Origin of the sequence: Mesorhizobium sp. LNHC232B00 (assembly GCF_000502435.1) — a bacterium.
Classification (GTDB): Bacteria; Pseudomonadota; Alphaproteobacteria; order Rhizobiales; family Rhizobiaceae; genus Mesorhizobium; species Mesorhizobium opportunistum.
Genome location: NZ_AYWP01000014.1, coordinates 1 through 230,686, shown reverse-complemented (window position 1 = coordinate 230,686; position 230,686 = coordinate 1). Strand labels below are relative to the sequence as shown.

Sequence of the window (230,686 nt, the reverse complement as noted above, 5' to 3'; positions counted from 1 at the left end):
AACGCCCAGGCACCGGATTGCCGTCGAGCGCGATGACGGTCGCCTCGGCGCCGTCGACGCGGAAGGCGTAGATGCGGGTGACGTCGGTGATGGCGACGCGCAACCGCACCAGCCCGCCGGCCGGTGCATCATATTGCGGCTGGTCGAGCCAGTTCGCGGTCCGCACCGTGCCGTAGGTGCCGGTTCTCGCGGCATCGCGCGGCCGAAACTGGTCGATGAACTGGGCGTCGTCGCCAAGGCGCCAGTCGCGCAGATTGAGGACGAACTCGGCGTCGAATTTCGGATCGCCGGGGTTTTCGACCACGATCACACCGGTCAGGCCGTGACCCATCTGCTCCAGCGTGTTGCAATGCGGGTGATACCAGAAGGTGCCGGCGTCGGGCGGTGTGAAGACGTAGTCGAAATGATCGCCGGTGTAGACATAGGGTTGGACCAGGAACGGAACGCCATCCATCTTGTTCGGCACGCGAATGCCGTGCCAGTGGATGGTCGTCGGATCGTCGATGGCGTTGACAAGGCGTGCGGCGAAAGGCTCGCCTTTTTTCATCCTGAGCACCGGCGGCATTCCGGCATTGCCGTAGGTCAGTACATCCCTGGTCAAGCCGCCGTCCATCAGCTTCGTCAGGATTTTGGCCGTCTGCAGCACCACCGGTTCGGGCGCGGCGGCTGCCCAGCCGCCGAGCCGGCCGATGGCCGGGATCGCAACTCCGCCAATGCCAGCGAGCGCGGCCGTTTTCAAAAGCCCGCGGCGTGTGAATAGGGTCATTCAGCGCTCCAACTGCCAGGACGATTATCTGGCATTTATCGCGGTCTTGGATCACAGACGAGCCATCGGCGCAAATGCCGAGAACGGCATATCGCGTCTACATGGCGCCTGGATGGCATTTATCAGGCATGTGCTATGCGCGCGCCTGGCGAGAAGCCAAGCATGTGCAGCGCTCTCACATTATCACGCCCATGGTTGGCGAGGCTGCAGGCTGTTCGGTGGCCTACTTTTCGTCGACGCTTGCCAGGAAGCGGGCGAAGATCGGGTCAAAACGATCCGGCGAATCCCAGAACGGCGCATGGCCTGATTTGTCGAGCAGATGGGCCTTGCCTTCCCATAGGTTGGAAAACTTCACTGCGGCGACGAAATCGGTGTTGACGAAAGGCTCGTCCATGCCGTTGAGGACGGCGATCGGCGGCGTCTTGCCGGCGACGATCTCGCGCTGGTTGCGGCCGGTGCCGGCCGCGAATTTCTCGAACATCAGCCGCCGCGCCCGTCCGTCGGTGCGCGCGACGGTGTCGAGGAGGAACGGCTCGAACGGCTCGCCGCAGGTGCTGCGCGCATAGGCCTCGACCTCGGCGGCCGTGAAGGTCTCCTGACCGGCGAGGTGCATATGCGGGCTCGACTTGAAGCCGTTGCCAACTTCCTCGGGCGAGACCGGCGGAGTGCCTGATATCATCAAGCCGAGCAGGCCCGGAAATCGGTCGATCATTTCCAACCCGATATGGCCGCCGAGCGACCAGCCGAAGACGATCGCCTTGTCGACGCCGAGTAGTCCGAGCACTTCGGTCATCGCATCGGCATAGCCTTCCATGCTGTAGGAGCGCTCCGGATCGATCGCGTCGCCTGATGCCCCGTGCCCCGGCAGGTCGGGTGCGATCAAATGGTAGCGCTCGCCCAGCGGGCTCTCGAGCTGGTTGCGGAAGACCGCGCTGGAGGACGAGTTGCCGTGGATCAGCATCACGGCGGTGCCTTTGCCGCCGGTCTCGCGAAGGGCGATCTTGCCGTGGCTCGTTTCAAGGGTCTTCTGCGAGATCGTCATGGTCTGCTCCGTCCGGAATGCCTTGTTTAAATGCAGATGCGCAGCAAAGCGCCACGGCGGACGGCCAGGAGTTCCAGCGCGGCGTACAGATGGCGATCGACGATGCGAACGCGGCCGGTGGCGTTGCCGGCAACACGTTCGAACTGGTGGTCGGCGACGTCAAGGATCAGTCCGCCGGCAACGTCATCAGCGCGGTCGAGCGCCTGCTCGGCGATCCCGGCGTGCAATTCATGCTGACCGGCTACGGTTGATCGCCGCATTGGCTTCGAATTTGGGATTGACCGAGGGAATGCGGACCATGTCGCGGGTCAATCCGATCAGCCAATCACGGTCGGTCTCGATCTCAGCCTGCACGGCATCGATGATTGTTTGGTTGTCAGGCATTTTCTCGGTCCCTTGGTTACGCGGACGATAGCGGGCAGTGCGAAGCGCATCGGCGTCACTTTTTCTCGGCCCTGGATTTGTGGGCCGGCTTCGACGGCCCCGCTTCAGCGGACGAGGCCGGTTCGGCGGCATCGAGCGTGACCGCGTTGGCACTGCGGATCTTCTCGATGTCCTCGATCCGCTTGCGAACCCCCGCGCCATGACCTTCGAGCGCATGGGCGAAAACGGTTTCCATCTGCGCGACGGCGGTCGCCAGCGTGTCGAACGGCGAATTGGCGTCGATCGCCGCTACCATGGTCAGGTCGGCGATATCGGCGATCGGCGACAGCCAGACATCGGTGAACAGCAGGACGGAGACGCCGCGCTCGTGGGCCTGTTGCGCAAAGCCCACCACGTCCGACTGGTAGCGGCGGTAGTCGAAGACGACGAGAAGGTCACGCTTGCCAAGGTCGATCAACAGGTCGAAATCGGCCGGGCTGAGCGAGCCGATGTCGCGCACGCCGGAGCGGAATTGCAGGAGGTAGCCGGCTAGCATGGAGGCGATATGCCGGCTGAAACGGCCGCCCAACAGCACCACCTGCCCCTTGGTTTCGAGCAGCAGGTTGACAGCGCGCGTATAGGCCTGCAGGGGCACCGCCGTGCGCGTGCGCTCCAGACTGTCGGAAACCGAATGGAAATAGGCCAGTGCCGTGCCCTCGCTGGAACCGCCCGGGCGCTTGGCCTCCATCATCAAAAGCGGCGAATGCAGCCTGGATTCGACCTCGGTGAGCAGGCGCGCCTGGAAATCGGCAAACCCGACATAGCCGAGCTTGGTCATCAGCCGCGTCACGCTCGGGTCGCTGACCCCGGCGCGGCGTGCCAGTCGGGTCGCCGTGCCCAGCCCGGACATGGGATAATCGGCTAGCAGGACCTGAACGATCTTTTCTTCCGCCGACGTGAACGCCAAGGTGGTGTTGGCCAGTTCTTCGCGGATCGACATGGTCATCGCCTCTCGCCGACGGAAAGACGATTATCTTACAATTTCATGCATGATTGTCAAATTTGGAAAATATCTTACAGAGCCCAACGGGCGTCGCTGTGGAGGCCGCTCATTTCGCCCGACGGGTCTGGGCCGTCGCGGCCGTCGCCAGCCTATTTGAAGCTGGCGATGGGCAGGAACTTCACCGCGGAGCCGGTGAAGCGGCGGTGATCCGACGTCTGTCTTCGCGGCCGGAATCCGTCGAGATAGATCTGCTCCGGTGCCCTGCGAATGAAATTGGCGGCAATGACGGGCGCCGGTGTCGATACTGTCCCCCTGGCGATGCCGCGACCTGCGGCAAGCGGCCGGCCGGACAACGCGGCTGGCACGACGTCGGCGGTGGCTTCGGGATCGAGACGTGGCTGGACACGGTCGGCCTTCGGGCTGGTCCTGACGCGAACTTCGGCTTTCGATGGAGGGACCGCGATCCGCTGACCGGTCAGCCTGTCGAGGCCGTCATAGGGATGATGCATGGCCAGCAAGGCACCGACAACATCGCCGGATTTGGCTGCTTCCGGCTGATGCGCCGGGCTCGTCTGGCTTTCCGGTCGCCATGTCGGCAACGGGATGTTGAGCGCCACCATGTCCGGCGCGACGCTCGCCGGAGCGGGATCCGTCTTGCCCAAGGAAATTTCGGCATTGGCTGATGCCGGCTTCTCGTCCGGCAATTCGGCGCGCGGCGCGAAGGCCGGCAGCGGCACTGAGCCCGGCGCCATGGCCATGACAGTCGCTTCAGGCCCGGCGGGCGGTTCTTCCGCCGGATCGGCGGTGGCCGTCTGGATGTCCGCGCGCTCGGCTTCTTGCGGCGGCACGATAGCGATGCCGGGTTCAACGGATTTGGCCGGCTTGCGCGGCGCCGGTGCCGCTTCCGCGACATCTTCCGCCTCGTCCTCGCCGCGACCCAAAAGCGTCGCCAGCAAGCCACGCGACTTGCGTTGGTTGCCATCGACGCTTGCCAGTTCGATGTTGGGCGTGCCGGCGGCCTTGCGCGATTTGTAGGCGGCAAACGCCTGCTGGTAGCCGGGCAACGGTTTGCCGTCGCTCGGCACATGCAATGTGTTGCCGTTCGGGAAAACCCTGGCGAGTTCCTGGCGGCTGATGCCCGGCCAATGCCGCACATTGCCGACATCCATGTGAATGAAAGGCGAACCGGAGGTCGGGTAATAGCCCACACCGCCGCCCTGCATCTTGAGCCCGATGTCGCGCAGCTTCTTCAGCGGCACGTCCGGCAGGAAGAAGTCCATCGCGCGGCCAACCATGTGCTGGCTCTCGCGAGCTACGCCCTTCGAGCGGCCGCGCAGCATGGCGTTGGTCGCCGGCGAACGATAGGCGCTGACGATGTGGATGTAGGCTGTCGAGCCGCTGGTCCGGTAGGCCTGCCAGACGAGGTCGAGCAGGCGCGGATCCATCCTGGTCGGCTCGTTGCGACGCCAGTCGCGCAGCATCACATTGATCTTCTTCAATCCCGCCTGATCGTAGCGCCCGTTGCGCTTGAAGACGATCTCGGCCTTTTCGCCGGTATGAAGATGCTGGATCTTCAGGGTGCGCGTCTCGGCGAACGCGCTGGTGACGCACATGCAGAGGAACGCTGCCACGACGGCCGGCAACCGTGTCCAGCAACGGGAAGCGCCGGGCGTGTTTTGTTCGCTTTCGATCACGGTCATGCCTTGCACATCGTTTTTGTTTCGGGCGATTTGACGTCAAGGGGGCCTTTTTCGGACACCCTCGGTCTGGCAAGGCAGGGACTTGACCAGGCGAACGGGCATCAATCCCCGTCATGTCGATGAACAGCATCTTGGTTAACGAATCGTGTCCATGCCGGGAATGGGCCTCCAGCCGCGACGGTCGCCAGGGAATTAATTCAGCCAACCACTTCAGCGGAACAGATATTTCGACACTTCCGGGTTGCCGCGCCGCCACATCACATTATCCAGGAAGTAGTGGTGCACGTTGATGAATATCCACGCAATGAAGAGGAAAAGCGACGAGCCGAACACCGCCTTGTCGTAGGGAATGAGGTCCGCCAGCGCCATCGGCACCAGCCAGAAACCGAGCGCTCCGAGAATTGCGCCGACGACGATGAAGGCCAGCACGCGCAGCCTGTACACCGGTCCAAGAATGGACAAGGCCTTCAGTGCCGGCTTCTCGACGGCGTCCGCGCGATCGCGCTCGACATTGGTCTGGTAGCGCCAGACCACCGCCAGGTACTGCAGGGAATGGAGCGCCGGCACCACCAGCAGCCAGAGCGGGTTCAGCGTCACGAACAGGATCCAGGCATAAAGGGACACGACGTAAGCGACGACACCATTATAGGGCAGCGCCCCGCCATGCCTGCGCCAGCGGTTGATGAACATCACGGCGGTGGCCGCCGAGGAGGCGGCGGCGATCGACATGGCGATGGTGATGAGCCATGGCGGGACGGCGAAGGTGTAGTATTCCAGACCCCAGAACTGCCTCTCGGTGATCACCACGTTTGTCTGAAGCCAGGCGAACAGCCATACGGCGTAGCCGTTGAACAGCAATACCTTCTTGTCCTGGTCGCTGAAGAATCTGCGCTTCAGCACGGCGTCCACCATCAGCATGCCGTAGCCTTGCTTGACGTAGTGCCAGCCGACGAAGAAGCCCATCGCGTTGGTTGCATTGCCGAGCAGCCGGGCGTTTCCCGTCAGCGAGCCATAGGCAAAGAAGGCGGCCATGGCCAACGGGACGACGATCCCCGCGAGGATATAGCGGATCTGGAGACTGCGGCCATAGCCCTCGCCGCGCACCTTGCGCGCGAAGTTGCGATAGAAGATCTGGTAGGAATGACCGAAGTGCGGCTGGTTTATGAGATGGGAGAGCAAGAACATCGTCAGCGTCAGGGCCGCTTCGTATTTGAGCGGCACGAAATACAGAACCGGCAGGATGACAAGCGCGCTCCCGCCAAGCATGAAAAAGTCGATGAACGGGCCAAAGAGATATTTTTGCGGGGCAGCCGCGACCGAGGCCGGGGCATCCGCCGAAAGGTGAAGTGCCATGGTGCCTTCTCTCTGTGATGGTTTATTTTAGCCATCGACCCGGGCGCCGGGCAAGCCGCCGGTGCGCGAACGACCTGATCGGACGCAAGCCGAGGTTCAAAAGCAGGCCAAATTGAGGAAAGCGGGGAGAATCTGGTGCTGCGAGAGAGGATTGAACTCTGAGTTCACGTAATAAAATCAATGGATTAGTCTATAGTTTGTAACATTGTGACGCCGACAAAATGACCTCGTCTATCGATCGAAGAAGGTCCATTCCCCGGGGAATTGGGCCGCGCCTTTGCCTTGGCCTCCTGTTGCGTTAGCATAGGCTCAAATTTGCTAGGCCTGACGAATCGGATTTCGCTGAGGGGGCGAAGATTCATGGAGATGCAGCAGGTCCGTTATTTCCTGGCCCTGTCCAGCACCCTGAACTTCACTAGGGCAGCTGAAGAGTGCAACGTCACACAACCTGCGCTGACGCGCGCGATCAAGACACTTGAAGACGAGTTGGGTGGAGAACTCCTTCGGCGCGAGCGCCAGCATTCCCATTTGACCGAGCTTGGGCGTCGCATGCTGCCGTTGCTGCAGCAATGTTACGATGCCGCCACTTCCGCCAAATCGCTCGCCAAGGCGGTGCAAAGCAGCGACGTGGCGCCGCTCAATGTGACCATTTCCAACAGCGTCAACATAGCGCTGCTGGTTTCGCCGTTTACGGAGCTTTTCCGTGCCTATCCCGGAGTCCACCTCAAGATCAACCGCGGCTCGCCGACCGCGGTCATCGATGCCCTCAAAAATGGGGAGATCGAACTGGCGGTTGCCGGTTCGCTGGGGCAGGCTTGGGATCGACTCGACACCTGGCCACTTTTCCAGGAAGGCATAGAGCTTGTCGTGAATTCCGATCATCCGCTTGCCCGCCGCAACGAAGCCGATGTCGCGCTGAGCCAGCTTGCCGCGGAGCCTGTGTTGAGCAGGATCGATTGGGAAACGAGCGAGGAGCTGTCGCGCTGCCTGTCGGCAAATGGGCTGACGCCGCGGTCCGCGCATGAGGTCGAGACCGACCACGATCTCCTGGGGCTGCTCGAAGCCAATGCCGGAGTTGGTTTCGTCTCGGTGACAGCACCACGCTCGCCAAACGTCCGTAGGCTCAAGCTCCGCGACTTGGACATTTCGCGAGTCGTCGCCGTCTATGCAGTCGCCGGCCGCCAGCGTTCGCCGGTGGCGACGACGTTGCTAAACCTGTTGCGATCGACCGACTGGTCGACCTTTGGCGTCAGCGAGCCCGTCTGAGCGCCTCGATCAGGTCGTCGATGTCCATCCGACGGCGGTAGTCCGGATCAACGAAGCGATCCGTGATCACCCCGTTTTTGCCGACGACGAAGGTCGCAGGGATCGGCAGGAACCAACTGGAGTTGCCTTGAAACTTTGGGATGTCATAGGCAACGCCCATTAACTGCTCCATCTCGGCCCCGATCCAGATCGCAAGGTTGAGCGAAAGAGCGTAGCCATTGTCCATGTCTGTCAGGAATGGAAATTGGGCGCCTACGGCGGTCTTCATCGCCTTCGCGAACTTGCGCCGCTCGGGCATGATCGCGACGACCTGACCGCCCAGCGTCGCAATCTCCTGCTGAGCTTCGACGATGCCGATCGCATTCAACCGGCAATATGGACACCAGTGCCCGCGCTGAAAGGTGACCACGGCAGGCCCCTGGAGGAGGATGTCGCTCAGGCCAATCAGTCTGCCCTCGTCGTCAGGCAGCAGGAATCCCGGCATGATGTCGCCGGGGGCCGGCGCCATGGCTCCGGCCTCCTGCTGCTCCAGGCGCTCTACGAGGCGGTCCACCGCATCGGCGAAATCCGCGTTCAGGCGGCGCACTGCGGTCGCAATCACGGCGAGCCGCTCGTTCAGCGGTGCGTCGAGCTCGATGGCAGCCTGGACGGACTGTTCGAATGTCATTGACTCGTAGTCGATGGCCATTTCTGCGCTTTCATGGGTTGCAGGCAGCCTATCATCAAAGCCCGCCGGCCATGGCCATGCTTTTCTCGCATGGTTTTGATGCCCCGCGTGCATCAAAACAGGAGAGGTTCGTATTCTGTTCGCAGCCTCCCCTCAATTCGTTACATTATTCCTGGTATCCGAGGCGAAGGTCGGCACGCCTCAACTATCGCCACCGACAATCCGGCAACGCGCATGGCCACTGTCACACCCATCCGGGAGTGCCGCAGGATCAAGACGTGTTACTTTCCAGATTCAATGCAGTTTGACTCGGGGTTTTGTGCGCCGCGCAAAGATACCGGCGATTGTATCCAGCGTGGTCTTCAAAGACCCATGCACAGCCTTGAGGTGCATCTTGTAAAGTGTGCGATACATCAGCCGGGCAAGCAGGCCTTCGATCTTGAGACCGCCGATGAGACTGCCGAACGAGCCGTAGTCGGCCAGTGAAACAAGAGAGCCGTAGTCGCGGTAACGGAAAGCCGGCGCGGCCCGTCCCACAAGACGCGCTGCTACCACCTTGACGAGGTAATCAGCCTGCTGGTGGGCCGTCTGGGCGCGCGGTGGCAATGGGTTGTCATCGCCGGGCAGAACACAGCTTGCGCAGTCGCCGATCGCAAACACATTTTCGTCGCCTCGGGCCCGCAATGTCTCATCGACCACCAGGCGATTGATGTGGTCCGTCTCGAGACCGTCGAGCTTCTTCAGGAAATCCGGCGCCTTGATCCCTGCGGACCAGACGATCAGCTCCGCCGGCACGAATAGCTTCTCGCCAAGCCTGACGCCGTTCTCCGTCACCTCTGTCACCTTGATCCCGCAGCGTATCTGGACACCGAGGTCGCGCAGCAGATGCGCCGAGGCACGTGCCAGATGCTCGGGCAAGGCCGGCAGGATGCGCGGCCCCGCCTCAACGATGGTGATGCGAATCAGCCTTTCGAAATCAATGTTGTCGAGATTGTGCGACGCGATCTCCCGCATCGACTTGTGCAGTTCGGCAGCCAACTCGACGCCGGTGGCCCCGGCACCAACGATGACGCAATGAAGCTGGTCTGGGGACAGCTGCTCATATTGCGCATTGGCGCGCAGGCATGCGTCTATCATGCGCCTATTGAATCGGGCGGCCTGATCGGCGGTATCGAGCGCGATGGCATGACGTGCCGCTCCAGGCGTCTCGAAATCGTTGCTGACGCTGCCAACAGCCAGCACCAGCGTGTCGTAGCCCAACACACGCGGCGGGATGATCTGCCTGCCATCTTCGTCGAAGCTTGGCGCGACAAAGACTTGGCGCCTGGAGCGATCAATGCCGACGACTTCGCCGATGCGATATCGATAATGGTGGCGGCTGGCATGGGCAATGTATTCCACCGCATCGTTCGACGCACTCAAGGCACCGGACGCCACCTCGTGCAGAAGCGGTTTCCAGATGTGCGTGCGGTTGCGGTCGACAAGCGTGACGGAAAGCCGTCGCTTGCCGAACTTGCGGCCGAGACGCGTCGCGAGTTCCAGTCCGCCCGCGCCGCCGCCAACGATGACCATTCGATGCAGTGACGTGTCCGCATGCGATGGGGTTTCCGGTATCGTGCGGAAAAGCGCGGCGTTGTTGGCGAGCACGGCTTCCGGGACCAGCCGCATCCCCGGGGTGATGATCTGCATCGGTATTCTCCGCCTGTTTCTTCGGCCTCGCCGCGCTCGAACAATTCACTCTTGCGATTCGTGGATGACGATGCCCTGCAGCATGTCGATGTCGCATTCCCAGGGTTTCTCCGTGAGGACGCGCTGCCCATGCTCGTATCCCGCCTGCCAGCGCGTGCGGATGCCGGCGCGGGTGAAGTCGATGTCCTTGGTGTGGTCCTCGCCGTCGAGGCGTGGTGAAAGCAACCGCACAAGGTGCATGACAGACGGGCAACCATAGGACGCGAGTTCTTTGAACATCGGATCCTCGCGCCGCTCGTCCGGGACGAGCTTTCCCATTTCACGCACGACGTGGCGCAGACGATGCAATTGCTCCTGCCGGGCCACGTGGCTTTTGCCGCGGCTTGCGAATTGAAGGTCCTTTTGCCGCCCCATCACCTGCCAGATCGATTTCGGCTCGGTAGCGCGAGGCTGCCACATGTTGACGGCAAAGATCAGCGAGTCGCGCCGCGGACGCGCGTCGAGCACGACCTCGATGGGCGTGTTCGAATAGATGCCGCCATCCCAGTAAGGCTCGCCGTCGATACAGACCGCCGGAAACGCCGGCGGCAAGGCGCCCGACGCCATGATGTGAGCCGCCGACAGGGTCATCTCTCGGGTATCGAAGTATTTGAGTTCACTGGTGTTGACGTTGACAGCGCCGACCGTCAGGCGGGTATGGCGCCGGTTAAGATAGTCGAAGTCGACCAGGTCATTCAGCGTCCTCTTGAGTGGATCGGTCGTGTAATAGGAGGCATTCTCGACACCCACTTCGCGGTTCACTCCGAACATGGCGCTGGGGTTCGGTTCGAAGAATCCCGGTATGCCGCGCATCACGGTCCCCATGTTGGCGAAGACATTGCTTGGAACCATCATTCGGAAAAACTCGTCGAGCGGGCTGATACGGCTNATACGGCTGACGCTTTCCCAGAACTCCTGAAGCCTCGCCAGCCGAACCGTTGGCTCGTTACCGGCAATCAACGCCGCGTTGATGGCGCCGATCGAGGTGCCTATGACCCAATCCGGCTCGATTCCGCCTTCGACGAGCGCCTGGTAGACGCCGGCTTGATAGGCGCCGAGAGCGCCGCCGCCTTGCAGCACCAGCACCGTTTGCCGCTGAACGGCAGCATCGGCCACATGGGCGACCTCCGGCAACGGTTCAGCAGTCGGAGGATTTCGGGTGATCTTGTTCATGGTCTTTGCTCCTCGTTGCCGGTTCAGTGTGCGGTCCAGCCCCCTTCAATCGGTATGATGGCTCCGGTGATCGAGGCTGCCTCGTCCGAAGCCAGAAACAGGCAGAGTGCCGCTACCTGGGCTACGGTCACGAATTGTTTGGTTGGTTGGGCCGCCAGAAGCACGTCCTTGATCACCTGCTCCTCGGTAATCCCGCGTGCCTTGGCGGTGTCCGGTATCTGCTTTTCCACCAGCGGGGTCAGCACATAACCGGGACATACCGCGTTGACGGTGATGCCCTGTTCGGCGACTTCCAGCGCGACCGTCTTGGTCAGGCCGGCGACCCCATGCTTGGCGGCGACATAGGCGGATTTGTAGGGCGAGGCGACAAGGGCGTGTGCCGACGCAACGTTGATGATGCGACCCCATTTGCGCTCCTTCATCGCCTGCAGCGCGCGCCGGATCGTGTAGAACGACGACATCAGATCGATCGCCACGACCGCCTCGAACTTCTCGATCGGGAATTCGTCGATCGGTGCGACATGCTGAATGCCGGCATTGTTGACGAGGATGTCGACCGCGCCGAACTCGGCGATCGCCTTGTCCATCATCTCAGTGATCGCGCCACCCTTGCTCATGTCCGCATTGTCGTAACGAACGGTCACCCCGTGGTCAGCGGCAAGCTTTGCCCGCAGCAGTTCAATCTCACCGGTATCGCCGAAACCATTGAGCACAATGTTGCAGCCTTTGGCCGCGAAGGCCTCGGCGATGCCTTTGCCGATGCCGCTGGTCGAGCCGGTGATGAGTGCTGTCTTTCCTCTGAGCATCGTCGTTTCCTTCGGTTGGAGCCGCGGTCGGGATGGCCGGCAACGGCTGCGAGCAACGGGCTTGCGAGCCCAGGTCTCGAGTTCTGGCCCAAGTATGGCGAGCCGCCCGAAGCAGCGGAAATGCCGTTGAGACATGGATTCGATAGCTGAGGGTCAGATCATCAGCTCGGCGAGGGCGACGCCGTGGACCCAACCGCCTTGGCTTGTTTGACGTTGGGGCAGCTAGTAAGGTCTCACTGCAACACGGGCAGTGCCGTATACCAGGCCGCCGGGGGAGCGTGCAGTGGAGATCAGCCAAGTCAGATACTTCTTGGCCGTCGCCAAGGAATTGAACTTCACCAGGGCGGCCGAGCAGTGCAACGTCACGCAGCCGGCGCTTTCACGCGCCATCAAGCTGCTCGAGGACGAATTTGGCGGTGCGCTTTTTCATCGTGAGCGACGCTTCACCCATCTCACGGAACTCGGCCGCATGGTCGAAACCTATCTTGAGGGTGTTTTTGAGAACTCCCGGCAGGCCAAGCAGATAGCCGAGCAGTATGTGCATCTGAAGAAGACGCCGCTCAGGGTCGGTATCATGAGCACGATTGCTCCCGACGAGATCATCGAGCTCATCTCGTCCATCCGCGGCCATCACCCGGGTGTGGAGCTTCATCTTTGCGACGCCGACGCGCCGAGTTTACGGCGGCGGCTGATCGAGGGCGATCTAGAGGCTGCCATTTACGCATTGCCGTCGAACATTCCCGACGAGGAAGTGCACTCCTTGCCACTTTTTCGCGAGCAGATGGTGATGGCGGTCCATCTGACCCATCGCCTCGCCAACCAGCGCAGAGTGCAAGTGAAAGAGATGAGCAATGAAAGTTACATCCACCGCAACAACTGTGAATTTGCCGGCTATGCCGACGCCGTTCTCTCCGCGCAGGGCGTCACCGTAAGCCCCGTTTACTGGAGCGATCGCGACGATTGGACACTCGCGATGATCGCCGCCGGCCTTGGTTTCGGTTTCATGCCCGAGCATACCGCCAAGCACGCGGGAGTGGTGGCCCTGCCGATCACCGACCCCGAATTCTGGCGCGAGGTCAATCTTGTCACTGTGCGCGGCCGCCGGCACTCGCCAGCGGTTGGCGCACTGGTGCGCGAGGCTACGCAGAAAAGGTGGTTCGGCGAGCGGGCGAAGGCATTGTCCGCCGCCGAGTAGCCCAGTCGCGGCGAGCATCCGGCCTAGCATATCCGAGCCACGGATCTCCGGTGCATCGTTCGCGTTCAGTCTTTTCTGATCGTCGAGGTGACGGACTGGATGACTTCGGTCGCCATCTTGAACTGCGCCTCGCGGTCGGTAATTCCATGCCGCTTGGCGATCCAGTCGAAATCGCTGTAGGCCGCATAAACCGCACCATCCGCGGTCTGATAGACCAGAACACGCACCGGCCAATCGAGCCCGGCTTCCGGATTTGATGTGATGAAGGTCGTCCCAAGCGCCGGATTGCCAAACATTACCAGCCGAGACGGCCTGACATCGTTGCCGGCATTCTTGCCAAGTCTTGCCTGGTCGATGACGCCAAAGAACTTGATGCCCTTCTTGAGAACATCCCTCTTGATGCGCGAGACCGTCTCGCCGACGGAATAGTCGCTCTTCACCGTCACGACACCGTCCGAAGCTGCGGCTGGGAGAACGATCGCCATCATTATGGCGCCGCCGGCAATAATGGTTTTCAGGTAGTTGGTCATCTCAGTCTCCTTTGTTGGATAGTCAAGATTCTCGGTCGTTAGGTCTCATGCCTTTGGAGTTTGAAGCACGCGCGCCACTGCGATCGCGCCGGCGAGGACCGCGCCAAGCACGGCCACGCATGCGGTCCAGCCGATCCGGTCGTAGATCTGTCCGATGACGAAGCTGCCGGCGAGCCCGCCCGCATAGTAGGAGGCGAGGTAAATGCCACTTGCGGCGGCGCGGTCGTGCGAGGCGGTGCGGCTGACGTGGCCTGTCGCTATTGCCTGCGCCAGGAAGGTGCCGATTGCGACCAGCGCCATCCCGGCAAGAACGATCGGAAGGCTGGTCGTGAGCAGCAAAAGCAAACCCAGGACTGCCAGCACGAGCGTCGAACCGATGCCGACCCTTGGACCGAGGCCCGCGGCGACACGCCCGGCCAGGGGAGTGGTCAGCATGGAAGGCAGGAAGACGAAATAGACCAGTCCGAGCGCCATCGGCGACAGCGATAGTGGCGCGGCGACGAGCTGGAAATTCACATAGGTGAAAGTGCCGATAAATACGAAGAGGATCAGGAAGCCGATGGCGAAGCAGCCGCGCAGCTCGGTGTTTTTCAGCAGTCTCCTCCAAGCTGCGCGGGCGGTCTGGCCCGTCGTGTCGGGGCGCACCATTGCGGATGTCTTCTGCAGCGTGAACCAGACGAGAGCCGCGCCAATCAGATTGAGGGCGGCGAATGTCAGAAAGTTGGTGGAAATGCCGAATCTATCGGCGACGGCGGCCGACATCAGCCGCCCGAAGAAGTTGCTCGCGACATTGCCGGTCACATAGGCCGCAAGCGCACTTGTCGTCTGCCGCGCGGAAAAATGCTCGGCCAGGTAGGCCATCGTCAGTGTGAACGCGGTCGACATACACAAGCCCTGGGCAACACGCAGCAGGGCGAAGAGCAAGATACTGTCGGTCTGCGACAAAAGCGTCGTCGGGATCGCCAGCACCGCAAGGCTGGTCCAGATGCCGTTGCGGCGATCGAGGTTCCTGCCGAAAAGCGCCACCGCGATCCCGGCCACAGCCATGCCGAACGTGCTGGCGTTAACGGCAAAGCCCATGGTCGCGCGGCTGACGCCGAATTTTATCACCAGCGAAGGCAGGATGGCCTGGGTGGCGAACAGATCGACGAGCGTGAGAAACGCGATCAGGGCAATCAGGCCGAAGCCCCAGCTGTCGGCGGCAACCATGCGCAGCCGCGTAGGTTCAGTCTGTTCACTGGTCGTCATGACAAGGCTCCGTGGCCACACGTCCCCAGGAGGTCACCCGAGGACGCGCTTTTAGTTGCTGATGCTGGAATCTGTTCGCCGCGCCGAGCGGCTCACATCATGTGGTCTTCGTGCATTGCCGGCGGCAGGACGTCGGCTGAATAGAGCACCGCGGGCACCTTGCCGTTGTTCTTCCACCAGTGAGCGAGCTGGCCGAACTCGGCGGTCACGTCGCCGGCCGGATGCTCGATGCCGACCTTGCAGGTGCTGCGATATTCGGTGATCGAGCCTTCGACGACGATAATGTTGGCTGGGCGGACATTGTGCTCATGCCACGGCACGACGCCGCCCGGCTGCACGACGAGCTTGCGCAGGCGCAGCATGTTGCCTTTCCAGGCCTCGCCCTTGCTACTCAGATCGATCGCGGAGAGAACGGTGTCGACGACGCCGACCGGCTTGCTTGGATGTTCCTGGATGTCGGTCGTAGCGGCCTGGCCGGCAGGGCAGTCGCCGGCGAAGGCCGGAGCAGCGGAAAAGGCAGCAGTTGCGGAAAGCAGCCCGACCGCAAACGCGAGGTTGAGTTTCTTGGTAGCCATCTTGTATTTCTCCTTTGTCGGTGCCCAAACGCGGGAGGCGGGGCATGACAGGGAGAATGATCGGAGCCGCGAAGAAAGAGAAATGCTGACTGGCTTTCAATTCGATACCTGAAAACTATCGTGAGCCATCATGGCTGCATGCAGACGCATGGCATCACATGCCACGCCGTGCCAGAATTTCTTGAGTTTGCTTCAGGCTGCGGTCTTGTGGATTGCCTGGGCTATGGCACTTTCCGGCCAGCCATGCGCCTTGACGCTGTTGACGAAGGCCGATGCCGCCGGCGAGAACCTGCGTCCCGCGACGACGACCAGGGACACTTCCCGCCAGACTTCGGGATCGATGACGGGCCGGACCTGCAAGCCCGGGATCACTGCGCTGAACTCCGGGATGAAGCAGATCCCAAGTCCCCCTGAAACCATATTCTGGATCCAGTCCTCGCGCTCGCTGGCGTAGGAGATCCTGAGCTTCACGCCGCGGTCGGTGCACAGTCCGGCGAGGTGATCACGATACTCGCAGTTGAGCCGCCTGAGATAGTTTTCACCGTCGAGTTCGGAGATGGCGACATTGTCGTTGCGAGCCAGCCGATGGCCGTTTGGAAAAGCCAGGACAAAGCGTTCGCGATAGAGTGGCGTGACATCGAATCGGTCCGGAAAGCTGTCGCTCGACGCCATGATAGCGACGTCGATCTCGCCAGACTCAAGCAGCTGAGAGAGCGATGCTGGCACGCCCTCCACCAGCTGCAGCTGGATGCCCTGCTGGCGTCTGTTGAAGTCGGTCAGCAGGCCGGTGAAGCGGCGCGGACCAATGGTGCACATGACGCCAACCTTGAGGTTGGCGTTTTCCAGGCACAAAAATCTCGACGCCTCCTGCCGCACTCCGGTCAGTTCGTCGAGGATCTGCTGAAACCGGGGGCGCAGCAGCACGCCAAGATCGGTGAGGTGCGTGAGGTTTCGCTCGCGGCGAAACAGCAGGCCGCCGACCTCGTCTTCGAGCTGTTGGATGGCGCGAGACAGCGCCGGCTGGGTGACATTGCACTTTTCGCCGGCGCGCGTGAAATTTCGCGTCTCGCACACGGCAAGGAAGTAGCGGATGTGATGAATGTCCATGCCGATTTGTCCCCGTTGCGTAGTCCTTTTTGCTCAACCGAACCTTGCCGCAAACGACATCAACGTTCCAATGCGCCGCTGCTATAGAGTTCATAGCATATCGTCATGGGCTGGCGCGGTTTGGCGCCCTGAAAGCTTTGGCGGGACACAGGGACGGCGGCGGGCAACTTGCTCGCCGCCGCGCTCTGGAAAGCCAGGGTGACGTTCAGCTGTTGCCGCCGAGCTGATGAACTTTCACGCAGAATTCGGCATGGGGCTTGCTCATCGCTGCGTCGTTGCATTCTTTCTTCATGGCATCCCGCTTGTCCTTCGACATAGCGCCCCAAGCTGCTTTGAAGTCGGCATCCGATTTCATCGTCTTCATGCCGGCGTCAGTGAAGAAAGGCTGCATGTTGGACGGCTCGTCGAGCACGCCGGCGAAAGCAACGCCGCTCAGGGCGGAAAGCGCGAAGGCGCCGAGGCAGATAGATTTTACATTCATAGTATGATCTTTCTCTGAAGTTTAGCAATCATCCCATCGACGACTGCGGTAATATTCGTCAGCAATTCAAAACTCTGTGGTTCCTCCTCGCCAATACGAATTTTGGTGCAATCACTCAGTATTTCGCCAATGCCGTCCGCGTATGAAGTTTATACCGGCTCTGCATCCTGCGGATGCGCGGCGGCGGCCGCTATTTGGCCAAGGCGAGCACGTTGACGCAAAATTGCGCATGGGGCTTGCCCATCGCGGGATCTTTGCAGGCCTTGGTCATCGTGACCCGGTCATGCTTCGGCATGGCGAGCCAGGCCTTCTTGAAGCCAGCCATCGGCTTCATCGTCTTCATCGAGGCGTCTGTATAGAACGTCGGCAACGCAGCCAGATCGCTGAAGGGATCCGCGGCCGCGGCCCCGGCAAACAGGCCGAGGGCTATCGCCCCAAGACAGGCAGTTCGTATTGTCATGGCACGCTCCTTTCTGTGTGCTGAAGGTTCGCCGGCGACCTGCGTGTTGCAGGTTCAAAGCAAAATCCTGGGATTTGCCTGCCTTGCAAAACCTTGCGACGCACGAGGCGATGCAGCCAATGCAATCTGCCTATGGAGTTCATGCCACCTTGGCATTTCGCCGACAGGAGAATGTGCGGCAGTCTTTCCGTCAAACGCCCAGCTTGGCGCTTTTGGGATGGAGACTGAGACAATGCATATCCAGACCGGAATCGAAACCAACCAACTCATCGCTGCAGGATCTTCAGTGGCAGACATGCAAGTCGTGGACATTGTTCTGACTAGCGATGCACACGGCGCATTTGTCTGGGGTGTCCTCGACCGCTTGTTGGACGAGCCTGCCCTGTCCTTCGGCAACATCACGGCGTCCGGTTTCGGCGCAACTGAGGCAGCGGTGCTCGCCTATGGCCTGGCCCTGGGCGGTCGGCGTGGCGCCCGGACGGCGCTCACGAACTTTTGGCGACGCGTCAGTCATGCGTCGATGTTCGATGCAGCCAATCCGCTAAAATCGATCCTGGAACAGTCAATCGACATTGCGGAGATCCGCAAGACAGGCTGCCCGGTGAGCCTCAGCATTCAGGCTTCGAATTCCCGCACAGAAGCCTTGAAGACCTTCGCCAGCGATCAATTGTCGATCGAGGCGATCCTGGCGGCGGCCACGATCCCCTTCCTCTTCCCGGCCGTGGAGATCGACGGCGATACCTATTGGGGCCACGGCGACGCTTCGGCTTTGCCGTTGGTCCAGCCGTTTGAGACCGGCCATCGGCTGATCGTCACCGGTAAGGAATCATTGTCCATGACGCCCTGTGCGGATCGCCGTCTCGCCGCCAGTCCTTGCCCGATGATGTGCATGCCAATTCACTTCATCTTCGATAGCCAGCACCGGGCCGCCTCGGCGCTGTTCACGAGACCGTGGACCGACTGGGGTGAACTGACCGACATGCGCGACACAGGACGGCAGCGAGCAGAGGATTGGCTTCTCGCCGATCATCTCTTTCAAGTCGAACGCCCGACCGCCAACACCGAAAATCGATACGTCTAGGCGCCTCCCTCCCGCCTAGTCGCGCCTGCTTCGCTCCGCTCCCGAATGCGGGCGCCAAGCCCTCCGGTTCCCCGCCGGAGGGCTTTTGCTTGGTAGGGGCTTCAACATAGTGACCGCGTATCAAATCCATGCCGAGACAGCATTTCAGCTCGGCCGCCGGATCAGGGACACTGCTTGCAGACAGGCCGCAAGGTCGGTCTTTCCCTCGAAACGCAACCAGGAGACACGTCTGTGATCAACGCCAAAACCCTCATCGGATCGGCCCTAGCGGCCGCCACTTCGCTGGCCGCAACGGCCGCCTATAGCGGCCCGGCTGCCAAGCCCGCCTTCGCCTTCGAAAAGTGCTACGGCGTCGTCAAGGCTGGCCAGAACGACTGCCAGACCGCGACGCATTCCTGCGCCGGCACCTCCACCGCAGACAACCAGCCGGATTCGTGGCTCTACGTGCCCGCCGGCAGCTGCGCGAAGATCGCTGGCGGCAGCGACAAACCTAAGGCCTGACCGATCAGACTTCGAGCCAACCCCCTTGGAAGGAGCAGACCGATGTCCCGTGCATTTCAGCGCCTCTCGATCCCCGCATCAGCGGGCATCGGTCTTCGCTCACCTCACGTCAGCGAGATGCTGACCCGCAGACCCTCCGCTGGCTGGCTCGAAGTGCATGCCGAGAACTACATGGGACATGGCGCCGGCGTCGAGGCGTTGGATCGGCTGCGCCAAATCTATCCGCTATCGGTTCATGGCGTTGGCCTCTCGCTGGGCAGCGCGCGAGGAGTGGACCGCGATCATCTGGAAAGGCTGCGCAAGGTCTGCGAGCGCTNCTCTCGCTGGGCAGCGCGCGAGGAGTGGACCGCGATCATCTGGAAAGGCTGCGCAAGGTCTGCGAGCGCTTCCAGCCCGATCTCGTCTCGGAACATCTCGCCTGGAGCGTGGCCGACGGCGCCTACCTGAACGACCTGTTGCCGCTGCGCTATGACGAAGAGGCGCTGGCGATCGTGGCGCGCAATGTCGAGACCGTCCAGGGCGCGCTGGGGCGGCAGGTGCTGATCGAAAATCTGTCTGCCTATGTCGCCTTTGTGGGTTCGTCTATGAACGAGGCCGAATTCCTGGCCGAGCTCGTCGCGCGGACCGGCTGTGGCCTGCTGCTGGATGTCAACAATGTCCAGGTTTCGGCGCACAACCTCCAATATGATGCAAAAGCCTTCATCGATGCGCTGCCAGTAGAGGCTATCGGTGAGATCCATCTTGCCGGACATGCGATCAATCACGTCGGGACCGACACCGTGCTCATCGACGATCATGGCTCGCGCGTGCCACCGGTTGTCTGGGCGCTCTACCAGCATGCCATAAGTCGGCTTGGACCGCGCCCTACCCTGATCGAATGGGACACCGATGTTCCTGTTCTCGATGTGCTGCTCGGCGAAGCGATGTGGGCCGACATGCTTTCCGCTTCGATCATGTTCAACCGCAAGCAGGCCGCGAGACAAACGGCGGCCGCAAAACCCCGGCCACAGTCCACCCTCGTTTCCTTCGAAACCGAGGCAAGGACAGGCATGCCCGTGCTTGCGGCATTTGCCGCCGCCAAGGCCGGACAGGTCATGCCGTCGGCGTTGCCGCAAATAATACAGGGAGGATACCATGCTGCCGCTTGAAGACTTGCAGACCACCATGGCGCGCTCGGTGCTCTCCATGGAGCCGTTGGTCGCCGCAAAAATTTTGACCGCCGGCAAGGCCGATCCTTTGGCGCGCCTGCGTATCTACCAAAACAACACCCGCAGTTCGCTCACTTCGGTGCTGATGGCGGTGTTTCCCGTCACGGTTCGCCTTGTCGATGAACGGTTTTTCCGTTTCGTAGCCAGCGAGTTCATTCGACGGCATCCGCCGGTGGAGTCGCGGCTGGCGCGTTATGGCGCCGGCTTCCCGCGCTTCCTGAAGACGATCGACACACTTTCCGACATGCCGATCGTGGCCGAAACGGCTCGGCTCGAATGGACCATCGCAGAAGCGCTCGACGCCGTTTGCCTGCCGTCGCGAACCCTGTCTGAATATGACAGCACCAATCTGGGACCCTCACCCGATATCCTGTTGCAGCCCTCCCTGCGGCTGATCGTTTCGCACTGGTCGATCCTGTCCGTTTGGACGGCGCACCAGCAAGAGGCGATGATCGACCAGCAGAGTGCCTGGATAAGGCGCCCTCAACGCGTGGCGTTGTGGCGAGCCGGAGATAGCGTCCGGCTGGTCCTTCTCGATCGGGCGAACTTTGCGTTCCGGCATTCGCTGAAGCACGGCCTAGGCCTCGAACACGCCACAAGCCGGGCCCTCGCCCTCGATCCCTCATTCGATCTCGTGTCCGCGCTCGTGCGTCTGTTCGGCGACGGGCTCGTCACGGATGTTCGGATCCCGACGCATCCCCTCTCAAACTGATGGAGACAGTCATGACCGCGATACAAGAATATTCCTCGCCCAATTCTGGCGGCCTTGTCGGCCTCTACAGGCGCGTTATCAAACTACCCGACCGCATTCCGTTTTCGCTGATCCAGCTCGCCGCCCGCCTCGCGATATCGCATGTCTTCTGGCAGTCCGCGCAAACGAAGCTGGCCTCCTGGCCGGTGACGCTGCAGCTGTTTGCCAACGAATACAATCTGCCATTCATCGATCCGTCGATTGCAGCGCCTCTGGCAACGGCTGCCGAAATCACGGGATCGGTGCTGCTCTTCCTGGGGCTGTTCTCCCGCCTTGGCGCACTGATGCTGCTCGGTATCGTATCGGTAATCCAGATTTTCGTTTTCCCGGAGAACTGGGCCGAGCATCTGTTGTGGGCCTCGCTGCTCCTGCTCGTGCTGACCCGTGGCGCCGGCGTCTTTTCGCTCGACTACGTTGCGGAGCGGTCCTTTTCAGCATCCAGAAAATGAACATCTCGACCAGCTAGGGAAGCGCGGTGCGCATCTTCATCTTTCATGCCCACCCGAACCCAACAGCTTTAACGGCGCACTAACCCGCGCAGCGCAAGGCACGCCGCACACAAAAGGGCATGCCGCCCGTAAGGACCGGCCAAGCAAGAGAGTCTTCGCAATCCAGTGGAGGTAGGCATGACTGCCTACAACGTCGTTCGGTTCCGCACCAAGCCGGGCAAGGAACAGGCATTCATCGATGCACACAAGAAGGCGACCCTCGACGCCACGGGCTCCAAAAGGCCGCTCTGATCAAGACCGGCGATCGGACCTTCTGCGTCGTCGGTGAATGGAACGACTTGGCAGCCTCGCGGCGGCACGGCCGCAGATGATCGGCCTTTTGGGCACAATGTGAGACATGCTGGAGGATCTCGGCGGCGACCTCGGCATTACCGATCCGGTCTCCGGAACGGTCATCGCCGACATCAGGACCTGAAGGGGCCCAACCGGGGGCTTGGTGCGCACCCGTCTATCAAAATCAACGAGCGACGCACGAACTGCTGGAGTCCGCTGAGCCTTCGACGTATAGGCTGTCGTGAGGCAAGGTTGAGGATCCGACGTGACGGTAGTCGACGATCGTCTTCTCGAAAGCAAGATGACCAAGGTGGAGCAGGCGCGAGCCTGGAGCCCACGCGTCATCTCGAAATTCGAGACGCTGATCAAGAGCGCCGACGACCACTCACTCTATCGCATTAATCCGCGGTCCTTCGCTCGCGACCGAGCAATCGCCGAGCCTGAAGCAATCGACCTCTTCCTTCATGCCACCCGCTGTGGGTTGTTCGACATGAGCTGGGATGTGCTGTGTCCCCAGTCCGGGATGGTGCTCGATAGTTTCGGCGCCCTGCGCACGCTGAAGACCCACTACGTCTGTGGCCTGTGCGACGTCTCGGGCGACACCGACCTCGACGACTTCATCGAGGTCACCTTCTCGGTATCGCCGAAATTACGGCGCCTGCCTTACCACGATCCCGAGACACTCCCTGTCGAGGATTTTCACTGGAAGCTCCATTTCGGACATGACGGGCGGCTACCGGGCCAAGACGTTCGCTTTCTTGACGTTCTGCGCGGCTTCGTTCGGGGCATGACGTTTCTGCCACCCGGCACCACCACAGTTCTCCGCGGCGACCTGGGACCGGGCGCCCTTTCTGGCGTCAACGTCCAGACGCAGGCCGCGTTCGCTGTGCCAATATCAGGCGATCCGGTGTTCGCACCGACACTTCTGAAAATCGACTACGACGGCAAACGCTTCTTGCCGGCTTTGCCCACTGTGCCACCTGGCCCGATTGTCATCGAGGTAGTGAATAAAGGGACAGTGCGAGGTTCGTTGCTTGTTATCAACTGGCCGCCCGAGCTTGTCACGCTGACCACCAAGCCAGCGCTCGATTTCGAACCCTATGTTTCCGGTGGAGCGCTGCTTGCGCGGCAAACGTTCCGCCAGCTGTTCCGGTCCGAACGTGTCGACGAGAAGGAGGGGCTCGGCATCCGGCAGATCACCTTCCTGTTCACGGACCTAAGTGGTTCGACCGCCATGTATGAGCGCCTAGGTGACCTCAACGCCTACGCCTTGGTCCGCGAGCATTTCGCTCTGGTCAACGTGGCGGTTCAGCAACATTCCGGAGCGGTGGTCAAGACGATTGGCGACGCGGTGATGGCGGTATTCTCGCGGCCGTCGGATGCGATTTCGGCTGCACTTCACATCTTTGAAGAAATCGATCGCTTCAACGGTGACCATGACGGGCCGGGGATCATTCTCAAGATCGGAGCCCACTGTGGACCGTCGATCGCCGTGACACTCAACGACAACCTCGATTATTTCGGCCAGACCGTGAATGTCGCCGCACGCGTGCAGTCCTTGGCGGAAGCCGGACAGGTCTGCATTTCCGAGGCGCTCTATTCCGCGCCCGGGGTTCGCGAAATGCTTGCCGGCCATCGTGTCGTGGCTTTTGACGCGCCCCTTCGGGGTGTGCAGGGTGACGCAACTGTCTATCGCATTATGCGTGGATAGACGCGTGTGGATAGACACAATTGCGTGCCAACGCCATTTCGCACCGCATAGGAACGGGAACTTAGGGTCTCAGTCACGGTCTTGAGCAGTTCAATGGGAAAGAATGGCGCTAAGAGGATTGAACTCTAGGTTTTAATAAAATCAATAAACTTACGAAACGTTTTGTAACATTGTGACGGCCGTCGAAATGGTTCCTAAAAAGGGACTTCATCGTCTAGATTACGGTCGCGGCCACCACCGCCGCCAAAGTCTGCCTTCTTCTTCCGCTCTTCAATTTCAGGAGCGCGCGGCGCGATCATAACGAATGGCTTTGGAAGGGCCGGCAGCTTACGCTGTTCATCTTCCTCAACCTTCGCCTCCGCCACTACTTGGTTGATGTTTGACAGGAGCTTGTGAGCCACGTCGTAGGCGCTCCAAAGGGTGACAGGGACAGCGAGAATTTCCAGCGTAAGGCGTGTAACCGCTACATAGCTCAATCGACTTTTTCCGAGTGCAGCCTCGAATTCGGCAACCTTATCGAGAAGCCTTTCTTTCTTCGCTTCGTTGAAGCTCGGCGACTTTTGTATCGCCTCTTTCAGATGATGAATGTAAGATCGGATTTTGTCTTTCGAAGCTTCCGGAAGACGTGTTGATTCGGAACGTTGACGGATGCTCGTGTCAATCGCGAGCTGAGTCATGTAATGGTCTAGGTCAGCGACCAACTGAAAATAAATGTCACTGTCAAACTTGTTAACTTTTGGCACATTTGTGAATAGAAACGGCTCTATACCGTATCGCTTCGCAGCGGCGAGAACTACATTGGTGAAACCATGGCGCATTTCTTGTAGTTGACGCCAGTCGTTCTCATCGCCATCGTTCAATCCTCTAGATGTTTCCGAAAGATTTCGCCGCGCGACGCGAACGAATGAGGAAAACGCCTGCTGATTGTCTTCAGGCAGGTCATTCAGTTCATCCTCGGATATAAAATCGTAAAGGTGCATGCCATGAACATAATGAGCCTAGCGACGGACGCAATAGAGTCTGCTGCTACTCGGCGTTTCCGTGAGCTACCTTTTGAACGTAACGCTCGAAAGCGGCGGAGCTTGCTAAGCTTCGGTCGGTGGCAAAAAATTCGGCTAGCCATCGTGTCCTCAGCCAGAATTGCTATCGTTTTTTCGCGCTCACAGGATGCGCCGGATACGATGATCTGACCAGCGAACCGTTAGAGCGGGCACGGTATTTGCGTCATTTCGGCCTAGCAACACGGGGTCGTCCACTAATTCTCACCCCCGCCGGAGTATCCACGGCGGCCTGTCGAAGCGTGTTTCTTTTCCAACGAAATCATGCATTCTTATATTAGGGGGCAAGGGGGACATAAATTGGGTGGGGAAGAGCGTGTCGATCTGTCTCGTCTCGAGGACGGGCGGCTCGGTGAAATATTCGAGCTAAAGCGTCATGATCAGCATTTCTTGGAAGATCTTAACCGAGAGCTGAACCGACGAGAAAGCGACGAGGCACTTGAACTTCAGTTCGAGGTAATCAAAGCACGTCGCGCCTTCGCGCGAACTACGCCCCCCGCCAGTAATGACCATCAACCCCGAGCGTCAGGCCCCGTCCGCGATTGGCTGCGCGCATTTCTTTCCGCAAGAGATATTCAGCGACCGAATTCCCAACCGCTATATCGCTACCGCATGGCCGACGGCGAATTTGACCAGGCGAAGGAGCTCCTGCGCTATCTCGCGGCTCAAGGGCGACTAACTGTTCCGGACGACAGATCGGGCGCACTGTTCGTGGCTTTTTGCTCGGAATGGTTCCGTCGCGAATCGGATTCAACCTTTCTTAAATGGAACGACCCTGCCCCGGACCTATTTCCTGCTATCCCCGATTCTGCAAAACGTGATCTGGCCGATCGTGGGCTGCGATTCTGGCGACGCGAGTTGAGACGCAGTGAATCAGGCCGCGAATTCTTGCTCACGGTGGCGCTCGAAGGTGGCTTTCCGGTCCGTATTCTTACGAGCGGCGCGAGATCATGGCTTCGCGACTATCTGCGTTCAATCATGCGCCGCGCAGTCGCATCCAGAGTGGACACCCTTCAGGAGATCCTCGATATCTCTGAAGAAGAACGCGGCCGAATGCGTAAGAGTTATCAGAGTGCCGATTTTGTAGCTCTCTGCTCTGAACTAGTCGAAAGGCTTCTTGATCTACGGCGAGCCGCCGAGGCTGAGGGCGTTAGCAATATCAGCAATTCTACCCTGCTCGACATTAGGCGGCCGGGCTGGCGGGAAAATTTGCCGATATACGTTCCAGCAAAAGATGAAGCCCTCGTGGCAGAGTTGCTGACCGGACTGCTCGATGAAAAGATGGCCGGGCTATCCACCGAGGGCGTTGAGACGCGTCGCTACTTGGTAAAATGCGACGGTAAATGGGTTCCGGCGATACAGTTGCTCGCCGATGGAGAGATCGCGCCCCAGAAACTGCCGAACCTGCCGACGCAGGGTCGAGTGCGGGCGGTTCCAACCGGCGAACTCGGCAATCATCTCTCGGGAGAGCTGGCGTTGTTTGAAGCGCCGATAGGGGAACAGCGGCGCTGGCGCGTCCTGCCATTCACTCGGACCGGTAAATTGCTGAAGAATTTCCCGTTCACATCTCCGGTCACCGCCACGCTGACTTCTCCAAACGTAGCCCCCTGTCCCTGGACTTGGCCGCATGGAGAGCCGCTTAGGTCGGATTTGCTAGTTTTTCGCGAGGACGAAGGATCAACGGCAGCTACACCCCTTCTTCGTTTTTTCCGATCGGGATCTGCAAGTTCTGCGATCAAGACTCTCCATGTGTTGTTTCCAGACGACTGGACGATTGAGCCGACGTCAGAAAGCGCGGTCGTCGAAATCGAAAGCTTGCCCTATCTTAACCGCAAACTTGCCCGGCTGGTTGGGACGGCATATTTCCGGAGCGGTGAAAGCGATGCGATCCGCTTTAGAGTAGAACCAGACACAGAGGGTCGCGAACACGACCTTGAATTTCCATCTGGCTCGCCGACCGGGTTCGAGCTCGCAGATGAGCAGTGCGAACTAGCTGTCTCGCCAGCTGACCCACTTATCCGCGATGGAGGAAAGCAGCCAAGGCCACCACGCGCCGGCGAACTATTCTCTCGGCGCCCCGGAGGGAAATGGGTGCCATTGTCCAGTCGCATCGACAGCGTCGGCCTGACAGAATTTTCGTTGCGCGACCCGGAGGCTGGCGTTCAAATCGAGAGGCGGCTGGTAGCCCTATTCCCGATTGGTGCGCGCATCAGCGGGACGATGAACGATGCGCGTCGTGGACAAATCCGGTTGGAAGGACTACCGGGCTGGACAGCTTCGATTGCCAATGCAGCCTGTGAAGTCGATCAGGTCAATTCAACTACGCTTTCGTTCAAATTTTTAGGACGCCCGCTATATCGCCTTCCAATGATGGTTCGCCCCGCCGTAGGCCAGCCATTCGAGATCGTCGTTCCCCTGATCGGTCGCGATGCGGCCATCGCCCTGGCCGATGGTTCGGTTCTGGAACCCGGAGCCCAGGTTGATCTTGGGACGCTCAGGGGTGCGGTTGCCATATCACCGCGAAGAACCGTCCTGCACGTGACCGGCAAGGGGGCCAAGTCGGGCGGACTGAGCGCAGCGGTCGACGGCGAGCTGCCTTTGGGCGTTCTGCGAAGCGCCATTGATGAGATCCTCACAACCCTGCCAGGCCAGGACGATCTGGCTGAGCTCGAATTCGTAGGGGACACGCGCCTGCCCATCCGCATCAGCCGCTACCGCAACAAACAACTCGCTCACGATGGTGGCATAGTGAGCTGGTCAGAAGGGTCTAGCTCACCCAAAGTCCTCCCTGTGGCAAGGATGGTTCTCGATCCTCGACACGAACATGCACTGGAACAAGAGGCTGAGGGGCTTTGGCGAATCCCCGAGCGATGCAAGGGGCTCTGTCTTGTCTATCTCCGGCACGGTGTGGATGTTGTTTCGAGACCACTGCCCGTTCCGCAACCGGGATCTCCCGTTGCTCATACTGGAAACCTAGTGTCTGCGCTCGCAATAGCTGACTATGAAACTCGGCAAGCCGAGATAGGGAATGCACTTCACCATATCGTTGAAGATGTGGGGGGCTTCAGATTCCTGCTTGAAGCCGCCACGACCCTGAATGGCCTCCCGGCAAACGCCTTTGATGCTCTGAAACTGCTGCCGTCCTGTCCGCAGGCCTTGGTTGGCCTTCTTCTTAGCGCCCGGGATGCTGGAGAACGAGGCACCATTTGGTCTCTTCAAAACGAGTTGCCTTTCCTTTGGTTGGGATTGCCACTATCCGCGTGGCGGGCAGCGCTTGAGGCCGACTATGCTGCTGTCTTTGTGGCGCTCGAACCACTTCTCGGTGCGGGAAAGGCTGGTGCGGAGGCGCTAGGGCGGGTGGCTACATTACGTGCCGAACTGAATGCGCTGGAACCGGCGCTGGCATGGATTTTCAGCCTAGCGGGAATTGCCACAGTAGAGGCAACTCGATTTCCGTCACTGAACGATCTCACCGGGACCTATATTGCGAGCCAAATCCACCGAAGCAGCGAAGGGCGAAATGATCTTGCCGCTCGGCTCGAGCTTGCCGGCTTGAAGCTGCCATCGGAAATTCTGACCAAATCGCACGAGGACTTCGATGGCCTGTTCGCACCGATCCTGCTCGCTGCTAGCGCCCAGGGAAGACTGACTATTAAACGCGACCTGGCGCTACTTGCCCGTCGCACGCTCCGAGAGAACCCGGCCTACGTGTCCGGAGCCTACGCTCACCTTCTGAAGTTTTATGATTCGAAATGAAAATGACCCAGTTCGACGTATTGGATGAAGTGAAGCGACGCACGGCTGAAGCCGTCGTTGCCCAATCCGGCCTCGCGCATGAAGGACTGCGACGGCATCTCCGCGAACTGCTCGGCGGAAATAATCCTGCGAGCGGCGCTTTGATGCAGCAGGCGATAATAGAGGGAGCGCACCCATTTGTTGCCGCAGATAAGACCATGCAGGATTTCTCTGGGTCGCTGCTCCATCGTGATCTGATATCCGCATTGGATGGGTTGCCGGACGGTCACGACTACCGGTTTCCGCGATCGCGGAAACCTTTCCAGCATCAGGTCGAAGCCTGGCAGCTGCTCGCGGAAAAGGATCCGCAATCGGTCCTGGTGACTTCGGGAACGGGTTCAGGGAAGACGGAATGCTTTTTGTTTCCGATCCTGAGTGATTTGGCCGCGCAAGCAGGCACGCAGCGCGAACCTCTTCAAGGCGTGCAGGCCATTATGCTTTATCCATTGAACGCTCTGATTGAGAGCCAGCGCGAGCGTCTATCCGCTTGGACGAAGCCGTTCGGCGGCAAGCTCCGCTTTTGCCTATACAACGGCGATCTTCCAAGGGATGCAAAAGAGTCCGATCGCCGTCGCTCCCCAGAGCGAGTGGTCGACAGGGTGCGCTTACGCTCAAGCCCTCCGCCTGTGTTGGTCACAAACGTGACCATGCTCGAATACATGCTTGCGCGCGCCGAAGATCAGCCGATCATTGATGTTTCGAAGGGAAAGCTGCGCTGGATCGTCCTCGATGAGGCTCACTCGCTCGTCGGTGCTGCCGCCGCAGAGATAGCACTGCTGCTCCGGCGAGTATTACTCGCCTTTGATGTGAAACCAGAAGATGTCCGCTTCGTAGCCACCTCGGCGACAATCGGATCGGGCGAACAAGTGCGTGAGCAGCTCCAGAGCTTCTTAGCCGACGTGGCTGGCATTCCTGACGGCCGAGTTCATGTGATCGAGGGCCGTCGCGTAATGCCTCGTCGCCCCGAGGGTCGGCACTCGCCGATATCAGATGATATTCGAACTGCGGACCCCAATCGGCTGTATGAGGCCCTCGGCCGTGATCCGCAGACTTGGAGTCTAGTCGAAAAGCTGTTCGAGGGAAGCGTGCCGCTTGCCGACTTCGAGCTGCCCGCTCGCGCCTATAGCATATCCGCCCCCGAACTCGTTTCAGCGATGTCACGTGCGACGCGAAAGGCTCCTGGTGGTGAGGTCGAGCCCTTTGCGCCGATGCGTCTTCATGCGTTTGAACGCGCGGTCGCTGGCATATGGAGCTGCATCAACACGGACTGCCCCGGCAGACCTTCGGACTGGCCGTTTGGAGGTATCTTGTCCGATCGCTCCGACCATTGCCCGTTATGCCTAGCGCCGGTGCTGGAGATCATAAGTTGCACCGAGTGTGGTGAGGTATTCTTAGAAGGAACGGAAAGGGGTGAACGGCTAGCGGCACCGTTGCGCAACCCCCCGCGCGACGAATTCGCCTTCGAGAATGCGCGCGAAAACGATGCCGGATCAGAGGCCGGCGACGAGATAGAGGAAGAGGTGCCAGAGGAAGAGGCCGTCTTCCAGCGCGATCGTCTGTTCGCCACCAACCCGACGGCTGCTGCTCGCGGATTTTGGCTGGATCGAAAATCTGGTTGGCGGGTGTCTGATGCTCCTGCCGAGGGCGGCGCATCTCTGTTGTCCGAGGAACATGCGGGACCGCGTCACTGCCCGCACTGCAGTCCGGAAGGCCGCAAAAGATCTGAAATGTTGCGACCCTTAAGATTTGGTGCTCCCTTTATCCTCGGCAACGCAGCACCGATCTTGCTTGAAGGAGTGGAACCAGCGCGACCAACAGACGGCGAGAAACTCCCTTCAGCCGGACGGCGCCTGCTGTCATTCACTGACAGCAGACAGGGGACTGCGCGTATGGCGGCCAAGCTACAGGTCGAGGCGGAGCGGAATTTTGTCAGAAGCTTCGTCTACCATCAGCTAATAGCATCCACGCAGCCCCAAGCAGGCGCCGATGAGGAGATCGCTCGAACTACGACTGAGATCGAGCAGCTCGAGGCCGCGTTCGCAGCCACGCGCTTGCCCGCGCTAGAGAATCTTATCGCAGAGAAAAGGCGAACGCTGGCTGGGCTGACGTCCGGAAATCTAGACGGTGTTGCTTGGCCGGACCTTGTTAACCGGCTGTCCGAGCGGGTGGAGGTCGCCGAATGGATAAAGTCCATTTGGCAAGTGCGTGACGAGGCCCTCTTCGCTGACGCCGGAAAGGTCGCCGAGTTCTTATTGTTGCGCGAATTCTCCAGGCGGCCGCGGCGAGCCAATTCGCTGGAAACGATGGGGATGGCGCGGCTGCGCAACCCGGCCGTCGACAGGCTGACAGAACTGCCAGACGCCCTCCGGCGCAGGGGCAAGACAATCGCGGAGTGGCGATCTTACCTTGATGCCGTCCTTACTCATTTTGTTCGGGCCAATGGTGCGGTTTCGATATCGCGTCAGTTGCAACATTGGATATCACCGAAAGCGAAATTGAAGTCGCTAATCGGGCCGGAAGAACACACCGACGGCGACCAGAGCCTTCAGGCTTGGCCAAACGGTTATTTTCGTGCTCACCCACGATCGCGGCCGGTTGCGCTGCTTGTTCATGGCCTAGGCCTCGAGCTAAGTGACCCAGGCGATAGAGCTGATCTCAACGAGTGTCTGAGTATGGCCTGGCGACAGGTCCAGCACACGTTTTCCGCCGATCCCGAACGACGCGTCTTTGATTTCTCTAAAACCTTCGTCGCTCCAGTCACGAACGCTTTCTATTGCCCGTCGACCCGCCGAATTCTCGGCGCCGCACCATTCGGAATGACGCCTTACGGGCTGGAGAGCAAGCTAGGGGATCGACGCCAGGCTGTTCCTGTTGTCATGCCCCTACATCCCGAAGCCTTGCTTGGGCTGCTTGACATGGACATTGCAAGGCAGGCCGTTAGTCAGTGGATCGAATCCGACGCGGCTGTTGTCGGATTGCGGAATCTAGGCGCATGGAACAACATCTCTGATCGCGTAGCACTGTTCGCCGACTACGCGCGCTCGGCGGAGCATTCAGCTCAGCAAACAGGCGGACGGCTGCGCCGATACGAGCGGGACTTCAAGGCCGGCAGGATCAACATTCTCAACTGCTCAACCACGATGGAAATGGGCGTCGACATCGGCTCGGTCTCGTCAGTAATGATGACCAACGTGCCTCCGTCCATCGCGAATTACCGCCAACGTGTTGGTCGCGCCGGCCGCCGCGGCCAAGCAATTTCTCTTGCCTTCACCTTCTGCAAGGACAGACCCCTTGACCGTGAGGCTTTTCGAAATCCGCACGCATTTCTTCGACGGAACTTGTCAGCGCCAAAGGTGACGCTAAGCAGCCGGCCGATTGTGCAACGCCATGTAAATGCTTTTCTGCTGAGCGGGTTTATGCGCGAGCGAGGAGGCGACAGTCTCAAGATGCAAATCGGCGCTTTCCTCGGCTGTCCAACCGAACCCTCAGAGACCCGCCCGCTCAAGTCGGACCGCCCGGTCGAGACCTTCATTGAGTGGCTTGAGCGACCGGCGGTAGCAACAGCCTACGAAATGGGCCTCGCGGCACTGACAAGGAGAGCAATCCTGTGGGGCGACCAGACACTGGTGGAACATACCCGTAGTGCGATCGTGGACCTCTCAAAGGCGTTCGTCGCGGAATGGGAGGGCTTAGTAGCACTCGCAAAGGACGAAGGAGTTAGAGAGGCAGGCAAGTCCCGGATGGCGATCGAGCTCAAGCGCATGTGCGGCGAATTTCTGCTTAGCGGCCTAGCTGACAGAGGTTTCCTTCCCGGCCATGGCTTTCCGACTGACGTAGTCTCCTTCATCCCAGGAAAGGAGTTCAAATCACCGGAAGATACTCAGGATGGGACGAGGCAATTCCGAACGGTCGGCCCTCAACGTTCGCTTGACTTAGCGATTCGGGACTATGCCCCAGGATCGGAAGTAGTGCTCGACGGCCTTGTGCACAAGTCAGCCGGAGTGACGCTCAATTGGAAACGGCCTGCAAGCGAGGAGAATTTGGCTGAAGTCCAGAGCCTTCGCTTTCACTGGCGCTGTTCAGAGTGCGGAGCAAGCGATACGAAACGCGGCTCTGGCCCTGAGCAATGTCAGGCTTGTGGCGCCGAGCATCCACTCAGCCACGAGTTCCTGCGACCGGCTGGGTTCTCCGTCGATCCGAGAGCACGTGTGCACGCTGATACAGACACGTTGTCGTATATCCCACCAGAGGATCCGGTGGTGTCAGCCCGGGACACGGCGTGGCGGAGTCTTCCGATCCCTGAACTAGGCCGCTATCGATGCAGCCGAGAGGGCCTCGTATACTATTCCAACCGAGGCGGCCAAAAAGGCTTTGGGTATGCTATCTGCTTGCAGTGCGGCCGGGCGGAACCCGATACCGACAATCGCGGGCTAGCCTCACCGCCCCCTGCGCTCGTTGATCATAAGCCCTTGCGTTATCGTCAGGGGCAAGAGCTCTGTCCGGGCAACGAAAAGCCGTTCAGCATCAAGCGGAACATCTCCCTTGGTTACGAAATCACCACGGACGTTTTCGAGCTTCAGCCGCAGCACCCCTTGCGACGGGCGGCCGCCAACGCGTTCGTCATTGCCTTGCGCGAAGCTCTTTCTCAGGAACTTGGTGTTGAGGCTGACGAAATGGGCTTTGCCGTCGCCGAAAGCCGTAATGCCTTGGGGGCATCCACCGCATCCCTGTTCATCTTCGATCGGGCGACTGGCGGAGCCGGCTTTGCGGTGTCGTTCGAGTATCTGATGCGGCCAATCCTTCGCCGAGCAGAGCAAATCCTGGATTGCAAGACGCCGGGTTGTGAAAAAGCCTGCGCCGCCTGCGTGCTTACCTCGGATGCACCGGATGGTAAGGATGACCTGGACCGGAAGGCGGCGCTCAACTTTGTTCGCAATCATTTCACGTTTCCGGACGACCTCTACCCGGCTGATTGCTTTGTTCCAGGCGCTGAGCTGTCGCTCGCCCCGATCGACGAAATTGACAGGGAACTACGACGTTCTGCGCAATCAAAATTAACGATCTATCTACCTCATCAAAGCATCTCGGCATCGATACAAGATTGGCCTTTGGCCGGACAATTCCAACGATGGGGCATGCGAGGGCACTTGGTGCGTCTGGCCGTGCCCTCTGGAGAGGTTGAGAAGCTTAGCTCGGCCGACAGACTGGGTCTTCGAGATTTCGCAATCGGGCACAACGTTGATTTGATCTCAGCGGACGCGCCAATCTTCGAAAACGGGGCATCGGCGTTGGCGGCAGTCGACAAAGGTGATTTGGGTTCTGTCTGGGCATCGCGCGAACTGGAGCCCAGCCTGCCAGGAAAGCGGTGGGGAAGTCCGAAAATCCATCCAGTGGTGGTTGGCAACGTCTCGGTGGAATCGCAATTTGCAACTATTGATCTTAAGACGCTTTTGCCGGCTCCCGGGGCTCAATTCGTTCAAATCGACTCGGAGCTCAACTGTGACATTGCCGCGTTCGGCGCCAATGCGTCCAAGATCATGGTCGATCTTCTAACCAGATGTGGTGCTTGGTCAAAAGCTGGCATCAAGAAGGCGACCTATCAGGACCCTTATGTTTCCTCTCCGCTAGTGGCACGCCTCTTGGTCGACACGATCAGTCAGGTAGTCCTTCAATCCGGGGCAAGTGATGCGTCACTCACTCTCGAAACTCGATCGACCCGTATTAATGAACAGCGAGGTCAGCCTTGGCAGATCGTGCATGATTGGCGTGATGCGGGCGACCAGAAGGCCGTGATTGACCTCTTTGGGCAGCACAGGGGAATACGCGTATCGGTAGTTCACAAGGATGTGCCGCATGGTCGCTACCTGGATATCGAATTCAAAGACGGAAGTCGCGCTACGATCGTTCTTGACCAAGGTTTCGGTGCTTGGTCAGCACCACGACATATTCCGGTCCGGCACGATTTCGGAGCTGATGCGGCCACTCAAGTGAGGAGACTTGCCACCACAAACGTAGTTCTGCAGAGAAATGGCATAGGCAAGACCTATTTCGTCGCCGCGCCGCGCTAGACGTGCCCCTCGAGGTGGCAAGTTGCCGGCAGTTCTGGTGACTACCATCGACTAGATTCGAAGGTCATCCAGGAATTCAGAACCAGGTTTGACGCACGACACGACTAGCCGCTCTCTGGCGCGTGTAGCCGCGACATAGAACAGCTGCCGTTCAGTCGCGATTATCTCGTCGAGTTCGAATTCATCGGCCACATCCACTACGCGGGATTCCAGTGGCAGGACACCTTCGTCGCACGCCATGAGGACCACTGCGCGAAACTCCAGGCCTTTGGCGAGATGCATGATGCCGAGTAACGCCTCATCCACGCCGGCTCTGCCATCGACTAACGTTCGGGTTTTGAGGGACGCCGCCTCCGCGGCCGCACGTGCGCGCGGCAATTGTTGTTGTGAACGCACGAAAATCCCAATTTCGCTGGGTGCAAATCCTTCGCCGATCAGCTCCCGCAGCACCGCGGCGACCAGAACCTTTTCTGCCTCCATGCTTTCGGCAATGACGATTTGCGGTTCCGGCCCCTCGAAAACCGAGACAGTCCCTGACCGCTGATCCTCTAGACCGTCTACGTCGCGAACGCTGGAGGGAAGGAGCCGGTCGGCTGCCTGGCGGATCTGATGCGAGGTGCGATAGTTGACCTTGAGAATGGAGGAGCGACCGCGAACATCGATACCCAGCCCCTTCCAGGAGAATGGTTGCTGGAAAATGCGCTGGCCGAGATCGCCCGCGAAGAACAGGGCATCTGGCTGCGCTGGCGAGATCGCGGCAAGAAAGCGAAACTCCGCGATGCCAAGATCCTGCGCCTCGTCGACCACAATGTGCGTGTAAGGCTTTTCGGCTCTTGTCGCATAAGTGAGCGTCACCGCTTCGAACAAGCCCGAAGGGCTCAAGAGTCCACGCCTCGCGAGCGATTCACGCACCCGCGCAAATATTCCCCAAAGTTTTTCGCGCTGGCGTGCGCCAAGTCTGTTCTTGCGCCCCATGCGTGGGACAACGGCATATGCCTCTTCGCTGTCGATACGCCAGGCGTCGATGACATGTTCCCACTCCGAGACAAGGAACTGCGGCGAAATTCGCTCTCCTGCTGGTCGGCTGCGGTCTTGAGAACGGTCGCTCGCATGGTCGCCTGATCGGCTACATGCGGCTCTCGTCCGGTGCTTAGCGCATAAAGTTCGCGAGCCGTCTGTTCAAAGGAAGAGATCGTCACTCGTTCCAGGAAACCCGGTCGATCGGCCGAGAGCATCGCAAGTTTCCTGGCAAGAGCGTGTGCAAGCGGGTCGGAAAAAGTGGTCAGGAGCACGCGCGCATCGGCACGGGTCTTAAGAATGCGCACCACCCTATGCAGTGCCACCACGGTTTTTCCAGTCCCCGCCGAGCCGGCCACTCGAGCTGGCCCATTGTAGTCGCGCTCGACCACGCCGCGCTGCAGGGGATGCAGAAAGACAGCCCACTTCTCGAAAGGCGCGTCGAGTGCGGCCTGCAACTCCTCCGCACCTTCGAGTATCCGGAAACGACGCTGTGTATCAGGATGTGCGAGCGGATCGGTCGCCGGCGCGGCGGCAATCTTGAGCACCCCAGTAGCCGCATATTCAAATAGTGCTTCGACGGCCTCTTGTGGCAGATAGCCCACAAGGGCGAAGAACTCGTCTTCGGTGGCGGAGGCGACGTCGTCCAGCCAGTCTATGGGGACGCCGACGGACAGCAGATCGTCCTGTGACAGGGGGGCAAAGAGTAACGGCGATTGAACTGGCGACGGTGCTTCGAGGGGCAATGTTGCCTGAGCAAGGCCCGTTGGCAGAGCCGCTATCTCCTCGACCAGTTCGCGCACCTCCACGATCTGGATCGCACCGGTCTTGGGATGCGCCTCGATCCGGCGTCGCTCGGCCCATTTGTAGGCGTCGTCATGGTGATCGACATAAGCAAGCATCAGGCTTCCGCCCGTCTTGTGAACTATGATGCGCAGATCCCGATTGACCCGCACGGACCAGAAATTCGGGTCTTTTGACTTGTCGATGCGATGGAATTGCAGACCCGGCTGATCAGGATTTGCCTGCAGGTCGAATGCCGTCAGCTTCGCCTGCTTCTGCTCGTCATTACTGAGCTTGGCGAGGGATGAGGTGAAGCTGTCGGCGAGGATCGTAGACAATGTGAAGACTCTCTATTTTCCGTCCTTTGGCGACCGAGAATGCCGGCCCCGACGGTATTCCACAACGACTTTCGAAATCATTTCATCACGCTTTAATTGTTTTGCCGATTTAGGCTTTAGCTCCCCGATGCGTTTCTTCGGCTGCGCGGGTTTTATCACCCTGCTCTTCGGACGTGGCTTGGTTCTGGCGGTATTCTCTTTCGCCGGTGGAGGAGAGACAGTCTTTGAGCGGGCTCGGCGAAGTTTTGAGCGTCGAATTAGTATTGATGCGGGAATGAGTGACTGGGGCCTCGTGTTTGTGAACGTGCTCGGTTCACGCAAAGGTCTCAGGACATGTTCGCCAGTTGCAATCGCCTTAAGAAACCGCTCGTTTTCGAACCATGTAACTTTGTAGGAGCACGGAGCGTGCTTAAACGCATGAAATACGCTGATCCCAGAATATGAGCCACTGACCACATCACCAGCTGCGATGATTTCTTCTGGACATACGATGGAGAAATATACCACAGGCCCTTCGGCCATTTCGATCAGTTGGCCAGCCAGAAAAAGTTGCAAACCCTTGCGCTCGATCGACAGGATTTCAATCATCTGCCAGTCAATCGCGTAGCCAGAGCTATGGTAGCGGCCGCCGTCGTAGATGCCGAGAAAACTCGCGGCTTCTCCTAGCTCAAGCCGGATTCCGCGTGCACGTGCTTGAGGGCGCGGAGATACTGCGTTCACTGAGCGCTTAGGGTTGTCCGTGCAGCCGTGTTTCGGCCACGGTGGCCCAAGATCGTCGAAGAACACGCGGCTGCCTCTGTCATTCTGATAATAGAAGACCGTGGCCATGCAGACCGGACAAGTCGCGTTCGGATTTACAAAGCATGATGAGTAGCCTTTGCTTGCCCGCTGGTCCCGCAGGATTCGCTCTGCATCGCGGGTCTGCATCGACCTGCGCAACTGCGAACGATCAATCCTAACGTTGCCCCACGTGCTAGAACACCAACCGCAGCCACAGTTGGAATAGTGATTGTTGCCTCGCCCCATTGCCTACACCCTAATCACTTTCACCAGGACTCGCTGGCATGATCGAAAACTGTTGTGACCCACGCCAGCCAGCGGCGTATAGCTGAGATACCTAGGCGGTCGTAACCTCCCTGTATTCCCGAGCCCGTCGGCCGCCGAGTTACCATGGTGGGTGTCATGTTGCCGATGGCCTTGCGATTAGGCCGGCTCGAACTTGATGTGTTGGGGTAGACTATACCCGTTGTAGCGGCCCACTATCTCAAACTCAAAATAGGTTCGGCGCCTCATGGCCTAAATAGGCCGCGAAGCATCAAGTGAAGATGTCAACGAATATGGCTAGCATTAAATACTCTATTAAATCAATAACCATTTTCGACCGCTTGTTCGCATGGGATTATCTATTTCGTCCAATAATTTTCGCAACCCTGAGAATGTCTTATCTTGAGGCCTGTGGACCGAATATCGAAATTGCTTACTGGCAATCTTTCTTACTTGAAGTATAGCAGGTCTAGGCAACTCTGCGCCAGCAATTTCGATGGTATAATTATGGTCATGCTTTATAACTGGCCTTTTATATTTAATATTACTATTCTCATCTGTAAGAAAAATATTTACAGACTGATATTTCGCTAAATCAATTTGGAAATATTCTTCCCATACCGCCTTTGGCGGCTGAACTTGTTTTGCGCGTCCGCCTCCCTGCTCAAAAGTAAGCTCCATTATTAGGGTAGAAAGCCGACTTTGCTTCGGCAAGATAATCTGCTTTTTCTTTGGAGCAACATAAAAACTTTCAAGATCGCTGAGATCACTCTTGGATAGCTTCGTAATTGCAAGGATGTCTACGAAATCACGGATTGACTTGATAATCTGCTTTGAATCGGTCCGTAGAACGGTCTCAATTAATATCGATGCTGAATGCTTTGAAGCATTTGAAGACCCAACGAATCCTACTTTGTCGAACGCAAATATCTTTGAATGTAAGTTCTGAGCGGAATATATCTCTACGCCAAATGATCTTAGCTTTTCAAGTGAGTTAGGCGAAGTTACTCCCGATTTAACGGTATTAATACTTGCGTCAACCACCAACCGGCTTCCAGCCTTCAGTGGCAGCAGACCGTGACCATCCCGTCCGAAATATGCCACGGCGACATGCGCTGGTTTGTTCGCATTCTTTGCCTCGCTTGTTATGTCCGCCCAAACGTGAGGTGTTAAAAGCTTAAGCACCTGCGCCCTCCCAGTCCGCTCACACCCCAAAAACTTTCAACACTTCATCACCAAAATGATTGATCACCTTAACGGCAATCCGCTCCGTGCTGGGACGCGGAAAGGAGCGAGACGTGTCCGAATTTAGTGTCTGCCAGGCTTCTTCGTCGATCTCGGCCTTCAGAGCAGCCTTCAGCGACCTATATGGATCGGCCCCCCCATCCTTCGCTGAGCCAAGGAAGTAGGCGTGGCGGACAAAGAAGCTCTCCTCGTTGTAGTTTGTGTCTATGAACCAGGCGGCGATGCCGCTGGTGTTGGAGGAGCGGATTTCACCTGTTGAGGGATCGAAGACATCGACCCCATTGACCTTCACCTGCAACTCGCCGTCGGTTGTTTCGATCAGATCGATGTCTGGCTCGCCGAAAACGACGAAGGGGTTACCCTTGCCTGTGTTCTTCAGTTCGTCAGCCATATGAAGATCAGGGTTCATGCGCGCCTTCAGGATAGGTAGCGGGCCAAGCCGGTTCAGATCCGTTGCCTGAGCCTCGAAGTTAAAAGCGCAGGCGATCAGCGCGTCGAAGCGAGCGTCGGAGGCTTCGCGCGCAGCAGCGGTGATCTGGCTGCGTGTCAGCGTGCCAAATTCCGGACCGATCAGGATTCCTGCGCGCTTCTCGTGGCCGCCTCCATCAGTATATCTACCTTCCGCCGCCAGCCAATTGCCAGGCCAGGGCTCTACCGAATTGAACCGGATCGTGTCGGCTTTCGCATGTTGGTGGACACCTGCGGCGCGCATGTGGTCGAGCACCATCTGACCGAAATCGATCTCCGGCACGTTGGCGGGTGTCGGCTGCATGCCGCCTTCGCCGGCCTTGATCTCAGCCCCGAGCGTATCGTCACGCGCCGTGATGACCCGATGTGGCGAAAGACTCTCGACGGTGAACGGGCCAGCGACGCGCACCCTGTTCCTGTCCTCGTAAGGACGATCGTAGAGCGTCTCGACATCGGACGCGCGCGCAACGGAGGCATCGATTTCCTTCTGACGCCCCATGCGGCCTTTCCACCAGCCGCTATGAAGCTCCCGCACTCGCGCGCTGACGAGACCAAGCTTTGCGACGCCGTCCTTCGTCTCCAGCCACTGGTCGATATCGCGGGGGATTTCCCATTCCTCGAACCGCGTCTGGAGCCTCTCATTTAGTTCGCCACGCAGCGGCTCCAGCACCTCCTGCCACTTCTCCCTGATAACATCAATCTCGGCATTATTGGCGATGGAGCCTGAAGTATTCCACCGTGTGCGTTCGTAAACGAATCCTTGCCGAATGTCCTTGCCGGTTGCTGTCTGCGACTGGATTCTTCCCGAAATCTCCTGCTCCTTGGCACGGCCTTCTGTGCTGTCGACTAGCAGGTAGTAGGGATAGCGTGCAGACATCAGCCGTGTGCGGGCGAGGGCGAGGGCGACACGTGACGTATCGATGGTGATCCATCGCCGGCCCCATTGCTCTGCAACATTCGCCGTCGTGCCTGAGCCACAGGTTGGGTCAAGCACGACATCGCCAGGGTCGGTCGTCATCAGAATGCAGCGCTTAACAAGTTCCTCGTTCGACTGCACGACGTAGATGGGCGACGAGGCACCACCTAGTCCGTCCCACCAATTCGAGATTCGAATAGCCGGAGGGTTTGGTGCGTATCTTATGAAGCGCACATCGTTCTTGAGGGGGTAAAGGCGATCGGCCCAATAAAGACGTGTCATGCCAGCGGCCGCGCGCCCGTCAGAAAGCACCGTATGCTTCCAGCATTGTAAATCGCCAATAGGAAAGGTTCTGTTCCAGAATTTGAGCGGATGCGATTGGTTCTTTCTAAAGCCGCCACTCTTCAGAGGGTGTAACGCGAATAGCCTCGCGTCAGGCCTCCTCTCGAAGAGCTTCGAGGGATCATCACGGTATGCAATTCCATCCTCATTCTCGAGTTCGCGCAGCGACTTACGACGGCCCTCTATTTCCACCATCGGAAAGTCATCAACGAGTTCAGTGCTATTCCGAACTATGAAAAGTGGACGGACCTTAATGGCCCCGGACGATTTTGGTGATCTTCCAAACCACAAAATATGGTCGTTTACGGCTTCAAGCAGATTTCCAACCTGGCTGCCCTTCTTCTTTGCAACAATCTGAGCTACGAAATTCTCCTCCCCGAACACCTCATCCATCACAGCTCTCACGCGATGGACATTCTCATCCCCGATCTGAACAAAGATCGAGCCGCTGCTAGAAAGCAACTCGCGTGCGACCATTAGTCGGTCGCGCAAATAGGTGAGGTAGGAGTGAATGCCGTCCTTCCAGGTGTCGCGAAAAGCCTTCACCTGTTCCGGCTCGCGAGAAATGTCTTCCTTCTTGCCATCTTTCACGTCGCGCGAAAGCGTAGAAACCTGCCAGTTGGAATTGAACTTGATGCCGTAAGGCGGGTCGAAATAGATGCACTGCACCTTCCCACGCATCGCCTCACGCTCGGCGAGGCTCGCCATAACCTGCAGGCTATCGCCGAGGATGAAGCGGTTCGTCCAGTGCTGAGCGTGCTGATAGAACTCGGCCCGCGCCTCCGGATCCTGGATGCCGTTAAAATCGGCAAAGAGGTCCGGTGCGTCGGTCTCGGCCTCGCGGCGCGCGTTCGAATGGCGCTTGAGGTCGTCGATGATCGCCTTGGGGTGAACTTTCTCTTGCACATAAATAGGTGGTGCGTTGACTATGAGATCGGACCAGTCCTGTCGGTCCTTACCGCGCCAGACGAGTTGCGCGTCGCCAAGCTCGAGCTCGCCCGTCTCGGCGAGCTGGCGCATCTGCTCCTTCGTGATGCGGATGCGCGCGCCATTCCAGACGATCTGCGGATCGAGATCAGGATCGCGGTCCCGTTCCTCACCACTCGCAAGCGGTCGAGGCCGTGCGATCGTCATCTCGCGTTCGGCCCCGCCGAGGATTTCCTCCTGCTGCTCGAACAGCGAAGCCATCTCGGCGGTCGGCACGTTGATGCGCCGCGCGGCGTCATGGGTGAGGGCTTCGATTTCACGTGGCGATTTGGCCATCAGTTCGTTCTCGCCTTAGTTAGAAGCTTGCTAAAGACTGGCACAGCATCTGCCGCACGTTTAAGCACCAGCTCAATTGCCTCCATTGCATGTTCCAATTGATTGTCGGCGAGTGCGGTAGCGACACGACCGGAATTTAGTGTGCAATTTGAATAGAAATTTCCGCTGTCACTTAGGTGAAAGCCGAAAGGCGATAGCAAATGCGCGAATTCCCGCGCGAGTGGCTTCCATTTTCTCGCCCCCAACGCCTCCTGCCCAAGCCACAGACATAACTGCCCTCCACCGGTGCCAACGTAGCGGGACAGCCAGAAATATGGAGTGCTGCCAATACCATCACCTGCGTCGTCTGGACCAAAGTCGAGATAAAACCACCCTTCAGGCTCTTCTTCATCGAACCATTCGGCCGGCGCAAACCATGGCTCATCTGAGCTGTATTCTCCTTTCCAGCCGTGAGTTCCAGTCCATTCCTCGCAAGCCGTGCATATCTCGCGCCACAATCGATCACCCAATGCCTCGATCCGCTTTGCTGCGTCGTCGAGGTCTTTCAGGTTGTCGATCAGAAGGCGATCGAGTTCAGATGTGTCCGTCATCCGTTACCTCAGTGGAACCGCATGATGTGATTTGCGAATTGTGTGGCCAACTGGGCCGCTACGGTGGTCCGATCGGCGTTGTTCACCACCGTTCTGATCGAATTGGCTACGTCTCTCCATCGACACGGCAAGATGCCTTCAACTGCTGACAGTGGCATTTCGGATAAAAAGACGACTGCGCAATTCTTACGGTGGAGGATCGCTGCTTTTTGTCGTGCGAGTGCCAGGTATTGCGCAACCTGGGATGCCTTGCTTTCTCCTGCGTAGACTTTGACTTCGATAAAGACGACGAAATCCGCACCGCCAATCTCGATATCAACACGGTGTTCGGTGCTCGCAAGTGGGTAGTTCTCTCGCGTAACCCTCAGCACGCCCTCCATTTCGAATCCTGCCAATTCGAAACCTCGTATTCTTTGCCATAAAGCGCGGATGAATGCGTCGCCAAAGCCGTGTGATCCCAAGGGATTCAGAAGCCAAGCCAAGACTCGCGAATTGCGAACTTCGTCAAGGCCGATACCAGCGATCGACCAAATGTCGCTTAACTCCCCCCGTCCTCGCGCAGTCTGCAACGGCGCCTTCAGCACGTTGAGCGTGTGGGTCAGCTTTTCTGGACTTGTCCGCAGCTGCTGAATCTCGACCGTCGTCGAATGTCGCGCGAGATATGGAGCAATCTGGCGGATTACAGACCGCAGTCGGTCTGCCGGGCCCGCTGATCCCGTTTGTCCGGCACGCCAGGTTTGCAGGAACGAGAGCAACCGAATCTGCTGCGCGGTGCGCTCCGAGCTAAGACTGAGGTCGTTCAGTGCGCTCATGCATCCAACGCCAGGGCGAACTCAGTTGTGGCGAGGGCATTGCTCGCACAATGGGTCTTAGCCATCAGATTGATATTCCATCAGTCACGAACGCGTAGCGTTCCTTGATATAGGCCGCCCACTTATCGCCAGCCGGCGCCTCTGCGAGCAGGTTGCCGAAAAGCACTTCCGTAGTGCACGATACGAAGCGGTCGGGTTTTGCGAGCAGAGATCGGAAGAACTCGAAAGCGTCGATGGCGCCGAGTTTAGCAAACTTCGGCGACGTTACAGCGTGAAGCTTGCGGTTGCCGCTTGGCGATATGTGGAGAACGCGAACGATATCGGCATCGCCGTTCTTCTCCATCTGATGCGCCAACATCTGCTGGCGCAGAAGCTGGTAGAACGGTTCGTAGAAGAAGTCGTCAATCGACAGGTTGGGATCGGTCCTAAGAGGCCCGTTAGGGGCAAACATCAGGTCCTTGTATCGCGCGCGCCTTGTGACATGGCCCCCGCTTGGTGCAGCGTCTCCACCCTTTATCCGTGAACCGTCCCGCAGCGGCGCACCATAGCTTTCGGTATACTTCCACTCGACAAGGAGGCCCTCGATCCCGCTGGGGGTCTTGAAGCGCATGAACGCGTCGGCGCTTGTGCAGTTTGCCCCCCTCTGGAGGTTTCCCTTTCCTCTTACCTCGTTCAGATAGTCTCGGGTGCCTACCCATTCAAAGCCGATATACCAAGGCTCGCCGTCCGGGCCCCGCTCCACCTCCAGCATCTCAGGAGGGTCGATATCAAGTGCGTATCCAACCATGGCAGAAAGCCTCGTCGGATCCTCGGCTAAGGGCATTAGAAAGTTTAGGCAGCACGATTGTGATGACAGCATGTGGTTACTGTGCTGATGCCAAGTGATCGCATTGGGTCCATCGCGCCGGAAGTAGCGTTCAGCTTTGTCGGCGATCGCAGGGGCCAAGTTCGCAGCACGCTCGGCAAAGCGATACGCCACCCCCCTAAACGTGGTTCTGTCAGGCGCAGTTGCGTCGAAATATGAAAGTTGCCGCTTCAGTTCTGCGGTGGGAAAGCGCGGTCGTTCTTTTCGGGGAGAGCCTGGCGCCTTGGTCATTGGGCTTCTTTCTACAGTTCTGGCTTGGCACACTGGGGCCTTCATGGGAGCTTACGCTCCCTATTCCGAGCTGAACGCATGTTCGGCCGCCGCCTCGGAAGCAACAGGTTCTGGAATTTTAAGATCACTGCGTAACGTCGCCAAGAAGTCATTGCCCTCCTTGGCGAGCCGCTCAGCTCGCGATTTGATCCACTCCGGAAACTGGCCAATGCCAGTCGTAGCGAGCGAGGGCGCGATGAACTGCTGTGCGAGCTTGGTCTCACCAATAACGTATTTGCCCACGTAGTTCATCGGATCTTGCTTTGAAATGCGAATATTCGCCCTCGGTCCAATAAGCGCGATGTTAGCCAGCGCGTTGACCAATGCTTCCGGATGGTTGTTCCCTACGAATGCCTTAGGGAATACATGATGGAATTGTGGGGTGAAACCTGAAACCAGCTCGTCTGCTTCGAATCCTATCCTCATGTGCGGCTTGTCCCAATCGACGGCGTCGACCTTGTAAATCAGTATATAAAGCAGCAAGCGGCCGAAGCGGCTATCTGAGTAATCGCGCATGAAATCGTCAGAACTCAGCATAGGAAGATAGCGAATTCTTGCTAGCAGACGCTCCAGCGCATTTTTCAGATCTGAGGACTCAGCTATTTCCTTAAGATCCTCCTCCATTGAGCTCGTCGAGGACGTCGAGTAACGGCCGAAGCGAGACGCCTGCAAGAACCAGTAGAAAATCTGGTCAAAAGTCCCATCAGGATATCGATCCAACAGGGCAGTTAGCGGCACCAATGCGTTGTCCGATGGAAGAAGCGCGTTTCCTGTTATGCCATGTTCACGGAGATGTTTGGCTGCCAGCGCCCAGGCTTTCTTGGTGCGTTCCCATGCGGGCATGATGTGCGCAGCGTTCCAAAAATCGACGTCAATGTCCTTGTATCGAATCCGCTTCTTTCCGATACCTGTGAGAGTGCGAAAGACCAGATTGGGTGTAACGTCGAAGCCAGCGATGCTGAGATTCTCGATGTAGGGAAGGTAGTGTTCGCGAACCCAACCGGGAGTTCGTGCCGCGACAACGCCGAGATAGATATCTGCCTCAGTGACGCGGGTGCCACGGCTATTCAAGCGCGCGAATATCTCGACAACGTCCTCAAGGTCGTTGTCGACGGTGATCAGAACCACTTCCTTGTCCCGGATTTTCCGGAGACGATCTAACCGGGTATAGACCTCGGTTACGTCCATGCCGTCGCAGAGACCGTCCAGTTTCACATTCCTGGCAAGTTCCAGAAGTGCCCTCTGATCGGCCTCAGTTTCAGGATCGAGGTTCAGAATTTCTCGAACGGGAATGTATCGTTTTGTAGCAACCTTTCTGGTCGCAGCATTCGCGACCACGAAGAAAGGCGGGAGTTTGGCGTGAATATCGAACCTGATGTCGTATTTGTTGACCAGATCGTTCCAGGGCTTTCCTGCGTTCCACCAATACGGCTTGCGCCCGCTGAGGATGCACAGCGCCGTCGTTCGTTGCTGCCCGTCGACGACCCATTGCTTCGGAGCTTGGCCGTCTGTCGCGCCCTGCGTCTCGGCGCTGCTGTCCCAGATGAGCAGTGTGCCGACTGGATAGTTCAGCCATAAAGACTCCGCCAGATCACGGACCTGGGTCGTCTTCCAGACGAACCCTCGCTGGAACTCTGGGATGCTCCACTCATGTCCAACAGACCGCTTAACTATGTCTTTGACCTTTACGGATTGGTATCCCATTGTCGCCCTTCAATCCGTCTTTAGTGGTGAGTCACCGGCGACAGGTCGACGCGTGTTGACCAACGTCTTCATGAGATTTACCCATTCTTCCTCGAGCGCAAAAGCATCGCGGAACTCCGCAAATGCCCACCGGCCAAAGTTCCTGAGGTTGTTTACGCCCGGAACCCAGAAAGCGCGCATAGTCTCGGCCTTTATCTGAGCATTGAGATCCTTGAAGCCCTTGATCTCAATGACGAGTTGGAGCGGATCGTCCGGTCCATTCCCGTCATCCAGGAGCACGATGAAATCCGGTAGATATTTGCGATTGGTCGAACCGTCGCGGTAGGGCACTTCGAAACCGAGGGCCTGGTTCTTCACGTAGGCCAGCGTCGAGGGGTGCGCCTCGACAACACGGGCGAACTCGCCTTCCCAGGCGGAGTCGCAGACCACGTAGTTGACATGGGACTTGTCGGCTGCGGTCGTCCAAAGATTTATCTTCGTGGTGATGAAGGAGACGTGGCTTGTATTGCCATTCGGGTTGTAGGGATCGAGCATAGCCTTGACGACGGGCTCGCCGCCTGCGCCGGCTTCGTGCACGATAGCCTTGTAGATCAATCCGGCAGCAATATCCGCGAGTTCGGCGTAGGTCAGCATGCCGGCCTTGGTTCCGCCCGTCATCGTCAGGCAGTCCCTGATCCACCGACGCGTAATGGGCTGTATCTGATTGTAGAGATGATAAGGTGGCGGCTGGTCAGGGTCACGGAAGTAGCGTTCGACAAGCTTCTTCGTGAGGTGGACGGCAACGGTGTTCGGCCTCATATCGTCAAGCGCATCGGGAGAGATGTCATGGCCTTCTCCGACAAGGCCCTCAAGTCGGGCCGTGCAGGGGCCGACGAGCTCCGGCGTGAGCTCAAGCCGCGAATCCTCCGTAAATGTTGCGCTGATGCGATCATCCGGCAGATCGATCCGATAACCTGCGACGCGAGGGAAGCGGATCGAGAGACGCTCTCGCTCCCGAACCGCGAAGACGCGTGTGACCGGCTTTGGTGGCTTTCTCACCACGTCCTGCGGCTCGGTGGCGAAATCGAAGGGGATGCCGAGAATGTCGGCATATTCGGTGTCGAACAGCCCGGTCTCCGGATTGATCTCATAGCTCTGTCGCCGTAGACCACGGCCAATCACCTGCTCGCACAGAAGCTGGGTGCCGAAGGCGCGCACGCCGAGGATATGGGTGACGGTGTTGGCGTCCCAGCCCTCGGTCAGCATCGAGACGGAGACCACGCACCGTATGCGTTCGCCGAGCCGGCCCTTCCGCCCGACGGTGTTCATCACCTCGCGTAACAGATCCGAGTCGGAGATGTTTGCCGCCTCGGCGGCTCCCTCGCGAGCAGCTTTCTCCTGCCGGAACAACTCGATTTCCGCCGCAGCGATCTTGCGGAAATTCTCGTCGAGCGCCTCGCCGGAATCAACCTGCTGACTATCGATCAGCAGCGTGTTCATGCGCGGGAGCTGATTGCCATATTGGTCAAAATTACTGAAGAGCTTCAGATGGCCGCGATGAATGTTTTGGCGCTGGCTTTCGACATCCCGATCCCATCCGGAAATCCATTCGTAAACGAGATTGGAACTCGACGTGTTGTTGCAAACGACGATGAAGACCGGCGGCACGCCGATGGCCGCCCGCTCCCAGGCCTCATATTCCTTCTCGTAGTGGCTGTAGAGCGCGTAGAGCGCCGTCTGCAGCTTGGCAGGCAGCTGCAGAGGATCGAGTTCTCCCGCCTTGCCCTTGCCCTTCTTCGGCATGTCCTTGCCGATGTAGTCCCAGAGGTTGCGAAAAACGGGTGTCTCGGCGTTCACGGCGTTGTCGGAAACGGGAACGCGGGGCAACTTAACGATACCGCATTCGATTGCGTCAACGAGCGAGAAGTCGGACACGACCCAGGGGAACAGTGTCCCCTCCTCGTAGCCGGAACCACGCAGGAAGAACGGCGTCGCCGAAAGGTCATAGACGGCGCGGACCCCGACCTTCCGCTTCAGGGCTTCGATCCCGGATATCCAGAGCCGAGCCGCCTGGTTATTCTTTTCTGCCTCTTCCTTCTCCTCGCCCTTGAGCGCCAGCTCCTCTTCAGTAGGAGGGCGTTCGCGGTAGCAGTGGTGCGCTTCGTCGTTGATCACGACAATGTTTTTCAACGACAGCAGTTCGCCGCATGCGCGCTGCAGCATCTCGCCTTCGGTCTCTTTCGTGACGAGTTCCTCGTTGCGCCAGCCCGACAACACCGCACGCCCGGTCTTGTTGGTGTCCAGCTTCTCGCGGCGCTGGAAGGCGTGATAGTTGGTGATGACGATCTTAGCCTTGCCGAGGTCCATCATGAGCTCAGGCGGAACGAGTTCCCGTGTCTGGTAATAGTTCTCGCCGTCGGCTGGGTTGAGGACGCGCAAGCGGTCCTTGATGGTGATCCCTGGAGCAATAAGCAGAAACCCCTTCGAGAACAGCGACGAGTTCGGCTGCCGTGAAGCGTTGATGGCCTGCCAGGCAATCAGCATCGCCATAACTGTCGTCTTGCCGGCGCCGGTGGCGAGCTTCAACGAGAGCCGAAATAGCTCAGGATTCGCGTTGGCGTTCGCTTCCTCGAGGTGGCGGAAGATGTGCGCATATTGGCGACGGCCGCGCGCGACTTCCGTGAGCCAGATTGCCGCCTCGACAGCCTCCACCTGGCAGAAGAACGGCTTCGCTCCCTCAAAATCATGATGGCGCCAATGCTGCAACAGGCGTTGGGTTGTCGGTGTCACACCCCAATCATTCGGGTTCGGCAGCGAGCGCCAAATTTCCAGATGTCCGCGGATCTCGTTGATGATGGGGGTGGGGTTGTAGGCCTGCCCATCGGCTGCGCGATCAAAGCCGAAATCCTGCTGTTCCCGATCGCCTTTCTTGACTTTTCTGGCCCTGGGAACCGGCGTGACGTATTTCGACCTTCGGCGCCCCTCGATCGGCGGGTTTTCGAGCGGCTGCCCATCCTCACTCAACGCATGATGGCGCGTCGGCGCCAGATACGGCGAATTGAGAATCGGATTCTGGTAGAACGGTTTCGTCATGGCCCCCCGCCGAACGATTGTTCGCGGCGGCGACATTGAACCGGAAAGGGTGGGCGGATCAACCCAGTAGTGGGCTCAAACTATGTTTCGCACAATTCTATACCGCTGTTCACGTTCCAAGAAAAAGACCGCGTCCTTTTCTTATTAACTTTCATCATGGCCGTCGCGTCCGCAATCGGCCATGGACACCCATCCGATATCGGCTTCCTGAAAAGCTCGATACAGTTCCCGCTCTATCGAAGGGGCCTCTCGCGGGATCATTGGATTCAAGTGTTGATAGACCCAATGCAACAGGCGAAAGCCGTATCGCTGCACGTCGGCATTGGCTAATTCACCGGCTCGGTGATTTCGCAGTCGTATACGGGGCGGGTAATGCGAGCGAGATCGTCTTCCCCCCGGTGCGCCCCGGGCATTCCCAAAAACCTTACAGGTCTTTGATCTTCCATTCCGGCAGCGTCCAGCGCACCTGCTTGTCGAGCCGATCCAGAATTTTCCTTATTCGGAACATGTCTTTGTCAGCCTGCGCCCTGATGAACAGGTCATGGAGTCCGATCTGCTCGAGTTCTAGCAAAGTGTCATTCAGCTCCTTGCGCTTGTAGCGATTGATGATGCCGGCCAAGGTCGTAGCTGCATCCAACAGGCACTCGACAGTAAGCTCGGCGCGCCCGATCGAGTCAGCCAGGTGCGTTGGTAAGTCCAGGCCATCTAGGTCGGACGGAAAATCCGGACCTCTGTCATCGCTGAATTCAGGCGGTTCGATGCCTGCCATGCGCAGGGCAATCTCGGCATCTTCCCAATTAGAGTCGAAGTGGAGGAAGGCGAAAAACGGCTGCTTCAGAAAGGGCCGCGTCATTTCGGCGGCATCGCTCTTTGCTCTGGCGGCCGCCTTCCGGCGCTCATAGTGCCTACGCTGCCGCTCTGCATTTGAAAGTGCCATGTTCGCTCACTCCTGATTTCAAATCGTTAGTATCAGAAACTAACGAATCGTGTCAATCAGATTCTAACGAACCATCATTGGGCTTTATGCAGAGCGGCCAGACGCCAGCGTCCATAAGTGCCGCCACCACCTCATCGCGGCGCGTCCAGCCCTGCCCTTTCGCATCAAATGGGCCGGCAAGGCGATTGACCAGGGCATTCCAATTTTCATCAAGCAGGTAGGCATCCATATCCGGAACTCCGTTCGTGTTAGACGCCGGATATGTGGATGCTGCGGCCCAAGAGTTCAAGTATAAAATCCAACTAAAACAAATAGTTAGTCACTAGTGAGTTACACAGATTTCGGAAGAGAAAGCGATTTCATGAGCTTGAGGACCTCTCGATGGCGCTCAAGATACAACTCAGCCGCCAACGAGCGAACAGGCTTGGTGGCGGAATACCAATTGCCATTGATGGGCCGGGATATTTGAGCGAGCCGCCAGTTTGTCCATGGCCGGATGTGGTTCCAACGCTTGGCGCTATAGAAGGCCCATATGACACTTGGAGCTGGCTTAGTATGTGCCTGATGTTGGCGAACGGACACCCACTCGCCGCCAGACAGGCGCAACGCTTTTCGGGCCGCCTTAGCCTCACTAGAGGTAATCTGAAGCTCGCCGTGCAGATGCAGTTTGTTGTGGTCCGAGACCTCCAGCGCGAACCACCTATCTACCTTGCGCCCAAGCGCTCCTTCCAGCTGCCTGGCGATACGCTTAGACAGCCACCTGGCAGTTGATCCCTGTCCCCTAGCGCTCGCCTCGACGTCTTCGGACAGGCGCAGCGTGAAGGCCTGCACCTCGCCTTGCGATCGAAGAGCATGGTGGAACCACTCCAGCCGAGCAGGATCACTCAGGTCGCGCCAGGGGGCCGGAACAACGTGCTTCGGCAGGCCGTTGACGATCACATCGTAGTCGCGCCAGAACCGGGCCTGTCGACGCTCTTCTGCATCGGTCAGGTTCTCGTGCCTGTAGGGTGTGCTGGAGGGCCTATGGTCATTGATTATGTGTAGGACAGGGAACAGAGGGTGAGAGGGGGTAGCGTAGGTAACTGAAGTCCCCCCAGTCGAACGCAGCACGTCCAGCTCCGCAACCGCTTGGAAAAGCGGGCGAAACAGAGCGTCGCGATAGACGGATTTGACCCGTGTTCGCTTTACTTTGTTGTCAACCCGCTCCTCTGCTTCAAGGACGTTGAGCGCCTTTAGATCATCGTCACTGAGGGTGTCGAAGTCGGAATCGCTGGAGCCGATTCCGGTGCAAACTGCCTGGCAGTCAGACGTAAGCTGGCTGTGATCCATTTCAATCACCATTGGATTCGGGTTGTCGCTGATGCCGTTCAAAGGCGCCGGATGTCGCCGGACCTGCTCGTCCCGGCGCTTCGGCTAGGCGGCCAGCTTTTTCAGTGCAGTCTAATTTGCCGGTTCGCCTGGTCCAGCGCTTCAGCCATGGCATTTCGGAACATCTCGTGGCCAGCGACGGCGTAGAGTTCGGCGAACTCAGACAGCTCGAGTTTGTCTTTGATCAGTCCGATCAAACTAGCTGCCGCCTTGGCCTGTTCCGAAGTTGCCGGTGCAGAGATGGCCGACGGCGAGGGTGGCGCGCCCGTCCTTGAGAGCGTCTTCGAGGTTGCCAAAAGCGCCTCGGCCACAGCCGGTGCAGCCCTGGCCGAGGGCGGGATCTTCCTGTCGGCTGGTGGTGTCGCGATGGCGGCGGATGACGCCTTGGCTGGCGTCAAGCTCGTAGGCGTTGTCTTGGCTGATGCAACCCTTGCCGGTGCGTTGACCGCGCCCATGGCTGTGGCGATCATCTCCTTAAGGCTTTTCGGTGAGGGCACCTTTCCAGCCTTGATGTCGGCAATGATCTCCTCTCGCACTAGGTCCGCACTCGGAGCAGCAAGTATCTGTAGCGCGGTATCTGGCAAATCAAGCACGGCGTGGACACTGGTTTGCTCCACCATGCGCGCCACGTTCATATATTTCTGTGCGCTTCGCGTTGTCATGGTGAACTCGGCGTCTAGCCACGTGCCGAACTGGCCGTGGTCAAGTTGGGCTTTGATCAAAAGCAACTCTTTGCCGATCTCAATCATGCTGCGGTTTTTGCTACCAATATGGCTGCGGATACGGTTGGCCGCTTCTACTGCCTGCTTGGCAATCGCCGGATCGAGATGGCTGTAAAGGCTTTTCTCGACCGATGACACCATTGGCACCGCATCATCGGCTTTGTGACCGGCAGTCTCCATGGCCGAATGGTTGTTGAGGCGTTCTAACTCATTTCCGGCATGGCTCAGGTCGAGGTCATCAATTTGCCCGTCGATGGGTTTTGATGCGCGTGCGGTCATTTTCAATTTTCTCCTGTTGTTTTCCATTGTGAGAGCGACCAGCGCACTTGCTTGTCCAGTTGGTCGCGGATTCGATTGAGGCGCACGATTTCAGCAAGCGCCTTTTTCTTGGCTGCCGGCACATTCATGTCTGATGCTTCCAGGTCGGCGATCACCCGGTCGATCTCTTTCCGCTTGTATCGGGCAATAGCGTCTGCAAGACCGGAAGCGGCATCTAGGAAAGCACCAACCATGCGCTCCGCCCGACCGATCGAGGCGCGGTAGGGTTCACCCCACTCTTCGCGCCACTGTTTGTCGTCGTCGGCATCAAAGGCCGGCGGAGTGACGCCGACACAATCGAGCACCTCCTCAACCACGGGCCAATTGCCGTCAGTAGTCACATAGTCGCTGAACGGCAGCTTAGAGATCTTGTCGGTTGGATCCCCGGCCTGCTTCGCAAGCTCGGCTTTCCGCTCGCGGTAGGCGCGCTGATATTCGGCTGCTGTCTTCGCCATAATGGGCTCCGCTTAGTTCAATGCCACCTATTTAACATTTAACTGTTAAATGTCAATACCAAAGTGCAAGTAGAAGAGCAACCTCGATCGACCGGCCTTTGGGTTAACCTCTTGGATCAGCCGGATCACCGCAGGCCGCCGGTCAAATGCGAAATCGTTTCGCATTTGGAGTTCACACACTGTGGCCGTCCGTGTGATCGCTTTGGGTGCCAAGCAGCTACCCGATGAGGGTTATAGCGAAAGTCGTCCGGGATGTTCGTCGGGGGAGTTGCTTTCCTTCGCCAGACGGTGACGTCGACATGTCAGATCCGTCCGATAACTGATCAGTGCCACGAGCCGAGGGTTGGGCGCGCCAAAGGAAATCCCGGAGCGCCGTTGTGAACCGAGGCGCGGGTTCAACCGAGCAACTATTGAATTCCTGACCACCGATCTATTCGCCAACTCACACTGGCGCCGGTGCCCCTTGGTCTTTGAGCGTGCGCTTGTGGGCGCTCCTCTCCACGCGATAGCTTGGTTGGGCCTTCATAGGGGAAAGCGTCACCCGGTTCAGGTGCTCGCTAGTGGTTATCGCTGAATAGCTATTTAGCCCTTGGGCCTTTTGGCTTTGCGGGTGATTGGGTCTCTTGGTGTCTGTGTTGTCAGGGGAGCTCGCTGATCGCTATCCGTTTGCTGACCGCTCTATTGTCGTTGGAGTGTGTCGACGGCTGCTGGTGAGCTTGCCTGTCAGTTTTAGGGCATGTTCGCTCTGGTTGCGCGGGAGCGAAAAATTAATTCGGGCGTGGATTTTGCAACTTAGTGGAAACTTAGGGTAAACCAGTAGTCATCTTGCGGATGATGACTTTACAGGAAGTGGTTTACATCGCCGGAAACCGTGGCCTGGCTGGGTGTGAACCTGGCCTGGGGAATGGTTGACCTGTTGGGCCTGGTGCCAACCGTGGGATCCGGCGTCCAAGGTGCGATCAGGTGCTCTGCGCGCAGCTGAAGGTGAAGACCGGGCCGGTCTCGCCTCGGGTGCGCATCATGGTCTCATACATCAGCTTCCCAAGGTCGGTGCAGACCTTCTCGCTTGGGAACGGCCCGAGCTGTTGGATCTTGGTGTCGTTGCTGAAGACCAGGATGGTGATCATGAGCCGCGTCATTTGCGGATGCGCCTGGTGCCGGCGGCTGTCTTGCGTGCGCCTACGCGTTTGCGGAGAGCGGCCTCTATAACGGCATCACCTGAGCTGAAGGTGATGATGACCGTGATGATCGTTATCTGGATGTGCAGGGTCATAGACCTTGATGACCGTGCTCTCCACGGTTTTGTAATTCGGTGCGTGGGTCGCGAGTAGCTTGGCTACGGCCTTGCGCACGGATGCTGGTGTCACGCTTTTCCTCCCTTGGATCTCAATGGGCTCTGTATCGCAAAGGAAAAGGCGAGCGGCAACTCGCCTTGTTCCTGGCAGGTCACATCGGGAAAGGAACGCAAACCGATGCCCTGCCTGCCAGTGTTGTTTGGTAGTTCAACACAACCGCCGGCTGCGCGTTGCCCAGCGTGTAGTCAGTCATCGTGACCGTCACAATGTAGCGCAGAGCGATCTGGTGATTTGGCTGGTTTGTGGCGGAAAGGAAAACCACATACGACGAAGGGAGCCCTGACGAGCTCCCCTAAAGCCTAGATCAGATCTGCTGGAGGCTACTGACCCATGCCGAACTTGTAGGTCAGCCTGGCCATCACGGCATCGACCTTTGCCTCTGCGCGATAGGTCTCAGGATTAGCACCGAGGCTTCCATCATCGAACACGTTGCTGCCGGTGCTCGTCTTATGGCCGAGGTCAATGTGGGTGTAGTCCACGCCCAGTGAGAGGTTGTCGGTGAGGGCATAGTCGATGCCGGCGCCAAGCGCATAGCCGTTCTGCCACTCGTTTTTCTCGTAGCTCACGAGGGCGTCGTTGTCTCGGGCGCGGAAGTCCACCTTGCCGCCGGCATAACCCGCCTTGGCGTAGATGAGCACGCGATCGAAGGCATAGCCGACGCGGCCCACGACAGTGGCATAGTTCGAGATCTTGGCGGTCTCGGTGTCGCTGTCCGGGAAGTAGGGGCTCGTGATGGTCTTGCGGATGCCCGTTGCCGTCCAGGTCGCCTCGCCACCGAGAACGAACTGTCCCCACTGCCATTGCGCGCCCGCATGAATACCGCCTGCGACGGCAGTCTTATTGAAGTCAAAGCCCTCCGTTCCAGCTGGCACGGCGTCGGTGAAAAACCCACCGTCTGGCTCCGTTACGTCCGTCGCCGTGATGTCGCCACTGGCAACGCCGATATGGCCGCCGACATAGAAACCACTCCAGTCATAGGGCGACCCCGCAACCAGGGCCACCATGTCGGCTGCTGAAGCGGTGCTTGCCGATAGGGCTGCAACAACCAGAATTGCTACGAATCTATTCACGTATTTCTCCCAAACCAAGTAAACCCCTCGTCCAGGACAATAGCGGGGATGGTGTTAAAAGTGTGTGATGTTTTTGCAACTATCTATATTTAGCCTTGGACCAACCTGATATCGATCACTGTCCCTAAACTGGCACGACACTTGAGAATTAAAGCGGCAGCTAATATAATGCTCAGAACATTCCATATACTGAATTGGCGCTATAGTTCGGCGACCCCAGATGACCCTCATCAAGGCCTCCACACAGCGGTCGCCACCGACAGCCAGGCAGTCGCGACAATTACGGTCGTGAGATAGTCGGCCGAGGTCATTTTCAGCTCCCTTGACCACGAAGATGCCCTCCAGCCGAGGGGCGAGATAATATCTAGTCAGAAGACTTCCAGTTCCCGGGAAGGCGGATCTTTTCGTGTCAAATGCCCGTATGGCCAATCAGAACGCGGACCATATGCGTGCGTTCGTGTAACCCATTGGGTCAGGCGCTTCCGTTTCCAGAATCTCGGTGGCGCCAGAAGGCATCCGGATGCATGGACCGCGGCATCCCTAGGACTTCGTGTCTGGGGCGTTTCTCCCATGAAGATATGTCGGTTGGTTCCTGGGGTTTCGGGAACTCAGGTCCTCGCGACGGGAACCCTGCAGGAATTGGCACGCACCGTTGGCAGAGAGCGTTTGAAACCGCCAATAGTGTTCTGGTCGGCAAACAGCGGGCAAAGGCACACGGGTCGCATCCGGTATGTATGACTTTCTGCTCCGATGCATTTCAACCTTGCTTCTTAGACGGACCTTTTTGCATAGTTGGCCAGGACGGGCGGCATAGGCCTTTTATCTTCTACGACACAGAAACGACCGGCGCCGATCGGTCCTTCGATCAGATACTGCAGTTCGCGGCGGCTCTGACCGATGATGATCTGAATGTCGTCGACAGTTTCGAGATACGTTGCCGGCTGCTCCCACACATCGTCCCCTCCCCAGGCGCCATGGTGGTCACTGGCGTGCGTGTTGATCAGCTGTTCGATTTGCAGATCCCCTCGCACTACGAGATGTGCAGGCGAATTTATGAGGTCTTGACGGCTTAGTCTCCCGCGACCGTGGTCGGCTATAACTCGATCAGTTTTGATGAGGAGCTGCTTCGGCGGGCCTTCTATTCGAGCCTTCTCCCGATCTATCTCACAAACACCGGGGGCAATTCGCGGCTGGACATCATGCCACTGGCGATTGCTGCACACACGTTCGCGCCGGAAGGGTTTAATTGGCCCATCAATGAAAAGGGCCGAACAAGCTTCAAGCTTGACCGCCTGGCTCCTGCCAATGGCTTTGAGCACAGCAACGCCCACGACGCTTTGGCTGACGTTTATGCCACCATCCATATCGCCCGCCTGATAAAGGACCGTGCTCCGGTGGTTTGGGAATCCGCCATGGCATACCGGTCGAAGGCCACCGCGACCCAATACGTTGAGCTGAATTCCGTCTTCGTAGCGACGCGCCTGCGCTTTGGTCTGTGCTCCTCCTTCCTGGTGACCGCTATCGGAACCAATCCTGACAATTCGGGTGAAGTCTTCCTGTTGGATCTAAGAGAGGATCCGGCAGCGCTCTTGGCGATGACCGACGAGGAACTGGCGGCATATATCGCGACGAAACCGAGGCCGATATCCTCCCTCAAGCTCAATGCGTCACCCTTGTTTATGCCGATCGAGTCGGTCGGCGAAAAAGCTCCTGGATACGCGTTGGGGCTCGAGGAGATCGCACGCCGAGCGGAACTCGTGCGCAGTGACGAAGGTTTGCGGCAGCGGCTGATCTCGGTTGTCCTACAGGGCCGCACTCCCTTTCAAGAGAGCCCTCACCTAGAGGAGCAGATCTACGGCAGCTTCTATTCCCGCTCGGACCAATCGCTGATCGACGGGTTCCGCGAGGCAAGCTGGCCGCGTCGGTTTGAACTCTCTAGGCAATTTGATGACCGGCGCCTCAGAGGGTTGTCAGGGCGACTGGTTTACATTGATGCGCCTCATGTCATGCCCGCCAATATGCGTGCCGACTATGCCCGTGCCATTGCCGCCCGAATTCATTCGCGGACCGATCGATCGGGCCGCTGGACCACGCTGGACGAGGCAATCGAAGAGGGACAGGAGATGCTGACCGATGCTCCTGTCGGCCGCGAGGCGATCCTGCAAGAACACCTTGCCAGATTGACTGCCTGGCATGAGGAGGTGGGCCTGATTTTGCACGACCCCGAATAGGGACAACACCCAACGAGCTACCGAGTTCGGACACTTCTGCGCCCTTCGTTTCGAGAAGTTGAATGGGAAGTCGTGACCTGCGGACCCTTGATCACTAGGAGCGTATCGTCCGCTTGCTGCCAAAAGCTGTCACCGTCGCGGTAACCATGTCGGACTCCAAGCCTCTAATTCTCCGACAGGGACCTCCAGCTTCGATAGAAATCCGAGTCTACAGCATTTCCCTGGCATCTGAGTTAATATTGCGGCTAAGGGATCCGAATTCAGCCTTGGGAGAGCTGTGTGGACGTTGCCGCTTGGTTGCGAGGCCTCGGCCTCCAGCAATACGAGCAGGCATTCCGCGACAACGCGATCGACGCGGAAGTCCTGCCGGAGCTGACCGATGCCGACCTTGAGAAGCTCGGTATGCTCCTCGGTCATCGCAAGCGATTCCGCAAGGCGGTAGTGGGGTTGGGGCCGTCGCCAAGTCATCCCGGCGCGAGCACCGATGACATCGCGGTTCAGAGCCGCACCCGGGAGCTAAGCGCGGAACGTCGACAGCTGACTGTTATGTTCATCGATCTCGTCGCCTCGACGGCCTTGGCGACGCGTCTGGATCCAGAGGACCTGCGCGAGACCATCGGAGCGTATCACCGTTGTGTCGCCGATATCGTCCCTCACTTCGGCGGCTTCGTCGCCAAGTATATGGGCGACGGCGTTTTGGTGTATTTCGGCTACCCGCAGGCGCACGAGAACGCCGCCGAGCAGGCGGTGCGCGCTGGCCTTGCGCTCGTCGATGCCGTTAGGCGACTCCCAGAGCCCGAGCCATTGCAGGTTCGTATCGGCATCGGCACCGGACAGGTCGTCGTTGGCGATCTGATCACCGCCGGCGATGGGCAAGAGCGCGGCGTCGTGGGCGAGACGCCGAACCTCGCCGCCCGGCTGCAAGCTCTTGCTGAACCCGACGCGGTCGTGATCGGGCCGCAAACGCGGCAGCTGGTCGGCGATCTTTTCGAATATCGTGATCTTGGCGCCGTCGAGGTAAAAGGCTTTCCGGAGCCGATCCATCCTTATCAAGTGGTTCGTGAGAGCGCCGTCGAAAGCCGGTTCGAGGCGCTGCATGGGACGACGCCGACGCCGCTGGTCGGGCGTGAGGAGGAGGTCGATCTGCTGCAGCGACACTGGCATCGCGCCAAAAGTGGTGAGGGTCGAGTGGTGCTGCTCTCAGGCGAGCCCGGCATCGGAAAGTCGCGCCTCACCGTCACCTTGCAGGAACGGATCCAGAATGAGCCACACACCCGATTGCGCTATTTCTGTTCGCCGCACCATCAAGACAGCGCGCTCCACCCGACCATTGCGCAGCTAGAACGTGCCGCCGGGTTGGAGCGCGACGATCCGCCTGATAGCAAGCTGGATAAGCTTGCGGCCCTTATTGNCTGCTGGCCGACCTACTGTCCTTGCCGACCGAAGGCCGCTTCCCGCCTCTCCAACTGACGCCCCAGCGTAAGAAAGAGAAAACCTTCGATGCGCTGCTCCGGCAGCTCGAAGACCTGGCGCGACAAGGTCCGGTGCTGATGCTCTTCGAGGACGTCCACTGGATTGACCCGAGCTCGCGCGAGCTGCTCGACCTGGTCATCGAGCGGGTGCCGCGCCTGCCGGTGTTGCTTCTCCTCACGTTCCGCCCCGAGTTTCAACCGCCGTGGACCGGGCAGGCGCACGTCACCGTTCTGGTCCTCAATCGACTCGACCGTCGTGAAGGCGCCGCGCTGGTCCAGCGGGTCGTTGGCAGCGGGGAGCTGCCGAGCGACGTTGTCGCGGAGATCATCGAGCGCACGGNGCCGCGCTGGTCCAGCGGGTCGTTGGCAGCGGGGAGCTGCCGAGCGACGTTGTCGCGGAGATCATCGAGCGCACTGATGGGGTGCCACTGTTCGTCGAGGAGCTGACCAAGGCGGTGTTGGAAAGCGGCAACGCTAGGACGGTGCTCTCAAGAGCTGCCGCGACGGCGTTGAATGTTCCCGCCACGCTGCATGCTTCGTTGATGGCGCGGCTCGATCGCCTCGGCTCAGCCGTTAAGGAGGTCGCACAGGTCGGCGCGGTTCTCGGTCGGGAGTTCTCCTACGAATTGCTGGCAGCGGTCGCACAGGGAAATACCGTTGAGCTAGATGGCGCCCTGGATCAACTCGTCGGCGCCGGTCTGGTGTTCTGCCGAGGGACGCGGCCAATGGCCACTTATCTCTTCAAGCATGCGCTCGTTCAGGACGCAGCCTATGGCACGCTGCTGCGCGCCAAACGCCAGGAGCTACATAAGCGTGTCGCATATACGTTGGAGGAAAGGTGGACCGAAAACACTGAAGCGCACCCCGAACTCCTCGCGCATCACCTTCAGGAAGCCGGGGATTGGGCGCGCGCGCTCGATCACTGGCAAAAGGCGGGAGAGGCAGCCGTGGCCAGAGCTGCCACTCGGGAAGCCGTGTCGCACTTTTCCAGTGCTATTGACTGCAGCCGAAGACTTGGCGATGTGTCCGGAGGCGGCGAACGGATGACACGTCTCCACCTTGCGATGGCCAATGCCTTGATGCAGGCTGAAGGGTATCGTTCTGAGCGCCTCGGGAAGACGCTTGAAGATGCACGTCTTGCCGCCGCGAACACTGCATCGGTCGAATTGCAATGTGACGTTGCGCTTTCGCTCGCTCCATTTTTTTATGCCAGTGGGCGCAATCACGATTACCTGACCCTAGCCGAAGAGCAGATCGCAACCTTTAACGGTCGCCTTCCAGCGGCTTATCTGAGTGGTCTTTGGGCAACAAAGGGGATTGCTCATCTCAACCGCGGAGAACCAGCACTGGGAGAGGCGGCCTTGCGCAAGGCCTTGGTTCTGATCGATCGCGTTGACCCAAGTCGTCGTATTTTGCTCGCCGGTGCCGATCAACGTGTCTCTACCCAGATCTATCTTAGCGATTCGCTGACCATATTGGGTTTCTTTGATGCTGCAGTCGAAGAGAAAGAGCGCTTGGTTCGAACCTTTGACCAGCTGGATAAGCCCTTCGACCTCGCCTGGTATCTTCTCGCTCAGTGCGAGTTGTGCGCGCTACTCGGTCAATACGAGGAACTCCTTGAGAAAGCTACGAAGATCGTCAAGATTTGCGAACGGCATGGTTACACCGCGCGTCGAAGCGGCGGCATCAGGTGGCGTGGCCATGCCCGTTCGCATCTAGGTGAGCTCGATGCCGGCATCGATGACGTCCGGGAGAGTATGGTTCTTTGGCGTGGGCAGGGTGTCGTATTTCATACCCCTGAGAAAGCATGCGAACTTTGTGATCTTCTCCTGCGTGCCGGTCGCATCGAAGACGCATCGCAAATGCTTGATGATGTCGATACCCTCGTTTTCGATACGGACGAAGCGAGTTGCCTGGCCGAATGTATTCGCTTACGAGGCCAAATCGCCGCGAGCAGAGGTGACCTGACAGGTGCCGCGCACCTATTCGAAACAGCAATTTTCACAGCCCGTCGGCAGCAAGCGAAACTCTTCGAGCTTCGCGCCGTAACGCAACTTGCGCTAGTTCTGGCACGTCAAGGTCATGTCCATGAGGCCGCGACACGTCTGGAAGCGGTGGTCCACACATTTAACACTAGGTATCCAATCGTCGACCTCGTCACGGCACAAAGGGCGTTGGACGTATTGAGCTGTTGAGGTCGCACAATCTGCGTTGGTTCCGGACAACGCCGTTTGCGTCGATTTGATGCAAGCTTCGCTCATTGCGCACCGAAGACACGGGTTCGTCCGTTTGAACTGGAATATGACCGAATGGTTGAGATGAGACGTTCACGCTTGTCCCGCGTCCTAACATGACGCATCTGCGAAGGTGCGGCAGGAAGCTCGATGTCCTCAGGAAACGGACATCTCCATATCGCCATTTAAGAGTGTCCGAATTTGATCAATTTGTCAGTGATCCGGCCCTCGCATTCGGCGTCGCTTCTCATTCAGCCGTTTCTCCGGCGGCCAGGCGGTGATGATATGCTTGCCGTCCGAAAGGACATAGACCCGTTCGCCGACGCGATCGATTTTGACCGAGTAGATAGACACCTTTTTCGATCGCTTCTCGATCGCCTTGGCATAGCCGTTCTTGATGTCCCGAACCATGTCCGAGAACTCGCCAGGTTGGAGGACGATCCCGTATCGCCGCCAGAGCTGCCGATGAAAATGCCAGTGCCTTTTAGGTATAGAAGCGCCGAGCCAAAGGGGATTGAAGTAAGGCTTCTTGCTCATCGGCAGCTGCTCGCTTCCTGGAAAATCTGTCGGAGCGTCTGCACTCGGCTCAGCGTAGGCGATGGGTCGGTATCGCCGCTCGCGAGCCTGATGAATTCAATCCATGCGATTTCATTTGGCGTGATCGCCGTCTCTGCGGTGCGCCTTCGGTGGAAGACAATCGAGACTTCGTCCTCGGCACCCGTCATTTGCCGAAGATCCCTCGGAGCGCAGCCCTGGCCCTCGACGTCAAGCTCGGGTCCGAGTAGTTGGAGGCCTTGCGGATCTCCTCCAACCAAGCCGTCTCGTTTTCGGTCACGAGGGTCCCGAAAATCTTTCGGATCGCCAATTCGGTCGTGTCACCGCCGAGCTGCTCGACTGCCATCATGAAGAGCAAGGCGGGATCACACTCAAGTGCTTTTGCCAGGGCCGGGACGCGATCGAGCGGTAGCTTGCTGTTGCCGGCCTTGATATTGGTGAGCATGTTATGTTGAGCGAAGCCGGCCTCGCTTGAGATCAGCGCCTGAGTCTTGCGTGACTTCAGCTCTAGAATTCGTTTTTCGACAAATTTAGCTAGCCTTGTTTCGGAATAGGGTCTGCTTGTTGACTGCTTTGCCATCGATCTTTCTTTCAAACTCACAACGTAGAGCGCTGATTGATGTGAGTTATAGCGAGCGACTGATGGGTTATTTTTTTGTATGCACGGCAAAATGCTTAGGCTTTTCGTTTGCCTTTCTCGTTGTCCTTAACTCTTGTGCACTGTGCGCGAGGGAACTGCGAGCACGGTGGACCCCGAGTTCGCGCCGGCTTCTTACCATCCAAGGCAACGCAGCCCTACAACGCCACACTCATTTTCCGCCTCACTAGACTCTGCGCTCGATGTCTGCGCAAAAATAAGCAGCAGACGCAAACTGGTGTAAGTTCAGGATTGCGTGCCACTCGCGCTCCTGCTGCGTTCCGGAAAATTGCGCGCAGTCCTGCAATGCCAGCCCCACGACCGAAACTGAGGCCGGGAAGGCGTAGCTCCGATGATGTAAAATCTTGTTGCACGCCTCCCGGAATGTCAGCTCATCGTCGCGCCCATCCCTGAGAAGCAGACCGACCTTCCTATCCGCTAGCATCCTCCATTCGTCGTCTCTCGTGTCGGAAGGATATTTTTCAAATACAATGTTGCGGATCATCCCCGCAGTAGCGAGAAGCCGCTTGAGGAGCATGGTCTCAATGCTGCCCTGGCAGTCGTCCAGGAAAATGTCGCATTCCGGATTCCTGGTGATTGCCGGCTCGACATGCTGGAGCGCGATCACCAGACAAGAGATTAAGAACGCATCTTCAATTATGCTCGATGTCACAACAGCATTGTTGTTCAAGACTCCCTCCCCAGGGGTTGCACTTGCCACTCGGCGTCCATGGTTGGCTTCGACCCACAACGTCTCCCACTAGAGGACTAGCAGACGCGCCTGTCACTATTCTAGCCAAAGCTGGTGGAGCACCACTTCGAGGGGGCCGGTGCGAACCCCGAGCTATGCTGGTGGAAGAATAAAAAAGGGGAATCTGTCCAACGCAGCTTTTTTTGCAGCAATCGTCACGTCGCCATAGTTGTCACCGGCGGTCTTGCCCGCGTGGCCTTGGATTGCGTCCAGAATTCGACCCGAAATCCCCAGCTCTGTCCCAACTGTTTTGAACCGATGCCGCCATGCATGGTTGGGCGGAACGCCTTCGGGGATTAAGTCCAGGCCCTGAAGCCACTGGCTCACGCGACCAGCTACTGTGCGTGCCGCGGTGATCCCATCCTTGCTGTTTGCATGAAACAGGGGGCCGTCGGGCGCCGCATCGACGAAACCCATGAAGCCCATTTCGACTACCTGTAGGTGCAGCGGCACGTCCCGATATCCACCCGCCTTTACCGTGCCAGCATCTGGCGTGATCCGCATGACGTAGGTCTCACCTTCCTTACGAAAGTCTTGCTTTCGGAGCTGGGTGATTTCGGCAATGCGCGCGCCCGTGAAAGCACATAGGAGCGGAGACCATCTCTTCGCTGCCGTTGTCTGTGGCGCTTCTGTAGTGCGGGGATTCTCAGTTTTCGCGGGAACGTAGTCGCGGGCCTTCCGGAGAATCGCAATCGCTTCATGCAGCGTAAAACCCTTCTCGCGGCTGAGCTGTTTTTTCGGCGCGTCCTGCCGAACCCGTTCGGCGACATTCGATTCCAGGCGGTCGTTATTGACGGCCCATGACAAGACAGTGCGCACCGACGCGAGGTCAACGTCAGCAACCGTCTTTGCAGACAGCGTCTTCAATCGCGCATCACGCCATTCCAAGAGGTTCTGCTTTGTAAGGCGTCTGGCATCGTCATGGCCGATGAATTTGGCCAGGTTGGCAAACACAGACGTCCAGCGCCTTTCGGCCTCCCTGCCCTTTCCAACTGCCTTGCGTGACTTGATATAATCCACCAGCAATCCCTTCAGCGGAACGGGCGGCAGTTCATCCTCAATCGGCTTCGTCTCGGCGATGAGGGGGTGGGTCGGCTTGCCCGTGAAATCGCCCTCATCCCTTTCGGCGACACGGGATAGGGCCTCGTATTCGGAAATGCAGATCGCGCGCGCCAGTGTGCGCCACTCTTCGGTTCCAAACTCGGCAGTCGTGTTTCCAATCGCCCGGAAACGGTCAATCCGATTTTCGACCAGTTCAGCAAGATCCCTGTCGTCTAGTTGGCCGGCCATTCCCCGTCGCAATTGTGCGACAGCGCCATCGTCAATAGAGCTGGAGGCCCATTGCGGACCGGCATTCCTGAGCCTCTCATCTTGCGCGAGGCGATCATTGTAATTGCGCAGGGCGATCTGGTCCAACGTCAAGGGATAGCGGCCGAGAACCTGGGCCCGATTCCCTGCCGCGGCTGCACGTCGCTCGCCCAGCGCCATTTGATGCTGAAGGGCAGCGACAGCGCCTGGCAGTGCCTTCAGTGCCGTTCGATAGTCAGGTCCAAGGGCTGTTCGCAGCTCTGTCTTGCCGTTCATGAAAGGCCGAAGGTCTTTCGGGACCACAAGCCGAGCAAAGTAGCGACCGTCTCGATTTAGGAGATTTCGAACGCGCCCAGCCATAAATCCAGTCCATTTGTTACACAATTTGTAACCTCAGAATGGACAGAAAGCCCTCTGTGTCAAGGGTTTGAGCAATTTCAAAAGGATAGGCTGGTGCTGCGAGAGAGGATTGAACTCTCGACCTCTCCCTTACCAAGGGAGTGCTCTACCACTGAGCTACCGCAGCCGCTGATGGCGGGCTTCTGCCATATCGAACCGGCAAGCGCAAGGCCAAGTGCAACGCTTCTGTTAAAGCCTTTGCCGGATAGCTTTTAATGACATGGCGGCGCCACAATGTTGGCTATCCCTGAATGGGTGTCGGCCGACAGGCAGGCGGGACGGGACGATGAACGACAAGACAAATCAAGCCAAAAAGGGCGGCACGGACCGAAAGGACCGGCTCGCCGAGCAATTGCGGGCCAATCTGCAGAAGCGCAAGGCGCAGTCGCGCTCACGCCGCACTGGCGACGCCGACAAGCGGCGCGCCGGGGAAGCCGACCAGCGGCCGGAGGGGCTCGGCGGAGCCAAGGAAATACAAAAAGATTAACTCAAATCGGCCACTGTTGGACCGGAGTGGGCGAAATCCTATTTCTTGAACCACGCCGGCCAATGGTCTAGACGGGCCGATACTCAAACGATTGAACCGGCCTTTTCTGGCCGAGAGGGACGTTTTCCATGGATCGCATCAGAATTGTCGGCGGCAACAAGCTTGCCGGAAGCATTCCGATTTCGGGCGCGAAAAACGCGGCCCTGCCGCTGATGATCGCCTCGCTGTTGACCGACGACACGCTGACGCTGGAAAACGTGCCGCATCTGGCCGACGTCGAGCAGTTGATCCGGATCCTCGGCAATCACGGCGTCGACTATTCGGTCAATGGCCGCCGCGAGAAGCAGAATGAAGGCTATTCGCGCACCATCAACTTCTCCGCCCGCAACATCGTCGACACGACCGCGCCTTACGAGCTGGTGTCGAAGATGCGGGCGTCGTTCTGGGTGATCGGCCCGCTGCTGGCCCGCATGGGCGAGGCGAAAGTGTCGCTGCCGGGCGGCTGCGCCATCGGCACGCGCCCGGTCGATCTGTTCCTCGAAGGCCTGCAGGCGCTGGGCGCCGACATCGATGTCGACACCGGCTATGTGCTCGCCAAGACCAGGAACGGCCGCCTTGTCGGCAACCGCTACGTGTTCCCGAAAGTCTCCGTCGGCGCCACCCATGTGCTGATGATGGCGGCGTCGCTGGCCAAGGGCGAGACGTTGCTGGAGAACGCCGCCTGCGAGCCCGAGATCGTCAACCTCGCCGAATGCCTCAATGCCATGGGCGCCAGGATCTCCGGCGCCGGCACGCCAACCATCACCATTGACGGCGTCGAAGCGCTTTCGGGCGCCCGCGTGCGCGTCATCCCGGACCGCATCGAGACCGGTACCTATGCCATGGCCGTCGCCATGACCGGCGGCGACGTGGTGCTCGAAGGCGCGCGTCCCGAATTGCTGCAGACCGCGCTGGACGTGATCGCCCAGACGGGCGCCGAGATCACGCAGACCAATTCCGGCATCCGCGTCAAGCGCAACGGCGCCGGCATTTCGCCGGTCGACGTGACGACGGCGCCCTTCCCGGCCTTCCCGACCGATCTGCAGGCGCAGTTCATGGGCCTGATGACGATGGCCAAGGGCAAGTCGCGCATCACCGAGACGATCTTCGAGAACCGTTTCATGCATGTGCAGGAATTGGCTCGGCTTGGTGCCCACATCACGCTTTCGGGCCAGACGGCGATCGTCGACGGCGTGGCGAAGCTGAAAGGCGCGCCGGTTATGGCCACCGATCTTCGCGCTTCCGTCTCGCTGGTCATTGCCGGCCTGGCCGCCGAAGGCGAGACCACGGTCAACCGTGTCTACCATCTCGACCGCGGCTTCGAGCGGCTGGAAGAGAAGCTCTCCAACTGCGGCGCGGTGATCGAGCGGATTTCGGCGTAAGGCAACTGCCTTCCAGCGCTGGCGATTGGCGAAAGCCGAAGCCACATCCAATCTCCCCCTTTGCGGGGGAGATCAGCGGTTCCGCCGATGGCGCCGCCAGTTCATTGCTTGGGCCGGATTCCGTGCTGCGGTTGCACCGACCGGAAAGACCGCCTAACAGAGGGCTTAAACCAACTTTCAGGTGCACTTTCAGCATGGCAGCCCTCAAACTCATCGCGCTCGACGATCAGGATCTGAGCATTGTCTCGGCCCATGTCCAGGACGCCGTGATGAAGGTTTCGGACCTCGAATTCCTGCCTTCGGCCAAGCGTTTCGTGCTGACCATGAACCGCTATGTCTGGGAGGCAAAGTCGGGCCTGTTTCGCCAGCACAATGAGCGGCGGCAGGCCGTACTGCATTTCGACCGGGTGCTCGGCGCCAAGACCAACGGCATAGCCCGCGACAAGCCGGCCGAGATCCTGTCCCTGCTGGCGGTCAGCTTCATCGAGATCAGCAAGCCGTCCGGCATCGTCGAGCTGATCTTTTCCGGTGGCGGCACCATCATGCTCGATGTCGAGTGCATCGAGGCCCGCCTTGCCGATATCGGCGGCGCGTGGGAAGCCACGTCGCGGCCCGTCCACAAGGCTTGAATATCCGATGGCCATCACGCTTCGTCAGTCCGACGCCGATTTCGAGCAGCGTTTCGCCGCTTTCCTGTTGACCAAGCGGGAAGTCTCCGAGGACGTCGACGCCGCCGTGCGGCAGATCATCGCGCGCGTGCGTGCCGAGGGCGATGCGGCGCTGATCGACTACACACGAAGGTTCGACCGTGCCGATTTGACCAGCCTCGGCATTGCGGTGTCGAAGGAAGACATTGCGGCCGCCTACGAAACGGCCGACCCGAAGGCGGTTGAAGCGCTTGAATTCGCGCGCGACCGTATCCGTTCCCACCATGAGCGGCAGCGGCCCAAGGATGATCGCTACACGGATGCCGCCGGCGTCGAGCTCGGCTGGCGGTGGACGGCGATCGAGGCGGTCGGGCTCTACGTGCCGGGCGGCACCGCAAGCTACCCAAGCTCGGTGCTGATGAACGCCGTGCCCGCCCGGGTGGCCGGCGTCGAGCGCATCGTCATGGTCGTGCCGGCGCCGGGCGGCATCATCAATCCGCTGGTGCTGGTGGCGGCCGACATATCAGGCGTGTCCGAGATCTACCGCGTCGGCGGCGCGCAGGCGATAGCGGCACTTGCCTATGGCACCGAGACCATAAAGCCGGTCGCAAAGATCGTCGGGCCCGGCAATGCCTATGTCGCGGCGGCCAAGCGCCAGGTGTTCGGCACGGTCGGCATCGACATGATCGCCGGCCCCTCGGAAGTGCTCGTCGTGGCCGACGGCAGCAACGATCCGGACTGGATCGCCGCCGACCTGCTCGCCCAGGCCGAGCACGATGCGTCGGCGCAATCGATCCTGATCACCGACGAGCCGGCTTTCGGCAAGGCGGTTGAACAGGCGGTCGAGCGCCAGTTGCAGAGCCTGCCGCGAACCGAGACGGCGTCGGCGAGCTGGCGCGATTTCGGCGCGGTGATCCTGGTGCCAACGATCGACGCGGCATTGCCGCTGGTCGACCGCATCGCCGCCGAGCATGTCGAGCTGGCAATAGATGATGCCGAGGGCTTCCTGTCGCGGATGCGCAATGCCGGCGCGGTTTTTCTCGGCCGTCATACGCCGGAAGCCATTGGCGACTATGTCGGCGGCTCCAACCATGTGTTGCCGACGGCGCGCTCGGCGCGCTTCTCGTCGGGCCTGTCGGTCCTCGACTTCGTCAAGCGTACCTCGATCCTCAAGCTCGGACCGGAACAGTTGCGCCTGCTGGCGCCCGCGGCGGTCGCGCTGGCAAAGGCGGAAGGGCTCGACGCGCATGGCCGCTCCGTCACCATCCGGCTGAATACGTAGGCCGATATGACGGGCTCCGATCAAACCCGCGCAAAACTGATCGATGTCGAACTCGATGAATCGATCGGTCGTTCGACGCCCGATGTCGAGCATGAGCGGGCGGTGGCGATCTTCGACCTGATCGAGGAGAACAGTTTTCAGCCCGTCAACGACAGTGGCGCCGGTCCCTACCGGCTGAAACTGTCGCTGGCCGAGCAGCGCCTGGTGTTCGCCGTGGCGCGCGAGGACGGTAGCGCGGTCGTCACCCACATCCTGTCGCTGACGCCTCTGCGGCGCATCGTCAAGGATTACTACATGATCTGCGAAAGCTATTACGACGCCATCCGCTCCTCGACGCCGAGCCATATCGAGGCGATCGACATGGGCCGCCGGGGTTTGCACAATGAAGGCTCGCAGACGCTGATGGACCGGCTTTCGGGCAAGATCGACATCGATTTCGATACGGCGCGCCGGCTGTTCACGCTGGTGTGCGTGCTGCACTGGCGGGGCTAATCCTGGCTATCCTGCCCCGCTCTATCCTGTTCCTGTGCGGCATGAATGCCGTGCGCTCGCCGATGGCAGAGCAGCTGGCACGCCGGATGCTGCCCGCCACCACCTTCGTCGCTTCGGCCGGTGTGCGCGCCGGCGAGCGGGACCCATTCGTCGATGCCGTGCTGGCCGAGGACGGTCTCACGCTGGGCGAGCGCCATCCACGGACGCTGGACGAGCTCGAGGATGACTATTTCGACCTCATCGTGACGCTGGCGCCGGAGGCGCACCATGCGGCGCTGGAGCTCACCCGCTCGCTTGCCGTCGAGGTCGAATATTGGCCGACACCGGACCCGACCGGTGCCGGCGGCACGCGCGAGCAGATCATGGCCAGCTATCGCGACGTGCGCGAGCGGCTGAAAGCCCGGATCGGCCGCAGGTTCGTCGCTCCAGACCATCCGGATTAAGCGTGTTCACAAGCGAACGATTATCATATAGGTTCCGCCGAAATTCCAGCCGGGGCGCTGGAATTGCCATCCAAGCAAAGGTATCGAATGCCGAAGGAAGAAGTCCTCGAGTTTCCGGGTGTCGTGACGGAATTGCTGCCCAACGCGATGTTCCGGGTAAAGCTCGAAAACGAACACGAGATCATCGCCCATACGGCCGGCCGCATGCGCAAGAACCGCATCCGCGTGCTGACCGGCGACAAGGTTCTGGTCGAGATGACGCCATACGACCTGACCAAGGGCCGCATCACCTACCGCTTCAAGTAAGATCAGGGCTCGGCCGGAACGCGATGAGCATTTTGCAGAAGCTGGTGCTTGCCTCGGGTTCGCCGCGCCGTATCGAACTCCTGCAGCAGGCCGGCATCGAGCCGGACCGCATCCTGCCAGCCGATATCGACGAGACGCCGCTGCGTGCCGAGCATCCGCGTTCGCTGGCCAAGCGGCTGTCGAAGGAAAAGGCCGAGAAAGCGTTCGCGTCGCTGAAGACCGAGACGGACCATGCGCCAAGCTTCGTGCTGGCTGCCGACACGGTGGTCGCGGTCGGGCGGCGCATCCTGCCCAAGGCCGAGACGCTCGATGATGCCGCCAACTGCCTCGGCCTGCTGTCGGGCCGTTCGCACCGGGTCTATTCAGGCATCTGCCTGATCACGCCGGGCGGCAAGTTGCGCCAGCGGCTGGTCGAGACGCGGGTTCGCTTCAAGCGGCTGCCGCGCGAGGAAATCGACGCCTATGTCGCGTCCGGCGAGTGGCGTGGCAAGGCAGGCGGCTACGCCGTCCAGGGTCTCGCCGGCGCCTTCGTCGTGAAGTTGGTCGGCTCGTACACCAACATCGTCGGCTTGCCGCTCTACGAGACGGTGGCGCTGCTGTCGGGCGAGGGCTTCAAGATCCATCAAAACTGGTTGTCCCCACGGCTATGAGCCCCGACGACAAAGTGACCCCGCTGCGCCCCAAGCGCCCCTGCCCCGAATGTGGCAAGCCCTCGGCGCGCGAGACCTACCCATTCTGCTCGACGCGCTGCAAGGACATCGACCTCAACCGCTGGCTGAAGGGCGCCTATGTCATCAAGGCCCGTGACGACGAGGAAGAGCCGGACGCCGACGAGCCGAAATAAAGCGGCCATCGGCGACATGCTCTGATCAGGCCGCTTCCGTCTTGCGCTTCACGCGCGCCCAGGCCGGCAGCCAGTCGCCGTGAGCGGCCAGGAGATCATCGACCAATGACCAGATCTGGTCGAGATCGAGTTCGGCCGATGTGTGCGGGTCCATCATCGCTGCATGATAAATATGCTCGCGGTTCTCGCTCATCAGCGCCCGCACCGTCAGTTCCTGGACGTTGATGTTTGTGCGGATCAGTGCCGTCAGTTGCGGCGGCAGGTCGCCGATGTAGGTCGGCTGGATGCCGGAGGCATCGACAAGGCACGGTACTTCGGCGGCGCAATCGCGGGGCAGCGAGGTGATGCAGCCATTGTTGCGGACATTGCCGTAGATCACCGAGGGTTCGCCGGTCCAGACCGAATTCATGATCGAGGAGGCGTATTCCCGGGACGGCTCCACCTCGATACGGTCGGCCGAGCGATAGGCCTGCGCCTGGTCCTTCCAGTGCTCAATCTGTTCGATGCAGCGCTTGGGGTATTCATCGAGCGGAATGCCGTATTTCTCGATCAAATCGGGGCGACCGTCCTTTATGAAATAGGGCGTGTATTCAGCGACATGCTCCGAACTCTCGGTGACGAAGAAACCCAGCCTGGTCAGCATCTCGTAGCGCACCTTGTTGGGACAGCGCGGGTTCCAGCCGGGCTTGGGCGCGCGGCCCTCGCGATAGGCGCGAACGAGATCGGGATAGAGGTTGCGATAGGAGCCGTCCGCCTGCCGATGCTCGAACTTCAGGTAGAAGGCCATGTGGTTGATGCCGGCCGAGCGATAGCGGATTTCCTCGTAGGGAAGGTCGAGATCGTGTGCCAATTCCATCGCCGTGCCCTGCACCGAATGGCAGAGGCCGACCTGTTTGATATCAGGGTATTTCTCCGATATTGCCCAGGTGTTGATCGCCATCGGGTTGACGTATTGCAGCATGATCGCTTCGGGGCAGACGGCGAGCATGTCCTCGCAGATCTTCCACAGATGCGGAACGGTCCGCAGGCCGCGCATGATGCCGCCGACGCCGAGCGTGTCGGCGATCGTCTGGCGCAGGCCGTATTTCTTCGGCACTTCGAAGTCGGTGACGGTGCAGGGCTCGTAGCCGCCGATCTGAAAGGCGACGACGACGAAGTCGGCGCCGGCGAGTGCCTTGCGCTGGTCGGAGTAGGTCTCGGCCTTCGCCTTGACGCCGAGCGTCGCGATCAGCTTGTTGACGACGACGGCGCTCTCCTCCAGCCGCTGCGGATTGATGTCCATCAGAGCGATCGTCGCGCCCGACAGCGACGGGCGCTGCAGCACGTCGCCGACGATGTTCTTCATGAACACCGTCGAGCCGGCGCCGATGAATGTGATCCTGGGATTTTCTGCCACGCTAACCTCCGGCTATGTTCAGGCCACGTCGAAAGCGGCCCTGACGAGCCGTTCGGTGTAGGCGGTCTTGGGATTGGAGAGGACCTCGTCGACAGGTCCCTGCTCGACGATCTTGCCGTGCTGCATGACGATGACGCGGTGGCAGAGCGCCCGCACCACCTTCAGGTCGTGCGAAATGAAGAGGTAGCTCAGGCCGCGCTCGTCCTGCAGCTTGCGCAAGAGGTCGATGATCTGGGCCTGGACGGAGAGGTCGAGCGCCGAGGTCGGCTCGTCGAGCAAAATGAATTCGGGTTCGAGCGCGATGGCACGGGCAATGGCGATACGCTGGCGCTGGCCGCCGGAGAATTCGTGGGGAAAGCGCGACAGGATATCGCCGGGCATGCCGGCGCTGACCAGTGCCTCGCGCACCCGCTCGACCCGCTCGCGCCGCGTCGCGCCGATGCTGTTGACGATCAGCCCTTCCTCGATGATCTGGCCGATCGTCATGCGCGGATTGAGCGAGGAAAAGGGATCCTGGAAGACGATCTGCATGCGTGAACGCAGCGGCCGCATCTCGTTGCGGGACAGGCCCTGGATCGGCTGGCCGTCGAAACGGATTTCGCCGCGCTTGGCGTCGATCAATCTCAGCAAGGCCTGGCCGAAGGTGGTCTTGCCGGAACCGGATTCGCCGACCAGCCCCAATGTCTCGTGGCGGCAAAGTTTGAGGCCGAGATCGTCGACGGCGACCAGTTCGCGCCAGTCCGGTTTCAGGAAGGTGCCGTGGCGCAGCATGAAGCAGACGCGCACGCCGCTTGCCTCGAGGATGGTGCCACTGCCCTCCGGCAGCGGTTGCGGCCGTCCGCGCGGCTCGGAAGCCAGCAGCCGCTTGGTGTAGGGATGCTGCGGATCGGCGAACAGCCGTTCCGTGACATTGTGCTCGCACATTTCGCCGTGCTGCATGACATAGACGTAGTCGGAAAATTTGCGCACCACGGTGAGGTCATGGGTGATCAGGATCACCGCCATGCGCAGCTCTTTCTGCAGATTGCGGATCAGGTTGAGGATCTGCGCCTGGACGGTGACGTCGAGCGCTGTGGTGGGCTCATCGGCGACCAGCACGTCTGGATTGTTGGCGAGCGCCATGGCGATCATCACACGCTGCCGCTGCCCGCCGGAGAGCTGGTGCGGGTATTGCTTGAGCCGCGCTTCCGGATCGGGGATCTGCACATGCCGCAGCAGCTCGAGCGCCCGCGCCCAGGCTTGCCTGCGGCCCACCTTGCGGTGCACCCTGATCGCCTCGACGATCTGGCTGCCGACCGTGTAGATGGGATTGAGCGAACTCATCGGCTCCTGGAAGATCATCGAGATGCGGTTGCCGCGCAGCTTGCGCCGGTCTCGCTCGGCGAATTTCAGGATGTTCTGGCCGTCGTAACAGACGCTCGATCTTGGCGACACGGTGGCCCGACGCGACAGCAATCCCATGACGGTGCGCGCCGTCACCGATTTGCCGGAACCGGATTCGCCGACGATGGCGATCGTCTCGCCGCGATAGAGCTGGAACGAGACGTCCTTGACCGCCTCGACGACACCGTGCTCGACCTTGAAGGCGACCTCGATGTTGCGGGCATCGATGATGGGCTCGCCCTGGCGCCCGTCATGGTCGTGGCGGACGGCAGGTGCGAAGGATTCGGCGAGCGCGACGGTCATTCCTGCCACCTCAATAGGGGTCGACGGCGTCGCGGAGGCCATCGCCCAGCGCGTTGAAGGCAAAGACGGTGACGAGCACGAAACCGACCGGCGACAGGATCCAGGGATAGGTGCCTATGACGGAATAGGTCGCGGTATCCTGCAGCATCAGGCCCCAGGAGATCAGCGGTGGCTTGACCGCGAAGCCGAGGAAGCCGAGGAAGGATTCCAAGAGTACCACCGTCGGGATCGCCAGCGTAACGGCGACGATCACGTGGCTCATCACATTGGGGAAGATGTGCTGCATGATGATGCGCCGGTCGGTGGCGCCAACCGCCATGGCGGCGCGCACATATTCGATCCGCACCAGCGCCAGCGTCTTGCCGCGCACCTCGCGCGACATCTGCGCCCAGCCCAATGCCGACATGACGATGATGACGAAGGCGAGGAAGACATTGGTGGGTGCGGTGACCGGGATCAGCGTCGTCAGCGCCAGATAGAGCGGCAGTTGCGGAAAGGCGAGCACCAGTTCCACGAAGCGCTGCATCCAGACATCGAACCGGCCGCCGAAATAGCCGGAGACCATGCCGACCGTGGTGCCGATGACGGTGATGATGAAGACCACCGTCAGCGCGATCATCAGCGAGACGCGCGAGCCGTGGATGGCGCGCGACAGCACATCGCGACCGAACTTGTCGGTGCCGAGAAAATGCACCGGCAGGCCGTCCATCGAGGCGAAGAAATGCCGGTTGGCCGGAATGAGCCCGAAGAGCCTGTAGGGCGCGCCCTCGACGAAGAAGCCGAGCAGCCTCGGGTGGTCGTAGTCGGGGCCGACGATGGGCTGGAAGGTGACCGGATCGAGATCCGCCGAATCGGCCAGCGCATAGACCCTCGGCCGCATGACGACATTGCCGTCCTTGTCGTGGAAGGAAGGCACTTGCGGCGGCGCGAAGCCGACATCGGTCGCCTTCGGATCCATCGGCGCCAGGAACTCGGCGAACACCGCCATCACCAGCAGCAGCACGACGAGCCAAAGCCCGGCCATGCCGGTCCAGGAGCGCTTCAGCCGGCGCCAGACAAGCGCCATGTAGCTCTCGTTGCCGCGCGCCGGTATGGCTACGATGGGCGCTTCGGCCGGCAGCGGTGGGGGTGACGGATCGCGCGCCAGCATCTAGCCCTCCCCGAACTGGCGCACGCGCGGATCGAGCAGGACGAGCAGCATGTCGGCGATGATGTTGCCGAGGATCAGCGTCGCCGACAGCACCATCATGAAGGTGGCGGTGACGTAGACGTCGCCGACCGCCATCGAGCCGACGATCGCCGGGCCGACGGTCGGCAGCGCGAAGATGATCGCCGTCTCGATCTCGCCGGTGAGCATGTAGGGCAGCACCACGCCTTGATACATGACGAGCGGATGCAGCGCATTGGGTACGGCATGGCGCATGACGACGGCGCTGCCGGTCAGGCCCTTGGCTCTCGCCGTCTCGACATATTGGGCGTTCAGCGTATCCAGCAGATTGCCGCGCATGACGCGCATGTTGTAGGCGAGGCCACCGAAGGTGGCGATCGCCACCACGGGCCAGACATGCTTGACGAGGTCGGCGAACTTGCCCCACGACCACGGCGCGCCGCCATATTGCGGCGAGAAGAACGAGCCAATCTCCGACACGTTGAACTGGAAGACCAGCAGATAGACGATGATCAGCGCCATCAGGAAGCGCGGCACCGTCATGCCGAGGAAGGAGATGGCCGACAGCGTCGAGTCGATCCAGGTGTATTGCCGGGTCGCCGCCCATATGCCGAAGGTGATGCCCAGCACCGAAGCGAGGAGATGGCAGACCAGCGCCAGGATGAGAGTGCGCGGCAGCCGCTCGCCGACGACGTCGGCAACCGGCTTGTTGTAGTAGAGGCTGTAGCCGAAATCGCCGCGGGTGACGATGCCGCCGATCCAGTTGAGATACTGGACGGGCAACGGCTTATCGAGGCCATGTTCGATACGATATGCGTTGGCCTGAGCGTCGGCTTGGGCGAAGGAGGCGCCACCCTGGTTGATCAGCTGCGAGCGGATGTAGTCGGCATAATCGCCCGGCGGCGCCTGGATGATGGCAAAGGTGACGAGACTCAAGATGGCGAGGACCGGTATTGCCGACGCTATGCGCATAGCCAAGAATCGCAGCATGGACGGTCCGCTTCCTCATCTTGCCGGACGCGCCGCTTGGGGCGTTCGGAGGTTGGTTTTTCCCGGCCGCGCCATCAGCGCGGCCGGGTCTCTCTCAGTCAGGGGAGGTGAACCTACATCGGGCCCTTGTCGCCGGGCTTGCCGGGGAGCTCCTCAGGGAAGAGTTCGTATTTCGCCTGCTTGTCGGCGGTGACGAAGACACGTTCACGGACGATCGAATCCTCGGCCCAGTTGAACATGAAGATCGGTGTACCCTGCGGGATGTTGGAGAAGCGCTTGTTGACGATCAGCGCCCCGGGGTACTCCGTCAGGCCGATATTGTAGACGTGTTCCGTCGATATCTTCTGGAACTCCTTCATCAGGCTGGCGCGCTCGTCATTGTCCGACGAGGAGACGAACTTGTTGACGATGTCGACGAGGTCCTTTTCGAAAGGCATCAGGTCGACCTGGCCGCTTTCCGGCGCGCGGTGATCCCAGCTGGTCTTGGGACCGACCGGCGCGAGCTGTTCGGTGTTCTGCACGACCGAGGTCAGTTCCTGGTCGTTACGCCGGATCAGCCAGTCGAAGCGGCCGGAATATTGCGAGGCGTCGCGCTGGGTGCCGTTGAGGCCGTTCAGCACAACCCGAAGCCCGAGCTTCTCCATCTGGGCGACGACGCCTTCGGCGAGGCTCTTGTCGGTGCCGTAATCGTTGTTGACCAGCATCACGATTTCGACGTTCTTGCCGCCGGCGGTGCCGGCCGGGAAGTTCACGAAACCGTCGCCATCCGTGTCCTTGAGGCCGGCCTTGGCGAGTTCGGCCTTGGCGCCCTCAAGGTCGAAGGGATAATAGACGGTCGACTTGCGGTCATAGAAGCTGGTGCCAGACGAGAAGCCGCCGGGATAGATAGCGGTGAACGGCCCTTTGACCAGGGAGTCGCCAAGCGCCTTGCGGTCGAGCGCCATGGTGACGGCCTTGCGGAAATCCTCGTTGCGGTTCAGCTCGCGGATGGCCTGGCCGCGCTCGTCCGGGTTGCCCCAGCCATTGGCGGAAAAGTTCAGGCGCAGATTGTAGCCGATGAGCCGCGGGCCGAAGGCCAGACGTGCCGGCGCGTTCGACTCCGCAGCGCGCTTCAGCGAGGCGACGAAGTTTTCCGGCTGCTCGAGGTTTGAAAAGTCGCCAGAGCCAGCCACCGCCTGGACGTCGCGGTCGGCCCAGGTCGACAGCTTGTACTGCAGTTCGTCGAGGTAGGGCAGCTGGTTGCCCTTTTCGTCGACCTTCCAATAGTAGGGGTTGCGGCGCATGACGATGATGTCGTCCGGCCGATATTCGACCGGCACCCAGGCGCCCATCACCGGCATGTTCATATATTCCGGCGGGAAGGCGTTCTTGAACTGGTCGTAGGTGTTCTTCGAATATTTGGGATGCTGCGGCTTCAATATGTGCGCGGGACCGGGGCAGAAAGTGCCGTAGGCCATGGCGTAGAGGTACTGTTTCGGGAAGGCGTCCTTGAAGGTCCACTCAACGGTATGATCGTCGATCTTTTTCAGCGTCGTGCCGACGCCGAAGGTTTCCTGTGTCGCACCATTCAACGGAGAGACGTTCGGGTCGATGACCTCGTCGTCCCAGTAGAACATGACGTCGTCGGCGTTGAAGGCAACGCCATCGGACCATTTGGCGCCCTCGACCAGATGCATGGTCAGCTTATGGCCGTCCTTCGACCACTCCCAGCTTTTGGCCAGGTTCGGCAGCGGTTCGGTATCCTTGGCCTCAACCTGGAACAGCGGCGCGGTGCGCGTCAGGCACTCGGAGAGGCCGATGTCGATGCCGCCCCAGCCTTGCGTCTGGCCGGCGCCATAGTTCCAGCCCTCCGGCCGCCCACCGATCACATGGCGCATCGTATCGCCATAGACGCCGACGCCATCGGGCATGTTGGCCGTCTTGAAGACCAGCGGCTCCTTCGGCAGCCTGTCTTTCACCGGCGGCAGCTTGCCGGCCTTGACGTATTTTTCCGTCACCCAACCCGGCTCGTGATATTCCGGCAGCGCCTTGAACTCCAGGATGGATTCGCGCGCCACATACTTGATCTTGCCTTCGGCCGGAAACGTCGCCGGCGTCGGCGGGACCGTCGGTTCGGAAGCGAAGGCGTTGAGCGCCGGAACGGAGACGCTCAGCGCCAGTCCAGCGACAATGCCAATGTTGCGTAGGTTCCTCATTATCTCCTCCCTCGTGTTCAGACTTTTTCTGCTGCTGGTCTTCTGCCTTGGCGGCTGACTCCGGCGGACCTGCCTCCCGTGGATCCGCGGCCGCTCCCGGGTTCAGCCGGTCTGCTTCAGCGCGGCCTTTTCGGCGCGCAACTCCTCGATCGAGCGCACGTTGCGCCGCGCAGCACCGGCCCATTCGCGGGTCTTGACCACGGATTTCGACAACCGCTCCTTGGCGGCCGGAACTGCATGCGCGTATTGCGGCAACCAGGCGGCCTGGGCGACGACCATTTCGTCGACCATCTGCCAGACCTCCTCCGGGGTCGACACCGCGCCAACCAGCGGATCATGCAGCACGGCGAGCTTCAGGAGATCGATATCGCCCGATATCGCGGCATGGACCGACATGCGCTGGACGTTGATCGAAGACATGCAGGTGGCCGCGCAGGCCTCCGGCAACGTGATGCCGGCGGCCATGTTGATGCCGAAACGGTCGACGAAGCCGGGCGATTCGATGATGGCGTCCTGCGGCAAATTGGTGATCACACCATTGTTCTTGACGTTGAAGTGGCCGCGATAGACGCGGTTGGTCTCCAGCGCCTCCAATATGTGGCTGGCATGCTCGTTGGAGCGCTTGCCCACGTCGATCGGCTTCGACGCCGCTTCAAGGAACTGCGGATACTCCGTCTCGAACCAGTTGCGGGTCTCGGTCGAGTAGCGGAGGTAGCCGCCGGTCTCGCCATGGATCCAGTCCGACATGTCGATCCAGCGCATGATCTCGTCCGGACGCTTCCGATACCAGGGCAGGTATTCGGAAAGATGGCCGTTGCTTTCGGTCGAATAGACGCCAAAGCGCTTCAGCACGTCGATGCGCAGCTTCTCCTGCTGCGAGTAGACCGGATGCGCCTCGAAGGCGGCAACCAGTTCATCCTTGCCGATCTTGCGGCCATTCAGGCGCAGATCGATGAACCAGGTCTGATGGTTGATGCCGGAGCAGACATAGTCGAGCTCCCGAGGCGACTTCGCACCCAGCACCTCGCCGATCTGCTCGGCACCGTGCTGGACGCCGTGGCAGAGCCCGACCGTGTCGACCTTGCCGTATTCGATCGCCGCCCAGGTGTTCATGGCCATCGGGTTGGCGTAGTTGAGGAACTTGGCGTTGGTGTCGGCGACCTCGCGTATATCCTTGCAGAAGTCGAGGATCACCGGAATGTTGCGCTGGCCGTAGAGAATGCCGCCTGCACAGATCGTGTCGCCGACACACTGGTCGATGCCGTATTTCAGGGGAATGCGGATGTCGTCGGCATAGGCTTCCAGGCCGCCGACCCGAACGCAGCTGATGATATAGCGCGCGCCTTCGAGCGCCTTACGGCGGTCGGTGGTTGCCGTCACCCTGGTCGGCAATCCGTTCGCCTCGACGATCCTGTCGAGGATCGCCTTGATCATCTGCAGATTGTGCTCGCTGAGATCGGTCAACGCGAATTCGATGTCCTTGAATTCGGGCACGCAGAGAATGTCGGTGAACAGTTTCTTGGTGAATCCGACGCTGCCGGCGCCGATAATAGCGATTTTGAAACTCATCACCTTCACCTCGATCCGATCGAATGCTAGGCAAGGAGCAATAAGGGAGGATATGGCCACACGCCAAGGCGCGCCTGCCATTCAGGCCGGAATCCGGCTTTTCTCCTCCCGCCCGCTCCTCGACGCGGGTCATTCGCGTTCTTCGAGGCGGGATTATGCGCTTATTCGCGAGCGCGACCAGAGAAGGATTATGCTTTCAGGGGTAATTTTGTGCTGCGGGATTTGATCGCCAACGGACAGTCGATGCGCACGATCTCGCTGCCGCGCGGCCGCCAGCGCCTGCATGCCATGCCGACAAGCACGGGCTATGAAGTGCGCGAGGATGAAATCTACGATTGGGATGGGCGCAAACGCGGCCAGACGCCATTCACCGTGCTCCAGCACACGATCAGCGGAACCGGCCGGCTGCGCTACGAGAACCGCAACTATCGCCTGCAGCGGAACGATACATTGCTGGTGTTGGTGCCGCACAACCACCGCTACTGGCTGGCCAGGGACGAGCGCTGGGAATATTTCTGGATCTCGATGAACGGCGAGGAGGCGCTGCGCATCCACAAGTCGATCCTCAACGTCTCCGGTCCGGTGTTCCGACTGCAGCCGGCGACGATAGATCATCTTGCCGATTGCAGCTTGCGGCTCGTCAAGGGCGCCGCTTCGCCGGGTGCTGCTTCGGCGATCGCCTACGAGGCTGCGATGGCGCTCTATGACGATGTCTTCGGCTCACACGCCTTTGCCGAGAAACAGAGCGCCATGCAGCCGGTCATCGATCACATCAACGCCAACCTCGACAAATCGCTGCCGGTGGCGGAGCTGGTCCAGATCAGCGGCCTCAGCCGGGCCCATTTCTCGCGCTGCTTCGCCGAGAGCGAAGGCTTGCCGCCAGCCGAATTCGTGCTGCAGCAACGCCTGCAGCGCGCGGCGAAGCTTTTGACCAAGGCCGACTTCCTGCCGGTGAAGGAAGTCGCCATCCTGTGCGGCTTCGAGGACGCGAACTATTTTTCGAAGGTGTTCCGCCGCCTTTATGGCACCACGCCCAGCCAATTCCGCACCACCGGCATGTATGCAAGCTTGCGGACCCCGCCCCGGGGTGGCGTCAGGGTGTCTGACGACGAGACCTGACGCCGCTTTTTGTCCTTGTTTCATGCGTCAGGCGGCGTGCAGCCTGCCACTATCCAGCCATTCGAGATCGGCCGGCGAAAGCTTGATGTCGAGTGCGCGCAGGCTGTCGTCCAGCTCGCCCAGCGTGCGCGGCCCGATCAACGGAATGGACGGGAAGGGCTGATTGAGCACATAGGCCAGCGCGATGTGGATCGGGCTCTTGCCCAGTCGTGCGGCAAGTTCGATCGCCCGGTCGCGGCGACCAAAATTCCGCTCCGAATACCAGACCCGCACCAGTTCCTCATTGTCGCGCAGGTCGCGGCCGGCGCGGTCGGTGAAGAAGCCGCGCCCTTGGCTCGACCAGGCGAAGTTCGGCATCTGCCTGGATGTCAGCCAGGCCTTCCAGTCATCGGAGGAGGAGGTGATGCATCCTGCCCAGATCGGCTCCAGCATCTCGGCCAGCGAGAAATTGTTGGAGAGTGCGCCCGGCTTCTGCTTGCCGGTGCGCTGCGCATAGGCAATCGCCTCGTCCATGCGCTGCATCGTCCAGTTCGAGCCGCCGAACGGACCGCGGATGCGGCCGGCCTTGACCTCGCGGTCCATCGCATCGACGAACTCGCCGACCGGCACGTCAGGGTTGTCGCGGTGCATGAAATAGATGTCGACATGATCGGTCTGCAGCCGATCGAGCGACTGGGCGAGCTGCTTGGCGATCACGTCGGGATAGCAGAGCGGCGAATGCGCGCCCTTGGCGATGATCACCGACTGCTCGCGCACGCCACGGTTCTTCAACCATTGGCCGAGCAGCGTCTCGGTGTAGCCGCCGCCATAGACATAGCCGGTGTCGAAGAGGTTGCCGCCAGCTTCGAAGAAAGCGTCGAGCAGGATCGAACCCGAGGAGAAGGTGCGGAAATCCTCGAAGCCGAGCGCCACTATGGATGCCTGTTTCGCCAGGCCTGGGATGGCGCGCTTGGCGATCGCTGTGCCGCTGGGGCGCAGCGGCCGGCCGGAAATGGTGCTGGTGCGCAGCGGGGCCTTTTCGATCTCATACTCCAGCCCGACGGCGGCGCGCCATCTGTCGAGCACGCGCAAGGTGCCGAGACTGTCGGCCCAGCCCATCCCCGGCCAGGCGAATTCCTGCCGCCCGGCGCGGATCGCCTCGCCGGCGCCGTCGACCTCGAAGGAATAGACATGGCGTTTTTCGTCGACGCTGATCGTCTCTCGCGATCCATCGGCGCCGATCACGTCGATGTGGCCGAGGCCGACGTCGCGGTTGCCACCGGCGAACCAGAAGTCCGGTACTTCGATGCGGCTCTTGGTACCGAGGATGCGCAGGACATTGTCTTGGTTGAGCGAGATGCTGCAGGAGACCTCGGCGACGATGCCATCAGGGAAATGCAGCAGCGCCGAGGCCCACTCATCGACGCCGGACTGGCCGAGATGGGCGGTACCCACCACCCTGTCGGGCTCGGCAAAGGGTTGTCCCGATGCCGCCCCGGCAATCAGCCGGACCATCGAGACGGGATAGCCGCCGACGTCCAGGATGCCGCCGCCGGCGAGATCGTTGGCATAAAGCCGGTGTTGTGGCATGAAGCCCGGCATGGCGAAGCCGAAGCTCGACTTGATCATCCTGATCTCGCCGATGACGCCGGACGTGATGAGTTCCACCAGCTTCAGCGTCTGCGGATGCAGCCGGTACATGAAGGCTTCGCCGAGAAAGGTACCAGCCTTGCGCGCGGCGTGGATCATGGCGTCGGCCTCGAAGGCGGTCAGCGCCAATGGCTTTTCGCACAGCACATGCTTGCCCGCTTCCGCCGCCCGGATCGCCCATTGCGCATGGCCGGGATGCGGTACCGCGATGTAGACGGCATCGACCTGCGGATCGTCGAGCAAGGCCTCATAGCCGTCGAGGATGCGGGCACCAGGGAAATTCTCCGCAAGGCCCGGCTTGGCGGGATTGCGCGCGCCGATGGCGACCAGTTTTCCGGTGTGCGAAGCGGCCACGCCGCCGGCGAAAGCCTGGGCGATGCCGCCCGGACCGAGAATGCCCCAGCGAATGGGCGTGGTTGCAGTCATTGTCATTCTCCTTGAAGGCTGGAGGGGCGGCCAGTCAGCGCAGCCGCAGCCCCTTTTCGTCGAACAGGTAGGATTTGCGGATGGAAACGGTGACTTCGGACGTGTCGGGAACCTTGGCCGCGTCGCGCTGGATCACCACATCTTCGCCGTGCGCCGTGCGGGCATAAAGAAAGCTCGTGCCGCCAAGGTGTTCGATCACGTCGATGGCGACAACGAGATCGGTGTCGCCTTCTCCGGCGACGCCGAAATGTTCGGGCCGCACGCCGACAATGACCTTCGTCCCGGCCTCCGGCGCGGTGCCGGTCAGCGGCTGGGTGATGCGGGTTTTCTCCTGGCCCGCCAACTCGACCACGACACCGCGCGCATCGCGTCCGACGATGTGGCCCTTGATGAAGTTCATCTTCGGCGAGCCGACAAACCCCGCCACGAACAAATTGTCGGGATCGTCGTAGAGTTCGAGCGGCCGGCCGATCTGCTCGATATGGCCGGCGCGCAGCACGACGATCCTGTCAGCCAGCGTCATCGCCTCGGTCTGGTCGTGCGTGACATAGACCATGGTGGCGCCGAGTTCCTTGTGCAGGCGCGATATCTCGACCCGCATCTGCACGCGCAGTTCGGCGTCGAGATTGGAGAGCGGCTCGTCGAACAGGAACACCTGCGGCTCGCGCACGATGGCGCGGCCGATGGCGACGCGCTGGCGCTGGCCGCCGGAGAGCTTTTTCGGGCGCCGGTCCATCAGTTCGCTGATGCGCAGGATTTCGGCCGCCCGCTTCACCCGCCGCTCCGTATCGGCCTTCGGATTGCCGGTCATGCGCAATCCGAACGAGAGGTTCTGCTCGACGCTCATATGCGGATAGAGCGCATAGGACTGGAAGACCATGGCGATGCCGCGGTCGGCCGGCTCGACGTCGTTGACAACCTTGCCGCCGATGGCGATCTCGCCGCCGCTGATGTCCTCAAGCCCGGCGATCATCCTGAGCAGCGTGGACTTGCCGCAGCCGGAGGGGCCGACGAAGACCACGAACTCGCCGTGCTTGATGTCGATGTTGGCGCCGTGGACGACCTCGAAGGTGCCGAAGCGCTTGACGACATTGTTGAGCGTGACCGTTGCCATGCTGCCCCTTACTTGATCGCGCCGGCGGCGATGCCGGCGATGAAATGGCGCTGCAGCAGCACGAAGACGACAAGCATCGGCACGGTCAGCATTACGGCGCCGGCCATGATGCCGCCCCACGATACCTTGGTGAGGCCGATCAGCGTGCCTAGCGCCACGGGTGCGGTCATCGAGCCCGGCTGGTTGTTGATCAAAAGCGGCCAGAGATAATTGTTCCAGGACGCGAGGAACAGGATGATGGCGAGTGCGGCCAACATCGGCCGCGCCAGCGGCAGTGCGACGAACAGGAAGATGCGCCATTCCTTCACGCCTTCGACCCGCGCGGCGTCGAACAGGTCGTCCGGCATCATCGAGAAGCTCTGGCGCATGAACAACACGCCCAGCGAATTGAACAGCGGCGGGACGATCAGCGCCACCCAGGTGTTGGCGAGTTGGAAGTCGCGCGCCACCATGATGAATTGCGGGATCAGCACCACCGCGTAGGGCAGCGTGATGGTGCCGAGGATGATGGCGACGACCACGCCCTTGCCGAAGAACTGGTAGCGCGCCAGTGCCCAGCCGGCCATCGAGGTCAACAGCACCGACAGGAACGTGTAGGTCACCGCCACCGAGACTGAGATGCCGATGGCGCCGACGAAGTTGGTGTCGCGTTGCAGATTGTTGAAATTGTCGACGAAATTGCCGTGCGGCAGCAACTCGATGCCCGGGCTGAAGATGCCGTTGTCGGGCATGGTCGAGAACACCACCATCATCCACAATGGAAACAGCCAGATCAGCGCCAGCGGCGTCAGGAAGAGATGCAGCAAGAGGCTGCGTCTAAGCCGGGTCGAGGAGAGCGAGCTCATTGCCTTTCCCTCGTCAGCCACAGTTGCACCAGCGTGATGGCGATCGCCAGCCCCGCCATCGTGTAGGCGACGGCCGAGGCGTAACCGAAATTGAGCGAGCGGAAGCCTTGGCGGTAGAGCAGCAGGCCGAGCGTCTCGGTGCCGCCGCCCGGTCCGCCGCGCTCGGTGATCAGGAATGGCTCGGTGAACAGTTGCATGGTGCCGATGATCGACAGCACCGTGCAGAACACGATGACCGGCTTCAAAAGCGGCAAGGTTATGTGGAAGAATTGCTTGAGCTTGCTGACACGGTCGAGGGTCGCCGCCTCATAGACGTCCTCGGGAATGGACTGCATGCCGGCCAGAAGGATGATCGCGTTGTAGCCGGCCCAACGCCAGGTGACCGCGATCATGATCAAAGCCATCGCCGGCGTGACGTTGGAGAACCAGTCGATCTTGGGCAGCCCGACGCTGTTCAGGAGCTTGTTGACGATGCCGAAATCGAGGCTGAACATCAGCCGGAAAACCGCCGAATAGGCGACCTCGCCGACCACGACCGGAGCGAAGAAAGCGAAGCGATAAAGCCCCCTCGCCTTCAACAGCGGCGAATTCAAAAGCACAGCCATCACCATGGCCAGCGTGATCATCACCGGCACCTGGATGACGAGGATGAGCAGCGTGTTCTTCAGCGCGTTGAAGAAGGCCGGATCGCCGATCAGCCGGCCCCAGTTGAAGCCGGGGGCAAAGCGCCAGGGCACCGTGCGCGTCGCCTGGAACGAGATCATGAACGAGGAGATGATCGGCCACAGCCAGAAGACGGAGAAGATCAGGAGATAGGGAGCGAGGAAACGATAGGCCGTGGCGTTACGGTTGCGCATCTTCGTCCTCCTTCTCCCGATTGTTGTTTTAGGCCATCGTTTGGGCTGCCGTTCTCCCCTTGTGGGAGAAGGTGTCGTCGAAGGCGACGGATGAGGTGTTCCAGGGAACGCAAACGTCTCACTCCGCTGGGGCACCCCTCATTCGTCTCGGCTATCGCGCCGATCCACCTTCTCCCACAAGGGGAGAAGGGAAAGCGGCGCTCACTCCTTGACCGGCAGTCCGGTCGCCGCGGCGATCTGGCTGGCGGCATCGTCGAGCGCTGCCTTGGCGTCGGCATAGCCGCCGGCGAGATATTTGGTCTGCACCGCGCGCATGATGATTTCGGCGTCGCTCTGGAACTGCGTGCCACGGCTGGGGACGACCTTGGGCAACGTGCCGAGGATATCCTTCCACACAGCCTGGCCACCCCAATAGGGCAGGCCTTCCGAGACGTAGGGATCATTCAGCGCCGACACCAGCGAGGGGACGAGACCGAATTCCTTCAGCATCGTGATCTGGCCCTCATTGGTTCCGAGCGTGTATTTCAGGTACTCGTAAGCCGCCTCCTTGTTCTTCGACACCGAGGTGATGGCCAGCGATGAGCCACCAAGATTGGCGGCGCGCGGGCCGTCGGAGGTCAGGCTCGGCATCAGATAGACGCCCCATTTGCCGTTTTCGCCCGCCGATTCGGTGCGGATGGTGCCTTCATACCAGCCGCCATAGACCTGGGTGGCGACCGTGCCGGCGGTGTTGTTGGTGATCTTGGTGCCCCAGTCGGCCGAGGACATGATGCCGGCATCCTTCATGTCCTTGATCTTGGCCAGCGTATCGACACATTTCGGCTGGTTGACCGTGATCGACTGGCCATCCTCGGCGAAATAGGAGCAGCCTTGCTCGTTGGAGATCATACGGAAGAATTCTGTGTCGCCGTTGAAATCGGCATTGGTCATCGAGACGCCCGGATTGGCGGCCTGGATCTTCTTGCCGGCGGCGATGAAATCGTCCCAGGTCTTGATCGACGCCGGATCGACACCGGCCTTTTCGTAGAAGTCGCGGCGATAGAAGGCGGCGACCGGGCCGGAATCCCACGGCATCGCATAGGCCTTGTCGCCGACTTCGAGCTCGGTGCGCTTGAAATCGGGGAATTTCTTCTGGTCTTCGGCGCTGTAGCCCAGCGTGTGCAGGTCGACGAAGCACTCGGGGAACTGGCTCCAGTAATTCTCGGCCTCGCCGTTCTCTATGGTGACGATGTCGGGCAGGCCGACACCGCCTGCGGCACAGCCGGCGATCGACTTGTCATAGGTCGGCTGGTTGCCGAGATCCTGGACCGTGACCTTGATGTCGGGATGCAGCTTGTTGAAGCCGGCGACCGTCGCCTTCAGCGACGAAGCGGCGACGTTCCAGCTCCAGATGGTGATTTCGCCAGATTGCGCGAATGCCGGGGCTGAGCCCAGGGCAAGCGCAAGTGCGGCGCAGGACAGTGTGATGCGCATTGAAATCCTCCCATTTCATTTGCTCTCTCTGCGAGCCGGGCTAGACTATGCAGCACGGAAGGCTTGTCCCCGACAAAGGGAATAAGGAATTGGCGGAAAGTAAGATGCCGGAACGGCCGTTTTACCAGCCTGGCGCCAGCAGCGTCGAAGGCCTGCCGCTGCTGTTGCAGATGTTTCACACCACTCCCCTGGTGATGCTCAAGCCGCATTGGCATGCCCAGGTCGAGGTGAATTTCATCGTGCGCGGCAGCGTGCACTACCGCATGAACGAGCACGAAATCTCGCTTTCGGCCGGTGAGATGTGCCTGTTCTGGGGCGGCCTGCCGCACCAGATGGACGATTTGAGCGACGACGCCGTCTATGCCGGCGCGCATCTGCCGCTGGTGCATTTCTTCCGGTTGCACCTGCCGGCGGACATTCGCCATCGGCTGATGACGGGCGCCACGCTGGTGACCGGCGCCACCGATCAATCCGACAACGACAATTTCGCCCGCTGGAACCGCTATGCCCGCTCGGGCGACCCGGCCAAGGCCGAGCATGCCGTCAATGAACTTCTGCTGCGGCTGGAGCGGGTGCGGTTCGAGCCTTACCGGCTCGTGCCCGAAACCGCAGCCGGGCACGAGACGGGTAGTCCCTTCGACCAGCAATCGTCGCGCAATGTCGGGCGCATGTGCGATTTCATCGCCGAAAACTTCCTCTACGACATCGATTGCGTGAACATTGCCGGGGCGGCCGACATCCATCCCAAATACGCCATGAGCCTGTTCAAGAAGTCGACCGGCATGACGTTGAACGAATATGTCAACCTTCTGCGGTTGAGCTACGCACAGGCGCTGTTGATGCATCAGGACGCCAATGTGCTCCGCGTTGCCATGGATTCGGGCTTCGGTTCGCTCAGCGCCTTCAACAAATCGTTCCGCAAGCTGGCCGGCATGACGCCCTCCGATTTTCGCAAGGGCCTAGCCAGCGCCAGATAGCCCGCAGGCCGGTTGGGGCCTGGCCAGGGATGCGAGCACATTTCGGCATCTCGCCCATCGCCGCATCTCACCGCATCTCGCCGCATCTCAATTGTCGGCTAAAAGGCAGGTCGGGCTGCCGGCAAAGGGCAATCGCGGGCTCGGTCAAGGATGCCGAGGCCCGAAACAATACAGGCCGCGAGCCATTCCGGGGATGAAAGCAGCATGGAAAGGCACCCACCACACGGCACGTCTTTTCCTGTCTGAAATCGCAACCTAGGCGCTGGACAGGCCGAATTCCCGTGCTATAACCCACGCGCTTTCAAGGGGCGCCCCACGGCGCCTTCATGAAATCCGGTCAACGCAATTTCAGTTACCGGAACAGGCCCAGATAGCTCAGTTGGTAGAGCAGCGGACTGAAAATCCGCGTGTCGGTGGTTCGAATCCGCCTCTGGGCACCATCCCCTCTTCTCCCGACACTCCGTTTAGCCGAACCGTCTACGCTGCAGCTTCTGCAAGCGACTGGAATTATTGATCTTTTGCTGTCGCATTGCGCAATTAGGCGGGACAGAGAGCGCTTCGGGCGCATTTGATCCAACGAGGCGGGGGGATGGTATTTCCGTTGGTATTCGACATCCTGATGGTATCGAAACAGCCAAGGGAGACCTGACGAATGGCCCTATCCGACGTGAAATGTCGAAACGCCCGCCCTGCTTCCAAACTCGTGAAATTATCTGACGGGGGCGGGCTGCAGCTATGGGTACAGCCCACGGGCTCTCGCCTTTGGCGGCTCGCCTACCGCTTTGACGGCAAGCAGAAACTGCTCGCGCTGGGCAGCTATCCCCTTCTCTCTCTCGCCGAGGCACGGGAGGCGCGCGATGATGCTAAAAGGCTCCTGCTAGCTGGCGTCGACCCTGGAAAGGAACGCAGCTTGCGGAAGGCCGATTCGGCAAAGGACTCCTTTCGCTCAATCGCGGACGAATATGTTGACAAGCTGAAGAAGGAGGGACGTGCCGACCGGACCATCAACAAGGTCAAATGGCTGCTCGGCTTTGCCTATCCGATAATCGGCGACAAGTGCATTCGGGAGATCGATCCGGCCACCATCCTTGCCGCCCTCCGTCGCGTGGAGGTTGGCGGTCGATACGAGTCGGCCAGGCGACTGCGCTCCACCATCGGCAGCGTGTTTCGATACGCAATCGCGACCGCACGCGCCGAGACAGATCCGACCTTCGCCCTCAGAGGCGCACTCATCAGTCCCACGATAACGTCTCGCGCCGCGATTACCGATCCGAAGGCCTTGGGCGGTCTGCTGAGGGCGATCGATGCATTTGACGGACAGCCGACAACCCGAGCCGGTCTGAGGCTGATGGCGCTGCTGTTTCCCCGCCCCGGCGAGCTTCGCGCCGCTGAATGGGAAGAGTTCGATCTTGACAGCTCGTTGTGGACCATTCCTGAAGCACGCATGAAAATGCGACGGCCGCACCGCATACCCCTATCAAAACAGGCGATCAGCGTCCTGACTTCACTGAGAGAAGTCTCTGGTGGTGGATCGCTGCTGTTTCCTAGTGTTCGATCGGCTTCGCGTCCGATTTCCGACAATACGCTTAACGCCGCACTGCGTCGTATGGGTTATAGCAAGGAAGAAGCTACCGCGCATGGTTTTCGGGCAACGGCATCAACGCTGCTAAACGAATGCGGAAAGTGGCACCCGGACGCCATAGAGCGGCAGCTGGCCCACATCGAGAACAACGACGTGCGTCGCGCCTACGCCCGGGCAGAGCACTGGGAAGAGCGCGTTAACATGATGCAATGGTGGGCCGATTATCTGGATGAACTGGGGAGCAAAAACGCGCGGGTGATCTCAATCGGGGAACGCGGCAAGCCTGCTGTCCCATCGCGAGCGTCCACTTTAAACCCAACAGCGACGGTTCACCAAACGCCAAGACGAGCCTCCAACCTTCGAAGATCATACTGAGTTTGAAAAAGGACGGATAACTAAATGGTGAGCCCGGAGGGTGTGATGCCTCTAAGGAAAATCGATTGTTTAGCTGATGGTTGCCCCATATTCTCCGGATGGTCTGGCGAACCTGAGGTCCGACGCCAGGAATGATCCTATAATCGTCAGATCGCTGCGGCCTACCGATTCGGGTCTTCTCAGTACGAGGTATTTCATCCGCGACCAAAAGTCATTCCAACTATCGGATGGGCGTAGCGTCTGTCATCACTCGACACCAAGCCGCGATTGTGCAAGGTCCAGTCTCGGAATCGCTATCTCCCACCGGGCACTGTTGCGTATCAGCCGACTGAGAAGAGTCCGAAACCTATAGACTTGCGCTCCAACCTAATGAATGACGTTCCGACAGCAGTCTTGCACCATGAGCGCAAGTGTGACATTGATTTGCCACAACAGGAAGACGCCGGCTGCAGACCGTTCTTCTGTCGCGCGACAGACTAAATCATGGAAGTGTCTGATGGCCACACTGGAAGAGGTCTATACCGCCTTATTTTCACCAAGATCCGGGGCCGATATATTTGCAAGCGCACCTCTTCTGCCGACAGACCTTTTCGCGTTCGGAGCTCACCTCCTTGAGCGCTCCGGCGCCTATCATCATGTAGCACCGGATGTGAACCGGGCTCGGTCTAGCGGTTTTCGCGAGCTCCTCGTCGACGATGAACTGCGGGCCCGTGCGGTGCGAACGGGTCGAATATGGAGGGCATCCAAACCGCGCGCGGGCAGACGCCTGCCGCCCCCGCCGTCGCGCGTCGAGGTACTTTGGGAAGAACTTGAGCAATTTCGGGACGAACACGTATTCGAGCCGCTTGTGGAAACCGCTGACGCTCCGGAATGGTGGATGATCTGTCTCGAACTCGTCATGATTGCAGACGGCCTGCCAAGACATCGGTTTTGATCCTGGAAACAAATTCGCCCGCCCTATCCGGTCAGCTTATGTCGCAGCCGATCTGGGATCCGGTAAGGAGTTTCGGCGCATTCAACGTGCGCCTTTCTCGCTGTCCACTGCAGCCGAGGACTTGGTGTGCGTGCAAGCAAAATCACGCACTCCGTCAGTCGGCTGTACGTTGCGGTCCTTAACTCACAATCTGGCTCTACTGCCGCCCCGCGGCCAAGTGCGGGCGCGATGGGTCCATCCGCCATTTACACGAACGCCTGCTTTGGATGATGACAAACTGGGTCTTCTTTTGATTCCATTCCCTTACCGCGTGGACGAAAACGCTTTCGTGTCGGTCGGTGAACATGCCGGGGGTGGTTGGGGATGGTTCACCGCCCGGCCGACCTGGCTGCCTCTAAACACCGATCGGCAAAAGCGCTCCAGCTTTGTGACATTTGTCCAAGATTTGGTTGATCGAGCGCGCGAGAAAGGGCAGCGCGTTAATGGGGTTGTATTTCCGGAACTGTCGCTAAACTATACTCAATTTCTAGGCTTGGCTCGCGCCCTCGCGCGCGACAATGGCATCGATTTTCTGATCGCCGGAGTGACACACGACCAGGACCATCGTCACGGCAACTTTGTCGCCATCGCGCCGTTCTTCCTGCTAGGACGTGAACGCACCGGCACGATTAGCGGCTGGGAACAGACCGTGCTCGTGCGAGAGAAACATCATCGCTGGAAACTCAACAGATCTCAGATCGAGACGTATAGCCTTGGGTTGGACCCCGCCAGGAGTTGGTGGGAAGACCTGAACATTCTTAGCCGCAGTCTTGATGTTTTGGTGTATCGGGGCTCTTCAACTCTCACGACCCTGATATGTGAAGATTTGGCGAGGGTTGATCCTTGCCAAGCGGTTGTTCGGGCCATCGGGCCGAACCTGCTGATCGCTCTTTTGATGGATGGACCGCAAATCGGCAGCCGTTGGCCAGCCCGATATGCTACCGTACTGGCCGACGACCCGGGCACATCAGTGCTCAGCCTAACTTCGTTCGGATTGATGGCCCGCCAGAATGATCTCGGCCAATGGCCGCAGTCCTGCGCGATCGGATTGTGGAAAGACGAGGCAGCCGGCATCAAGGTTCTCGAACTTCCGCGCGAGGCGGATGCGATTTCTCTGCAAATTAGATCGGTTGCTAAATCCGAAAACACGCTAGACGGCCGGTCGGACGGCGGTTCATCGCATCGTTGGGAATATGAATCCCATACCGGCGTTACTCTCGAACCCGCAGCGCGGCCGGATTGGGTTAGGACGGGTATTGGACGCTAGTACGCTTTCGCAGCAGATTTTGCCAATGGCACGGACTTTGACGATCCCATCGTACGATAGTCCTCCCGTGCGCGCTTCTTAAAGGTCGCATAGATGCGATCCTCCTCAGGATGAGGCGATGACGATTTTTCGGCTGCTGCGACCTTTCGCTGAGCCTGCTTTGTAACGGCCGCGTAGCGCTTCTTGATGTCGGCCATTTCGGTGTCCTTATTTATCAGAATCCATTTAGCCATAAGATGGCATCGACGCCAGTGGCATTCAAGCGCTGAGCCGACCGCGGGTAGAGGCGCCAACGTGTGGCCGCAAGCCTAACACACTGACGCATGGCCACGTAATCGGTCTGGCGCGCTTCCATTGACCCGCTGAAGACGCGTATTTTCATGCCCGGACGCGAAACGCGGCGTCCAGCTTTTCTCCAGCTCGGCATCCTCGTCCACCGTAAGAAGGCAAAATGGATGGCGCGCACGGGCGACTTTAGCACTCGCGCAGTGAATCCCAAGAGGTCCGTGTTCCCAGACTACATCATCAGCCTTGAAGACGGTCAGAAATACAAGGCGCTAAAACGCCATTTGGCAACTCGACATGGGATGACGCCCGATGAATACCGGGCGAAGTGGGGACTGGCGAAGGACTATCCCATGGTCGCTCTAAACTATTCGGCTACCCGATCGGCGCTGGCAAAATCGTTAGGATTGGGAAGGAAGGCTGCTCCGGCCAAGAAAGCTACCGCGAAACGCAAGGCGAAAGCCTGAGAGCAGTAGAGATCTTTGGCGTGCCAGGGAATTACCGTGATCATATCGGCACCGATGCACTGGAACGTGGCAGCCTAACGCTTTGGGATTTTGCAGACCCGGATGAGGCGGCCAAAACCGCTCTCGATATCTAAGGGCCGGACGCGGTGACCGCCGCGGCCCATTGCGCATTGACGGCGCGTTTTGATGGGCGCGAGCGCGACTATCGCTTTTGGGTCGCGGTTTTCTCGCAGCTCAAACACGCGTCTCTGGCGAGTCACCTCCGGCGAGGCCATTAGAGCGGATCAGTATCAGGGTCTGCGTCAAAGACAGCAGCTTTTGCGCTCAGGAAACTTCCTGGTGCTGCAATTCATCAGCTGTATCTCTACTCGGACAAGCGGAACCGCCCACGCTAAGTGTTGTCTAATGTTGAAGATGATTGCCTTCGTGGTTTCTCCGACGCGCCGGCGCCCGGCAGACCTTCCTTTCTGGCCTTGGCAAACGCCCGGTCGCCTTCCAGGAACCCGACCAGCATAAAGGGAATCAGCTCAGCCACGGTTTCGGACTCGCCATAGGTCTGACGGTAAAGTGCGGCATAGTCGTTGAGTGCTTGGCTCAAGTCGGCGCCAACAGTGATGGTGATCTTCGAAGGCGTCCGGTCCGGAAGTTTTCCGAGTTTCAGGTTAGCCATGAAAGTCCTCCTGTTCACCCCGTGTATGGCCGCAACACGAGGTCCTTGTGCACGATGACGCGCAACGGCCAACCAGGGCGGACGGTGATCGTGGGTTGGATGTTCAGGTTCTTTTCAGTGATCCGTTGGCCGGCTTGACTGACGTTCTGCTGGGTGGATTCACGAATTGCCTTGACCAAGTCGCTTTCATTTTCCCCAAAGCTCAACTCGGTACCAACCCCCAGCAATGTGGCCACCGCGACGCCCTTGATCAGCTGCCAAGTATGGAAATCCACCTTGTCCTCGAGCCCGGCATAGCCGGCCGCGTCGGTCACGGGCAGATTGTCGATTTCGATCGATGAGCCGTCCGGCATCACAATGCGTTGCCACACCAACAGAGCGCGCCTTTGGCCAAAGGCTACAACACTATCGTAGGTGCCGATCAGCCGTGAGCCCTGCGGGATGAGCAGGGTGCTGCCGGTGACGCTGTCGCGCACATTCTCGGTAACCTGCGCGACAACGAGGCCGGGCAAGTCGGAATTGATGCCGGTGATCAGGCTTGCAGCGATCACGCTGCCGGCCATGATCTGATACGGCGAGGCCGGCGTCTGCCGCGCATGCGGATTGTAGATCCCGCTGGTGTTCCGTTGATCGATAAAATCGAGCTTGCGCTGTTGGTTGTTCTGGTCGCCCTCGGCCGGGGCGACGGAAGCTCGCGCGCCTTCGGTATCTGGCTGCGGAGGCGCCGTCTCGAAAGGTGAACGTCCGCCCTGCCCATTGCTAAAAGCTTCCGTTTGCTGGAGTCGGGTTTCGATGCGGAACAGGACTTGCGACTCGCGCGCTTCAATCGCTTGTTGTGCAAGCCGCTGCGCCTCGGCGGAAACGTCTTGCCCAGGTGCGATGCCAAGCTGGCGCTGGTGCTCGAGAATAGGACGGCCGAGATCCCCGGGCAGCGGCGGTCCAAGCACCGGAGCCTTCGGCTTGCTCCCGGAATAGTCCTTGGGCAGCGATTCAAGTCCCTCGGCGGTCGGCTTGCGGTCCGTGCTGTAGAGCTCTTCGGCCTGCTGTTTCAGGCGCAATGCGGGCCCCTGCAGCGCCATCATCGTGACGCCAAAAACAGCGCCGGAACCAACAGCAGCGATGGCGACAATTATGCCGCGCCTGAACCGCACCGCTCGGCGGGGTGAGGCTCGCAGCTGCAGCTGTTCGGGATTGAGCTTCGGCGGAGCATTCGGGTGGGAAGTATCGGTCATGAGCCTCCCCTTACCTGCCAAAACGCGAAAACAGCGAAACCCGCCGCGGCGGTTGCCGACCGTCGGTTCTCGTAATGCGCACCACCTGCTGCTGTTTGGTGCCCAGCCTTAGCTCGGCCGCAGCAAAGAGGCGATCGACGATGTAGTAGTTGCCGCGCATGCGATAGTTGACGAGCTGGTTGTCCCCGTCGGCTCCGACGATGAAGAGCGGCGGCGCCTCACCTTGGTCGATACGGCGCGGGAATTCGATATAGACCTTGCTGCCATCATCAAAGGCGCGCGTCGGTCTCCACGGTGGCGTGTCGCCGGCGATCGAATAGCGGAAGCGGATGTTTTCGAGTGCTACGTTCGAGGCCGCGGGCATTTCAGCCTCTGCCTGAGCGTTGCGCCGCCGAAGCGCCACGAGTTGGTCTTCGCTGTAAATCCAGGAGAGCGCCGCCATGGCAGTTTTCTCAGTGCTTTGAAGCTGCAGGTGATAGGATCGCCTGTCCGTCGTGATGACCAGATTGGTGGCAAGCCCCGGCGCGAATGGCTTCACCAGCACATGAGTGCGCTGGTCATCGCCTGAGCCACTAACGGTGTCACCGATTACCCAACGGACCGTATCGCCGGCTGAGACCGAGGTCAGCTTCTCGCCCCGCTGCAATGAGATATCGGTGACGCGCTCCGGCGCGGCGTAGAGCTGGTAGAGCGCGCCGTCGGCAAAGGGGTAAACCTGCACCGCATTGACATAGCCAAACTTGGTGGGTTGTTGCGTCGCCGCCTTGTTGGCATCGGCGACCTGTTCTTCCGGCGAGCGCTTATCTGGGGCGGGCTTGCCGGGTGCGGGCATCAACTGACCAGGCAACGGTAACGGTTTCGGCACTTCCACGACCTTGACCGGCTTCTCCGGCGCCTTCTCGATCGCGGCTGGTTTGAAGTCCTCGTGGTCATAGGAAATCTGAGGCGGCGGCACTGGCTTCGAGGCACAGGCCGAAAGAACCGCAACAGACGCCGACAGGATCAAGGCAGCACGAAGCAATGGGGCTCTATTTGTCATTGGCGGGCTCCTTAGGGGAAACGGGGGTTGGCGCGGCGCTGTCGAGCTCGCGCGACCAGTCGATGGCGTTGATGAAGACGCCGAGCGGGTTCTTGCGCAGCTGCTCGGTTGTCCTAGGCGGGCGGATGAGGATGGTGAGGATCCCGATCCAGCGCGTCGTGCTGGCGAGGCTGCCGCGCTCGAACACCTGCTCGGTCCATTTGACCTGGAACGAGCTGTCGGAAGCCCTGACCACGCTGGTCACCTGTACTGACACGCTGCGCGTGCCGATTTGGCCGAAAGGGTCGTTCGCCTTGGCATATTCGTTGAGGAAGAGCGCCGCTCGGTCGGTGGCAAAGTCGTAGGCCGACAGCCAATTCTGCCGCACCAGAACCGCATCGGTGGAAACCGAACGAACATTCTGGATGAAGCGGCTGAGATGCCAGGCGATCTGGGCATCGTCGGGCTGGTAGTTTTGGACTGCCGGCCCGACCGCGTGCGCCTCGCCAAAGCGGTCGACCTCGACGACATAAGGCACGACGCGGCCCTGCATCGACTGCCACAGAAGCCCACCGGAAAGCCCCGTCGTCAGAGCCAGGCAGCCAAAGGCCATGAAGCGCCAGTTCTTGGCCTGCACGCGCGCCGCGCCGATGCGCTCATCCCAGAGTTGGCTGGCCTTCTGGTAGGGTGTTACGGGTTCGGGCGTCTTTCCATAACGCTGAACGGGTCGCTTGAAGAGCATCTAGTCTTCCTTGTCATTGAGGGAGGGATTGGCGCCGCTTCCGCCCCGATCTCCATCGCGCACCGCCTGCGTGGCAGCATTGCGATGGGCGCGTGCGGTCTGTTCGGAACGCAGACGCCTTGCCCAGGCAGGCGCGGCCGCGGGAGCTATAACTGGAGAGCTTCCGCTCATCGAGCTGGTCGGCATGCCGCCGGTCGCGGTCCAGCCGGCATCGCGACCGGCGTCGGCACTACGGCGGAATGGTTCTGCTGCGGATCGCATTCCCCGCACCGCGGCGCCGCTAGCGGCACTCGCAACCCCCTGCAGCCCAGCAGCTACCCCGGACAGCCCGGACTCGGGCGATGTCGCGCGCCCCGTCTGCCAAGCGACGGTGGCAGCGGACCCCATAGCGGCGCCGGCACGGACTGCGGCGAGGCCGCCGCCTGTTGCCATGCGCGCGCCGGCAAACGCAGCGCCTCCGGCAACGAGCGTTGATCCAGCTGCGGCCGCCGTTGTTCCAAGTGCCGCGCCGGCGCCAAGCTGCGGCGCGCCGGAAACAAGACCCGAGGCAATCCCGGGGCCGAAAATGCCGAGCCCAAGCAGCGCCAGCGCACCCAGTACCTGAGACATGGCCGCCGCCAGGTCCGGCTCCTGGCCCTGCAGGGCGGAAGCGAACTCGCCAAAGAGCGTGGAGCCGATGCCGACGATGACGGCAAGCACCATCACCTTGATGCCCGACGAAATCACATTGCCGAGCACGCGCTCGGCCAGAAACGCCGAGCGGTTCCAGAGCGCGAAGGGCACCAGGACGAAGCCGGCCAGCGTGGTGAGCTTGAACTCGAGGATGGTGATGAAGAGCTGGATGGAAAGAATGAAGAAGGCGATGAGGACCAGGAACCAGGCCAGAAGCAGCACGAAGATGGTGAGCGCGTTACCGAAGATCTCGGGGAAGCCTACTAGCTGGCTCGCTTGATTGAGGAGCGGCCAGGCGCCCTCGAAGCCGGCCGCGGCAATGCGGCCTGGCCGCAGGAGACTGTCGGCGGACAGGTTGCCGGGCGATGCGTTGATGCCGAGACCGGCAAAGGAGCGGTAAATTATGTCGGCGAGGTTCTTGAAATTGTTCAGGACGAAGGCGAAGGCGCCGACATAGAGCACTTTGCGAACAAGCCGGCCAAGTATGTTGGGCTCGCCGCCGAACGCCCAGACCAAGCCCGCGAGCGTGATGTCAATGCCGATCAGAATGGTGGTGAGAAAGGCGACGTCGCCCGAAAGCAGACCGAACCCACTGTCAATGTAGCGGGTAAAGGTCTCCATGAAGCGATCGATGACTCCGAGGTCGTTCATGTCGCCGCCTTCCTCGTTGTCTTGAAGAACTGCCGCTCAGTTGCCGGGATAAGCCGTGCCGGTGCCCAGGAAACGCTTCGTCGTCTCGCGAGCGGCTTCCTCAGACTGCGCCTTGCGCGCCGCATCCTCGGCCTCGGCCCGGAACTGGGTCGCAAGCAGCGTCTGGATCTGCATCTGCTGCTTGGTCGAAAGCGCGATCAGCTGATTGGTGGCCTGGCTTGCCTCGAGGGCACCTGCCGCGCCCTGACTGCGATTGACGAGGTCGGTAAGCAGGTCGCCATCGGCCTGCACGTTCTCGACGATCTGCGACTGCGCGCTCATGGTCTGGCGGAACGCCTGCATGGCGCTCTGCCAGCGCTCGCGCGCGGCGCTCGCCACATCGCTGACCTTGATGGTGGCGTCGTAGCTTTCCGGATATTGCTGGCGCCACTGGTCCTGCAGCTTGTCGAGATCGAAGCTCAGGCCGCTCGCCTGGGTCATCAGACCGTCAATCCGTTGGAGCGAGCCGGTAAGCTGGCCCACGGAAGAGAAATCCAGGCGCTGAAGGTTGCGCGCCATGTTCTGCAGCATGGTCGCCTGGTTCTGAAGCGACTGGATTTGGTTGTTGATCTGCTCCAATGCGCGTGCTGCCGACAGCACATTCTGCGTATAGTTGGACGGGTCAAACACGATCAGCGCATAGGCCGGCTGGACGTAGTCAGCCATCGGTTTGGCGATCAGGGAAACGGTGACCAGGCTAGTAAAAAGGCGGCGTCCGATCATGACGATTGCTCCTTGTCAGGTTGAGGAAATTGCTGGAGAAGCTCGGCAGCCCAATCCAGGCCGCGCGCACTGAAGAAACGGGCGGCAAAGCTGCCCTGCCCTTCTTCGGAAAGAATATTGTCGATCAGGTTCTGCGCGGCCGGGTCGGAGGCGCCGCAAAGCGCAAGAGCGATCGGGCCTAGCCCGAGCTCGAAGAGGCGATTGCCGCGGCGCGACTGCAGATAGTAGTGGCGCTTCGGCGTGGCGCGGGCGACTAATTCGATCTGTCGCTCATTAAGACCGAAGCGCTCATAGGCTGCCCGTGCCTGCGGCTCCACCGCACGATCATTGGGGAGAAAAATGCGCTGCGGGCAACTCTCGATGATTGCCGGTGCGATAGAAGAGCCGGCGATGTCGGCAAGCGACTGCGTCGCGAAGATGACGGAGACGTTTTTCTTACGCAGTATCTTAAGCCATTCGCGGATGCGGGCGGCAAAGAGCGGGTGGTCGAGATAGACCCAGGCCTCGTCGAGCATGAGCAGCGTCGGCCGCCCGTCAAACCGGTCCTCAAGACGATGGAACAGATAGGTGAGCACAGGCAGCACAGCGCCTTGGCTGTGCATCAGCTCCTGGGTCTCGAAACACTGCACATCCGAGATGGCCAGCCGGTCGTCATCGGCATCGAGCAGCCGGCCGAATGGACCGTCGAGCGTGTAGGGCATCAACGCCGATTTGAGCGCATTGGACTGAAGCAGGACCGACAGGCCAGTCAGCGTGCGTTCCTGCGCCGGCGCGGTGGCGAGGCTGGTGAGCGCCGACCAGATTGCCTCCTTCACCTCCGGGGTGACGGTGACATTCTCGTGGGCAATGAGGCCGGCGATCCATTCGGCCGCCCAGCTCTGTGTGGCCGGGTCGTCGATGTGGCGCAGCGGCTGGAAAGCAAGCGCACCATTCGCACCCAACGCATGGTGGTCGCCGCCCATGGCAAGCGCGGCGGCGCGGGCCGAATTGCCTTTGTCGAAGACATAGATTTGCGCGCCAGCGTAGCGCCGGAACTGCAAAGCGATCAGGGCAAGCAGAACCGACTTGCCGGCACCGGTCGGCCCGACAATCAGCATGTGGCCGACATCGCCGATATGGGTCGAAAGCCGAAACGGCGCCGAGCCGCTGGTTTCGGCGAAAAGAAGCGGCGGAGCGTAATCGCCGGTGACCTCGGCAAGATGCTCGTTCTCCGCTGGACCTGCCCACACGGACGACAGCGGCATGAGATGGGCAAGGTTAAGCGTGTGAACGAGCGGCTGGCGAACGTTGGCGTAGACATGACCCGGCAATGAACCAAGCCACGCTTCGACGGCATTGATGCTTTCGCGAATGGTGGTGAAGCCGAGCCCGTTGACGATCCGCTCGACGGCGCGAAGCTTTTCCGCGGCGGCTTTACGGTTCTGATCCCACACCGTCACCGTTGTGGTGAGATAGCCGAAGCCGACATGATCGCCGCCCAATGCCTGCAGTGCTGCATCGGCATCGAGCGCCTTGTTGTCGGCGTCGCTGTCGACGAGAGGCACCGGTTCGTTGGTCACCACCTCGCGCAGAATAGCCGCGATCGATTTGCGCTTGGCAAACCACTGCCGGCGGAGCCGAGTCAGCGTCTTCGTGGCTTCCGCCTTATCGAGTGGAATGAAGCGCGTCACCCAGCGATAGGCGAAATCCTGGTTATTGAGCGCATCGAGGATTCCTGGCCGGGTGACGTTCGGAAAGCCGAGAACTGTCAGCGTGCGCAGATGCTGTTCGCCCAGCATCGGCTCTAGGCCGCCGGTCAGCGGCGCGTCAACCAGGACGCCGTCGAGATACATTGGCGTTTCAGGCACGGCAACGGGATGACGGCGGGTCGAGATCGTGCCGTGCAGGTACGTCAGGGTCTCGGCATCGTCGAGCGCGCGCACCTCGGGCACGAAGCCCGAAAGAAGATCGAGAACGCGGTCAGTCTCGTCTCGGAACCGGGCAAGCTCCTGGCGCCAGTCTCTTTCCCCTCCCAAGTGATGCGAGTCGACGAGAGCACTTTCCGCGCGCGCTTGGCCATCGGGCCCAGGCAGGAAGACCAAAGTCAGATGATAGATGCTCTCGAAATGCGCGACCTTGCCCTCGAAGGCCGCGCGCCGTTCCTCATCGATCAGCCATGAGGCAGCATCGGGAAGGGCCGAGCTCGGATAGCCCAGCGCTTCGATGCGCTCGGCCTCGAAGAACAGCGCCCAGCCAGAGCCGAGCCTTCTCAGCGCATTGTTTGCCCGCGCGCATATGCCGATAAGTTCGGCCTCCGTGGCGCTTTCAAGGTCGGGGCCACGAAACCGCAATGTCCGTTGGAAGCTGCCATCCTTGTTGAGCACGATGCCGGGCGCGACGAGTGCTGCCCAGGGCAGATGGTCGGCAAGCCGGTCGGCTTTGCCGCGGTATTCGGAAAGCTTCAGCATGCAAGCCAGCCCTTCTGACGAAGATGACGGACAAGTACGCTGGCAAAGTCCGGGTCGCGCCGTGCGGCAAAGACCGCGAGCGTGTGGCCGGCGATCCAGAGCACTAGACCGCCAATCCACTGCTGCAGGCCAAGGCCGATTGCGGCGGCCGCGGTGCCGTTAAGGATCGCCACCGCCCGCGGCGCGCCACTGAGCAGGATCGGCTCAGTCAGCGCCCGGTGGACGGGCACCTCGAAGCCTTGGATATGCTTCTCTCCCATGGCCATCAGACGAGCGCCCCGCCACCAAAGGAGAAGAAGGAGAGAAAGAAGCTCGAGGCCGCGAAGGCAATCGACAGGCCAAAGACGATCTGGATCAGCCGGCGGAAACCGCCGGCCGTGTCGCCGAACGCAAGGGTAAGGCCAGTGGTTATGATGATGATCACGGCAACGATCTTGGCCACCGGCCCCTGCACCGATTCCAGGATCTGCTGAAGCGGCTGTTCCCAGGGCATGCCGGAGCCGGCAGCGTGAGCCTGGGCCGTGAGAAGAAGCGCGACGGCGGCGGACGAAAGAAAGCAAATTTTCTTGCGCATGAGATGACCTTTCAAAGCTGCTGGAGTTGCGGAAGAGTGAGCTGGCCAACGGCGTAGTCGCCACTGCCGTCGAGGCCTGTGACCTCGGCGATCGCGTCTATGCGGCGCGACGATCCGCGTCCGGCGATGAAGACAATCAGGTGGACAGCATCGGCGATCAGCCGGCGGGGAACGGTGACGACCGCTTCCTGGGCGAGCTGCTCGATCCGGTAGAGTGCGGAGCGTGCCGAATTGGCGTGAACCGTGGCAATGCCGCCGGGATGTCCGGTGTTCCATGCCTTCAGCATATCGAGCGCTTCCGCGCCTCTGACTTCGCCGACGATGATGCGGTCGGGCCTCAGCCGTAAGGTCGAGCGTACGAGATCGGCGAGTGTGATGGAGCCCCGCCTCGTCCTCATGGCAACGCAGTCCTTGGCCGCGCATTGCAGCTCGCGGGTGTCCTCAATCAGGATCACCCGCTCATCGCATTCGGCGACTTCTGCCAGTAGAGCATTGGTAAGTGTCGTTTTGCCCGACGATGTGCCGCCGGCGACCAGGATGTTGCGCCGCTCGCGCACTGCCTTCCTCAGGGCATCAGCCTGCAGCGGGAGCATGACGCGATCGGCGACGTAGTTGGCCAGCGTGTAGAGTTTTGCCGCCGGTTTGCGGATGGCGAAGCATGGCGCCAGCACGACTGGCGGTAGCAGACCCTCGAAGCGCTCGCCTGATGGCAATTCGGCACTGACAATCGGACTATCTGCATGCGCCTCGGCGCGTACATGGGAGGCGACGAGCCGGATGATGCGTTCCGCCTCGGAAGGATGCATATGCACGCCGGTATCGACCCGGCCTTCTCCCAACCGGTCGAGCCGCAGCGCGCCGTCGGGGTTGACCATCACCTCGATGACGGTCGGATCGGCAAGGGCCTCGGTGATCGCGGGGCCCATGGCTGTGCGCAGCATGGCGCGGCGGCGGTGGTCGGCTGCGGGATGAGAGCTCATCCTTCGCCTCCATTGCCATTGCCATTGCCAAGCGAGCGCCTCCCGGAGGCGATCTGGCGACCGACCTGCTCGACGAATTTGTCAAAGCGCTCTTGGGCAATCGCCTGTGTCGCCCGATCCGGGACCGGCGTGTGGGAATGAAGCGTAATCGAAAAGCGTATGAAGAGTGCGAGGCTCTCCAGGATCACCTCGACATCGGTTCGGATATGGTCGAGGTCGCGGGAAAGACGGTCGAGACGCCTGCCATAACGATTGTCGAGTTCGTTCTCGCCACGCCGCTCGATGAAGGCCTCGACCGCTTTCGCAACGATCGCCGATTTTGTGGTCGACGGGTTGCGGCTGAGCGTTTCCAGCTTCTCGCTTAACGCGGGTTCGAGCAGAAACTGGTGGCGAATGCGATGGGGCTTCATGGGGCTCGTTCCGACTGGCCGGCGCTGATGCGCCGGCGGCGGGAACGAACATCGCCGATATCTGAAAAATCGCTTATGGGCGTTATCTACGCTGAGATACGCCTGAGCTGCGAAAGCGCTTAGAAGCCGGGGATGATGTCCTTGTCGTCGCCCCTTCCCTCGTTGATACCGTAGGCGCTGGCTGCGGTGGAAACCCGGTCCATGACGCGCTTGTCTGCGAGTGCCTCGGCGTCATCGTCCGCCAGATTGAAGAGGTCGTCTTGATCAGGCTCCTGACAGACGACGACGTGGTCTTCAGGCAGGCCGGGATGACGCTGCTGTTGCACGCCGCCGTCTTCTTCGATTGCCGCGCCGGCGTTTTCGTCATCTGCAGCGAGACGGCGGTCAACACTGCGGACTAGTCCGCTCCAATCGTCGGGGCGCGACGCAGGACAGTCCGCGTACAGACCGTCGCGCAACACCGGCGCCGGCAGCACCCGTTCGGTGAAATTCTGGTCCTCGTAGTAGCGGAGCTTGTTCGCACGGATCGGCGGCAATCCTGATATCAGCACCAGCTCGTCCGAAGGCGGCAATTGCATCACCTCGCCTGGTGTCAACAGCGGTCGCGCAGTTTCCTGGCGGCTCACCATGACGTGCGAAAGCCAGGGTGCCAGCCGATGGCCGGCATAGTTGCGCATGGATCTGAGTTCCGTCGCTGTACCGAGCGCGTCCGAGATGCGTTTGGCCGTGCGCTCGTCATTGGAAGAAAAGGAAATCCGCACATGGCAATTGTCGAGAATGGCGTTGTTCTCGCCATAGGCCTTGGAGATCTGGTTCAAGGATTGAGCGATCAGATAGGCGCGGATGCCGTAGCCTGCCATGAAGGCAAGCGCGGTCTCGAAGAAATCGAGGCGTCCGAGCGCCGGGAATTCGTCGAGCATCATGAGGAGTTGATGCCTGCGGCTCTTCTTCGGGTCACCCTCCAGGCGCTCAGTCAGCCTGCGGCCGATTTGATTGAGCACCAGTCTCACCAGCGGCTTGGTGCGCGAGATGTCCGACGGCGGCACGACCAGATAGAGCGACATCGGCCGCTCGGCATCCATCAGGTCCGCAATGCGCCAGTCGCAGGTCGATGTTGCCGCGGCCACTGTCGGATCACGATAGAGCCCGAGAAACGACATCGCGGTCGAGAGCACGCCAGAACGCTCATTTTCCGACTTGTTCAGCACCTCGCGCGCTGCGGAGGCCACGACCGGATGGACCTGGGGCTTGTCCGTCGTGCCGAGGTGATTGGTCGTCATCATCCGCTGCAGCGTCGCGGCAAAGGAGCGTTGCGGATCCGACAGGAAGGTGGCGACCCGGGCGAGCGTCTTTTCCTCTTCGGCATAGAGCACGTGCAAGATGGCGCCGACCAAGAGTGAGTGACTGGTCTTCTCCCAATGATTGCGCCGCTCGAGCGCACCTTCCGGATCCACCAAGACATCAGCGATGTTCTGGACATCGCGGACCTCGTTCACTTCTTTGCGCACCTCAAGTAGCGGATTGTAGCGTGCTGACCTCGGATCGGTCGGATTGAACAAAAAACAGTACGAGAACTTCGACCGCCAGCCGGCGGTCAGCTGCCAGTTCTCGCCTTTGATGTCGTGAATGACGGCCGAGCCGGTCCAGGAAAGAAGCGTCGGAACAACCAGTCCAACACCCTTGCCCGAGCGCGTGGGAGCAAAGGCCATTACGTGCTCCGGCCCGTCATGGCGAAGATAGCGGTCCTTCAGCTTGCCAAGGAAAACACCGGCTGGTCGAAACAGCCCTGCCTTCTCGATCTCCCAAGACACGGCCCATCGCGACGAGCCATAAGTGGTGACTAGGCCGCGCTGCCGCGCACGCCAGAGGGAGCCAGCGATGGCGGCCGCGCAGCCCATGAAGCCTGTGGTGGCCGCAAGCATCCCGGCCGTGTCGAAGACCTCGGGCGCGTATGCGTCGAAATGGAACCACCACTCGAACAGTTGCCACGGCTTGTAGATCGGCCATCCGGCTGCGACAAACCATGGGGGTCCGAGTTGCGGCTGATAATCTAAAGTTTGGGCGCACCATTGAGTCGCTGTCCATACGCCGAGAATGACGATGGCGAACACAATGACTATCTGACCGACAAGGAGCTTCGTCGGTGTCATGGGCGCAGCCTCCGAGTTTTGTTAAACGGAAGCAGGATGGCGTGACGTTTCAGAATATTGAAGATACCCAATATACGCGCCCGTGCGATGCAGTGAACGTTGCAGGCTTGGAAGATTGGGGGCGCCAAGAAATTGTCATCGCGAAGGCACGAGCGAATGACTTGTATTGGGCCGTCAGCAGACCGGCAGGCTTTCGGCACGCTAATATGGAAAGCTGCCGTTGAACCTATAATGGGTGCTGGAAAGCTTCGCGCTCCACTCGGTCGTTTTTGGAAAGCTCCGCGAAGTACCGCTCTGCTCTGCTCTGCTCTGCTCTGCTCTGCTCTGCTCTGCTCTGCTCTGCTCTGCTCTCGAAAAATTAAGCATAGTTTTCCCATTCTTCCCAATATTTTTTCCCATTCGGGCAACCTTAGTTTTCCTACTTGCTGCTACCAATTGACGGCCTCACGGATATCCGGCAACAAGCTGAAAGGATGGGCCGGCTGGCTTGCTGCCTTGTTCGCCGGAGGAATGTGGCACGAATGTCGTGGTGTGCAGGTCGACCCGAATGGACCGAAGCCAGCACTGTATCATGACGGGCAGGACGATAAGCTCGACAGTCAAAGACACTCTTTGTACGAGAAACGCTCGGTCGATCCGTCCGTTCTCACCACCCAGAAGCACTTGGTGCCGTAATCGGCGCTGCGCACCATGAAGTGGTCCACGCCTGAACCTGTCTTGGAGGCGGAATCGGGGTGCCTAGCCAGCAAGGCGCGCAGAAGCGCCTCATCTTCATCCGCGACGCGCTGCCCGGGAGGATACCTCTGCAGCCTCGCCCTGACATGGAGCAGCGCATCGCCCTTCTTGGCGAAATCCCTCCCGGCCAATTGCAATGGTATCGCCTTCGCCATCCGTGCCGCTCAATCCTTTGGTTGCGATTTGCGATCATAAAGAGATAATCAGCGATCGACAGGGGAATCGATGCCGCTCGAACTGAAGATCACCAAGGCCTATCCGAACGATTTGGCCACCGACTGCTGGCGTGGTCTGGTGATAGACGACCATGCCGAGTTCGACTTGTATCTGCGCGGCCCGGTCTGGGAGCGCGTTACCGATGCCGCCTTCGAAAAAGAATTCTCCGCTGATTTGGATGCCTTAGCCACGACAGGCATGGCCAGTGACACCCTAAGCGCTCTGCTGGATGCGACCGTCGAGCCGCTGGATTGGGAAATCGGCGAGGCGATGGCCGAATGTCTATTAATGGACGAGCACGGTGCCGTGTGGCCCTGGAACGAGAACCGCGATCGAAAGACGCCGAAGGCGTCGCTGCCCGGCGCCGATATCGTCGGTTTCCTCGGCAGTGGACCGGACAGGGTTTTCCTATTCGGCGAGGTGAAGACTTCGTCGGACAAGGACAATCCGCCCGGCGTCATGGCCGGCAGAGGCGGTCTTGCCCACCAGATCGATGCACTTGCCAATCACAAGGATGCGCAGAACACGCTTCTGAAGTGGTTGTACGCCCGTTGCACAACCGCCGAGCTGATGGCGATGTTCAAGGTCGCAGCGGCGAAATACCTTAGCTCGGGAGGCAAAGACTTCGCCGTCGTGGGCGTGTTACTACGCGACACTCCTGCACATCGCGACGATCTGCGTACCCGGGGCACAGCTCTGGAAGACGGCACCGGCAGCCCACGCATGCGCCTCGATGCCTGGTACACGCCACGTCCTATCGCCGATTGGCTCTCGATCGCCAAGGTGTCGCCAGCATGACATCATGGATGATCCAGGCACTGGGCGACGAACGACGTCGGAGGGTCGATGTCGCTGTTGGCGAACACCTGTTGGCCGATGTCGGCTTCGAGCCCAATGACCAGCCGGAGGACTACAGGTTTACCGCGAACGGCTACGGCCTGGCCGTCCATGCCCTGCTGGGCGATGTAGAAGCCGCTGGCGAATTGCGCGAAACCGCCGAGATGGCATTCGAGGCATCGAGAGCATCGGACGTTCCAAAGAACACCGAAGCACGGGCACTGCATCTGCTACAAGCCGCCTGCTACGGCGTGCTCGGCGATCGCACGCCCGACGTGTCGCGGTATCTGCGCACCCATGCGCTTCCTCCCGAACCGGATGAAGCTGCGAACTGGGGTGCTAGGGTGCGCCAGAGCGTCTATCGACTTTGGCTGCTGGTGCTGCGCAAGGACGGGTGGGCGGATCTGGACGCGGTTCTGGCTGAGATCGTCGGCCTGCGCGAGGCGCAGAAATCCGGAGAGGCACAGTTCTTGGAGACCTCCGATACGCCCCGCTCGGATGCATGGCAGCTCATGGCCTCCTATCACCTGTCCAAGGCCGCAGAGCTGCTCGCCACCTATTCGGCCCAAGGTTCGGTGGCTGGCGGGTTCAACATCCGTGAGCAGCTGCAGGCGCAATTCGATCGCAGCCAGATCGCCTGCGAACGAGGCGAACTGATCGGCTTGCACGCCACCGTCCGGCTCCTGTCCGAGACCGCGGAACGGATGGTTGCCAACAGCATCTGGTCAGTCACCAGAGGCGCCAGCGCTCGCATCGCTCGTTTCGTCGAGAGCATGGCTGCGAGGACCAGGGACAAACCCGTCTTCGAGATGCTGCCGCCCCAGCGCATCGCTCTTCGGGATCAGGGACTGATGAATTCGGGCGCGCGTTCGGTGGTCCTCAGTCTGCCGACGTCGAGCGGGAAGACCTTCATCGCCCAGTTCCGTATCCTCCAGGCCCTCAACCAGTTCGAGGCCGAAAGGGGCTGGGTCGCCTATATCGCGCCCACACGCGCCTTGGTGAATCAGGTGTGCGCGAAGCTTCGCCGCGATTTCTCGCCGCTCGGGATAGTCGTGGAGCGCGTCAGCCCTGCCCTCGACATCGACGGCGTCGAGGCCGAGCTGCTGGCCGACAAGGACCCACGGACGGCTTTCCGCGTGCTGGTCGGAACGCCCGAGAAGATCGACCTCCTGCTGCGCGGCGGCTGGGAGGCCAAGATCGGCCGTCCGTTGACGCTGGTTGTGGTCGACGAGGCGCACAATCTATCGAACAAGGGCCGCGGTCTGCGGCTCGAGCTAATGCTGGCCACGATCAACCGCGAATGCAGAAACTCCCAGTTCCTGCTGATGACGCCTTTCATCGAGAACCGCGGCGAAGTCGCCAGATGGTTGTCGCCGGACAGCTTCGCGGACATGACGGTCGAGTTCAACTGGCGCTCGAACGACAGGGCAATCGTCATCGCACAGCCCTCCAAAGCGGAGCGCGCCGGCGACTACGAGATATCCCTGCAGACCATCCACACATCCAAGTCCACGATAAAGATCGACCACCTCGTTCCGCTCTGCTCGGGGCGAGAGCTGGGCCTGACTTGGTCGCAAGTGCGTCCTTCCCTTTCCAACGTCGCCGCCGTCACCGCCAGCTGCCTCAATCGTCGTGGACCGGTCATCGTTGTCGCCGGAAAGGTCAAGGACACCTGGGGCCTGGCCCGCACGATGGCCAAAGATCCGAAACTGGCCGAAAAGCTGGAGCAGCGGCCTGGATCCAAGGACATGTCCAATATCGATTTCGTCGCAGATTTCGTGGCAGAGGAATTCGGTAGGGATTTCGAACTCATCGGGCTGCTGAAGAAGCGCGTCGGCCTGCATCACACCGGACTGTCTGACGACACGCGCGTCCTGATGGAATGGCTGATGGAGCTGGGCGAGCTCGACACCATGGTCGCCACCACCACCATCGCGCAGGGTCTGAACTTCCCGGTCACCGCAGTGGTGATGGCATCCCACCAATATCCCTATGGCGTCGACATGCCGCCCGAGGACTTCTGGAACTTGGCTGGACGCGCTGGCCGTGCCGACCAATCGGGCACCGGCGTGGTGGCATTGGCCGCGACAACCGACGATAGGGTGGCGCTGCTGTCCGACTATGTCGGACGAAACGTGTCCCACCTGAACTCGACACTGATCGACATGGTGCGCTCCGCCCTGGCCGCCGGATCCCAGCTCGAACTCCACACGCTCTACTACATGAAGGAGTGGTCCGCGTTCCTGCAGTACCTGGCCCACTCGTACCGCCAAATAGACGACCATGCCGCGTTCGCCAGCCAGATCGAGCAGGTGCTGCGCGGCAGCTTCGGCTTTCAGAAGCTGCGTCGCGAGGATCAGACCGTGGCGAACAGGCTGGTCGCTGCGGTGACCGACTATGCGGCGATCATCCGAAACCAGCCACTTTCTCTGGTGGACACCACCGGTTTCTCCTGGGAAAGCGTCAGCCGTGCCTTGGCCGGCGCGCGCGCTGCAGGCATCGATTCCAATTCCTGGGATGCGTCGACCCTGTTCACCGCGAACGATCGCACGCTGCAGAACGCCTTCGGCGTCCTTCTTCAGATCCCGGAACTAAAAGCGGAGTTGGCCGAGGTCACTGGCGGCGGACGCGGCAATGGCGACCTTCTCGCCCGCATCGTCAAGGATTGGGTCAACGGTGCTTCGTTGGCCGAAATGGCCAACGAGCATTTCCGGGGGCCCAACGACAGTCCGACCGATGCCATGTCGAAGGCGTGCCGGCTCGTATATGGCAAGATGACCTCCACAGCCTCCTGGGGACTTTCGGCTATCCAGAGCCTGACCATTCGCGACGGGCTCGACAGGATGACAGAAGAGGAGCGGCGCACCTTCCGCAACCTGCCTTCCCGAATCTACTACGGCGTTAATTCCGACATGGCCATCGACCTGCGCCTGATGGGTGTGCCGCGCAACGCCGCCCAACCTCTTTCCGACCATCTCTCGAGGCAGAACGTCGGCACCGGCATCAAGTCGATGCGCGCGGCCCTCGAAGGCCTGAGCGATGCCGATTGGCATACTGCGGTGGGTGCCGCCGGGCCGACCTATCAGAAGGCCTGGAAGATATTGGAAGGCCTCGCCTGATTAGGACGCAACATGCTGACCGATACTTTCCACGAACGATACTTCAACCGTGCGATCTGGACCGACCACACCGCAGGAGACGACCGCCTCAATGTGAAGCTCTATCGGGTCATCGCGGAGCGTCTGTTTCCGCCATTCGATTGGCAAGGTGCCTCTATCGCCGCCAACCTACAGCACTGGAAGAACCTGGACAGCAAGCTCAGCATGGAGCTCGGCCGGAAGAACCTCTCCCAGACGTGGGCGGGTTCGGGCAACAGCACCTTCATGCTTTCGCCTGCCCAGATATGCGAGAATTTCATGTGCTCACCGTTCAATCCTAATGTCGACGAAGCCGACGAATTCATGAAGCAGAGGGTCAGCTTCGTTGAGCTGGCACTGCGAGAGAAAGCCGCCGATAACGCCTACAAATCCTCCGAGGCATACGACAAACTGGAGGGTCTGCTTTCGTTCGGTCGATCCGGAGGAGTCAGAATTCCCGGCGACCCCGAGGACGCACGTCGGGCAAGGATCAAGGCTAGGGACGACGAACTCCAGGGTGCGATCAACGAGATCAATGCGCGTTTCGCCGCTGCGCGCAAGCCGCTCAACTACCACAACGGCTTCGTACAGATATCCACCGATGAGGTGATCCAGAAGGTCGTCGAGCAGCCGTTCTGGCAACTTGTCGCCGACCCGAGGTGGACGAACGTCGACACTGACATCAAGCAGGCCATGGACCTGCGGGACAACGGTGGCCGCGACCCGTCCCTGTACGCCGCTAAGGCATTGGAGAGCGTCATCAAAATCCTGTGCAGCAACCTCGGTGCCAGCACGGGTAAGGAGAATGGCGCCCACGCCTATATAGACAATCTCATTAGTGAGCGTAGCGGACGGTTCATCGAAGCATGGGAAGGCGCGCAGTTGAAGTCGTTTTTCACCTCGGTGCGAAACCCGCTAGGCCATGGTCCCGGGGGCGAGCCCATGCCCAAGCTCTCGCCCGCCCAGGAGGATTGGGCCATCGAGTTTGCCATGATTTGGACCAAGAGCCTGATCAATCGGCATAGGTTGAACTGACCGACCCTACTAGATGTGTATCTTGTGTTGGCCGGACGCCGCCACCGGGGCGAGCTTGTCAACTATGTCGGTGGCGAACACCCAACAGGCAAATGCTATCTCCCCGATCCGCTCCGGCTCGACCTTCACGGTCTGGCCCAAATAAAACGTCGTCTTCCGCACTGCGACTTCGACTTTCACGGTCGAAGTCTCCCGAACCGCCATGCCGATCTCGAACGGCCTGACCGCGCCGCTGGCGTCCATGACATCGACCTTCAGGTAGGGCAGTCGGAGGATCATCGTGTTCGTTTCATCGACATCTTGGGGGCCGACAATGCCGCACCGGTGCTCGAGACAATTGCGCAGTTTCTGGAAGGAAGACAGTTCGGGCGTCCATGACAAGGATGCCCGAAGTTCCTTTGGCTACTTTCGCCACAAGCTGAGGGTGCCGCATGCCTGGGCACGCTGTCGCAATGCTTCCTGCTGTTGACCGGCTGCCGACTGGATCGCGGCCACCACGGCGTCTTCGATATCATCCCCTATTTCGTCGCGGATAGCGTCCGGCGATAGCTCGTTGATAAGGTCTAGATGCGTCGCTGCACCTTCGAGCGATTGGCGGACGCCGCGCGCAAGGTCGGCGATGCACATGGCGATCAGCCGGCGATGATGGATGCTAGATCCTCACGCGCCGTTCGGCCGAGCACGTCCATCTGATGATGCATGCTCGAATGTTGGACAGGTCTGCAGTCTGGATCGCAGGGTATGCCAGGGCGAAGATGCCATAAACCTCTTTGGCCGCCATTTGCGCAGGGACCCCAACGCCCCTCGCGTTTAATGTGATGGTCACCAACGGTGAATATGCACCGGTCATGCTGCTCCCGTGTGATCTTGCGATACTAAACCCTTAAGTTCCGCGCGTTCTTGTTCTTCAGCTGCTTCTACGTCGCATAGTATCTTGTCGATCGTCCAGTTGGCGATGTCAGACAACCTCGACGTCCCTAACCGCCGACCTCGACCAAGAGGACGACGCGCAGCGTGGCGAGATGCCAAAAAGGGTCCAGTCCTCTGCAGCGCTGCCAGGGTCGCCAGCGTGGTGCCGGTTAACCGAACAGGCTGATACGAACCGCTGCGGCGGTGGACGTCCGCTTTTGGGAGCGAGCGAGGCTAGCTAAGCGGCTGGAATCAGGCGCGTTCCCGCCTGGCAGCTTTGGGGCCGTTTCCGGACCGTCAGGTCTAGGCTGCAGTTGTGCACATAGCTGCCGATTGGCTTACGACCTTGTTGCGGACCGTCATGCTAGGCGGTGTATGGTCTTAAAGGTAACGTCGCGCTGACCGGAAAGCTCCAGAGCTGACGGTTCGATGCGCTGAACCCTGAAGAATTCTTAGAGCGCCCTTGCGTCCATATCGCAGATTTCAACGGCGCTTCGGACGACGCATAGGTCGACGGGCGCTCCAGCTGTCTTTGAGACGAAAGAGTTCCGAGAATTGACCATACCCGATCCCTCGTCCCGGTTTTGGGACACGCCGTGACGTCGCGGAGCGCGACGCGGAATGCCTCGCCCACACGGAAGGCGCCTCTTAGCATCTCGCGCACACGCGCTCCTTACTGCGCAAGGAATTATGACCGAATGGTCGTGACGGGTTCACGCCTCGGGGCAATGCTCCAGAGCCAGCTCCGCCGGTGGATGCGCCCGAACCCCGAGTAATCTAGGGTAGACATCGGGCAGGAGGATATTATGCGTCGAACTTTAGAAGACGAATTCAATATCATCGAATACGTGCTGGGAGACTCGCGGTGTCGATGCGTTTTGCCTCGCGTGGATCAAATACGAGCGGCAACAACGGAAGATCTGCTCTTTTCTGGTATTCCAAGCCTCGGCGATCGGACCGGATCAGGCCTCGTCTGTGCGCCAAGCGCTCGCCAACAAGGGCATAGCCCACACAGGCTTTCGCGGTCGGATACAGCGGCTGACCGGCCTTCGCTTCAAGGACGAATTCGGCGATCGCTATGGGCCGCTCAACGCCGCGCTCGATCACGCTTGGAAAGCCCGCGATAAGATTTTCCACGGCCAGCAAACCGGGCAAGGCTATTCGAGAGAGCAGCTACTCGCAAAGGTCGATAGCATCCGCGAGTGGTGCGGGCTACTCGCAGCGCTCGGGGCTGCCAAATTCGGCTATGATGGCTTTTCTGCCACAAATTCAATGTTCAAGGCAAAGAACGCGGAGCGTACGCCTCCGGCGAGGGCCGCCTTGCGGGAGCATGGCCCGGTAGCGAAGCTGCGCTCTTAAGGTCGTCCTTTCGAGCGTAGTTAGCAGCGCAGCATGAGCCATGTGACGTTATTGACCGGACCGGAGCGTCGTCGTCGTTGGCGTGAAGAGGATCAGTGCCGGATCCTGGCCGCGGCATTCGCGCCCGGGGCCACAGTGGCGGCGGTAGCGCGTCAGTATGATGTCGCAACCAGCCTGATCTATAAGTGGCGCCGCACGGTGAGAGCCCGCGAGACGGGCTTTGCCGAAGTTGTCGTGGTTCCCGATGAGCCTGTCGCCGCTTCGGTGCCGGCGGCGCCACCAGCGGNCTGCAGGTTCAGGAGACGTTGGGCCGGGATCCGCATGCCGGCGATCTTTATGTCTTCCGCGGCCGCAGCGGCAACCTGGTCAAGATTATCTGGCATGATGGGCTCGGCATGTCGCTATATGCAAAACGGCTCGAGAAGGGCCGGTTTCTATGGCCGTCGCCGGCGGACGGCACGGTTTCCATATCACCGGCGCAGCTCGCCTACATGCTCGACGGGATCGATTGGCGCAACCCGCGTCACACGTTCCGACCGCAGCGCGCGGGCTGAGTTTTTCTTTGAGTTTGCGCCATTTTCCGCGAGTCAGCGGACGCGTTTTATGATTCACTCCAGGGCATGGTTGCCACCGCCCAGGATGCTGTTCCGGACGATATCGGTGCGCTGAGAGCAGCGCTGACCGCGGCGCTGGCCAGAGCCAAAGACGAGGCCGCGCGCGCTGCGCTGGTCGAGGCCGAACTGGCGGTCGCCAGGGCCAAGGCATCGGATGATGCGGCGCTGATCGCNGCGCGCGCTGCGCTGGTCGAGGCCGAACTGGCGGTCGCCAGGGCCAAGGCATCGGATGATGCGGCGCTGATCGCACATCAGGATCTGACGATCCGCAAGCTGCAGCGGGCGCTGCATGGTCAAAGTTCTGAACGTGCCGCCCGCCTGCACGACCAGATGGAACTCACCTTCGAGGAACTCGAGAGCACGGCAACGGAAGACGAGATCGCCGCCGAACAGGCAGCGGCCCGGACCACCGAGGTGGCGCCTTATGTGCGCAAGCGACCGACGCGCCAGCCATTTCCCGAGCACCTGCCGCGCGAACGCGTGGTCGAGCCGGCGCCGACCGCTTGCCACTGCTGCGGCGGTCATCGGCTGCGCAAGCTGGGTGAGGATATCACCGAGACGCTGGAGGTGGTGCCGCGGCAATGGAAGGTGATCCAGCACGTGCGGGAGAAGATCCTGCCGCGACTGCGAGGCGATCAGCCAGGCTCCGGCGCCGTTCCACGCCACCCCACGGGGCTGGGCCGGTCCCGGCCTGCTGGCGATGATCCTGTTCGAGAAGTTCGGCCAGCATCAGCCGCTCAACCGCCAGGCTGAACGCTATGCCCGCGAAGGCGTGCCGCTCAGCCTGTCGACGCTTGCCGACCAGGTCGGCGCCGGCGTCGCGGCGCTGATGCCGCTGTTCAAGCGGCTCGAAGCCCATGTGCTGGCCGCTTCACGTCTGCACGGCGACGACACGACGGTGCCGGTCCTGGCCAAGGGCAAGACCGATACCGGCCGATTATGGNGGCGCCGGCGCCGCGGTGCTGATGCCGCTGTTCAAGCGGCTCGAAGCGCATGTGCTGTCCGCTTCGCGTCTGCACGGCGACGACACGACGGTGCCGGTCCTGGCCAAGGGCAAGACCGATACCGGCCGATTATGGACCTATGTGCGTGATGACCGACCGTTCGGCGGTGTCGATCCGCCGGCGGCGGTGTTCTATTATTCGCGCGATCGCCGAGGCGAACATCCCGCGGCGCATCTTGCCGGCTGGAGCGGCATTCTGCAGGCCGATGCCTTTGGTGGTTATGGCGATCTCTATGCGACGGGCCGTCAGCCGGCGCCTATTCTGGAAGCCAGCTGCTGGGCCCACAGCCGGCGCAAAGTGTTCGAGTTGGCCGATATCGAAGCGGCGGCGCGCAAGAAGGCGCACGGCGAGAAGCCCAACCTGGTCTATCCGCTCGCGGTTGAAGGCGTGAAGCGCATCGATGCCCTGTTCGATATCGAGCGCGAGATCAACGGCCTGTCGCCGGCCCAACGCCACGCCGTGCGCCAGGAGCGGAGCCTGCCGCTGGTCGCGGAGCTCGAGACCTGGATGATCGAGACGCGCGACAAGCTCTCGCGCGGACATGATCTGACCAAGGCCTTCAACTACATGCTGCGCCGCTGGTCATCCTTCACCCGGTTCCTCGACGATGGGCGGATCTGCCTATCCAACAATGCAGCCGAGCGAGCCCTGCGCGGCATCGCTCTCGGCAGAAAGTCCTGGCTGTTCTGCGGTTCCGATCGCGGCGGACAGCGCGCTGCCGTTCTCTACAGCCTGATCGTCAGCGCCAAGATGAACGATATCGACCCGCAGTCCTGGCTCGCCGACGTCCTCGCCCGACTGCCCGCCTATCCGGCCCATCGGATCGATGATTTGCTGCCGTGGAATTGGAGATCCGCACAACTGCGGACCCAATCAGCGGCGGCCTGATCATGCAGCGCAATAAGGTGCATCACGTCTACACCGTCGAACGTGTCGCCAGGGACCTCGGCGTCAGCGAAGCGCTCATCCAGGAACTGACCCTCGGTCTCGAGCCCGAGGACGGCGTCATCTGGGTCTACGGCGCCAACGACGACGACGGGATCTTGGCCTTCACCGATGAAGGCATCGAGGAGGTCGAACTCCTCCTCGAAGAATATCATCGCGTCTCCCCATCAAAAACTTGACGCCGGCACCGCGGTGCTCAGGTCCTCATGGCTGCCGGATACACGTCTGCGGTCTTCACCGGATGGGTACCGCGGAGCTGACGGCCGCCATCGACAAGGCACTGGGGAAGCTCGGCTGGGAAGCTTTCATTAACCAGCTTTAGTCGTGCACAGGATGAAGACGTTATGGTAGGGAGCAGCCTTTCCACGCTGCGATAATGATGCGTTCATGTAGCGCATTCGGGAAGGCCCTCGATGAGCAGATGTCCTACATCGGGACGGTGAATGCTGTAATCCTGGAAGCCTCCGGAAGTTTCCAAGGTAACAATTGGACAATCCGACGCTCGGCAATCTGAGGGTGGAGAATGTCCGTCTTCAGAACATCCGTTTTTGCGGTGAACGGCCAGGTTAAGGAGGTTTGCGGCCCACCGGAGACAGTGGACGGTTCGTCCAGATCGCCGCTGCAGCCTTGGCATAGCCTGTCGCCGGCCGCGACCGCCAGTCAGCCTTCGATCGCAAGTGGAGCGCTGGCAGTGGAATGTAAGCGTGCCTTGAAATAGCTTCCGTCACGATTCTCCGGAATTGCACTATTATCTTCCTTGGCTATCGACGCCAGCGAAGAGATGTACTGCTCCTCCTTTTCTCCCACGCCCCTAATCCTCCAGATGAATGAGCTGTTACGGAACAACGCGAAGAGGTTATTCATCTCGCGGCGTCTGGCAAAGCTCTTCCAGAGTGCCCGGTGGCACCTGTCGAAAAGCGAGGGTATCCGTTGGATGAACAGGTACTGGTAGGCCGCGATGAGCCGGGAATGGTCTGCATTCGAAAGCGCTTCGCCGCCCTCGAGGACTTGCTCGGCCAAACTGACCGCGGCCCTCGCCAGGTTGTATATGTCGTCCGAATCCTTCTTTGGGCTCAGCACCTCATTCAAATACCTGTCCGCAACCCCCTTGTCGTCGCTCTCGCTTGCCAACTGAAGTGCCAGATTGTTCGCGACGATATGCGATTTTTTCTTGCGCGCCTCTAGCTGCAGCCTCACGAGTTTGGCCGTGCGCTCCGGGCTTGCCGGCTCGCTCTGGATGATGATCGATCTCGCCTGCAGCTTGTAAGAGTTGTCCTTAGTGGCCTTGAGAAGCTTCTCGGCGTATTCCTTAGCCTTCGGATCTCCGCCGTGAGCCAATGCCAGCGAAAGCCAGAGGGATTCGCGATCTGATCTATCAAACTGTGAGGGGTCCAGCTCTTCCAATATATGGATCGCTCTGGACCGCTCTCCAGTCAGCCGCAGCGCCTGGCCATAGTTGAGCCGAACGCGAGCGACCATATCGTCGGCGACATCGGCCGGTGCCGTGTGCAAGAACGACGAGGAGAATTCGGAAGCACCGTAGTAGTGTGATCCTGAGTTGAGAGCGTCGGCAAAGGCTGCGCTCAGGTGCATCAGCGCGATAATCTCCTCCATGTCGCCGGCCCGCAACGCCGTTTTTAGTAGGCGCAATAGAATAGCCGAAGCATTCGCGATCTCATGGTGCGAACACTTCGGACTGGAATACTTTCGGTCAGGGGGCCAACTAGTGGACCCAGCTCGCCAATTTGAGCCAAAATACAATTCCGCCGCGCGCCTGTTGTGCTGATTGAGAAGCTCTTCGGACATCTGCCCACGCACGACGTCGCGCACCGTGCGGGGAACGGTCAATATCCTGCGGATTTCAGCCTGACTCTGCTGCTCCAGTCCCGGAAGAGTAGAAGTGACTATAAGCGCGCGATGGCGAAGCTCGGTTGCATTGGTGGGATAGAATCCGTTGACCCCGTTGAAACGCTTAATGTGCTCGAATTGAGCTCCATGAGGAAATGTTGCCAGCGCTTGCAACATCTGCAGAGCGCGCTGCAGCATTGGCTGAGTGGCGGCGCCCAAGTCCTCGATCGCTCGCCGGAGACCTTGGGAACCGCTTGAAGGTTCGTTCTCGCCAGTCTCCTGATGGCTCGCGACCAGCTCGGACAAAGTTACGACTTGTAGTGCCTTTAGCGCTTGGTCGACCTGATCAGGAACGCCGCCGGTGATGAGCAGCAATTTGGCAACTGCATCCTGAGCCGCCAGCTCGATGCCGCCTTCTGGACTATTGGCGATGTAGGCTTTGAGATCGGGCTCGTCTAGGGCTCCGATCTTGACCTTCCCGAACTGGCTATTCGCCGGATCAGAACTGGTGCGCAACAGGATTGCTATGCCGGGGCAATAGTCGAGGATGGCTTGGGAAAGCGCCTCTAGCTCTGCCTCTCTAGGCATCGTGCCCTGCACTCGTTCTCCCAGGACCAAATCGTCCAGGAGCAGGACGGCCGCTTCGCCAGTCGCAAGCTCGTCCGATATCTGCTGGATCTTGAAGCCTAGCCTGACCTCGACTTCCTGGGCAAGATCGCTGCCGGCGGACATTTCGCTTAAGTCGAACCGGAACACAGGCCAGTCCGACATCTCATGCATTTGCAGGACGGAAGACACAAACTCGTCCGAACCCAGCCCCCAATCGGCAATGATCCACAATGCGCGCTTTGTCAGCGCGTTGGCAGCAATGTCTTGCTCCTCCTTCCTGACGAAGGCGTGGGGCCCGGGTGGCAGAAGGTGATGCCCGAATCTTGAAAGGAGGTTCGTCTTTTCTGTCCACGCCGTTGCGACGAATGCTTCCTCTCTTGCTGCCTGCGCGACAGGCGAGACGGAACTCACCACCCCAGCGGCTGCGGACTTGATCACTTGCTTGTCAGGTAGTTGCGTCACCGTGCTCTCATTATCGGGCAAGATGAACTCGAAATTGGGAGTGACCCGACCCTGGCCTGATCTCGTGGCTTGGTACGTCCGGGGCCAGATCCTGAGCTGCCGCCCCTTCTCGTTTATGACAAGCGCGCCGGCACTATAGCCGTGGATGCGTTGGGTCCTACCGTCGCCGAAATGCTCCAGGCCAAAAAGGGACGGCGACTGAAATATGGCCACCGGGGACGAGCCCATCTGCGACAGGCTGCTTGAGAGAGGCTCGTGCATGTGACCGAACAAATGGAGATCGAAACGGCCAGGCGGAGCGATCTCCTTCTTCCATGTGTCCAAGCTGCCTGGCGTCAACCACTCTGCCGGTTGATGGGTGACCAGAAGATTGAAGTCGTTTGCGCGGCACCAGCCTTCCGCATCCGGCAGTATCACTGAAAGCTGCTGATGGTCCACGTGCAGATCGCCGGCCTTGTTCTCCTTGCTCAGTTGAAGCCATGTGGTGTTTAGACCGATCAGGCCGAGCTGCCTCTCGTCCTTGGCGAACCTGACGACCTGATCGCCAGGCAGGAAGCCATGGGCCGCATCAACGACGGATATCCCGACCGCGCCAAGCGCTTCGTACCAGGCCTGGTAGTTAGCAAAGGCGCTCCTAATGGTTTCTCGATAGGGACCAGTAGGGTTGTTCAAGAAATCATCGCGGACATTGTGCTTCTTCGACCAGTCCTGCAGCAACATCGCGGACATATCGCTGGCGCTTGGGCGAACGAGGTCATGGTTCCCTGGAACCGCCATGAACTTGGGCGAGCAATCCAAGTCCGTCAACTTTCCGTAGAGTTCCACAAGCGCAGCCGTTGCGCCCTTAAATTCTTCGGCGTCGCCCTTCTGCACTATGTCACCGGAGAAGATCAGGAGATCCCACGGCCCCGACTGACGATGCAACAGAGGAAGGTCGTCGTAGAAATGATGCTTGAGGTTGGCCCAGAGCGGTGCTTGGCCTTTCATGCCGAAATGAAGATCTGACAAATGGAGCCAGCGGAAACTTACGTCAGACATCAATCAGCTATTCAGGTTTTCTCGTGATCCGACTCATCGGCTTAGACAACAGTCTGTCATTAAGCTTCACGCTCCGAAAGTGTCCCGGCAAATAAGTGAGGGATTTGGCTGACGTTCATCCAATGGGGCGATAGGAGGAGCTGCCAATCCGGCGAGGGGTGGTTGAGATTTGCATTTCGGGTTGTGCCAGCGCCTGTCGCGAACTTCCGCATAGAGTGCGAGGGGCATGTCGTGGAAGCGTCTTCCGGGCCAAGTCGCAGAGCCTGTAGCGTTGATTCCGACGGGATTGGTATGCGTGACGACCGGCGCCACGGCAACGTGCACATAGCCTCCCGTTGACCGGCGCCAGCGTGGCGCGGCCGTGTGGACAAACGGTCCATGCCGGGTCATGGGGCGTTCTCCCGGTTCGGCGCCCTTGAGGCAGGCGGTGCACGAGGCTGGCACCACCGTTCGAACCTCTCGATGACGACCATGCGTCCGCCGCAGCAAGGGCAAGGCCGGCGGACGTCAGCCGGTTCTTCCGAGGTGTCGTCTTGGGACGGCAGATCGACGTTCAGCAGTTCGCGCGCGAGTGCGAGGCTTGCCTTGCGGGCGGAGCTGGCGAGCAGCCCATAGTGACGGATGCGGTGGAACCCACGCGGCAGGACATGGAGCAGGAAGCGGCGGATGAACTCGTCGGCGGCAAGCGTTTGGCGCGATGGCGCTCGACACCATCGCGGCGATAGTCCTTGTAGCGGAAGGTGACTCCAGCCTCGTCGAAGGCGATCAGGCGGCGGTTCGAGATGGCAACCCGGTGCGTGTAGCGCGACAGGTAGGCGAGCACCGCCTCCGGCCCCGCGAACGGCGCCTTGGCGTAGACCACCCAGCGCTTCTTCCGGACGGCAGCAAGCTGGCGCAGGAAGGCGCGTCGCTCGGTGAGGTGCGCCATCGACCCGAAAAAGGTGAGACGGCCGGCATCGTGCAGCGCGACCAGCCGGGTCAGGAACAGTCGGCGGAACAGCGCCCCAAGCACTCGCACCGGGAGGAGGAAGGCCGGGCGCGACGAGACCCAGCGCTTCCCGTCCGGCGCGATGCCGCCGCCCGGCACGATCATGTGCACGTGCGGATGATGCGTCATCGCCGATCCCCATGTGTGGAGCACGGCGGTGATGCCGATGCGCGCGCCGAGATGCCTGGGATCGGCCGCGATGGTCAGCATGGTCTCCGATGCCGCCTTGAACAGCAGGTCATAGACAGCGCCTTGTTGTGGAACGCGATCTCGGCGACTTCGGCCGGCAGCGTGAACACGACGTGGAAGTATCCGACTGGCAGCAGGTCGGCTTCGCGCTCGGCGAGCCATGTACGCGCGGTCGCGCCCTGGCACCTGGGACAGTGCCGGTTACGGCAGCTGTTATAGGCGATCCGCCATTTGCCGCAGTCCGCACAGACTTCGACGTGACCACCCAATGCAGCGGTGCGACACTGTTCGATCGCTGACATCACGTTGAGCTGCTGCAGGCTCAGACGCCCGGCGTGGGAGACCCGGTATCCGGGGCCGGCAGCACTGAAGATATCGGCGACCTCCAGGTCGGCGCGCACCGGTTCAGCCGGACGGCGTTTTGCCTTCCATGAGAGCCATCAGCCGGTCGAGCGGCCCTGCGACCGCGTGGATCGTCCGGGTCGAGACCTTGGTGTAGAGCGCTGTCGTTTCGAGCTTGCAGTGCCCGAGCAGCACCTGGATGACGCGTATGTCGACATCCTGATCGAGCAGGTGGGTGGCGAAGCTGTGCCGCAGAGTATGCGGGCTGACGCGCTTGCGGATGCCGGCGACTTCGGCGGCTTCCTGAACCGCGCGATGGAGTTGCCGCGACGAGATCGGATCGGTGCAACTGCGCCCCGGGAACAGCCAGCCATGCGGAAGCATCACCCCGCGCCGCCTGCCTTCGCGCCACCACAGCCGCAGCAGTTCCAGCAGTTGCGGCGAGAGCATGGCGTTGCGATCCTTGCGTCCCTTGCCTTGTTCGACGCGGATCAGCATGCGTGTGCTGTCGATATCATCGACCTTGAGGTGCGCGACTTCGGACACGCGCAGACCCGCGCCATAGGCGACACCGAGCGCAGCCTTGTACTTGATGCCTGGTGCTGCTTCGAGCAGCCGCGCCGCTTCCTCCACGCTCAGCACATCCGGCAGCTTGCGTGAATGGCGCATGATCACCAGCACACGTGCCAGATCCCGACGCTTCAGCGTCACCAGGAACAGGAACCGCAGTGCCGAGACCGCGCCATTGATCGTCGCAGGGCCGACGCCGCTCTCATGCTGATGCAGCTGGAATCGACGGATGTCCTGTCCCGGGCCGCGCCGTATCGTAGCTCGCCCAGCTAGAGCGGAAAAAGACCGCCTTGTGCTTCGCTTCGCTGTGTTCCTTGGCCGCTCGCCCGACACTGCAACGGCTGCCGCACCCTTCCCATCTTTCGGTGTCGAGCAGCATCGCTATATCGTAGTAATGCCGCGAGAGATATTGCGGCGTCGGCGTTTCCTCGGGCCTGTGCGCCTCGGCATGGAGGGCGGTTATCTTTCCCATAAAGTCCGCCGAACCGACAACACGGTCACTGTGGAATCCGGATCCTCGAAGAAATCTGGAAAATCTTCCGCCGCATAGGAACGGGTCGTCTTCTGTTCGGTAGATGGGTCGCCACGGGCGCCGAACTCGAGCTTAAGCCGCCGAGTGAATGTAGGCCATGCCTTCGTACTCTTCCGCGGCTAGCGCGGTCGGATAATGAAAGTTGATCGTCTGTAGATCGCCTGCGTCGATCTTAAGGGACCATTCGCCCTTCGTCGGCTCGCCGAGATGTCCGCCGATTGCGGCGCGTAGCGCCGGCAGCAGCTTCTCTGCGACGTGCATTTCGACATCGCCGACGAGCTCCTCGACAAGCCTGTGTGCCGAGGGCCAGGCGACGCGTGACCTTACGGTCAGGTTGCTTGCCAGACTGTATCCGGTTCTGGCCATAGTCCCCCTGGATATGGTCGCGAGCTCTCAAGCCCAAGCGCTCGAGCGCTTGGCAAAGTCGATCAATCCAAAATTCAGCATCCGGCGTTCCGGCAAGTATGCGACGGTCTGTGTAGCTGCAGGCGCGGTGCACCCATCACTTCGGTGCCCAACGTTTTTCATGGGATCGCAGGGTTGGGCGGCAAAGCTGTCGCGTACGGACCCGGTGGGCTCTGGCTCGAGCTTGCTGCCCTTTGGAGCTGGCGCCGCAAGCTGCTTCGCCGCGGCCAACGTCTTTCGAACCATCTTTGCTTCCCAGCTGACCGGCGCTCGAGCTGGACGAGAACATCGACCTCTCTTTGTGCACCTACAATAAGATTGGCGAAACGCACCTCGTTGGGCTCGGCGCGATAGGCCATGGCTCGCTCTGGGCGCTGGCGAGGCAATCCGGTCTGTCGGGGCGCCTGCATGTAGTTGATCACGAAGCTATCGAACTCTCAAACCTGCAGCGCTACGTGTTGGCAGGTCAGGCGGAGGTCGGCCTCTCTAAGGCGGCCCTTGCAACCAACGCCCTTCGGTCCACCGCCCCTGAAGTCGAGGCGCACCCTATGAAGTGGGCAGAATATGTTGCGCGCCGGGGCGACTGGGTATTCGACCGAGTGGGTGTGGCGCTTGACACCGCCGCCGACCGTCTAGCTGTCAAGGTGCTCTGCCCCGATGGATCGCGAACGCCTGGACTCAGGAGCAAGATCTAGGCATCTCGCGGCATGGTTTCGATGACGGCCAGGCTTGCCTTTGCTGCATGTACATGCCGACCGGGAAATCCAAGGACGAACACCAACTGGTCGCGGAGGAACTCGGAATGCCGGAAGCACACGATGAGGTAAAAACGCTCCTGCAGACCAATACCGGAGTCCCCAATGAGTTCGTAGCTCGGGTGGCTACGGCGATGGCTGTGCCGTTTGGGCCGCTCGCCGCGTTTGTTGGCCAGCCCCTCCGTTCCTTTTATCAGCAGGCTATCTGCGGCGGTCTGGTGTTCCAGCTTAGCGATGGAAGTCGTCTCGTTCGAACCGTGGTTCCGATGGCCTTTCAATCAGCGCTTGCCGGATCATGCTTGCCGCAGACCTGGTCAAGCATAGTGCGGGTTTTCCGATGAGTCCGACGACCAGCACTCGCGTGAATCTACTGCGCCCCCTTGGTTCTTACCTCCATGATCCGAAAGCCAAAGATTCCAGCGGCCGCTGCATCTGCAGCGATGAGGATTTCGTTGCCGCCTACAGGCTGAAATACGGCTGTGCCGTTGAACAGCTGAGCAACGGGTCCGCCTAAAAAGATCTGAAGTCTTCGTTACCGCGGACGGCGCGCTGTCAAGCGCTCACCGATGTTTTCGACCACCATCGAGTGCCTGATGAGAGTGCGGGGCGGATACTATGACACGCTCGGCCCGCTGCTTTGTCAATGTTAGGCCCAGAACCCACAACAGAGATCCTTGAGCGACGGCTCGCCGTTTAACGTTTTTTGTACTGTTATCTACGTTCGACCATATTCGTCGTCGAAGCGAACGATATCATCCTCGGCGAGATAATCGCCGCTCTGCACTTCAATGATAACCAGGTCAATTCTGCCTGGGTTCTCGAGCCGATGCTTATGGCCGCAGGGGATGTAAGTAGATTCGTTTGTCCCCAGGAACAACTCCTGCTCGCCATTGACGATTTTGGCGGAGCCGCTGACCACGACCCAGTGCTCCGAACGATGATAGTGCATCTGCAGGCTCAACTGGCGACCGGGCTTCACCTCGATGCGTTTGATCTTGAAGCGCTCGCCTTCCTCCAGAACCGTATAGGTACCCCAGGGCCGGTGTACCGTGCTATGGACCAGATGAGCTTCATGTCCCGAAGCCTTGAGGCCCTCGAAGAGCTTCTTAACGTCCTGAACGCGGTCGCGGGATGTGACAAGCAAAGCGTCCGGGGAATCCACGATCACCAGATCGCTTACGCCCACCGTGCCGATGACGCGCTTGTCGGAGCTCACATAGGTGCCGGTCGTGTCGACCATGTGCACATCGCCGCGTATCCTGTTCCCGCTTTCGTCGGGGGCGATCAAATCGGCCATTGCGTTCCAAGATCCGATGTCGTTCCAATCCATGTCGCAGGGAATCACGGCAAGTCTGTTAGTCTTCTCCATGACAGCGTGGTCGAGCGAGATTCGCGGCGCGGAACCGAAATGCTCAGGCGCGAGTTCGATTTTGGCAAAGCCTTGGCATTGACTGGCGCGGCCGTTCTCATAGCTGTCGGCGACGGCCTGGAGCACCTCGGGACAATGCAAAACCATCTCGTCGAGCATGGTTTGCGCACTGAAGCAGAAGATGCCGGCGTTCCAGAAGAAGCGTTGAGACGCGACATAGGCTTTGGCTGTCTCCAGATCCGGTTTTTCAACGAAACGGACGACGTTCTCACCATCTGCTTCGATGTAGCCGAATGCGGTGTCCGGTCTGGTTGGGGTGACGCCCAATGTGGCGATCCGCCCGAGCTTCGCATGTTCCATGGCCAGGCCCATGACGTCTAGAAACGCAGGCAGGTTGCTAATCAGGTGATCGGCCGGGAAGACGCACAGGATCGCGTCAGGGCCTTGCGTTGCCCTCGCATGGATCGCGGCTGCAGCCACGGCGGCGGCCGTATCCCGAGCTTCGGGCTCGAGCAGAAAGGTGCGTGGCAGGACCACGGAATCCAGTTCGTCAAATTCGTCCTTGGTCAGGAAGAGGTGGTCCCCGGATGTCACAGCGACGAGTTCCACGACACCTTCTATCGAAGCGGCGCGCAGCACAGTCTGCTGAATGAGAGAATATCCATCCGCCACTTTGAGGAAAGGTTTGGGGTGCGATTGCCTTGAGGCGGGCCATAGCCGCGATCCGGCTCCGCCGCTGATGATCACGGGAATGACTTTCATAACCAACCTCAATTTCGTCTCTGGAGTGATCGCCCGCGTTCTTTCGAGCGTCAGCGTCACGATCGCCGTCGCTCTGGCTTGTCTGCGGCCCCCGCGTAACAGCGAAGTTCTGGCGCGTTGCAGGCGGCGTCAGATGACGACGCTATCGGTAATGTACGACGCCTCCACTGGCGTCGGTGAGAAATGCGCATTCAACTATGCCTTTGGTTGCGTCTGCCGAATTGCGCAGGTGGCGGGTCTTAACTGAGATCAGAGACTTGGCTGCCTTCTATCAAAGTCAAACGACTTGGCTCTTTCAGATCGAATTCAATTACCCGTGGTGCGAAAAGGCGTGCATATCGTGTAAAGGCGCTCGTCGGGGGAAACCGAATTACGGTATCGCAGCGCCCGAGAAGATACATCTCAACGAGGGCGGAAATTCCGCCGTCAATCCCGAGTGCTGCAGTGTGTAAGGGGCCACCTTGATTGGATCCGAAGTGCTTCGGGACAGTGAGCAGATCGGGAAACCTGGCCGACAGAAGATCCAGTATCCGCGCGCTGTCCGTGCATAAGAACAGCCGCACAGGCCTGGGGTGCGGTAACGCCTTAGCCTTGTCAATTGCAGCGCACACTTGCCGAACGGCGAGCTCCGGATCGGCCCAGTAGGGCGCATGCTCCATGATGTCTTCACCGTTACCGTGCCGAACATGAATCCCGATGATGCTGTGCCCCTCAAAACATTCCTGATAAATGGCATCTATGCGGGCTTGAATTTCTGGCCGAGGCTTGACACTCTGGAACACCTGCCGCTCTGCATCCTCATCGCACCGCCACATCAGACAAGCGTCACACACTACTGTGTTCGCTTCGACATCGTGTTCGGCCTGAAAGAGCTCGCCCAACTCATCGCGCTCTTGGAAAATCTGCTCATCTGGCCGGTAAAGGCACTCGATCGCCGGCCTGTTCCACCACTCCGGGAAGAATGGACCAGGGAAGGAAAGGTCGTTGATCCGGTCGTCGGAAATAGCCGGCACGCCAGCGATGTCATTGATCGGCTGGAAGAACACCGGAAACGCATTTGTGAAGGGCTGGTCGAGGTAGCAGGCCCCCCGCCAGTCGATGGCTAGAGTTCGTCCCGACCACTGCGCGTAGCGCCAAGCGGCCGCCAACGACCACAGACAATCACCGAACCCCGTACGCCTCCGAGAGACGACGAACCGGCGCTTTTCCACTCCACTAACATGCATTTTCGGAAATCTCGTTCAGAGAGGAGGTTGCATCCGGTTTGGAATCCTTAGTCGACACATAGACCCTGACGCCGGGCGCTTGGCAGAGGCCGGGCCATAGGGCAGAAGAGCTCACTCAGCACTGCCCACTAATCCCGTGACGCTCGCACGGCTTGAAGCCGATGCCCTCGCTTCCGGTTCAGCCTTCTCTACTGGGCCTCCGCGGCATATGTAAAATCTATTGAGTGGATGCCGGCCATCCATGCGTTGGATGCCATGATGAAGGGGCTCGGCTGACGCGGGCCCGGCCAATAGAGCCGAAACAGCCGGGGAACGCTGCGACACTGCCTGCCGGAGCAAATCGTTCCGTCGACGCCATACGCCAAGGGTGCAAGGCTGCATACAGCAACCGTCCCGGGCGAGATGAGGTCGACAGCTCGACGCGCCTGGAACCAGCTGATCGACAGAATCTGCAGTCTGCTCCCAAAGTTCTGCACGACCTGTGCCGGATGCTGTGGTGAGGGCTCGCGGCCACGAACTTTGTCCTCGCCCCGAACGGAAGCTCGCGCCTACGACTCCGGGCCGGCGATGCGCCCCCGCTGCTCGGTCAGACCATCCATTCTGTGGATGCACTTTATCCAAACAATCGATTTCACTGATTCAAACAATTCCCATTAGAAGACGCTGAAGCAAGAAAGAAAGGCGTCCTCACTCGCTGATGGATGAGCAAATCAGCTGCAAGGTGCTGGGAGTACATGTCGCTCACGGCGTGAGCTGAGCGGCACTCAGACCGCATGTACGAAGCCGACGGTTAGCGGCGCAACTCTATGTTGATGTGACTTCCAAGCAAGAGGTGTGCTCGGCTGGCGGACTGTCATGACGAGCTTCGCGCCGCATGTGTCGAAGTGCTCCATAGCGCACGGGGCTGGCCCCACATTGTGTCGGCGTGGCGAGCCGGAGCCGAAACTTTAAACTTTAATAGAGCAGGAATAGAATGGGCGATAGCAGGAAAGTTGCTCTTATTACGGGCATAACTGGACAGGATGGTGCCTATCTTGCCCGTCTTCTTCTCAAAAAAGGCTACATCGTTCATGGGATTAAGCGACGTTCCTCTTCCTTCAACACGGGTCGTATCGAAGACCTCTACCAAGACCCGCACGAATCCGATCCGCGCTTGATCTTGCATTACGGTGACCTCACTGATTCGACTAACCTCATCCGCGTGGTTCAGGAATCTCAGCCAGACGAAATTTACAACTTGGCTGCTCAGAGCCATGTGCAGGTGTCGTTCGAAACACCTGAGTACACAGCAAACGCGGACGGTATCGGTACATTGCGACTCCTTGAGGCGATTCGCCTCCTCGGTCTGACGGACAAGACCCGCTTCTATCAAGCCTCGACTTCGGAGCTATACGGCCTCGTGCAGTCCGTACCGCAGAACGAAACGACGCCCTTTTATCCGCGCAGCCCTTACGCCGCCGCCAAGCTCTACGCCTACTGGATGGTCGTCAATTATCGCGAGGGCTATGGTATGCACGCTTCCAACGGCATTCTTTTTAATCACGAAAGCCCCCTTCGTGGCGAAACTTTTGTGACGCGCAAGATCAGCCGCGCTGCCGCTGCTATCTACCTGGGCAAGCAGGACAAGCTTTATCTCGGCAATCTCGATGCTCAACGCGATTGGGGCCATGCGCGTGAGTACGTGCGAGGTATGTGGATGATGATACAGCAGGATCAACCGGATGATTACGTGCTGGCTACGGGCAAAACGACTCCTGTCCGCCAATTCGTCGAGTGGGCTTTCGAAGATATCGGCGTCGAGATCGAATGGCGTGGCAAGGGTGTCGGCGAAAAGGGCTATGATGTAGCGAGCGGCAGATGCCTAGTCCAAGTGGACCCACGCTACTTCCGCCCCACGGAAGTCGATCTTCTCCTGGGTGACGCTACCAAGGCGAAGGAGAAGCTCGGCTGGGTGCATGAGACATCCGTGCGCGAGCTTGCTGCGGAAATGGTACGCGAAGACCTGAAGGTCATGCAGACATCTGTAGTCATGAAGGAAGCGTAATGTATGATCTGAACGGAAAAACCGTGTGGGTCGCTGGCCACAAAGGTATGGTGGGCAGCGCTGTTGTACGCCGACTCGCGTCTGAAGACTGCAAAGTTGTGGCCGCCCCTCGGGGAGAGCTAGACCTCAAGCGACAGACCGAGGTTGAAAACTTCGTGGCAGTGACGAAACCGGACGCTATTGTTATGGCGGCGGCAAAGGTAGGTGGTATTCTCGCGAACGCCACCTATCCGGTCGACTTTCTTTACGACAATCTGATGATCGAGGCCAATATCTTCGCGGCAGCCCACGAAAACAATGTCGACCGCGTCCTCTTCCTCGGCTCGTCTTGCATCTATCCGAAGATGGCACCACAGCCCATTCCTGAAAGCGCGCTATTGACCGGGCCACTAGAGCGCACCAACGAATGCTACGCCGTCGCCAAGATCACCGGCATCAAAATGGCTCAAGCCTATCGCCAGCAATATGGCCGTGACTACATCTCCGCTATGCCGACGAATCTCTACGGGCCAGGCGACAATTATGACTTGCAGTCAAGCCACGTCATCCCAGCGCTGATCCGGAAAGCGCATGAAGCTAAGCTCATAAGTGATAAGCAAATCACCATCTGGGGCACGGGCACACCACGTCGGGAATTCATGCACGTCGACGACTGCGCCGACGCATTAGTCTTCCTTCTGAAGAACTACTCTGACCATGATCACGTCAATCTCGGCTGCGGACAGGACATCACGATCCTAGAGCTGACTAGAATGATCTGCCGTGTAGTCGGATTTACTGGGGAGATCGCGCATGATCACTCTAGACCTGACGGTACACCGCGAAAGCTGATGAGCGTCGACAAGCTGCGCACTTTGGGGTGGGCAGCAAAGATCACTCTCATGGAAGGCATCGAGAGTGTCTATCATGCATTTCTGAACGGGAGCTACACCGAACGGCGATAGATAAGAGGATTTGCTGCGTCTCAGGCCTGTACGCGCTTTCGGGACCCAGAGCTAATGTAGACTGAGACAATCACTCGATGGCGATAGCGCTCAGGTGAGCCAGCCGCGAGGAGCCCTGCCGGACCCGGACCCCATCCGCTCCAACCTCGTCGCCGTGAAGGTCACGGTGCGCTGCCCACGCCGACGCCGACTGCGTCAATCCTCACAAGGTAACCGTCGATAACCGAACGCGTCTACGGTAACCGAATGTACTTCTTGTTCTCGTCCGAGGGATCTGTCGATGGGCATTCCGGACGAGCCAAAGTTTGAGCCTGTTACCTTCAAAACCCGGTTAGCAACGTCGGATTTGGTATGAAATTCGGAACAAGTGGATTACGGGGCCTGGCGACAGAATTGGCAGGAGCCGCCTCTGCCCTATATGCAACGGCATTCGCGACATTCCTGCTGGAATCCGGCCTGGCCAGAATTGGCGACGAGATACTCATAGGGCGCGACTTTCGCGCCTCGAGTCCGGCCATCGCCGCCGTCTGTGCGGCGGCACTGTCCGCGCTCGGCTTCATCGTAGTCGATTGCGGCGCAGTCCCCACCCCTGCCCTGGCACTGTATGCTCAGGCGCGTAAGAGTGGTTGTTTGATGATCACAGGCTCGCACATTCCGGCCGACCGTAATGGAATAAAATTCTATCGACCCGACGGTGAGATCGACAAGGGTGATGAGCGGGAGATAACGCGCATCGCCTTGCAGTTGGAGAAGCGCGGATACGTCCTTGAAGGTGCTGTTGCACGTCGGCAGCACCGGGAGGCCGAATGCAAGGCCTTTTTCATGGCGCGCAATCGAAAGCTTATGGAGATTAATGCTCTAAAGGGCTTAACGGTGGGCGTATATCAGCACAGCACAGTCGCGCGCGATCTCTTGGTTGACATTCTCTCATATCACTGTGCTACGGTCGTAACCCTGGGACGTTCGGAAGGTTTCATTCCTGTCGACACTGAAGCGGTCTCTGACGAGACTGCTCAACAGTTCAAGCTCTGGGCCAAAGAGCATCGGCTTGATGCGGTCGTCTCGGCAGATGGCGATGGTGACCGCCCACTGGTAGCTGACGACCACGGAGACCCCCTTCGCGGTGATTTGTTAGGCCTGATTACGGCGAACTTCCTGCAAGCAAAGGCAGTCGTCACGCCGGTCACATCAAACTCTGGTATCGAGACCGCAGGTTCTTTTAAAGTCGTGCGTACCAAGGTTGGATCGCCATTTGTTATTGCTGCCATGCTCGATTTGGTTGCGTCGGGTCACGAGCGCGTGGTTGGTTTCGAAGCAAACGGTGGTTTGTTGACCGGCACGGACTTTGACCCGAACGGAACTAAACTGCCAGCGCTACCTACACGCGACAGTTTTCTCCCCATCCTCGCGGCACTTTCCCTTGTTAGTACAAGTGGGCAGCCACTGTCGGAGATTGGCAGTTCCTTTCAATTGCCGGCAGCGGCGGCGGATCGCTTGGAAAATTTTTCCGTCGAAAGCAGCACTCGCCTCATGACATACCTTCGTACAGCGGAAACTAACATCGCCGCCTTCGTCGGGTCGATTGGAGTGGTAAGCAAGGTTAGCGATGTTGACGGACTTCGTATCACTCTCGCGGATAAGCGTGTCTTGCATTTGCGTCCATCCGGAAATGCCCCGGAAATGCGGTGCTACGTCGAAGCCGAAAATCGGGAGGACGCGGAGCTTTTGCTCCGGACTGGATTGGATCGAATTCGTAATTGGACGCAAGGCTAAATAAAAGCCGCCTCCCTGCGTATTCCAGGTGACCCTCGGGGTCGCACAAGCTACTCAAGCGCGATCAGAACGTCCACAGTGTCCCGGCCCCTGTCCGCTTTGAAGCGAACCGGAACGCCCGTGGAAACAGCCGATCCGTACCAGCCACGGAGCATCCGGTAGCTCATGGTCAAGGCAGCGCCTTCCGGTAGCGAACAGCCGGTCCCGCACTGACCGCCTGCGCCGCATGTACGATGGCGTTGGTGTCCAGGCCGTGGTGACGGTATAGGTCCGCAATAGTCCCCGTCTGGCCGAACTGCTCGACCCCGAGCGCCTTCACGCGATGCCCGTTAACCCCACCGAGCCACGCGAGCGTCGCCGGGTGGCCGTCGATCACGGTGACGATGCCGCAGTCACGCGATAGCGGCGCGAGCAGCCGCTCGATATGACTCAGGGCGCCAATCGCGCCACGCTGCCGGGCACGTTCCGCCGCCTGCCAGCCCGCATTAAGCCGGTCCGCGGAGGTGATCGCGAGCAGCCCGACATCGCGCCGGTCCTCCGCCAGAAGACCCGTCGCGGCAATCGCCTCCGGTGCGACGACGCCTTGATAAGCAATGACGACACTCGCGTTGGGCCCAGGCGGACGCAGCCAATAGGCGCCATTGACGATGTCCCGCGCGAGCGCCGGGTTCATGTCGCGCAGCGGCTGCTCGAGCGGCCGGGTTGACAGGCGAAGATAGACCGATCCTCCGGTCTGATCACGCAGCCACGTCGTCTCATCCGGATCCCCCTCGCCATTACGTTGCATGTAATCGAAGGCAAAGCGCATGATCACGGACAGTTCGTCGACGAAGGCCGGTTCGAAGGCGCAAAGCCCATCCTGCGCCATGCCGATCAATGGGGTGCCGATCGACTGGTGTGCTCCGCCCTCGGGCGCTAGCGTCACGCCCGAGGGCGTTGCGACCAGCATGAAGCGCGCATCCTGATAGCAGGCGTAGTTTAGCTGGTCGGCCGATCGGTAGATGAAGGGATCATAGACTGTCCCGATCGGCAGCAGGCGCACGCCATTGATCGAGTGCGAGAGACCGAGCGCCCCGAGCATGATCATCAGGTTCGACTCGGCGATCCCGAGCTCGAGGTGCTGCCCCTTCGGCCCAAATTCCCAGGTAAAGGTCGACGGAATGCGTTCGGCCTTGAAGGTGTCCGCCATGGTCTCCCGGGCGAAAAGGCCGCGCCGGTTGACCCAGCCACCGAGATTGGTCGAGACCGTCACATCGGGCGAGGTGGTGACAATGCGGTCGGCAAGCAGACTGCGCTCGCGTGCGATGTCGTTCAGGATCTGGCCGAACCCCATCTGGGTCGAGAGCGGCTTGCCGGGCTGCCCCGGTGACGGAAGGGTTTCAGGCACCGGCACCGACGGCGCAGACAGCCTCCTATGCCCCTCACTGAAGAACGGCGCCTTTGCGAAGAAGGCGTCAAGTTCCGCTTCCGGCAAGGTGGCGGCCGCCCATTTGTCCCACTCCTCACCCCGCTTTACGCCCATTTGCAGGCGGTAGTCTTCCATCTGCGTGGGCGTCATCTGCCCCGCGTGGTTGTCCTTGTGTCCGGCAAGCGGCAGACCGTAGCCCTTGATGGTGTAGCAGATGAAGCAGACGGGACGGTCATGCCTGGACGCCGCCTCGAAGGCTTCGAGGAGGCTCGGCATGTCATGCCCGCCAAGGTTCGTCATCAACGCCTGCAACTCGTCGTCGGAGCGGCGTTCGATCAGAGTGGTGACCGGCCCTTGGTCTCCGATCTCGTCGAGCAGCCGCTTGCGCCAGGCAGCACCCCCTTGGAAGGTCAGCGCCGAATAGAGCTGGTTCGGACAGCGCTCTATCCACTCGAGCAGCTTCTCGCCCCCCGGCTCGGCAAAGGCAGCCTCTTGCAGAGCCCCGTGGCGCAGGACCATCACATCCCAGCCGAAGTTGCGAAAAATCTGCTCGAAACGCTGCCAGAGGCCCTCCCGGATCACGGCGTCGAGCGACTGGCGATTGTAGTCGACCACCCACCAGCAGTTCCTGAGCCCGTGCTTCCAGCCTTCGATCAGGGCCTCGTAGATGTTGCCCTCATCCATCTCGGCGTCGCCGATCAGGCTGACCATTCGGCCCTCGGCACGCTCCTTCATCCAGCCGTGACCCGAGACGTAGTCCTGCACCAGCGACGAGAACAGCGTCTGAGCAACGCCGAGACCCACCGACCCGGTCGAGAAGTCGACATCGTCGACATCCTTCGTCCGCGAAGGGTAGCTCTGCGCGCCCTTGTAGCCGCGGAAGTTCATGAGCTTTTCGTGGGTCTGGTTGCCCGCCAGATACTGAAGTGCATGGAAGATCGGCGCCGCATGGGGTTTGACCGCCACCCGATCCTGCGGGCGCAGGACCGAACCGTAGAGCGCGGTCATGATGGTACTCAGCGACGCGGACGAGGCCTGATGCCCCCCGACCTTGATCTCATCGCCCTCGCGGACGTGGTTGGCGTGGTGGATCGTCCAGGCTGCGAGCCAGGAGACGCAGCGCTCGATCTCGTGCAGATATTCCAGTTTCCTCGTCATTCAGTTTCCCGCAAATCAGCTGCCGGTCTCACAGGACCCCCGCCCAAATGGTCAAAGATCGAGTTTCAACACACCTGTCGCGCGCGACACGCAGGGGATGAAGCGGTGGCCGCGTGCCTCCTTGGACAGGACGGCATCCCGATGGATCGGCTGTCCCGCCAGCATTGCGCATTCGCAGGTCCCGCACACCCCGTTCTCACACGAGGCCATCAACGGCACACCGGCCGCACGCAAGGCGGCCAGTGCCGTGGTCTCAGCCGAAACCTCAACCACCCTGCCCTCAGCCAGTTCTATGACGAACGGTTCCGGTGGCGCGCCATCAAACTCGGGAGGCTGGAAAGTTTCGAAATGAACAGTACCCTCGGGCCAGTGTTGAGCCGCGCGCCCCACAACCGCCATGAAGCCAGGCGGTCCGCAGTAGTATGTCTGCGCGTCGTCCGAACGGTTCGCCAGCAGCGCGGCGATGTTCTGCCGGGTCTGAGGCTCGTCGTCGAAATAGATCCGCACATTGCCGCCAGGAAGATCGCTCCCGATCGCCGCCAAGAGTGGCGTGAGCGCCCGGCTGCGGGTGAAATAGTGCAACTCGAAGGGCTTGGCCTGCCGGGTGAGCGCGCGCGCCATGGCCAGAATCGGGGTGATCCCGATTCCCCCTGCCAGCAGCAAAGTCGGCCCCTCGCCTGGCTTGAGCGCAAAATGGTTGCGTGGCGCGGAGACAGGCAGTGTGGAGCCGACGGCAATGGTTTCGTGGATCCAGGCCGAGCCGCCACGGCCGTCATTCTCGCGCTTCACCGCGATGGTGTAGCGGCCAAGCTCGGTCGGGTCGCCGCAAAGTGAATACTGACGCACCTTCCCTTCAGGCAGATGGACGTCGACGTGAGAACCCGCTTCGAACGCCGGCAGCACAGGTTTGCGTGGGTGTTTCAGGTCGATGACCAGCACGTCGCCCGGCTCCTTGCGGGCGGCGGTCACGGTCAGCTTCATGATGATGCGCGGCGAGGCCATGGCGTTCACTCGTCGATGGGCAAGATCAGATCACCGGGGCGGATCACGCCCCCGACCTCGATTGTGCAGTTCAGGCCGGAGCGGTTCAGAAGCCCCTCGTAGAGACCCGGAAGCCCGAGCAACTCCTCGATATACTTGCACGGCACATTCATCCGGGCGGCCCTGAGAATCGTTTCCCCGACCCGGAAGCGTTTGCCGACAAGATGGCTAAGCGGAACGCCTCGTGTCGTCAGATTGCGCCGGTGATCTTCGGGTGCGAGCTTGGCCTTGAAGCCCGGAATTCTGGGTTCGCCCTGCGCGATGGCGTCCAAGACTTCAGCTTCGATCAGCGTCACTTCGCGAACGTCAGGACGCGCGGAATAGGTCCCCGTCCCCAGGTAGTAGCGGTCTCCGACAATGCCTTGGCCGGCAATAAGCTGCGCCTGCGCCAGCTCCTCCATTTCATAGGAGGCGGCAGGCGCGATATGGACGTGAAGCAGCTTTCCTCGCCAGGTCATCATCGCTCTCGGAAATTCGTCTCGTGGAAACCTGCTGCAAAACTGGCCTGATCAACAGCGCCAGTTGCATGGCATTTTCCCGGTCCAGTTGGCTGTTTGGAAAGAAATACGGGGGGCCCTCGGACCGTTTTCAGCGCCAGCTTTCGGCGTCGCCCCGTCTCAGTTGTTCCGCGCCGGCATCGCGTCTTGCACCTGCTTGACAACCTCTCGCAGGACCTCAACGCCCTTCCCGATCTGCCGAATGCTCAAGGCGGCATAGCCCATGACAAGTCCGACGCGATCGGTGCGGCCTTGGTCCGATGGCCGTTCGTAGAGCGGCGAGATCAGGTGTAGCCCCAGGCCAGCGTCGCGGGCGGATTCGACCAAGGCCGTTTCCCGCGATCGTGGCAGGTCATTGAACCAAACCGCGACGTGCAGTCCCGCATCTGCTCCCTGGACAGTGATGCGATCCCCGAAGCTGTGCTGCAAGGCACCCAACAACGTTTCCCGACGCTCGCCGTTCAGCCTGCGCACACGGCGCACATGGCTTTCGTAGCCGCCGCTCTCGATCAACGATGCCAGCGCTTCCTGTTCAGCGACCGGCGAATGCCGGTCTGCGAATTGTTTGGCGGTTGCGAAGACCTCCTGCAATTCGGGCGGGACGACGAGGTAGCCGATGCGCAGCATCGGCGAGAGCGTTTTGGAGATCGTGCCGAGGTAGACGACAGCCCCGTGGTCCTCGAGACTGTGCAGCGGAGGGACCGGATTGATGTCGTAGCGATATTCGCTGTCGTAGTCATCCTCGATCACATAGGCGTTGTTGTGCCGCGCCCATTTCAGAAGCTGATGGCGGCGCGCGATCGGCATGACGCCGCCCAGCGGAAACTGATGCGATGGCGTCACATAAGCCAGTCGTGCTCCGATCCCCGCCAGCAACTCGGTCCTCATCCCGTCTTCGTCGACGATGACCGGGATGGGTGAGGCACCCGTACTGGCAAAGACCTGACGCGCCATCCTGTAGCACGGATCCTCGATGACGAAACGGTCGGCGGGATCGAGAAGCAGGCGCGCGCACAGATCAAGGCCCTGCTGCGAACCGTTCACAACTATGATCTGGTCGAGGTCGCAGCTCAGGGTCCGGGCGCGCCAGAGATAGCCCTGAAGCGCCTGGCGAAGCCGGCGCGAGCCGCGAGGATCGTCATAGGCAAGACGCAGCGGGCGCTGCCCCATCGCCTCGTTCATCGCGCGTTTCCAGACCAATGAAGGGAAATCCGACGGCGCGAGATCGCCATAGCGGAACTCGACCTTCAGCCCAGTCGGCAGATAATCTGGCCAGGGTGACGTCGCGCGCAGCCGCTCGCCATATGCGGACAGGTGGATCGGGCCGACCCGTTGCGCGTGAGTGCGCCCCGTCCCATGGCCCATCAACGAAGACGCAACGCGAGGTCGTGCGCCTTGACGGACTTCGATGAAACCCTCCGCAGCCAGTTGCTCATAGGCGACCGTCACCGTGGTTCGCGAAACGCCGAGGTCATTTGCCAGGGCCCGGGAGGATGGCAACTGACTGCCGGTTTCGTAGACGCCGCCGAGGATTTGCTCGCGAAGGGCTTCGTATATCTGGCGTGCACCCATCGCGTGCGAGCGCGCTGCAGACCCGGCACTTGAAGACTGGACCATCTCTTTCATCGCCAACTGGATATTTCACATTGGCCAGGTTGCCGTCAATCTTTCGGAACCCCAAGAGAGATCGCAGAGGCCGAATGACCAGCTCCCATCAATCCGAAACCGATGCTCCCACGGGGTCGCTCAACCGCACCAGCCCCGGATTTGCCACCCGGGCGATCCATCATGGCTACGATCCGGCCGACTTTTCCAATGCCGTCCAGCCGCCAGTGTTCCTGACGTCAACCTATGGGTTCGAAAGCGTGGCAGCAAACGATGCCGCCGCCGCCCTTGGTGGACGGCTCTATGCGCGCGAATACAATCCCACGACCGAGATCCTCGAGCAGCGGCTCGCGAATCTGGAAGGAGCCGAGGCGGGGCTGGTTGTTGCCTCGGGGATGGCGGCCTTCGGCACTCTGATCCTGTCGCTCCTGTCCCAGGGCGATGAACTCATCGTCCACAAGACGCTTTATGCGAACACGCTTGCCATGGTCGAACAGGCGGTCCCCCGCTTCGGCATCAAGGTCGTCGCGGTCGATCTGTCAAATCCCCACAATCTCGATGCTGCGATCACCGAGCGGACGCGGCTGGTTTTCTTCGAGACGCCGGTGAATCCGCTGAGCCGCATCCTCGACATAGCGGCAATTGCCGAGCGCGCTCACGCGCGCGGTGTAAGGGTTGCAGTCGACAGCACCTTCGCCTCGCCCGCGCTCCAGCGACCGCTTGAGCACGGGGCGGACATCGTGCTCCATTCGATGACCAAGTACATCAATGGTCATGGCGATGCCCTTGGCGGGGCGCTTCTCGGCGACGCCCAGACGCTCCGTACGCTGCATGAAACGGGCCTGCGCTACATCACCGGCGCAGCGCTCTCGCCCATGTCAGCTTTCCTAATCCTGCGCGGTCTCAAGACGCTGACGCTGCGTATGGAACGGCACAGCGCCACAGCCCTTGCGGTGGCTCGGGCGCTGGAAGCGCACCCGGCGGTGGCATTTGTGAGTTATCCGTTCCTCGACTCGCACCCTGATCAGGTGACGGCGCGAAAACAGATGTCCAACGGATCGGGCATGTTGGCCTTTGGCCTCCACGCTGGATACGAAGGAGCGCGCCGGATGATGGACCGGCTCAACCTGATCACTCGCGCCGTCAGCCTCGGCGATGCCGACAGCCTCATCTATCATCCAGCAAGCCTCACCCGTGCTCGGCAGCCGATCCGCAAGGATGCCCATTTGGCCGATGGAGTCGGCGAGGATCTCATGCGTCTCTCGGTGGGGCTTGAAGACGCTGATGACCTGATCGCCGATCTGCGGCGGGCTTTGGACGTCTTGTAATGACCTGGCGTGCGGCCACCTCTGCGCTCACACATAGATCTGGAGCCTTGCCATGGCATTCCTGAGCGGTCTTTCCGCGTTCCCCATCACCCCGACCAATCGTGACGGCCGCGTCGATAGCGTTGCCCTGCGCAGGCTGATTGCTCGGCTTGGCATTGCTCAGGTCGATTCCATCGGTCTTCTCGGCAGCACCGGCACATACATCTATCTGTCGCGCGAGCAACGGCGGCGGGCGCTCTCCGAGACCTTGGACCAAACGGCGGGGCAAATGCCGGTCGTGGTGGGTGTGGGCGCGCTGCGCACCGATGAAGCCGTGGGGCTCGCGCAAGACGCCAAGGCCCTTGGAGCAGCTGCGGGTTTGCTTGCCGCCGCCTCCTACACCCCGCTTACTGATGACGAGGTGTTCGATCATTTCTCCACTGTGGCGCGCGAAAGTGGCCTGCCGATCGTCGTCTACGACAATCCAGGAACGACGCATTTCCATTTCAGTCCACCCCTTGTCAGCCGCCTGGCAAAGGTGGCTGGGATTGTCGCCATCAAGAATCCGACAGACAAAAGCGATGCGATCAAGAACCACCTGACCGCCCAGAGGCGCACACTGCCGGAAGGGTTCTCGATTGGTTACAGCGGCGACTGGAACGCCGCCGAGGCCATGATCGCCGGCGCCGACACATGGTACAGCGTCCTCGCGGGCATCCTGCCCGAGGTCTGCATGACGATCGTCACAGCGGCGCAACAGGGCGATGCGGCCGAAGCGCGACGGATCAATGCCGCGCTGGTCCCGATCTGGAGCCTCTTCAAGGAGTTCTCGAGCCTTCGCGTCGTCTATGCACTCGCTGAATTGCTCGACGTTTGCAGTGCCGAACCCCCGCGTCCCATCCTGCCTCTGCCCCCAGCAGCGAAGCGCCAGATCGCCGCCGCGTTGAAAGGTTTGCCATCGGATGCCAGCCGGTGAACAGCAAACCCCGTTCGGCAAGTGAAAGGTATTTACCCGCTCATTTCGAGAACTGATCGAAAACAACGCACTCGGCGTGCTGATAGCCATGGCTGGAGCGGTCTCGACGCCAATCACACCCCCTTCGAACTCGACAATCGACTGCGGAGGTACAGACTGCGCAGGGCACTCCGCCCATGCCGCACCGTTCGCCTTCAAACTAGGAATCGGTGGTTTATCCATTGGAATGGCATCGAGCCGGCGCTTTACTTCCGGCCCGGTGCGCGCATTGAAGCCGGTGCCAATGCCGCCGGCGAACACCAGATTTCCGTCCTCGACATTCGCCAGAGCACGCTTCCCGACCGCCGTAACTGTTGCCGGGTTCGCAGCCGATGACGATGAACTCATCACTCAGCACGCATTTTGTCTCACCCATTCTTGGCGCCGACCGGATCGATATGGACTGACACGCAGCTTGGAGACGATGCCCATCGAGGCCGAACTGGGAGACTTGCGCGAGAATGTCGCTGCCGCCGCTGATCTCGTCGCTCAGAACGATGCCGTTTGGCGGCGTCTCAGCAGGTTAACTAGCGCTTTGCGCCGATCGACGAGTGGCCGATCGCGAAGACCCTCGCCGTCGATCTTGAGCAGGTCGAAGCCGGCAAGCATGGTCCTGACGTCTCCCGCCGCGGCCAAGAGCCCGCTGAAGACTGGGAATGCGCGACAAGCCTTCTGGTCAACGACGAACGCCTCACCGTCTATTATCGCGTCCGAGGCGCCGAGCTCGGCCACCGCCCGGGACGATAGCCGGAAACCTGAGGGTCCAGTCGTGGAGGTTGCGGGTCGAGGTAGGCCCCCATCGATAGTCGTCCCATTTCATTTCGTGTAGCCAATCAGGGCCCTGCCGGACGCGGCCGACCAGCGGTCGATGTTCGCGACGACCCGAATGTCCAGTCTCGTGTAACCCAGCCTAAAGCGGCCTGTCCGCCCAAAAAATGACATTCAGTTGCCTCCAGCCTTTCGACACGACCCACTTCACGATCTCGTAACTCGCCAACCTAGCGGCTTGTTGCTTGAGCTGCGCGTTCCTACGGTGTGGTCGCTAGGCCTCAGCAACAAGAGCTCGGTTGCCAGGCGGGCGGAGGCTCAACGAGATAGCCAGCTCAGGACAAGGAGAGCAAGCAATGGTCGCTTTTACCCTCAATGGCGAGGCGCGAACACTCGACGTCGATCCAGAGATGCCGCTGCTCTGGGCGGTCCGTGACGTCATCGGACTCACGGGAACGAAATTCGGTTGCGGGCTTGCCCAGTGCGGCGCTTGCACGGTTCACGTTAACGGCATGCCGACGCGCTCGTGCCAGACCGCAGTCGGCGACATCGAAGGAGCCTCGATCACCACCATTGAGGGTGTGTCGGGCAAGATAGGCGAAACGGTCCAGGCCGTGTGGGCCGAGTTCGACGTACCTCAATGCGGCTATTGCCAGTCTGGCCAGATCATGTCGGCCGTGGCCCTCCTTACAGAAACGCCTAAGCCGACGGACGATGATATTGATTCGGCGATGAGCGGCAATCTCTGCCGCTGCGCCACCTATCATCGCATCCGCGCGGCCATCCACGAGACCGCCAACCGGCTGGAGACTTGAGGCATGTCGCAGTTTCTCTCGAAGCATACTGCCGTGCGGCCCACGCGCCGCTGGTTCCTCGTCGGCGCGGGCGTCACCACCGGCGGCCTCGCAGTGGGCTACCGGCCAGTGCTGGCCGCGCCCGACATCGCACAAACGACCCCTGCAAAGGTTCAGGCGAACCCCTTCCAGACCTATGTCGAGATCACAAAGGAGAACCGAATCATCATCCACTCCTCGCAGTTCGAGATGGGACAAGGCTCCTATTTCGGCATCGCCACCCTGGTTATGGAAGAGCTCGACGGCGACTGGGCGCAGGTGGACGTGGTCGGCGGATATGGCAATACCGCGTTCTACGGCAATCTCGCCTGGGGCGGGGCCGCACAGGCAACTGGTGGCTCCACGTCGATGAGTTCGTCGTGGGAACGCTACCGCAAGGCGGGTGCTGCCGCACGGGCCTTGCTGGTGGCGGCCGCGGCGCAGCGGTGGGACGTGCCAGCCGGCGAGATCAAAGTCGCTTCCGGGGTCGTGTCGCACGCCTCAGGGATGCAGGCGCGCTACGGTGACCTGGCTGAAGCCGCAGCGGGAATGCCGGTTCCCGACGACGTGCCGCTAAAGCCGCGCGACAAGTGGGCCCAGATCGGATCGGACAGCCTCAAGCGCTACGATTCCGCCGGCAAGACCAACGGCGCGCAGACCTACACGATCGACCTCATGATGGAGGGACTCCAGACGGCCGTTATGATCCATCCGCCGAAGTTCGGCGCCGAGATCGAGAGCTTCGACGCAACCAAGGCCAAGGCACTCGACGGCATTGTCGATGTCGTCCAGACGCCGCGAGGCATTGCCGTGGTTGGCAGGGACACCTGGACGGCGCTCAAGGGCCGCGACCTCGTGGAGGTGACCTGGAACGAGGAGAAGGCCGAAGAGCGCGGCACGGCCGAGATCATGGCCGAATACAACAAGGCAGCAGACGATCTGGGCGCGGCCACCGCGCGCGACGACGGTAACACTCCCGCAGCGTTCGCCAGTGCTGAGAAAATCATCGAGGGGCACTACGAATTCCCCTATCTTGTCCATGCTTCGATCGAGCCACTCAACGCGGCCGCCCGAATCAACGAAGACGGCACCATCGACGTCTGGGGCGGACACCAGATGCCCGACCTTTATCAGGCGGCTGCCGCTCAGGTAGGCGGCACCACGCCGGACAAGGTGAGGCTGCACGTGATGAAGACCGGCGGCAGTTTCGGCCGCCGCGCGGTCTTGGATGCAGATGTCATTATCGAAGCTGTTTCCACAGCGCGTGCACTGGGACGCGGCAAGCCAGTGAAGGTGCAGTGGACCCGCGAGAATGACATGCGGGGTGGGCGGTACCGGCCGGCCTATGTGCACGCAGTCAAGGCGGGGCTTGACAAGAAAGGCAATGTCGTCGCTCTCCATGACCACATCGTGGGCCAATCGGTCTTGGGCGGTTCGACCTCTGCGGCGATGATCAAGAACGGCATCGATCCAACCTCCGTAGAGGGCGCCACCAACCTGCCCTATGCGATCCCGAACCTGAAGGTCGAGCTGACCACCACGGACGTGAATATCCCGGTGCTGTGGTGGCGTTCGGTAGGCTCCACCCACACCGCTTACGCGGTGGAAACCCTGATCGATGAGCTCGCCGCCGCTGCGAACCGTGATCCGGTCGACTTCCGCTTGTCAATGCTCGGTCACCATCCACGGCATGCCGCCGTGCTTAAAGTGGCTGCTGAGAAGGCAGGCTGGGACAAGCCTCTGCCGGAAGGCCGTTTCCGCGGCGTGGCCCTGCATGAAAGCCTCTCGACCTATGTCGCCGATGTGGTGGAGATCACCCTCAACGATGAAAATGGTTTCAAGGTCGACCGCGTCGTCTGCGCGGTAGATTGCGGCACCGCGATAAATCCTGACCAGATTCGCGCTCAGATGGAGGGCGGTATCGGATTCGGGCTAGGTGCGATCCTCCAGGAGGAGCTGACCCTGAAGGGCGGTGTCGTAGACCAAGAGAACTACGATACCTATACACCGCTCAGGATCGAGCAGATGCCGCGAGTCGAGGTGCACATTGTGCCGTCCGAGGAGCCGCCCACGGGAGTTGGTGAGCCAGGTGTGCCGCCGATCGGCCCGGCCGTCGCCAACGCGCTACGGGCGGCGACGGGCAAGACTATCCGCAAGCTGCCGATTATAAAGAACATGTCAGGAATGACACCATGAAACAGCCGCGATGAAGATCGCGCCGTTTTCGAACGCCTCCTGACAGGCGCTCATTTCCATGGGTCAAATTCCGGCGGCTGCCCGCTCCAATATCCGGTTTGGAGACGGCACCCCGTGTTCTGAACGACCACAGACGGGCCTTGGCGCCGGTTCCACTGAAGAACCGCTTTCGAGACGCAAATGCGTCCACTCCATGAAGAGCACAACCGTATAGCACCAGGAAGGCTAGCTACCTCCATCGCTTCGGAGACCCAGGAACCCTCAGAAAACCGAACCTCCCGAGCTCAGAGGCGCTCGTGATCACAATCGCGCTGGTGCGTGGATCATTGTTCAAGGGTTTGTCAATAGGCAGGCGAGATGGCCGATCGACATGATCTTCGCCCGATGCCCTACAAACACAATGCCAGCCGCTGTCACGGAGTCGCGAAGACGAAGGCAATGAGGGTCGACGCCGATACTCATCGTTTGGTTGACAGAGCGCTTGGAATGCCATGCGCTTCACATCGGAGTAGCCATCCGGGAAGCCTGAAGCGCTTTGAAAACGCATGTGCTGCGGCTGTTATTCATAGCGTGGATGACTTTGATCAAAACAATCGATTTCATCACTCTTCCGGAATCGTGCATGGACAAAAAAGAGCCTCACGCACCAATCACACGCTGCTCTATCGCGTGACGAAAGCTGCCTTAGGAATAATCCAAAGGAGAAAATCTTCGATGCGCCCTGACGTGCAGTGGAGGTCGTGCCGAGAAAGTGAGTTGCAACTGGCCGACAATGTCGGGCGGTGCGACCATGGTCGCTTCGGAGAATGAAATCGGGCCAGTTCACGGGGGCGGTACTGTTATTCGTCGACGGCCGCCCTTCCCAAGAACAGGCGGCATCGCAAGTTGGTTCTGCCGATGAAAACGACATCGCCGGATACATGTCAGCAGCCGCTCAGGATTGGATGATCCAGCCAAGCTCTCGGCGTGATGGCACTGTAGGCGGCACAGTCGAAGCATCTCATTGATCGTTTATGAGGCTTTCTTCGATGCCGCTGATGCCTGACGGGCGGTCGCAGCTGCAGGCGACAACTCGGCCTATTTAGTTGGAAACAGTCGAGGTAAGCCAATTTGGCTTCCCGTTACTATTTGGAGAAAGAAATGCTGTGCCTAGGAATCAGCGGCGGACTTGACCAAGTCCATGAAAACCGATTCGAGCGTCCGAACGCCTTTATGCACGATGGCGCCGCGGTGCTCGTCCGAGACGGAAAGGTGATAGCCGCCGTAGAAGAGGAACGCCTCAATCGAATCAAGCACTCGAACAAGCTGCCAAGTGGTTCGATTCAATACTGTCTCTCGACGGCCGGGGTTCAGCTCAGCGACATTGATCGTGTCGCGGTCTACGCCAGCGAGCCCTATGCCAACGCCATGCTTGAAGGTATGTCCGCTTCCCAACCGGACATTCTCTCCACTCCGTTGGATGCTAAAATGTTGGTGCAGAACCTGTTAGCGCGTGAGTTCGGCACTAAGTTGGACAGTTCGCGTATTTCATTCGTAGGTCATCATCAGGCGCACGCCGTGAGCGCCTTTGCAATGTCGGGCTTCGAACAAAGTCTCATTCTAGCGATTGATGGCTGTGGTGATTTCCTGTCGGGCCTTGTGGCGGTAGGGTCTGGCACAGAAATTACGCAAATCGAGGCTTTCCCGGAGGACAATTCTCTTGGGCTGTTTTATCTCGAGACGATCCGCTGTCTCGGCTACGGCATGTTCGACGAGTATAAGGTAATGGGACTCGCGCCCTATGGCGACCCCGCTCCCTATCGCGAGCTCTTCGAGCAGTTCTACGAGCTCTCCGCCAACGGTGGCTACCGTGTTCACCTCGACCGCATCGGTCCGGCGTTGCTCCGCAACATCGAGATCAGGCGAAAGGGAATGCCTTTCACCCAGCAGCATCGAGATGTGAGTGCGTCACTGCAGGAAGCGCTTGAGCGGATCGTGTTCCACATTCTCCGGCACCACCGTGAGGCCACCGGCATGAAGCGGTTGTGTCTGGCGGGAGGGGTAGCCCACAACTGCACGATGAACGGCAAGCTGCTGTATTCAGGGCTTTTCGAAGACATCTTCGTGCAACCCGCGTCTCACGACGCTGGCTGCGCATTGGGAGCTGCGCTGATAGTCTCTAACGAGATGGGCCGCCCCGCGCCGCGTGAGCGACTGCAGGAGGTCTATTGGGGTCCTGATCTCGGGAGCGACCGCGCCGTGGAACAGGAACTGAATGCATGGGCCGGACATCTCGAGGTTGAACGCTCTGACGACGTAGCGAGCAGTGCAGCCGACTGGATCGCCAACGGCGCCGTGATCGGCTGGGTGCAGGGTCGTTCGGAGTTTGGGCCACGTGCGCTGGGCAACCGCAGCATTCTTGCCGACCCTCGGCCTGCTGCAAACAAGGACCGGATCAATGCCATGGTCAAGAAGCGCGAAGGCTATAGGCCTTTCGCACCATCTGTGCTGGAAGAGGATGCGAGCGAATTTTTCGACCTCCCGGACGGTAAGCACGAATTTCCATTCATGAATTTCGTCGTTCGCGTGCGTGACTCAAAGCGCGCCTTGTTGGGTGCCATTACGCACGTCGACGGTACGGCTCGGCTGCAAACAGTATCGCGCGATGCCAACCCCGCTTACTGGGAGGTCATCAATGCGTTCAAGAAGCGGACAGGCACTCCAATTCTGCTCAATACGTCCTTTAACAACAATGCTGAACCGATCGTGGATACGGTTGCAGACGCGATTGCCACATTTTTGACGACAGAGCTGGATGGACTTGTGGTCGGGCCCTTCTTGGTAAAAAAACGGGCTGCAACGCTGCAGGATTGGACTGCGCTTGCGATTTCATTGCCTCCCTCAGTCTCCCTCCATCAAACCCGTGCTTACACAGCGCGAGATCATCAGGAGACTGTCTGCGAGATTATTCCGAACCACTCCAGCATTGACAGTGTGCGAATTTCAAACGGCCTGTTTAATCTGCTGATGCGGATTGAGGGCGAAGCCGTGTTAAGCGATCACCTCAATATAATTGCGCCGGATCAAGCTGAGCATGAAGCTCTGATGGAGGACCTGCGAAGACTGTGGGAGCAGCGCCTGGTTCGGCTGCATCCCTCACAAGCTGCTCGGATGGATCATGGGTCCGATCAAACGCCGGACCAGCCTAATAGGCTATCAATGTGATAGAGATGCCGCTCAAGCTCGGCCAATCAATAGTGTTCATCGACCCCGCCTGCGAGCTCACCGCTGTGATTAGGGGGGTCGAGGTCGCCCTGGTCAGTATGCTTAGGAATGCTAGGGTCTGGCCTCGATATTGACCGGACTTCTGTGTCGAGAGGTCCAGCCCGCAGAACTTTAGAAACTGGCGATGATGACCTAAGCGGCGAAGATCGCCGGCTTCGGCAATGACGGTCAATGCCTTGATCGGTCCGATGCCCGGGATTTGTCGCAGGAGCTGATAATCCTGGCTGTGCCGCAGCAGATCGTCGGCCTGTGCTTCGATCTCATTGCGGTGCCGGATCAGGCTGCGTGCTTCGTCAATGACCATCCGGAACATGCGAATGGCAGGCGCATCAAGTGGCAGCGGCAATCCGATCGATGGGCGCGCCGTCTCGAAAATATCCATCAGAATCTGCGTCTTGCTGACCTTGCGGCCGACGACATCCCAAGCTGCTGCCACAAACTCCTCCTTCGTCAGCGCCGTGATGCTTGCTGGGGTCGAAAAGGCATCGAGGAAGGCAAAGAACCAATCGCTGCGGCTGTTCCCCCGGAAGCGATCGATCTCGGGAAAATACAGCGGCAGGTAGTTTTCAGGATGCGGTGCTGGATCTCGGTCTTGGCCCTGGCGATCGCTTCATGTGTCTTCGACAGTTCCTGCACGTCGTTGATGCCGGCTCGCCGCGGATCATGGTAGACCTGCGTCGCCTGGATCCTGAGCATGTGTAGGATCACCTGGGCATCGATCTTCTTGCCGAATATGACGCCGAAGGCCTTAAGAAGCCCAGGCATCTGTTCTCGATTTTGCCTACTAGGCTGACGAGAAGGTCGCGTGCCGACAGCAGCACCCGCACGACACAGGTGCCGTGGCTCTTGGTGCGAACCTGCTTAAACCATCCGGTCCGTCCGATCTGGCAAGGCCCGCCGCTCGTCGGGGCCCGATTTGTTCGGCATCATCGAGAGGGCGGCGCTTGACACGATCGGAAGTCCGCGCTTCGTTAACTCGTTCCAGAGCCAGATCGCAAGCGGTCACGGCTCCATGCCGATCCGCTCCGTCTCCGCATTTCCACAGTCCCGCCCGCATCTCCCGGTCGGGCCCGGGTAGCCATTGCGCTGCAAGGCGGGTCTGATCGCTACGGCGGCGCCCGCCACCATCTCCATCAGTCGGTTCGGCGACATAGCCAATCATCTCCCGTAAGAGAAGCGTTTTCAGGCAAGTTCCGCAGGTTCAAGGAGATCGTTGACGGCGCCACTTGGGAGCTACGTCGAGTGCATGGTCGAGCTTACCGCCTAAGGTACGTGGCTTCGAAACGCGTGCGATTGCGCCTCATCCAAGACCGGTAGCGGGTGGTCGCCGACATACAACGGGGCGCAGGCGACTGAAACGAACCCGTCGGCCACTACGGAGCAATCCTGCCGCCTGACCAGGCGCGTGGAAAAGTATCACAACGGTGACCACAGCGTCGCTTCAGGCCGTCAAAAGCTATTGCCGTGCGTCAAGGCGGGCTAGGTGACCCGTCGGAGGCCGGCACCAGCGGCTTTGTCGGGACAAGACACATGCTATTGGGATTTGGCCGCCGCAGCCGCGAGCATCGCTTCTCCCATCGCAATGGCCCCTTGGGCACGCAGCATTTCACCAGGGTTCTGAATGTCGCGCAAGTCTTTGTTCTGGCTTAGTTTTGATTTTCCAACCAGGCCGGTGATCTCGATCTCCAGAGCGACGATTGCCTTGACCATCGTGTCGATGAAGTCCTTCGGCGCGTCGCCTATCTTCCATGGGACCGGCTGCGAGGTTTCTTGCTTGTGAGTGAGCTTCGCCACGTTGCGGCGCACATACCGCTCATCATCCCGGACAGTGATGCGTCCGTGGGCATGGACGACGAGATAGTTCCACGTCGGCACCTGCTTGTGGAATTCATGCTTGCTCGGATACCAGTTCGGCGAGATGTAAGCGTCGGCCGCACGGAAGATTACGAGAACCTCATCGCCATTGGCGACTTCCTCCCAGACTGGATTCTTGCGAGCGACATGGCAATTGAGAACGCCCTTGTCTCCCTTCGAGCGGTTAAGCTCGAAGGGGAGGTGGTTCGCGTCCAGTGTGCCTTTGCTTTGGGTGACGAGGATACCGAGCGGGTGTTTGTCCATAAGCTCGAACAGGGCGTTCTGATCAGGGACGGCAAAATGAGGCGGAACGTACAACGGTTTATCTCCTGTCGCGAATGTGCGGTTGTTAGTAATCGGCGGAGCCTTACGGAACGGGCCCCTGAATCTTCGCTGCCGTCGACGAGTGCCCCGGATCTCGGTGTCCACCACGCTCAAGCACCGCCATCGAGAAATGGGCGGGCACATCAGATGCCGCCGCGTATGCGTGCGGTTGATCAGTGACAAGCCGCGCACTCTCGCCTTCGCTTAAAATGACCACATGGGTACCTACCACAACGCTCAGGGCACCCTGACTGACCGAGATCAGCTCGCGCGTATCCGGACTATGAGCATCTGCGGAAAACACGTCGCCCGGCATAATGACCCAGCTCCACAATTCGAACATCGTGCGCCCCGAGGTCGATGAATGGAGTTGTGCAAAGCTTCCCTTGGCGCTTGTCCAAAGCGTCCTCGTCTCTGTCCGCTCAATAGGAAGGCGAACTGTGGAAGGATCGTCATTCAGCAAATCGGCCACCGAGAGCGAAAACGCCGCCGCCAGTCGGCAAAGTATGCCGATACTAGGGTTCGCCTTGCCTTGCTCCAGCGAGACGACGGTTCCCTTGGACAAGCCGCTCAGTTTTGCCAGGCGATCCAGGGTCAGATTTTGGTCGCGCCTCAAGTCTCGGATTCGAACAGCTATCGCTTGCCCAAGGACCTGCTCGGCATCAAAGGCTGTCGTAACATCGGTCATTATATTGACTTAGGACCTCGGCTCACCTATTGCGGTCAGTATAATGACCGGGGCGAAATTGCAACTGCCCGTTAGGAAGGAAATAACCGATGCGTTTTGAGACGAAGGCGATCCACTGCGGCCGAGGGGTCGACGCGTCCACGGGGGCCGTATCCATGCCGCTGCACACCAGCACGACGTTCGAACGCGGTGTCAACGGGTCATTTCCGTCCGGCTTCGAATACACAAGGGATGGAAATCCTACACGCAATGCGTTCGAGGCGGCCATGGCGACGCTTGAGGGAGGGGAAGACGGCATCGCCTTCGCTTCGGGCATGGCCGCAATCGCTGCAGTTTTCGAGAGCCATCCGTCGGCGGGTCGGATCGTTCTGCCGGATGACATGTATTTCGGCATTCGTTCGCTGATCGAAGAGACCGACATTGGGTCTCGCTTCGACTTTGCCCCAGTCGACATGCGCGATTTGGACGCTTTGCGCGCCGCGGTGACATCGAAGCGGACTGGCCTCGTCTGGATCGAGACGCCGTCAAACCCGATGATCCGCGTTGTCGACATTGCGGCCATCTGCGCAATCGCGCACGAGGCAAACGCCTTGGCGGTGGTGGACAATACGTGGGCTACCCCAGTGCTTCAACTGCCACTCGAAATCGGGGCAGACGCGGTGATGCACTCGGCGACAAAGTACATTGGCGGCCACTCGGATTTGATGGCCGGTGTCGTCATTGTCCCAAATGCGTCACCCCTCGGTCGCCCATTGCGGATGGTCCAGAAACACAAGGGCAGCGTCGCAGCGCCCTTCGACTGTTGGCTGGCGTTGCGGGGCCTGCAGACATTGCCGGTCCGCATGCGCGCCCATTGCGAAGGCGCCCAGAAAGTGGCCGAGGCCCTGGCGTCTCATCCGCGCGTCGAAAAAGTGCTCTTTCCTGGTCTGCAAACTGATCCGGGACACGATCTTGCTACGCGGCAAATGAGCCATTACGGAGCGATGCTATCCTTTATCGTCGAGGGCGGAGCCGATGCTGCAATGGCCGTGGCCGGCCGCCTGAAGATTGTTGTCCGGGCGACAAGCCTTGGCGGGACGCATTCTCTGATTGAGCATCGCGCATCCGTTGAAGGTGCGAAGTCCAAAGCGCCAGGCGGATTGCTGCGAATTTCTGTAGGGCTTGAACATCCTCAGGACATTATCGATGACCTGATGCAGGCCCTAGGCGAAACCTGCAAAGCGGGAGTCCAATGACGCGTGCAAGAACTCTGGCGCCGCTTTATGTGGCTGCTGGCGCAGCCGACGATCGGCAGAACAATGTTCCTGCTGAGCAGAACGCACGTCCTCTGGTGAACCGCTATCGCCGTGTCGCATCGTCTCGGGCGCGTGGTCGCATGGGTGATGAACGTCTTCGGGTTTCTGGACGATGGCCACCTCGACCGGAAGCGGAAATACCCAGATTTGCCGTTGACCTACTGCTGCTCGACCTCGTCGGAGATCGCGTTCAACAGATGGGATGGATGTGCTGGCACTACGGCAGTTTGACAAGCCGGCCATCGGGGCGCTAGCACCGTCCAAAGCCAAGAGTCGCAGGGCAGAACCGACCGCACCAAGCGGGCTGCGGGACCCATCAGCTAACGGCCAGGTTGGTACCTCAACGCGCATCAGCACCGTGGATGCGACATTGTCCTTGTTGCGAGCGCGATCTCGGAACTTCGTTGTGACGCAGTCTGTGCAGAGAGCGCACCGCTGGTAAGCAAAATGAGCGGAAGAACGACACCCAGTGGAGGTGAAGAAGTGATGCGGCGTCAAGATCCTCCGCGCTTTGCGGCAAACACACTGATCCCTCTTCACAACCCGGTCTTTCGTTCTATCTGGACAGCCACGCAGATATCCAGCCTTGGCTGGCTGGTGCAGAGCGTGGCTATAAGCTGGCTCATGGCCACGATTTCAGCCTCCGATCTGATGGTTGCGCTCGTACAGGCTGCATCGACACTGCCCGCGTTCTTCTTGTCGATCCTTGCTGGAGCCATTGCAGACAGCTTCAGCCGCCGTGGCGTGATGCTTGCCGGACACTGCCTGATCGCACTGGCATCCACGGCGCTGGCACTCTCTGTGGGACTGGGCTTTGCTAGTCCATGGCTAATCCTGGGACTGAGTTTCTTGGCCGGATGCGGCTTTGCCTTGAACGATCCAGCCTGGCACGCCTCGGTCGGCGATATCCTGGAAAAGCGCGACATACCCGCTGCAGTGACGCTGATGTCGGTGGGGTACAACGTGGTTCGCAGCATAGGACCGGCGCTGGGCGGTGTAATCTTAGCTTTGCTGGGCCCCCTTACGGCTTTCGCCCTCGCTGCGCTAAGTGACCTGGTCCCGTTGAGCGCTGTTCTGCGCTCACAATGGCAAGTTCGCTCTTCGCCTCTTCCGCGCGAGCGGATGACTACGGCCATTCATGATGGCATGCGATTCACGGCGATATCCTCAGAGATCAGAGTGGCGATCGTGCGTGCAACCCTGTTCGGGCTGTCAAGCATCTCGATCCTTGCTTTGCTCCCCCTCCTGGTTCGCGACCAGCTGGCGGGAGGGCCAATTGTGTACGGCGTGCTATTGGCCGGCTTCGGCACAGGCGCCTTCATCGCCGGCATTGGCAGCAGCTACTTGAGACGCATCACGTCCCAGAACCGATTGATCACGCTCGCATCCGTTGCTTGCGCAACGTGCTGCCTTTTGATGGCCCTCACATCGTCGGTGGCTGTGGCGGCGATCGCGCTTGCAATCGGTGGCGCTGGCTGGGTTGTCACCTGGACCGGAACCGACGTGTGTGTGCAGTTGGCAAGCCCAAGGTGGGTCGTTGGTCGCACCCTGTCCATCTATTACGCCCTGACCTACGGCGGCATGGCAGCGGGTAGCTGGATCTGGGGTGCTGTCGCGCAGTACTATTCGCTGACGTGGGCTTTGGAAGGCGCTGCAGCGGCACTGTTGCTGGTCGCGGCTGTGGGAAAGCTATTGCCGGTGCGGCTATGGGAGGAATCGGATCAAGCGGCCGTCGACTTCAGGCCACCAGAACTGGCCCTCCCTTTGAAGCCCAGGAGCGGTCCGATCGTGATCAAGATGGAGTACTCGATACTCGAGGAGAGTATCGATGAATTTCTGAGCTGCATGCGCGAAAGGCGGCGCGTTCAGAGCCGCGCCGGTGCGCGGGACTGGACCCTCCAGCGCGACCTTCAGAAGTCGACGCTTTGGACCGAGACATTCCGCACGCCGACATGGACGGACTATCTTCGTCTAAACCATCGGCTAACGGTGAATGACAGGGAGGTAGGCGAGCGCCTTGCCGCTCTGCACATGGGTGATTCTCCGCCTCGCATCTCACTTTCCATCGAGCGGTCGACAAGCCCCGCCTCCGACAGCCAAGTCCAGCCTGTGCCTTTTGTATCGCGCCCGTGAGAAAACCAAGGCTTGTCTGGGCTTGGACACGGAACGAGCTACTCCTTAATGCAGAACACTGACTCTCCGCCAAATGAATGCTGCGAGCAAGCAGCAGGCGGAGGAACTCCGTCTGGGCTGAGTATGTGTTTCAACGCGGACAAATAAATTGTAGCCAGTTCACGAAACGCCGGGCCCGCTCCTCTGGCGTCCGATCGTCCAGGAAATCCCCTCGGCGCGCACCACGCCAGACACCTCCTTACCGATATGATGCTCAAGCACCGGCCGCCAAGGCACCAGCGTGAACTCGCGCGATTTCTCGATGACACCGTATTTTCCGCCGGCGAGCTCGACGCAGCAGCGCAGCGTTCCGTCTATTCGATTGCCATGCTGCGCTTCAGAATACGAGAGCCCGAGTTCGTCCGAGAGCTGACTGGCAACACGGTTCAGCTCTCGTTGGCGCAGCATTGAAAGCATGTTGGCGCGATAGATGACCCGATCCTGCGCATCATGGGCAAGACCTTGCGCGATCAGCCACTGCTGTCGGCGGGCCTGGATCTGACGTACTTCGCGACCGAAGCCAGAGTCGCGCAAGGACTCAGGGTGGGCTGATACCAGCTCCTGGTCGATCCAGGTGGCGCCGTCGAAGCCTACTTGGCTCTCCAGCGGCATTGATGAGAGCTTGTCGACGACAACAGGCTGGGCCCTCGCTCGCTGACGCTCGTAATCCGCGACGCGGTTGAGATGGTCGGGCGCGACTGTCCATGTGCCGTCCGGCTCGCGCTCGACGCCACCGGTCGCACGGCGGATCGCCTCCAGTCGCCGCACGTGCGTTTCGGCAAAGCGTTCAGTGGCCGAGGGGTCATGCTTGAGATGGATATCGATGCTGTAGCGCCCGTCGTTGACCGTGGCGATGCCGGCAATTGTGCGGTCGACTTTTCTTGGCCCGGTGTCCCTCGGCCTGACCCGCACTATGCAGCCCTCTGGTGTCGGTTGGGTGGCCTCGCCTTTGCCGATATCAAAATAGTGGCTTTTGCCGTCCACGCCGTCGACGACGAGGTAATGGCGGTCAGTGATTTCGTCGGCCAGCCCGCGCCCGACGACACGTCCGACCACGGTTTGAGCCGACCCGTCGCATCGATCGTGGATAAGATGGTCGGCGGCACTGCGGACGAGCCCCTTGCCGGTCAGCTCGCGATGGATGGTCTTGACGATGTCGCCGCGCGCGCCGATGCGGCGTAGCGTAGCTTCGAGCTCATCCTCCAGGCGCCAGCGACCGGCAGGCATCTCCTCGGCGAGGCCCATCCGCTCGAGCTTGCGCAGGCGGCCCTGGTGCAGCGTCTGGCGAAAGGTGTCTCGGCTGGCCGGTGAGACACACCCCTCATCGTCGCGCATGCGCATCAGCTGCCGGTCGATGCTGGTGAAGCGTTCCTGATCCATCTCCTGGCGCAAGCGCTGCTTGATCTCGCGGTCGGTGCGCGGGCCAAGGTCGAGGCTAACCAGTTCGGCTGCGCGCTCGCGCAAGCCAGAGGAGATGTAGTCCCGCGCTATGACGAGGTTTTCGCCGTGATCATCCCTGCCGCGCACGATGATGTGGGTGTGAGGATGGCCGGTGTTGAAATGGTCGACGGCCACCCAGTCTAGCCTGGTGCCGAGGTCTTCTTCCATTTGCGCCATGAGGCGCCGGGTGAGCGGCTTCAGGTCATCATACTCGACACCGTCTTCAGGGGCGACGATGAAGCGGAACTGATGACGGTCACCGTTCGAGCGATCGAGAAAGGCCCTGCCGTCCGCGCGGTCATTGTCGGCAGCGTAGAGCTCGCCACGCTCGCCTTCCCGGGTGACGCGGTCGCGCTGGAGGTAGCGGAGGTGCGCCCGAGCCCCGTCGACTCCCTTGCCGGCCAGCTTGACGATGCGTGCCTTGACGACTGCGCGCCGCTGCCGAAACGCCGCGTGGCGGTCGCGCGCTCTAAGAACTGTGGCAGCGGCCCCGCCGCGCCCCACCCGGCTTCCGATGAAGCGGCTGCCGCGTCCGCTCCTGCCGCCTGCTCGGTTGATCGCGGCCTGCACCTGGCCAGCGTAGCGTTTGCCCGCCTTCGAGCCGCGCGAGCCAATTTTGCCGAGCTTCGGCGTGAATTCGTCATCCTGCATGCGGCCTCCGATGAACCAGCAGCAAAATCAGAAGCTTGCCCGCCAGACCCTCCTGGACCCGGAGGCAACCTCCTGGGAAAAGGATGTGCAGACAAACACTTCGCCGCCTCCAGGAGGCGCTGCCTTTATCTTGCCTTCCGCGGACCTGCCTCCCTGGCCCCCGCCCTAACCACGGTAGCCGCTGCCCTCACCTGCGATCCGGCCGGCCTGACCTTGCTCGCTCCGATCCGAGCGGCACCAGGAGTTGGCCATTCGGGCCGGTCACGGAAACACCGTTTCGGAGAAAAAACAGCGACTGCCCGGACGGGATTCCCGGCGCGCTTTTGGAACGGGATTTGCCGGTGAGCGCGTCCATATCGGCGGCCGAAATGCCCGCCGCCTTGATCTCTTCCAGATACGAAACCGTCTCGCTGGGCAGCGGTCGCCCGCGCTGCAAATGCTGCTCGTAGCGCTCCGGCCCGGCGTTATAGGCTGCAAACAGGCCTGGAAATCCGAAGCGGTCATACATGGCGCGCAGATAGGCAGTGCCTGCCAGAATGTTGTCGCGAGGGTCGTGCGGGACGGCTCCCAGGCCAAGCTCTGCGCGCAACTCCTCGTAGGTGGCTGGCATCACCTGCATGAGGCCAATGGCGCCGGCGCTCGACGTGACCGGCCGCCCATTGAGCGTCGTCTGCCCCCGGCTTTCGGCATCCATGACGGCATAAATCCAGGTCTGTGGAATGCTGAAACGCCGGCTTGCTTCGGCTACGAAGGGCTGCCATCTTGCAAGCTGCGGACTATGGGAGATGACGACCGGCTTCGTGTTGGTCGCGGCGGAACAGGAGCATGGTGCGAGACACGCCATGCCCAGCATAAGGAGGGTCACTCGGTCCATAGCGGCACGAGCCTCCCGATGATGTTTTCGGTCGGCACCGGCCCGAAATAGCGGCTGTCGAACGAGCGATCTTTATCGCTGCCGAGCAGGAAAACCTCGTCGGCGGCGAGTTTTCGGCATGCATTCCACCAAGGCAGCGGACGGTGCTGCGTGTCGGTTGCAAGCCGGCGCGCGGCTATCTCGCCGCCGATGATGATGGCGTCGCCAAAGGTGCAGACATGCTCGCCGGGCAGCGCCGCAAGGCGCTTGACCAGCGGCACGTTGCTGGGCAGATAGAAGCGTTCGGCGGCGAGATCGGCAACCGGTCTTGGTGGGCGGACGAGTACGAGATCACCACGAGCGGGCGATCTGGATGCGACGCGATAGAGGCCGACCGGCGCACTCGCCGAGGCGTTCCAGACCAGCCAGGGCGATGGTTTGCCGAAGGCGGCGAAGCCGATCAGGCCAAGTCCGATTGTGGCAACTACGATCGTCTTGCGGGCTCGAATGCGCCGCAGATGGCTGCCGATCAGACGGATGGTGGGACGCCGGCTCATGAGCGGCCTCCCTCACCGGCCGAGCCGGATTCGTGCGCGCCATCCTCGGGCGCGGTCTCCTGCGCGTGCCCCTTCGACCAGTCGTCGAGTTCGTCGATGTGATAGCGGACATAGCGGCCGTGCTTGCGGAATTGTGGGCCACCGCCTTTGAGGCGCATCTTCTCCAGCGTGCGCTGGGACAGCCCGATATAGAAGGCCGCCTGCGCGGTGTTGAGAAACGGACTGCCCTTCTTGGCGCGGGCTGCGCGTTCGTTTTCGTCGTCCATGATGATCCTCGGTTCGTTACGGGCAAGCGAGGCGAGGATCGGCGAGCGAGATCGTTTTGGGGACGGGCGAAGAGTGGGGGGCGAGTTTTCGCCGCCCCTTCGGCGGCCTCACCGGTCCTGAGAGAGGCCCTGCGCCGGTTGGCGGCGCAGGGCTTTGCGGGTCGGCCGGTCAGTCGACCGGGTTCCAGATGATGGCGTAAGTGTCGTCGTCATCCTGGCCGGCGGCGCGGCCCAGATTGGCGTAGAGCTTGCGCGGGCCAAACTCGGGGGCCGCAATCGACAGGCTCACATAGTCCTTGCCGGAGGTCTCGCCGGTGCGGATCCAGGCCGCACCCACTTCGACCCCTTGCGTCAGCACCCGGAAGTCGGGATGGGTGTCGGCGCTCTTTGCCTGATTGGGCACGATGTCGATGTCGGCGCGGACGCTGAGCGTCTTGAGCTGGCCCTTGTAGCCGCCGTTTTCCTGTTTGGTGACGTATCCGATTGCGGTCATTTTCAGTCTCCTCTTGGTGCTCGCAGGGGACCATTCCCCTGCGATGGCGGACCGTGATGGGCGCGTCCGGATCGCCGGAACCGGCACGGCCGCAGCGATAGCGGAGGACCCGAGCGGGGAGTTTTTTTGAAGCGAAGCGGCGCGAGGAAGCCGCCGCAGGCGGCGGGGAAAAAAGCTGCCGGCGAGGGTTTCGGGCGGGCCGGATCCGCCCATAGGTCGTCAAGCCAGGCGCAGGGGAATGGTCCCTGAGACACAATGGCGAGAGGGTGCGCGATCGGGGGCACAATAAGCAGGCGGCACTATGCAGGGGGCCGGCGGCGCAGGCTCTCTCGGTAATCGGATGTACAATTGGCGCCATGCGCCTGGCGCCTCAGCAAGCAATGCGGGCCGGTGCGGGGCTGCCCAAATGGGGGCGAATTGGCGTTGGAATTTATCGCACGCGGCACTGGCTCGGCAAGACGATCAATCGGAGCCGGCGCGGCCCGGAGCGGCGCGCGCGTCCTCAGCGGCAGTACTCGAGAAAACGCCGCTCGGGCCCTGATCGACTATTCGCCACGAACAGCGACTGCTTCCTTGCGCACAGATCGGCGAATAGGAAGGCCTCGCGGCTGGTGTAGCTTTCGGCCGGGAATTTCACCCAGCGCGGCAGCCAGGCCTCAAGCTGAGGCGGCTTCTCGATGTTCTTGCCGCCGATCTCGGTGAGCATCGAATCGGCGATTTCCTCGTCGCGCAAGCGATCGAAAGGCATCGTCCGGTTGCCACCATATGCCCACGACGCGCACGAGATTATCGTCGCCGAGCGCCCACCTTGCGCGCGAACATGCCGGCGGCAGCAAGGGGTCGCGATTGCCGCTGGCCACCACCGGGCAGGCCAATAGCTTGTGCCGCATTTGCCGAATGCGGCGTCAGCCTTGCAGCCGGCAAGGATGGCAGTCACCGTCTCGTTGGCTGCGCGCTGCGACCCGGGGCGCACCTTGGCGATGCAGATCGGCATAGTTCTGCATCGGGGCGGGTGAGTCCCGGGCGCCGTCGGGAATGGGCATCTCCTCGCTATCCGGCGTCGGCTCGGTCGTGGCCAGTTGAGCATCGGGCATCGTCATGCCGCAGTCCCTTCTTGCGCCTCGCCTTCCGCATCGGCCTGAAGGCCAAGCAGGAAATCGGCGGCCTTCGAAGCGAGGCTGGCGGCACGGAAAATGGCGCGGTTGTCCTCGCGCAGCACCTTCAGCCATGAGCCGATGTAATCGGCGTGACGCACGGTCGGCTCGATGCCGAGATTGCTGCAGACGAAGGCGGCAGTGATTTCGGCGACCAATTCTTCACGCGCGTAAGCCTTGGAGCCGAAGGAGCCGGAGAGGTCGCGAGCAAGCCGCGTCGGGTGGCCGGTCCAGTGGCCAAGCTCGTGAAAGCAGGTCCGGTAATAGTCGATCTGCTGATGGAACGCCGGCTGCGGCGGCACCTGAATGTGGTCGCTGCCCGGCATGTAGAAAGCGCGATCGCCGCCGACCCTGAAATCCGCACCACTGGCGCGAATCAGCGTTTCGGCCTGCGGCGCGATCTCGCACTGAGGCAGCGGCTCGGCGGGGGCATGGAGGTGTTCCGGAAGATTGTCGCACTGCGCGACATTAAAGACGGTAAAGCGCTTCAGAAAAGGCACGGCCTGTGGTGCATCGCCCTCGTGGCGTGCGCGCTCCTTCTCGTCCTTGGGGACAAAGCGGTCGGCATGCACGATGGTCGTGCCGCGCTCGCCTTTCCTGACATTGCCGCCCAGGGCAAGCGCCTGCCGGAAGGTCAGCCAATTCTGGCTGGGATAGCTGCGCTCGATGACGGCGCCCCACAGGATGAGGATATTGATGCCGGAATAGCTGCGCCCCGTGGACGCATTCCTCGGCAGGCCGAGGCCTGCTTTTGCGCTGCCCCATGGCTTGACCCATGGCACGGTACCGCGCTCCAGCTCGGCAATGATGCGGTCGGTGATCTCCTGATAGAGGCTGGCGCCCGGGCGCCTGCCCTTGCCTGCGCCAGCCTCTCCGCTGGTGGTACGCTTGCTGTTTGCACGCATGTGTTATCCTCCGCTCACCAATCGCCGCGCCTTTCCCCGGAAGCGGGGTGGGCGGCGAGTCGCGACCGGAAGGGCCCGCCCAGTAGGCGGACCGCATCCGAAGGACCGGAACGAAGAGGAGGACCCTGAGCGGCACGCGAAGGGTTGCGGGCTGCCGCAGCGGGTCTAGAAGGGAGTGCCGCCCCCCCCGCGCCACCGGGAAAGGCCAACAGACAAACCGCGCCGCCCGCAAGGGCGGCGGCCGTCACAGCCCGAAGGGCTGCCCACGCCAAGGGGCGAAGCCGAATGGCCGAGACCGCCTGAGCTTGCCGAAGAAAAGCGGGCTCGGTTCACGAGCACCTGGTGCGCGTCGTCAGGCGCGCGGGCGCGCGCCAAGTTTTTTCGCACATGGTCAGGCGGCGCAGTTACGTCGAGAACCCAAAGGCACCGCCGCCGTGCGCGCGGCTTCCTCCGAAAACCAGCGCTCGCCTTTCAACAAATTGAGGCATTGTCCTAGACAATATTCCTGTCCGGATCATGATAGATGCGGCGCGCCCGCTAGGACCGGAGGCTGGACAGAATCTCGCACGGATCAGCGTCAATGGCCGCAGTTATGTCGAGAAACTCGATGACGTCGAGACGCCGCTCTGCGCCCTCGTACTTGGCCACGAAGGATTGGGGACGACCAAGCTTGTCAGCCAGCTGCTCCTGGGTCAGGCCTTTGGCCTTGCGCAGCGAAACCAGCTGGGCCAGAAACCGCTGGTGGCGGGGCGATCGAAGGGATTTGGGCATGGAGGCGAACCGGTCGGGTAAAGACCGGATCAGCGACTAATCCCGGTTTCGGATTATCCCATTTTGGGATATGCTGCGTGCGCTCACAGGCGAGGTTCGCAGGCATGAATGGACCAATGGGAACAGATGAGACTCGAAGCTCAACTTTGAGCGATGAAGTCCCCTGGTCGGAGAACCTCACGAGCTACGACAGGGAGCATTTCACAATCTACCTGCGGATCCTGGATGCCTGCGCCGACAATGCCAGCGAAAAGGAGATGGCCGAGCGCATTCTCGGCATCGACCCGTCCATTGACCCGGTCCGCGCCCGCAAAGCTCTTCGCAGCCATATCGACCGTGCGAACTGGATGGTGACGACCGGCTACAAGGAACTGTTCGCCGGCTGATGCACAACGCCCACTGCCACGTGTTTCGAGCAGGCAAGTCTCTGTAGCCAAATTCGGCAGCGCACGGCCGCGACGGCCGGCGCGGCGGGAGCGGTCACAACTGGTTCGCGTGCTGTTTGACTGCCACTTCCAGTGCTTGCATCAAAGGCACAGCCTTGGAGAAGAGGAAGCCTTGAGCGGTTCGGCAGCCAAGCTTGTGCAGGGTTTGCCGATCCGCCTCTGTTTCGACGCCCTCGGCCATGACCTCGATCCCGAGCATGTCACCGAGTTCGATGACCGATTTGACAAGCAGTCGGTCCTCTCGGGACTTGGCCAGGCCGCGAATGAAGCCCTGGTCTATTTTCACCTTGCGTATCCGACGGTCCTTGAGAGATGCCAAGGTAGAAAAGCCGGTGCCGAAGTCATCGAGCGCGATGGAAATACCGGCATGTGAAAGCCGTCCGAGCTTTTCATCCACTCTGTCCGGGTCCACCGGCGATTCTTCGGTAATCTCGATTTCGAACATCGTCGCAGGCAGGCCTCTTGCCGCCAGACCATCCAGAACCATGTCGTCGATATCGCCGGCTTCCAGTTCGCGAGGGGAAACATTCATCGCCACACGAATGTCACGACAGTCAGCTTTCACCAAGCCGTCGATAAAAGCACAACAGTCGGCGAATACGGTTTGCGTCAGCAGCTGAAGCATTCCGGTTTCGCGTGCGGCCGTGATGATTTCGGGTGGAGAGATGGCACCATGCGTCGGATGGGACCATCTCAGCAAGGCTTCAAAACCGACCACGGTCTCGGTTTCGAGTTTCACGATCGGCTGGAACCAAGGTTGCAATCTTCCCGTCTTTATCGCCGAATGAAGATCCCGTTCGATCGACTGGCGACGTTGCAGTTCCCTGTCGAGTTCGGCATCGAACAGGCAAAATTCGTTCCTGCCATGGCGCTTGGCCGTATACAGGGCGATATCCGCCCGCAACAACATTTCAGTCAGGCTCGGCGTCTGCGCCAAGTATATCCCTATCGATGCCCCGACCCGAACGGACGCGACCTCGATATAGGGGCGAGCAATTTTGGCTATGATATTGGAGGCGAGATCACTGGCAGAAAGCGAAGCTCTCGTTGAGGGAAAAACCAGCACGAATTCATCGCCGCCGATACGAGCGAGCGTTGAGCCTTCGGGTGCTTCCTGCTCTATGCGGCGGGCGATCATGACAAGCAGTTCATCACCGGTCCTGTGACCGTAGGTGTCGTTGACAGATTTGAAGCCGTCCAGATCAATCAGCATTGCCACGAAGGGGCCATCCGCGGTCTTGAACCGACCGATGGCGTGTTCAAGGCCCCGCCTGTTGAGAAGGGCGGTCAGATGGTCCTCCCTGGAGTTGCGCTCCATTTCCGACGCAAATCGCTCTGCCTCATGTCTCAGGCGGCTTGCTTCGCGGAAGCGCGCCTGCCCAACAAACGAAGCTCGGACCAAGCCGCCCATGAAGAGCAGAACGGTGAAAGCCAGAATGTAGCGTTCAAAATTGCCTTTCGCCAAAAGGCACGCCACCGTGATGAGGAGTGGAGGTGTGATGAAGCTGGTCGCCGCCGCGGCATACGAACTGCCATATGTAACCGCACCAGCTGAAATGCCCGCCAGTATGACCAGATGCATCGGTGCTTGTGGTGTTGTGTATCCAACAGTCAGCACGGCCGGGAAGGACCAGGCAAACCCTGCCAGAAGGGCAAGGACGCCAAACATGCGAAGGCGCGGCAAAACGCCAAGCAAATCCTGATGGCGCCCCGTTTCCTTTAGCTGAAAACGGGCGAGTGCAAGCCGGGCGGCATTTAGCGCATTGACGACCAGGAACCAGCTTGCAGCGGCAAAGCCGCCGCCAGAAAGGGCCTGCACCGCGCAAATCAGGCCTGACAGGATCGCGCTTATCGGCATCGACACGAAGAGCCCGGCCCTCAGGTCAGCAAGCTGATCCTGACGGATTTTGGCCTCCAGCGATTCTTCTTCCTTTAGGGGTGCCATGAATGGACCAGCTTGCTTGCGTCGTTGTTCGCGAGGACCAAACCTATGCAAGCCCACTGAAGGACGGGTTAACTACCCAGCGAGGGTAACCAGTGCGCTCACCATGCTGCGGGTCACACCTTTGGCTTAGCATTGCCGAATCATCAAGGCTTCGCCCGCGCGCGTGCCTTGATCCGAATCATGCCATGATCGGCAACGTCACCAGGAAGCAGCCGTGCCCGCGACGACGCGCGCCAGCAAGACAAGGAAGCCTCGCCGAGACAGCGTTCCAGAGCGGCAGCGCTCTGTGCGATTCACCGCCTGAGCATGGCCGAAATGCCATGGCGGACAAAGGGAAGATGTTGGGCAAAGCGGAGCGCAGCATGTCTTGCAAGCCGTGCCGCCGGGTGCTCGCTTGAGTAGAGACCGACAAGCATGTTGGTGGCATGATAGAGCGGCCCCGCCGACAGCCGCAGCCGGCTTTCGTATCTGCCGAGCATGTCGGGATCGGCAATGTCGCGGCGGGCGCGACATGCTGTCAGTATTTTATGAGCGAGTTGCTTCTGGCCGCTGAGGCCGATGTTAAAGCCATGCGCGGTCACCGGGTGCATGCCGATGGCAGCATCGCCGATCAGTGCCGCACTCGGAGCCGAGAACTTGTGCGCCCAGGTCGTGACCAGCGGATAGGCATGGCGGGTGCTTGCCAGGGTCATCTGCCCGAGGCGTCCTCGACACCTGTTCATCAATTCCATGCGGAACAATTCGTCATCGAGAGCAGACAGTCTGTCGGCCTCGCTTGAGCGCAAAGTCAGAAGCAGCGACGACACGCCTTCCATGAGCGGCAACATCGCTATGGTCTGATGGTGGTCGAACCATTCGACCGCGATCTGGTGATGGACGCGCTCGTGCCTCACTCGGCAAATCAGCATGGAGTGGCCAAGCGGATGGATGTTGGCGCCAATGCCGAGCAGGTCGCGCATCGGGGACAAACGCGAATCCGCTGCTACGAGCAGCCGAGCGGCCAATTGCCTGCCATCAGAAAGCGTTATGACCGCCTCGTCTTCGCTATTTGTTGCATTGACGACCGAGTTGCCGCACAGGAGCCGGGCATGATCCTGGAAGTGGACAATTTTGAACAGGGCATCGCGGATCCGACAATTTGGGACCAGAAATCCGAGTGGTTCCCCAGATCCGCTGGGAGCATCGAAGCTCAGGGCGAAAGGGCTGGATCCGTTGAGCACGCGCGCGCCATGAAGCGGTGATTTGTCCGATGCGGGGATGGCATCCCAGGCGCCGAGCTCGCGAAGGATTCTCACTGATGCGTGGGTCAGCGCGATCTCGCGACCGTCGAAAGCCGGATTCGCCAGGCTGTCGAGCGACTGCCGTTCAACCACTGCCACCTTGAGTCGGCTCCAGGCGAGCGATGCTGCGAAGGCAAGTCCGACCGGCCCAGCTCCGACGACAATGATGTCGAATTTGTCGACATAGCCGGCCATCAGCGTGCCGCCATAGCGGCTATCTTCGATACGAAGCGCTCTTGAAGCATCGCAATCACCCACGGTTTGCCGCTCATCTCCCCAACTCGATAGACATGCGTTCTCCGTTGGAAGCCTGGTCAATGAAACCATGCCGATGAAGAGATAACGCTGATCTGAATCAACCAGGCTCGACAAACCCGGCAGCGGCGGGTTCACGGTCGAGTGGTCGATTGCCGTGAAAACGTCTGCATGTCTGGGCATTCTGAATGGTCGGCTTCCCAATCGCGTGCCCCTCCTGGCCAAAGGTTCGGCAACGCATTGTGGCTGATCCGTTCTTCGCACGCGCGCCGATATCGTCATGACGCGGGCAATCGCCAGCAAAGATTCGGTCCACTGACGACCAGCATCCGCACAGTCGTTGGCGCCGCCAACCGGTTCAGCCTCGCGGATCTTCCCGATCGATAAGGATCCGCTCGGCGGAGCCGTCGAGATCTTCGTATTGGCCGCTCTTCAAGATCCACAGGAAGCCCCGGTCCAAGCCCCACCAAGAAAAGGGCAGCGGCCATCGCATTTCCGTCAGGACGGGCGTCTTGCTGCCGACAGCGTGCTCGCCAACCATGGCGGGCGCTATCCGCCGAAGGAACTCGCCGACGGCCTCGTGTCGAAGGGTATGGGGAGAGAGCAGAACCCAATAGGACTCTGCTTTGCGTCCCCGCTTTTTCGCAACTACGAAACCATCACCGAGAACGGATCCGTACTGAGGAGGAGGCCGTCCTTGACTTGCCCGACGCCGGCAACCTTCTCAGCCGCAACGATCGTTGCCTTCCGCTGACGCTCGTCGACAATCGCCCCCTTCAGTTCGACAAGGCCGTCGCTGACCCTCACATCGATCAAGTCACCACCGCTCCAGGTTTATGGCTGCAGTTCGGCAAGAATAGCCTTGCGGATCAGGTCGTCATCGGGTGGATTGGTTCCCTGTTTCGGCATGGCGCGGATCAGGACAAGCAGCAAATCAGTTTGCGTGATGATGCCGACGACCCTTTCCCGATCGACAATCGGAACATTGTTGATGCGGTGTTGCATCATCAGGTCGACAACATCTGCAATCGAGGCGCCAGGAGGCGCCGAGATGACGTGTGTGGTCATCACCTGATGGATGATCCGTCCATTCGAGCGCACATAGTCATTGGCGGTTGTGCCCGGGCCAAGATCAAGCTCCAGCCAGCGCGGACGCACACGCTGGGTTCCGAGTTCCTCTCGGCGCAAGAAGTCGCTTTTGCTTACAATGCCAACCAGGGTGCCGTCGCTGTTCGTTACCGGCAGGCAGCTGACTTTGTTTGAAAGCATGAGCTCGACCGCTTCGGCGATCGTTGCGTTCGCATCCGTCGTGATGACTGGCTTTGTCATTATGGATTCGGCTTGCATCCTCACCCTCCTGATTTTTCCTAGGACGACGATAGGGCATCCCGACCCGCGGCGCTTTGATCTGGGGCACTTGGAGCGAGTGGTATTCTCCGTGCCGTCGTCGCTGTCGATGAGAATGCGCTCCGCCGCGCCATCGAGATCCTCGTACTGGCCGCTTCTCAACGCCCAAAGGAAGCCGGACAGGCCGAGTGCCCCAAGGAATAGGGCTACGGGGATGAGGTAGACGAGCGTCGTCATGACGATTTGGCCAAGGCACCGGCCCGCGCGGGCCTGTCCTGCCGCGCAATTGCGGACGACGCACTCGTTGCGAGGCCTTGCAGACGCATGGCATTTCCAACCACAAGCAATGACGAGGCAGACATCGCGACCGCCGCGATGAGAGGCGTAACATGGCCCAGAATGGCGATCGGCACCGCCACAGCATTGTAAACGATAGCAATTGTTATGTTCTGTCGGATCAGGCTTCCCGCCTTGCGCGACACGTCCAGCGCCAGCGGGATCGCCAAGAGGCTTTCGCGCAGAAAAACGAAGTCGGCTCTATTGCGGCCAATGTCGGCGGCCGTGGCGGGTGCGATCGAGACATGCGCAGCGCTCAGCGCCGGCGTGTCATTGAGCCCGTCGCCAACCATCAAAACCTTGTGCCCGTTTCTCGCCAGGCTCTCGATGCGTTCAACCTTGCCCGACGGCAGCAGGCACGGAACAAAGTCGTCGATACCCAGCATTTTCGAGACTTCGCCGCAGGCGGCCGCCGTATCCCCCGACAGCATCCGCACCGACACCCCGGCATCCTTCAATCGCTTGATCGCTGCCCTGGCGTCGGCACGCGGCGCATCCTCGAAATCGAAGGTCGCGACGATGATCCCGTCTTTCGTCAGAACCGTCCCGCCATAGCCATGTCGGCCTTCGCCGCCGGTGCGGGCTTTCCACCCAGCCCATCCGCGTCGACCCAGCCGCCAGATGTTTCCGGCGGCTGTGGCTTCGATCCCGAAACCCGGGTGCTCGGTCACCGCATCGAATTTGTGCTGGCTGCCAGGCGCGGCAAAGCCGGCTATGGCCTTTGAAAACGGGTGGCGCGAATGCGCTGCCATGTCGGCTGCAATGGCCAGCATGGCCGGATCGATCGACGATGCATTGACGAGCCGGGGCTTTCCGAGCGTGAGCGTTCCGGTCTTGTCGAACACCGCGGCATCGATCGTCGCCAGGCGCTCCATGGCCGAACCGTCCTTGACCATGATGCCGTTCTCGAACAGGCGCCGCGCGGCGACCACCTGAACGATCGGCACGGCGAGGCCGAGCGCGCATGGGCATGTGATGATGAGAACGGCAATGGCGATGGTCATCGCCCGATGCCAGTCGCCAGTCGCCGCCATCCAGCCGAGGAACGTCACGAAGGCGGTAAGATGAACCACCGGGGCATAAAGCGCTGAAACGCGATCGGCGATCCGGCGATAATGTGCCCGGCCGCCCTCGGCAGCTTCCATCATCCGAACCATTTCCGCCAGGAACGAATCCTTCGCGGCGGCTGTCGCCTTGATCGTCAGCGAGCCGGTAAGGTTGAGCACGCCAGCCTGCACGGGTTCGCCTGGCGTTACGCTTCGGGGGTTGCTCTCGCCGGAAACCAGCGAGCAGTCGAGATCCGACGCCCCTTGGATGATCTCGCCGTCGACGGGTATCCTATCGCCTGCCGCGATCAGCAGGAGCATTCCCGGTTCGATCTCGCCAACCGGCAGGTAGTCGCGCGCGCCGTCGGCGCGCAGCACCATGGCGCCACGCGCGGCCAGCTGCGACAGGCCCTTCACGGCGGTGCGGGCGCGCTCCCGCATGACGTGATCCAGCGTCCTGCCGATCAACAGGAAGAACAGCAGCGACACCGACGCGTCGAAATAGGCGTGATCGCCATGGTTGATCGTCTCATAGAGGCTCATTGCGTAAGCGAGCGAGACCCCCACCGCGATCGGCACGTCCATGTTCATGCGACTGTGGCGCAACGCATTCCAGGCCGAGCGGAAGAAGATGCCGCCGGCAAACGCGAGCGCGGGGATGGCAATCAGCGCTGAGACCCAGTGGAACAGGTCGCGTGTCGCGCCTTCGGCCCCGGACCAGACCGAGACCGAAAGCAGCATGATGTTACCCGCCGCAAAGCCCGCAACAGCGACGGCGCGGATGAGCTCCGACAGCGTCTTGTCCTTTGCATCGATCTCGGCTGCGAACAGGTGAGCCTGATAACCTAGCTGCTCCAACACGGTGACGAACGGTGGAACCTCGTCCCCGCGCCACCGGATCGATACGCGCTTAGTTGACAGGTTGACGCGAGCGGCCTCGACGTGATCGAGTTTCCCCAGCGCCGTCTCTATGGTCTGGATGCAGGCGCCGCAGTGAACAGTCGGTACGGAAAGGTCGGTTTGACGAAGATCATCGCCAAGAGATCGGCTCGCCAGCCTGATTTCCTGGCCGGATGGCAGGACCGAGCTGGCGCCGACCAGATCCAGCGCCATTTCGGCGCCCGGCGCACAGCAGCTCATTTCAACGCTCCATGGGAAATCATGATCCTGCGCACGTCGCGATAAGGTTCCTTCAGGCCGGCATCGGCATCGACTTCGACGATCCAGACACCATCCTTCGGCGTGTGCAGGGCGGCGAATTCCTGGCCCGAGGCGAGGGCGAGCTTGATGGATTCATCCTCTTTTTCGTAAGCGGGATGGCGGAACAGCACCTTGACGCGATGCAAGGGAACCTGCTTGCCGGCGGCGTCGGTGAGGCTGTAGCGGACTTCGCCCCATGCGATGGTCAACTTGCCAGTCCAGCCGAGGGCTGCCTGCACGCGTCCTTGCTCGGCCTTCCTGTTGAATTCCTGGCTCGCCACATAGGTGTTTTCGACGACCAGACCGGTCCAGCTCGTGTTGGCAAGCGTCGCCATCGTCAGATTGACCGCGATGACCACCCCGAAGAAGGCAAGGATAATCGCCAACATGTGCCTGCCGGTGAATTCGCGGGATTTTCGCGTGGTGGCGCTCATCTGGCGATCTCCGGCGCGTTGAAGGTGGCGGTGTATTCGTTCGACTCGAAACTCGCTTTGTCCTCGACCTGAAAGGTGAAGGTCTGCGCTTCGCCATGGATCTGAGCAGCAGGCAGGCGCACGAAAACCTTCAACATCTTGAGCCGGTCGGGTTCGACCTGGATCGCAAAAGAGCGACCGGCGGGGAGGTCGACACCAACGATGCTCATCTCTGCGCCTGGCAAGCCTGCTATGGTGACGATGACCGTTCTTGGTTCGGGGATCATGTTCAGCAGCTTGACGGTATAGCCATTGCGGATGGAGCCGTCGGACAGCGTCACGAATTGCGGGTTGCGGTCGTGCAGGACATTGATTTCGAGCCGGTCGCGCGTCAGCAGCGAGTAGAGGAGGCCCAGGCCGATCAGCGACCACATAGCCATGTAGACATAGGTGCGTGGCCGAAAGATCTTGCGGATGTGGAAATGCGCCACTCTGTCCGAAAACAGGCCGTCATCCGTCCTGACCAGCGCCGGATTGACTGAGCTGGACCCGCCTGCAGTCGCCAGCATCATGTTGGCGTTGTAGTCGGAGAGCGTCGCGTAGGAGATCAGCCCACGCTCCTTGCCGAGCTTGTCCATGACACCGTCGCAGGCGTCGATGCAGAGCGCACAGGTGATGCATTCGAGCTGCTGGCCATCGCGAATGTCGATCCCCATCGGGCAGACAGCGACGCAGGCATTGCAGTCGACGCAGTCGCCGACGGACTGCCCTGCAGCTTGCACCTTCTTCGCATGACGCGAACGCGGTTCGCCGCGCCAGTCATTGTAGGTGACGGTGAGCGAACTTTCGTCGAGCATGGCTGCCTGGATGCGCGGCCACGGGCACATATACGTGCAGACCTGCTCGCGCATCAGCCCGCCGAACGTGTAGGTCGTCGCCGTCAGCACGGCGACGGTGATGTAGGCGACAGGAGCCGCCGTGCCAGTGAAGAGTTCGCCGAGCAGGGTCGGCGCATCGGCGAAATAGAAGATCCAGGCGCCGCCGGTCGCCGCACCTATGATCAGCCAGATGGCGTGTTTCGATACCCGCAGTGCGAGCTTGCGGGGGCTCCAGGAAGCGGCATCGAGCTTGATGCGTGCATTCCGGTCGCCCTCGATGGCCCGCTCGACGACCAGGAACAGATCGACCCATACTGTCTGCGGGCATGCGTAGCCGCACCAGGCACGACCGACAGTCGACGTGATCAGGAAAAGACCGACGCCAGCCATGACCAGAAGGCCTGCCACATAGTAGAATTCTTGCGGCCATATCTCGATGAAGAAGAAGTAGAAACGCCTGTTGGCGACATCGAGCAGCACTGCCTGGTCGGGGGCAAACGGGCCACGGTCCCAGCGCAGCCACGGCGTTAGATAATAAATACCAAGCGTGACCGCCATCACCAGCCATTTGAACTGGCGAAAGCTGCCCGAGGCCCGCTTCGGGAAGATCTTCTTGCGCGCGGCATACATCGGCTGTCGCACCTTGGCGGAGTTGGCCGGCGTGGGTTCGATCCTTTCTATTTGCGTGTTATCAAGCACGAGAAGCTCCAGTCACCAGCGACGATTTCGCCGGAAACCGACTCATCGGTTCTGGATGATGCCGAGGCCCGGCTTGCGCCGGGCCTCGTCGCTTGGCGGGAGGGGGAGGACGAGAATAGGCTTCTGCTCCTATTCTCCGCCGCCAAGCGAATGGATGTAGACCGACAGTTCCTTGACCTTGGTCTCGCCGAGGCGCGCGCCCCAGGCCGGCATCACGCCCTGTTTCGGCGCGGTGACCTGGGCGGTGATGGCCGCTTCGCCTGACCCGTAGAGCCAGATGGCGTCGGTCAGATCTGGAGCGCCGAGTTCCTTGTTGCCTTTTGCATTGTCGCCATGACAGGCCACGCAGTTTTCGGCAAAAACCTTTGCGCCTGGCGCGACCAATGCTTGATCGCTGACAGCCCCCGACAGACTGGCGACGTAGGCGCTGACCTGTTGGATCTGATCGGCATTGATGATGTCGCCAAAGGCCGGCATTTCCGACAGGCGCGTATCCGGGTCGGAGGCGAAGCGGATGCCATGCGTGACCGTCTGTTGGATCTGATCCGTCTTGCCGCCCCACAGCCAGTCGTCGTCATTTAGGTTCGGAAAGCCCTTGGACCCCTGGGCGCCGGAACCGTGGCACTGCACGCAATTGAGCTTGAACGCGGCGGCGCCGGCAGCGACGGCGAATTCGCGCAGCGTGTCATCCGCCGCAATCTCCGAAACACTCTTCGATTGTATCGCGGCAACATATTTTCCCTTCGCCGCTTCGGCCGCGGACAACTCGTTCTTGACTTCGTTGCGGCTGGAATAGCCAAGTACGCCCTTTGTCGCGGAGTGCAACAGCGGCCATGCCGGGTAGGCAATCGTGTAACCGATCGCCCAGACGATGGTGATGTAGAAGGTGATGACCCACCAGCGCGGGAGCGGGTTGTTGAGCTCGCGAATGCCGTCCCACTCATGACCGGTCGTCGAGATGCCGGAAACCTCGTCAATGTGATCGCTGCTCATGATCAGTCCTCCTTCAGAGGAATTTGAGCTGCTTCGCCGGCTTGCCTGCGGCTGCCGGGACGAAGTGCAAAGGCAACGGATCCGATGAAGAAAAGAGCCATGGCAAGTAGGCCCCAGCTGTCGGCAAACTCCCGCATGAAATTGTACGTCATCGCCATTGTCCTCAGCGGTAGCCGGCGGTCTCATCGTAGTTCTTGAAATCGACAAGCGTGCCGAGCATCTGGAGATAAGAAACCAGGGCGTCCATTTCGGTGACTTGCTGCGGATCACCGTCGAAATCGCCGATCCTGGCCTTGGGGTAGCGGGCCTCGAGGCCGGACGTGTCGGCGTTGGGATCGGCCTGCGCCATCAGATCGGCATTGGCGTTGGCGATCATGTCATCGGTGTAAGGGACACCGACACGCCTGTTTGCGACCAGATGCGTCGAGAAGTCCTTCACCGCGATCGGCGTGTCCTTCAGAAAGCCATAGCTCGGCATGATCGATTCCGGCACCACGTTCCGTGGATCCGTCAGGTGTTCGACCTGCCACAGATTGGAGTAGCGGTCGCCCACCCGGGCGAGGTCCGGTCCGGTGCGCTTCGATCCCCACTGGAAGGGGTGGTCATACATCGACTCGGCCGCCAAGCTGTAATGCCCGTAGCGCTCAACCTCGTCACGGAACGGGCGGATCATCTGGCTGTGGCAGAGATAGCAGCCCTCGCGCACATAGATGTTGCGCCCGGCAAGTTCGAGCGGCGAGTAAGGCCGCATGCCTTCGACCTTCTCGATCGTGTTGTCGAGGTAGAAGAGCGGCGCGATCTCGACGATGCCGCCGATTGTCACGACCAGCAGCGACCCGAGGAGAAGAAGTGTAGCGTTCTTCTCGATGACCGCGTGTCTGTTCATCAACCTCATTTTCTGTCTCATCATCGCGCAAGCTGGAGGGCGGGAACGGAGCCGGGCATCGGATCCTCCTCGCGCCGGTAGCCCAGGATGGTCATGGCGACGTTCCAGGCCATGATCAGGGCGCCGGAGAGGTACATGGCCCCACCGATGGCGCGCATCACATAGTAGGGGTGCATGGCGGCCACGGTTTCGGCGAAGGAATAGACCAGGAAGCCCTGCTCGTCGTATTCGCGCCACATCAGGCCCTGCATGATGCCGGACACCCACATGACCGCGGCGTAGACGACGATNTAGACCAGGAAGCCCTGCTCGTCGTATTCGCGCCACATCAGGCCCTGCATGATGCCGGACACCCACATGACCGCGGCGTAGACAACGATGCCAAGCGTCGCCAGCCAGAAGTGCCAGGTGACCAGCCGCAGCGAATAGAGTCGTTCACGGTTCCAAAGCTTCGGCACCATAAAGTAGATCGCGCCGAACGAGATCATGCCGACCCAGCCGAGTGCGCCCGAATGGACGTGTCCTATGGTCCAGTCGGTGTAGTGCGACAGCGAGTTGACCGTCTTGATCGACATCATCGGACCCTCGAAGGTGGACATGCCGTAGAAGGCGATGGCCATCACCATCATGCGGATGATCGGATCGGTGCGGAGCTTGTCCCAGGCGCCCGACAGCGTCATCAGGCCATTGATCATGCCGCCCCATGACGGCATCCACAGCATGATCGAGAACACCATGCCGAGCGTCTGCGCCCAATCGGGCAAGGCGGTGTAGTGCAAATGATGGGGTCCGGCCCAGATGTAGAGAAAGATGATTGCCCAGAAATGGACGATCGACAGGCGGTAGGAATAGACCGGCCTGTTTGCCTGCTTGGGCACGAAATAATACATCATGCCGAGAAAGCCGGCGGTCAGGAAGAAGCCAACGGCGTTGTGGCCATACCACCATTGCGTCAGAGCGTCCTGGACCCCGGAGAAAGCCGAATAGCTCTTCGAGCCCAGGAAGGAGGCGGGCATGGAGAGGTTGTTGACCACATGCAGCATCGCGATGGTGACGATGAAGGACAGGTAGAACCAGTTAGCGACGTAGATGTGGGGTTCCTTGCGCTTCAGGATCGTGCCGAGGAACAGGATGAGATAGGCGACCCAGACAATGGTCAGCCAGATGTCCACATACCATTCGGGCTCGGCGTATTCGCGGCTCTCGGTGATGCCGAGCAGGTAGCCAGTCGCTGCCATGACGATGAAGAGCTGGTAGCCCCAGAACACGAACCAGCCGAGATCGCCGCCGAACAGCCGGGCGCGGCAGGTGCGCTGGACGACATAGAGGGACGTGCAGAGCAACGCATTGCCGCCGAAGGCGAAGACGACGCCCGACGTATGCAATGGCCGCAGACGGCCGAAGTTGAACCAGGGCTGAATGTTGAGATCGGGGTAGGCAAGCTGCAAGGCGATGACGACGCCGACAAGCATGCCGACGACACCCCAGAACATGGTGGCGATGGCGCCATAGCGGATTGGCCCATCCATATAGGCGGACGGGTCGATCGGAGCAGCAGGCTTGAATTCAGTGTTGCGCAACAGGATCGCAGTGAAGCCAGCCAAGGCGAAGAACAAGACCCACATATCCTGGCGAAAGGGTTCATCCACCCCAGCGCCAGCGGCCACCAAAGCCGCGAGTGCGAACAGGCTTAGAAGCACGATTTCTTTGCCGAATTTCATCGCAAGCCCCGATTTCCAATTCCGGCGGATGCCAAACCGCGGTGCCTTATTGCGCAGCCGTCGCCTGCTCGCCCTGATCCATGTCAGAGCCGCACCATTTTGCTTCGAGCAGCATCGAGTTCGTTGCGATCAGACTGTGTCGAATGTGGAAGTGCAGCACCGGCCGACGGTTTATGGACAGGCCCGGCGTCCCCAGTCGGGGCCCGGGTAGGAGGCGACCGCGGGCGTGTGGGGAAGCGCACCTTGACGCTGGTAAGCAGGCCGATGCCTTACCGAACGTCGATCGTTTCAATGCCTTGGAACAGCCAGCGCCAGCGTTGCGCTGCCTTCGCGACATTTATAGTTTGGACGGCGATTTTCGCCTGCGTATGAGGCATATTGACTTCGGCCAAGTGTGGATGCTTCGCCGACGAGCCCAAACGCAACTGGCGTATACGATCGGAATTAGAACGGGCTGTCGCTACGCGATGTCTTCTGAGCCCAACGCGAGCATGCCCTGCCCCGAATGAAGTAAGTGGCGTGGGCCATGCAGCTTCGTGTCATTCAAACGGCTATTGCGCCTCGGCCGCCGCAGCGCCGTTCCAGCCGGCTCATGCTGTCCACGGTGACGCGGCGGTTGTTCTCGATCCGAATCACGCCGTCCATTCTCAGGCTGGTCAGCTGACGGCTCACGGTCTCGTTAGTGATTCCAAGGAAATCAGAGATGTCGGCACGCGTCATCGGCAGCTCGAAGCACGCCGACCTAGCCGCCGGGTCAACATTGGAGTCGATGTTCCGGGCAATCATGAGGAGAAAGCTCGCCACCTTCTCTGGTGCGGTCTTGCGCCCCAGAGTCACCATCCATTCGCGGGCCTCGTCGAGTTCGTTCAGCGCCTGCTTGAGCAGGCGATGCACAAATTCGGGTGACTGCTTCATCATCCGTTCGATGGCCGCTCTCGGAAACGAGCATAGCGAGACAGCTGTTGCCGCTTCCGCATTGATCGCACTTTTCATCTTGAAGGGCCGTCCCAGAAAATCCGGCGCGAACTGGAGACCGACGATCTGCTGGCGGCCGTCCGAAAGGCTCTTCGTGAGCTTCACCACGCCTGAAAGCACGTTTGAATAACAGTCGACCGCCTCGGCGTCGCCGATCAGTTCGACCCCCGGCTCGATATTGTGCCGCGACGACGTCTTGGCGAGCTGAGCCAAATCGTCTGGCTCGAGCGCGCCACAGACACCGCGGCGCCGTGCCTCGCAAGGCAAGCAAAGAACGGGAATGCCGGAACTGTGAATATCCTGCCGTAATGTCATTCGATCGCTCTACCGGTCCAGTGCGGGCAGGATAGCAATCCACGGTAGAAAAATCCTTGCGGCAGTTTGTCCGTGCTGAAGGTTGATCGAAATCAGGGCTTAGGCTCATCCAAGCATCCACAGTTCGGGCGACGCAAACACGGTGGACCACGACATGCGACAAAAGCTAGCTGCCAGACTTGGCGAGAACGTCCCGCGCTATACCAGTTATCCGACTGCGCCCCATTTCCATGCGGGCGTCGATGCCGTCGTTTACCGAGGCTGGTTGGAGGCGCTCGAAGGTGGTGACGAGATATCGCTTTACCTGCATATTCCCTATTGCGACAGGCTCTGCTGGTTCTGCGCGTGCCATACCAAACAGACCCGCCACTACGAGCCGGTGGCCGCTTATCTGCGCTCGCTGTATGCGGAGATCGCCACGGTTGGCGGCCTTGTTACCGGCAAGGGCCGAGTTCGCGCGGTTCATTTCGGCGGCGGTTCCCCGACGATGCTGGAACCTGAGGATATTGTGGCGCTGGGAAGCGTCCTGCGCAACAGCTTCGCCTTTCTTCCCGGCGCCAAGATCAGCGTTGAAATCGAACCCAATGATATGGACGATGCCCGCCTCGATGCGCTTGCCGAAATCGGCACGACCCGTGCGAGCCTCGGCGTCCAGGACTTCGATCCGAAGGTTCAGAAGGCAATCAACCGCGAGCAGAGCTTTTTGCAGACCAAAGCGGTAGTCGACGGTGTTCGTTCGCGCGGCGTCGAATCGGTCAATCTAGACCTGCTCTACGGCTTGCCGCACCAGACGAGGGAGAGCGTCTCCTCCACCGTCGCGCAGGCGCTGACCTTGGAACCCGACAGGATAGCGCTTTTTGGCTACGCCCATGTGCCGTGGTTCAAGAAACATCAGACCATGATAGACGAGGCATGGCTGCCCGGTCCCGCGGAGAGATTTGCTCAATTGCAACTGGCGGCGCGGGCGATCGTGGACCAGGGGTACGAAGCAATCGGCCTCGACCATTTCGCCAAACCCGGCGATGCCCTGGCCCTTGCCGCCCGCGCCGGAACACTGCACCGGAACTTTCAGGGTTACACCGACGATTGCTGCGAAACCTTGATTGGGCTAGGCCCATCGTCCATCAGCCAGTTTCGGCAGGGCTATGCGCAGAATATGCCTTCGACCAGCGAATATCGATGCACGGTTGATGACGGCGGGCTGGCCGCTGTTCGGGGTATCGCACTTTCCAACGACGACCGCGTTCGCGGCTGGATCATCGAACGTTTGATGTGCGACTTCGCCTTCTCGGCCATCGATCTGGTGGAACGCTTCGGCGAGGCCGGCCAGAGGCTCCTCCTTCAGTCAAGTTCCATGGCCCTCCACGATCCGGTTCGATTGCTTGAACTTGATGGCGACAGATTCGTTGTGCCGGCTGAAAGTCGCCCTTTCGTCCGAAGCATCGCGGCCAGGTTCGACAAATATTTCGAAACTGGAACGGCCAGGCACTCGGCGGCAGTCTGAGCACCGCAGAGGAACGGTCATGGCTCTCACTCGATCGTGAACCGATTGCGATCGTTTTCCACTGTTGACCGGCGACCGTCGGCCGAGACGGTTCGAAGCGGACCAGACGCGTCTTGGCATAGCGACGATATCGCCCGCTCATGCCCTGCCTGTCAGATCATGGTTGTCGGCGACAGCTCCCTTCGACCTTGCAAGGAGAATGCAAGGTGCCGTGCAAGCGGCTGACAACACTTGGGCCGGTGGCAGAAGTCCGCAAGCACCCCGGCAGCGCGGTCAACGTTGAACCACCCGTTCAGCCGAATATGCCGGTGCAGTTCCGGTGGAAAGGGCCTGGCCTAGACGGCTCTCTTGTTACCCCAGAGCATAACGTGCAGCTGCGGTAGCACGCGGGCTTCGAACCATTTGTCGCGGGTCACGCTGTCAACCAGCCACTCCATGCGCTTCAATATTCCGTCAAGGTCGACGGGCGCGTCATCATTTGCCGGGTGTGGCGGCGTGTGATTGCCGGGTTGCAGATAGATCGGAAGTTGCGGAAATTGCGCAGCGGCGTCTTTCGCGTAGGCGTAGTCCCTTTCGTCGAAAACAATGAGCTTGAGCACGATTTGGGGCTTGCCTTGTGCCGCCTGGAGGCACGCCTCGACAGCGGCCCAATCTGTCGTCATTTGGCTTGACGGCGGCTTTGGGCTGAGGATCAGCACGTCAAGGTGCGCAAACCAGTCCCTGGCAAGCGAACCTTGGGTTTCCAGCGCAAAACGGTAACCGTCACCATGGCCTCGGTCGATGAGCGCGCCGAGCGGCTGGATGGCCGGATTGCCGCCTGACAGTGACACCATAAGCGGGCGGCCACCGGAAAGCGCAAGCACATTTTTCCACACCGCGCCGACGGACATCATCTCCCATTCATGGCGGAATTGATTGTCCACAGCATGCAGGCTGTCGCACCAGGAACAGCGAAAGTCACACCCGCCGGTTCTGACGAAGATCGTCGGCAAACCTATGAGCACGCCCTCGCCCTGGATCGTCGGCCCGAAAATCTCGCTAACGCGGATTGCGGGATGCGTATTGGTCATGGCCGGTATTCCGCCCAGGTTTTCGGCGTTTCGCTCACCCGCACGGCCGCGGTTTCGCTCAGGCGTGCCTTGCACCAGTCGTAGAAATGTCTGGCCAGATATTCCGCCGTGACTTGCTCGTGTCCCAGCACGTCGTTGAGATGTCGGTGGTCGAAGCTCTCGTCGATGTAGCGTTTGAATGGCGCCAAATCGTGGTAGTCGCGCACGAAGCCGTGATCGTCCAGTCCATTCGCTGAAAGCTCCACTTCGACGATGTAGTTATGTCCGTGCAGGCGCGCGCATTGGTGATCGGGTGGCAATGAGGTGAGCTGATGCGAGGCTGAGAAGTGGAATTCCTTGGTGATGCGGAACATTACGCGGTGGTCCTTCGCAGCGCTCCGAGCCAGAAGTCGGAGTCCTCGTACTCGGTTGGGTCCGGGTGCCCAGCGATGTGAAACGCCTCACGCCGCTCGACGCAGGTCCCGCACCTCCCGCAATGACGCTCGGCGCCCTTGTAACAGGACCAGGTCTGCGCAAACGGCGTGCCGTATGTGGCTCCATCCCTAACAATGTCCGCCTTCGTCAGGTTCACATAGGGTGCATAAAGGCGAATCTGCGCGTAGCCGTCGAGCGCGTGGTCCTGCATCATCTGGAAAGCATCGATGAAGGCCGGACGGCAATCGGGATAGACAATATGATCCCCACCATGCACGGCCGTCGCCACCGCGTCAGCGTCTTGCGCTGCGGCGAGGCCGAAGGCAATGGCCAACATGATGGCGTTCCGGTTGGGCACCACCGTTACCTTCATCGTATCTTCGGCATAGTGCCCATCGGGCACGTCCACATTGTCGGTCAGCGCGGAGCCGGAAAGGCCGCCGCCGATCTCGTGGATGTCGATGATTCGCTGCGGGACGCCCAGGCGCTCCGCGCAAAGGGTGGCGAAGCCCAATTCCTTCCTATGCCGTTGGCCGTAATCGAACGATAGCAGGCCGGTAAGCTGGTGCTCCGCTGCCACCTTGTGAGCAAGAGTAACGGAATCCAATCCGCCGGAGCAGACGACGAGAGTCTTCATCGTTGGGTCCTTGTTTTAACCGGGTAGGCTGCGACCGGAGATTTCTCTGCGCTCCAGTACTTCAGGAAAACCATTTTGTGAAGTGAACGGAGACCAGTTTCGTGCGCTTGCGTGCGGTGCGCAAAACGCCCTCGCGGTGAGCTGGAAGGACACGGACTGGTGAGACGTCACGCTTCAGCGGAATGCTCAAGCGAACGCTGCTCGCGGACAAAGTTCTCGACGAGCAGAGCCTGGCGGTTCCGAGCGCCGAGGGACGCCACTGCAACGGTTGCAGGGTACAAGGAGCCCGGATGGCTTGCCGCAAAGATGACCGGCAAACCCTGAATAACCGGTGATGAGCCGACATCTGTGAACAAGCGGTGTGGTCGATTGCAATCACCCATGTCTTGCGCACAGGTACCTTATGTCAGTGGATGAACTGAACTTGATGGTTTTACAGATGGCAGTCGAAAGCGTCCGCTCGCTCTCGTTGAGCTTCGCTGAAAAAGCCGCCGAGATAGCCACCAGGAGCCGCGGCATCCTGCTTTTCGACGTGCGGATCGACGGTGACGCGCAGGTCCAGCGGGTCGCTGCCATCCGATATCACGGCGGCCAATTCGGCGTGCTGGCGTTGGATGTACACGGCCTAGTTACCCACTATTGCATCGTTAACGGTATGTTCTCACATTACATTGCGTCCTTGGAGAGCTGGCACAGGATGCCCCTGTCGATGCAGGCCAAGATGGATGCCAACGGCAATGCCCGTCTCTTCGTAGCCGCGTTGCGGGATGCCGGACATATGCTGGGCACCTAGCATTGGGCGAGAATGCATCTGTGAATTTTGCATGTGCGTCACTGCGATGGCGCCGGCATGATCGTCATGCTCCAAAACGGCTGCGGCCCCCCGCGAAGCGGTCGCCGCGATGATGGTGATCAACGGCGTTGCATCGATGCGAGCGTTTAGACAGAGGTCTCCTCCTGGCATCGAGCGCATGCAAGGAGCTACGCAAGCGCAACTGCATCAAGTATTTTGAAGGGACGACCTCGTGCATGGAGCTTGCGCTGCATACGGGCGGCGCGAGCCGCGTTGCCATCCAGCAGAGAGGGTGCTTGCGGTACTCTCAATGACCCGAGATCGCAAATGGACGTGGGTAAGCACCAGAACTGGCAACACCCATGGTGGTCCGCTGGACTCGCTGGAGGAAGCACAAGGTGTCGGCGGGCAGAGCGCAGCGAGTGCCTACCTCGATCTTTCTAGAAGCGCGCCGGCAGCCTGGGCGGGGGGGCTTGGGGTTAGACTGCCGGCGCACGCCACTCACGAAGAGCGGCCCCTTTTCGTGGTTCGAACACCCATAGTCAACCCGGAAACGTCAGGATGCCCGCCATGTTATTTTCAGAGCGGCGCGATGCCGGCCATGTTGGCCGATTCAGCCTAGGAGTAGCCACTCTCGTAGGCCGAGTTGATGCTCAAGCGCCAGCATCGCCTCGCCGAACTACCAAGAGTTCGCCGTTACAATCCTTCGTCGCGAGCCGATGCCCTCGTGCACGTTTCGTAGCACTCCGGGCGGCTACATCGCCTTGTTGTTCGCGAGCCCATGTGAAGGGTTCCTGCATCGGAAAGTTGACGAGATTCTCTTGGCGGTACTGCGCCAGAGGCATCCCAACGGAATCAGCGTCTACAATCAGCCGCAAGCTTCACATCACAAGAGCGGTAGTCCACCCATTGCGGATCATCCGACTGATCAGGCGGCGTCCGAAATGTGCGACTCTGCCTCAAGGATTCCCACAGGTATGGAAAGCGATCTCGCTATCCGATCCCGATATCCCTTGTTGTACCTCAGACCTCGCTCGATGTTTTGAATTTCCTCAGCGGCAAGCCCGCTCGCGACCGTCAGGTCCTCGATCGAATACCCAAGGTGCTCACGATAAGCGCGGACGATGTGGGTCCCCTGCGACATAGCCGTCAAGACTGGTTCGGGAATGCGCGAATCGTTCATAAACATCTCCAAGAACATGGGAGCTCCCTCGGGAGATACCCCCCCGGCGGCGCAGACCAAGCAAATCAAAAAATGGACGTCCATTCAGCCGGACCGGCTTCATCCATGGAATGGGCCGCCTGAATTAGGAGCTGGATCGGAATATGGCGGCTCACCTCCTTCTAATCAAGAAAGCCAACGGCGAGAATTATTCGCGAAGGATCGCAGGTCGGATGCGCTACAGCCGATCAGGCCATCTCAGGAGGGGGCCCTGGAACTCTGAACACCAACTCGAACTCCCGGTACGGACACTGCTTCCTTCGGCCAATCTCCACCGGCGGGGGAGCGAAAGACCCACTCTTGAAAGCCCCCGGCTGCGTGCTGACGTCGGCTCTAGGAAGCTCGATCGCCCTGTGCCCCGATCGACCGGCCGAAAAAAGGGATTCCAAATTCCAGCAAACACTGGTCATCTGGTTTTCATCCGGATCCAGACAAAGGGTAGCTTTCCATCGAGAGCTTCGCCATCTGTACAGGTTCACAATCATTCGACCGTGACCGATTTTGCGAGATTGCGCGGCTGGTCTACATCTGTCCCCATGAAGAGCGCCGTGTGGTAGGCAAGAAGCTGTATCGGCAGCGAGAAGATCATTGGCGCGATAATCTCGTCGACTACCGGCAGCACGAGCGTGTGCATGGTGTCGAGTTTCGATGCGGCTGCCCCATTTTTATCGGTGATGAGGATAATCCGCCCTCCACGGGCAGCCACTTCCTGCATGTTGGAGACGGTCTTGTCGAAAAAGCGGTCATGGGGCGCGATGACGATCACCGGCATGTTCTCGTCTATCAATGCGATTGGCCCGTGCTTCAATTCACCCGCTGCATAGCCTTCGGCATGGATGTAGGAAATCTCCTTGAGCTTCAGCGCTCCTTCCATCGCTAGCGGGAAACTGGTGCCACGGCCGAGATACAGGACGTCACGATACTTTGACAGTTCGCGCGACAAGAACTCGATCTCCGGCTGGATGCTGTTGAGTACCTGGCCCATGACGCGCGGCAATTCGGCGAGGCTCCTGACGAGCGCCTGCAGCTCGCCTTCGGGGACGGTCCCGCGGGCTCTGGCGGCGCTGATGGCGAGTGCGGCTAGAACGGCAAGCTGGCAGGTAAAAGCCTTGGTAGAGGCGACGCCGATCTCCGGTCCGGCAAGGATCGGGAAGACCGTATCGGCCTCCCGAGCGATGGTCGATTCGCAGGCATTGACGATAGCGCCAATTTTCAGCCCACGCTCCTTGCAGTACCTCAACGATGCAAGCGTATCGGCGGTTTCGCCGGATTGCGAAATGAAAAGAGCCGCGGACTGCGGCGGCAAAGGGATCTCGCGGTAACGGAATTCAGACGCAACGTCGATTTCAACCGTCAGGCGCGCATAGCGCTCGAACCAGTATTTTCCGATCAGTCCGGCGAGATAGGCGGTCCCGCAGGCAGAGATCGCCAAGCTCGGAACCTTGGCGAAATCGATGCCAGGAACCATGTCGCGACCCTCTATGATTTTGATGTAATGACGAAGAGCATGGGCGATGACCTCGGGCTGCTCGTATATTTCCTTCTCCATGAAGTGGCGATGGCTGCCCTTGTTGGCCAGATCGGCCGCGGCCGTGGAGATATGGCACGGACGCTCGACGGGATGGCCGTCGATATCGAAGATATGGGCGCCCGAATTGCCGACAATGGCCCAGTCGCCGTCCATGAGATAGGTAATTTCATTGGTGAAGGGCGCAAGAGCGATCGCGTCGGAGCCCAGGAACATCTCGCCGTCGCCGTGACCGATCGCCAGCGGTGGTCCGTTGCGCGCCGCCGTGATGGTCGACGGTTCATCTTCGAAGAGGATGGCAAGCGCATAGGCGCCCCTGACGCGTTTCAGCATGGCACGCGTGGCCTCTTGCGGCCTCATGCCCTCGCGGCGGTATCTTGCCAAGAGATGCCCAACGACCTCGGTGTCAGTGTCGGTCTGGAACTCGGCGCCATCCGCCGCCAATTCCTCCTTCAGCTCGGTGAAATTCTCGATGATGCCGTTATGGACGACGGCGACACCGTCGGTAAAGTGCGGGTGCGCATTGCGTTCCGTCGAGGCCCCGTGGGTTGCCCAACGCGTGTGGCCGATGCCGACTTTGCCGCTCAGCGGCTCTTCCTTCAGTCGCCTCTCGAGATTGACGAGCTTGCCCTCGGCGCGCCGGCGGTGCAAGGCACCGTCGATGATCGTCGCAACGCCGGCGGAATCATAGCCGCGATATTCCAAACCCTTCAACGCGCCGATCAACCGATCCGACACCGGCTGTTGCCCAACGATGCCAACAATCCCGCACATGTTCGTCTCCGCATTTTTGCGGGCAGCATCAGCCCACGCGAGACGGATACCCATCCGGCCGCTTTAAGTGGCGGCCTTGTAGTAGTATTCCATGATATTGGTACAATTGATTGTAGTGATCACTACCATCCGCCCCATGGATAGGTCGGCTGCTGTGGGGACCTAAAGTTCTATTCGCGCCTGACGCTCTTATGACAATCGCAGACTCACCCGCGGCAGGATCACGGCCTCAGAAACGGCCAGCAGGCCTTGGACAGTGGACGGACGACCGGCCTGCGAGCCCTAGTCAGGCGGTCCGGCATGTAGAAGCATTGTGCCGCCGACTTCGGCATCGGCGATGGTCTGTCTCGGCGACAGCCTGAGTTCGCTTCGCGGGCCGCGCGGCTCGCCCAGGACCGTCGTCGTCTGCGCGGCGCCGGTGTCAGTTGACGATGGCATAATGCCCGCCGGGGGCGAGCGCCTCGCGCACGGCACGTGCCAGCCGCGGTCGGTCCGGGACGCCATGGAAAGCGTTGGCCATGAAGACGAGGTCGACGGGGCGTGACACCAGAGTAGCGAGTTCATAGGCGTCGCCGGCGACGAATTCGCAATTGGTCACGCCGGCGCCGGTAGCGGCGCTGCGTGGCCTCCAGCTGGTCGGCGTCGATGTCTATGGCGACGACATGGCGGGCGACCGTGGCGATCGGCACAGCCGTCGCCGCAGCAGAGGTCGACCACCTCCATGCCCGGCTTCAGCCCGGTTGCCGCCAGCGCCATCTTCGCTGCGGTCCGGTTTGTCAGTGCTCTTTCCTGGCCTTGGCAAGAACACGAACTTCGGCTTCGGTCCGGAATGGCAATGTACCCCGATGGCGAAGGGCGACCCGATCTGCGTCAAGCTCATCGCCAGGGAAGAGACGAAGTGATGGGCACCCCCCTACCGCTGATTACCACCGGCGGCCGCCTCGCGTTCCAAGGTGGGCATGTCGTGCTCCTCGCAGGCTAGCCGAGGCAGAAATAACCGATCAGCGTCCACTCGGGCGGCGTGTCGAGAATCTCGGCCATCTCGGTCACATCGAGGATCGACACCCAGCCCATGCCGATGCCTTCCGCCCGCGCCGCTAGCCACAGTGTGTGCACCGCCATGACGGCCGAATAGTCGATGGTCGCCGGCATGGTTATGCGACCGAGCCCAAGGCCTTGTCCGGTCGTGCGGTCGGCGAAAACCGCGAACTGACAGGGCGCCTCGTTGAGACCGGCAAGCTTCAGCCGGGCATAGAGTGCAGCGCGCTCTCCCGAAAAGCACGTGAGCGCCTCGGCATTGCAGCGTTCGAAGCAGTCTCTCACCGGCGGTGCGCCGCTCGAGGCTGTCGACCACTACGAAGCGCAAGGGCTGGCTGAGGCCAACGCAGGGCGCAATGCTGGCGAGCTCGAGCAGCCGTTCCAGCTTGCCCTCCGGCAGAGCCGTCGGCTCGAAGCGCCGCACATCCCTGCGCCAGCGCAGCAGCGTGATCAGCCCGGCCCGAAAATCGTCGGCGAAATCGGGAGGTGACGGCATGGCGGTCTCGTTCGGGGCTAGGGATTGCAGTAGGGAGTACGGTGTGGATTGCCAGCTGCCTATTGCCCAAGCTGGCTTGTTGCGTCCGACAAGCGCGCCATGCGGCCCTAACCGCAAACGATAAAAAAATGTTTCCTGGTGGGCGGCGCTATTACGATGCAATCCAGCAAACCAGTTTCGATCAGCTCGCATGGCGGTGAATCATGTGCCAGGGCCTTTGCTAAATGCGCCATTGACACTCAGGCGCACCCGTATCGCTCACCAAGCCTCGGAATGCGGAGAACGTCGGCCTAGAACGCGGCGACGGCGACAGGCGTCTCAGCTTGCATATACTCGTTCCTGCCGCACCGCCTGTAACTCATTTTGCTTCCGACCACGTCGGCCTCGATGTCCCCGAAGGTTCCCCAGGTCATTCGGCAGATACCATCGTCTGACGTCATAGCGCCGGACCAGCACCAGCTGCCCAATTTCATGGGCATTGCTGAGCTTCCAGTCGCCCGCAGTTTCGCCTTCCACCAGTGTCAGGCATCACCCAATTGGGACTCATCCCTCTCACAGTCAATTCGCGGTTGACTTATTTGTCTCCGGCGAAGTGCGACAGCTGCTCGTATCCAGCAGCGTGAGCGATAGTTGATCAAATGCTGCCAATGAGTTTTGATACTGCAATCTTTAGACAGCCGCCTACCATGAATGTGCCATCGCGTTTCGGCGATCGAAGGAGCGAAGCCGGGTGTCCAGTCGTCACTACATATTCCCGGAGAACAGCGAACCTCTGCGGCTATCGCGGCGGCTTGTAGAGGGAATGATCTTCGGAAAGGACGCTCTCCCGCAATACGCCGGCACACGCCAGCGGGTCGTCTCGGTGATAGTTGAGAACGAAGGCACCGCGCCGAATCGGATTCTAGATGCCCAAGGAGCCTATTGGGTTTTCGATGCTGCGGGCGATATCCGAAAGGGCCTCACACGGTCGACTAGCGACATTATGAGCGCCACCTTCAATGATTCCGACAACAAGGGAACGGTGGTGGCACTTCAGCCAAAGCTCTCCAAGAAGAGGGCTGAGGAGGAGCACCGCTGGGTAGTGGGCAAGGCCGAACTCGACAGGATTGCCGCAGACATCTGGCCGAAGGTGAAGTCGGACAAGATGAGATCCGCGCAGGGGGTTCGGTGAAGCGACCGCCGCTTACCTATGATGCTCGGCACGCACTCGACGAGGCTACCGCAAATCTGTGGAAGATTTCGCACGCAGTAGCTGAACTTAAGGAGCCTAGCCTGAAGGGCTTTGCCCATGAGGCTCGTTCGAGAGGTGCCGACCGCCCGGAGCACGAACTTCTCTACCAAGCCATCGCCCAATTGGCAGATCAGCGACTCGAAATTCTGCGACGTCGCAGGACCGGGAAAGGCGTCTGGTATGCCATAGTGGGCGTAATAAAATGGAACGGCGACCACGTAGGCCAGAGCGTAGCCAGGTTCCACGAGAAGTGCGAAGGAAAGCGTTCAGCGGTCGTCGCGGCGAGAAAGCTTCTCGCCGAACATGCCGGTGAATTCGCGGAAAACATGACTGTGGAGGCCGAAGTGCTGACTGACCTTGAATGGCAGGGCAGGCTCCCTGAAGTAGAAGATTGAGGGTCGCGCCATGGCGGGCTACTTGATTTCGGTGTCGCAGATGCGTGGCCAAAGACCGACACATGCTGCCAGGCATATGCATCTGCGGCGGGTTTGACTTTTGATATTGGGATAGGCAGGAAGGCCGCTTGCTGTACAGACGAGCTTATCGGCGAGGTCGAGAATCCTAGTACCGGTCAATGGTAGTGCATCCACAGCAGTCTGATTTCGACAGCCGTCGTCGAGCCGGAGTGCGCACCGCCCTGTGCGGTGAGGCCTCCGTAAGGTCTGGGTATCTGAATGCCGTGTTAGCGCGGGCGCGCCAAACCTTGGCTCGCGCCGGTCAAGGCAGTTAATCAAAAAAATGGGACATCCGGGGTTCGCAGGCATACAGTGTGCCATCGACGGCAACTCTAAGGGCGTCCGTCGGCTGTGAGCGATCAACATGCTTCCGCCCCAATAGGGAGAGGGAGCTATGACAGACTCCAGTTCACAAACTCACACTGCCGCGCAACGCGACACCCGCCAAAATTCCATCTATCGCAATTCGCTGCTGCTTCGAATGTGCTCGGCAGATTTGGCATTGCTGCAACCTCACTTGGAAAGCGTCTCCCTGGGACTGAAGACGCATCTCGAAGTGGCGGGGTCACCAATCAGAACCGTGTACTTCTTCGAGAGCGGTCTCGGGTCAGTGGTGGGCGAACTGCGGCCTGGTATTGAAGCTGAGATCGGAATCATTGGTTGTGAGGGCATGACCGGCTCAGCGCTTATCATGGGCGATGACCGATCAACGCACGATTGTTACGTGCAATTAGAAGCCCGCGCCTTTGTTATCGACGCGGGCCTCTTCACCAAGGCGCTTTTGACAAGCCCAACCCTGCGAACTTTTCTGCTCCGCTACGTTCACTACTTTCACCTCCAGGCAAGCTTCACCGCGCTCAGCAATGCCCGGATGAACATCGTCGATAGGCTCTCAAGATGGCTGGTGATGTGTGATGATCGCGTCGACGGAAACCGCTTGGCGATTACGCACGAGTTCTTATCAGTCATGCTCGGTGTCAGGCGGCCCGGCGTCACCATAGCGCTGCAAATGTTAGAGGGGCAAGGTCTGATACGATCGATGCGAGGAGAGGTCGTTATCCTTGATCGCACGCGTCTGATTGCGCTGGCTGACGGGTCGTATGGCAGGGCTGAAGCCGAATACGCTCGGCTAATCAGCCAACTGCCTTGGCCGCAGGCGCCTGATCGCCAATGAATGTGCTCGAACAGGGAGATGGCCGATCTCCTGCATTGAGGCCATGTCCGGGTAAGCCGCCTAAACAGAGCCTTCACCGCCGACGTTGTCGAGCATCAGATCCAAGACGAAGCTGTCATGCCGGCACCGCTGCATGCGCCGCCCCAGGGAAACCGCCCCTCGCATCCATTCAGGATTCCGAAGCACGATACGGCTGTGCACCACCTTCCGGCCACTGCAAAGGGGACCCGAGATGACTCGGTCCGTAAAGGAGGTTTTCGAAGAGCATCTGAGGCGATATCGAGGAGGATCTTGGGGCGCACTGCCGTCTAACCTCGATTAAGCAGGCATTCATGCGCTGGTTGGAGCAATGGCGAGACTCATTGCACCAGCCCAGTTCAAGGCATGTGCGGACAACCGCTTTGGGCGCCGAACAGATCGATTGGCGGCATAGCCTTATCTTGCCTCACAAGACTTGTGGTCCGGGAAGGCTGTTTCGGGACTTTTCGAAATCAGCGGATCACAGGCTCGCCATGGAAGCGGCGGCGTGATGGAGGAGAAACCCCGAAGCCAACTTCCATCATCAGCCGTGGCCTGTGCGCCGGCACGGTGCCCATATGGAACCCGAACGGATCCTCGACGAAACCGAAACCGGCCTCGCCGGTCAGCGTGACCGGGCTCTGCTTGCCGTACACGTCCAGAATCTCTTGCGCGGGATGGCCGACGACAAGCGTAAGTTGGTGCTTGAGGGCGCGGCGATCATGGCTGCCGCGGACATAGACATGCGGGCCGGTCCCCTCGTCGACGGGCACCAGATAGAAAAAGAACTTCAGCATCCGCCAGTCGTCCAGATCGAAGTGGTATTTGCCGAGCGAAGCCAGGTTCTTGTCGGCGTCCGACGCCTGGCCGGTCGGGAAGCTCCACCAGACGCGCGTTGTGATCAGCGTCGCCTGGCCGCCGAGATAGTGCGCGGCAATATCCATGAGCAGCGGATCGTTTTGGATGGCAACGGCCAAGTTACAGCCCAGAATGCGCTCGAAATAATGAATGACCGCTGAGCAACGGACGGCCAAACCGCGCCTCAGCCACCGCATGCTCCGCCGGCATGAATTCGTGCCGAAACAAGGTGTGCACCTGGCGAATGCGGCTACATCTTCAGCCACCATTGTTGGCAGGACGAGGCCGGGAAAAAGCCCATCCATTCGCAGCGCGTCGACAACGTCCTGGCAATTGATACCGGCAAACATCGTGTCCTGGGCTCTTTGCGACCTTCGGACCGGCTTTGCACCACGCCAGTGCATTCTCCGTGCCGGCATGGTGCGCGCCAACATGAACATGGGCAGCCACGCCGGGTTCTCGCGAATATCCGACAGGTAGGTCGGAATGCGTACGGCTATGCGACGCAGCATGCTGCCGTTTCGCGCGATCGTCTCAAGGCTTGCCGCGCCGGCTTTGTCGGGGTTCATAACGGTCATCGGGATCCTCAAGGCATGAATGCACTCATCGACGAAGGTTGGGTCCCAGTGCTTCGCCGCGGAAGAACTAGGCGCTTGCCACGTTTTGTGCAACGCACAATTGCACTCAGAAATGGAGGTTGCGCGTTCGAATAAGACAATCGCAACCGCCCCAATTACCTCAGGAACTGTCTGTAGCCGCCGCCCATCAGGTAGCGGCCACGTTGGATGGCGCGACGTACCTGATCGCGAAGATGGCCACCTGGATGACGCCAATCTTCTTCGACGCGGCGTGTCCCGAACAAGGCAATGGCGACCTCCTGATGAGATGCTCCGGCAAGCGAGCCATCCAAAGCCTGGAGTACGATACGCAGACGCGCTCCGCGGTGTTCCGGCGGAAAGCAAGCAGCTGACAGGCGGGCGCAACCATTGACGTGGTTCAAGAACTGAAGGGCAGCGACATGGAACTTGAGGTGCTGCGGCTGAACGATCGCGTCGACATATAGCCGCAACGGGCGGAGGACGGACGCACCGGAAACGGCGATCTGCAGACTCCGGCAGTTCTCCCTCAGCAGCACGTGCTGCACGCCCGCAGCTGTCAGCAGGATGTCCTTGCAGCATGAGAGCGAAGAAAGGTGAAGCGGTTCAAAATCGTGGTCGAGCCCAAGCGGCTCCGCGGCCGCTCGTAGAATACAGGCGCAATCGCGCGGATCCCAAAAGACCCTCGCCGATGTAGCGTCCGAAAGTGGCGCGTCGGCGAAAAAGAAGGCTCCATTGTCTTAGGAGAGCTGATCCTGTCGTCAACTCGATTATCTGCATGTCGCCTTGGGGTCCGACAATGCAGGCGGACGGTGCCATTTTGGCGTGGTCGCGCTGGAATTGTGGATTGCGCCGAAGAAACTCCCAGGCCCAGCCAGTGCGTGGCAATCGTCTGGCATAGTGGTAAGCGTCGTGGCGACGCCAGTCCGGCCAGCATACAAGGCCGACCGTCGCTTCCTTGGACAGACCAGCATCCTTCATGGCTCAGGTGTCCACTATAGCGCTATGCCGACGGGCCTAGAACCGGTTGCCACAGTACCGGTCCAATCAGACGTCCCCTGCTGCGGATGCGCAAAAGGCTCGCGTGGGAAATCTCGAGAAACCCAGCCACCGCCTCCGTTTTGCCGACGCATTTGGGTTCTCCGATGCGCGACAATGGCCACGTAGCCAGGCGGAGGATCCGCTCCATGCGCGTATCCGTCACCGTTACTATCCGGGTCAGATCCTTGGCCAAGCCGAACTCGATCATGCCCGCGAAGAGCTCGTAGGTCGCCTGGGCCAGCCCGCCCGCAGCCTTGGGCGCCGACGGAGGAAGATCGAGCGCGAAACGACTGCTCTCCCATATGTCGGTGGTCGAGGGCACGACGTCAGCACCCAGCAGCACCGGGAAGGTGTCGCGCAACATTGTGGGTCCGGTGCTGGGCAGAAGACGCACGCAACCGCGAATTCGCCAGTCGGATCCTTTGAGGAGCAGATAGACGGGCTTCAGAGCATCAAACGAATCGGATTCCATCTGGTCTTCGGTATCAACTTCCCAATCGAGCCTTTCCTTGAACACCCGAAACCTGAGCCCGTGCATCTCTTTGAGTTCGCCTGCAAACTCGTTGTAAAAGTCTGGTGTTATCAGTTGCATCATGGTCGCCTCCATGTGGGATGTGTTCCCGCCATCGAAGGGCAAAGCTGCAAGCGATGCAGCCTGTAGAGGTTTACAGGTATCGTGGCTGAAGAATCAGGATCTCGTCTGGCCGGAGGCAGCCATGCGTGCAACGGCCTGGTTGATCGTTCGAACGCCAAACTTTGCCTTGGCGTTTTCCAAGTGAAAAGTCACGGTGCGCTTTGAGACGCCGAGAAGCTGGCTGATATCCCAAGCCGACTTGCCGCGCGCCGCCCATTTCAGGCACTCGAACTCCCGCGGGGTGAGCGTTACACCATCCACCACGCGATCATCGGCGAGCCTGCGCCGGACGTGGATATGAAAGTTGATGGCCACCAGCTGCAATGCTTTTTCGTAACGTGCCAGTGACCGCAACAGAAGCGGACGGGACTCGTCGGAAGCAAAGGTCAGGGCAGCAAACCGGCCGAGATGATCATGCATGGACATCGTCAGGCCGCCGCAGATGCCAAACTCAGCCGCACTCTCCAGAATTTGTTGCTGCGAATTCGGCAGACAGTGTCGAGCGCGGTCCACACCCCAATCGAATGTATCCCAGCCTTGCAGCCCGCGCAGGATGACCGGATCAAACCTGTGGTACCGCTGTTGCAGATAACGTGATGTCCAGGATGAAGGATAGTTTGAAATCAATTGGGGGGCGTCGCCGGAGGCCGACGGGTAAGTGAAATAGGCGAATAGCGGGAAGTCGAAGCCGGCTGCAGCGGAGGCCATTGCCTCACAGAGATCGGCAGCATCAACACTTGCAGACAGTTGCTCGACGAAGTTCTCAAACACGCGATGCATTTGCCCTGTGCGTAACCTCCGTTCGCTCAATGCCAGGCAGAGACCTTGTTTTAAACGATCCCGGACGGATACAGCGCGTGCCGAGAACGTGGCTAATCTGTTGAACCAATCCGAAATAGTCTGACGTTGTCTATGAGACGTGTGCCGCCGAGCCAGGCCGCGGCAAGCAACCGTGCCGGTCGATCAAGGCTTGGCATCGGGTGCAGATCTGCCTCTTCGCGAAGTTCCAGGTATTCGACCTCGCGAGCCAGAATTGCTGCGCGAGATTCTGCAAGCGTTGGCAGGACGGGTGAGCCGCGCCCAAGCCGCTCAGCCGTCTTGAGCAGGACCGATGATAGCTTGGGAGCAACAGCGCGTTGCGCTGGCGAGAGCCGCACATTGCGCGATGATAGCGCAAGACCGTCGGCTTCACGGACTGTCGGACAGGCAACAATGGTGATTGGAATATCCAAATCCCGGGCCATGCGCCTGACCAGGTGAATTTGCTGAAAGTCCTTTTCGCCAAAGAAGCCGAAGTCAGCGCTGGTCTGCAGGAAGAGCTTGGTGACGACGGTCGCCACGCCATCGAAATGTCCCGGCCGGAAGGCACCGCACAGGCCCTCGCTGACACCGGACACCGAAACGGTGGTGGCGAAGCCCGCCGGATACATCTCCTCTGCATCTGGCGCATAAAGCAGGTGCGCGCCAAGCGGTGCCAGTTTGGCGGCATCCTCGTCCTCGGTGCGCGGATACGCGGCAAGATCGGCCTGGCTGTTGAATTGCTTCGGGTTTACGAAGAGCGTCACGATCACACGGTCTGCCTTCTCGAGTGCAGCGCGCACCAGGCTGAGATGGCCCTCATGCAGGACGCCCATCGTTGGCACCACGGCAATCCTCACGCCCTCGCGGCGCCATGCGGCGACGATTTCGCGAAGCTGGTCAGCGCTCCTGACGATCGGCACGCTCACGCTGCTTCTCCGCTTTTGGTGGCTTGCGTGTCGGCGGGCGTGGGCGCATCGGCAAACACGTGCTCGGCGGCCGGAAACTGGCGCTCCTTCACCTCGTGCGCATAGGAAGCGATCGCAGCCGCAGCCGCCTCCCCCAGTTCAGCATAGCGCTTGACGAATTTGGGTCGGAAGTCGCCGAAGAGGCCCAGCATGTCGTCGACGACGAGAATCTGGCCGTCACAGGCTGCCGAGGCACCGATGCCAATGGTCGGGGCCGCCACCTCCCCCGTGATCCGGCGGGCGAGCGCCTCAGGAACCTTCTCCAGGACGATCGCAAAGGCGCCCGCTTCGCTCACGGCAAGTGCGTCGCGCCTGATGCGCTCGGCATCCCCGCCCCTGCCCTGCACGCGGTAGCCACCGATGGTGTTGATGGCCTGCGGCGTCAAGCCGACATGAGCCATGACCGGCACGCCGCGTGCGGCGAGGAAGCCGATCGTCTCTGCCATCGTTTCGCCGCCTTCGAGCTTGACGGCCGTGCAGCCGGTCTCCGCCATGACGCGCGCAGCATTTCGGAAAGCCTGCTCTGGGCTTTCTTCGAAGGAACCGAACGGCAGGTCGACGACCATCAGCGCCTGCTTGATGCCACGGCGAACCGCCTGGCCATGCGTGATCATCATCTCCAGCGTGACACCGAGCGTCGAGGGCAGACCGTGGAGAACCATGCCGACGCTGTCGCCGACGAGCACCACATCACAATGGGGATCGACAAGCCGCGCGACTGGGGTGGTATAGGCGGTAAGGCAGACGAGCGGCGTCCCACCTTTGCGCGAACGAATATCCGGCGGTGTGATCGCCTTGGTATCACCAAACGCGCTCAATGGATCCTCCTTCCCCTACGTTACCAACCGCGGGTGTCGCCTTTCGCACATTTTTGTGCAGGTGCGAAGAGCAAAAAAATGGCCGTGCAGCTGTGGGGTGTTGACGTGCCGACAGGCGCGCTTACACTAAATCGATTAAGTGCCCCCCCGAGCTGGCAAACCAATTCGCGAACATGGACGATCAGGCAATACGACTCAGGAAAGACAGAGCCGCCGTGAATGCCGACGACGTCAAAGTGGACCTGATCGCCTTTGTGGTCGCCGTAAACGACAGTGAACCCTGTGTCCTCACCATCGGCCAGGCGGACACCTTGCCCTCCGGTCCCTTTGCGCTTGAGCACCGATCGCTGCAATCCGGCTTGAGGGGGTGGGTCGAGCAGCAGACCGGCCATCGGCTGGGGTACATTGAGCAACTCTACACGTTCGCTGATCGGGATCGCATCGGCGCCGAGCGCCAGCAGCGCGTCATCTCCATCAGCTATCTTGCATTGACCCGCAAGGAACAGGCAGCGGGCCCGCCCAAGTGCGGATGGCAGAGTTGGTATGAATATTTTCCATGGGAGGACCATCGCTCCGGCACGCCTCCGGTCGTGCTGGATGTTCTGCGACCACGCCTGATTGAATGGGCAAACGGCGTCCGCGATGCGGCCACGCGACGTGAACGCTGGCAGCGGGCGACGATAGCCTTTGGCTTCGACGACCGCCTTTGGAACGAGGAACTCACGCTGCAACGCTATGAGTTAGTTTACGAAGCAGGCTTGGTCCAAGAGGCCGTAAGAGGGCGGGACGGGGCGCCCCCTCCGCTGGTGCCCAGCAAGTCCATGGTCGCCGATCATCGCCGCATCGTGGCGACCGGCATTGCGCGGCTGCGCTCCAAGATCAAATACCGGCCGGTCGTCTTTGAGCTGATGCCGACGGTCTTCACGCTTTTGCAGCTGCAGCGAACCGTGGAGGCGCTCGCCGGCAGGCTCATCCACAAGCCGAACTTTCGCCGACTGATCGAACAGCAGGAACTGGTCGAGGAGACCGGAGAGGCCACTACTGAGACCGGCGGCCGGCCAGCGAAGCTTTTCCGTTTCCGCCACGCCGTTCTCGACGATAGGCTCATCGCCGGGACAAAATTGCCGCTGGCGCGGGGTTGACATCCCTTATACTCACAGCAAGTATATGCTGGTTATTTTCAATTAGAGTATAAGCGGGAGAGGGTTGATGAGCGCCATGCTGCCTGCGGCCGCGTTGCTCTACGAGCGCGTCCGGCGAGTGATCCCGCCGATCGAATGGCCGGCTTTCGTCGACGATATCGAGGCGATCCTTGCACTGAAGCGCGAGCGCAACGCCATCATCCTGGCGCACAACTATCAGACGCCCGAGATTTTCCATTGCGTGGCCGACATCGTCGGCGACAGCTTGGCATTAGCCCGCACGGCTGCGACGATCGAGGCGCAAGTCATCGTGCTGGCCGGCGTCCATTTCATGGCCGAAACGGCCAAGCTCCTTAATCCGGACAAGACCGTGCTCATTCCGGATCTCAGCGCCGGTTGCTCGTTGGCGGAATCAATCACGGCAGAAGACGTGCGCTTGATGCGCCAGCGTTATCCCGGCGTTCCGATCATTACTTATGTAAACACGTCGGCCGAAGTGAAAGCCGAGTCGGATATCTGCTGTACATCCGGCAACGCCAAGGCGGTCGTCGAATCCCTTGGGGTTCTCCGGGTGATCATGCTGCCGGACGAATATCTGGCCCAGAATATCGCCGCCCAGACCGATGTACAGATCATCGCCTGGAAAGGGCATTGCGAGGTGCATGAGCGCTTTACACCGGCCGACATCCGCGAGTTGCGCGAAAGCCATCCCGGCGTGGTCGTGCTCGCCCATCCCGAATGCCCGCCCGACGTCGTGGCTGAAGCAGATTTTTCCGGCTCGACGGCTGCCATGTCCGACTATGTCGAAGGGCAAAGGCCGCCACGTGTCGTGCTGATGACGGAATGCTCGATGAGCGACAACGTCGCGTTAGCGCACCCAGAGGTCGAGTTCATCCGGCCCTGCAATTTGTGCCCGCACATGAAGCGGATCACGCTTGCCAACATCCGCACGGCGCTCGAGCAGAACCAACATGTCGTAACCATCGAACCCGGGATCGCCGGGCGCGCGCGGCTTGCGGTCGAACGGATGCTGGCAGTTTGAGCGCCGACCTCCGCAGCTTCTTCGGGCGTCCCATCATCATCGGCGGCGGCATCGCCGGACTGATGACCGCGCTTCAACTGTCGCCGGAGCCGGTGCTTCTTCTGTCAAGGTCGCTGCTGGGAGCTGACAATTCGAGCACCTGGGCACAGGGGGGTCTGGCTGCAAGTTTCGGCGAAGACGACGAGCCGGCAATGCACCTGGCCGATACGCTTGCTGCCGGGGATGGTCTCTGCGACAGAGACGTGGCGAGCCGCATCCTCCAAGCCGCGCCCAAGGCGATAGAGGGGCTTGCGGCCTTTGGGGTTCCCTTTGACCGCACGCCGAAAGGATCACTGTGCCTCGGATTGGAGGCCGCACACAGCCGACGTCGCATCGTTCATGCGCATGGGGACGGCACCGGGCGTGAGATCATGCGTGCCCTGATCGCGGCTGTGCGTTCCACTCCGTCGATAGTTGTCGTGGAGGGCGTGGAAGCGCGCCGGCTGGCCGTGCGAGAGAATGCGATCCGGGGCGTCTGGGCGAGCTGTTCGATCGGACCTTTCTTCTTCGGCTCACGGCGGGTCGTCCTCGCCACCGGTGGCATCGGGGGACTGTTTCTCGACACCACGAACCCTTGGGGAAGTTGCGGACAAGGCCTTGCACTTGCGGCCCGCGCTGGAGCTGTCCTAGCCGACCTCGAATTCATCCAGTTCCACCCGACCGCGCTTGACGGCCCGGAACGCCCTATGGCGCTGGTCAGCGAGGCTGTCCGAGGCGAAGGTGCTGCCCTGATCGATGAAACCGGCCAGGCTTTTCTCCAGAGCGTGCCAGGGGCGGAACTTGCGCCTCGCGATGTCTTGGCCCGGGCCGTGTGGAACCATCTTGCGGACGGCCACCGTGTTTTTCTCGACGCCCGACAACGGCCTGGCCCGGCATTCGCTCGACATTTCCCGACAATCGCATCAGCCTGTCGTGGAGCGGGCATCAATCCCGCCCGCGATCTCATCCCCATTCGGCCGGCCCAACACTACCACATGGGTGGCGTTGCAGTGGACAGCTCCGGCAGAACCTCCGTCAAGGGGCTGTGGGCCTGCGGCGAAGTCGCTTCGACAGGACTGCATGGCGCCAACAGGCTCGCCAGCAATTCCTTGACAGAAGCCATCGTGTGCGCCCGCTGGGTCGCTGAAAGTGTCGCCGGGACGCCTGCGCGCAGAACAAGGCCTGCGTTTGCCAACGTTTACCCACCGCCCGCTCCGATACGCGTGCGTGTTTTCCTGTCGCGCGCACTCGGCATCGTCCGGGATGGTGAAGGTTTGAAAGCAGCCGCGCGTGCCTTATTGCCGCTCGCCGAAAGCAAGGATGCGGTCTCGGATCCGGCGGCTGTCGGGCTAATGATCGCGGTTGCCGCCTTGTTGCGCGAAGAAAGCCGCGGCGCTCATTACCGGACAGATTTTCCTCATCATGCGACTGCCGCCCGACGGTCCGAAATCACCCTCGAAGCCGCCTTGGCTACAGCGCGGGGACTCGGACACTCGCCAAGTCTCGAAGGGCCGAAGTGATGACACTTTCACCGCTACCCACGGTCGTGCTTGAGCCGCTTGTACGGGCAGCTCTTCTTGAAGATCTTGGCAGAGCCGGCGACTTGACCACGCAGGCCATCGTCCCGAAGGAATACCAAGCGGGAACCGTGTTGGTGGCGCGACAGTCCGGAGTTGTCGCCGGCCTCGATCTGGCGATGCTCGCTTTCGGCTTGATTGATCCTGCTGTCGAAATCTCGGTGGAGCGCGCAGACGGCTGCAATGTCGTGGATGGAGAGATCATTGCATCAGTGGTTGGCCCGGCCCGGGCCATTCTCACAGCCGAAAGGACGGCACTCAATTTTTTGTGCCATCTGAGCGGCATCGCCACGGCAACGGCATCGATCGTCGCTGCGGTTCGTGGGTATGGCGCGAAGATCGTCTGCACCCGCAAGACGACGCCCGGATTGCGGGCAGTCGAAAAGTATGCCGTGCGCGCAGGTGGCGGGTCCAATCACCGCTTCGGTCTGGACGATGCAATTTTGATCAAGGACAACCACATCGCCATCGCAGGCGGCGTCCGCCCAGCGCTCGAGCGAGCACGAAGAGCGGCCGGTCATCTCGTCAAGATCGAAGTCGAGGTCGATACTCTGGCCCAGTTGGAGGAGGTACTTGGCTTCGCTCCCGATGCGGTTCTGCTCGACAACATGTCCCTCCCCGATCTTCGCCGCGCCGTCGCAATGGTCGGTGGCCGCGCTATCACCGAGGCTTCTGGCGGGATCACGTCCCATACAGCGCGGGCGGTTGCCGCGACCGGCGTTGATCTGATTTCGGTCGGCCGACTCATCCACAGCGCGCCGATCCTGGATATCGGCCTCGACCATCGGGGCTCATGATTGTCTGAGTCAGGATTGGGTCAACTGTCCTCTCCGATCGTCAACAGTCAGATAGCAAAGACCCCGCAAGACAGACCGGAGGAACAGCATGGACATGCAAACGGCAAGTTCAACGCAGACATCGCCACAGGCTCAATCCCCTGACCCCGGAGCGTGGACCCTGGAGAAGGCTCAGGCACTTTACCATGCCCCCTTCAACAATCTCCTCTTCCTGGCGCAAACGGTGCACCGCCAGAATTTCGATCCAAACAAGGTCCAGCTCAGCCGGCTGCTCAGCATCAAGACGGGAGGATGCCCGGAGGATTGTGGCTATTGCAGCCAGTCGGCGCGTCACGAAACCGGCCTGAAGGCGTCGAAGCTGATGGAGGTCCGGCGCGTCATCGCCGAGGCGACCAAGGCGCGTGATGCCGGCGCCACGCGTTATTGCATGGGCGCGGCCTGGCGAAACCCCAAGGCGCGCGACATGGATGCGGTGGTGGCGATGGTCGAAGGCGTCAAGGCGCTGGGCATGGAGACCTGCATGACGCTCGGCATGCTCGATCTTGAGCAAGCCGCTCGACTGAAGCAGGCGGGCCTCGACTACTACAACCACAACATCGATACGTCGGAACGCTACTACAGCGAGATCATCAGCACGCGCGGCTATGCCGAGCGGCTCGACACGCTTGAGCAGGTTCGTCGATCCGGCATCAAGGTCTGCTGCGGCGGTATTGTCGGCATGGGCGAAGATCCGGTGGACCGGATCGACATGCTGGTTACGCTGGCGAACCTACCCGAGCCGCCGGAAAGCGTCCCGATCAACATGCTGATCCCGATCGCCGGCACCCCGCTTGCCGAAGCCAAGCCCATCGAGCCGATCGAATTCGTGCGCGTGATCGCCCTGGCGCGCATCATGATGCCGAAATCGCATGTGCGTCTTTCCGCCGGCCGCACCGCCATGACCGAGGAGATGCAGGCGCTGTCCTTTTTTGCCGGTGCCAACTCGATTTTCGTCGGCGACACGCTGCTGACGGCGGACAATCCCGGTGAGGACAAGGATAGCCTTCTGTTCCGCCGTCTCGGCATTGAGCCGATGGAACTCGAGGCGCAATGAACGGGGCACCGCTTGCCCGCTATGACGCGACCTTGCAGGGACTGGCCCGCAAGGACCGGCTGCGGACGCTTGCGCCGCGCGCAGGTCTCGATTTCTCGTCGAACGACTATCTCGGGCTGGCCTCGTCCAGGAGACTTGGCGATGCTGTTGTGGCGGCGATTGCGCGGGGCACGCCGGTTGGCGCCACCGGGTCGCGGCTGTTGCGCGGCAATGCACCGGAACACGAGCAGCTCGAGGCAGACGCGACGGCATTCTTTGGAGCCGACCGCGCGCTGTTCTTCGGCAGCGGCTACATCGCCAACTTCGCTCTGCTGAGCGCCCTGCCGCGGAAGGGCGATCTTTTGGTTCTCGATGAGCTCGCCCATGCCAGCATGCATGAGGGTGCGCAGGCCGGGCGCGCACAGTTCGTGCTGGCCGCGCACAACGATGCCACCGCTGTTGAGGATGCGATCACACGTTGGCGCGCCGCAGGCGGCATGGGATGCGTCTGGATCGCGGTGGAGAGCCTTTACAGCATGGATGGCGACTGCGCGCCTTTGGAGAGCCTGGTCGCGCTTGCCGATCGGCACGGCGCATTCATCGTCATTGACGAGGCGCATTCGACCGGCGTCTGGGGACCGGACGGCCGGGGGCTTGCCGCCGCTTTCGAGGGCCGCGACAACATCGTCGCGCTCCACACCTGCGGCAAGGCGCTCGGCGCATCTGGTGGGCTCGTGACCGGGCCGAGGGCACTGTGCGAGTATCTGATCAACCGTTGCCGGCCATTCATCTACGCCACCGCGCCATCGCCGCTGATGGCAGTGGCAGTGCGCGAAGCACTCGCAATGCTCGCCGACGAGCCTATGCGGCGTGTTCAGCTGCATGAACGCGTTGCCCTCGCCGGCCGCCAGCTGGCCGAGCGCTGCGGCGTGATACCCAGCGGCTCGCAGATCCAGCCCCTCGTAATCGGCGATATCAGGCGCACCATGGCAGTGGCGGCGCGCCTGCAGGCCCGCGGCTTCGACATACGCGGTATTCGTCCTCCGACCGTGCGCACGTCGCGGCTGCGCATCTCACTGACGCTCAATATCGGCGAAGCCGACATTTCCGCCATGGTCGAGGCGCTGGTCGAGGTGTTGGCCCAAACATCACCGGAGGCGGTATGACCCAACGCATCGTCATCACCGGAACCGACACGGGAGTTGGCAAGACCGTGTTTGCGGCTGGGCTCGCCGGTTTGCTCGACGGCTTTTACTGGAAACCGGTGCAATCGGGCCTCGACGGCGAGACCGACAGCGAAGTGGTCGCGCGGCTTGCCGGCTTGCCCTCAGAGCGCGTGCTGCCGGAAGCCTACCGCTTGCGGAGCCCGCTGTCGCCGCATCGTTCGGCCGAGATCGACGGCGTGGCGATCAAGGCTGCCGATCTTGCTTTTCCCGTCCTACCGACGCCGCTCGTCATCGAAGGCTCCGGCGGCCTGATGGTGCCGCTTAACCGGCGCACAAGGCTCATCGACATCTTCGCTGAATGGCGGCTGCCCGTTATTCTGTGCGCCCGCACCACGCTCGGCACCATCAACCACACCTTGCTCTCGATCGAGGCGCTCCGCGCCCGATCCATCCCGTTGGCCGGCATCGCTTTCATCGGCGATGAGATGGCCGATACGCAACGGACCATCGTGGAATTCAGCGGTGCGCCGCAGCTCGGCAGGCTGCCGCACCTCGATCTGCTGACCGGCAAGACACTGAGGGACGCAATGATTGCCGGCTTCGCCTTCGCCTCGATTACTGGAGGTGACTGATGTCGCAGTCTCATGTGTGGCATCCCTTCACCCAGCACGCGCTCGAGCCTGCGATCCCAGAAATCGTCCGGACTGAAGGCGCCTATCTCCGCAGGGCCGACGGCGCCCGCATCCTGGACGCCATCTCCTCCTGGTGGGTCGTCACACATGGCCACCGCCATCCCCGCATCATGAAGGCAATCGAGACAACCGCGTCGAGCCTCGACCAGATTATCTTTGCGGGCTTCACGCACGAGCCGGCAGAGCGCTTGGCCAAGGCGCTTGTCGGCCTCGCTCCCGCTGGACTCGACTGGGTGTTCTATTCCGACAGTGGCTCGACCTCGGTCGAAGTAGCGCTGAAGATGGCGCTCGGTTATTTCCGCAATATCGGCGCCCCACGCTCGCGCATCGTCGTCATGGATCACAGCTATCATGGCGACACGATCGGCACGATGAGCGTCGGTGCGCGTGGCGTGTTCAACGCCGCCTACGAACCCTTGCTGTTCGAGGTCGCCACCATCCCCTTTCCGGCAGCGGGGCGCGAGCAAGAGACGCTGGATCGTTTAGAGGCTGTGACCCGCGATCGACGAGCCGCAGCCTTAATCGTCGAGCCGCTGGTGCTGGGCGCCGGCGGCATGCTGATGTATCCGGCTTCAGTTCTGGCCGAATTGAAGAAGATCACTGAGGCCTCCGGCACGCTGCTGATCGCCGACGAAGTGATGACCGGCTGGGGGCGGACCGGAACCATGTTCGCCTGCGAGCAGGCATCGATCTCTCCAGATATCCTGTGCACCTCGAAAGGCCTGACCGGCGGCGCCATCCCGCTGGCCGTAACGCTTGCCACCGATGCCATCTTCCAGGCTCATTATTCCGAGGACCGGAAGAAGACATTTTTCCATTCGAGCTCCTACACTGCCAACCCGATTGCCTGCGCGGCAGCACTTGCCAATGTCGAGATCTGGCGGGACGAGCCGGTGGCCGAGCGCATTGCGGCCTTGAGCGCAATGCAGGCCACCGGGCTTCGACGCTTTCGCGACAACAGCTTCTTCACCGACTGCCGGGCGACCGGCACGATCGCGGCGCTCGACCTGCGAACCGGTTCCGCAGGTTATCTCGCCGAGATCGGACCGAAACTGCGCGCTTTCTTCCTCGAGCGAGGGCTACTTGTGCGCCCGCTCGGCAATGTCCTCTACCTTCTGCCACCCTATTGCATCACCGGCGACGAGCTCGAGCGACTCTATGACGCCATTGAGGAGGCGGGCGAACGCTTCGGGTCCAGGCCATGAGCAAGTCGTCGCGCATTCTCGGGTTTGGCCATCATGCGCCTGGGCGAAAGGTGGCGAATGCCGAAATCGAGAGCAATCTCGGTCTTGATCCAGGCTGGATCGAAAGGCGTACCGGGATACGGTCGCGCTTCTGGGCAACCGACGAAGACACGCTGTCTGGTCTTGCTGCGCAGGCCGGCGACATGGCGCTGGCGAACGCCGGTATTGCGCGCCACGACATCGGTCTGCTGTTGCTTGCCACCTCGACGCCCGACCATCTTCTGCCGCCGAGCGCGCCGCTGGTCGCACACAAGCTTGGCCTTGGCAGCGCAGGCGCGGTGGATCTGACAGGCGCCTGCGCCGGCTTCATCTATGCGCTGATGTTTGCGGACGGATTTACCCGCCTGCACGGCAAAGCGAGCCTTGTTATCGCCGCCAATATCCTCAGCCGCCGCATCAATCCAGCCGAGCGCGCAAGCTCGGTCCTGTTTGCCGATGCCGCCGGCGCCCTGGTGATCGGTCAGTGCGATGATGCTGATCGGGGCATTCTCGGTGCCTCGGTGGCTTCGGACGGCTCGCGATACGGGCTGATCCAGATTCCCGCAGGAGGAAGTAACAAGCCGTTCCACGGTGACCTCGATCTCGCGCAAACCCGAATGAGGATGACGGACGGCCGCGAAGTGTTCGCAAAGGCCGTCGAGATGATGACCAATTGCTCGATAAGCGCGCTAGCCGCTGCCGGAGTGCGGCCACACGATCTCGGCCGGTTCGTGCCCCATCAGGCCAATACTCGGATTTTCGACGCGGTCGGGAGGAACCTCGGCATCGCGGACCAAGCAATTGTCAAGACGATTGCCGAATACGGCAACTCTTCGGCCGCGACGATCCCGCTGTCGCTCTCGCTCGCCAACCAGACGGAGCCATTCCAGCCTGGAGAGAAAATCCTTCTGTCGGCGGCGGGTGCGGGTCTCAGCGGCGGCGCTCTCGTGGTTGGAATCTAGCCGGCCGGCTCACGCGCGCAGGACTGGTCATGAATGGGAATAGGGCAACAGAACCAATGCCAAAATGGCCTTCTGAAGCTCGACATGACCGAGCTGACGCAGCACGACCCCGTGCGAGCCTCTGGATGAGATCAAATGCATCACCTGTTGCATCATTCGTGCCATCTGAATAAAGCTCAAATACAAAGGGTGAGCCGCCCCATATATGTCTGATACCCGACATTGTTCACATAAAAGGCTCGATGCTTACACGCTCTTTGCTCTCTTCTCTTTGCTGTCTGCTCTTTTCTCTTTGCTCTTTGCTCTTTCGTCTTGACTAGCAGGAGCATGCGGCTTATCTCATTGCCGCGTTAGCACTCGCTTCCGCTGAGTGCTAAGCACGCTCCGGCAACGGAGAACCGTTCAACATCCGCACCAAGGACATCCAAAAATGGCAAAGTCGAATTTCCGGCCGCTGCATGACCGCGTGGTCGTTCGCCGGGTCGAATCCGAATCCAAGACCGCCGGCGGGATCATCATCCCGGATACGGCGAAGGAAAAGCCGCAGGAAGGCGAGATCATCGCCGTCGGCTCCGGCGCTCGTGACGAAGCAGGCAAGCTGGTCCCGCTGGACGTCAAGGCCGGCGACCGCATCCTGTTCGGCAAGTGGTCGGGTACCGAAGTCAAGCTCAATGGCGAAGACCTTCTGATCATGAAGGAATCCGACATTATGGGCATCATCGGCTGATATCAGGCCTTTCCTTCGCACCATCAAATCTGAATTTCGGGCGAGATGCCCAGGAGTAAAAAAATGGCTGCCAAAGACGTAAAATTCTCCCGCGATGCCCGTGAGCGCATGCTTCACGGCATCAACATCCTCGCCGACGCGGTGAAGGTCACCCTCGGCCCCAAGGGCCGCAACGTCGTCATCGACAAGTCGTTCGGCGCACCGCGCATCACCAAGGACGGGGTCACCGTCGCCAAGGAAATCGAACTTTCCGACAAGTTCGAAAACATGGGCGCGCAGATGATCCGCGAAGTTGCTTCGAAGACCAACGACATCGCCGGTGACGGCACCACAACCGCGACCGTTCTGGCGCAGTCGATCGTCCAGGAAGGCAACAAGGCCGTTGCCGCCGGCATGAACCCGATGGACCTGAAGCGCGGCATCGATCTGGCCGTGACCGAAGTCGTCGCGGCGCTCGGCAAGGCTGCCAAGAAGATCAAGACCTCCGAGGAAGTTGCCCAGGTCGGCACGATCGCCGGCAATGGCGACGAGTCGGTCGGCAAGATGATCGCCGAAGCGATGCAGAAGGTCGGCAACGAAGGCGTCATCACGGTTGAGGAAGCCAAGACCGCCGAGACTGAACTCGAGGTCGTCGAAGGCATGCAGTTCGACCGCGGCTATCTCTCGCCCTACTTCGTCACCAACGCCGACAAGATGGTTGCCGAGCTCGAGGACGTCTACATCCTCCTGCACGAGAAGAAGCTGTCCAACCTGCAGGCGATGCTGCCGGTTCTCGAAGCCGTCGTGCAGACCTCGAAGCCGCTGCTCATCATCTCGGAAGACGTCGAAGGCGAGGCCCTGGCCACGCTGGTCGTCAACAAGCTGCGTGGCGGCCTGAAGATCGCCGCCGTCAAGGCGCCGGGCTTCGGTGATCGCCGCAAGGCCATGCTGGAAGACATCGCCATCCTCACCGGTGGCCAGGTCATCTCGGAAGACCTCGGCATCAAGCTCGAGAACGTCGGCCTCAACATGCTCGGCCGCGCCAAGAAGGTGTCGATCTCCAAGGAGAACACCACCATCGTCGACGGCGCCGGCAAGAAGGCCGAGATCCAGGGCCGCGTTGCCCAGATCAAGCAGCAGATCGAAGAGACCACTTCGGACTACGACAAGGAGAAGCTGCAGGAACGTCTGGCGAAGCTCGCCGGCGGCGTTGCGGTGATCCGCGTCGGCGGTGCCACGGAAGTCGAAGTCAAGGAAAAGAAGGACCGCGTCGATGACGCCCTCAACGCGACCCGCGCGGCCGTCGAAGAAGGCATCGTTGCAGGCGGCGGCGTCGCTCTCCTGCGCGCTTCGGCCGACATCAAGGTCACCGGCGTCAATGCCGACCAGGCCGCCGGCATCAACATCGTTCGTCGTGCGCTGCAGGCTCCGGCCCGCCAGATCGCGGCCAACGCCGGTGCGGAAGCATCGATCGTTGCCGGCAAGATCCTTGAGAACAAGGGCGCGACCTTCGGCTACAACGCCCAGACCGGCGAATATGGCGACATGATCGCCATGGGTATCGTCGATCCGGTCAAGGTTGTCCGTACGGCTCTCCAGGACGCGGCCTCGGTCGCCGGCCTGCTGGTCACCACCGAAGCCATGATCGCGGAGGCTCCGAAGAAGGAGTCGGCTGGCGGCGGCGGCATGCCTGGCGGCATGGGCGGCGGCGGTATGGGCGGCATGGGCGGCATGGGCGGCATGGATTTCTAATCCAGCCCCTATCAACCTACAGCGGAAAGGGCGGCAGCAATGCCGCCCTTTCCTTGTGTGCCGAACATGATCGACAACTTGGAGTGCGTCCCGAGGATCTCGTCAGAATTAGGATCTTGTCCGATCGAGCAATTCGCGGGCTCAACCTGGTCAAACCGGCGCCCCCTACGAACTGCCCGATCCTTGAGGATTCCGCTGCGCGACAATCACGATGATTCATTCAGTTGGTAGCTATAGGCGGTGAATCATGAGGGGCATTGAGGAGCGTGGCAAGGCGCCCATCTCGGCATTTAACCCCATCGAGCGTGATATCCGAGACAATTCTCTCATCGGACCGGCGGCTGGCGTTGAAGGACCCGGTGAATCATCCTGTTCTATAGTGGAGCAGACGCGCTCTGAGCCTCAAGATCAAGCGTTTCCTCCTCTGAGTATCCTTGATCTGCCGCTGGACATTCTCGTTGATATTGCTGAGCGGCTCAGCCCGATGGATCTGCTGAGGTGTCGCACACAAATCAAGAGCTGCGTGTCGCCGCGATGATAGTCGCAACGCCTCAAGAAAGGCGGATCCAGGTTCAGGCTCGTCGTCGTGGCCGAGAGGCCTCGTGACCCCGACGACTGCGCTTCGGCCTTGTGGGGCCTCGGAGCGGGCGTGGCAGCGCTTGCACCTGAGCTCCAGCGGCGTCTCATCCTGCTTGAGCCCAGGTCTCAGACCATTGCCCTGGAGGGCCTCGGAGCAGGCGTGGGTGGCCTTTGGCCAACCTCCAGCGGCTTGTCTGCGGATTTCACTAAATTGGGACAGCCGTTTTAGTAAATCGCGAACAAGCGTTTCGCTAAGTCGCGGGCAACGGAAGCGATCGAGTTCCGGTTGCCTTTGCTGTTAGGAGTGATTGATTTCGGTTATTTCGCTGAAACGCTGAAACGCCATATCCAGCTTTTCCAACGGTAAATTGGGCACTGTCCAATACTTTATTTCTTGAGAAATCCAACGTTTTTGCCGCGCAGTGACGTTCGGACATAGCAAGGCCTGTCCCATACCTATGAATACGTTTGGCTGAAGCAGACCGATGGCTGCGCGTCGAAGCCGAAGCCGTCGAGTTCGCGGACAAACGGGAACTGCGCGATCTTGCTCGACATGAGCGTGTCGAGCTGGTCGCGGATGGCCGTCAACTTCAGCCGATCCAGGATTGCGATCAGCAGGTCATGATCTAGCGTCGTCATCACCAGCTCCCTCCGACCACCGCTTCGTACTCGGCGAGTGGCCGCAGCAAGGTGGCCGGGGATGATCTTGATGCGCTCGGCGCGCACCGGCCCTTCGAAGCCGGCAACGCCGACAAAAGGCTCTGTCGCAAACCTGGAAATGGGGGTGTGAACGGCCATTTCGGCCTGTCCGTCAGGCAGCGAGGATATCGAAACAGCGATCGACAGACTTGTAGTCATACCTCGCCTGTCGCTTGCCAATCATGTGGATCATCTCGATGCCGGAGAGGATAACCACGGCGCTCGCCTGCGACTTGAAGCCGATGGATCGAATGCGGCGCTTGATACGCAGTCTGTTCTTTCAATTTAGACCAACTATGCGGATGCCGCCTCAGTCAATTCAAGAAGGTAACCAATGCCGCGCACGGTCGTGATCCGTGGCGTTGCACCTGACCTACTCAGGTGTCCACGTAAGCGATAGATTCCGACTTCAAGCGCGTTGGCAGATACCTCGTCGTTGAACGAATAGAGGTGATCTTCCAACTGCGCACGAGGCACGATGCGGCCTGCACGGATAAGCAGATGCTCTAAAATACATAGTTCGCGGCGTGCGATCTTCAGAGGATGACCCGAGACGGAAACCTGTCGGCCGATCGGATCGAAATTGAGATTGCCAAATACAACGATGGGTTCGGTCACCTGTGTCGACCGGCGCAGAATGGCTCTCATTCTGGCGATGAGCTCATCGAAAGAGACGGGCTTGAGCAGAAAATCGTCCGCGCCACCGTTGAAAATTGCAATTCGCTTCTCGAGATCGTTGATGCTACTCATAATGAGGGTTGGAACTGAATGCCCGTCGCTCCTTAGCTGTCTCAGCCAGCCCAAGCCATCGCCATCTGGCAGAGCCAACTCCAGCAGGAGAATTTCATAGGTTGCGCAACAGAATGCCCTCGACGCCTGTTCCAGGTTGCCAACTACATCAACGGCAAAACCGCTATCCCCGAGCGCAGCTCGCACGGCGCGCGTAAGATCCACGTGATGATCAATGAGCAGCGTTCGCATTTCACGTCCTATCAAGGTAGGACAGGTCACCGTCCGCTGTAAGACCGGGGCGACAGCAGAAGTCGCGCAACTCTTCGTAGTGTTCGTAACGCTCTTTCCGATGGGTGATCGCGGGAGAATGCAATCCGCACGCCTGCAATAGTCGGGGATGGAACACGTGAAGACCTGTTGACGGGCTGAAACCGTCGGTCGGCCAGCCCACAATGCCACCGACTCTGCCTGCGATTTCTCTGCGCATCGATCCTCCTATATGGGTTGCGTCGCAAACTCCAGCTGAGGTCGCAAGGGCAGGTTGCGGCTTTGTTCATTGAGAGGACCCCCTGGAGGCAATACCGGGAGGATTCCCTGTATAGCACTTCCCGATTTACCAACCGGTCATTCCGAACCACGTTCGGCGGCTTTGAAGACGCTCATTTGAGCGCGGCTAGGTAAATCAAGGGTACGACCTGCCGGGTGTCGATGCCGCTTTTGAAGCAGGCATCGGCACCAGCTCGCTGAGCGTCGCCCGCGCAATTCAGCGGACGCGCTCGATACACCCAGTCGAATCGTGCCGCAGCTTGCCGCGCCGACAGGGCGGCCGAAGAGTTCAGGCTTGTGACCGAAGGGCTACGCCCAGTCGTCCTCCCATAATCAACCTCGGTCAAATCAAAGTGACGTTGAATCTGAACAAGTTGCGCCATCATATCACAAACGACTTACCGATCCCCGACGTGCTCGAGCCTTAGTGCTTATTGAGAAGATCGGCTACTGTCTCTCCGCGTCGCCGGGCATCGGCGGCGAGCCACACCTCCCCCACCTCATACACGTCGCCGTGGGTACGAAACGGCACAATGACGTCAATGGCAGCCGACAGCAGGTCAAGAAGCGTGTGGTCTTCCACAGCAGCTCCTTGCGGGCTGCTCTTGACGAGTGAAAAGAGCTTTTTAAAGCCTTGGACCGGATCCGCCCCATGAATCGTCGATATTGATCCCGCATGGCCGGAGACGACTTCGCTAAGGTAGGCCCAAGCAGCATCATCGCGCATCTCGCCAAGCAATATTCGATCAGGGCGCATGCGCAAGCTGGCTTGCAACAGTTGCTCGGCTGTCACCGCACCTACGCCTGCTCGGTCCTTCGGATAGAGTAACCGGACATGATTCTCGTGCGGGATTGCAAGTTCGAGCGTGTCCTCGATACTTATCAGCCTCTCTTGCGGGGGTATAGCGTTGATCAAAGTCTTGCTCATTGTCGTTTTGCCGCTACCAGTAGGTCCGCAAAGCAGCATCGTGAGCCGCCCGCAAACGCACGCTCGCAAAAATTGCTCCAAGTCACCATGGTCGTAGTGCTGAAGAATCGTTTCGTCCTGCCGCTCTTGGCGCTCCTTTCGTGACCGCCATTGATTCCAACGCGAGTATTCGTAGCGAGAAGAAACTTCCTTGAGTTCGGTCACACGACTTGAGGGACGCCGTATCGTCAGGCTTATTGTTCCTGAGGGAACAGCGGGCGGCAAACAGATCTGCAGCCGCTCTCCGTTCGGCAGCTCAGTCGCACAGAGGGGGCTTTGCGGTCCGACATCTTGCTTGCGCAGCGCTCCAGCGAGGATCGCGATGTCCTCCAGATCGTCATAAGATAGCGGTAGCGGATGTTTCGTGAAAACGCCGGCCTGTCGGACAAAGGCTTCCCCAGGCCGGTTGATAGCGACCTCTTCGGTCCTTGGCTCCTCAAGCCATTTCAGAACAGGGTTGAGAAGCAAACGCAATTGAGGGTCAGCCTCCGGTCGCATTGTTGTCTCTCCGGCGTTGGCGATGTTGGGGGGGGGCTGGCGCCACGGCGGTCGCTCTAAGATCGTATACATCTGAGAAATCGAGGTCCCGAGCCACAAAGATGGATACAGCATCTCCCTGGTTTTTCTTCAGAGTTGGCGGAACGTTGATCGTTGCTCTAAGGGTCGTCTCAACGGCTTGTCCGGCGTTGCTCTGGAAGCTGTTGATACCGCTTCCTCCACCTGAGCTGCCAGCGTATTGACCGGCGGCCTGAAACGCGCCTTGAATGACGCTCATGAGCATTGCTCCGCCAAAGCGCTGCCAGAAGTGATTATCCACCGTGCCAGGCATTCCGGAGCGGCCGAGCTCGTCAGCGCCCGGCGATGCTAGCGAAACGAGGGCATGGTCAGGCGTTTCCATGCGCGTCCACAGCACGAAGACACGCGCATCCCCCTGTTGGAGACCACGCTGGATCTCGCCAATCACGGTCGTCCCGCGATCCAAAAGCACCACGTTGTTGGTGGCGCCGCGGACGTCTTTAGGTAAGACGCACTTCACATAACCCGGTAAATTTGTGTCGACTGCCGTTTGCAAAATGCAGGGGATGATCGTTCCTTGAGTAATCACGAGATCAGGGTGCGGCAAAAGTGTGGCCCGGCTTGGCTCCTGTATATCTGGCTTCAATCGCGCCGACAGATCGCCAGCGTCTGAAATCTCATCCGAGGTCGCGGGAGCATCCCTATGGTTGTCTTCGCTCCGCTGACCGTCGTTGGGCATTTTACTGCTGCCACTGTAGGCGAAAATTGGTGTTTCCTCCGGCGGCGGATCAGCTGAAGTCGGCGTGGATGGCGCAGGATCTCCTGCCTGCGCCGCCTGTACGGCTGCTGGAGCTTCGGGAGCAATCTCAATCGGCACGGGGCGGAATGGTTCGGCGTCGGCGACAATTGGAGGTTTTGGCTGAGTTGGTTCGTCTTGTGTGCTGGGACGACCTCCGAGCCAGATGAGTGATAGAGATGAGATGAGAACAAGAGCAGCGACGGCCAACTTCTGCAATCCCGAAACATGCCGGCGGGCCGGCTCCGAGACCATCGATCCGGAGGCATGGACATCATGTCCCGACTGTGGGCCGGTTTCATTCATCGGCCGAGCCTTTCAAAACGCGCCACACGTCGGGTGTCACTGTACCGGTCCCTGGCGCTCGTCCCACAGGGTCATAAGCCCTGTTGAAAATGGACAAGACCGTATTGCCATCTCTCAGACGCCATTCCCGGGCGACTGCGGATACTTCAACATAGTCTCCTTTGACCGTGTAATTGGCAGCGGCTTCCTTGCCGTCGGGATTGATAATGTAGAGAGAGGGTATGCGGGAATTGCTTGCGAAGCCAAATACGGTGGTAAAGCCATTATCGAAAACTTGCAGCGGCGACAGCGATCGATCGCCCTTTGCGACGTAGTGAAAATTGCTTTCGTCCGGACTGGTAGTTGCGGCGGGCCGATTCAACAAATCCTGAACTCTCTCGTCGTGCAGCACTTTCGCCCGGGCCTGACCAAGAATCGAGCGCCTTTCTGCGTCCTTTCTCCGAGCAGCAGCCTCATCAGCAGGATAGGTGAACTGCACACTGTAGTATAGGTCAGGTTGCTGCTCATCGAGTTTTGGCATCGCTCTCGTTGAAATACTGAAGACGTATCTCCGTGTACCGGACTCACTCTCGGCCAGCACGATGACCGGCTGCGGCGGGAGCATCCGGCTAGCCTTAAAAAAGAGATAGTTGGCGCGCGGGAGCGCAGCCAGGTCTTTGCTATTGGAAACGGCCACGGCTGCGACTGTCTCGTTGGCCGCGAATGTGACAACCAGCGTTGCCCCCACTGCGGTAGACAGGCGCACCACTTCGTCAGGACGGTAAGCCAGGTAGCGCATGCGCGCATCATGCTTGCCGGCAAGTGGTGTGTCTTCCGCGGACGCTTCCATCGTTAAGAAGAGTGAACAGACCAGCGCGAGAAACGCTCTTTTTGTCATGGCTGCACATAGCCCAGGTTCGATACGCTATCTTCCGAGCTTTGATAGGAAGTGATGAGTAGACCTCCCGGATTGGTGAGCCTCGATTGCCCAGGCAGACCCGTCAAGCGCTCGTAGCGGATGGTAGCTGTCCAGGTGGTCACTATCGGCATCTGCCCATCGACAACAAGCGTACGTTTGTAACGGATCTGTTGAACGTCCGGACTGATGTCGTTTGAAGAAATATGCCCGACCTCGAGCTTGCCGCGCTTGCCGACCGTGACTTGCGGCGAGGTGGGATTCGGATAGTTGAAGAAATCTTGATATTGCTGTCGCACAGTCGGCGCGCTGAAACTGGATACGAGGTCATAGGCGTATTGGGCTGTATCTGCTGTGTACCCCTCGCGCAGGCGTACATATTCCCACAGCGAAGCATTTATGACGGCTCGGTCTTGGGTTGCCGGCAGTCGAGACACTGACACTTCGCTGTCGACGGTCCCATCCGGCCGGACCCAGAGGAACACAGGTACGAGCTTGGCCAACGGGACCATGGCAGCGATGGTAAATGCCTGGGCAACATTTCCTAGGACCGCCGCTGCGGCAAAGGCGATCAGGGCCTTTGACAGGCGCCGCGCAGACTTCGCTCGTGACGTTTGAAACGCTTCCACCTTCTTATAGTGGGCGGCTAGCGTTTCTCTCTCCACCAGAAGGGCATGTTCAGGAAATTTCACTTTGGCTCTTCCGCGCATTCGACCTGAAGATCCTCAGGGGTGGTTTCCCATTGTCCCACGTTCAGTTGGAATGGGGCACCCGCGCACGTCGCAAGCCCATGGCTCGTCTTGCAGGCGGCCAAAGCGAGGATTGACAGAAGTAGGCAATATTTCATGTTTTTGGCACCGAACTTGTCGATTGATTAACCACCCGCCGTTTTGGCAAAGTGGCGATTGAGGCTGTTAAGAGGTCGGTTCGCACCTCCCCAAGAGCCGCCGGCGATGCTGCTGGCGATCGTCGGAAGCGCGACGATCAGAGCGTCACCAGCTAGGAAAAGCATGTCGAGCTCGTAAAGCCCGATGATCTTGGCTGCTGTCGTGCCCGAGAATTTGATCATCAAAAGCATGGCTGCCAGCGAGACTGCTTCGGCAGCGATTACTATCGTTGCAACGATGTTGAGGAGGAGAAGCAGCAGCCCGTACGAGAGCAGTTGGCCGATCCATCTGGTGGCTATGTCTCGAGTGTGATCAAAAAGGTAGCCTACAAGGACCAGGGGGCCGATCGTCAAGAGCACCTTCGTCAGAATTCCAACGGCATCGTAGATCTCGAACGCTGTCCACAGCGCGCCGTAGAAAATCCATTGCGCTCCCTCGAAAGCAAGTATGTCCTGGCCGTTCATAGGCCCAATTTCGGAAGCAATCAGCTGAAAGACATACTGGCTTGAAGCAAACATGATGTCGAGCTTCTGGGCGATTCCGATGAAGGGCAAGTCGCTGCCACTGATGTCGTGAGCCAACCTCGGAATCGTTTCGTCGAAAAGCGCTTCAATGTACTGCTGATAGTTGGCCTGCCCTAAGATAAGGGCGACGACAATCGACACCATGATTACGCGCGAGATACCCCCGCGCGCATCGACTTGACCACGCATGACCAGACAGCCTTGGATTATTATCCAGAGCGTGACACACGCAACCAGAGGCGCACTGACCGCCGCTTGGACGTTTTCAAGCACTTTGTGCAGCCCGGACGTGAAGGCCCCATGAAAGATCGTGTGTATAGTCGTGAATGGCGCGGGAATTTTGAAATTCATGGCGTGAGCCTGATGTGTCCCTGATCAGCGCAGCTGAGCCTGATGAACTCAGCGTTCACGGGAGGGGGCCAAAAATGCGAGCGGTGTCCCGATGTTCGCGACGCTGCGTGGCGGCCTCCTCAGCGGCGTGAAGGCTCCCTTGTGCAGTGGCCATAGTCAGCAGACTCGTGGCCTGGGCATTTTGGATCATCGCATCGTGAATCTGCTTGAGGACCAGACCGTTGGTCACGGTGGCCTGCATAATATTTCCCGAGCGGGAAAGCTGACCAAGCGTGCCGGCGTTATCCTTAAGGCGCTTGTCCATCATGCCCAAAGTGTCGGCTGCAATAGCTGCGGCATTGGCGGCCCCAGCGATTTGTCCCTTTAACAGTTTCGCTTCTGAATCGTCGCCCGTGACTATCCGATTTGGGTCCTCCGCAATGTTACGGGCGATAATCGAAGCTGGCGCCCGAGCATCAAACATCTGCTCCTCCAGCTTATTGCTCGACGGGTAATGATTTCCTTGGTTCAGTGAGCTTAGCACTCCCGTGACAGCGAATGACGAGGTTAGCATTGTCACCATTTCGATCGTCGTAGCGAGCGTCTCGATTGACCTCTCAAGGATCGCCGCATTGGAAATCGCTGTTAAGGTCGATTGTGTTTCTGTTACAGGGTCGGTGACGATCCATTGCGACCGGGCCTGTCCGTGAAGCAGAAGGGAAGCAGCAAGGGTCGTTACTGCAAGTTTGGCAAGTTTCATGAATATTCCTCCGTCAGTCTTGAACTTCATGGTACCGGGCCATGAACTTGTCGAGCCACCCACTTGGGGCGTCTCCGTGCTGGTTGCGAAGCTGGTCGGCAAAGCGCACTGTGTTGGCCCGCCCCGAGAGTACGGCTACGTACTCGCGCATCTGCCCAAGATCGAATTCGCAAACAATACTCCCGCTATCGCGCTTGAGCAAAAACTTGCGGCTGCCGATTGCCATTCCCTGGCGGATTGCCTCGAACTCCTGCGCAGTGCACTTCAAGCCATCGACATACGCAGAGCGGTCCGCCGTCGGTGATGGGTAGAAAATTTTCGTCATACATTGCGCAACGAGACTAGCTCCGAGAGGCGATTCCAGAACGTGTTCAGGCTGCTGCGTTGCGAGTATCAACATGCCGTTGTTTTTGCGGACCGTGAGCAAGAACTTGTCGATAACGGCCGAGAATTGGGGGTTGAGTAGATAGAATCGAAATTCGTCGCAGCTCATCACGAACCGACGACCATCGACGATAGCGCCCACTCGATGCAGAAGGTATGCGGCGGCCGGTGCACAGACCTCCTCATATTCCAGGAGCTGCGTCATGTCGAAGCCCGTAATGGAGGCATCCAGCCTTACTTCGTCCACGTCGCCGTCAAAGGCCCATCCAAGCGCCCCCCCTCTACACCACCGCTGCAGCCGTGCTCCTGCGCCCTCGGAGGGGCTGTGCAATAGGAACTCGCGCAGGCCCGCAAGTGAGCGCATAGGGGGTTCGAACGAAAGCTGACGAACAATGCCGCGTTCCAGCCGACGGCTTTCCTCCGGCGAGATCGGACCACGGCCGTCACTCTCGATCAGGGCCATCAACCACTCGCGCAGAAAGTCCCGAGAGGCGGAGGTGTTGTCCAGTCCACGCAGAGGGGCCAAGCCGCTCGGAGCGCCTCTGCGCAACGCAAGATATGTCCCTCCCGTGGCTCGCACCAGCAGTTCACCACCCCGATCCTTGTCGAAGAAGACGATCGCACCATTGCGATCGACCAAGCTTTGCTCAAGCATCGCGAGGACAAAGGTCATCAGCGTCGTCTTGCCTTTGCCAACGGGCCCGAATATTGCCGTCATGCCGACGTCATTCTCATGGGGGATGTAGTCGAAAGAAGTTCCACCGTTTGTGCGAAAGCGCGCAACAGCATTGCCCCAGTGGCCGGAACTGGAACCGCTTGGGAAGTTCTCAAATGAGACGAGCCCGGCAAAATTGTGTGAGGTGATCGCCCCCGGGCGCGTGCGCCACCTGTTGTTCCCCGGAAGTTGGGACCAATATGCGGCCTCCATGCCGATGCCCTCTTGGACGATAACGGCGCCCGCGTCGGCCAGCCGTGCGCGGGCACTTGCTGCGCGATCTGCAAGGCTATTGAGGCTGTCGGCATAGACGCACAGGCTCAGATGATGCGAACCCATCACGAATTCGTTGCTTGCCAGTGCGTCCTCTGCCTCGGCAAGTTCATTGATCTGGGTGAGAGCCTTGTCGCCGGCACTCGTCATCTGGCTGGACTTAAGGCTTAGTTTGGCATGAGCTTGCGGGCGAGTGAGGAAGGAAAAGCTCTGGCTCAGGACAAGCGGGAAGTTGGCGGACAGCAAGGAATTTAGCATGCCCGGCCGCGTCGTCGCCGGATATTCACGGAACGAAAACAATGATCCGACGGAGCTATCCCCGGGCCTTCGAATCTCAAGCGCCCGCTTCCCGCAGATGACCTGGTCAGTGTAGATCGAGGCGCCAAGTGAGCCGGTAACCATCGGAACCGGAAGAAACCGGCAAGTCATCATGAGCCGAAGCGCCTCGCCGATTTCCGTGAAGAGCACGTTGCCTTTCTCACGAATGCCCAACCGGCGCAGACCGTAACCGCCGAGTGCGCCAGCAATGATGTGCCAGAGGTCTTCCAGGCTCCGCATTTGGGTGGCTAGATCGTGCTCATTCCGTCTGCGGGACTTGGCAATCCGCAAGCCGATCTTGCCGATTGCGGTGCGGGGGGACACGATCAAAGTGAGGAAGTGATCGTTGCGAAAGAGCTTTCCCGACAGCACACGACGCTCGTAGGCCTCGCTCAGACTGCCAGCGAATGCACTTTGAAACCGGCGCGGCGCCGGCGCCGGCACATCGTTGTGTCTCACAAGATGAGCGTATATCGAGACATTGTCATCGGCGATGTTGCGCAAGAGAGTGTTGAACGCGCGGCAGCGCGAGTTGCGCATCTCAGCGTCTTCCAAATCAAAGGGCACACCGTTCACATGTGCCATGGCCATGATCGATCCGTCTTCCAGAAGGACAACCTGATCGCTTACGTGACCAACATACGGAAGGTAGATCTCGCCAGACCTCTCGGTCCGGCCGCTGGCGCCGAACATTACACCATTCCTCTTCCGCGTTTCGGCACTCTGATCGGATTGGCGCTGACGCTTGCGCCTCCCCAGACCGGCCCGTCCACGCTTCTGCCGGCCGTCTGCAAATAGAGCAGCACGACGCTTGCCGCGTTATAGTCACGCTCAACAACCAGCCGTGCTCCGAACCAGAGTGGCGCGAGAACGATTTCGTAGAGCGGGTTCTGAAGGATAATGATAACAAGCCCAGCCAACATCATGAGCAATCCGGCCAGCGTCAGCGGCACCCCCAGAAACAGTGCCGGGCGCGTCGCCGCCACATAGAGGGTGCTCACTTCCAACCGGTCGCTCATCAGCCACCGCCTATGAGCGCCTTGCCCAGGAAGCTGGCCCCGAACATGATGACGATCCCTCCAACGACACCCGCAACCAGGCCAAGTGAAGCACGACCGAACATCCAAGAGATACCGATGGCTACGAGCCCGAGCACGGCCAGTGATTGTCCAAAGGGCCCAAGTATGAACGTGCAGATATTCTGGACCATCTTGGCAGGATCCGTCCCTCCGGTCACCTGAGCCGCGGCTGGCCCGCTGTAGAAGACCGTCCACGCCGCGCCTGCAGCAGCGGCCGGTACATATTCAGCCGCCATGCGCAGCATGAAAAAAGGCGAAGGAACACGCGTTTTAAGCGCACGAAGTATCTTGAGTGGCGTCATCATTGCATCTCCATGTTTCAATCGAATACGAGTTTGTTCGGGTTCGAGGGTTCCCGTGCTTTCGCAGCCTGGCTGCCTGTCGGATCGGAGGGATCGGCCCCGGAGCGGTCTGGCTGATACGAGCCCCAGATGTCCCAAGAATCTTGGTTGGGCTGCTTCTTTCTATTGGCCTGTTGGCTCTGCTGGAGCAGAGGCGGCACGGCTTTCCGACCGGGTGCCTCAAGGTGCGGCACATCTCGAGCAGTCGGCTCCAGCGTTCTCTCAAGGAGACTTGAGATGTCCTTTGCGGCCGACTCGACCTTGCGTACATAACCGTTGGCGAAGCCATGCGTGACGTCGCCCGTGTTATAGGCCGAGATGGCACGGCGAAGCGCCAGTTGCTGTGCCACAGCAGTGGTGCCGCCGGCATACCGGCTTTCAAGCAGGTGGGCGGCAGCCGAAAGCGAGGCGCAGGGCTCGAAAGCCCTTTCCGGCGTGAGATTGAGCACGGCAAAGTTCTTGCTGTTTATCTGCATCAATCCAACATCGACAGAATGTTGTGCTTCGAGGCGTTCCTTGATGCCCCGCGTGGCTTCCAGGTGGTCTATCCAGCGAAGCTGCTCACCTGTGGTGTTGTCATGAGCCACCAGCGTTTCAAAGCCACTTTCAATCTTGGCAATCGCGGCGAGGGTGGACGGCGCAACCCAGGGGGCGCATTTGCGCGACAGGCTGCGGAACTCACGCGGAGAAAGTGGCGCGGGCTCGGCTGGGAGTGACATGGATGTCATCAGGACGATGGCCAGCGGCCAAGCTGCAATAAACATTCCCTATCACCTACCTTTCCAAGCCGCCGGACGGGTTCTGGCCCTGTCCGGCACGCGCTTATCGGGGAGGTTTGTTACTGTGTGATGTTCAAGTTCAGCTTTTCGGTTTCAATTGAAGCAAAGACCGTGTTCGTATCAGCGTGGGTGAGCATCTTGCGCATGCGTGAGTGGCGCGGGCCCGATCAGCCAGCGACATCCGGAGCATCTTGGTACAATGACTCCTGTACAGGATTGCTCGTCCCGGCCGTCCGTTGCTCCTGGAGTGTGGGCCGCGACTTTGGCGTCATGGATGGTACTTCTGTCAGCGCCAAGCCAAGGACAAAATGGGGAGCTTGGCGGGCTTGTTCAGGCTCGGGATCACCGTGGGGAATCGACTAAGGCGATAAAGCGGCCCAACTTTGCCGGTATGCTGCCGGTCGTTAAAGAGCAGCCATGCGCGGCCCTGCACACTCAGATCATTGCTTGAGACGCGAGCTCGTCCGCGAAGCTGGCTCGAGGGCGCAAATCCGCGGCGGCGAGGGTCAACTGGGAAGACGTGGCGGCGCAGCCCATCCTGGTGCGAGCCTCGTTCAGCTGTTCGGCCGCCGCCGCCAAAGGGTGGATCATGCACAGTCCCATCGGCAGATAACCGCACGTCATTGACGGAGTCCGACGGCGCAATGGACAAGCATAGTGACACGCTCAAGATGGAGGAGTTGCAGTAACTGAGAAATGTTAGCCCGGACGTTCACCGCAACCGGCGATCTGCCGGTCGCCGAACAGCATTTGAGGCCGCCGGCCACCTTGGACGAAGCCGGCTTGGCAGGAGACACACTATTTTGCACAAGGCCGCTGCAGCGAATCACGGTCTTCTTCCGCCGACCGCCTCTCCGATCAAGCCAAACGCCGCGCTGCTCAACCATGTCCGAGCTGGATCCACGAGCCGGAGGATATCGAGATGATCCAGGTCCGCAAACTCCAGGATGACCAGGATGCAAGGGCATAGCAGGAAACTTGGCATCCATGAGGTCGAACTTGAGTGATATTGGCAGGCCTGCACCAACGGGGGAGCTCGAAGCGAAAAAGCGAAGGACCACACGGCAGGGTCATGTCGGCGCTTGGACCTGTCTGGTGGCCACGGGCTGCCTTGGTGCGGTCAATTCGCTGGGGATGAAAAGAACAGGACGAGCACGGCCTCACATTGGCCGCACGCAACGGCGAGTGGTATCAAGGAGCAGCTGTTCTGGGTCGGTGCCCCAGGGTTGCTCGGCAACAGGTTTAGACAAGGGGATTCAAGATTGAAGGTGTGCCGTTGAAACATGTTCTTGTCATTGACGATGATGCCGCAATGCGGCGCCTCATCGCCGAGTATCTCACGATGCATGCCCTGAAGGTAACCGCAGTCCACGATAGCAAGCAGTTTGACTATGTTCTTTCACGTGAGCCAGTCGATCTCGTGGTTGTTGACCTTAACCTAGGCCGGGAGGATGGACTTGCGATCGTCCGCAATCTGGCGACAAAATCGGATGTTCCTATCATAGTGATCAGCGGCGACCGGCTTGATGAGGCGGAAAAAGTGGTTGCACTGGAGCTCGGCGCAACCGATTTCATTCCCAAGCCTTTCGGGATGCGCGAATTCTTGGCCCGCATTCGAGTAGCGCTACGCCAGCGCATTTCTAGTCCGCGAACCAGAGAGCAGCGCTCATTTCGCTTTGGGGCCTGGAAGCTCAGCGTGAAGCAGCNGCCCGCATTCGAGTAGCGCTACGCCAGCGCATTTCTAGTCCGCGAACCAGAGAGCAGCGCTCATTTCGCTTTGGGGCCTGGAAGCTCAGCGTGAAGCAGCGGCGACTGATCTGTGCGGAGCGTGGCGAGGTCAAGCTTACCGCATGTGAGTTCAATCTCTTGATCGCATTTCTGGAGAACCCCCGCAACGTGCTATCCAGAGAACGGCTTTTGCTCGCGAGCCGTGTGCGTGGAGAAGAGGTGTACGATCGAAGTATCGATGTCCTAATCATGCGCTTGCGCCGAAAGCTGGAGGCTGATGCGGCCAACCCTCGCCTGGTCAAAACATCCCGTGGCGCGGGGTACTTCTTCAACGCTGACGTAGATGTTAGCTACGGAGGCACGTTGGCCGCGTGACAGTGAGCTATGCTGGAGATTGGGGTGACGAGGCTGATCAAGCCTTCCAACAGTACCAGCCTGATCAATTACGGCGAGAGCTACCGGTCCGGAGATCGCATCAGCCCCTCTCTGCATATGCACGCGGCCGCCTGAATTGCCGATTTCGCTCAGCTGCTGCTGAATGGCGACGGCTTGCGGCGTATTCAGGGCCCTCTGCGTCTGCGCTGGCCACAACAGCGCTGGTGAATGTTCATTGTTGGGACGACTCACTCGGGTGGCAGGTGGTTGCCCTGGTCAAGCTCATCCGGCGAAGGGCGGATCTGCTGTTGGCTGGCAGCCAAGACTGGGGGCGGCGGCCCGAACTCCGGCGTCCCAGAGCTTGCGAAAGCCTCCGACACGCTTCCCTTGAGGTCATCCCGTCCAGCGGGCATCCCTGGGTTGCTGAAAAAAGACGAGGCGGCTTGATGATCCTGCCCTCGCTGAAGCACCTCGCGAAACCCCCTGTTCCAGTCGCAGAAGCTCCTCTGGTTTGGTTGGCGGCTCGTCAGCTCGACCATCGAACAGCGGCCGGAGCGCCTCGGACACGTGCTGCTCAAAGCCCACTCGCCGGGCCTGGACCGCTTGCCCGTCTTCCAAGCCGGCGTCCTGCACCTGCGACAAAGCTGTTACACGGGATGGATTACTATTTCGCGGGTTCATACTAGCCTCACATCAAACTGTATCGTCAAAGTCCTGCGCCAATTCACACAGCGGGTCATCGAGTTGAGATTCTGCGGAGAGCGCCTCCTCTGCTCCCGTCAAGGGCGCCGGCTCCGGGAGGGCGCCTGTCTGGCTTTCAAAGATGCGTTTCAGAATGCGATCCGAAAAATATCGCACCTTCCTCAATTTTAATGGTGGCAGACCTTTGATGAGAACAATCTCGTAGTCGTCATCGAGCAGCCGAACCTGTTCGGGACGCAATAGCGGTGCACCTTGATGTGAATTCTGAATGGTCCAGTCGAACGTTCGCGCCTGGCTGTGGGAAATCGATTTGGCTTCAAACGTGTATTCACCGATGGCCTTGGAAATGTAGTTCGGAGTCTCGTCATCAGCCGTGGCCATGAACACTTGCAGTCCGGTATTGCTGAGAAAATTCTGCTTGCCAGCCTCTCCATAAGCCCCCGTCAGTGCCGAAAGGCTTTGGATGATGAGCATGAAACGCCCCTTGTAGCCCGCGATAGTCGTGATTGCGGTCTCGATCGCTTCCAGCTTACCCAAGTGCTTGAACTCGTCGAGCAGGAAGAGAACCTCGTGCTTTTCATCCCGGCGGGCCAGCGACCGCTGCAGAATTGAAACGATTTGCTGAAAAAACAAGCGTATCAGAGGCGCGATCACCTCAAGGTCGTTCGGACCAACGCAAAGATAGATGCACGTTCTGCGACGGCGAAGATCATAGACCGAAAAGTCCGAGCGACTTGTGGCCGCCTTTACAGCGGGATCCGCCCACAGGTTGAGCCCGCCATCGCCGAGCACGGAAGTGTAGGAGGTTAGGATTTTCGTATCGTTCCCCGCCATGTCGTCGAAGATGCGTTGTGCCTCTTTGTTCTGGGTCTCCATGGCGAGTCGCGCGAAGAGCTTAAACTTCTCCCCCGGCTGGGCGAAGAGGTCATAGACGGCGCCGATTGTTGGCGTGCCCCGCTCGATGCAGGCAAGGATTCCCGCGACAAAGATATCTCGCGCGCCGCTGACGAAACCTTCCGCGCCCTCCCCCTTGGCCGTAATCAGGTTTGCGGCCAAGCGGCGGGCTTCGGTGAATTGCTGCTGTGGAGGCAACGCTATAAGATCCAACAGCGGATTGTAGCAGTTTGTGCGCCGCTCCGAATCCAGCGGCGCGAATTTAAACACGTCGTCACCTGCGGCTTTGCGCGCCCTCGAGGTGAGCTCAAAGAGCTCCCCCTTGACGTCCAGAGCTATCACCGAGCCTTTGAATGTAAGTAGCGTTGGAATGACTATGCCGACGCCCTTGCCAGCGCGGGTCGGTGCAACGATGAGGCTGTGAGGCTGCTCGCCATTGGTCAGGTAGTAGCCAGGCCAGAAAGGGCCACTTGTCTTCCCAAACACCGGCCCTGTCACGCCACGGTATCGTCGCAGATATCCCGTGCGTCGCATTTCATCCACTCGAGCCCAACGAGCCGTCCCGTGGTGTTCGAGCTTGCGGCGCAATACGATCTGCTGAATCAGCAAGACGACCGCGGACGTCGAGAGCACGATAGCCGCGCCCCGATAGAAAACGGGGGTTGCGAAACCCAAATAGAAGGGCGTCTCAAACCAAAAGGCACGGACATCAAACGCCATCAGAGCCTCGCCGCTGCCGCCGTGGCGGAAGGTTGCGTAAAGACTTGCCGCACAGAAGCCCACGGCGAGTGAGCACGCGATGCTAATGGCTATGTTGGGGGGCGTCGTTTTTGTTGAAAGCATTGTTCCATTGCCGGATTAGCCGTAGCTAATGCTGCGCGTGCTTCAGAGACCGAACCGGCGTCGCGCGATGTCGCCGCTCGACAGATCGATGCCGCAGCGGGTGGTGCGATGCTTGCAGCGCATCACCCGGCAGACGTGGTTTTTGAAAGTTACACTAAGCAGGTACGTCAACGGCCAGCGAATTGGAAACGGCAAGGCCGTAAACGGAATTCGGGAGAGAAAGCGTCACTGTACCATGGCCGAGACCTCAACGGCCGGAGCGATCTCTGCTTCTGGTGGCCTCCATTAGGTCCTCTCGGGCGTGATTGAAGGCGTGGTTTATGGACCGCCCGATTTGAGCACCCCGCTGCAGCTGTTCATACGAGGTTTGCGGGCCTACTGTATCACGGACTGCAGCCTCAATACCTGCTATGTGGCCGTCCAGATTCGCACTCCGTTCCTCTGCTGCATGCTGCGGCGGCGGCATGTGCGGCAAGATGTCTTGCATGCCGGGAAAAACTGAGTGAGCTTGGGCCTGTTGGTTTGCGTCTAACTGTTGATACATGTTGAGAATAGCATTGGATGCCATCATCCTGACATTGCCATCCGGATCAGAAGAAGCCAATCCAATGGCCTGATCAAGAATGCGAGATTTGTTTTCGTCAGTAAACTTACTGAAGTGTGGCGCAACGTAATAAGCTCCGAGAGCTTGCGACGGCGGATCCATGTTGCCAATGCGATTAACAATAGCATCTTGCAGCCCTGGCGTTAGGTAATCGCCTAGATTACTGGCCGCTCCGACTTTCTGCAATGCTATGTCATCCGTGCTGTACCCCAATTCGGCTGTTAATGTCGCGGCCAGATCGATGGCTGATCGTCCAAGACGATTGGTCCGCCTTTCAAATCTCGCGAGGTCAGTTTCTGGCCCGGGTTGAGTGCCCCGAACGGCTGTTCGCTCGTGCGTCCCGAGGCCTTTGAAGCCCCCAAGATTTCGCGCTGTATCGCGCGGGTTAGCGGTTACCAGCCGTTCTGCAACATCGCTCAATGGCCCCTCTGGAACGTCACGGAGGCTACTGCTCCCCACGCCTTGAGATGATCTTGCAGCTGCACGTGCCCGTTTGTTATCGCGATCCATTGCTCGCCTCCAAAGTAGTTATTCTACCCAATGAGGTTACCACCAAAGCTTGACCTGCTAAACCGATATGATGTTACAGTTGTAGTATGGCAAAGGGTTCCCAGCTCTGTGGGTCTGCCAAGTGCCCGTCCAAGCCGAAGAAAATACGATGAAGCTGGCATCAAATGCGATGTGAACTGCCCCGGGCATTCCGGTGGCCGTTTCGTTTGAGTCACGCGGCTATGGCTGGTTCATCCAACATGCCGTAGTAGCGTTCCTCGGCTTCGGCCGGCGGGATGTTGCCGATGGGCTCCAGCAGCCAGCGATTGTTGAAGCAGTCGACCCATTCGAGCGTGGCGAACTCGACGGCCTCGAATGAGCGCCAGGGTCCGCGTCGATGGATCACCTCGGCCTTGTAAAGACCGTTGATCGTTTCCGCGAGAGCATTATCGAAAGAGTCGCCGACACTGCCCACTGCGGGTTCGACGCCGGCCTCCGCAAGCGCTCGGTGTATTGAATGCCGAACCCTAGAGAATCAGCCCTCAGAGCCTTTGGTAATAGACCGACCCCTCGCACCTGTTTGGGCTGGGTGTACAAGTCAGGTTTTCATCAGGTTGGACGAGTATGTCTGGCAGCCAGAGCGCGACCACTTCCGTGCCCGCCCGCTCGTCTGGCAGACACACAAAGGAGAAAGACATGCCGTCAGCTACAAGCAGCGCCATCGTTTCCTGCCGCAGATCATCGCCCATCCGGTCTGGCCCTCCTTCAGGTCCCCTTGGCCTGTGTCTCGTCGAGGAAATGGCCCGGGAGCGGGATCGTGGTTTCGTATGAGACAATCCGCCGGTGCGGCAACAAATGCGGTCCGCATACGGAGCCATTACGTCGCGGCACTTGATATTGCAGTGCAGCAAAGGTAGAGGGCCGCCCCTTATCGGAGTGTCGTCCATGGTCCTTACCAATACTGGTAGCGAGGCAGAACCCGTCGAACAGTCGAGCCATCCGGCAATCGAACAGCAAAGCCCCGAGGTGCTGATGCTAGGCGCGCTCGGCGTTGTCTATGGCGATATTGGCACCAGCCCGATCTACGCGTTCCGTGAGGCGCTGGTGGCGTCGTCGGGCGGCAATGTCGCCGAGCGCGGCGATATCCTCGGCGTTTTGTCATTGATCATCTGGTCGCTGACGATCATCGTCACCATCAAGTACATCATGTTCGTGCTGCGCGCCGATAACGGCGGCGAGGGCGGCGTGCTGTCGCTGATGGCGCTGGCGCGCGGCAGTTTCCCCAAGCGCTCGGCGCTGATGCTCGGCATCGGCATCGTCGGGGCATCGCTTTTCTTCGGTGATGCCGTCATCACACCGGCGATATCGGTGCTGTCGGCGGTTGAGGGCATGAATGTCGTCACGCCGACCTTCCAGCCCTATGTCGTGCCGCTGACACTGGTCATTCTTACCATGGTGTTTGCGGTGCAGCGCTTCGGCACGGGCGGGGTAGGATTGGTGTTCGGCCCGGTGACGGCGGTGTGGTTCCTGGCAATTGGCCTTTCCGGGCTCAACCACATCATCGCCGATCCGGAAATCCTGTGGGCGGTGAGCCCGCACTACATCGTCGCGTTTCTGATCAATTCGCCCGACGTCGCTTTCGTGACCATCGGCGCCATCTTCCTCGCCGTCACCGGCGCCGAAGCACTCTATGCCGATCTCGGCCATTTCGGCCGCAAGCCGATCGTGCTGGCCTGGCTGGCGATCGTGTTTCCCTGCCTGCTGCTCAATTATGCCGGGCAAGGCGCCTTCGTGCTGGCCAAGAATGGCGTCGTCGGCCATCCATTCTTCGAGATGAACGAAGGCTGGACGCTGATCCCGATGGTCGTGCTGGCGACGGCCGCGACTGTCATCGCCAGCCAGGCGGTCATCTCCGGCGCCTTCTCGCTGACCCGGCAGGCGGTGCAGCTCAATATGCTGCCGCGCCTGGAAATCCTGCACACCTCGGAGAAGCAGTCGGGCCAGATCTACATGCCGCGCGTCAATCTGTTGCTGGCGCTGGCGGTGATGCTGCTGGTCGTCGGTTTCGGCGAATCGAGCAAGCTCGCCTCCGCCTATGGCATCTCGGTGACCGGCAACATGCTGGTGACGACGGTGCTGCTGTTCGTCGTCATGACCCGGATCTGGAAATGGCGGCTGTGGGTGGCGGTCGCCATGACGGCGCTGTTCGGCTTCATCGATGTCGGCTTTTTTGCCTCCAACATCGTCAAAGTGTTCGAGGGTGGCTGGGCTTCGCTGGCGGTGGCCTTCACCATTGTGCTGGCTATGTGGACCTGGGTGCGCGGCAGCCGCTATCTGTTCGACAAGACCCGCCGCAACGAAATCCCGCTCGATTTCCTCGCCGGCAATCTCCTGAAGAAAAAGCCGCAGCTGGTGTCCGGCACCGCGGTGTTCCTGACGAGCGATCCACTCAGCGCGCCAACCGCGCTGATGCACAGCCTGAAGCACTACAAGGTGCTGCACGAGCAGAACGTCATCCTTTCGGTGGTGACCGCGCCGCAACCGGTGGTGCCCGACAGCGACCGGGTCAAGATGGAGACGGTCAACGAGCTGTTCATGCGGGTGACGCTGACCTTCGGCTACATGGAGCAGCCGAACATCCCGCGCGCGCTGGCGATCTGCCGCAAGCAAGGCTGGAAGTTCGACATCATGACGACCTCGTTCTTCCTGTCACGGCGTTCGCTCAAGGCCTCGCCCAATTCCGGCATGCCGGTGTGGCAGGACCGGTTGTTCATCGGCCTGGCGCGTACGGCGGCCGACGCGACGGAGTACTTCCAGATCCCGACCGGACGCGTCGTCGAGATCGGAACGCAAGTGACGATTTAGGGCATGCCGCGGTTGAGAAGAATCGGTGCTGTCACATTGATTGAGCGGTAAGGAAATTCAGGTAGCAGCGCGCCCGGCACTGTAAGTTTCAGCGGCTTGATGCAGCGATAGCTGGCCGGGACGGCTGTCACGCTGTGGCGACACACGCGATTTTGTTCCAGATTTGCATGGGGCGTTACGCAGGTCTCGATGTTGAGCCGATGACAGCGCATTGCAGGGAAAGTGAGCAGGTCGGCAATCGGATCATGGATGGAAACGAACCGCTGAAGCTGGCGTGCCGACTTGAAGCGTTTCATGATCCTTTCGCGTCGTCGGGTCGGCTGGTGCGAATTTTCCGCTCGATTTTCAGGCCTGTGTGCGACCGGTGTTCGACGCCGGGCATGAGGTCGCGCATGGCGGCATCATAGGATCGGAGCTTGTCGGTGATCATGATCCGTGGTGTCCGCCCTTGAGCTTTCAGCAACTTGCGCATCAGACGCTTTGCCGCCTTGGCATTTCGGCGGCTTTGTACCAGCACTTCGAGGACGAAGCCGTCCTGATCGACGGCACGCCAGAGCCACTGCTTCTTGCCACTGATAGCCACGACACATTCATCGAGATGCCATTTGTCGCCCAGGCAGCCGGCTGATATTGATCTCCTGGGCGGAATGCCGTCCGAATTTCTCCGCGCAGCTTCGAACGGTCTGATGCGTGACGATGATGCCGCGGGCCGCCAGCATGTCCTCAACCATGCGCAGGCTGAGCGGAAAGCGAAAGTAGAGCCATACCGCGTGCGCAATGATCTCGGCGGGAAAGCGGTGGCGACCATAGAGCGGATCACGAGCAACTTCTGACATGGCCCAATGTACGCACATCTTCATAAGCTGTCGGTTGTCTTTACGATGCCGCGCCAAGCGAGCAGCATCCGGCCGGCGGGGCCGACCCCGTCTCCCGGCCGTGAGCAGAACGGCATCGCGCAGGTGCCGCTTCATCCTCGACCGGCCAGCCTGCTTTGCCGTTACCGCCGCCGCCGAAAGCGCCAGGCGTTGCCGCCAGGCGCCGATCCGCCGGCAGCGGTTCGTTTCCACCGATGATCCGAGTGCCAACCAGTTCCACTTTCCCCCAATACCTGCGTAACGCCGCCATGCAAATCTGGAACAAAATCGCGTATGTCGCCGCAGCTGACAGCCGTCCCGACCAGCTATCGCTGCATCAATACGCTGATATCTTTACAGTGCCCGCACGCCTCTCGCGCGCCAACGGCCAGTCGGGTGTCGCGAATGAGGCGCGCTGAAGCCATCCGGCTCAGCCGATCATGGCGCTTCGGTTGCCGGGTTCGAGGTCGTGGCCTCTGCCGCTGCGCGATTCTAGCATTTGCGCCTTGGAGAGCTCTGCTTCAGCCTCGGCGAGGCATGGCTCGGCTGCGGTTCTCTGCCGCAGAAGGTCCGATTGCGAATTCTTGACGTTGTCACGACGTAGGCGAGCGGCCTTGGCGAACGTCGGATAAGCGAAATGATTGACATCGGAGATGCCGGCCTTCGTTTCCTCGGCGTTTAACTGGAAGTCCAGTTCTCGCGCCATGCGTTCGAAATCGGCAATCATGATGTCTAGCTGGTGCAACTGTCGCCGCTTCTCATTCACCTGAAATTGCTTCAGTCGGACCAGATTACCTCGTGGCTTCATGACTCGGTACTCCGGTACCCATTTCGTCCAATCAAACCGCTCTCTCCCCTTAACGTTAGGCCTACAGCGACTCTCACGTTTTCTGCTGCGAGCGGAAACATATTTTCCAAAATCCTTGGCCGATGGCTATGAGTTCAATGGCATCGACAAGCATGCGAGCGGGGGACTTAAGGGGCGGTAAAAAAAGGCGGAATAGGGCGATTTTCACAATGTCTGCATTGAACGCGTTGAGACCTGCGGCGGGCTTGACACACAAAGCAATCGTCAAGATTTGCGACATGGACGCCCGGGGGGCATGAATACGCCCGCCGTCAGCTACACGCCCCCCGATTTCCGCCGCCTATTATCGCCCACGCGGTCTGGCTTTATTTCCGGTTTCCGCTGAGCCTGCGCCTGGTTGAGGAAATGCTGCTGGAACGCGGCATCGTGGTTTCGTATGAGACAAGTCGCCGGTGGGGCATCAAGTTCGGGCTGGACTGCGCTCGCTGCTTGCGCCGCAAGCCGCGTGCCGGAATGACGTCTGGTACCTGAACGAAGTGGTCGTCACCATCGCCCGGCAAAAAGCTTTGGTTGTGGCGCACCGTCGACCAGGATGGATATGTGCTGGACGAAATCGTGCAAAACCGCCGCAACACCAAGGCCGCCAAGCGCTTGCTGACGCGGCTGTTGAAGAAGCAGGGGCTCGCGCCGAAGCGCATGATCACCGACTAGCTGCGCTCGTATGGAGCGGCAAAGCGACAGGTGATGCCGGACGTCAAGCACCGGTCGCACAAGGGGTTGAACAACGGAGCGGAGAATTCCCATGTGCCGCCGCGAAAACGGGAGCGGATGATGCAGGGGTCCGATCGCCGAGAGGCCTGCAACGCTTCGTCTCGACCTTGTCAGCCCTCCGCAACCTCTTCGTCCCGCCCCGCCCCAAACGTTCTGCTCTCGCCATACATGTTCATCGCCTCAGCGCGATGGCGCTGGTGATATCACGACGCGTTTGTACCGCTCGACCTACGCCACAGGTGCCGACGCTGTGACGAGCTTCGTCGGTCGCGTGTCGAGTGACGGCACCGGGGACAATTATCGTCGACCGCAGTCCATTGCCCAGACCAAGGCGCTTCTCGGCGTCGGCACGATGGCAAATCGCAGCGTCACGATCTCGGCCGCTGCCCCTTCTGGCGGCGTGGACGGTGATTTCTGGGTGCAGCCGTAATGGCCCTTTACGTCAAAGCCTCCGGGGTCTGGGGGGCGGCCAGCGCCGTCTGGGTGAAAATCTCAAGCCTCTGGACCAAGGCTCGACAGGTCTATGTGCGCAGCTCGGGCGTCTGGGAGAAAATGTTCCCGATAGATCTGGTCTTCAATGGCACTCACGAAGACTCGACTGCCACGACCGTTTACACCCACACCAGCATTCCGCTTCTTGTCGCGCCACACGCTAATCGTCGTGTCATCGTGACAACTGAGACCACTGACACCGAAAGTGCAGTGACCGTCAACAGTATGACGATTGGGGGTGTGGCTGCCACCCTTCTCGCTCAGGTGGAAAGCATCTTCAATTCTGGTGTGGTCTATCTGTCAGTGTGGTCAGCCCTCGTGCCAACCGGTACGACGGCAACGATCGTGACCACGTATAGTGAGAGCGTGTTCCGTGACTACATGTCGGTCGATACGACCACCAATTGGGATGGTGTGGTGGGCACTGTTGCCTCTGACAACAATTCAACGGGTGGCCTGACAACGACCGTCAGCATTGGTGCCCTGGGCGCAGCGATCGCAATTGCGGGCAACGCCACCAAGGGGGCATCGGCACTGCGACATGGACCGGGCTGACCCAACAGTTCTCAAACACACCAGTCACGGATACAAACCACAGCGGAGCAATGGCCATAGCTACCGCCGCCCAAGCTGCCCTCACCGTAACCTGTGCCTACAGCACTACTCCAGCACTTGCCGCACTGCTGGTGGTTCCGCGGTGCGCAACTCCTGACTGGCGACGGCGTCGGCGACATGCCTTACGGACTCGTATTGCCAGAGCTTGTAATCGTCGACAAACCAGCCAAGTCGGCTCTCGATCGCCGTAGCAAGCTCGTTATAGTCGAGGCTGTCGAGGCCGAGATCCCGCATTCTGGTTGTCATCGAGACCTCTACTTTTTCGGCAACTAGAGCGTTGAGGGTTTTGAGAACCAGTTGTTCAATTTCAAGTAATGTCATCACTAATACATGCCTTTTGCTTGCAGATTCAGGTAATGCAACCCTGATCGGGGCGCAACCCCCAAAACGAGGTGTGCGGTTGAAACATGTTCTTGTCATTGACGATGATGCCGCAATGCGGCGCCTCATCGCCGATGCATGCCCTGAAGGTAACCGCAGTCCACGATAGCAAGCAGTTTGACTATGTTCTTTCACGTGAGCCAG

200 protein-coding genes, 2 tRNA genes and 14 pseudogenes (1 of these 216 cut by a window edge) are annotated in these 230,686 nt (G+C 60.2%); 73 read left to right on the top strand and 143 right to left on the bottom strand.

Going from position 1 to position 230,686, the window contains the following annotated elements:
- Together X743_RS150390 and X743_RS150395 are read right to left on the bottom strand one after the other, a co-directional pair.
- A protein-coding gene (locus X743_RS150390) for a multicopper oxidase family protein (RefSeq protein WP_023766734.1) crosses the window boundary here: on the bottom strand, window positions 1-766 show its 5' portion. It extends 629 nt beyond the left edge of the window; the window shows 766 of its 1,395 coding nt (coding positions 1-766); the start codon lies at window positions 764-766; its stop codon lies off the left edge, out of view.
- Window positions 767-989: 223 nt separating this feature from the next.
- On the bottom strand, window positions 990-1,808 hold the full coding sequence (locus X743_RS150395) for an alpha/beta hydrolase (RefSeq protein WP_023766733.1): 819 nt from the start codon (window positions 1,806-1,808) through the stop codon (window positions 990-992).
- 89 nt (window positions 1,809-1,897) lie between these two features.
- Here X743_RS150395 and X743_RS1000000170795 point away from each other — a divergent pair, with 89 nt between their 5' ends.
- Entirely contained in the window at window positions 1,898-2,059 is a 162-nt protein-coding gene (locus X743_RS1000000170795; protein ID WP_023766732.1) for a hypothetical protein, read from the top strand.
- Here X743_RS1000000170795 and X743_RS1000000172180 read toward each other — a convergent pair.
- The 4 genes from X743_RS1000000172180 to X743_RS150410 form a co-directional block, all read right to left on the bottom strand.
- On the bottom strand, window positions 2,037-2,192 hold the full coding sequence (locus X743_RS1000000172180; RefSeq protein ID WP_023766731.1) for a hypothetical protein: 156 nt from the start codon (window positions 2,190-2,192) through the stop codon (window positions 2,037-2,039). The genes X743_RS1000000170795 and X743_RS1000000172180 overlap by 23 nt on opposite strands.
- Window positions 2,193-2,247: 55 nt before the next feature.
- On the bottom strand, window positions 2,248-3,171 hold the full coding sequence (locus X743_RS150400; protein WP_023766730.1) for a MurR/RpiR family transcriptional regulator: 924 nt from the start codon (window positions 3,169-3,171) through the stop codon (window positions 2,248-2,250).
- Between the two features lie 152 nt (window positions 3,172-3,323).
- Entirely contained in the window at window positions 3,324-4,874 is a 1,551-nt protein-coding gene (locus X743_RS150405; protein WP_031257880.1) for a DUF882 domain-containing protein, read from the bottom strand.
- A gap of 210 nt (window positions 4,875-5,084) precedes the next feature.
- On the bottom strand, window positions 5,085-6,227 hold the full coding sequence (locus X743_RS150410) for a hypothetical protein (RefSeq protein WP_023766728.1): 1,143 nt from the start codon (window positions 6,225-6,227) through the stop codon (window positions 5,085-5,087).
- A gap of 360 nt (window positions 6,228-6,587) precedes the next feature.
- Here X743_RS150410 and X743_RS150415 point away from each other — a divergent pair, with 360 nt between their 5' ends.
- The gene (locus X743_RS150415) at window positions 6,588-7,493 is read left to right on the top strand and encodes a LysR family transcriptional regulator (protein WP_023766727.1); all 906 of its coding nucleotides are present in this window, start codon (window positions 6,588-6,590) and stop codon (window positions 7,491-7,493) included.
- On the opposite strand, the gene X743_RS150420 is transcribed toward X743_RS150415, so the two are convergent.
- The 4 genes from X743_RS150420 to X743_RS150435 all read right to left on the bottom strand — a co-directional run bounded on the left by X743_RS150420 (window position 7,477) and on the right by X743_RS150435 (window position 11,867).
- Window positions 7,477-8,181 carry a peroxiredoxin-like family protein gene (locus X743_RS150420; RefSeq protein WP_023766726.1) on the bottom strand — a complete coding sequence of 235 codons (705 nt, stop codon included), beginning with the start codon at window positions 8,179-8,181 and terminating at the stop codon, window positions 7,477-7,479. The genes X743_RS150415 and X743_RS150420 overlap by 17 nt on opposite strands.
- A 273-nt stretch (window positions 8,182-8,454) precedes the next feature.
- Window positions 8,455-9,732, bottom strand: a complete 1,278-nt coding sequence (locus X743_RS150425) for an NAD(P)/FAD-dependent oxidoreductase (RefSeq protein WP_051508565.1) — start codon at window positions 9,730-9,732, stop codon at window positions 8,455-8,457.
- A gap of 162 nt (window positions 9,733-9,894) precedes the next feature.
- Window positions 9,895-11,061 carry a patatin-like phospholipase family protein gene (locus X743_RS150430; protein WP_023766724.1) on the bottom strand — a complete coding sequence of 389 codons (1,167 nt, stop codon included), beginning with the start codon at window positions 11,059-11,061 and terminating at the stop codon, window positions 9,895-9,897.
- 23 nt (window positions 11,062-11,084) lie between these two features.
- Window positions 11,085-11,867 (bottom strand): 3-hydroxybutyrate dehydrogenase, encoded by a 783-nt coding sequence (locus X743_RS150435; RefSeq protein ID WP_023766723.1) that lies wholly within the window; start codon window positions 11,865-11,867, stop codon window positions 11,085-11,087.
- A gap of 283 nt (window positions 11,868-12,150) precedes the next feature.
- Between X743_RS150435 and X743_RS150440 the strand changes: the two genes are divergently transcribed.
- On the top strand, window positions 12,151-13,062 hold the full coding sequence (locus X743_RS150440) for a LysR family transcriptional regulator (RefSeq protein ID WP_023766722.1): 912 nt from the start codon (window positions 12,151-12,153) through the stop codon (window positions 13,060-13,062).
- 65 nt (window positions 13,063-13,127) lie between these two features.
- On the opposite strand, the gene X743_RS150445 is transcribed toward X743_RS150440, so the two are convergent.
- The 6 genes from X743_RS150445 to X743_RS150470 all read right to left on the bottom strand — a co-directional run bounded on the left by X743_RS150445 (window position 13,128) and on the right by X743_RS150470 (window position 17,463).
- Window positions 13,128-13,550, bottom strand: a complete 423-nt coding sequence (locus tag X743_RS150445) for a DUF302 domain-containing protein (protein ID WP_245264254.1) — start codon at window positions 13,548-13,550, stop codon at window positions 13,128-13,130.
- Window positions 13,551-13,637: 87 nt separating this feature from the next.
- Window positions 13,638-14,840 carry an MFS transporter gene (locus tag X743_RS150450; RefSeq protein WP_023766720.1) on the bottom strand — a complete coding sequence of 401 codons (1,203 nt, stop codon included), beginning with the start codon at window positions 14,838-14,840 and terminating at the stop codon, window positions 13,638-13,640.
- Between the two features lie 92 nt (window positions 14,841-14,932).
- Window positions 14,933-15,415, bottom strand: coding sequence for a cupin (locus tag X743_RS150455; RefSeq protein ID WP_023766719.1), 483 nt, complete (start codon window positions 15,413-15,415; stop codon window positions 14,933-14,935).
- Window positions 15,416-15,607: 192 nt separating this feature from the next.
- Window positions 15,608-16,522, bottom strand: a complete 915-nt coding sequence (locus tag X743_RS150460) for a LysR family transcriptional regulator (protein WP_023766718.1) — start codon at window positions 16,520-16,522, stop codon at window positions 15,608-15,610.
- A 205-nt stretch (window positions 16,523-16,727) separates the two neighbouring features.
- Window positions 16,728-17,003, bottom strand: coding sequence for a hypothetical protein (locus tag X743_RS150465; protein ID WP_023766717.1), 276 nt, complete (start codon window positions 17,001-17,003; stop codon window positions 16,728-16,730).
- Window positions 17,004-17,193: 190 nt separating this feature from the next.
- On the bottom strand, window positions 17,194-17,463 hold the full coding sequence (locus X743_RS150470; protein WP_023766716.1) for a hypothetical protein: 270 nt from the start codon (window positions 17,461-17,463) through the stop codon (window positions 17,194-17,196).
- A 232-nt stretch (window positions 17,464-17,695) separates the two neighbouring features.
- Between X743_RS150470 and X743_RS150475 the strand changes: the two genes are divergently transcribed.
- The 6 genes and pseudogenes from X743_RS150475 to X743_RS150495 all read left to right on the top strand — a co-directional run bounded on the left by X743_RS150475 (window position 17,696) and on the right by X743_RS150495 (window position 23,497).
- Window positions 17,696-18,544 (top strand): hypothetical protein, encoded by an 849-nt coding sequence (locus X743_RS150475; protein WP_023766715.1) that lies wholly within the window; start codon window positions 17,696-17,698, stop codon window positions 18,542-18,544.
- Window positions 18,545-18,775: 231 nt separating this feature from the next.
- Window positions 18,776-19,045, top strand: coding sequence for a DUF2282 domain-containing protein (locus tag X743_RS150480; RefSeq protein WP_023766714.1), 270 nt, complete (start codon window positions 18,776-18,778; stop codon window positions 19,043-19,045).
- Between the two features lie 42 nt (window positions 19,046-19,087).
- Window positions 19,088-20,193: pseudogene (locus X743_RS01000000169130) on the top strand (DUF692 domain-containing protein).
- Window positions 20,180-20,965: a DNA-binding domain-containing protein gene (locus X743_RS150485; RefSeq protein WP_023766713.1), complete on the top strand. Its 786-nt coding sequence runs from the start codon at window positions 20,180-20,182 to the stop codon at window positions 20,963-20,965. The pseudogene X743_RS01000000169130 and the gene X743_RS150485 overlap by 14 nt, the downstream one beginning before the upstream one ends.
- 11 nt (window positions 20,966-20,976) lie before the next feature.
- Complete coding sequence (locus X743_RS150490) at window positions 20,977-21,453, top strand: DoxX family protein (protein ID WP_023766712.1); 477 nt, start codon at window positions 20,977-20,979, stop codon at window positions 21,451-21,453.
- A 598-nt stretch (window positions 21,454-22,051) separates the two neighbouring features.
- Entirely contained in the window at window positions 22,052-23,497 is a 1,446-nt protein-coding gene (locus tag X743_RS150495; RefSeq protein ID WP_023766710.1) for an adenylate/guanylate cyclase domain-containing protein, read from the top strand.
- Between the two features lie 194 nt (window positions 23,498-23,691).
- On the opposite strand, the gene X743_RS150500 is transcribed toward X743_RS150495, so the two are convergent.
- Window positions 23,692-24,477: a hypothetical protein gene (locus X743_RS150500; RefSeq protein ID WP_023766709.1), complete on the bottom strand. Its 786-nt coding sequence runs from the start codon at window positions 24,475-24,477 to the stop codon at window positions 23,692-23,694.
- 378 nt (window positions 24,478-24,855) lie between these two features.
- On the opposite strand from X743_RS150500, the gene X743_RS150505 reads away from it, so the two are divergent.
- The gene (locus tag X743_RS150505) at window positions 24,856-28,311 is read left to right on the top strand and encodes an STY4851/ECs_5259 family protein (protein WP_156934455.1); all 3,456 of its coding nucleotides are present in this window, start codon (window positions 24,856-24,858) and stop codon (window positions 28,309-28,311) included.
- Window positions 28,312-28,313: 2 nt separating this feature from the next.
- Window positions 28,314-34,418 carry a DEAD/DEAH box helicase gene (locus X743_RS150510; protein WP_023766706.1) on the top strand — a complete coding sequence of 2,035 codons (6,105 nt, stop codon included), beginning with the start codon at window positions 28,314-28,316 and terminating at the stop codon, window positions 34,416-34,418.
- A gap of 51 nt (window positions 34,419-34,469) precedes the next feature.
- On the opposite strand, the gene X743_RS1000000173415 is transcribed toward X743_RS150510, so the two are convergent.
- The 18 genes from X743_RS1000000173415 to X743_RS1000000173405 all read right to left on the bottom strand — a co-directional run bounded on the left by X743_RS1000000173415 (window position 34,470) and on the right by X743_RS1000000173405 (window position 56,403).
- The gene (locus X743_RS1000000173415) at window positions 34,470-35,285 is read right to left on the bottom strand and encodes a 3'-5' exonuclease (protein ID WP_245264250.1); all 816 of its coding nucleotides are present in this window, start codon (window positions 35,283-35,285) and stop codon (window positions 34,470-34,472) included.
- 11 nt (window positions 35,286-35,296) lie between these two features.
- Window positions 35,297-36,556 carry a UvrD-helicase domain-containing protein gene (locus X743_RS1000000173410; protein ID WP_245264249.1) on the bottom strand — a complete coding sequence of 420 codons (1,260 nt, stop codon included), beginning with the start codon at window positions 36,554-36,556 and terminating at the stop codon, window positions 35,297-35,299.
- A gap of 12 nt (window positions 36,557-36,568) precedes the next feature.
- Complete coding sequence (locus X743_RS1000000172175) at window positions 36,569-37,483, bottom strand: hypothetical protein (RefSeq protein ID WP_156934454.1); 915 nt, start codon at window positions 37,481-37,483, stop codon at window positions 36,569-36,571.
- Between the two features lie 432 nt (window positions 37,484-37,915).
- Entirely contained in the window at window positions 37,916-38,785 is an 870-nt protein-coding gene (locus tag X743_RS1000000172170) for a phospholipase D family protein (RefSeq protein WP_198028451.1), read from the bottom strand.
- Window positions 38,786-38,804: 19 nt separating this feature from the next.
- Window positions 38,805-41,834 carry a site-specific DNA-methyltransferase gene (locus tag X743_RS150515; protein WP_023766705.1) on the bottom strand — a complete coding sequence of 1,010 codons (3,030 nt, stop codon included), beginning with the start codon at window positions 41,832-41,834 and terminating at the stop codon, window positions 38,805-38,807.
- Complete coding sequence (locus X743_RS150520; RefSeq protein ID WP_023766704.1) at window positions 41,834-42,424, bottom strand: hypothetical protein; 591 nt, start codon at window positions 42,422-42,424, stop codon at window positions 41,834-41,836. The genes X743_RS150515 and X743_RS150520 overlap by 1 nt, the downstream gene beginning before the upstream one ends.
- 8 nt (window positions 42,425-42,432) lie before the next feature.
- On the bottom strand, window positions 42,433-43,236 hold the full coding sequence (locus X743_RS150525; RefSeq protein WP_023766703.1) for a PD-(D/E)XK nuclease family protein: 804 nt from the start codon (window positions 43,234-43,236) through the stop codon (window positions 42,433-42,435).
- A gap of 64 nt (window positions 43,237-43,300) precedes the next feature.
- Window positions 43,301-44,332, bottom strand: a complete 1,032-nt coding sequence (locus X743_RS150530; RefSeq protein ID WP_348625901.1) for a hypothetical protein — start codon at window positions 44,330-44,332, stop codon at window positions 43,301-43,303.
- A 60-nt stretch (window positions 44,333-44,392) separates the two neighbouring features.
- Window positions 44,393-46,075, bottom strand: coding sequence for a DUF262 domain-containing protein (locus X743_RS150535; protein WP_023766701.1), 1,683 nt, complete (start codon window positions 46,073-46,075; stop codon window positions 44,393-44,395).
- Between the two features lie 9 nt (window positions 46,076-46,084).
- On the bottom strand, window positions 46,085-49,147 hold the full coding sequence (locus X743_RS150540; RefSeq protein WP_023766700.1) for a DEAD/DEAH box helicase family protein: 3,063 nt from the start codon (window positions 49,145-49,147) through the stop codon (window positions 46,085-46,087).
- A 424-nt stretch (window positions 49,148-49,571) separates the two neighbouring features.
- The gene (locus X743_RS150550) at window positions 49,572-50,084 is read right to left on the bottom strand and encodes a hypothetical protein (protein WP_023766698.1); all 513 of its coding nucleotides are present in this window, start codon (window positions 50,082-50,084) and stop codon (window positions 49,572-49,574) included.
- A gap of 52 nt (window positions 50,085-50,136) precedes the next feature.
- Entirely contained in the window at window positions 50,137-50,313 is a 177-nt protein-coding gene (locus X743_RS1000000172165) for a hypothetical protein (RefSeq protein ID WP_023766697.1), read from the bottom strand.
- Between the two features lie 101 nt (window positions 50,314-50,414).
- Entirely contained in the window at window positions 50,415-51,455 is a 1,041-nt protein-coding gene (locus X743_RS150555; protein ID WP_156934451.1) for a hypothetical protein, read from the bottom strand.
- 59 nt (window positions 51,456-51,514) lie between these two features.
- Window positions 51,515-52,453, bottom strand: a complete 939-nt coding sequence (locus tag X743_RS150560) for a DUF3102 domain-containing protein (RefSeq protein WP_023766695.1) — start codon at window positions 52,451-52,453, stop codon at window positions 51,515-51,517.
- Window positions 52,454-52,455: 2 nt separating this feature from the next.
- Window positions 52,456-52,947, bottom strand: coding sequence for a hypothetical protein (locus X743_RS150565; protein WP_023766694.1), 492 nt, complete (start codon window positions 52,945-52,947; stop codon window positions 52,456-52,458).
- A gap of 959 nt (window positions 52,948-53,906) precedes the next feature.
- Window positions 53,907-54,086 carry a hypothetical protein gene (locus X743_RS150570; protein ID WP_023766692.1) on the bottom strand — a complete coding sequence of 60 codons (180 nt, stop codon included), beginning with the start codon at window positions 54,084-54,086 and terminating at the stop codon, window positions 53,907-53,909.
- 536 nt (window positions 54,087-54,622) lie between these two features.
- Entirely contained in the window at window positions 54,623-55,372 is a 750-nt protein-coding gene (locus X743_RS150575) for an outer membrane beta-barrel protein (RefSeq protein WP_245264248.1), read from the bottom strand.
- 770 nt (window positions 55,373-56,142) lie between these two features.
- Complete coding sequence (locus tag X743_RS1000000173405; RefSeq protein WP_051508560.1) at window positions 56,143-56,403, bottom strand: hypothetical protein; 261 nt, start codon at window positions 56,401-56,403, stop codon at window positions 56,143-56,145.
- A gap of 54 nt (window positions 56,404-56,457) precedes the next feature.
- On the opposite strand from X743_RS1000000173405, the gene X743_RS01000000169115 reads away from it, so the two are divergent.
- The 3 genes from X743_RS01000000169115 to X743_RS1000000169850 all read left to right on the top strand — a co-directional run bounded on the left by X743_RS01000000169115 (window position 56,458) and on the right by X743_RS1000000169850 (window position 61,270).
- On the top strand, window positions 56,458-57,603 hold the full coding sequence (locus tag X743_RS01000000169115; RefSeq protein WP_051508559.1) for a hypothetical protein: 1,146 nt from the start codon (window positions 56,458-56,460) through the stop codon (window positions 57,601-57,603).
- 279 nt (window positions 57,604-57,882) lie between these two features.
- A complete protein-coding gene (locus X743_RS1000000169860; protein ID WP_051508558.1) occupies window positions 57,883-59,073 on the top strand; it encodes an adenylate/guanylate cyclase domain-containing protein in 1,191 nt (396 codons plus the stop codon).
- Between the two features lie 424 nt (window positions 59,074-59,497).
- Complete coding sequence (locus X743_RS1000000169850; RefSeq protein WP_051508556.1) at window positions 59,498-61,270, top strand: hypothetical protein; 1,773 nt, start codon at window positions 59,498-59,500, stop codon at window positions 61,268-61,270.
- A 252-nt stretch (window positions 61,271-61,522) separates the two neighbouring features.
- Here X743_RS1000000169850 and X743_RS1000000172155 read toward each other — a convergent pair whose 3' ends face one another.
- From X743_RS1000000172155 to X743_RS150600, 5 genes are all read right to left on the bottom strand, one after another.
- Window positions 61,523-61,846, bottom strand: coding sequence for a hypothetical protein (locus tag X743_RS1000000172155; protein ID WP_156934449.1), 324 nt, complete (start codon window positions 61,844-61,846; stop codon window positions 61,523-61,525).
- A 184-nt stretch (window positions 61,847-62,030) separates the two neighbouring features.
- Window positions 62,031-62,444 (bottom strand): hypothetical protein, encoded by a 414-nt coding sequence (locus tag X743_RS150585; protein ID WP_023766687.1) that lies wholly within the window; start codon window positions 62,442-62,444, stop codon window positions 62,031-62,033.
- A gap of 244 nt (window positions 62,445-62,688) precedes the next feature.
- Complete coding sequence (locus X743_RS150590) at window positions 62,689-63,192, bottom strand: hypothetical protein (protein ID WP_156934448.1); 504 nt, start codon at window positions 63,190-63,192, stop codon at window positions 62,689-62,691.
- A 153-nt stretch (window positions 63,193-63,345) separates the two neighbouring features.
- Window positions 63,346-64,836: a hypothetical protein gene (locus X743_RS150595; protein ID WP_198028449.1), complete on the bottom strand. Its 1,491-nt coding sequence runs from the start codon at window positions 64,834-64,836 to the stop codon at window positions 63,346-63,348.
- Window positions 64,837-65,011: 175 nt separating this feature from the next.
- Window positions 65,012-65,086: transfer RNA gene (locus X743_RS150600), tRNA-Thr, on the bottom strand.
- 159 nt (window positions 65,087-65,245) lie between these two features.
- Here X743_RS150600 and X743_RS01000000169105 point away from each other — a divergent pair.
- The 9 genes from X743_RS01000000169105 to yacG all read left to right on the top strand — a co-directional run bounded on the left by X743_RS01000000169105 (window position 65,246) and on the right by yacG (window position 70,881).
- Window positions 65,246-65,446 carry a hypothetical protein gene (locus tag X743_RS01000000169105; protein ID WP_023766684.1) on the top strand — a complete coding sequence of 67 codons (201 nt, stop codon included), beginning with the start codon at window positions 65,246-65,248 and terminating at the stop codon, window positions 65,444-65,446.
- A gap of 128 nt (window positions 65,447-65,574) precedes the next feature.
- Entirely contained in the window at window positions 65,575-66,867 is a 1,293-nt protein-coding gene (murA, locus tag X743_RS150605) for a UDP-N-acetylglucosamine 1-carboxyvinyltransferase (protein ID WP_023766683.1), read from the top strand.
- Window positions 66,868-67,061: 194 nt separating this feature from the next.
- On the top strand, window positions 67,062-67,496 hold the full coding sequence (locus X743_RS150610) for a DUF2948 family protein (protein WP_023766682.1): 435 nt from the start codon (window positions 67,062-67,064) through the stop codon (window positions 67,494-67,496).
- A 7-nt stretch (window positions 67,497-67,503) separates the two neighbouring features.
- Window positions 67,504-68,796, top strand: a complete 1,293-nt coding sequence (gene hisD, locus X743_RS150615; protein ID WP_023766681.1) for a histidinol dehydrogenase — start codon at window positions 67,504-67,506, stop codon at window positions 68,794-68,796.
- Window positions 68,797-68,802: 6 nt separating this feature from the next.
- Window positions 68,803-69,288: a UPF0262 family protein gene (locus X743_RS150620; protein ID WP_023766680.1), complete on the top strand. Its 486-nt coding sequence runs from the start codon at window positions 68,803-68,805 to the stop codon at window positions 69,286-69,288.
- Window positions 69,276-69,731: a low molecular weight phosphatase family protein gene (locus tag X743_RS150625; RefSeq protein WP_084555549.1), complete on the top strand. Its 456-nt coding sequence runs from the start codon at window positions 69,276-69,278 to the stop codon at window positions 69,729-69,731. Before X743_RS150620 ends, X743_RS150625 begins: the two co-directional genes overlap by 13 nt.
- Window positions 69,732-69,818: 87 nt before the next feature.
- Window positions 69,819-70,037, top strand: coding sequence for a translation initiation factor IF-1 (gene infA / locus X743_RS150630; RefSeq protein WP_006200926.1), 219 nt, complete (start codon window positions 69,819-69,821; stop codon window positions 70,035-70,037).
- A gap of 23 nt (window positions 70,038-70,060) precedes the next feature.
- On the top strand, window positions 70,061-70,687 hold the full coding sequence (locus X743_RS150635) for a Maf-like protein (RefSeq protein ID WP_013893693.1): 627 nt from the start codon (window positions 70,061-70,063) through the stop codon (window positions 70,685-70,687).
- A complete protein-coding gene (yacG, locus tag X743_RS150640; protein ID WP_023766678.1) occupies window positions 70,684-70,881 on the top strand; it encodes a DNA gyrase inhibitor YacG in 198 nt (65 codons plus the stop codon). Before X743_RS150635 ends, yacG begins: the two co-directional genes overlap by 4 nt.
- Before the next feature lie 25 nt (window positions 70,882-70,906).
- On the opposite strand, the gene X743_RS150645 is transcribed toward yacG, so the two are convergent.
- The 6 genes from X743_RS150645 to X743_RS150670 form a co-directional block, all read right to left on the bottom strand.
- On the bottom strand, window positions 70,907-72,277 hold the full coding sequence (locus X743_RS150645; RefSeq protein WP_023766677.1) for an alpha-glucosidase/alpha-galactosidase: 1,371 nt from the start codon (window positions 72,275-72,277) through the stop codon (window positions 70,907-70,909).
- A gap of 18 nt (window positions 72,278-72,295) precedes the next feature.
- On the bottom strand, window positions 72,296-73,963 hold the full coding sequence (locus X743_RS150650; protein WP_023766676.1) for an ABC transporter ATP-binding protein: 1,668 nt from the start codon (window positions 73,961-73,963) through the stop codon (window positions 72,296-72,298).
- A 10-nt stretch (window positions 73,964-73,973) separates the two neighbouring features.
- Window positions 73,974-75,113, bottom strand: coding sequence for an ABC transporter permease (locus X743_RS150655; protein WP_023766675.1), 1,140 nt, complete (start codon window positions 75,111-75,113; stop codon window positions 73,974-73,976).
- A complete protein-coding gene (locus X743_RS150660; RefSeq protein ID WP_023766674.1) occupies window positions 75,114-76,121 on the bottom strand; it encodes an ABC transporter permease in 1,008 nt (335 codons plus the stop codon).
- 113 nt (window positions 76,122-76,234) lie between these two features.
- Entirely contained in the window at window positions 76,235-78,316 is a 2,082-nt protein-coding gene (locus X743_RS150665) for an ABC transporter substrate-binding protein (protein WP_023766673.1), read from the bottom strand.
- 102 nt (window positions 78,317-78,418) lie between these two features.
- On the bottom strand, window positions 78,419-79,885 hold the full coding sequence (locus X743_RS150670) for an alpha-glucosidase/alpha-galactosidase (RefSeq protein WP_023766672.1): 1,467 nt from the start codon (window positions 79,883-79,885) through the stop codon (window positions 78,419-78,421).
- 243 nt (window positions 79,886-80,128) lie between these two features.
- Here X743_RS150670 and X743_RS150675 point away from each other — a divergent pair, with 243 nt between their 5' ends.
- Window positions 80,129-81,004 carry an AraC family transcriptional regulator gene (locus X743_RS150675; RefSeq protein WP_084555548.1) on the top strand — a complete coding sequence of 292 codons (876 nt, stop codon included), beginning with the start codon at window positions 80,129-80,131 and terminating at the stop codon, window positions 81,002-81,004.
- Window positions 81,005-81,031: 27 nt separating this feature from the next.
- On the opposite strand, the gene X743_RS150680 is transcribed toward X743_RS150675, so the two are convergent.
- The 5 genes from X743_RS150680 to X743_RS150700 all read right to left on the bottom strand — a co-directional run bounded on the left by X743_RS150680 (window position 81,032) and on the right by X743_RS150700 (window position 87,348).
- Window positions 81,032-83,059: an aldo/keto reductase gene (locus X743_RS150680; RefSeq protein ID WP_023766670.1), complete on the bottom strand. Its 2,028-nt coding sequence runs from the start codon at window positions 83,057-83,059 to the stop codon at window positions 81,032-81,034.
- Window positions 83,060-83,093: 34 nt separating this feature from the next.
- Window positions 83,094-84,173 (bottom strand): sn-glycerol-3-phosphate ABC transporter ATP-binding protein UgpC, encoded by a 1,080-nt coding sequence (gene ugpC / locus X743_RS150685; protein WP_023766669.1) that lies wholly within the window; start codon window positions 84,171-84,173, stop codon window positions 83,094-83,096.
- An 8-nt stretch (window positions 84,174-84,181) separates the two neighbouring features.
- A complete protein-coding gene (locus X743_RS150690) occupies window positions 84,182-85,018 on the bottom strand; it encodes a carbohydrate ABC transporter permease (protein ID WP_023766668.1) in 837 nt (278 codons plus the stop codon).
- Complete coding sequence (locus X743_RS150695) at window positions 85,015-85,875, bottom strand: sugar ABC transporter permease (protein ID WP_023766667.1); 861 nt, start codon at window positions 85,873-85,875, stop codon at window positions 85,015-85,017. The genes X743_RS150690 and X743_RS150695 overlap by 4 nt, the downstream gene beginning before the upstream one ends.
- Before the next feature lie 201 nt (window positions 85,876-86,076).
- Complete coding sequence (locus X743_RS150700; RefSeq protein WP_023766666.1) at window positions 86,077-87,348, bottom strand: extracellular solute-binding protein; 1,272 nt, start codon at window positions 87,346-87,348, stop codon at window positions 86,077-86,079.
- Window positions 87,349-87,452: 104 nt separating this feature from the next.
- On the opposite strand from X743_RS150700, the gene X743_RS150705 reads away from it, so the two are divergent.
- The 5 genes from X743_RS150705 (at window position 87,453) to X743_RS150725 (ending at window position 92,522) form a co-directional block, all read left to right on the top strand.
- Window positions 87,453-88,325: a helix-turn-helix domain-containing protein gene (locus tag X743_RS150705; protein ID WP_023766665.1), complete on the top strand. Its 873-nt coding sequence runs from the start codon at window positions 87,453-87,455 to the stop codon at window positions 88,323-88,325.
- 364 nt (window positions 88,326-88,689) lie between these two features.
- Window positions 88,690-88,765 (top strand) — tRNA-Phe (locus X743_RS150710).
- A gap of 212 nt (window positions 88,766-88,977) precedes the next feature.
- Window positions 88,978-90,282: an integrase arm-type DNA-binding domain-containing protein gene (locus tag X743_RS150715; protein WP_023766664.1), complete on the top strand. Its 1,305-nt coding sequence runs from the start codon at window positions 88,978-88,980 to the stop codon at window positions 90,280-90,282.
- Between the two features lie 496 nt (window positions 90,283-90,778).
- Window positions 90,779-91,216: a hypothetical protein gene (locus tag X743_RS1000000172150; protein WP_156934447.1), complete on the top strand. Its 438-nt coding sequence runs from the start codon at window positions 90,779-90,781 to the stop codon at window positions 91,214-91,216.
- A gap of 262 nt (window positions 91,217-91,478) precedes the next feature.
- Entirely contained in the window at window positions 91,479-92,522 is a 1,044-nt protein-coding gene (locus tag X743_RS150725) for a hypothetical protein (protein WP_023766662.1), read from the top strand.
- Here the strand turns inward: X743_RS150725 and X743_RS150730 are convergent.
- Entirely contained in the window at window positions 92,519-92,719 is a 201-nt protein-coding gene (locus tag X743_RS150730) for a hypothetical protein (RefSeq protein WP_156934446.1), read from the bottom strand. The genes X743_RS150725 and X743_RS150730 overlap by 4 nt on opposite strands.
- A 183-nt stretch (window positions 92,720-92,902) precedes the next feature.
- On the opposite strand from X743_RS150730, the gene X743_RS0136270 reads away from it, so the two are divergent.
- Window positions 92,903-93,274 carry a MucR family transcriptional regulator gene (locus tag X743_RS0136270; protein ID WP_023766660.1) on the top strand — a complete coding sequence of 124 codons (372 nt, stop codon included), beginning with the start codon at window positions 92,903-92,905 and terminating at the stop codon, window positions 93,272-93,274.
- A gap of 391 nt (window positions 93,275-93,665) precedes the next feature.
- Here X743_RS0136270 and X743_RS150735 read toward each other — a convergent pair whose 3' ends face one another.
- From X743_RS150735 to X743_RS150795, 13 genes are all read right to left on the bottom strand, one after another.
- Window positions 93,666-93,944, bottom strand: coding sequence for a DUF2274 domain-containing protein (locus tag X743_RS150735; protein WP_023766659.1), 279 nt, complete (start codon window positions 93,942-93,944; stop codon window positions 93,666-93,668).
- Window positions 93,945-93,958: 14 nt separating this feature from the next.
- Window positions 93,959-95,176 carry a TrbI/VirB10 family protein gene (locus X743_RS150740; RefSeq protein ID WP_023766658.1) on the bottom strand — a complete coding sequence of 406 codons (1,218 nt, stop codon included), beginning with the start codon at window positions 95,174-95,176 and terminating at the stop codon, window positions 93,959-93,961.
- A gap of 10 nt (window positions 95,177-95,186) precedes the next feature.
- On the bottom strand, window positions 95,187-96,215 hold the full coding sequence (gene trbG, locus X743_RS150745) for a P-type conjugative transfer protein TrbG (RefSeq protein WP_023766657.1): 1,029 nt from the start codon (window positions 96,213-96,215) through the stop codon (window positions 95,187-95,189).
- A complete protein-coding gene (trbF, locus tag X743_RS150750) occupies window positions 96,205-96,936 on the bottom strand; it encodes a conjugal transfer protein TrbF (RefSeq protein WP_023766656.1) in 732 nt (243 codons plus the stop codon). Before trbF ends, trbG begins: the two co-directional genes overlap by 11 nt.
- A complete protein-coding gene (gene trbL, locus X743_RS150755) occupies window positions 96,937-98,259 on the bottom strand; it encodes a P-type conjugative transfer protein TrbL (RefSeq protein WP_023766655.1) in 1,323 nt (440 codons plus the stop codon).
- A 36-nt stretch (window positions 98,260-98,295) separates the two neighbouring features.
- Entirely contained in the window at window positions 98,296-99,021 is a 726-nt protein-coding gene (trbJ, locus tag X743_RS150760) for a P-type conjugative transfer protein TrbJ (RefSeq protein WP_023669263.1), read from the bottom strand.
- The gene (gene trbE, locus X743_RS150765; protein WP_023766654.1) at window positions 99,018-101,468 is read right to left on the bottom strand and encodes a conjugal transfer protein TrbE; all 2,451 of its coding nucleotides are present in this window, start codon (window positions 101,466-101,468) and stop codon (window positions 99,018-99,020) included. Before trbE ends, trbJ begins: the two co-directional genes overlap by 4 nt.
- Window positions 101,462-101,734, bottom strand: a complete 273-nt coding sequence (locus X743_RS150770; RefSeq protein ID WP_023766653.1) for a VirB3 family type IV secretion system protein — start codon at window positions 101,732-101,734, stop codon at window positions 101,462-101,464. The genes trbE and X743_RS150770 overlap by 7 nt, the downstream gene beginning before the upstream one ends.
- Window positions 101,734-102,042 carry a TrbC/VirB2 family protein gene (locus tag X743_RS150775; RefSeq protein ID WP_023735762.1) on the bottom strand — a complete coding sequence of 103 codons (309 nt, stop codon included), beginning with the start codon at window positions 102,040-102,042 and terminating at the stop codon, window positions 101,734-101,736. Before X743_RS150775 ends, X743_RS150770 begins: the two co-directional genes overlap by 1 nt.
- Window positions 102,043-102,053: 11 nt before the next feature.
- Window positions 102,054-103,022, bottom strand: a complete 969-nt coding sequence (gene trbB / locus X743_RS150780) for a P-type conjugative transfer ATPase TrbB (RefSeq protein WP_023766652.1) — start codon at window positions 103,020-103,022, stop codon at window positions 102,054-102,056.
- Window positions 103,019-103,432 (bottom strand): hypothetical protein, encoded by a 414-nt coding sequence (locus tag X743_RS150785; RefSeq protein WP_023766651.1) that lies wholly within the window; start codon window positions 103,430-103,432, stop codon window positions 103,019-103,021. Before X743_RS150785 ends, trbB begins: the two co-directional genes overlap by 4 nt.
- Before the next feature lie 119 nt (window positions 103,433-103,551).
- Window positions 103,552-105,582 carry a conjugal transfer protein TraG gene (locus X743_RS150790; RefSeq protein ID WP_023766650.1) on the bottom strand — a complete coding sequence of 677 codons (2,031 nt, stop codon included), beginning with the start codon at window positions 105,580-105,582 and terminating at the stop codon, window positions 103,552-103,554.
- A gap of 599 nt (window positions 105,583-106,181) precedes the next feature.
- Window positions 106,182-106,472 (bottom strand): DCL family protein, encoded by a 291-nt coding sequence (locus tag X743_RS150795; RefSeq protein ID WP_023735767.1) that lies wholly within the window; start codon window positions 106,470-106,472, stop codon window positions 106,182-106,184.
- Between the two features lie 70 nt (window positions 106,473-106,542).
- Between X743_RS150795 and X743_RS150800 the strand changes: the two genes are divergently transcribed.
- From X743_RS150800 to X743_RS1000000172825, 3 genes are read left to right on the top strand one after another with little or no spacing between them, the layout of a single operon-like run.
- Window positions 106,543-107,331 (top strand): hypothetical protein, encoded by a 789-nt coding sequence (locus tag X743_RS150800; protein WP_050591500.1) that lies wholly within the window; start codon window positions 106,543-106,545, stop codon window positions 107,329-107,331.
- A complete protein-coding gene (locus X743_RS150805) occupies window positions 107,328-110,489 on the top strand; it encodes a DEAD/DEAH box helicase (RefSeq protein WP_031257870.1) in 3,162 nt (1,053 codons plus the stop codon). Before X743_RS150800 ends, X743_RS150805 begins: the two co-directional genes overlap by 4 nt.
- Window positions 110,490-110,501: 12 nt before the next feature.
- Window positions 110,502-111,542 (top strand): hypothetical protein, encoded by a 1,041-nt coding sequence (locus X743_RS1000000172825; protein ID WP_023735770.1) that lies wholly within the window; start codon window positions 110,502-110,504, stop codon window positions 111,540-111,542.
- Between the two features lie 9 nt (window positions 111,543-111,551).
- Here the strand turns inward: X743_RS1000000172825 and X743_RS150815 are convergent, their stop codons facing one another.
- From X743_RS150815 to X743_RS1000000172145, 3 genes are all read right to left on the bottom strand, one after another.
- Window positions 111,552-111,923, bottom strand: a complete 372-nt coding sequence (locus X743_RS150815) for a hypothetical protein (RefSeq protein WP_023766648.1) — start codon at window positions 111,921-111,923, stop codon at window positions 111,552-111,554.
- A gap of 21 nt (window positions 111,924-111,944) precedes the next feature.
- Window positions 111,945-112,169 carry a hypothetical protein gene (locus X743_RS150820; RefSeq protein WP_023766647.1) on the bottom strand — a complete coding sequence of 75 codons (225 nt, stop codon included), beginning with the start codon at window positions 112,167-112,169 and terminating at the stop codon, window positions 111,945-111,947.
- Window positions 112,170-113,288: 1,119 nt separating this feature from the next.
- The gene (locus tag X743_RS1000000172145; RefSeq protein WP_031257869.1) at window positions 113,289-113,606 is read right to left on the bottom strand and encodes a hypothetical protein; all 318 of its coding nucleotides are present in this window, start codon (window positions 113,604-113,606) and stop codon (window positions 113,289-113,291) included.
- A 237-nt stretch (window positions 113,607-113,843) separates the two neighbouring features.
- Here X743_RS1000000172145 and X743_RS1000000173400 point away from each other — a divergent pair.
- The 5 genes and pseudogenes from X743_RS1000000173400 to X743_RS150840 all read left to right on the top strand — a co-directional run.
- Window positions 113,844-114,017, top strand: a pseudogene (locus tag X743_RS1000000173400) (transposase); the annotation flags it as partial.
- A gap of 80 nt (window positions 114,018-114,097) precedes the next feature.
- Window positions 114,098-114,364 (top strand): IS66 family insertion sequence element accessory protein TnpB, encoded by a 267-nt coding sequence (gene tnpB, locus X743_RS150830; protein ID WP_023766644.1) that lies wholly within the window; start codon window positions 114,098-114,100, stop codon window positions 114,362-114,364.
- Window positions 114,365-114,430: 66 nt separating this feature from the next.
- Window positions 114,431-115,517: pseudogene (locus tag X743_RS1000000173395) on the top strand (IS66 family transposase).
- Window positions 115,420-116,316 carry an IS66 family transposase gene (locus X743_RS150835; RefSeq protein WP_245264253.1) on the top strand — a complete coding sequence of 299 codons (897 nt, stop codon included), beginning with the start codon at window positions 115,420-115,422 and terminating at the stop codon, window positions 116,314-116,316. Before X743_RS1000000173395 ends, X743_RS150835 begins: the two are co-directional and overlap by 98 nt.
- 2 nt (window positions 116,317-116,318) lie before the next feature.
- Window positions 116,319-116,552 carry a hypothetical protein gene (locus tag X743_RS150840; RefSeq protein ID WP_023766642.1) on the top strand — a complete coding sequence of 78 codons (234 nt, stop codon included), beginning with the start codon at window positions 116,319-116,321 and terminating at the stop codon, window positions 116,550-116,552.
- 481 nt (window positions 116,553-117,033) lie between these two features.
- On the opposite strand, the gene X743_RS150845 is transcribed toward X743_RS150840, so the two are convergent.
- The 5 genes and pseudogenes from X743_RS150845 to X743_RS1000000173385 form a co-directional block, all read right to left on the bottom strand.
- On the bottom strand, window positions 117,034-120,330 hold the full coding sequence (locus X743_RS150845; protein WP_084555544.1) for a metallophosphoesterase: 3,297 nt from the start codon (window positions 120,328-120,330) through the stop codon (window positions 117,034-117,036).
- Window positions 120,331-120,716: 386 nt separating this feature from the next.
- Window positions 120,717-121,908: pseudogene (locus X743_RS01000000169095) on the bottom strand (IS91 family transposase).
- A gap of 4 nt (window positions 121,909-121,912) precedes the next feature.
- Window positions 121,913-122,674 (bottom strand): tyrosine-type recombinase/integrase, encoded by a 762-nt coding sequence (locus X743_RS150850; RefSeq protein ID WP_245264252.1) that lies wholly within the window; start codon window positions 122,672-122,674, stop codon window positions 121,913-121,915.
- On the bottom strand, window positions 122,622-122,891 hold the full coding sequence (locus X743_RS1000000172820; protein WP_198028453.1) for a hypothetical protein: 270 nt from the start codon (window positions 122,889-122,891) through the stop codon (window positions 122,622-122,624). Before X743_RS1000000172820 ends, X743_RS150850 begins: the two co-directional genes overlap by 53 nt.
- Window positions 122,892-123,023: 132 nt before the next feature.
- The gene (locus X743_RS1000000173385; RefSeq protein WP_023766639.1) at window positions 123,024-123,317 is read right to left on the bottom strand and encodes a hypothetical protein; all 294 of its coding nucleotides are present in this window, start codon (window positions 123,315-123,317) and stop codon (window positions 123,024-123,026) included.
- On the opposite strand from X743_RS1000000173385, the gene X743_RS1000000173380 reads away from it, so the two are divergent.
- Window positions 123,286-123,672 (top strand): E2 ligase fold family C protein, encoded by a 387-nt coding sequence (locus X743_RS1000000173380; protein ID WP_245264247.1) that lies wholly within the window; start codon window positions 123,286-123,288, stop codon window positions 123,670-123,672. The genes X743_RS1000000173385 and X743_RS1000000173380 overlap by 32 nt on opposite strands.
- A complete protein-coding gene (locus X743_RS1000000173375) occupies window positions 123,656-124,051 on the top strand; it encodes a ThiF family adenylyltransferase (protein WP_023766638.1) in 396 nt (131 codons plus the stop codon). Before X743_RS1000000173380 ends, X743_RS1000000173375 begins: the two co-directional genes overlap by 17 nt.
- On the opposite strand, the gene X743_RS1000000173370 is transcribed toward X743_RS1000000173375, so the two are convergent.
- Both X743_RS1000000173370 and X743_RS150855 read right to left on the bottom strand, forming a co-directional pair.
- Window positions 124,048-124,389 carry a hypothetical protein gene (locus X743_RS1000000173370; RefSeq protein WP_245264246.1) on the bottom strand — a complete coding sequence of 114 codons (342 nt, stop codon included), beginning with the start codon at window positions 124,387-124,389 and terminating at the stop codon, window positions 124,048-124,050. The two genes, X743_RS1000000173375 and X743_RS1000000173370, sit on opposite strands and share 4 nt — an antisense overlap.
- Before the next feature lie 437 nt (window positions 124,390-124,826).
- Window positions 124,827-126,242, bottom strand: coding sequence for a mannose-1-phosphate guanylyltransferase/mannose-6-phosphate isomerase (locus X743_RS150855; RefSeq protein ID WP_023766636.1), 1,416 nt, complete (start codon window positions 126,240-126,242; stop codon window positions 124,827-124,829).
- Between X743_RS150855 and X743_RS1000000172135 the strand changes: the two genes are divergently transcribed.
- Complete coding sequence (locus tag X743_RS1000000172135; protein WP_156934445.1) at window positions 126,232-126,489, top strand: hypothetical protein; 258 nt, start codon at window positions 126,232-126,234, stop codon at window positions 126,487-126,489. The genes X743_RS150855 and X743_RS1000000172135 overlap by 11 nt on opposite strands.
- Here the strand turns inward: X743_RS1000000172135 and X743_RS150860 are convergent.
- Window positions 126,482-127,468 (bottom strand): nodulation protein NodZ, encoded by a 987-nt coding sequence (locus X743_RS150860; protein WP_023766635.1) that lies wholly within the window; start codon window positions 127,466-127,468, stop codon window positions 126,482-126,484. The genes X743_RS1000000172135 and X743_RS150860 overlap by 8 nt on opposite strands.
- Before the next feature lie 973 nt (window positions 127,469-128,441).
- Here X743_RS150860 and gmd point away from each other — a divergent pair.
- The 3 genes from gmd (at window position 128,442) to X743_RS150875 (ending at window position 132,229) form a co-directional block, all read left to right on the top strand.
- Window positions 128,442-129,512, top strand: a complete 1,071-nt coding sequence (gmd, locus tag X743_RS150865; protein WP_023692482.1) for a GDP-mannose 4,6-dehydratase — start codon at window positions 128,442-128,444, stop codon at window positions 129,510-129,512.
- Window positions 129,512-130,456 (top strand): GDP-L-fucose synthase, encoded by a 945-nt coding sequence (locus tag X743_RS150870; RefSeq protein ID WP_023766634.1) that lies wholly within the window; start codon window positions 129,512-129,514, stop codon window positions 130,454-130,456. Before gmd ends, X743_RS150870 begins: the two co-directional genes overlap by 1 nt.
- 351 nt (window positions 130,457-130,807) lie before the next feature.
- The gene (locus X743_RS150875; RefSeq protein ID WP_023766633.1) at window positions 130,808-132,229 is read left to right on the top strand and encodes a phosphomannomutase; all 1,422 of its coding nucleotides are present in this window, start codon (window positions 130,808-130,810) and stop codon (window positions 132,227-132,229) included.
- Between the two features lie 169 nt (window positions 132,230-132,398).
- On the opposite strand, the gene X743_RS150880 is transcribed toward X743_RS150875, so the two are convergent.
- The 4 genes from X743_RS150880 to X743_RS150895 form a co-directional block, all read right to left on the bottom strand.
- Entirely contained in the window at window positions 132,399-134,795 is a 2,397-nt protein-coding gene (locus X743_RS150880) for a transketolase (protein WP_023766632.1), read from the bottom strand.
- Window positions 134,796-134,846: 51 nt separating this feature from the next.
- The gene (locus tag X743_RS150885; RefSeq protein WP_023766631.1) at window positions 134,847-135,797 is read right to left on the bottom strand and encodes a PDR/VanB family oxidoreductase; all 951 of its coding nucleotides are present in this window, start codon (window positions 135,795-135,797) and stop codon (window positions 134,847-134,849) included.
- Window positions 135,798-135,802: 5 nt separating this feature from the next.
- Window positions 135,803-136,294 carry an MOSC domain-containing protein gene (locus X743_RS150890; RefSeq protein WP_023758446.1) on the bottom strand — a complete coding sequence of 164 codons (492 nt, stop codon included), beginning with the start codon at window positions 136,292-136,294 and terminating at the stop codon, window positions 135,803-135,805.
- Between the two features lie 159 nt (window positions 136,295-136,453).
- Window positions 136,454-137,959: a PLP-dependent aminotransferase family protein gene (locus X743_RS150895; RefSeq protein ID WP_031257864.1), complete on the bottom strand. Its 1,506-nt coding sequence runs from the start codon at window positions 137,957-137,959 to the stop codon at window positions 136,454-136,456.
- 74 nt (window positions 137,960-138,033) lie between these two features.
- Between X743_RS150895 and X743_RS150900 the strand changes: the two genes are divergently transcribed.
- Both X743_RS150900 and X743_RS150905 read left to right on the top strand, forming a co-directional pair.
- Window positions 138,034-139,266 (top strand): PLP-dependent aspartate aminotransferase family protein, encoded by a 1,233-nt coding sequence (locus X743_RS150900; protein WP_023766629.1) that lies wholly within the window; start codon window positions 138,034-138,036, stop codon window positions 139,264-139,266.
- Between the two features lie 52 nt (window positions 139,267-139,318).
- Window positions 139,319-140,221, top strand: coding sequence for a dihydrodipicolinate synthase family protein (locus X743_RS150905; RefSeq protein ID WP_023685525.1), 903 nt, complete (start codon window positions 139,319-139,321; stop codon window positions 140,219-140,221).
- Between the two features lie 528 nt (window positions 140,222-140,749).
- Here the strand turns inward: X743_RS150905 and X743_RS1000000174120 are convergent.
- Window positions 140,750-140,992: a hypothetical protein gene (locus X743_RS1000000174120; protein ID WP_023766628.1), complete on the bottom strand. Its 243-nt coding sequence runs from the start codon at window positions 140,990-140,992 to the stop codon at window positions 140,750-140,752.
- 392 nt (window positions 140,993-141,384) lie between these two features.
- Between X743_RS1000000174120 and X743_RS150915 the strand changes: the two genes are divergently transcribed.
- The 3 genes from X743_RS150915 to X743_RS150925 all read left to right on the top strand — a co-directional run bounded on the left by X743_RS150915 (window position 141,385) and on the right by X743_RS150925 (window position 147,261).
- Window positions 141,385-141,843 (top strand): (2Fe-2S)-binding protein, encoded by a 459-nt coding sequence (locus tag X743_RS150915; RefSeq protein ID WP_023689394.1) that lies wholly within the window; start codon window positions 141,385-141,387, stop codon window positions 141,841-141,843.
- 3 nt (window positions 141,844-141,846) lie between these two features.
- Window positions 141,847-144,057 carry a xanthine dehydrogenase family protein molybdopterin-binding subunit gene (locus X743_RS150920; protein ID WP_023766627.1) on the top strand — a complete coding sequence of 737 codons (2,211 nt, stop codon included), beginning with the start codon at window positions 141,847-141,849 and terminating at the stop codon, window positions 144,055-144,057.
- Window positions 144,058-145,197: 1,140 nt separating this feature from the next.
- On the top strand, window positions 145,198-147,261 hold the full coding sequence (locus X743_RS150925; protein ID WP_023766626.1) for a carbamoyltransferase: 2,064 nt from the start codon (window positions 145,198-145,200) through the stop codon (window positions 147,259-147,261).
- A 115-nt stretch (window positions 147,262-147,376) separates the two neighbouring features.
- On the opposite strand, the pseudogene X743_RS01000000169080 reads toward X743_RS150925, so the two are convergent.
- From X743_RS01000000169080 to X743_RS150935, 3 genes and pseudogenes are all read right to left on the bottom strand, one after another.
- A pseudogene (locus tag X743_RS01000000169080) lies at window positions 147,377-148,038 on the bottom strand (transposase); the annotation flags it as partial.
- Between the two features lie 816 nt (window positions 148,039-148,854).
- The gene (locus tag X743_RS150930) at window positions 148,855-149,493 is read right to left on the bottom strand and encodes an FMN-binding negative transcriptional regulator (protein WP_023766622.1); all 639 of its coding nucleotides are present in this window, start codon (window positions 149,491-149,493) and stop codon (window positions 148,855-148,857) included.
- 49 nt (window positions 149,494-149,542) lie between these two features.
- Window positions 149,543-150,187, bottom strand: coding sequence for an XRE family transcriptional regulator (locus tag X743_RS150935; protein WP_023766621.1), 645 nt, complete (start codon window positions 150,185-150,187; stop codon window positions 149,543-149,545).
- Window positions 150,188-150,276: 89 nt separating this feature from the next.
- Between X743_RS150935 and X743_RS150940 the strand changes: the two genes are divergently transcribed.
- The gene (locus X743_RS150940; protein WP_023740430.1) at window positions 150,277-151,422 is read left to right on the top strand and encodes a PLP-dependent aspartate aminotransferase family protein; all 1,146 of its coding nucleotides are present in this window, start codon (window positions 150,277-150,279) and stop codon (window positions 151,420-151,422) included.
- A gap of 546 nt (window positions 151,423-151,968) precedes the next feature.
- On the top strand, window positions 151,969-153,615 hold the full coding sequence (locus X743_RS150945; RefSeq protein ID WP_023735793.1) for an MFS transporter: 1,647 nt from the start codon (window positions 151,969-151,971) through the stop codon (window positions 153,613-153,615).
- A gap of 159 nt (window positions 153,616-153,774) precedes the next feature.
- On the opposite strand, the gene rlxS is transcribed toward X743_RS150945, so the two are convergent.
- The 9 genes from rlxS to X743_RS150985 form a co-directional block, all read right to left on the bottom strand.
- Window positions 153,775-155,745, bottom strand: a complete 1,971-nt coding sequence (gene rlxS, locus X743_RS150950; protein WP_023766620.1) for a relaxase/mobilization nuclease RlxS — start codon at window positions 155,743-155,745, stop codon at window positions 153,775-153,777.
- Between the two features lie 187 nt (window positions 155,746-155,932).
- Window positions 155,933-156,619 (bottom strand): lytic transglycosylase domain-containing protein, encoded by a 687-nt coding sequence (locus tag X743_RS150955; protein WP_023766619.1) that lies wholly within the window; start codon window positions 156,617-156,619, stop codon window positions 155,933-155,935.
- On the bottom strand, window positions 156,607-157,155 hold the full coding sequence (lepB, locus tag X743_RS150960; RefSeq protein ID WP_023762781.1) for a signal peptidase I: 549 nt from the start codon (window positions 157,153-157,155) through the stop codon (window positions 156,607-156,609). The genes X743_RS150955 and lepB overlap by 13 nt, the downstream gene beginning before the upstream one ends.
- On the bottom strand, window positions 157,152-157,421 hold the full coding sequence (locus tag X743_RS150965) for a helix-turn-helix domain-containing protein (protein ID WP_023735797.1): 270 nt from the start codon (window positions 157,419-157,421) through the stop codon (window positions 157,152-157,154). Before X743_RS150965 ends, lepB begins: the two co-directional genes overlap by 4 nt.
- Window positions 157,422-157,590: 169 nt before the next feature.
- Window positions 157,591-157,914 carry a DUF736 domain-containing protein gene (locus X743_RS150970; RefSeq protein WP_023762782.1) on the bottom strand — a complete coding sequence of 108 codons (324 nt, stop codon included), beginning with the start codon at window positions 157,912-157,914 and terminating at the stop codon, window positions 157,591-157,593.
- A gap of 502 nt (window positions 157,915-158,416) precedes the next feature.
- Window positions 158,417-158,662: a hypothetical protein gene (locus tag X743_RS1000000172130; protein ID WP_156934444.1), complete on the bottom strand. Its 246-nt coding sequence runs from the start codon at window positions 158,660-158,662 to the stop codon at window positions 158,417-158,419.
- 157 nt (window positions 158,663-158,819) lie between these two features.
- The gene (locus tag X743_RS1000000172125; RefSeq protein WP_155930546.1) at window positions 158,820-159,014 is read right to left on the bottom strand and encodes a hypothetical protein; all 195 of its coding nucleotides are present in this window, start codon (window positions 159,012-159,014) and stop codon (window positions 158,820-158,822) included.
- Window positions 159,011-159,973 (bottom strand): zincin-like metallopeptidase domain-containing protein, encoded by a 963-nt coding sequence (locus X743_RS150980; RefSeq protein WP_023766617.1) that lies wholly within the window; start codon window positions 159,971-159,973, stop codon window positions 159,011-159,013. The genes X743_RS1000000172125 and X743_RS150980 overlap by 4 nt, the downstream gene beginning before the upstream one ends.
- Before the next feature lie 537 nt (window positions 159,974-160,510).
- Window positions 160,511-160,744 (bottom strand): helix-turn-helix transcriptional regulator, encoded by a 234-nt coding sequence (locus tag X743_RS150985; protein WP_023735803.1) that lies wholly within the window; start codon window positions 160,742-160,744, stop codon window positions 160,511-160,513.
- 104 nt (window positions 160,745-160,848) lie between these two features.
- Between X743_RS150985 and X743_RS150990 the strand changes: the two genes are divergently transcribed.
- Window positions 160,849-161,130, top strand: a complete 282-nt coding sequence (locus X743_RS150990; RefSeq protein WP_081731037.1) for a DUF2285 domain-containing protein — start codon at window positions 160,849-160,851, stop codon at window positions 161,128-161,130.
- Window positions 161,131-161,224: 94 nt separating this feature from the next.
- Here X743_RS150990 and X743_RS150995 read toward each other — a convergent pair whose 3' ends face one another.
- From X743_RS150995 to X743_RS151040, 13 genes are all read right to left on the bottom strand, one after another.
- The gene (locus X743_RS150995) at window positions 161,225-163,135 is read right to left on the bottom strand and encodes a bifunctional diguanylate cyclase/phosphodiesterase (protein WP_023694859.1); all 1,911 of its coding nucleotides are present in this window, start codon (window positions 163,133-163,135) and stop codon (window positions 161,225-161,227) included.
- Window positions 163,136-163,428: 293 nt separating this feature from the next.
- Window positions 163,429-164,610, bottom strand: coding sequence for a 5-demethoxyubiquinol-8 5-hydroxylase UbiM (ubiM, locus tag X743_RS151000; RefSeq protein WP_023766616.1), 1,182 nt, complete (start codon window positions 164,608-164,610; stop codon window positions 163,429-163,431).
- A gap of 418 nt (window positions 164,611-165,028) precedes the next feature.
- Window positions 165,029-165,163: a cbb3-type cytochrome oxidase assembly protein CcoS gene (gene ccoS / locus X743_RS01000000169075; protein ID WP_084555547.1), complete on the bottom strand. Its 135-nt coding sequence runs from the start codon at window positions 165,161-165,163 to the stop codon at window positions 165,029-165,031.
- A gap of 155 nt (window positions 165,164-165,318) precedes the next feature.
- Window positions 165,319-165,477: a hypothetical protein gene (locus X743_RS1000000173365; RefSeq protein WP_245264251.1), complete on the bottom strand. Its 159-nt coding sequence runs from the start codon at window positions 165,475-165,477 to the stop codon at window positions 165,319-165,321.
- Window positions 165,478-165,504: 27 nt separating this feature from the next.
- Entirely contained in the window at window positions 165,505-166,254 is a 750-nt protein-coding gene (gene ccoS / locus X743_RS1000000173360) for a cbb3-type cytochrome oxidase assembly protein CcoS (RefSeq protein WP_245264245.1), read from the bottom strand.
- Window positions 166,251-168,539, bottom strand: coding sequence for a heavy metal translocating P-type ATPase (locus X743_RS151005; protein WP_023766614.1), 2,289 nt, complete (start codon window positions 168,537-168,539; stop codon window positions 166,251-166,253). Before X743_RS151005 ends, ccoS (X743_RS1000000173360) begins: the two co-directional genes overlap by 4 nt.
- Entirely contained in the window at window positions 168,536-169,033 is a 498-nt protein-coding gene (locus X743_RS151010) for a FixH family protein (protein ID WP_023766613.1), read from the bottom strand. Before X743_RS151010 ends, X743_RS151005 begins: the two co-directional genes overlap by 4 nt.
- Window positions 169,030-170,589 carry a cytochrome c oxidase accessory protein CcoG gene (ccoG, locus tag X743_RS151015; protein ID WP_023766612.1) on the bottom strand — a complete coding sequence of 520 codons (1,560 nt, stop codon included), beginning with the start codon at window positions 170,587-170,589 and terminating at the stop codon, window positions 169,030-169,032. Before ccoG ends, X743_RS151010 begins: the two co-directional genes overlap by 4 nt.
- 129 nt (window positions 170,590-170,718) lie before the next feature.
- Complete coding sequence (gene ccoP / locus X743_RS151020) at window positions 170,719-171,582, bottom strand: cytochrome-c oxidase, cbb3-type subunit III (RefSeq protein WP_023766611.1); 864 nt, start codon at window positions 171,580-171,582, stop codon at window positions 170,719-170,721.
- Window positions 171,583-171,584: 2 nt separating this feature from the next.
- Complete coding sequence (locus tag X743_RS151025) at window positions 171,585-171,734, bottom strand: CcoQ/FixQ family Cbb3-type cytochrome c oxidase assembly chaperone (RefSeq protein ID WP_023766610.1); 150 nt, start codon at window positions 171,732-171,734, stop codon at window positions 171,585-171,587.
- 11 nt (window positions 171,735-171,745) lie between these two features.
- Window positions 171,746-172,477, bottom strand: coding sequence for a cytochrome-c oxidase, cbb3-type subunit II (gene ccoO / locus X743_RS151030; RefSeq protein WP_023766609.1), 732 nt, complete (start codon window positions 172,475-172,477; stop codon window positions 171,746-171,748).
- Between the two features lie 11 nt (window positions 172,478-172,488).
- Window positions 172,489-174,189: a cytochrome-c oxidase, cbb3-type subunit I gene (gene ccoN, locus X743_RS151035; RefSeq protein WP_023766608.1), complete on the bottom strand. Its 1,701-nt coding sequence runs from the start codon at window positions 174,187-174,189 to the stop codon at window positions 172,489-172,491.
- Window positions 174,190-174,732: 543 nt separating this feature from the next.
- On the bottom strand, window positions 174,733-175,479 hold the full coding sequence (locus tag X743_RS151040; RefSeq protein WP_023766606.1) for a Crp/Fnr family transcriptional regulator: 747 nt from the start codon (window positions 175,477-175,479) through the stop codon (window positions 174,733-174,735).
- Between the two features lie 154 nt (window positions 175,480-175,633).
- Here X743_RS151040 and hemN point away from each other — a divergent pair, with 154 nt between their 5' ends.
- A complete protein-coding gene (gene hemN, locus X743_RS151045) occupies window positions 175,634-176,983 on the top strand; it encodes an oxygen-independent coproporphyrinogen III oxidase (RefSeq protein WP_023766605.1) in 1,350 nt (449 codons plus the stop codon).
- A gap of 335 nt (window positions 176,984-177,318) precedes the next feature.
- Here the strand turns inward: hemN and queE are convergent, their stop codons facing one another.
- Genes queE through queC form a run of 3 tightly spaced genes read right to left on the bottom strand, consistent with a single transcriptional unit; the run spans window position 177,319 to window position 179,104 of the window.
- A complete protein-coding gene (gene queE, locus X743_RS151050; RefSeq protein WP_023735817.1) occupies window positions 177,319-178,053 on the bottom strand; it encodes a 7-carboxy-7-deazaguanine synthase QueE in 735 nt (244 codons plus the stop codon).
- A complete protein-coding gene (gene queD / locus X743_RS151055; RefSeq protein ID WP_023735818.1) occupies window positions 178,050-178,406 on the bottom strand; it encodes a 6-carboxytetrahydropterin synthase QueD in 357 nt (118 codons plus the stop codon). Before queD ends, queE begins: the two co-directional genes overlap by 4 nt.
- Window positions 178,406-179,104 carry a 7-cyano-7-deazaguanine synthase QueC gene (gene queC, locus X743_RS151060; protein WP_023766604.1) on the bottom strand — a complete coding sequence of 233 codons (699 nt, stop codon included), beginning with the start codon at window positions 179,102-179,104 and terminating at the stop codon, window positions 178,406-178,408. The genes queD and queC overlap by 1 nt, the downstream gene beginning before the upstream one ends.
- 403 nt (window positions 179,105-179,507) lie before the next feature.
- Between queC and X743_RS151065 the strand changes: the two genes are divergently transcribed.
- Window positions 179,508-179,897 carry a hypothetical protein gene (locus X743_RS151065; protein ID WP_023735820.1) on the top strand — a complete coding sequence of 130 codons (390 nt, stop codon included), beginning with the start codon at window positions 179,508-179,510 and terminating at the stop codon, window positions 179,895-179,897.
- A 928-nt stretch (window positions 179,898-180,825) separates the two neighbouring features.
- Here X743_RS151065 and X743_RS151070 read toward each other — a convergent pair.
- The 6 genes and pseudogenes from X743_RS151070 to X743_RS1000000173970 all read right to left on the bottom strand — a co-directional run.
- A complete protein-coding gene (locus tag X743_RS151070) occupies window positions 180,826-181,080 on the bottom strand; it encodes a helix-turn-helix domain-containing protein (RefSeq protein WP_023735822.1) in 255 nt (84 codons plus the stop codon).
- Between the two features lie 520 nt (window positions 181,081-181,600).
- Window positions 181,601-183,421 carry a glutamine--fructose-6-phosphate transaminase (isomerizing) gene (gene glmS, locus X743_RS151075; protein WP_023766603.1) on the bottom strand — a complete coding sequence of 607 codons (1,821 nt, stop codon included), beginning with the start codon at window positions 183,419-183,421 and terminating at the stop codon, window positions 181,601-181,603.
- A gap of 282 nt (window positions 183,422-183,703) precedes the next feature.
- Entirely contained in the window at window positions 183,704-183,859 is a 156-nt protein-coding gene (locus X743_RS1000000173355) for a hypothetical protein (protein ID WP_023766602.1), read from the bottom strand.
- Window positions 183,843-184,019, bottom strand: a complete 177-nt coding sequence (locus tag X743_RS1000000173350; RefSeq protein ID WP_023762808.1) for a class I SAM-dependent methyltransferase — start codon at window positions 184,017-184,019, stop codon at window positions 183,843-183,845. The genes X743_RS1000000173355 and X743_RS1000000173350 overlap by 17 nt, the downstream gene beginning before the upstream one ends.
- Before the next feature lie 380 nt (window positions 184,020-184,399).
- Window positions 184,400-184,744, bottom strand: coding sequence for a nitroreductase family protein (locus X743_RS1000000173345; RefSeq protein ID WP_245264244.1), 345 nt, complete (start codon window positions 184,742-184,744; stop codon window positions 184,400-184,402).
- A 43-nt stretch (window positions 184,745-184,787) separates the two neighbouring features.
- Window positions 184,788-184,955 (bottom strand): annotated as a pseudogene (locus X743_RS1000000173970) (nitroreductase family protein); the annotation flags it as partial.
- A 730-nt stretch (window positions 184,956-185,685) separates the two neighbouring features.
- Here X743_RS1000000173970 and X743_RS151080 point away from each other — a divergent pair.
- The 3 genes from X743_RS151080 to X743_RS151090 all read left to right on the top strand — a co-directional run bounded on the left by X743_RS151080 (window position 185,686) and on the right by X743_RS151090 (window position 187,815).
- Window positions 185,686-186,126 (top strand): hypothetical protein, encoded by a 441-nt coding sequence (locus X743_RS151080; RefSeq protein ID WP_156934443.1) that lies wholly within the window; start codon window positions 185,686-185,688, stop codon window positions 186,124-186,126.
- Window positions 186,123-186,581: a hypothetical protein gene (locus X743_RS151085; protein WP_023766598.1), complete on the top strand. Its 459-nt coding sequence runs from the start codon at window positions 186,123-186,125 to the stop codon at window positions 186,579-186,581. The genes X743_RS151080 and X743_RS151085 overlap by 4 nt, the downstream gene beginning before the upstream one ends.
- A 454-nt stretch (window positions 186,582-187,035) precedes the next feature.
- The gene (locus X743_RS151090; RefSeq protein ID WP_023766597.1) at window positions 187,036-187,815 is read left to right on the top strand and encodes a Crp/Fnr family transcriptional regulator; all 780 of its coding nucleotides are present in this window, start codon (window positions 187,036-187,038) and stop codon (window positions 187,813-187,815) included.
- 491 nt (window positions 187,816-188,306) lie between these two features.
- Here the strand turns inward: X743_RS151090 and X743_RS01000000169055 are convergent.
- From X743_RS01000000169055 to panB, 6 genes and pseudogenes are all read right to left on the bottom strand, one after another.
- Window positions 188,307-189,269: pseudogene (locus X743_RS01000000169055) on the bottom strand (hypothetical protein).
- Between the two features lie 155 nt (window positions 189,270-189,424).
- Window positions 189,425-189,826 (bottom strand): DUF2285 domain-containing protein, encoded by a 402-nt coding sequence (locus X743_RS151095; protein ID WP_245264243.1) that lies wholly within the window; start codon window positions 189,824-189,826, stop codon window positions 189,425-189,427.
- 464 nt (window positions 189,827-190,290) lie between these two features.
- Entirely contained in the window at window positions 190,291-190,923 is a 633-nt protein-coding gene (locus X743_RS151100) for an acyl-homoserine-lactone synthase (RefSeq protein ID WP_023766595.1), read from the bottom strand.
- A 93-nt stretch (window positions 190,924-191,016) separates the two neighbouring features.
- Window positions 191,017-191,742, bottom strand: a complete 726-nt coding sequence (locus X743_RS151105) for a LuxR family transcriptional regulator (protein WP_023766594.1) — start codon at window positions 191,740-191,742, stop codon at window positions 191,017-191,019.
- A 92-nt stretch (window positions 191,743-191,834) separates the two neighbouring features.
- On the bottom strand, window positions 191,835-192,689 hold the full coding sequence (gene panC, locus X743_RS151110) for a pantoate--beta-alanine ligase (RefSeq protein WP_023766593.1): 855 nt from the start codon (window positions 192,687-192,689) through the stop codon (window positions 191,835-191,837).
- Window positions 192,686-193,546 carry a 3-methyl-2-oxobutanoate hydroxymethyltransferase gene (panB, locus tag X743_RS151115; protein WP_023766592.1) on the bottom strand — a complete coding sequence of 287 codons (861 nt, stop codon included), beginning with the start codon at window positions 193,544-193,546 and terminating at the stop codon, window positions 192,686-192,688. The genes panC and panB overlap by 4 nt, the downstream gene beginning before the upstream one ends.
- Window positions 193,547-193,719: 173 nt before the next feature.
- Between panB and X743_RS151120 the strand changes: the two genes are divergently transcribed.
- From X743_RS151120 to groL, 11 genes are all read left to right on the top strand, one after another.
- On the top strand, window positions 193,720-194,688 hold the full coding sequence (locus X743_RS151120; protein ID WP_023735838.1) for a membrane protein: 969 nt from the start codon (window positions 193,720-193,722) through the stop codon (window positions 194,686-194,688).
- A 67-nt stretch (window positions 194,689-194,755) separates the two neighbouring features.
- A complete protein-coding gene (gene nadA / locus X743_RS151125) occupies window positions 194,756-195,730 on the top strand; it encodes a quinolinate synthase NadA (RefSeq protein ID WP_023766591.1) in 975 nt (324 codons plus the stop codon).
- Window positions 195,727-197,268 (top strand): L-aspartate oxidase, encoded by a 1,542-nt coding sequence (locus X743_RS151130; RefSeq protein ID WP_023766590.1) that lies wholly within the window; start codon window positions 195,727-195,729, stop codon window positions 197,266-197,268. Before nadA ends, X743_RS151130 begins: the two co-directional genes overlap by 4 nt.
- On the top strand, window positions 197,268-198,122 hold the full coding sequence (gene nadC / locus X743_RS151135) for a carboxylating nicotinate-nucleotide diphosphorylase (protein ID WP_023766589.1): 855 nt from the start codon (window positions 197,268-197,270) through the stop codon (window positions 198,120-198,122). The genes X743_RS151130 and nadC overlap by 1 nt, the downstream gene beginning before the upstream one ends.
- Before the next feature lie 94 nt (window positions 198,123-198,216).
- A complete protein-coding gene (gene bioB, locus X743_RS151140) occupies window positions 198,217-199,215 on the top strand; it encodes a biotin synthase BioB (protein ID WP_051508564.1) in 999 nt (332 codons plus the stop codon).
- Window positions 199,212-200,360 carry an 8-amino-7-oxononanoate synthase gene (locus tag X743_RS151145; RefSeq protein WP_023766587.1) on the top strand — a complete coding sequence of 383 codons (1,149 nt, stop codon included), beginning with the start codon at window positions 199,212-199,214 and terminating at the stop codon, window positions 200,358-200,360. The genes bioB and X743_RS151145 overlap by 4 nt, the downstream gene beginning before the upstream one ends.
- The gene (bioD, locus tag X743_RS151150; protein ID WP_023735844.1) at window positions 200,357-200,992 is read left to right on the top strand and encodes a dethiobiotin synthase; all 636 of its coding nucleotides are present in this window, start codon (window positions 200,357-200,359) and stop codon (window positions 200,990-200,992) included. The genes X743_RS151145 and bioD overlap by 4 nt, the downstream gene beginning before the upstream one ends.
- Window positions 200,992-202,257, top strand: a complete 1,266-nt coding sequence (locus X743_RS151155) for an adenosylmethionine--8-amino-7-oxononanoate transaminase (protein ID WP_023766586.1) — start codon at window positions 200,992-200,994, stop codon at window positions 202,255-202,257. Before bioD ends, X743_RS151155 begins: the two co-directional genes overlap by 1 nt.
- Window positions 202,254-203,237, top strand: a complete 984-nt coding sequence (locus X743_RS151160) for a beta-ketoacyl-ACP synthase III (protein WP_023766585.1) — start codon at window positions 202,254-202,256, stop codon at window positions 203,235-203,237. The genes X743_RS151155 and X743_RS151160 overlap by 4 nt, the downstream gene beginning before the upstream one ends.
- Before the next feature lie 430 nt (window positions 203,238-203,667).
- Window positions 203,668-203,964: a co-chaperone GroES gene (gene groES / locus X743_RS151165; protein WP_019863563.1), complete on the top strand. Its 297-nt coding sequence runs from the start codon at window positions 203,668-203,670 to the stop codon at window positions 203,962-203,964.
- Between the two features lie 63 nt (window positions 203,965-204,027).
- Window positions 204,028-205,695, top strand: coding sequence for a chaperonin GroEL (gene groL, locus X743_RS151170; protein WP_023766583.1), 1,668 nt, complete (start codon window positions 204,028-204,030; stop codon window positions 205,693-205,695).
- Between the two features lie 1,059 nt (window positions 205,696-206,754).
- On the opposite strand, the pseudogene X743_RS1000000170780 reads toward groL, so the two are convergent.
- From X743_RS1000000170780 to X743_RS151235, 14 genes and pseudogenes are all read right to left on the bottom strand, one after another.
- Window positions 206,755-206,913: pseudogene (locus tag X743_RS1000000170780) on the bottom strand (ATP-binding protein); the annotation flags it as partial.
- 172 nt (window positions 206,914-207,085) lie between these two features.
- Window positions 207,086-207,241, bottom strand: a pseudogene (locus tag X743_RS1000000172815) (IS6 family transposase); the annotation flags it as partial.
- Window positions 207,242-207,267: 26 nt separating this feature from the next.
- Window positions 207,268-207,954 (bottom strand): response regulator transcription factor, encoded by a 687-nt coding sequence (locus tag X743_RS151180; RefSeq protein WP_023766580.1) that lies wholly within the window; start codon window positions 207,952-207,954, stop codon window positions 207,268-207,270.
- A 721-nt stretch (window positions 207,955-208,675) separates the two neighbouring features.
- Window positions 208,676-209,716: a P-type DNA transfer ATPase VirB11 gene (gene virB11 / locus X743_RS151190; RefSeq protein WP_023737143.1), complete on the bottom strand. Its 1,041-nt coding sequence runs from the start codon at window positions 209,714-209,716 to the stop codon at window positions 208,676-208,678.
- Window positions 209,700-210,836: a type IV secretion system protein VirB10 gene (gene virB10, locus X743_RS151195; protein ID WP_023766578.1), complete on the bottom strand. Its 1,137-nt coding sequence runs from the start codon at window positions 210,834-210,836 to the stop codon at window positions 209,700-209,702. The genes virB11 and virB10 overlap by 17 nt, the downstream gene beginning before the upstream one ends.
- On the bottom strand, window positions 210,829-211,713 hold the full coding sequence (locus tag X743_RS151200) for a TrbG/VirB9 family P-type conjugative transfer protein (protein ID WP_023766577.1): 885 nt from the start codon (window positions 211,711-211,713) through the stop codon (window positions 210,829-210,831). Before X743_RS151200 ends, virB10 begins: the two co-directional genes overlap by 8 nt.
- A complete protein-coding gene (locus X743_RS151205) occupies window positions 211,710-212,423 on the bottom strand; it encodes a type IV secretion system protein VirB8 (RefSeq protein ID WP_023766576.1) in 714 nt (237 codons plus the stop codon). The genes X743_RS151200 and X743_RS151205 overlap by 4 nt, the downstream gene beginning before the upstream one ends.
- The gene (locus tag X743_RS1000000170775; RefSeq protein WP_081731114.1) at window positions 212,420-212,578 is read right to left on the bottom strand and encodes a type IV secretion system lipoprotein VirB7; all 159 of its coding nucleotides are present in this window, start codon (window positions 212,576-212,578) and stop codon (window positions 212,420-212,422) included. The genes X743_RS151205 and X743_RS1000000170775 overlap by 4 nt, the downstream gene beginning before the upstream one ends.
- A gap of 27 nt (window positions 212,579-212,605) precedes the next feature.
- Entirely contained in the window at window positions 212,606-213,493 is an 888-nt protein-coding gene (locus X743_RS151210) for a type IV secretion system protein (protein ID WP_023766575.1), read from the bottom strand.
- A 55-nt stretch (window positions 213,494-213,548) separates the two neighbouring features.
- Window positions 213,549-214,232 carry a type VI secretion protein gene (locus X743_RS151215; RefSeq protein WP_023766574.1) on the bottom strand — a complete coding sequence of 228 codons (684 nt, stop codon included), beginning with the start codon at window positions 214,230-214,232 and terminating at the stop codon, window positions 213,549-213,551.
- A gap of 13 nt (window positions 214,233-214,245) precedes the next feature.
- Window positions 214,246-216,615, bottom strand: coding sequence for a VirB4 family type IV secretion/conjugal transfer ATPase (locus tag X743_RS151220; RefSeq protein WP_023737137.1), 2,370 nt, complete (start codon window positions 216,613-216,615; stop codon window positions 214,246-214,248).
- Window positions 216,615-216,941: a type IV secretion system protein VirB3 gene (locus X743_RS151225; protein ID WP_023679584.1), complete on the bottom strand. Its 327-nt coding sequence runs from the start codon at window positions 216,939-216,941 to the stop codon at window positions 216,615-216,617. Before X743_RS151225 ends, X743_RS151220 begins: the two co-directional genes overlap by 1 nt.
- Window positions 216,941-217,246, bottom strand: coding sequence for a pilin major subunit VirB2 (gene virB2, locus X743_RS151230; RefSeq protein WP_023673707.1), 306 nt, complete (start codon window positions 217,244-217,246; stop codon window positions 216,941-216,943). Before virB2 ends, X743_RS151225 begins: the two co-directional genes overlap by 1 nt.
- Before the next feature lie 74 nt (window positions 217,247-217,320).
- Window positions 217,321-218,106 (bottom strand): type IV secretion system lytic transglycosylase VirB1, encoded by a 786-nt coding sequence (locus tag X743_RS151235; protein ID WP_023766572.1) that lies wholly within the window; start codon window positions 218,104-218,106, stop codon window positions 217,321-217,323.
- A gap of 1,291 nt (window positions 218,107-219,397) precedes the next feature.
- Here X743_RS151235 and X743_RS1000000169840 point away from each other — a divergent pair.
- Window positions 219,398-220,224: pseudogene (locus X743_RS1000000169840) on the top strand (response regulator).
- Between the two features lie 693 nt (window positions 220,225-220,917).
- Here X743_RS1000000169840 and virD4 read toward each other — a convergent pair.
- From virD4 to X743_RS1000000172115, 4 genes and pseudogenes are all read right to left on the bottom strand, one after another.
- Window positions 220,918-222,663 (bottom strand): type IV secretion system ATPase VirD4, encoded by a 1,746-nt coding sequence (gene virD4, locus X743_RS151245; protein ID WP_023766569.1) that lies wholly within the window; start codon window positions 222,661-222,663, stop codon window positions 220,918-220,920.
- Between the two features lie 247 nt (window positions 222,664-222,910).
- A complete protein-coding gene (locus X743_RS151250; RefSeq protein WP_245260339.1) occupies window positions 222,911-223,687 on the bottom strand; it encodes a hypothetical protein in 777 nt (258 codons plus the stop codon).
- A gap of 301 nt (window positions 223,688-223,988) precedes the next feature.
- A pseudogene (locus tag X743_RS151255) lies at window positions 223,989-224,282 on the bottom strand (integrase core domain-containing protein); the annotation flags it as partial.
- Window positions 224,283-224,298: 16 nt separating this feature from the next.
- Window positions 224,299-224,505: a hypothetical protein gene (locus tag X743_RS1000000172115; RefSeq protein ID WP_023737128.1), complete on the bottom strand. Its 207-nt coding sequence runs from the start codon at window positions 224,503-224,505 to the stop codon at window positions 224,299-224,301.
- Between the two features lie 196 nt (window positions 224,506-224,701).
- On the opposite strand from X743_RS1000000172115, the gene X743_RS151260 reads away from it, so the two are divergent.
- Window positions 224,702-226,621, top strand: coding sequence for a potassium transporter Kup (locus tag X743_RS151260; RefSeq protein WP_023766567.1), 1,920 nt, complete (start codon window positions 224,702-224,704; stop codon window positions 226,619-226,621).
- A 57-nt stretch (window positions 226,622-226,678) separates the two neighbouring features.
- Here X743_RS151260 and X743_RS01000000169050 read toward each other — a convergent pair.
- The 3 genes and pseudogenes from X743_RS01000000169050 to X743_RS151270 form a co-directional block, all read right to left on the bottom strand.
- Window positions 226,679-227,457, bottom strand: a pseudogene (locus tag X743_RS01000000169050) (IS6 family transposase).
- 27 nt (window positions 227,458-227,484) lie between these two features.
- Window positions 227,485-227,688: pseudogene (locus X743_RS1000000173340) on the bottom strand (DUF1403 family protein); the annotation flags it as partial.
- Window positions 227,689-227,905: 217 nt separating this feature from the next.
- Window positions 227,906-228,283 (bottom strand): hypothetical protein, encoded by a 378-nt coding sequence (locus X743_RS151270; RefSeq protein WP_023679574.1) that lies wholly within the window; start codon window positions 228,281-228,283, stop codon window positions 227,906-227,908.
- A 330-nt stretch (window positions 228,284-228,613) separates the two neighbouring features.
- On the opposite strand from X743_RS151270, the pseudogene X743_RS01000000169045 reads away from it, so the two are divergent.
- From X743_RS01000000169045 to X743_RS151285, 3 genes and pseudogenes are all read left to right on the top strand, one after another.
- Window positions 228,614-229,308 (top strand): annotated as a pseudogene (locus X743_RS01000000169045) (IS6 family transposase); the annotation flags it as partial.
- The gene (locus X743_RS151280) at window positions 229,305-229,484 is read left to right on the top strand and encodes a hypothetical protein (protein ID WP_031194388.1); all 180 of its coding nucleotides are present in this window, start codon (window positions 229,305-229,307) and stop codon (window positions 229,482-229,484) included. The pseudogene X743_RS01000000169045 and the gene X743_RS151280, both read left to right, overlap by 4 nt.
- Window positions 229,484-230,101, top strand: a complete 618-nt coding sequence (locus X743_RS151285) for a hypothetical protein (protein ID WP_023749049.1) — start codon at window positions 229,484-229,486, stop codon at window positions 230,099-230,101. Before X743_RS151280 ends, X743_RS151285 begins: the two co-directional genes overlap by 1 nt.
- A gap of 105 nt (window positions 230,102-230,206) precedes the next feature.
- Here X743_RS151285 and X743_RS1000000173965 read toward each other — a convergent pair.
- A partial coding sequence (locus tag X743_RS1000000173965; RefSeq protein WP_280801305.1) for an acyl carrier protein occupies window positions 230,207-230,686 on the bottom strand: 480 nt, incomplete at its 5' end.

What these genes read in the sequence shown, in the direction of transcription:
- X743_RS150925 (WP_023766626.1), top strand. Translation starts at nt 145,198, where the DNA reads ATGCTGTGCCTAGGAATCAGCGGCGGACTTGACCAAGTCCATGAAAAC.
- ccoO (WP_023766609.1), bottom strand. Translation starts at nt 172,477, where the DNA reads ATGAGGTTGATGAACAGACACGCGGTCATCGAGAAGAACGCTACACTT.
- rlxS (WP_023766620.1), bottom strand. Translation starts at nt 155,745, where the DNA reads ATGCAGGATGACGAATTCACGCCGAAGCTCGGCAAAATTGGCTCGCGC.
- X743_RS1000000172155 (WP_156934449.1), bottom strand. Translation starts at nt 61,846, where the DNA reads ATGAGCAAGAAGCCTTACTTCAATCCCCTTTGGCTCGGCGCTTCTATA.
- X743_RS150985 (WP_023735803.1), bottom strand. Translation starts at nt 160,744, where the DNA reads ATGCCCAAATCCCTTCGATCGCCCCGCCACCAGCGGTTTCTGGCCCAG.
- X743_RS150485 (WP_023766713.1), top strand. Translation starts at nt 20,180, where the DNA reads ATGCTGCCGCTTGAAGACTTGCAGACCACCATGGCGCGCTCGGTGCTC.
- glmS (WP_023766603.1), bottom strand. Translation starts at nt 183,421, where the DNA reads ATGTGCGGGATTGTTGGCATCGTTGGGCAACAGCCGGTGTCGGATCGG.
- X743_RS150665 (WP_023766673.1), bottom strand. Translation starts at nt 78,316, where the DNA reads ATGAGGAACCTACGCAACATTGGCATTGTCGCTGGACTGGCGCTGAGC.
- X743_RS1000000172125 (WP_155930546.1), bottom strand. Translation starts at nt 159,014, where the DNA reads ATGACGATGCCCGATGCTCAACTGGCCACGACCGAGCCGACGCCGGAT.
- X743_RS150660 (WP_023766674.1), bottom strand. Translation starts at nt 76,121, where the DNA reads ATGCTGCGATTCTTGGCTATGCGCATAGCGTCGGCAATACCGGTCCTC.
- X743_RS150895 (WP_031257864.1), bottom strand. Translation starts at nt 137,959, where the DNA reads ATGAAAGAGATGGTCCAGTCTTCAAGTGCCGGGTCTGCAGCGCGCTCG.
- X743_RS151100 (WP_023766595.1), bottom strand. Translation starts at nt 190,923, where the DNA reads ATGATGCAACTGATAACACCAGACTTTTACAACGAGTTTGCAGGCGAA.
- X743_RS150690 (WP_023766668.1), bottom strand. Translation starts at nt 85,018, where the DNA reads ATGAGCTCGCTCTCCTCGACCCGGCTTAGACGCAGCCTCTTGCTGCAT.
- X743_RS150650 (WP_023766676.1), bottom strand. Translation starts at nt 73,963, where the DNA reads ATGACCGTCGCGCTCGCCGAATCCTTCGCACCTGCCGTCCGCCACGAC.
- X743_RS150945 (WP_023735793.1), top strand. Translation starts at nt 151,969, where the DNA reads ATGCGGCGTCAAGATCCTCCGCGCTTTGCGGCAAACACACTGATCCCT.
- X743_RS1000000172820 (WP_198028453.1), bottom strand. Translation starts at nt 122,891, where the DNA reads ATGGGAAAGATAACCGCCCTCCATGCCGAGGCGCACAGGCCCGAGGAA.
- X743_RS150700 (WP_023766666.1), bottom strand. Translation starts at nt 87,348, where the DNA reads ATGCGCATCACACTGTCCTGCGCCGCACTTGCGCTTGCCCTGGGCTCA.
- X743_RS150840 (WP_023766642.1), top strand. Translation starts at nt 116,319, where the DNA reads ATGCAGCGCAATAAGGTGCATCACGTCTACACCGTCGAACGTGTCGCC.
- X743_RS1000000172175 (WP_156934454.1), bottom strand. Translation starts at nt 37,483, where the DNA reads ATGCAGACCCGCGATGCAGAGCGAATCCTGCGGGACCAGCGGGCAAGC.
- queC (WP_023766604.1), bottom strand. Translation starts at nt 179,104, where the DNA reads ATGAAGACTCTCGTCGTCTGCTCCGGCGGATTGGATTCCGTTACTCTT.
- groL (WP_023766583.1), top strand. Translation starts at nt 204,028, where the DNA reads ATGGCTGCCAAAGACGTAAAATTCTCCCGCGATGCCCGTGAGCGCATG.
- X743_RS151145 (WP_023766587.1), top strand. Translation starts at nt 199,212, where the DNA reads ATGAACGGGGCACCGCTTGCCCGCTATGACGCGACCTTGCAGGGACTG.
- X743_RS151215 (WP_023766574.1), bottom strand. Translation starts at nt 214,232, where the DNA reads ATGAAACTTGCCAAACTTGCAGTAACGACCCTTGCTGCTTCCCTTCTG.
- X743_RS150410 (WP_023766728.1), bottom strand. Translation starts at nt 6,227, where the DNA reads ATGGCACTTCACCTTTCGGCGGATGCCCCGGCCTCGGTCGCGGCTGCC.
- X743_RS151235 (WP_023766572.1), bottom strand. Translation starts at nt 218,106, where the DNA reads ATGTTTATTGCAGCTTGGCCGCTGGCCATCGTCCTGATGACATCCATG.
- X743_RS151070 (WP_023735822.1), bottom strand. Translation starts at nt 181,080, where the DNA reads ATGAACGATTCGCGCATTCCCGAACCAGTCTTGACGGCTATGTCGCAG.
- trbL (WP_023766655.1), bottom strand. Translation starts at nt 98,259, where the DNA reads ATGAACGACCTCGGAGTCATCGATCGCTTCATGGAGACCTTTACCCGC.
- X743_RS150695 (WP_023766667.1), bottom strand. Translation starts at nt 85,875, where the DNA reads ATGCGCAACCGTAACGCCACGGCCTATCGTTTCCTCGCTCCCTATCTC.
- X743_RS150560 (WP_023766695.1), bottom strand. Translation starts at nt 52,453, where the DNA reads ATGACCGCACGCGCATCAAAACCCATCGACGGGCAAATTGATGACCTC.
- bioD (WP_023735844.1), top strand. Translation starts at nt 200,357, where the DNA reads ATGACCCAACGCATCGTCATCACCGGAACCGACACGGGAGTTGGCAAG.
- X743_RS150740 (WP_023766658.1), bottom strand. Translation starts at nt 95,176, where the DNA reads ATGACCGATACTTCCCACCCGAATGCTCCGCCGAAGCTCAATCCCGAA.
- queD (WP_023735818.1), bottom strand. Translation starts at nt 178,406, where the DNA reads ATGTTCCGCATCACCAAGGAATTCCACTTCTCAGCCTCGCATCAGCTC.
- X743_RS151285 (WP_023749049.1), top strand. Translation starts at nt 229,484, where the DNA reads ATGGCCCTTTACGTCAAAGCCTCCGGGGTCTGGGGGGCGGCCAGCGCC.
- X743_RS150775 (WP_023735762.1), bottom strand. Translation starts at nt 102,042, where the DNA reads ATGCGCAAGAAAATTTGCTTTCTTTCGTCCGCCGCCGTCGCGCTTCTT.
- X743_RS150620 (WP_023766680.1), top strand. Translation starts at nt 68,803, where the DNA reads ATGACGGGCTCCGATCAAACCCGCGCAAAACTGATCGATGTCGAACTC.
- X743_RS1000000172180 (WP_023766731.1), bottom strand. Translation starts at nt 2,192, where the DNA reads ATGCCTGACAACCAAACAATCATCGATGCCGTGCAGGCTGAGATCGAG.
- X743_RS150670 (WP_023766672.1), bottom strand. Translation starts at nt 79,885, where the DNA reads ATGAGTTTCAAAATCGCTATTATCGGCGCCGGCAGCGTCGGATTCACC.
- X743_RS150680 (WP_023766670.1), bottom strand. Translation starts at nt 83,059, where the DNA reads ATGACTGCAACCACGCCCATTCGCTGGGGCATTCTCGGTCCGGGCGGC.
- ubiM (WP_023766616.1), bottom strand. Translation starts at nt 164,610, where the DNA reads ATGGCCGGCTATGTCGACAAATTCGACATCATTGTCGTCGGAGCTGGG.
- ccoS (WP_245264245.1), bottom strand. Translation starts at nt 166,254, where the DNA reads ATGACGACGCTCGTCTACCTCATCCCCGTAGCCCTATTCCTTGGGGCA.
- X743_RS1000000170795 (WP_023766732.1), top strand. Translation starts at nt 1,898, where the DNA reads ATGGCGATCGACGATGCGAACGCGGCCGGTGGCGTTGCCGGCAACACG.
- nadC (WP_023766589.1), top strand. Translation starts at nt 197,268, where the DNA reads ATGACACTTTCACCGCTACCCACGGTCGTGCTTGAGCCGCTTGTACGG.
- X743_RS150980 (WP_023766617.1), bottom strand. Translation starts at nt 159,973, where the DNA reads ATGCGTGCAAACAGCAAGCGTACCACCAGCGGAGAGGCTGGCGCAGGC.
- X743_RS150900 (WP_023766629.1), top strand. Translation starts at nt 138,034, where the DNA reads ATGACCAGCTCCCATCAATCCGAAACCGATGCTCCCACGGGGTCGCTC.
- X743_RS150525 (WP_023766703.1), bottom strand. Translation starts at nt 43,236, where the DNA reads ATGAGCGCACTGAACGACCTCAGTCTTAGCTCGGAGCGCACCGCGCAG.
- X743_RS150920 (WP_023766627.1), top strand. Translation starts at nt 141,847, where the DNA reads ATGTCGCAGTTTCTCTCGAAGCATACTGCCGTGCGGCCCACGCGCCGC.
- X743_RS151200 (WP_023766577.1), bottom strand. Translation starts at nt 211,713, where the DNA reads ATGACAAAAAGAGCGTTTCTCGCGCTGGTCTGTTCACTCTTCTTAACG.
- X743_RS150965 (WP_023735797.1), bottom strand. Translation starts at nt 157,421, where the DNA reads ATGGACGACGAAAACGAACGCGCAGCCCGCGCCAAGAAGGGCAGTCCG.
- virD4 (WP_023766569.1), bottom strand. Translation starts at nt 222,663, where the DNA reads ATGCTTTCAACAAAAACGACGCCCCCCAACATAGCCATTAGCATCGCG.
- X743_RS150565 (WP_023766694.1), bottom strand. Translation starts at nt 52,947, where the DNA reads ATGGCGAAGACAGCAGCCGAATATCAGCGCGCCTACCGCGAGCGGAAA.
- X743_RS150445 (WP_245264254.1), bottom strand. Translation starts at nt 13,550, where the DNA reads ATGATGGCGATCGTTCTCCCAGCCGCAGCTTCGGACGGTGTCGTGACG.
- X743_RS151155 (WP_023766586.1), top strand. Translation starts at nt 200,992, where the DNA reads ATGTCGCAGTCTCATGTGTGGCATCCCTTCACCCAGCACGCGCTCGAG.
- X743_RS150515 (WP_023766705.1), bottom strand. Translation starts at nt 41,834, where the DNA reads ATGGCCAAATCGCCACGTGAAATCGAAGCCCTCACCCATGACGCCGCG.
- yacG (WP_023766678.1), top strand. Translation starts at nt 70,684, where the DNA reads ATGAGCCCCGACGACAAAGTGACCCCGCTGCGCCCCAAGCGCCCCTGC.
- ccoS (WP_084555547.1), bottom strand. Translation starts at nt 165,163, where the DNA reads ATGCGATGGCCGCTGCCCTTTTCTTGGTGGGGCTTGGACCGGGGCTTC.
- X743_RS150795 (WP_023735767.1), bottom strand. Translation starts at nt 106,472, where the DNA reads ATGGCGAAGGCGATACCATTGCAATTGGCCGGGAGGGATTTCGCCAAG.
- X743_RS01000000169105 (WP_023766684.1), top strand. Translation starts at nt 65,246, where the DNA reads ATGAACGACAAGACAAATCAAGCCAAAAAGGGCGGCACGGACCGAAAG.
- X743_RS1000000172825 (WP_023735770.1), top strand. Translation starts at nt 110,502, where the DNA reads ATGCTGACCGATACTTTCCACGAACGATACTTCAACCGTGCGATCTGG.
- X743_RS150715 (WP_023766664.1), top strand. Translation starts at nt 88,978, where the DNA reads ATGGCCCTATCCGACGTGAAATGTCGAAACGCCCGCCCTGCTTCCAAA.
- X743_RS150860 (WP_023766635.1), bottom strand. Translation starts at nt 127,468, where the DNA reads ATGCATGTTAGTGGAGTGGAAAAGCGCCGGTTCGTCGTCTCTCGGAGG.
- gmd (WP_023692482.1), top strand. Translation starts at nt 128,442, where the DNA reads ATGGGCGATAGCAGGAAAGTTGCTCTTATTACGGGCATAACTGGACAG.
- X743_RS1000000173385 (WP_023766639.1), bottom strand. Translation starts at nt 123,317, where the DNA reads ATGGCCAGAACCGGATACAGTCTGGCAAGCAACCTGACCGTAAGGTCA.
- trbF (WP_023766656.1), bottom strand. Translation starts at nt 96,936, where the DNA reads ATGCTCTTCAAGCGACCCGTTCAGCGTTATGGAAAGACGCCCGAACCC.
- X743_RS150540 (WP_023766700.1), bottom strand. Translation starts at nt 49,147, where the DNA reads ATGACGAAACCGTTCTACCAGAATCCGATTCTCAATTCGCCGTATCTG.
- X743_RS151180 (WP_023766580.1), bottom strand. Translation starts at nt 207,954, where the DNA reads ATGCGAACGCTGCTCATTGATCATCACGTGGATCTTACGCGCGCCGTG.
- X743_RS150955 (WP_023766619.1), bottom strand. Translation starts at nt 156,619, where the DNA reads ATGGACCGAGTGACCCTCCTTATGCTGGGCATGGCGTGTCTCGCACCA.
- X743_RS0136270 (WP_023766660.1), top strand. Translation starts at nt 92,903, where the DNA reads ATGCCCGGACGCGAAACGCGGCGTCCAGCTTTTCTCCAGCTCGGCATC.
- X743_RS150915 (WP_023689394.1), top strand. Translation starts at nt 141,385, where the DNA reads ATGGTCGCTTTTACCCTCAATGGCGAGGCGCGAACACTCGACGTCGAT.
- X743_RS1000000172150 (WP_156934447.1), top strand. Translation starts at nt 90,779, where the DNA reads ATGGCCACACTGGAAGAGGTCTATACCGCCTTATTTTCACCAAGATCC.
- virB11 (WP_023737143.1), bottom strand. Translation starts at nt 209,716, where the DNA reads ATGCGACCGGAGGCTGACCCTCAATTGCGTTTGCTTCTCAACCCTGTT.
- X743_RS150805 (WP_031257870.1), top strand. Translation starts at nt 107,328, where the DNA reads ATGACATCATGGATGATCCAGGCACTGGGCGACGAACGACGTCGGAGG.
- trbJ (WP_023669263.1), bottom strand. Translation starts at nt 99,021, where the DNA reads ATGATCGGACGCCGCCTTTTTACTAGCCTGGTCACCGTTTCCCTGATC.
- X743_RS150735 (WP_023766659.1), bottom strand. Translation starts at nt 93,944, where the DNA reads ATGGCTAACCTGAAACTCGGAAAACTTCCGGACCGGACGCCTTCGAAG.
- X743_RS150535 (WP_023766701.1), bottom strand. Translation starts at nt 46,075, where the DNA reads ATGGGATACCAATCCGTAAAGGTCAAAGACATAGTTAAGCGGTCTGTT.
- hisD (WP_023766681.1), top strand. Translation starts at nt 67,504, where the DNA reads ATGGCCATCACGCTTCGTCAGTCCGACGCCGATTTCGAGCAGCGTTTC.
- X743_RS150990 (WP_081731037.1), top strand. Translation starts at nt 160,849, where the DNA reads ATGAATGGACCAATGGGAACAGATGAGACTCGAAGCTCAACTTTGAGC.
- virB10 (WP_023766578.1), bottom strand. Translation starts at nt 210,836, where the DNA reads ATGAATGAAACCGGCCCACAGTCGGGACATGATGTCCATGCCTCCGGA.
- X743_RS151210 (WP_023766575.1), bottom strand. Translation starts at nt 213,493, where the DNA reads ATGAATTTCAAAATTCCCGCGCCATTCACGACTATACACACGATCTTT.
- X743_RS151220 (WP_023737137.1), bottom strand. Translation starts at nt 216,615, where the DNA reads ATGTTCGGCGCCAGCGGCCGGACCGAGAGGTCTGGCGAGATCTACCTT.
- X743_RS150675 (WP_084555548.1), top strand. Translation starts at nt 80,129, where the DNA reads ATGCGCACGATCTCGCTGCCGCGCGGCCGCCAGCGCCTGCATGCCATG.
- X743_RS150415 (WP_023766727.1), top strand. Translation starts at nt 6,588, where the DNA reads ATGGAGATGCAGCAGGTCCGTTATTTCCTGGCCCTGTCCAGCACCCTG.
- X743_RS150460 (WP_023766718.1), bottom strand. Translation starts at nt 16,522, where the DNA reads ATGGACATTCATCACATCCGCTACTTCCTTGCCGTGTGCGAGACGCGA.
- X743_RS150450 (WP_023766720.1), bottom strand. Translation starts at nt 14,840, where the DNA reads ATGACGACCAGTGAACAGACTGAACCTACGCGGCTGCGCATGGTTGCC.
- X743_RS151010 (WP_023766613.1), bottom strand. Translation starts at nt 169,033, where the DNA reads ATGAGCGCCACCACGCGAAAATCCCGCGAATTCACCGGCAGGCACATG.
- ccoP (WP_023766611.1), bottom strand. Translation starts at nt 171,582, where the DNA reads ATGAGCAGCGATCACATTGACGAGGTTTCCGGCATCTCGACGACCGGT.
- X743_RS151120 (WP_023735838.1), top strand. Translation starts at nt 193,720, where the DNA reads ATGGACGATCAGGCAATACGACTCAGGAAAGACAGAGCCGCCGTGAAT.
- X743_RS150465 (WP_023766717.1), bottom strand. Translation starts at nt 17,003, where the DNA reads ATGAATGTAAAATCTATCTGCCTCGGCGCCTTCGCGCTTTCCGCCCTG.
- X743_RS150610 (WP_023766682.1), top strand. Translation starts at nt 67,062, where the DNA reads ATGGCAGCCCTCAAACTCATCGCGCTCGACGATCAGGATCTGAGCATT.
- X743_RS150655 (WP_023766675.1), bottom strand. Translation starts at nt 75,113, where the DNA reads ATGCTGGCGCGCGATCCGTCACCCCCACCGCTGCCGGCCGAAGCGCCC.
- X743_RS1000000172115 (WP_023737128.1), bottom strand. Translation starts at nt 224,505, where the DNA reads ATGGGCGATGATCTGCGGCAGGAAACGATGGCGCTGCTTGTAGCTGAC.
- trbE (WP_023766654.1), bottom strand. Translation starts at nt 101,468, where the DNA reads ATGCTGAAGCTTTCCGAATACCGCGGCAAAGCCGACCGGCTTGCCGAC.
- X743_RS1000000170775 (WP_081731114.1), bottom strand. Translation starts at nt 212,578, where the DNA reads ATGAAATATTGCCTACTTCTGTCAATCCTCGCTTTGGCCGCCTGCAAG.
- X743_RS150935 (WP_023766621.1), bottom strand. Translation starts at nt 150,187, where the DNA reads ATGACCGATGTTACGACAGCCTTTGATGCCGAGCAGGTCCTTGGGCAA.
- X743_RS150595 (WP_198028449.1), bottom strand. Translation starts at nt 64,836, where the DNA reads ATGAACGGCAAGACAGAGCTGCGAACAGCCCTTGGACCTGACTATCGA.
- X743_RS1000000173355 (WP_023766602.1), bottom strand. Translation starts at nt 183,859, where the DNA reads ATGCCATCGTCAACTGACACCGGCGCCGCGCAGACGACGACGGTCCTG.
- X743_RS150395 (WP_023766733.1), bottom strand. Translation starts at nt 1,808, where the DNA reads ATGACGATCTCGCAGAAGACCCTTGAAACGAGCCACGGCAAGATCGCC.
- X743_RS1000000172130 (WP_156934444.1), bottom strand. Translation starts at nt 158,662, where the DNA reads ATGCCTTTCGATCGCTTGCGCGACGAGGAAATCGCCGATTCGATGCTC.
- groES (WP_019863563.1), top strand. Translation starts at nt 203,668, where the DNA reads ATGGCAAAGTCGAATTTCCGGCCGCTGCATGACCGCGTGGTCGTTCGC.
- murA (WP_023766683.1), top strand. Translation starts at nt 65,575, where the DNA reads ATGGATCGCATCAGAATTGTCGGCGGCAACAAGCTTGCCGGAAGCATT.
- X743_RS150790 (WP_023766650.1), bottom strand. Translation starts at nt 105,582, where the DNA reads ATGACACCGACGAAGCTCCTTGTCGGTCAGATAGTCATTGTGTTCGCC.
- virB2 (WP_023673707.1), bottom strand. Translation starts at nt 217,246, where the DNA reads ATGCTGCGCATGGCGGCTGAATATGTACCGGCCGCTGCTGCAGGCGCG.
- X743_RS150995 (WP_023694859.1), bottom strand. Translation starts at nt 163,135, where the DNA reads ATGGCACCCCTAAAGGAAGAAGAATCGCTGGAGGCCAAAATCCGTCAG.
- X743_RS150770 (WP_023766653.1), bottom strand. Translation starts at nt 101,734, where the DNA reads ATGGCCATGGGAGAGAAGCATATCCAAGGCTTCGAGGTGCCCGTCCAC.
- X743_RS150880 (WP_023766632.1), bottom strand. Translation starts at nt 134,795, where the DNA reads ATGACGAGGAAACTGGAATATCTGCACGAGATCGAGCGCTGCGTCTCC.
- X743_RS150570 (WP_023766692.1), bottom strand. Translation starts at nt 54,086, where the DNA reads ATGACGCGGCTCATGATCACCATCCTGGTCTTCAGCAACGACACCAAG.
- X743_RS150435 (WP_023766723.1), bottom strand. Translation starts at nt 11,867, where the DNA reads ATGCTCAGAGGAAAGACAGCACTCATCACCGGCTCGACCAGCGGCATC.
- X743_RS150475 (WP_023766715.1), top strand. Translation starts at nt 17,696, where the DNA reads ATGCATATCCAGACCGGAATCGAAACCAACCAACTCATCGCTGCAGGA.
- X743_RS151025 (WP_023766610.1), bottom strand. Translation starts at nt 171,734, where the DNA reads ATGACGTACAATTTCATGCGGGAGTTTGCCGACAGCTGGGGCCTACTT.
- X743_RS150870 (WP_023766634.1), top strand. Translation starts at nt 129,512, where the DNA reads ATGTATGATCTGAACGGAAAAACCGTGTGGGTCGCTGGCCACAAAGGT.
- X743_RS150970 (WP_023762782.1), bottom strand. Translation starts at nt 157,914, where the DNA reads ATGACCGCAATCGGATACGTCACCAAACAGGAAAACGGCGGCTACAAG.
- X743_RS151105 (WP_023766594.1), bottom strand. Translation starts at nt 191,742, where the DNA reads ATGCATCGCGTGTTTGAGAACTTCGTCGAGCAACTGTCTGCAAGTGTT.
- X743_RS150530 (WP_348625901.1), bottom strand. Translation starts at nt 44,332, where the DNA reads ATGACCAAGGCGCCAGGCTCTCCCCGAAAAGAACGACCGCGCTTTCCC.
- X743_RS151040 (WP_023766606.1), bottom strand. Translation starts at nt 175,479, where the DNA reads ATGACATTACGGCAGGATATTCACAGTTCCGGCATTCCCGTTCTTTGC.
- X743_RS150885 (WP_023766631.1), bottom strand. Translation starts at nt 135,797, where the DNA reads ATGGCCTCGCCGCGCATCATCATGAAGCTGACCGTGACCGCCGCCCGC.
- X743_RS150470 (WP_023766716.1), bottom strand. Translation starts at nt 17,463, where the DNA reads ATGACAATACGAACTGCCTGTCTTGGGGCGATAGCCCTCGGCCTGTTT.
- X743_RS150405 (WP_031257880.1), bottom strand. Translation starts at nt 4,874, where the DNA reads ATGACCGTGATCGAAAGCGAACAAAACACGCCCGGCGCTTCCCGTTGC.
- X743_RS1000000172165 (WP_023766697.1), bottom strand. Translation starts at nt 50,313, where the DNA reads ATGGATGCCTACCTGCTTGATGAAAATTGGAATGCCCTGGTCAATCGC.
- X743_RS151260 (WP_023766567.1), top strand. Translation starts at nt 224,702, where the DNA reads ATGGTCCTTACCAATACTGGTAGCGAGGCAGAACCCGTCGAACAGTCG.
- trbB (WP_023766652.1), bottom strand. Translation starts at nt 103,022, where the DNA reads ATGAGCTCTCATCCCGCAGCCGACCACCGCCGCCGCGCCATGCTGCGC.
- X743_RS150730 (WP_156934446.1), bottom strand. Translation starts at nt 92,719, where the DNA reads ATGGCCGACATCAAGAAGCGCTACGCGGCCGTTACAAAGCAGGCTCAG.
- X743_RS150510 (WP_023766706.1), top strand. Translation starts at nt 28,314, where the DNA reads ATGACCCAGTTCGACGTATTGGATGAAGTGAAGCGACGCACGGCTGAA.
- X743_RS1000000172135 (WP_156934445.1), top strand. Translation starts at nt 126,232, where the DNA reads ATGACTTTCATAACCAACCTCAATTTCGTCTCTGGAGTGATCGCCCGC.
- X743_RS151090 (WP_023766597.1), top strand. Translation starts at nt 187,036, where the DNA reads ATGACAGACTCCAGTTCACAAACTCACACTGCCGCGCAACGCGACACC.
- X743_RS150400 (WP_023766730.1), bottom strand. Translation starts at nt 3,171, where the DNA reads ATGTCGATCCGCGAAGAACTGGCCAACACCACCTTGGCGTTCACGTCG.
- X743_RS150820 (WP_023766647.1), bottom strand. Translation starts at nt 112,169, where the DNA reads ATGTGCATCGCCGACCTTGCGCGCGGCGTCCGCCAATCGCTCGAAGGT.
- lepB (WP_023762781.1), bottom strand. Translation starts at nt 157,155, where the DNA reads ATGAGCCGGCGTCCCACCATCCGTCTGATCGGCAGCCATCTGCGGCGC.
- X743_RS150425 (WP_051508565.1), bottom strand. Translation starts at nt 9,732, where the DNA reads ATGGTCATCGTTGGCGGCGGCGCGGGCGGACTGGAACTCGCGACGCGT.
- X743_RS150585 (WP_023766687.1), bottom strand. Translation starts at nt 62,444, where the DNA reads ATGGCAAAGCAGTCAACAAGCAGACCCTATTCCGAAACAAGGCTAGCT.
- X743_RS151005 (WP_023766614.1), bottom strand. Translation starts at nt 168,539, where the DNA reads ATGAGCTGCTGTGCGCCGGGCGCCGAAATGGCGCTGGATCTGGTCGGC.
- X743_RS151225 (WP_023679584.1), bottom strand. Translation starts at nt 216,941, where the DNA reads ATGAGCGACCGGTTGGAAGTGAGCACCCTCTATGTGGCGGCGACGCGC.
- X743_RS150845 (WP_084555544.1), bottom strand. Translation starts at nt 120,330, where the DNA reads ATGTCTGACGTAAGTTTCCGCTGGCTCCATTTGTCAGATCTTCATTTC.
- X743_RS150635 (WP_013893693.1), top strand. Translation starts at nt 70,061, where the DNA reads ATGAGCATTTTGCAGAAGCTGGTGCTTGCCTCGGGTTCGCCGCGCCGT.
- X743_RS150875 (WP_023766633.1), top strand. Translation starts at nt 130,808, where the DNA reads ATGAAATTCGGAACAAGTGGATTACGGGGCCTGGCGACAGAATTGGCA.
- X743_RS150940 (WP_023740430.1), top strand. Translation starts at nt 150,277, where the DNA reads ATGCGTTTTGAGACGAAGGCGATCCACTGCGGCCGAGGGGTCGACGCG.
- X743_RS151270 (WP_023679574.1), bottom strand. Translation starts at nt 228,283, where the DNA reads ATGAAGCCACGAGGTAATCTGGTCCGACTGAAGCAATTTCAGGTGAAT.
- X743_RS150785 (WP_023766651.1), bottom strand. Translation starts at nt 103,432, where the DNA reads ATGAAGCCCCATCGCATTCGCCACCAGTTTCTGCTCGAACCCGCGTTA.
- X743_RS150550 (WP_023766698.1), bottom strand. Translation starts at nt 50,084, where the DNA reads ATGGCACTTTCAAATGCAGAGCGGCAGCGTAGGCACTATGAGCGCCGG.
- X743_RS150705 (WP_023766665.1), top strand. Translation starts at nt 87,453, where the DNA reads ATGCCGGAACGGCCGTTTTACCAGCCTGGCGCCAGCAGCGTCGAAGGC.
- queE (WP_023735817.1), bottom strand. Translation starts at nt 178,053, where the DNA reads ATGACCAATACGCATCCCGCAATCCGCGTTAGCGAGATTTTCGGGCCG.
- X743_RS150905 (WP_023685525.1), top strand. Translation starts at nt 139,319, where the DNA reads ATGGCATTCCTGAGCGGTCTTTCCGCGTTCCCCATCACCCCGACCAAT.
- X743_RS150500 (WP_023766709.1), bottom strand. Translation starts at nt 24,477, where the DNA reads ATGCACCTTTACGATTTTATATCCGAGGATGAACTGAATGACCTGCCT.
- X743_RS150890 (WP_023758446.1), bottom strand. Translation starts at nt 136,294, where the DNA reads ATGACCTGGCGAGGAAAGCTGCTTCACGTCCATATCGCGCCTGCCGCC.
- X743_RS150420 (WP_023766726.1), bottom strand. Translation starts at nt 8,181, where the DNA reads ATGGCCATCGACTACGAGTCAATGACATTCGAACAGTCCGTCCAGGCT.
- trbG (WP_023766657.1), bottom strand. Translation starts at nt 96,215, where the DNA reads ATGACAAATAGAGCCCCATTGCTTCGTGCTGCCTTGATCCTGTCGGCG.
- X743_RS150490 (WP_023766712.1), top strand. Translation starts at nt 20,977, where the DNA reads ATGACCGCGATACAAGAATATTCCTCGCCCAATTCTGGCGGCCTTGTC.
- X743_RS150455 (WP_023766719.1), bottom strand. Translation starts at nt 15,415, where the DNA reads ATGGCTACCAAGAAACTCAACCTCGCGTTTGCGGTCGGGCTGCTTTCC.
- X743_RS150520 (WP_023766704.1), bottom strand. Translation starts at nt 42,424, where the DNA reads ATGACGGACACATCTGAACTCGATCGCCTTCTGATCGACAACCTGAAA.
- nadA (WP_023766591.1), top strand. Translation starts at nt 194,756, where the DNA reads ATGAGCGCCATGCTGCCTGCGGCCGCGTTGCTCTACGAGCGCGTCCGG.
- ugpC (WP_023766669.1), bottom strand. Translation starts at nt 84,173, where the DNA reads ATGGCAACGGTCACGCTCAACAATGTCGTCAAGCGCTTCGGCACCTTC.
- X743_RS150800 (WP_050591500.1), top strand. Translation starts at nt 106,543, where the DNA reads ATGCCGCTCGAACTGAAGATCACCAAGGCCTATCCGAACGATTTGGCC.
- X743_RS150855 (WP_023766636.1), bottom strand. Translation starts at nt 126,242, where the DNA reads ATGAAAGTCATTCCCGTGATCATCAGCGGCGGAGCCGGATCGCGGCTA.
- bioB (WP_051508564.1), top strand. Translation starts at nt 198,217, where the DNA reads ATGCAAACGGCAAGTTCAACGCAGACATCGCCACAGGCTCAATCCCCT.
- infA (WP_006200926.1), top strand. Translation starts at nt 69,819, where the DNA reads ATGCCGAAGGAAGAAGTCCTCGAGTTTCCGGGTGTCGTGACGGAATTG.
- hemN (WP_023766605.1), top strand. Translation starts at nt 175,634, where the DNA reads ATGCGACAAAAGCTAGCTGCCAGACTTGGCGAGAACGTCCCGCGCTAT.
- X743_RS151160 (WP_023766585.1), top strand. Translation starts at nt 202,254, where the DNA reads ATGAGCAAGTCGTCGCGCATTCTCGGGTTTGGCCATCATGCGCCTGGG.
- X743_RS151065 (WP_023735820.1), top strand. Translation starts at nt 179,508, where the DNA reads ATGTCAGTGGATGAACTGAACTTGATGGTTTTACAGATGGCAGTCGAA.